The 230686-nt window shown below is 71.5% G+C and carries 202 protein-coding genes, 2 tRNA genes and 1 pseudogene (2 of these 205 only partly in view); 92 read left to right on the top strand and 113 right to left on the bottom strand.

Annotated elements, in window-relative coordinates; all coding sequences use genetic code 11:
- Positions 1-694 carry the 5' portion of an N-acetyl-1-D-myo-inositol-2-amino-2-deoxy-alpha-D-glucopyranoside deacetylase gene (mshB, locus tag ACQP00_RS04780; protein WP_433223696.1) on the bottom strand. 263 nt of this gene lie to the left of the window's left edge, so the window shows 694 of its 957 coding nt (coding positions 1-694); it begins with the start codon at positions 692-694; its stop codon lies off the left edge, out of view.
- 192 nt (positions 695-886) lie between these two features.
- On the opposite strand from mshB, the gene ACQP00_RS04775 reads away from it, so the two are divergent.
- Positions 887-2992: a prolyl oligopeptidase family serine peptidase gene (locus ACQP00_RS04775; RefSeq protein WP_433214865.1), complete on the top strand. Its 2106-nt coding sequence runs from the start codon at positions 887-889 to the stop codon at positions 2990-2992.
- Here the strand turns inward: ACQP00_RS04775 and ACQP00_RS04770 are convergent.
- Positions 2961-3836, bottom strand: coding sequence for a hypothetical protein (locus ACQP00_RS04770; protein ID WP_433214862.1), 876 nt, complete (start codon positions 3834-3836; stop codon positions 2961-2963). The two genes, ACQP00_RS04775 and ACQP00_RS04770, sit on opposite strands and share 32 nt — an antisense overlap.
- A gap of 68 nt (positions 3837-3904) precedes the next feature.
- On the opposite strand from ACQP00_RS04770, the gene ACQP00_RS04765 reads away from it, so the two are divergent.
- The 10 genes from ACQP00_RS04765 to ACQP00_RS04720 all read left to right on the top strand — a co-directional run bounded on the left by ACQP00_RS04765 (position 3905) and on the right by ACQP00_RS04720 (position 14760).
- Positions 3905-4357: a hypothetical protein gene (locus tag ACQP00_RS04765; RefSeq protein ID WP_433214859.1), complete on the top strand. Its 453-nt coding sequence runs from the start codon at positions 3905-3907 to the stop codon at positions 4355-4357.
- Positions 4354-5619 carry a hypothetical protein gene (locus ACQP00_RS04760; protein WP_433214856.1) on the top strand — a complete coding sequence of 422 codons (1266 nt, stop codon included), beginning with the start codon at positions 4354-4356 and terminating at the stop codon, positions 5617-5619. The genes ACQP00_RS04765 and ACQP00_RS04760 overlap by 4 nt, the downstream gene beginning before the upstream one ends.
- Positions 5616-6692 (top strand): S8 family serine peptidase, encoded by a 1077-nt coding sequence (locus ACQP00_RS04755; protein WP_433214853.1) that lies wholly within the window; start codon positions 5616-5618, stop codon positions 6690-6692. Before ACQP00_RS04760 ends, ACQP00_RS04755 begins: the two co-directional genes overlap by 4 nt.
- 10 nt (positions 6693-6702) lie before the next feature.
- Complete coding sequence (locus tag ACQP00_RS04750) at positions 6703-6987, top strand: 4a-hydroxytetrahydrobiopterin dehydratase (RefSeq protein WP_433214850.1); 285 nt, start codon at positions 6703-6705, stop codon at positions 6985-6987.
- A 63-nt stretch (positions 6988-7050) separates the two neighbouring features.
- Positions 7051-8487, top strand: a complete 1437-nt coding sequence (locus ACQP00_RS04745; protein ID WP_433214848.1) for a TldD/PmbA family protein — start codon at positions 7051-7053, stop codon at positions 8485-8487.
- Positions 8484-9035, top strand: coding sequence for a hypothetical protein (locus ACQP00_RS04740; RefSeq protein WP_433214845.1), 552 nt, complete (start codon positions 8484-8486; stop codon positions 9033-9035). Before ACQP00_RS04745 ends, ACQP00_RS04740 begins: the two co-directional genes overlap by 4 nt.
- Positions 9032-10411, top strand: a complete 1380-nt coding sequence (locus ACQP00_RS04735; RefSeq protein ID WP_433214842.1) for a TldD/PmbA family protein — start codon at positions 9032-9034, stop codon at positions 10409-10411. Before ACQP00_RS04740 ends, ACQP00_RS04735 begins: the two co-directional genes overlap by 4 nt.
- A gap of 663 nt (positions 10412-11074) precedes the next feature.
- Positions 11075-11896 carry a hypothetical protein gene (locus tag ACQP00_RS04730; RefSeq protein ID WP_433214839.1) on the top strand — a complete coding sequence of 274 codons (822 nt, stop codon included), beginning with the start codon at positions 11075-11077 and terminating at the stop codon, positions 11894-11896.
- Between the two features lie 9 nt (positions 11897-11905).
- On the top strand, positions 11906-13771 hold the full coding sequence (locus ACQP00_RS04725; protein WP_433214836.1) for a fumarate reductase/succinate dehydrogenase flavoprotein subunit: 1866 nt from the start codon (positions 11906-11908) through the stop codon (positions 13769-13771).
- Positions 13771-14760 (top strand): succinate dehydrogenase/fumarate reductase iron-sulfur subunit, encoded by a 990-nt coding sequence (locus ACQP00_RS04720; protein WP_433214833.1) that lies wholly within the window; start codon positions 13771-13773, stop codon positions 14758-14760. The genes ACQP00_RS04725 and ACQP00_RS04720 overlap by 1 nt, the downstream gene beginning before the upstream one ends.
- A gap of 25 nt (positions 14761-14785) precedes the next feature.
- Here the strand turns inward: ACQP00_RS04720 and ACQP00_RS04715 are convergent, their stop codons facing one another.
- Both ACQP00_RS04715 and ACQP00_RS04710 read right to left on the bottom strand, forming a co-directional pair.
- A complete protein-coding gene (locus ACQP00_RS04715; protein WP_433214830.1) occupies positions 14786-15271 on the bottom strand; it encodes a DUF1990 family protein in 486 nt (161 codons plus the stop codon).
- Between the two features lie 10 nt (positions 15272-15281).
- Positions 15282-15674, bottom strand: coding sequence for a (deoxy)nucleoside triphosphate pyrophosphohydrolase (locus tag ACQP00_RS04710; RefSeq protein ID WP_433223694.1), 393 nt, complete (start codon positions 15672-15674; stop codon positions 15282-15284).
- 206 nt (positions 15675-15880) lie between these two features.
- On the opposite strand from ACQP00_RS04710, the gene ACQP00_RS04705 reads away from it, so the two are divergent.
- On the top strand, positions 15881-16198 hold the full coding sequence (locus tag ACQP00_RS04705) for a 4a-hydroxytetrahydrobiopterin dehydratase (protein WP_433056516.1): 318 nt from the start codon (positions 15881-15883) through the stop codon (positions 16196-16198).
- A 3-nt stretch (positions 16199-16201) separates the two neighbouring features.
- Here ACQP00_RS04705 and ACQP00_RS04700 read toward each other — a convergent pair whose 3' ends face one another.
- From ACQP00_RS04700 to ACQP00_RS04690, 3 genes are read right to left on the bottom strand one after another with little or no spacing between them, the layout of a single operon-like run.
- The gene (locus tag ACQP00_RS04700) at positions 16202-16657 is read right to left on the bottom strand and encodes a phage tail protein (RefSeq protein ID WP_433214827.1); all 456 of its coding nucleotides are present in this window, start codon (positions 16655-16657) and stop codon (positions 16202-16204) included.
- A 20-nt stretch (positions 16658-16677) separates the two neighbouring features.
- A complete protein-coding gene (gene ychF, locus ACQP00_RS04695; RefSeq protein WP_433214824.1) occupies positions 16678-17751 on the bottom strand; it encodes a redox-regulated ATPase YchF in 1074 nt (357 codons plus the stop codon).
- A gap of 34 nt (positions 17752-17785) precedes the next feature.
- Complete coding sequence (locus ACQP00_RS04690) at positions 17786-18619, bottom strand: sugar phosphate isomerase/epimerase family protein (RefSeq protein ID WP_433214821.1); 834 nt, start codon at positions 18617-18619, stop codon at positions 17786-17788.
- An 18-nt stretch (positions 18620-18637) separates the two neighbouring features.
- Here ACQP00_RS04690 and ACQP00_RS04685 point away from each other — a divergent pair, with 18 nt between their 5' ends.
- A complete protein-coding gene (locus tag ACQP00_RS04685) occupies positions 18638-19489 on the top strand; it encodes an aminoglycoside N(3)-acetyltransferase (protein ID WP_433214818.1) in 852 nt (283 codons plus the stop codon).
- A gap of 166 nt (positions 19490-19655) precedes the next feature.
- On the opposite strand, the gene ACQP00_RS04680 is transcribed toward ACQP00_RS04685, so the two are convergent.
- Together ACQP00_RS04680 and ACQP00_RS04675 are read right to left on the bottom strand one after the other, a co-directional pair.
- A complete protein-coding gene (locus ACQP00_RS04680) occupies positions 19656-20615 on the bottom strand; it encodes a helix-turn-helix domain-containing protein (RefSeq protein ID WP_433214815.1) in 960 nt (319 codons plus the stop codon).
- 398 nt (positions 20616-21013) lie between these two features.
- Positions 21014-21580 (bottom strand): hypothetical protein, encoded by a 567-nt coding sequence (locus tag ACQP00_RS04675; RefSeq protein WP_433214812.1) that lies wholly within the window; start codon positions 21578-21580, stop codon positions 21014-21016.
- A gap of 86 nt (positions 21581-21666) precedes the next feature.
- On the opposite strand from ACQP00_RS04675, the gene ACQP00_RS04670 reads away from it, so the two are divergent.
- The 5 genes from ACQP00_RS04670 (at position 21667) to ACQP00_RS04650 (ending at position 29157) form a co-directional block, all read left to right on the top strand.
- A complete protein-coding gene (locus ACQP00_RS04670) occupies positions 21667-23070 on the top strand; it encodes an AlkA N-terminal domain-containing protein (protein WP_433214809.1) in 1404 nt (467 codons plus the stop codon).
- Positions 23071-23114: 44 nt separating this feature from the next.
- The gene (locus ACQP00_RS04665; RefSeq protein WP_433223692.1) at positions 23115-23555 is read left to right on the top strand and encodes a methylated-DNA--[protein]-cysteine S-methyltransferase; all 441 of its coding nucleotides are present in this window, start codon (positions 23115-23117) and stop codon (positions 23553-23555) included.
- 132 nt (positions 23556-23687) lie between these two features.
- Positions 23688-25379, top strand: a complete 1692-nt coding sequence (locus ACQP00_RS04660; RefSeq protein WP_433223690.1) for an ABC transporter ATP-binding protein — start codon at positions 23688-23690, stop codon at positions 25377-25379.
- The gene (locus ACQP00_RS04655) at positions 25369-27153 is read left to right on the top strand and encodes an ABC transporter ATP-binding protein (protein WP_433214806.1); all 1785 of its coding nucleotides are present in this window, start codon (positions 25369-25371) and stop codon (positions 27151-27153) included. The genes ACQP00_RS04660 and ACQP00_RS04655 overlap by 11 nt, the downstream gene beginning before the upstream one ends.
- A gap of 186 nt (positions 27154-27339) precedes the next feature.
- Positions 27340-29157, top strand: a complete 1818-nt coding sequence (locus tag ACQP00_RS04650) for a tetratricopeptide repeat protein (protein WP_433214803.1) — start codon at positions 27340-27342, stop codon at positions 29155-29157.
- Positions 29158-29225: 68 nt separating this feature from the next.
- Here ACQP00_RS04650 and ACQP00_RS04645 read toward each other — a convergent pair whose 3' ends face one another.
- A complete protein-coding gene (locus ACQP00_RS04645) occupies positions 29226-29576 on the bottom strand; it encodes a hypothetical protein (protein WP_433214800.1) in 351 nt (116 codons plus the stop codon).
- Between the two features lie 304 nt (positions 29577-29880).
- A complete protein-coding gene (locus ACQP00_RS04640; RefSeq protein WP_433214797.1) occupies positions 29881-30690 on the bottom strand; it encodes a hypothetical protein in 810 nt (269 codons plus the stop codon).
- Between the two features lie 10 nt (positions 30691-30700).
- On the opposite strand from ACQP00_RS04640, the gene ACQP00_RS04635 reads away from it, so the two are divergent.
- Positions 30701-31876, top strand: a complete 1176-nt coding sequence (locus tag ACQP00_RS04635) for a DNA recombination protein RmuC (protein ID WP_433214794.1) — start codon at positions 30701-30703, stop codon at positions 31874-31876.
- A 409-nt stretch (positions 31877-32285) separates the two neighbouring features.
- Here ACQP00_RS04635 and ACQP00_RS04630 read toward each other — a convergent pair whose 3' ends face one another.
- From ACQP00_RS04630 to ACQP00_RS04620, 3 genes are all read right to left on the bottom strand, one after another.
- Complete coding sequence (locus tag ACQP00_RS04630) at positions 32286-33278, bottom strand: 4-hydroxy-3-methylbut-2-enyl diphosphate reductase (protein ID WP_433214791.1); 993 nt, start codon at positions 33276-33278, stop codon at positions 32286-32288.
- 75 nt (positions 33279-33353) lie between these two features.
- Complete coding sequence (locus tag ACQP00_RS04625; protein ID WP_433214788.1) at positions 33354-35681, bottom strand: FtsX-like permease family protein; 2328 nt, start codon at positions 35679-35681, stop codon at positions 33354-33356.
- Between the two features lie 79 nt (positions 35682-35760).
- Positions 35761-36516: an ABC transporter ATP-binding protein gene (locus tag ACQP00_RS04620; RefSeq protein ID WP_433214785.1), complete on the bottom strand. Its 756-nt coding sequence runs from the start codon at positions 36514-36516 to the stop codon at positions 35761-35763.
- A 113-nt stretch (positions 36517-36629) separates the two neighbouring features.
- On the opposite strand from ACQP00_RS04620, the gene ACQP00_RS04615 reads away from it, so the two are divergent.
- From ACQP00_RS04615 to ACQP00_RS04595, 5 genes are all read left to right on the top strand, one after another.
- The gene (locus ACQP00_RS04615) at positions 36630-37868 is read left to right on the top strand and encodes a sensor histidine kinase (protein WP_433214782.1); all 1239 of its coding nucleotides are present in this window, start codon (positions 36630-36632) and stop codon (positions 37866-37868) included.
- Positions 37856-38497, top strand: a complete 642-nt coding sequence (locus tag ACQP00_RS04610) for a response regulator (protein ID WP_433214779.1) — start codon at positions 37856-37858, stop codon at positions 38495-38497. Before ACQP00_RS04615 ends, ACQP00_RS04610 begins: the two co-directional genes overlap by 13 nt.
- Positions 38498-38531: 34 nt before the next feature.
- Positions 38532-39743 carry an exodeoxyribonuclease VII large subunit gene (gene xseA, locus ACQP00_RS04605; protein ID WP_433214776.1) on the top strand — a complete coding sequence of 404 codons (1212 nt, stop codon included), beginning with the start codon at positions 38532-38534 and terminating at the stop codon, positions 39741-39743.
- Positions 39744-40200: 457 nt separating this feature from the next.
- The gene (locus ACQP00_RS04600) at positions 40201-41022 is read left to right on the top strand and encodes a GNAT family N-acetyltransferase (RefSeq protein WP_433214773.1); all 822 of its coding nucleotides are present in this window, start codon (positions 40201-40203) and stop codon (positions 41020-41022) included.
- Positions 41023-41070: 48 nt separating this feature from the next.
- On the top strand, positions 41071-41256 hold the full coding sequence (locus ACQP00_RS04595) for an exodeoxyribonuclease VII small subunit (RefSeq protein ID WP_433214770.1): 186 nt from the start codon (positions 41071-41073) through the stop codon (positions 41254-41256).
- A 312-nt stretch (positions 41257-41568) separates the two neighbouring features.
- On the opposite strand, the gene ACQP00_RS04590 is transcribed toward ACQP00_RS04595, so the two are convergent.
- A complete protein-coding gene (locus tag ACQP00_RS04590) occupies positions 41569-42258 on the bottom strand; it encodes a TetR/AcrR family transcriptional regulator (protein WP_433214767.1) in 690 nt (229 codons plus the stop codon).
- Between the two features lie 110 nt (positions 42259-42368).
- On the opposite strand from ACQP00_RS04590, the gene ACQP00_RS04585 reads away from it, so the two are divergent.
- Positions 42369-43256, top strand: a complete 888-nt coding sequence (locus tag ACQP00_RS04585; protein ID WP_433214764.1) for an NAD-dependent epimerase — start codon at positions 42369-42371, stop codon at positions 43254-43256.
- A gap of 51 nt (positions 43257-43307) precedes the next feature.
- Here ACQP00_RS04585 and glpX read toward each other — a convergent pair whose 3' ends face one another.
- Positions 43308-44294 carry a class II fructose-bisphosphatase gene (gene glpX / locus ACQP00_RS04580; protein WP_433214761.1) on the bottom strand — a complete coding sequence of 329 codons (987 nt, stop codon included), beginning with the start codon at positions 44292-44294 and terminating at the stop codon, positions 43308-43310.
- Between the two features lie 161 nt (positions 44295-44455).
- Here glpX and ACQP00_RS04575 point away from each other — a divergent pair, with 161 nt between their 5' ends.
- Complete coding sequence (locus ACQP00_RS04575) at positions 44456-44917, top strand: DUF4245 domain-containing protein (RefSeq protein ID WP_433214758.1); 462 nt, start codon at positions 44456-44458, stop codon at positions 44915-44917.
- Here ACQP00_RS04575 and ACQP00_RS04570 read toward each other — a convergent pair.
- From ACQP00_RS04570 to ACQP00_RS04535, 8 genes are all read right to left on the bottom strand, one after another.
- On the bottom strand, positions 44907-46391 hold the full coding sequence (locus ACQP00_RS04570) for an ATP-binding protein (RefSeq protein ID WP_433214755.1): 1485 nt from the start codon (positions 46389-46391) through the stop codon (positions 44907-44909). The two genes, ACQP00_RS04575 and ACQP00_RS04570, sit on opposite strands and share 11 nt — an antisense overlap.
- 161 nt (positions 46392-46552) lie before the next feature.
- A complete protein-coding gene (locus ACQP00_RS04565) occupies positions 46553-49096 on the bottom strand; it encodes a PAS domain S-box protein (protein WP_433214752.1) in 2544 nt (847 codons plus the stop codon).
- Between the two features lie 221 nt (positions 49097-49317).
- Complete coding sequence (locus tag ACQP00_RS04560; protein WP_433214749.1) at positions 49318-50286, bottom strand: NAD(P)/FAD-dependent oxidoreductase; 969 nt, start codon at positions 50284-50286, stop codon at positions 49318-49320.
- A 9-nt stretch (positions 50287-50295) separates the two neighbouring features.
- Complete coding sequence (locus tag ACQP00_RS04555; protein ID WP_433214746.1) at positions 50296-50931, bottom strand: rhomboid family intramembrane serine protease; 636 nt, start codon at positions 50929-50931, stop codon at positions 50296-50298.
- Between the two features lie 73 nt (positions 50932-51004).
- Entirely contained in the window at positions 51005-51664 is a 660-nt protein-coding gene (locus ACQP00_RS04550) for a lytic transglycosylase domain-containing protein (RefSeq protein WP_433214743.1), read from the bottom strand.
- Between the two features lie 302 nt (positions 51665-51966).
- A complete protein-coding gene (locus tag ACQP00_RS04545; RefSeq protein ID WP_433223688.1) occupies positions 51967-53247 on the bottom strand; it encodes a PhoH family protein in 1281 nt (426 codons plus the stop codon).
- A 638-nt stretch (positions 53248-53885) separates the two neighbouring features.
- Complete coding sequence (locus tag ACQP00_RS04540) at positions 53886-54656, bottom strand: isoprenyl transferase (RefSeq protein ID WP_433214740.1); 771 nt, start codon at positions 54654-54656, stop codon at positions 53886-53888.
- A 119-nt stretch (positions 54657-54775) separates the two neighbouring features.
- Complete coding sequence (locus tag ACQP00_RS04535; RefSeq protein WP_433214737.1) at positions 54776-56602, bottom strand: phosphoenolpyruvate carboxykinase (GTP); 1827 nt, start codon at positions 56600-56602, stop codon at positions 54776-54778.
- 263 nt (positions 56603-56865) lie between these two features.
- On the opposite strand from ACQP00_RS04535, the gene ACQP00_RS04530 reads away from it, so the two are divergent.
- Positions 56866-57384 carry a GtrA family protein gene (locus ACQP00_RS04530; RefSeq protein ID WP_433214734.1) on the top strand — a complete coding sequence of 173 codons (519 nt, stop codon included), beginning with the start codon at positions 56866-56868 and terminating at the stop codon, positions 57382-57384.
- 61 nt (positions 57385-57445) lie between these two features.
- The gene (locus ACQP00_RS04525) at positions 57446-58081 is read left to right on the top strand and encodes a GtrA family protein (protein WP_433214731.1); all 636 of its coding nucleotides are present in this window, start codon (positions 57446-57448) and stop codon (positions 58079-58081) included.
- Positions 58082-58122: 41 nt separating this feature from the next.
- Here the strand turns inward: ACQP00_RS04525 and ACQP00_RS04520 are convergent, their stop codons facing one another.
- Positions 58123-58677, bottom strand: coding sequence for a PH domain-containing protein (locus tag ACQP00_RS04520; protein WP_433214728.1), 555 nt, complete (start codon positions 58675-58677; stop codon positions 58123-58125).
- Between the two features lie 67 nt (positions 58678-58744).
- The gene (locus ACQP00_RS04515; RefSeq protein ID WP_433223686.1) at positions 58745-59578 is read right to left on the bottom strand and encodes a biotin--[acetyl-CoA-carboxylase] ligase; all 834 of its coding nucleotides are present in this window, start codon (positions 59576-59578) and stop codon (positions 58745-58747) included.
- Between ACQP00_RS04515 and ACQP00_RS04510 the strand changes: the two genes are divergently transcribed.
- Entirely contained in the window at positions 59577-61208 is a 1632-nt protein-coding gene (locus ACQP00_RS04510; protein ID WP_433214725.1) for an acyl-CoA carboxylase subunit beta, read from the top strand. The two genes, ACQP00_RS04515 and ACQP00_RS04510, sit on opposite strands and share 2 nt — an antisense overlap.
- Positions 61209-61314: 106 nt before the next feature.
- On the opposite strand, the gene ACQP00_RS04505 is transcribed toward ACQP00_RS04510, so the two are convergent.
- Positions 61315-63114, bottom strand: coding sequence for a serine/threonine-protein kinase (locus ACQP00_RS04505; RefSeq protein ID WP_433214722.1), 1800 nt, complete (start codon positions 63112-63114; stop codon positions 61315-61317).
- 63 nt (positions 63115-63177) lie between these two features.
- On the bottom strand, positions 63178-65325 hold the full coding sequence (locus tag ACQP00_RS04500) for a prealbumin-like fold domain-containing protein (RefSeq protein WP_433214719.1): 2148 nt from the start codon (positions 65323-65325) through the stop codon (positions 63178-63180).
- Positions 65326-65484: 159 nt separating this feature from the next.
- Between ACQP00_RS04500 and ACQP00_RS04495 the strand changes: the two genes are divergently transcribed.
- The gene (locus ACQP00_RS04495) at positions 65485-65670 is read left to right on the top strand and encodes an acyl-CoA carboxylase subunit epsilon (protein WP_433214717.1); all 186 of its coding nucleotides are present in this window, start codon (positions 65485-65487) and stop codon (positions 65668-65670) included.
- Between the two features lie 238 nt (positions 65671-65908).
- Here ACQP00_RS04495 and ACQP00_RS04490 read toward each other — a convergent pair.
- Positions 65909-66043 (bottom strand): annotated as a pseudogene (locus ACQP00_RS04490) (hypothetical protein); the annotation flags it as partial.
- Between the two features lie 62 nt (positions 66044-66105).
- Here ACQP00_RS04490 and ACQP00_RS04485 point away from each other — a divergent pair.
- Together ACQP00_RS04485 and ACQP00_RS04480 are read left to right on the top strand one after the other, a co-directional pair.
- Complete coding sequence (locus ACQP00_RS04485; RefSeq protein WP_433214714.1) at positions 66106-66774, top strand: Maf family protein; 669 nt, start codon at positions 66106-66108, stop codon at positions 66772-66774.
- Complete coding sequence (locus ACQP00_RS04480; RefSeq protein WP_433214711.1) at positions 66771-67430, top strand: O-methyltransferase; 660 nt, start codon at positions 66771-66773, stop codon at positions 67428-67430. The genes ACQP00_RS04485 and ACQP00_RS04480 overlap by 4 nt, the downstream gene beginning before the upstream one ends.
- Here the strand turns inward: ACQP00_RS04480 and ACQP00_RS04475 are convergent.
- From ACQP00_RS04475 to ACQP00_RS04460, 4 genes are all read right to left on the bottom strand, one after another.
- Positions 67345-68571 (bottom strand): MFS transporter, encoded by a 1227-nt coding sequence (locus ACQP00_RS04475; RefSeq protein ID WP_433214708.1) that lies wholly within the window; start codon positions 68569-68571, stop codon positions 67345-67347. The genes ACQP00_RS04480 and ACQP00_RS04475 overlap by 86 nt on opposite strands.
- Before the next feature lie 70 nt (positions 68572-68641).
- Positions 68642-69397, bottom strand: coding sequence for an ABC transporter permease (locus ACQP00_RS04470; protein WP_433214705.1), 756 nt, complete (start codon positions 69395-69397; stop codon positions 68642-68644).
- Between the two features lie 3 nt (positions 69398-69400).
- Positions 69401-70354, bottom strand: a complete 954-nt coding sequence (locus tag ACQP00_RS04465) for an ATP-binding cassette domain-containing protein (RefSeq protein WP_433214702.1) — start codon at positions 70352-70354, stop codon at positions 69401-69403.
- 80 nt (positions 70355-70434) lie between these two features.
- Positions 70435-71070: a PadR family transcriptional regulator gene (locus ACQP00_RS04460; protein WP_433214699.1), complete on the bottom strand. Its 636-nt coding sequence runs from the start codon at positions 71068-71070 to the stop codon at positions 70435-70437.
- A gap of 90 nt (positions 71071-71160) precedes the next feature.
- Here ACQP00_RS04460 and ACQP00_RS04455 point away from each other — a divergent pair, with 90 nt between their 5' ends.
- Complete coding sequence (locus tag ACQP00_RS04455; RefSeq protein WP_433214696.1) at positions 71161-72918, top strand: acetyl/propionyl/methylcrotonyl-CoA carboxylase subunit alpha; 1758 nt, start codon at positions 71161-71163, stop codon at positions 72916-72918.
- A 42-nt stretch (positions 72919-72960) separates the two neighbouring features.
- Here ACQP00_RS04455 and ACQP00_RS04450 read toward each other — a convergent pair whose 3' ends face one another.
- The 5 genes from ACQP00_RS04450 to thrS form a co-directional block, all read right to left on the bottom strand.
- Positions 72961-73299: a YbjQ family protein gene (locus tag ACQP00_RS04450; RefSeq protein ID WP_433214693.1), complete on the bottom strand. Its 339-nt coding sequence runs from the start codon at positions 73297-73299 to the stop codon at positions 72961-72963.
- A gap of 136 nt (positions 73300-73435) precedes the next feature.
- Positions 73436-74488: a hypothetical protein gene (locus tag ACQP00_RS04445; protein WP_433214690.1), complete on the bottom strand. Its 1053-nt coding sequence runs from the start codon at positions 74486-74488 to the stop codon at positions 73436-73438.
- Positions 74485-74994 (bottom strand): SigE family RNA polymerase sigma factor, encoded by a 510-nt coding sequence (locus ACQP00_RS04440; protein ID WP_433214687.1) that lies wholly within the window; start codon positions 74992-74994, stop codon positions 74485-74487. The genes ACQP00_RS04445 and ACQP00_RS04440 overlap by 4 nt, the downstream gene beginning before the upstream one ends.
- A 58-nt stretch (positions 74995-75052) precedes the next feature.
- Positions 75053-75670, bottom strand: coding sequence for a DUF3152 domain-containing protein (locus tag ACQP00_RS04435; RefSeq protein WP_433214684.1), 618 nt, complete (start codon positions 75668-75670; stop codon positions 75053-75055).
- A gap of 134 nt (positions 75671-75804) precedes the next feature.
- Positions 75805-77028: a threonine--tRNA ligase gene (gene thrS / locus ACQP00_RS04430; protein ID WP_433214681.1), complete on the bottom strand. Its 1224-nt coding sequence runs from the start codon at positions 77026-77028 to the stop codon at positions 75805-75807.
- 190 nt (positions 77029-77218) lie between these two features.
- Between thrS and ACQP00_RS04425 the strand changes: the two genes are divergently transcribed.
- Together ACQP00_RS04425 and ACQP00_RS04420 are read left to right on the top strand one after the other, a co-directional pair.
- Entirely contained in the window at positions 77219-78031 is an 813-nt protein-coding gene (locus tag ACQP00_RS04425) for an Fpg/Nei family DNA glycosylase (protein WP_433214678.1), read from the top strand.
- Positions 78004-78546, top strand: a complete 543-nt coding sequence (locus ACQP00_RS04420) for a 2'-5' RNA ligase family protein (protein ID WP_433214675.1) — start codon at positions 78004-78006, stop codon at positions 78544-78546. Before ACQP00_RS04425 ends, ACQP00_RS04420 begins: the two co-directional genes overlap by 28 nt.
- Before the next feature lie 120 nt (positions 78547-78666).
- On the opposite strand, the gene ACQP00_RS04415 is transcribed toward ACQP00_RS04420, so the two are convergent.
- Positions 78667-80070: an NAD(P)H-quinone dehydrogenase gene (locus ACQP00_RS04415; protein ID WP_433214673.1), complete on the bottom strand. Its 1404-nt coding sequence runs from the start codon at positions 80068-80070 to the stop codon at positions 78667-78669.
- A gap of 164 nt (positions 80071-80234) precedes the next feature.
- Here ACQP00_RS04415 and ACQP00_RS04410 point away from each other — a divergent pair, with 164 nt between their 5' ends.
- The gene (locus ACQP00_RS04410; RefSeq protein ID WP_433214670.1) at positions 80235-80690 is read left to right on the top strand and encodes a gamma-glutamylcyclotransferase family protein; all 456 of its coding nucleotides are present in this window, start codon (positions 80235-80237) and stop codon (positions 80688-80690) included.
- Here ACQP00_RS04410 and ACQP00_RS04405 read toward each other — a convergent pair.
- Genes ACQP00_RS04405 through ACQP00_RS04390 form a run of 4 tightly spaced genes read right to left on the bottom strand, consistent with a single transcriptional unit; the run spans position 80687 to position 83861 of the window.
- Positions 80687-81592: a GNAT family N-acetyltransferase gene (locus ACQP00_RS04405; protein ID WP_433214667.1), complete on the bottom strand. Its 906-nt coding sequence runs from the start codon at positions 81590-81592 to the stop codon at positions 80687-80689. The two genes, ACQP00_RS04410 and ACQP00_RS04405, sit on opposite strands and share 4 nt — an antisense overlap.
- A 9-nt stretch (positions 81593-81601) precedes the next feature.
- The gene (locus ACQP00_RS04400; RefSeq protein ID WP_433214665.1) at positions 81602-82351 is read right to left on the bottom strand and encodes an SCO6745 family protein; all 750 of its coding nucleotides are present in this window, start codon (positions 82349-82351) and stop codon (positions 81602-81604) included.
- A 58-nt stretch (positions 82352-82409) separates the two neighbouring features.
- Complete coding sequence (locus ACQP00_RS04395; protein ID WP_433214662.1) at positions 82410-83219, bottom strand: hypothetical protein; 810 nt, start codon at positions 83217-83219, stop codon at positions 82410-82412.
- Positions 83220-83228: 9 nt separating this feature from the next.
- Positions 83229-83861 (bottom strand): MBL fold metallo-hydrolase, encoded by a 633-nt coding sequence (locus ACQP00_RS04390; RefSeq protein WP_433214659.1) that lies wholly within the window; start codon positions 83859-83861, stop codon positions 83229-83231.
- A 107-nt stretch (positions 83862-83968) separates the two neighbouring features.
- Between ACQP00_RS04390 and ACQP00_RS04385 the strand changes: the two genes are divergently transcribed.
- Positions 83969-85051, top strand: coding sequence for a DUF4349 domain-containing protein (locus tag ACQP00_RS04385; protein ID WP_433214656.1), 1083 nt, complete (start codon positions 83969-83971; stop codon positions 85049-85051).
- Positions 85052-87356: 2305 nt separating this feature from the next.
- Here the strand turns inward: ACQP00_RS04385 and ACQP00_RS04380 are convergent.
- Positions 87357-88667 (bottom strand): amidohydrolase, encoded by a 1311-nt coding sequence (locus ACQP00_RS04380; RefSeq protein WP_433214653.1) that lies wholly within the window; start codon positions 88665-88667, stop codon positions 87357-87359.
- An 808-nt stretch (positions 88668-89475) separates the two neighbouring features.
- Between ACQP00_RS04380 and ACQP00_RS04375 the strand changes: the two genes are divergently transcribed.
- Entirely contained in the window at positions 89476-91197 is a 1722-nt protein-coding gene (locus ACQP00_RS04375; RefSeq protein ID WP_433223684.1) for a serine/threonine-protein kinase, read from the top strand.
- A 25-nt stretch (positions 91198-91222) separates the two neighbouring features.
- Positions 91223-92836 carry a phospho-sugar mutase gene (locus tag ACQP00_RS04370; RefSeq protein ID WP_433214650.1) on the top strand — a complete coding sequence of 538 codons (1614 nt, stop codon included), beginning with the start codon at positions 91223-91225 and terminating at the stop codon, positions 92834-92836.
- On the opposite strand, the gene ACQP00_RS04365 is transcribed toward ACQP00_RS04370, so the two are convergent.
- The 3 genes from ACQP00_RS04365 to upp all read right to left on the bottom strand — a co-directional run bounded on the left by ACQP00_RS04365 (position 92833) and on the right by upp (position 94625).
- Positions 92833-93216: a hypothetical protein gene (locus ACQP00_RS04365; protein WP_433214647.1), complete on the bottom strand. Its 384-nt coding sequence runs from the start codon at positions 93214-93216 to the stop codon at positions 92833-92835. The two genes, ACQP00_RS04370 and ACQP00_RS04365, sit on opposite strands and share 4 nt — an antisense overlap.
- Positions 93217-93243: 27 nt before the next feature.
- Positions 93244-93894, bottom strand: a complete 651-nt coding sequence (locus ACQP00_RS04360; protein WP_433214644.1) for a hypothetical protein — start codon at positions 93892-93894, stop codon at positions 93244-93246.
- An 89-nt stretch (positions 93895-93983) separates the two neighbouring features.
- Complete coding sequence (gene upp, locus ACQP00_RS04355; protein ID WP_433214641.1) at positions 93984-94625, bottom strand: uracil phosphoribosyltransferase; 642 nt, start codon at positions 94623-94625, stop codon at positions 93984-93986.
- 25 nt (positions 94626-94650) lie between these two features.
- Between upp and deoC the strand changes: the two genes are divergently transcribed.
- The 5 genes from deoC to ACQP00_RS04330 all read left to right on the top strand — a co-directional run bounded on the left by deoC (position 94651) and on the right by ACQP00_RS04330 (position 103011).
- The gene (gene deoC / locus ACQP00_RS04350) at positions 94651-95586 is read left to right on the top strand and encodes a deoxyribose-phosphate aldolase (protein WP_433214638.1); all 936 of its coding nucleotides are present in this window, start codon (positions 94651-94653) and stop codon (positions 95584-95586) included.
- A 2-nt stretch (positions 95587-95588) separates the two neighbouring features.
- Positions 95589-97019 carry an aldehyde dehydrogenase family protein gene (locus ACQP00_RS04345; RefSeq protein WP_433214635.1) on the top strand — a complete coding sequence of 477 codons (1431 nt, stop codon included), beginning with the start codon at positions 95589-95591 and terminating at the stop codon, positions 97017-97019.
- The gene (locus ACQP00_RS04340; RefSeq protein WP_433214632.1) at positions 97009-97866 is read left to right on the top strand and encodes an aldehyde dehydrogenase family protein; all 858 of its coding nucleotides are present in this window, start codon (positions 97009-97011) and stop codon (positions 97864-97866) included. The genes ACQP00_RS04345 and ACQP00_RS04340 overlap by 11 nt, the downstream gene beginning before the upstream one ends.
- A 155-nt stretch (positions 97867-98021) precedes the next feature.
- A complete protein-coding gene (locus ACQP00_RS04335) occupies positions 98022-99161 on the top strand; it encodes a DNA primase (protein WP_433214630.1) in 1140 nt (379 codons plus the stop codon).
- A 235-nt stretch (positions 99162-99396) separates the two neighbouring features.
- The gene (locus ACQP00_RS04330; RefSeq protein ID WP_433214627.1) at positions 99397-103011 is read left to right on the top strand and encodes a hypothetical protein; all 3615 of its coding nucleotides are present in this window, start codon (positions 99397-99399) and stop codon (positions 103009-103011) included.
- Positions 103012-103411: 400 nt separating this feature from the next.
- Here ACQP00_RS04330 and ACQP00_RS04325 read toward each other — a convergent pair whose 3' ends face one another.
- The 5 genes from ACQP00_RS04325 to ACQP00_RS04305 form a co-directional block, all read right to left on the bottom strand.
- The gene (locus tag ACQP00_RS04325; RefSeq protein WP_345124326.1) at positions 103412-104014 is read right to left on the bottom strand and encodes a GTP-binding protein; all 603 of its coding nucleotides are present in this window, start codon (positions 104012-104014) and stop codon (positions 103412-103414) included.
- Entirely contained in the window at positions 103995-104372 is a 378-nt protein-coding gene (locus ACQP00_RS04320; protein WP_345124324.1) for a DUF742 domain-containing protein, read from the bottom strand. Before ACQP00_RS04320 ends, ACQP00_RS04325 begins: the two co-directional genes overlap by 20 nt.
- A 110-nt stretch (positions 104373-104482) precedes the next feature.
- On the bottom strand, positions 104483-104887 hold the full coding sequence (locus ACQP00_RS04315; protein ID WP_033358336.1) for a roadblock/LC7 domain-containing protein: 405 nt from the start codon (positions 104885-104887) through the stop codon (positions 104483-104485).
- Positions 104884-108384 (bottom strand): sensor histidine kinase, encoded by a 3501-nt coding sequence (locus ACQP00_RS04310; RefSeq protein WP_433214624.1) that lies wholly within the window; start codon positions 108382-108384, stop codon positions 104884-104886. The genes ACQP00_RS04315 and ACQP00_RS04310 overlap by 4 nt, the downstream gene beginning before the upstream one ends.
- Before the next feature lie 324 nt (positions 108385-108708).
- On the bottom strand, positions 108709-109776 hold the full coding sequence (locus ACQP00_RS04305; RefSeq protein WP_433214621.1) for an adenosine deaminase: 1068 nt from the start codon (positions 109774-109776) through the stop codon (positions 108709-108711).
- Between the two features lie 17 nt (positions 109777-109793).
- Between ACQP00_RS04305 and ACQP00_RS04300 the strand changes: the two genes are divergently transcribed.
- Positions 109794-110615 (top strand): putative RNA methyltransferase, encoded by an 822-nt coding sequence (locus tag ACQP00_RS04300; RefSeq protein WP_433214618.1) that lies wholly within the window; start codon positions 109794-109796, stop codon positions 110613-110615.
- Between the two features lie 143 nt (positions 110616-110758).
- Here the strand turns inward: ACQP00_RS04300 and ACQP00_RS04295 are convergent, their stop codons facing one another.
- The 8 genes from ACQP00_RS04295 to ACQP00_RS04260 form a co-directional block, all read right to left on the bottom strand.
- On the bottom strand, positions 110759-111439 hold the full coding sequence (locus ACQP00_RS04295) for a DUF4272 domain-containing protein (RefSeq protein WP_433214615.1): 681 nt from the start codon (positions 111437-111439) through the stop codon (positions 110759-110761).
- Positions 111440-111476: 37 nt separating this feature from the next.
- Positions 111477-112754, bottom strand: coding sequence for a thymidine phosphorylase (locus ACQP00_RS04290; RefSeq protein WP_433214612.1), 1278 nt, complete (start codon positions 112752-112754; stop codon positions 111477-111479).
- Entirely contained in the window at positions 112751-113419 is a 669-nt protein-coding gene (locus ACQP00_RS04285; protein ID WP_433223682.1) for a cytidine deaminase, read from the bottom strand. The genes ACQP00_RS04290 and ACQP00_RS04285 overlap by 4 nt, the downstream gene beginning before the upstream one ends.
- Positions 113420-113496: 77 nt before the next feature.
- The gene (locus ACQP00_RS04280; protein WP_433214609.1) at positions 113497-114753 is read right to left on the bottom strand and encodes an ABC transporter permease; all 1257 of its coding nucleotides are present in this window, start codon (positions 114751-114753) and stop codon (positions 113497-113499) included.
- Positions 114750-115931 (bottom strand): ABC transporter permease, encoded by a 1182-nt coding sequence (locus ACQP00_RS04275; RefSeq protein WP_433214606.1) that lies wholly within the window; start codon positions 115929-115931, stop codon positions 114750-114752. Before ACQP00_RS04275 ends, ACQP00_RS04280 begins: the two co-directional genes overlap by 4 nt.
- Positions 115932-115965: 34 nt before the next feature.
- Positions 115966-117486 carry an ABC transporter ATP-binding protein gene (locus tag ACQP00_RS04270; protein ID WP_433214603.1) on the bottom strand — a complete coding sequence of 507 codons (1521 nt, stop codon included), beginning with the start codon at positions 117484-117486 and terminating at the stop codon, positions 115966-115968.
- A 78-nt stretch (positions 117487-117564) separates the two neighbouring features.
- A complete protein-coding gene (locus tag ACQP00_RS04265) occupies positions 117565-118581 on the bottom strand; it encodes a BMP family lipoprotein (protein WP_433214600.1) in 1017 nt (338 codons plus the stop codon).
- Between the two features lie 238 nt (positions 118582-118819).
- Positions 118820-119167: a hypothetical protein gene (locus ACQP00_RS04260; protein ID WP_433214597.1), complete on the bottom strand. Its 348-nt coding sequence runs from the start codon at positions 119165-119167 to the stop codon at positions 118820-118822.
- A 57-nt stretch (positions 119168-119224) separates the two neighbouring features.
- Between ACQP00_RS04260 and ACQP00_RS04255 the strand changes: the two genes are divergently transcribed.
- Positions 119225-120124, top strand: coding sequence for a MerR family transcriptional regulator (locus ACQP00_RS04255; RefSeq protein WP_433214594.1), 900 nt, complete (start codon positions 119225-119227; stop codon positions 120122-120124).
- Between the two features lie 10 nt (positions 120125-120134).
- Positions 120135-121568 carry a glycoside hydrolase family 13 protein gene (locus ACQP00_RS04250; RefSeq protein WP_433214591.1) on the top strand — a complete coding sequence of 478 codons (1434 nt, stop codon included), beginning with the start codon at positions 120135-120137 and terminating at the stop codon, positions 121566-121568.
- An 11-nt stretch (positions 121569-121579) separates the two neighbouring features.
- Here the strand turns inward: ACQP00_RS04250 and ACQP00_RS04245 are convergent, their stop codons facing one another.
- Genes ACQP00_RS04245 through trpS form a run of 4 tightly spaced genes read right to left on the bottom strand, consistent with a single transcriptional unit; the run spans position 121580 to position 124604 of the window.
- Positions 121580-122002 carry a hypothetical protein gene (locus ACQP00_RS04245; protein ID WP_433214588.1) on the bottom strand — a complete coding sequence of 141 codons (423 nt, stop codon included), beginning with the start codon at positions 122000-122002 and terminating at the stop codon, positions 121580-121582.
- Positions 122003-122010: 8 nt separating this feature from the next.
- A complete protein-coding gene (locus ACQP00_RS04240; RefSeq protein ID WP_433214585.1) occupies positions 122011-123045 on the bottom strand; it encodes a YihY/virulence factor BrkB family protein in 1035 nt (344 codons plus the stop codon).
- Positions 123046-123048: 3 nt separating this feature from the next.
- Positions 123049-123585: a 2'-5' RNA ligase family protein gene (locus ACQP00_RS04235; protein ID WP_433223680.1), complete on the bottom strand. Its 537-nt coding sequence runs from the start codon at positions 123583-123585 to the stop codon at positions 123049-123051.
- Positions 123582-124604, bottom strand: a complete 1023-nt coding sequence (gene trpS / locus ACQP00_RS04230; protein ID WP_433214582.1) for a tryptophan--tRNA ligase — start codon at positions 124602-124604, stop codon at positions 123582-123584. Before trpS ends, ACQP00_RS04235 begins: the two co-directional genes overlap by 4 nt.
- Positions 124605-124683: 79 nt before the next feature.
- Between trpS and ACQP00_RS04225 the strand changes: the two genes are divergently transcribed.
- From ACQP00_RS04225 to ACQP00_RS04210, 4 genes are read left to right on the top strand one after another with little or no spacing between them, the layout of a single operon-like run.
- Positions 124684-125301: an RNA polymerase sigma factor gene (locus ACQP00_RS04225; protein WP_433214580.1), complete on the top strand. Its 618-nt coding sequence runs from the start codon at positions 124684-124686 to the stop codon at positions 125299-125301.
- A complete protein-coding gene (locus ACQP00_RS04220) occupies positions 125291-126583 on the top strand; it encodes a WD40/YVTN/BNR-like repeat-containing protein (RefSeq protein ID WP_433214578.1) in 1293 nt (430 codons plus the stop codon). Before ACQP00_RS04225 ends, ACQP00_RS04220 begins: the two co-directional genes overlap by 11 nt.
- A gap of 44 nt (positions 126584-126627) precedes the next feature.
- A complete protein-coding gene (locus ACQP00_RS04215) occupies positions 126628-127116 on the top strand; it encodes an RNA polymerase sigma factor (RefSeq protein ID WP_433214575.1) in 489 nt (162 codons plus the stop codon).
- The gene (locus ACQP00_RS04210) at positions 127109-128302 is read left to right on the top strand and encodes a sialidase family protein (protein WP_433214572.1); all 1194 of its coding nucleotides are present in this window, start codon (positions 127109-127111) and stop codon (positions 128300-128302) included. Before ACQP00_RS04215 ends, ACQP00_RS04210 begins: the two co-directional genes overlap by 8 nt.
- 22 nt (positions 128303-128324) lie before the next feature.
- On the opposite strand, the gene galE is transcribed toward ACQP00_RS04210, so the two are convergent.
- Positions 128325-129296 carry a UDP-glucose 4-epimerase GalE gene (gene galE / locus ACQP00_RS04205; protein ID WP_433214569.1) on the bottom strand — a complete coding sequence of 324 codons (972 nt, stop codon included), beginning with the start codon at positions 129294-129296 and terminating at the stop codon, positions 128325-128327.
- A gap of 59 nt (positions 129297-129355) precedes the next feature.
- On the opposite strand from galE, the gene ACQP00_RS04200 reads away from it, so the two are divergent.
- Positions 129356-130132: a hemolysin family protein gene (locus ACQP00_RS04200; protein ID WP_433214566.1), complete on the top strand. Its 777-nt coding sequence runs from the start codon at positions 129356-129358 to the stop codon at positions 130130-130132.
- Here the strand turns inward: ACQP00_RS04200 and cysN are convergent.
- The 9 genes from cysN to ACQP00_RS04155 form a co-directional block, all read right to left on the bottom strand.
- On the bottom strand, positions 130116-131405 hold the full coding sequence (gene cysN / locus ACQP00_RS04195; RefSeq protein ID WP_433214563.1) for a sulfate adenylyltransferase subunit CysN: 1290 nt from the start codon (positions 131403-131405) through the stop codon (positions 130116-130118). The genes ACQP00_RS04200 and cysN overlap by 17 nt on opposite strands.
- Before the next feature lies 1 nt (position 131406).
- A complete protein-coding gene (gene cysD, locus ACQP00_RS04190; protein ID WP_433214560.1) occupies positions 131407-132315 on the bottom strand; it encodes a sulfate adenylyltransferase subunit CysD in 909 nt (302 codons plus the stop codon).
- A 16-nt stretch (positions 132316-132331) separates the two neighbouring features.
- Positions 132332-133090 carry a 3'(2'),5'-bisphosphate nucleotidase CysQ gene (locus tag ACQP00_RS04185; protein ID WP_433214557.1) on the bottom strand — a complete coding sequence of 253 codons (759 nt, stop codon included), beginning with the start codon at positions 133088-133090 and terminating at the stop codon, positions 132332-132334.
- Positions 133090-134910: a sugar transferase gene (locus tag ACQP00_RS04180; RefSeq protein ID WP_433214554.1), complete on the bottom strand. Its 1821-nt coding sequence runs from the start codon at positions 134908-134910 to the stop codon at positions 133090-133092. The genes ACQP00_RS04185 and ACQP00_RS04180 overlap by 1 nt, the downstream gene beginning before the upstream one ends.
- A gap of 124 nt (positions 134911-135034) precedes the next feature.
- On the bottom strand, positions 135035-135622 hold the full coding sequence (gene pth / locus ACQP00_RS04175) for an aminoacyl-tRNA hydrolase (RefSeq protein WP_433214551.1): 588 nt from the start codon (positions 135620-135622) through the stop codon (positions 135035-135037).
- A 73-nt stretch (positions 135623-135695) separates the two neighbouring features.
- Complete coding sequence (locus ACQP00_RS04170) at positions 135696-136313, bottom strand: 50S ribosomal protein L25/general stress protein Ctc (protein ID WP_433214548.1); 618 nt, start codon at positions 136311-136313, stop codon at positions 135696-135698.
- Between the two features lie 326 nt (positions 136314-136639).
- A complete protein-coding gene (locus tag ACQP00_RS04165; protein WP_433056327.1) occupies positions 136640-137620 on the bottom strand; it encodes a ribose-phosphate diphosphokinase in 981 nt (326 codons plus the stop codon).
- 33 nt (positions 137621-137653) lie between these two features.
- Positions 137654-139159: a bifunctional UDP-N-acetylglucosamine diphosphorylase/glucosamine-1-phosphate N-acetyltransferase GlmU gene (gene glmU, locus ACQP00_RS04160; RefSeq protein WP_433214545.1), complete on the bottom strand. Its 1506-nt coding sequence runs from the start codon at positions 139157-139159 to the stop codon at positions 137654-137656.
- Positions 139160-139169: 10 nt separating this feature from the next.
- A tRNA-Gln gene (locus ACQP00_RS04155) sits at positions 139170-139244 on the bottom strand.
- Between the two features lie 222 nt (positions 139245-139466).
- Here ACQP00_RS04155 and ACQP00_RS04150 point away from each other — a divergent pair.
- Both ACQP00_RS04150 and ACQP00_RS04145 read left to right on the top strand, forming a co-directional pair.
- Positions 139467-140444, top strand: coding sequence for an acyl-CoA desaturase (locus ACQP00_RS04150; RefSeq protein WP_433214542.1), 978 nt, complete (start codon positions 139467-139469; stop codon positions 140442-140444).
- Positions 140445-140533: 89 nt separating this feature from the next.
- Positions 140534-141136, top strand: a complete 603-nt coding sequence (locus tag ACQP00_RS04145) for a TetR family transcriptional regulator (protein ID WP_433066224.1) — start codon at positions 140534-140536, stop codon at positions 141134-141136.
- Here ACQP00_RS04145 and ACQP00_RS04140 read toward each other — a convergent pair.
- The 6 genes from ACQP00_RS04140 to ACQP00_RS04115 all read right to left on the bottom strand — a co-directional run bounded on the left by ACQP00_RS04140 (position 141117) and on the right by ACQP00_RS04115 (position 147785).
- Positions 141117-142220: a CehA/McbA family metallohydrolase gene (locus tag ACQP00_RS04140; protein WP_433214539.1), complete on the bottom strand. Its 1104-nt coding sequence runs from the start codon at positions 142218-142220 to the stop codon at positions 141117-141119. The genes ACQP00_RS04145 and ACQP00_RS04140 overlap by 20 nt on opposite strands.
- A gap of 61 nt (positions 142221-142281) precedes the next feature.
- The gene (locus ACQP00_RS04135) at positions 142282-142755 is read right to left on the bottom strand and encodes a DUF4383 domain-containing protein (RefSeq protein WP_433214536.1); all 474 of its coding nucleotides are present in this window, start codon (positions 142753-142755) and stop codon (positions 142282-142284) included.
- A 20-nt stretch (positions 142756-142775) separates the two neighbouring features.
- On the bottom strand, positions 142776-144569 hold the full coding sequence (locus ACQP00_RS04130; protein WP_433214534.1) for an ABC-F family ATP-binding cassette domain-containing protein: 1794 nt from the start codon (positions 144567-144569) through the stop codon (positions 142776-142778).
- Positions 144570-144861: 292 nt separating this feature from the next.
- On the bottom strand, positions 144862-145809 hold the full coding sequence (locus ACQP00_RS04125; protein WP_433214531.1) for a 4-(cytidine 5'-diphospho)-2-C-methyl-D-erythritol kinase: 948 nt from the start codon (positions 145807-145809) through the stop codon (positions 144862-144864).
- Positions 145810-146082: 273 nt separating this feature from the next.
- Entirely contained in the window at positions 146083-146931 is an 849-nt protein-coding gene (rsmA, locus tag ACQP00_RS04120; protein WP_433214528.1) for a 16S rRNA (adenine(1518)-N(6)/adenine(1519)-N(6))-dimethyltransferase RsmA, read from the bottom strand.
- Positions 146928-147785, bottom strand: a complete 858-nt coding sequence (locus tag ACQP00_RS04115) for a TatD family hydrolase (protein ID WP_433223678.1) — start codon at positions 147783-147785, stop codon at positions 146928-146930. Before ACQP00_RS04115 ends, rsmA begins: the two co-directional genes overlap by 4 nt.
- An 81-nt stretch (positions 147786-147866) precedes the next feature.
- Here ACQP00_RS04115 and ACQP00_RS04110 point away from each other — a divergent pair, with 81 nt between their 5' ends.
- Entirely contained in the window at positions 147867-149048 is a 1182-nt protein-coding gene (locus ACQP00_RS04110; protein ID WP_433214525.1) for a hypothetical protein, read from the top strand.
- 102 nt (positions 149049-149150) lie between these two features.
- On the opposite strand, the gene metG is transcribed toward ACQP00_RS04110, so the two are convergent.
- Positions 149151-150956: a methionine--tRNA ligase gene (metG, locus tag ACQP00_RS04105; RefSeq protein ID WP_433214523.1), complete on the bottom strand. Its 1806-nt coding sequence runs from the start codon at positions 150954-150956 to the stop codon at positions 149151-149153.
- 108 nt (positions 150957-151064) lie between these two features.
- Between metG and ACQP00_RS04100 the strand changes: the two genes are divergently transcribed.
- Positions 151065-151934 (top strand): hypothetical protein, encoded by an 870-nt coding sequence (locus tag ACQP00_RS04100; protein ID WP_433214520.1) that lies wholly within the window; start codon positions 151065-151067, stop codon positions 151932-151934.
- A gap of 169 nt (positions 151935-152103) precedes the next feature.
- Here the strand turns inward: ACQP00_RS04100 and rsmI are convergent, their stop codons facing one another.
- The gene (rsmI, locus tag ACQP00_RS04095) at positions 152104-152931 is read right to left on the bottom strand and encodes a 16S rRNA (cytidine(1402)-2'-O)-methyltransferase (protein ID WP_433214517.1); all 828 of its coding nucleotides are present in this window, start codon (positions 152929-152931) and stop codon (positions 152104-152106) included.
- A 38-nt stretch (positions 152932-152969) separates the two neighbouring features.
- Between rsmI and ACQP00_RS04090 the strand changes: the two genes are divergently transcribed.
- The 6 genes from ACQP00_RS04090 (at position 152970) to ACQP00_RS04065 (ending at position 161914) form a co-directional block, all read left to right on the top strand.
- Entirely contained in the window at positions 152970-154538 is a 1569-nt protein-coding gene (locus tag ACQP00_RS04090; RefSeq protein ID WP_433214514.1) for a dolichyl-phosphate-mannose--protein mannosyltransferase, read from the top strand.
- A gap of 146 nt (positions 154539-154684) precedes the next feature.
- Positions 154685-155812, top strand: a complete 1128-nt coding sequence (locus tag ACQP00_RS04085) for a PP2C family protein-serine/threonine phosphatase (protein ID WP_433214511.1) — start codon at positions 154685-154687, stop codon at positions 155810-155812.
- 24 nt (positions 155813-155836) lie between these two features.
- Positions 155837-156328, top strand: a complete 492-nt coding sequence (locus ACQP00_RS04080) for a MarR family transcriptional regulator (protein WP_433214508.1) — start codon at positions 155837-155839, stop codon at positions 156326-156328.
- Positions 156329-157186: 858 nt separating this feature from the next.
- A complete protein-coding gene (locus ACQP00_RS04075) occupies positions 157187-159832 on the top strand; it encodes a LuxR C-terminal-related transcriptional regulator (RefSeq protein WP_433214505.1) in 2646 nt (881 codons plus the stop codon).
- A 57-nt stretch (positions 159833-159889) separates the two neighbouring features.
- Complete coding sequence (locus ACQP00_RS04070; RefSeq protein ID WP_433214502.1) at positions 159890-160561, top strand: PP2C family protein-serine/threonine phosphatase; 672 nt, start codon at positions 159890-159892, stop codon at positions 160559-160561.
- A gap of 459 nt (positions 160562-161020) precedes the next feature.
- A complete protein-coding gene (locus tag ACQP00_RS04065) occupies positions 161021-161914 on the top strand; it encodes a DUF7144 family membrane protein (protein WP_433214499.1) in 894 nt (297 codons plus the stop codon).
- Between the two features lie 316 nt (positions 161915-162230).
- On the opposite strand, the gene ACQP00_RS04060 is transcribed toward ACQP00_RS04065, so the two are convergent.
- Positions 162231-164729 (bottom strand): LuxR C-terminal-related transcriptional regulator, encoded by a 2499-nt coding sequence (locus ACQP00_RS04060; RefSeq protein ID WP_433214496.1) that lies wholly within the window; start codon positions 164727-164729, stop codon positions 162231-162233.
- A 260-nt stretch (positions 164730-164989) separates the two neighbouring features.
- Positions 164990-165841, bottom strand: coding sequence for a formylglycine-generating enzyme family protein (locus tag ACQP00_RS04055; RefSeq protein WP_433223676.1), 852 nt, complete (start codon positions 165839-165841; stop codon positions 164990-164992).
- 292 nt (positions 165842-166133) lie between these two features.
- Between ACQP00_RS04055 and ACQP00_RS04050 the strand changes: the two genes are divergently transcribed.
- Positions 166134-166712: a DUF7144 family membrane protein gene (locus ACQP00_RS04050; protein WP_433214493.1), complete on the top strand. Its 579-nt coding sequence runs from the start codon at positions 166134-166136 to the stop codon at positions 166710-166712.
- Positions 166713-166767: 55 nt separating this feature from the next.
- Here the strand turns inward: ACQP00_RS04050 and ACQP00_RS04045 are convergent, their stop codons facing one another.
- Together ACQP00_RS04045 and ACQP00_RS04040 are read right to left on the bottom strand one after the other, a co-directional pair.
- Entirely contained in the window at positions 166768-167745 is a 978-nt protein-coding gene (locus ACQP00_RS04045) for a cation diffusion facilitator family transporter (protein WP_433214490.1), read from the bottom strand.
- 449 nt (positions 167746-168194) lie between these two features.
- Positions 168195-168836, bottom strand: coding sequence for a hypothetical protein (locus tag ACQP00_RS04040; RefSeq protein ID WP_433214487.1), 642 nt, complete (start codon positions 168834-168836; stop codon positions 168195-168197).
- 378 nt (positions 168837-169214) lie between these two features.
- Between ACQP00_RS04040 and ACQP00_RS04035 the strand changes: the two genes are divergently transcribed.
- From ACQP00_RS04035 to ACQP00_RS04005, 7 genes are all read left to right on the top strand, one after another.
- Entirely contained in the window at positions 169215-171761 is a 2547-nt protein-coding gene (locus ACQP00_RS04035; RefSeq protein WP_433214484.1) for a LuxR C-terminal-related transcriptional regulator, read from the top strand.
- 29 nt (positions 171762-171790) lie between these two features.
- A complete protein-coding gene (locus ACQP00_RS04030; protein ID WP_433214481.1) occupies positions 171791-172270 on the top strand; it encodes a hypothetical protein in 480 nt (159 codons plus the stop codon).
- Positions 172267-173106, top strand: a complete 840-nt coding sequence (locus ACQP00_RS04025; RefSeq protein ID WP_433214478.1) for a hypothetical protein — start codon at positions 172267-172269, stop codon at positions 173104-173106. Before ACQP00_RS04030 ends, ACQP00_RS04025 begins: the two co-directional genes overlap by 4 nt.
- Positions 173107-173131: 25 nt before the next feature.
- A complete protein-coding gene (locus tag ACQP00_RS04020) occupies positions 173132-174682 on the top strand; it encodes a hypothetical protein (RefSeq protein WP_433214475.1) in 1551 nt (516 codons plus the stop codon).
- A gap of 24 nt (positions 174683-174706) precedes the next feature.
- Positions 174707-176446 (top strand): potassium channel family protein, encoded by a 1740-nt coding sequence (locus ACQP00_RS04015; protein WP_433214472.1) that lies wholly within the window; start codon positions 174707-174709, stop codon positions 176444-176446.
- A gap of 25 nt (positions 176447-176471) precedes the next feature.
- Positions 176472-178466: a PKD domain-containing protein gene (locus tag ACQP00_RS04010; protein WP_433214469.1), complete on the top strand. Its 1995-nt coding sequence runs from the start codon at positions 176472-176474 to the stop codon at positions 178464-178466.
- An 85-nt stretch (positions 178467-178551) separates the two neighbouring features.
- A complete protein-coding gene (locus tag ACQP00_RS04005) occupies positions 178552-178974 on the top strand; it encodes a hypothetical protein (protein WP_433214466.1) in 423 nt (140 codons plus the stop codon).
- On the opposite strand, the gene ACQP00_RS04000 is transcribed toward ACQP00_RS04005, so the two are convergent.
- Both ACQP00_RS04000 and map (ACQP00_RS03995) read right to left on the bottom strand, forming a co-directional pair.
- Positions 178929-179498 carry a hypothetical protein gene (locus ACQP00_RS04000; RefSeq protein WP_433214463.1) on the bottom strand — a complete coding sequence of 190 codons (570 nt, stop codon included), beginning with the start codon at positions 179496-179498 and terminating at the stop codon, positions 178929-178931. The two genes, ACQP00_RS04005 and ACQP00_RS04000, sit on opposite strands and share 46 nt — an antisense overlap.
- 36 nt (positions 179499-179534) lie before the next feature.
- Positions 179535-180302 (bottom strand): type I methionyl aminopeptidase, encoded by a 768-nt coding sequence (gene map / locus ACQP00_RS03995; RefSeq protein ID WP_433214460.1) that lies wholly within the window; start codon positions 180300-180302, stop codon positions 179535-179537.
- Positions 180303-180338: 36 nt separating this feature from the next.
- On the opposite strand from map (ACQP00_RS03995), the gene ACQP00_RS03990 reads away from it, so the two are divergent.
- The 4 genes from ACQP00_RS03990 to ACQP00_RS03975 all read left to right on the top strand — a co-directional run bounded on the left by ACQP00_RS03990 (position 180339) and on the right by ACQP00_RS03975 (position 185972).
- Positions 180339-180611 carry a helix-turn-helix domain-containing protein gene (locus tag ACQP00_RS03990; RefSeq protein ID WP_433214457.1) on the top strand — a complete coding sequence of 91 codons (273 nt, stop codon included), beginning with the start codon at positions 180339-180341 and terminating at the stop codon, positions 180609-180611.
- 12 nt (positions 180612-180623) lie between these two features.
- Positions 180624-183758 (top strand): helix-turn-helix transcriptional regulator, encoded by a 3135-nt coding sequence (locus ACQP00_RS03985; protein WP_433214454.1) that lies wholly within the window; start codon positions 180624-180626, stop codon positions 183756-183758.
- 198 nt (positions 183759-183956) lie between these two features.
- Entirely contained in the window at positions 183957-184457 is a 501-nt protein-coding gene (locus ACQP00_RS03980) for an endonuclease V (RefSeq protein ID WP_433214451.1), read from the top strand.
- A gap of 126 nt (positions 184458-184583) precedes the next feature.
- On the top strand, positions 184584-185972 hold the full coding sequence (locus ACQP00_RS03975) for a chitinase (RefSeq protein WP_433214448.1): 1389 nt from the start codon (positions 184584-184586) through the stop codon (positions 185970-185972).
- A gap of 60 nt (positions 185973-186032) precedes the next feature.
- Here ACQP00_RS03975 and ACQP00_RS03970 read toward each other — a convergent pair whose 3' ends face one another.
- Positions 186033-186701 carry a DUF2470 domain-containing protein gene (locus tag ACQP00_RS03970; RefSeq protein ID WP_433214445.1) on the bottom strand — a complete coding sequence of 223 codons (669 nt, stop codon included), beginning with the start codon at positions 186699-186701 and terminating at the stop codon, positions 186033-186035.
- A gap of 43 nt (positions 186702-186744) precedes the next feature.
- Between ACQP00_RS03970 and rpsD the strand changes: the two genes are divergently transcribed.
- Positions 186745-187353 (top strand): 30S ribosomal protein S4, encoded by a 609-nt coding sequence (gene rpsD / locus ACQP00_RS03965; protein ID WP_433214442.1) that lies wholly within the window; start codon positions 186745-186747, stop codon positions 187351-187353.
- Positions 187354-187360: 7 nt separating this feature from the next.
- On the opposite strand, the gene map (ACQP00_RS03960) is transcribed toward rpsD, so the two are convergent.
- Positions 187361-188137 (bottom strand): type I methionyl aminopeptidase, encoded by a 777-nt coding sequence (map, locus tag ACQP00_RS03960; RefSeq protein ID WP_433214439.1) that lies wholly within the window; start codon positions 188135-188137, stop codon positions 187361-187363.
- 65 nt (positions 188138-188202) lie between these two features.
- Here map (ACQP00_RS03960) and ACQP00_RS03955 point away from each other — a divergent pair, with 65 nt between their 5' ends.
- Entirely contained in the window at positions 188203-188478 is a 276-nt protein-coding gene (locus tag ACQP00_RS03955; RefSeq protein ID WP_433214436.1) for a helix-turn-helix transcriptional regulator, read from the top strand.
- A gap of 8 nt (positions 188479-188486) precedes the next feature.
- On the opposite strand, the gene ACQP00_RS03950 is transcribed toward ACQP00_RS03955, so the two are convergent.
- The 3 genes from ACQP00_RS03950 to ACQP00_RS03940 all read right to left on the bottom strand — a co-directional run bounded on the left by ACQP00_RS03950 (position 188487) and on the right by ACQP00_RS03940 (position 190497).
- Positions 188487-189599 carry a GmrSD restriction endonuclease domain-containing protein gene (locus ACQP00_RS03950; RefSeq protein ID WP_433214433.1) on the bottom strand — a complete coding sequence of 371 codons (1113 nt, stop codon included), beginning with the start codon at positions 189597-189599 and terminating at the stop codon, positions 188487-188489.
- A 17-nt stretch (positions 189600-189616) separates the two neighbouring features.
- Positions 189617-189973 (bottom strand): hypothetical protein, encoded by a 357-nt coding sequence (locus tag ACQP00_RS03945; RefSeq protein ID WP_433214430.1) that lies wholly within the window; start codon positions 189971-189973, stop codon positions 189617-189619.
- Between the two features lie 101 nt (positions 189974-190074).
- Positions 190075-190497, bottom strand: a complete 423-nt coding sequence (locus ACQP00_RS03940) for a hypothetical protein (protein ID WP_433214427.1) — start codon at positions 190495-190497, stop codon at positions 190075-190077.
- 137 nt (positions 190498-190634) lie between these two features.
- Here ACQP00_RS03940 and ACQP00_RS03935 point away from each other — a divergent pair, with 137 nt between their 5' ends.
- From ACQP00_RS03935 to ACQP00_RS03920, 4 genes are read left to right on the top strand one after another with little or no spacing between them, the layout of a single operon-like run.
- Positions 190635-190955, top strand: a complete 321-nt coding sequence (locus tag ACQP00_RS03935; RefSeq protein WP_433214424.1) for a PadR family transcriptional regulator — start codon at positions 190635-190637, stop codon at positions 190953-190955.
- Positions 190952-191827: a hypothetical protein gene (locus ACQP00_RS03930; RefSeq protein WP_433214421.1), complete on the top strand. Its 876-nt coding sequence runs from the start codon at positions 190952-190954 to the stop codon at positions 191825-191827. Before ACQP00_RS03935 ends, ACQP00_RS03930 begins: the two co-directional genes overlap by 4 nt.
- A complete protein-coding gene (gene solA / locus ACQP00_RS03925) occupies positions 191827-192954 on the top strand; it encodes an N-methyl-L-tryptophan oxidase (RefSeq protein WP_433214418.1) in 1128 nt (375 codons plus the stop codon). Before ACQP00_RS03930 ends, solA begins: the two co-directional genes overlap by 1 nt.
- A 58-nt stretch (positions 192955-193012) precedes the next feature.
- Positions 193013-194431: a S28 family serine protease gene (locus ACQP00_RS03920; RefSeq protein ID WP_433214415.1), complete on the top strand. Its 1419-nt coding sequence runs from the start codon at positions 193013-193015 to the stop codon at positions 194429-194431.
- 49 nt (positions 194432-194480) lie between these two features.
- Here the strand turns inward: ACQP00_RS03920 and ACQP00_RS03915 are convergent, their stop codons facing one another.
- The 5 genes from ACQP00_RS03915 to ACQP00_RS03895 all read right to left on the bottom strand — a co-directional run bounded on the left by ACQP00_RS03915 (position 194481) and on the right by ACQP00_RS03895 (position 201845).
- The gene (locus tag ACQP00_RS03915) at positions 194481-196595 is read right to left on the bottom strand and encodes a carboxypeptidase-like regulatory domain-containing protein (protein WP_433214412.1); all 2115 of its coding nucleotides are present in this window, start codon (positions 196593-196595) and stop codon (positions 194481-194483) included.
- A gap of 82 nt (positions 196596-196677) precedes the next feature.
- The gene (locus ACQP00_RS03910) at positions 196678-197496 is read right to left on the bottom strand and encodes a metallophosphoesterase family protein (RefSeq protein ID WP_433214409.1); all 819 of its coding nucleotides are present in this window, start codon (positions 197494-197496) and stop codon (positions 196678-196680) included.
- Positions 197497-197662: 166 nt separating this feature from the next.
- Positions 197663-198703 carry a Clp protease N-terminal domain-containing protein gene (locus ACQP00_RS03905; protein WP_433214406.1) on the bottom strand — a complete coding sequence of 347 codons (1041 nt, stop codon included), beginning with the start codon at positions 198701-198703 and terminating at the stop codon, positions 197663-197665.
- A gap of 95 nt (positions 198704-198798) precedes the next feature.
- Positions 198799-200931 (bottom strand): S8 family serine peptidase, encoded by a 2133-nt coding sequence (locus ACQP00_RS03900; RefSeq protein WP_433214403.1) that lies wholly within the window; start codon positions 200929-200931, stop codon positions 198799-198801.
- A gap of 215 nt (positions 200932-201146) precedes the next feature.
- Positions 201147-201845, bottom strand: a complete 699-nt coding sequence (locus ACQP00_RS03895) for a glycosyltransferase family 2 protein (RefSeq protein WP_433214400.1) — start codon at positions 201843-201845, stop codon at positions 201147-201149.
- Positions 201846-202086: 241 nt separating this feature from the next.
- On the opposite strand from ACQP00_RS03895, the gene ACQP00_RS03890 reads away from it, so the two are divergent.
- Positions 202087-203784, top strand: coding sequence for a hypothetical protein (locus ACQP00_RS03890; protein WP_433214397.1), 1698 nt, complete (start codon positions 202087-202089; stop codon positions 203782-203784).
- 51 nt (positions 203785-203835) lie between these two features.
- The gene (locus ACQP00_RS03885) at positions 203836-205089 is read left to right on the top strand and encodes an acyltransferase family protein (RefSeq protein ID WP_433214394.1); all 1254 of its coding nucleotides are present in this window, start codon (positions 203836-203838) and stop codon (positions 205087-205089) included.
- A 152-nt stretch (positions 205090-205241) separates the two neighbouring features.
- On the opposite strand, the gene ACQP00_RS03880 is transcribed toward ACQP00_RS03885, so the two are convergent.
- A complete protein-coding gene (locus ACQP00_RS03880) occupies positions 205242-207080 on the bottom strand; it encodes a hypothetical protein (protein ID WP_433214391.1) in 1839 nt (612 codons plus the stop codon).
- Positions 207081-207372: 292 nt separating this feature from the next.
- On the opposite strand from ACQP00_RS03880, the gene ACQP00_RS03875 reads away from it, so the two are divergent.
- Positions 207373-208317 carry an SCO2521 family protein gene (locus ACQP00_RS03875; protein ID WP_433214388.1) on the top strand — a complete coding sequence of 315 codons (945 nt, stop codon included), beginning with the start codon at positions 207373-207375 and terminating at the stop codon, positions 208315-208317.
- A gap of 13 nt (positions 208318-208330) precedes the next feature.
- Here ACQP00_RS03875 and ACQP00_RS03870 read toward each other — a convergent pair whose 3' ends face one another.
- From ACQP00_RS03870 to ACQP00_RS03860, 3 genes are read right to left on the bottom strand one after another with little or no spacing between them, the layout of a single operon-like run.
- Entirely contained in the window at positions 208331-209293 is a 963-nt protein-coding gene (locus ACQP00_RS03870) for an SCO2522 family protein (protein WP_433214385.1), read from the bottom strand.
- The gene (locus ACQP00_RS03865; protein ID WP_433214382.1) at positions 209293-210210 is read right to left on the bottom strand and encodes an SCO2523 family variant P-loop protein; all 918 of its coding nucleotides are present in this window, start codon (positions 210208-210210) and stop codon (positions 209293-209295) included. Before ACQP00_RS03865 ends, ACQP00_RS03870 begins: the two co-directional genes overlap by 1 nt.
- 2 nt (positions 210211-210212) lie before the next feature.
- Positions 210213-212054, bottom strand: a complete 1842-nt coding sequence (locus ACQP00_RS03860) for an SCO2524 family protein (RefSeq protein ID WP_433214379.1) — start codon at positions 212052-212054, stop codon at positions 210213-210215.
- A 303-nt stretch (positions 212055-212357) separates the two neighbouring features.
- Here ACQP00_RS03860 and ACQP00_RS03855 point away from each other — a divergent pair, with 303 nt between their 5' ends.
- The gene (locus ACQP00_RS03855) at positions 212358-213200 is read left to right on the top strand and encodes an SCO2525 family SAM-dependent methyltransferase (RefSeq protein ID WP_433214376.1); all 843 of its coding nucleotides are present in this window, start codon (positions 212358-212360) and stop codon (positions 213198-213200) included.
- 3 nt (positions 213201-213203) lie between these two features.
- On the opposite strand, the gene ACQP00_RS03850 is transcribed toward ACQP00_RS03855, so the two are convergent.
- The 7 genes from ACQP00_RS03850 to ACQP00_RS03820 form a co-directional block, all read right to left on the bottom strand.
- The gene (locus ACQP00_RS03850; RefSeq protein ID WP_433214373.1) at positions 213204-214286 is read right to left on the bottom strand and encodes a low temperature requirement protein A; all 1083 of its coding nucleotides are present in this window, start codon (positions 214284-214286) and stop codon (positions 213204-213206) included.
- Positions 214287-214590: 304 nt separating this feature from the next.
- Positions 214591-214664 (bottom strand) — tRNA-Ala (locus ACQP00_RS03845).
- Between the two features lie 66 nt (positions 214665-214730).
- Positions 214731-215414, bottom strand: a complete 684-nt coding sequence (gene sepX, locus ACQP00_RS03840; protein WP_433214370.1) for a divisome protein SepX/GlpR — start codon at positions 215412-215414, stop codon at positions 214731-214733.
- A gap of 209 nt (positions 215415-215623) precedes the next feature.
- Positions 215624-216238: a GNAT family N-acetyltransferase gene (locus ACQP00_RS03835; protein WP_433214367.1), complete on the bottom strand. Its 615-nt coding sequence runs from the start codon at positions 216236-216238 to the stop codon at positions 215624-215626.
- A complete protein-coding gene (locus ACQP00_RS03830) occupies positions 216235-217521 on the bottom strand; it encodes a molybdopterin molybdotransferase MoeA (RefSeq protein ID WP_433056197.1) in 1287 nt (428 codons plus the stop codon). The genes ACQP00_RS03835 and ACQP00_RS03830 overlap by 4 nt, the downstream gene beginning before the upstream one ends.
- Positions 217518-218450 (bottom strand): UTP--glucose-1-phosphate uridylyltransferase, encoded by a 933-nt coding sequence (locus ACQP00_RS03825; RefSeq protein ID WP_433214364.1) that lies wholly within the window; start codon positions 218448-218450, stop codon positions 217518-217520. Before ACQP00_RS03825 ends, ACQP00_RS03830 begins: the two co-directional genes overlap by 4 nt.
- Positions 218451-218459: 9 nt before the next feature.
- Entirely contained in the window at positions 218460-220517 is a 2058-nt protein-coding gene (locus ACQP00_RS03820) for a diguanylate cyclase (RefSeq protein ID WP_433214361.1), read from the bottom strand.
- A 126-nt stretch (positions 220518-220643) separates the two neighbouring features.
- On the opposite strand from ACQP00_RS03820, the gene ACQP00_RS03815 reads away from it, so the two are divergent.
- Both ACQP00_RS03815 and ACQP00_RS03810 read left to right on the top strand, forming a co-directional pair.
- Positions 220644-221228: a 5-formyltetrahydrofolate cyclo-ligase gene (locus ACQP00_RS03815; protein WP_433214358.1), complete on the top strand. Its 585-nt coding sequence runs from the start codon at positions 220644-220646 to the stop codon at positions 221226-221228.
- Between the two features lie 3 nt (positions 221229-221231).
- A complete protein-coding gene (locus ACQP00_RS03810) occupies positions 221232-221579 on the top strand; it encodes an FmdB family zinc ribbon protein (protein WP_433214355.1) in 348 nt (115 codons plus the stop codon).
- A 155-nt stretch (positions 221580-221734) separates the two neighbouring features.
- On the opposite strand, the gene ACQP00_RS03805 is transcribed toward ACQP00_RS03810, so the two are convergent.
- Positions 221735-221917, bottom strand: coding sequence for a hypothetical protein (locus tag ACQP00_RS03805; RefSeq protein ID WP_345124620.1), 183 nt, complete (start codon positions 221915-221917; stop codon positions 221735-221737).
- 86 nt (positions 221918-222003) lie between these two features.
- Between ACQP00_RS03805 and ACQP00_RS03800 the strand changes: the two genes are divergently transcribed.
- The gene (locus ACQP00_RS03800; RefSeq protein WP_433214352.1) at positions 222004-222138 is read left to right on the top strand and encodes a hypothetical protein; all 135 of its coding nucleotides are present in this window, start codon (positions 222004-222006) and stop codon (positions 222136-222138) included.
- A gap of 55 nt (positions 222139-222193) precedes the next feature.
- On the top strand, positions 222194-222496 hold the full coding sequence (locus tag ACQP00_RS03795) for a translation initiation factor 2 (RefSeq protein WP_433214349.1): 303 nt from the start codon (positions 222194-222196) through the stop codon (positions 222494-222496).
- 20 nt (positions 222497-222516) lie between these two features.
- Here ACQP00_RS03795 and ACQP00_RS03790 read toward each other — a convergent pair whose 3' ends face one another.
- On the bottom strand, positions 222517-222981 hold the full coding sequence (locus tag ACQP00_RS03790; protein ID WP_433214346.1) for a DUF2231 domain-containing protein: 465 nt from the start codon (positions 222979-222981) through the stop codon (positions 222517-222519).
- A 120-nt stretch (positions 222982-223101) separates the two neighbouring features.
- Here ACQP00_RS03790 and ACQP00_RS03785 point away from each other — a divergent pair, with 120 nt between their 5' ends.
- Genes ACQP00_RS03785 through ACQP00_RS03775 form a run of 3 tightly spaced genes read left to right on the top strand, consistent with a single transcriptional unit; the run spans position 223102 to position 226376 of the window.
- Complete coding sequence (locus tag ACQP00_RS03785) at positions 223102-223533, top strand: Fur family transcriptional regulator (protein ID WP_433056181.1); 432 nt, start codon at positions 223102-223104, stop codon at positions 223531-223533.
- A 56-nt stretch (positions 223534-223589) separates the two neighbouring features.
- On the top strand, positions 223590-224345 hold the full coding sequence (locus ACQP00_RS03780) for an oxygenase MpaB family protein (RefSeq protein ID WP_433223674.1): 756 nt from the start codon (positions 223590-223592) through the stop codon (positions 224343-224345).
- Between the two features lie 27 nt (positions 224346-224372).
- On the top strand, positions 224373-226376 hold the full coding sequence (locus ACQP00_RS03775; protein WP_433214343.1) for a hypothetical protein: 2004 nt from the start codon (positions 224373-224375) through the stop codon (positions 226374-226376).
- Here the strand turns inward: ACQP00_RS03775 and ACQP00_RS03770 are convergent.
- Complete coding sequence (locus ACQP00_RS03770; RefSeq protein WP_433214340.1) at positions 226357-229146, bottom strand: glycoside hydrolase family 9 protein; 2790 nt, start codon at positions 229144-229146, stop codon at positions 226357-226359. The two genes, ACQP00_RS03775 and ACQP00_RS03770, sit on opposite strands and share 20 nt — an antisense overlap.
- Positions 229147-229226: 80 nt before the next feature.
- Positions 229227-230120 carry an oxidoreductase gene (locus tag ACQP00_RS03765; protein WP_433214334.1) on the bottom strand — a complete coding sequence of 298 codons (894 nt, stop codon included), beginning with the start codon at positions 230118-230120 and terminating at the stop codon, positions 229227-229229.
- An 84-nt stretch (positions 230121-230204) separates the two neighbouring features.
- Between ACQP00_RS03765 and ACQP00_RS03760 the strand changes: the two genes are divergently transcribed.
- Positions 230205-230686: the 5' portion of a TetR family transcriptional regulator gene (locus tag ACQP00_RS03760; protein ID WP_433214331.1), read on the top strand. It continues 88 nt past the right edge of the window; only the first 482 of its 570 coding nucleotides appear in the window; its start codon is at positions 230205-230207; its stop codon lies off the right edge, out of view.

The raw sequence follows: 230686 nt of genomic DNA, 5'->3' as shown, positions 1-230686 counted from the left end.
CCGCGATCGAGAACAGCCACGACGACGGCGGGATCTGCGTGGCGTGCGCCTTGAGGGCGGCGGTCTTCTCCTCCGCGTACTCGTGGGCGTCCACCCGCGCCGCGATGTCCTCGTCCGCGGTGCCGAAGGGCAGGTCCTCCGGCCGCTCGATCTCGGCGAACGGGTTGTCGGAGGAGCCGCGGAACTGCTCCATGCCGGCCATCAGGACCGAACGGGGTACAGCAGTCCAGTACACCTTGGAAGGCCCTATGCCCTCGGCCTCGGCGAGCTCGACGGCGCGGGTCAGCACGCGGTGGGCCTGGATGTGGTCGGGGTGGCCGTAGAAGCCGTTGGGGTCGTAGGTGACCGCGACCTGCGGGCGGGTCTCCCGGATCACCTCGAGCAACAGGCCGGCGGCCACGTCGAGATCGGCGCCCCAGAAGGCGCGCGGGTGCTTGTTGGCCGGGGTGTCCATCATCCCGGAGTCGCGGTAGCGCCCGGCCCCGCCGAGGAAGCGGTGGTCGGTCACGCCCAGGTGGCGACAGGCGGCGTCGAGCTCGGCGATGCGGTAGCCGCCGAGCTGGTCCCCCTCGGCGGCGGCGATCCCGGCCAGCGCGGGCACGTGGATCTCGCCCTCCTCGCCGAGGGTGCAGGTCACGAGGGTGACATGGGCGCCTTCGGCCGCGTAGCGGGCCATGGACGCGCCGGTCCCCATCGACTCGTCGTCGGGGTGTGCATGGACGAACAGGATGCTCCGTGCGCTCACGGGGGCAACTCTACGGCCTGCCTCTGACACTTTTCCCAACCGCCACGTCGGGCGTGAGCATCCGCATACCAAGAGTGACGACAATCCTCGGTTCCGGCCCAATCACATGACAATCCGGCGGGCAGGAGTCAACATTCCGGGGTGGACTATCCGGAGTTGGCCGCGCGAACCCGACGTTTCTCCTACGGCGCACCCCGTGCCGTGACGGTGAGCCCGGACGGGGCTCGGGTGATCTTCCTGCGCTCGTCCGGCCCCGAGGACCCCAGCGACGCGCTGTGGGTCTTCGACGTCGCCGCGCGCTCCGAGCGCTGCCTGGCCGACCCGGCGGCGCTGCTGCGCGACCAGCCCGACCTGCCGCCGGCCGAGCGCGCGCTGCGCGAGCGGCTGCGCCTGTCCGCGGGCGGGATCGGCTCCTTCGCGCTGGACGGCGCCGGGGTGCTGGCCGTCTTCGCGCTCGGAGGCCGGCTGTTCCGCGCCGACCTGCTCACCGGTGACATCACCGAGATCGACACCGCGGGACCGGTCGTCGACCCCCGCCTCGACCCGACCGGGCGCCGGATCGCCTACGTCACGGGTGGTGCCCTGCGCGTGATCGACGTCGACGGCACCGATGCCGTGCTGGCCGGCGAGGAGGGCGTGACCTGGGGCCTCGCCGAGTTCATCGGCGCCGAGGAATTTTACCGATTCCGTGGGTACTGGTGGTCGCCCGACGGCCGCAGCATCCTCACCTCCCGCGTGGACGAGTCCCGCGTCCCACGGTGGCACCTGCACGACCCGTCGCTGCCCGAGCAGCCGCCGACCACGATCGCGTACCCGCACGCGGGCGCGTCCAACGCCAAGGTCACGCTGCACGTGCTCGACCTCGACGGCGGCTGGGTGGACGTGCACTGGGACCGGGAGACGTACCCGTACCTCGTCGCGGCGAGCTGGTCCGAACAGGGCGGCCCGCTGCTCGCCGTGCTGCGCAGGCTGCAACAGCACGGCCTCGTGATCGCGGTCGACCCGCGCACCGGCGAGACGCAGGTCCACGCCGAGCTCGCCGACCCGCGCTGGGTCGAGCCGGTCCCCGGCACCCCCACCCACCTGGCCGACGGCCGCGTGCTGGTCGGCGGCGAGCTCGCCCACGACGGTTACGACGCCCGCTGCCTGTTCGCCGACGGCAGCCTCATGACCCCACCCAACTTGTACGTCCGGAGGGTCGCCGGCCGCCTCGACGGGGACCTCATCGTGGAGGCCAGCGAGGGCGAACCGAGCGAGCAGCACATCTTCCACATCCCGGTGACCCAGTCCAGCCCGCGCGCGACGCGCCTGACCAACGAGCCGGGCTGGCACGTGGCCCAGGCGGCCGGCCGCACCGTCGTCATCGGCTCGCAGACCCTGGAGCGCCCGGGCTGGGAGCACCGGATCCTCCACAACGGCGACCAGATCGGCACCATCGACTCGTACGCCGCCCAGCCGCCCTTCGCCCCGCGGCCCGCTCTGGAGCGCGTGACCGATCGGCGGGTTCCGGCCGGTGTGCTGTACCCACGAAACCATGTGACGGGACGTCGACTGCCGGTGCTGGTGGCCATCTACGGCGGCCCCGGCCACCAGGAGGTCGTCGCCGCGCGGGCGCGCTGGCTGGAAAAGCAGTGGTGGGCGGACCAGGGCTTCGCGGTCGTATCGATCGACAACCGAGGCACCCCCGGCGTCGCGCCGAGCTTCGACAAGGCCATCCACCGCCGCTTCTCCGACGTCATCCTGGCCGACCAGGCCGACGCCCTGGAGGCCCTGGCCGGCAAGCACCCCGACCTCGACCTGGGCCGCGTCGCGATCCGCGGCTGGTCCTTCGGCGGCTGGCTGTCCGCCCTCGCGGTCCTGCGCCGCCCGGACATCTACCACTGCGCGGTGGTGGGCGCCCCGGTCACCGACTGGGCGCTGTACGACACCGCCTACACCGAGCGCTACCTGGGCCTACCCGCCGACGCCCCCGAGGTGTACGCGCACAACTCCCTCGTCGAACTCGCCGCCGAACCCCCGGTCCGCCCCGCCGACGCCCGCCCGATGCTGCTGGTCCACGGCCTGGTCGACGACAACGTGGTAGCCGCGCACACCCTGCGCCTCTCGGCCGCCCTGCTCGCCGCCGGCCGCCCGCACTCCATGATCCCGCTGACCGGCGCCACCCACATGGCCGCCGGCGGCCTGGCCGAGAAGCTCCTGCGCATCGAACTCGACTTCATCCGCCGCTCGCTGCCCCCGCAAGACTGATCACGACGTCCCCGCCGAGCCGCCCGCCCTCCGGCTCCCTCCGCACCGCCCCCGCATGCAGCAACCCCACAATGACCTTCTGCGCATCGGCGGCGCGATACACCGTGTCCGTGAGCGCGAACCGCTTCAACTCGGTCACCGTGAAACTGTTCTCGCCGAGCCGCAACAACAATTCCCGCCGCAGCGCACCGGGATTCGGCTCCAGCGAGATGTCCATGAGATGCCCCTCGGGATCGCGCGGATCCCGATAACGCACCCCGGCGTACTCGTCCAACGCCCACAATTCGCCCTTGAACGCCTCGAGACTCTTCCCCGATCGCGTCCCGAACCCGATCAGCAGTTCTTGAGAGTCCTCCTCCACCAACTCAACCCCGGCAGTCAATTCCAGCCCCGCCCGCAGCAATTCCCCGCGCTGTTGTTCCCACGTACCGGCGGGAGCGGTGAGGAGTACAAGTGCCGCTTTGAAATTCTTGTCGACGCTGTCGTCAACCATCGCGAGCAGCGGCCCACTGGCGGCCCCGGCCGCTTTCAGAACGGCACTGAAATTGGTCCCCGGAACAACGTGAACCGCCAATCCCGCAGGTGTACTGAGCTCGCGTTGCACCTCCGCCAGCCGCGCCTGCAACCCCTCGGTCCCGGGTGCCACGAACAGCAGCGTGAGCCGCCCCCGGAGCCGGTCCCCGAATTCCGCGAACGCCCGAACAGCGGCCTCGGCGGTATCGTGATCGATCCCCCGCCCGGACGCATAGAGAAACGCGGCACCATGAGGCGCATGCAAATTCCCGGGCGCCCACGTGTCAACGCAGCGCACGAGCAGTTCCCGCGTTACTGCACGTATCGACATATCGTCCTTTCTACCCCACCTGTCCCCCGCTACCGTGAGCAAGTCACCACAGACGGGGGAGGGTCACCGTGGCGAACAGCCGACAAATCAAGATCGACCACGAGGGTATGCGCGACTTCAGCGCGCAGTTGCAGAGCCTGGTTGACAAGGACATCGGGCCTACGGCGAGCGCGGTACGACACCAACTCACGGGCGCGCCGCCCTTCGGCGTCCACACGGCGAGCCCGGCCGTCCAGGCCGCAGCCCTGCGCTACTGGCACCAGATGGAGGAGGCCATTGAGTTCCTCCAGGTGCTATCGCACAACACGGGTGCCATAGCGCGAACCGCACTGGACGTCGTCACAACCTACGAGAACGCCGACATCAACTCGGTCACACAGCTGAGGTCGATCGAGGGCGGTGCATCCACCGCGCAGACAACCTCGGAACGCATCACGCTCGAGGCCGAGCGGCAGGCTGCGGAGCAGGAACGCTTCGCCATGCTCAACGAGCGCCGTCAACAACACGGGAGTGGGGCATGAGCGGGCCTTACGACGGCTACGACCTCCCGGCGCTGTGGGGAATGCTGGCGCACGAGAGTGAAGCGGTACAGGCCGAGCATCACGCAGCTTGGAATCGCAAAGAGTCGATGCTCAGGGCTCAGATCGAGAACCTCACGCGACTCCGGGCTCAGCTCGAGGCCGCGTGGCGACCGGAGCACAGTGAGGCGGCCAGGTCCTTCGCCGGCCAGGTCGGAGCGACCATCTCGGTCATGCAGCAGGCCCAACAAGCCGCGATTCGGATCCGCGACTCACATGCGGCGGTCACCGAGGCATTGCTGAACGCGAAATCGAAGATTGGGCGGTTGCGAGCGGCCTACAACGACGAGAGGGTCGCCTGGCGCGACTTCCTCCAGAGCACCCCGGGTGGCGCGCTGCTGAAAGCAATGCCGCCCGACTGGCTCCCGAATGTAGGCATACCCGATGCGGCCGCCTTTGCGGTCATGAAGATGCACCGAAATCGTTTGGACCAGCAGGCCCGCGTCATTATGGAGGAAACTGACCGACAGGTGACCACAGCCACATCCGGTCGGGCAAACATGCCGAGGTTGACGAACTTCGACGAAGGAGTCGCACCGCCCATGCCGACTCGACCGGGCGGATTCGCGAGCGGGCGCCACGTTGCCAGGCCCGAATTCAATCCGCCAGCGCCAACTGTTGCCTTGTCCGACATCGGAGAAAGCCTGGGATCAGGACCGGACACGCTCGACCCTGGACCATTCCTGACGGGCACGCCCGCGCAGGTGGCAAGTCCGGCCGTCCTGACGCCCTCGATCGGGATGCCCTCGACTCCGCCGGTTGTCCGTCCGGAACAACTCCCAGCCGCCCTATTGCCGACCACGTACGGCCCATTTGGCCCACCCATCACCCGTCCCGGTGTGATCGGCGGCCCGTCGACTCGAGGCGGCGTGACCCGGCCTGGAGCGACCGAAGGCCAGTCCGCGCGGCCTGGGGTGGCCCCGAACGGCGTGATGGGCGGCCGTCCCGCGCAGTCCGCCGTCGGCGGCGCTCGCAGACCGGCCGCAGGGGGCGTTTCCGGTCGCGCCACTCAGTCGCAGGGTCGCGTCACGGGCAGCGGCTGGCGAGACCGCAGCTATGAGGAATACACCCAACGCAGGCGACGTGAGAATCGCGACGGCAATGAAGTTTGGCCGGTGGCGGAAGGCGTCCCGCCGGTGCTCGAACCGCCGCCACCGCCGCCGCCGAACGATCCGACGCCGGGTGTGATCGGAATCGACCGTTGATTCTGCGACGGGTCGCGTTGTCTCTCGCGACGGTCGTGGCGGTCTTCACGACGACGCCCGCAGCCCGAGCCGATTCGGTACGCGACCAGCAATGGCACCTGACCTTCCTGCACATCGCTGAGGCGCATCAGATCAGCCAGGGCGAGGGTGTCCTCGTCGCCGTTGAGGACTCCGGCGTTGACGCGACTGTGCCCGAACTCTCCGGTGCGGTCGTGGCGGGAAAGGACTTCGGAGGTGGCACTCACGACGGCCGGTACGACACCGATGGCCATGGCACTGCGATGGCGACCCTGATTGCGGGCCGGGGCCGAGGTGCGGGCAACGGCGTGCTCGGCATTGCGCCGAAGGCAACGATCCTGCCGGTCCAGGTCGCCTCGTACCTCGGCTTCGGCGGGAACGCGGAGGACCTCGCCGCCGGCATCGACTACGCGGTCGAGCGCGGCGCCAAGGTCATCTCGATCTCTCTGGGCACCAACGACCTTCCGGTCATGCGGACGGCGATCCAGAAAGCCCTCGCCGCCGACGTCGTGATCGTCGCCGCGGTCGGCAACAAGCCGAAGTCGGACGACGTCGAGTTCCCAGCAAACGTTCCCGGCGTCGTGGCCGTCGGCGCCGTCGACAAGAGCGGCGAACGGGCCGCCGTGTCCGTTGCCGGGCCGGAGGTCGCGCTCGTCGCGCCCGGGACCGACATCGTGTCGCGCAACCTCGGCGGCGCGGCGCGAACGGGCACCGGAACGAGCGACTCCACGGCGATCGTGTCCGGGGCCGCGGCGCTCGTCCGATCCAAGTACCCGCAATTGAGCGGACCGGAGGTGGTACGGCGGCTCACCCTCACCGCGCAGGACAAAGGCGAACCCGGCCGCGACCCCGTTTTCGGCTACGGCGTCCTAGACATCGTCAAAGCACTCACCGCCGAAATCCCACCCGCCGCCTCACCCCAGCCGTCAGCGCCGCCGGGTGAAGGGGACGGCAAGGGCCCGGCGGTCGTCGCTGCGATCGGGGTGGCTGTCGTGGTCATGGTGTTCATTGCCGTCCTGCAGATCATCATTCGCGGGCGGCGGCAGCGGAGGTAGGTTCAGGGGCATGGCTGACGTACTCGGCAACGGCGAGGTTTCCGCGGCGCTCGAGAGGCTTGCGGGGTGGTCCGGGGATGGGCAGGGGATCGAGCGTTCGGTGACCGCTTCCTCATTCCTGGACGGGATTCGGCTGGTTGCGGAAGTCGCGCACGTGGCCGAGAACGCCGATCATCACCCGGACATCGACATTCGCTGGCGTACGGTGACGTTCCGGCTCTCGACGCACTCGGCGGGTGGGGTGACGGAGAAGGACATCGCGCTCGCGGGGCAGATCAACGAGTTGATCGGGTGAGCGAGATATCGACGTAGGGTCGTGTCCGCCCAAAGTGTCGTACCCCCTCGGTAGGGTCCAACCATGACCCACTTCGACATGGCGACCGCGGCGGTGGAGGCGGCTCTGGCGGCCGGCGCCCGGTATGCCGATGCTCGCGTGATGCACCGCCGCTCCGAGTCGATGACCGCGCGCAACGGCGAGATCGAGGATCTCAGTCAGGACGAGGACGCGGGCGTCGGGGTGCGCGCATTAGTGGGTTCGAGCTGGGGCTTTTTCGCGGTACCCGATCTGAGCCCCGCCGCCGCCAAGCGTGCCGGGGAGCGGGCGACGGCGATCGCGCGGGCCTCGGCGACGGTGCCCGGGCCGGCGGTCGACCTGGTCGACGTCGAGGCGCGGGTGGACTCCTGGGCGAGCGAGTGCGCCGTCGACCCGCTCGGGGTGGCGCTGTCGGTCAAGGGCGACCTGCTCACCGGCGCGACCGCCGAGGCGCACAAGGCGGGCGCGGACATCGCCGAGGGTCTCTACCAGATCTGGGACACGCGCAAGTGGTTCGTCTCCTCCCAGGGGCACCGCATCGACCAGCACATCCGCGAGGCGGGGGCGGGAATCTCGGCCACGGTCATCGGTGACGGCGAGACGCAGCGCCGTTCTTATCCCTCGTACCGCGGGCAGTACGGCACCCGCGGCTGGGAAATCGTCGACGAACTGGATCTCACCGCCCACGCCGCGCGCATCGCCGACGAGGCGCGGGCGCTGCTGACGGCGCCGCAATGCCCGGCGGGCGAGACGACGCTCATCCTGGGCAGCGAGCAGATGGCGCTGCAGATCCACGAGTCGGTCGGGCACGCGATCGAGCTGGACCGCATCCTGGGGTGGGAGGCGGCGTTCGCGGGCACGTCATGGCTGGACCTGGCAAAAATAAATCAGCTCCGGTACGGCTCTGAGCTCATGAACATCACGATCGACCCAACGATCCCCGGGGCCCTCGGCTCGTTCGGCTACGACGATGAGGGCACTCCGGCGCAGCAGCGTTTCGCGGTACGCGACGGGATCTGGGTCGGCACGCTCGCCGGCCGGGACTCGGCCGCGGTCGCGGGGCTGGACTACGCGGGCAGCGTGCGCGCCGACGGCTGGGCGCGCCTGCCGATGGTGCGCATGACCAATGTCGGCCTGCTGCCCGGCCCGCACACGCTGGACGAGATGATCGCCGCCACCGACGACGGCGTGCTCATGGACCTCAACCGCTCCTGGTCGATCGACGACAAGCGGCTCAACTTCCAGTTCGGCTGCGAGATCGGCTGGGAGATCAAGAACGGCAAGCGCGGCCGGATGCTCCGCAACCCGACGTACACGGGGATCGGCCCCCGCTTCTGGGGCTCGATGGACATGCTGAGCTCCGAGATCGTCTCCTGGGGCACGCCGAACTGCGGCAAGGGCCAGCCGGGACAGATCGGCCACACAGGTCACCCGGCCGCTGCGGCCCGCTTCCAGAACGTCCGCGTCGGAGTCCGCGGATGACGACGGCGCGCGAACATCGGCAACCAGCGGCCACCACGATGCAACGGGCGGCGGCAGTGATCGCGCCGGCAACGGAGGCGAGCGCTCGCAGCGCGCCGGGAACTGCGGCGCGTGGCCGCATCGCGCCAGCAACTGAGGCGCGCAATCGCATCGCGCTGGCAACGAATACGCGTGGTCGCATCGCGCCGGCAACGGATGCGGGCGGTCGGCGTTGGCCTTCGGCGTCGTCGGTGGTGTACGACCGGGCTGGATTGGCCGGCTTGTCCGCCGGTGGCGCGTTCTTCGAGCAGGACGATGCGGAGGCCTTCGCTGGCGCCGTGAACGCGCCGGCAACGGACGCGGGCAGTCGCACCGCGCCGGCAACGGAGGCGCGCGGCCGCATCGCGCCGGCACCGGAGGCGGGCAGTCGCACCGCGCCGGCAACAGAGGCGGGCCATCGCATTGCGCGAGGCACGGCAGGAACTATGGCGGCCGGACTGACGGTGACGGGCCGGGCGGCGGGACCGATTGAGGCGTACGTGGACGGGCGCTTGGGGGTGCGGCGATGAGTGTGACGGCGACCGAGACCGACCTGGCGCAGCGGGTGCTGGAGCTGGTCGGGGCCGGGATCGAGGCCGAGGTGACCGTGGAGCGGCAGGCGCTGGCGCTGACGCGGTTTGCCGGGTCGTACATCCATCAGAACGTGGCCGACGAGGTCACCGGGGTGCGGCTGCGGCTGCATGCCGACGGGCGGACGGCCAGTGCTTCGACGACGGTGGTCGACGGGCTCGAGGATCTCGTGCGGCGGACGGTCGCGTCGATGCGGCTCGCGCCCGCCGATCCGACCTGGCCTGGGCTGGCGCCGGCCGAGGCGTTGTCGTTCGGCGGGAATCTGGACGAGGAGACGGCGGCCGCGTCGCCGGATGATCGGGCGGCTCGGGTGCGGGCGTTCGTGGCGCAGGGCGAGGGGCTGGAGACGGCGGGGTACTGCCGGACGTCGTCGGCTCGGATCGTTTATGCGAACTCGGCGGGGCAGCATCTGGCCGCGGCTCGGAGCGCGGCGGCCATGGACGGGATCGCGCGGACCTCGACCTCGGACGGGCTGGCTCGGCTGGCCGCGGTGCGGATCGGGGACATCGACGGGGCGGTGCTCGGGGCGCGGGCGGCGGCCAAGGCGCGGGCCGGGCAGGACCCGGTGGAGCTGCCGCCGGGACGGTACGAGGTGGTGCTGGAGGCGGCCGCGGTCGCCGATGTGCTGCAGATGCTGGCGATGTACGGGTTCAACGCCAAGATGGTGCTCGACCGGCAGTCGTTCCTGCAGGTGGGTGAGGCGCAGTTCGACGCGGCGGTGACGCTCGTCGAGGATCCGGGGCAGCCGGATGCGACCGCCACGCCGTTCGACGCCGAGGGGACGCCGCGGCGGCGGGTGGTGCTGGTGGACGAGGGTGTGTCGGCGGCGGTGGTGCATGACCGGCGTACGGCGGCTCGGGCCGGGAACGGGGCCTCGTCGACGGGGCACGCTATTCCGGGTGGGGCCAGCTTCGGGGCGATCCCTTCGAGCCTGCGGCTGCTGCCGTCGGCGGGGGCGGCGCCGGCCGAGGTCGACGGGCCGGCGGCCGACTCCACGGTGGCGGCACTGGTCGCGGGGGTGGAGCGCGGGCTGCTGGTGACGGACAACCACTACACGCGGGTGCTCGATCCGCGGACGCTGGTGGTCACCGGGCTGACGCGCAACGGGGTGTGGCTCATCGAGGACGGGGTCATCACGACGCCGGTGCGGAACTTCCGGTTCACCCAGTCGTACCCGCAGGCGCTGGGGCCCGGTGCGGTGCTGGGGGTCGGGTCGCACGCGGTCGAGATGCCCGGGCCGTGGATGGAGACGGGCTTCGTGGCGCCGGCGGTGCGGCTGGCGTCCTGGAACTACACCGGCGGCGCCTCGGGCTGACCGGTCAAGAGCCGGCGCGGGTCTGCTGCTCGGGCCCGCGCGAACAGCGGCGATGGCATGAGCGCCGAGGCCAACGCGCCGTGAGACCGGCCAGGCCGAACCAAGGCAAGGTAAGGCAAGGCAAGGCAGACGCGCCGCTGAGGCCAACGCGCCGTGCGACCCGCCAGGCCGAACCGAGGCAAGGCAATGCAAGGCAAGGCGGCTCAAAGCGGCCAAGTCACGGCGGAGCGAGTCGACGCCACCAAAAGGCGTCGCAGCGTGCGGTGGCCCGGGCGAAGCGCGTGCACCGGGGCCCTGGAGACGCACGGCCGGAATCCCGAGCGGCTGAAGCGACCCCGCGCGCAGAGTTGATCATCGTAGTGTTCGGCGTCAAAGTGGATCAAGTGTTCGTAATTCGGGCTCAGGGTGGGTAAAAGCGAAGATCCAAGCGGCAAGTTAGGTAATGCTTACCAAAGTTTTTGATCATGTGAATGGTGTGGCCGAAGCGGGCTGAGTGAAGTTCTGCACAAGGGCGGGTCCGATTTCCGGAAGGTCTTTCCGAAGCGACTCGCTAAACGCCAGACTCCCAACGCACGTCGCTGCGGGATCGGGCGTAACGTGTGCACCGACCATAGATCGGTACATCAGAGAACTCTTCACCAGCCCGTCCAGGGAGTACTCACCATGACGACGACGCCTACCCGGCCTCGGTCAGTAGCTGGCGCGGGGGCGCGCGCAGCGATCGGCGCCAAGACATTGCGGACGGACGGGTGGCGGACCTCCCCGCTGTCCATCGCGGCGATTCTGCTGTTCTTCATCGTCTATTCGACGATCCGGATTTTCATGGCGAAGTGGTACTTCGTGGAGGCCCACGGATACCTGACCCCGTTGTACTCCCCGTGTCTGAGCGACTCGTGCGTGGACGGGTCGAGTCACTTCGGCACCCCGTTCGGCGAGTTTCCGCGGTGGCTTCCGCTCGGGCTGGCGGCGTTCCCGTTCGTGGCCGGGTTCCGGGTGACGTGCTACTACTACCGCAAGAGCGGCTACCGCTCGCTGTGGCTGTCCCCGCAGGCGTGCGCGGTGCAGGAGCCGCACAAGAAGTACAGCGGCGAGACGCGCTTCCCGCTGGTCTTCATGAACTCGCACCGCTACTTCTTCTACGTGGCGTCGCTGATCCTGCTCATCAACATCTGGGACGCGGGGCACGCGTTCAAGGGCGATGACGGCGGGTTCGGCATCGGGCTCGGGTCGCTGATCATCCTGGTCAACGTGATCGCGCTGGCCGGGTACACGGCCAGCTGCCACGCGTGCCGGCACGTCATGGGCGGGCGGCTCAAGCACTTCTCGAAGCACCCGGTGCGCTACCGGCTGTGGACGCTCATCTCCAAGCTGAACACGCGGCACGGCACCTTCGCCATGACGTCGCTGTTCACGGTCATCCTGACGGACGCGTACATCATGGCCGTGTCCGCGAACTGGATCACCGACCTTCGAATCTGGAATTAGGACCCCCCGATGACGAACATCGAGCGACACACCTACGACGTCGTGGTGATCGGTGCGGGCGGCGCCGGGCTGCGGGCCGCCATCGAGGCCCGCCTCGCCGGCAAGAAGACCGCCATCATCTCGAAGTCGCTGTTCGGCAAGGCGCACACGGTCATGGCCGAGGGCGGCGCCGCCGCGGCCATGGGCAACGTCAACGCGAACGACAACTGGCAGGTGCACTTCCGCGACACCATGCGCGGCGGCAAGTTCCTGAACAACTTCAGGATGGCCGAGCTGCACGCCAAGGAGGCCCCGGACCGGATCTGGGAGCTGGAGACCTACGGCGCGCTGTTCGACCGTACGAAGGACGGGAAGATCAGCCAGCGCAACTTCGGCGGCCACGAGTACCCGCGGCTGGCGCACGTCGGCGACCGGACCGGCCTGGAGCTGATCCGCACCCTGCAGCAGAAGATCGTCTCGCTGCAGCAGGAGGACTACGCGGCGCACGGCGACTACGAGGCGCGCATCCGGGTCTTCCAGGAGTGCACGATCACCGAGCTGTTCATCGAGAACGGCGCGGTGTCCGGGGCGTTCGGCTACTACCGCGAGTCCGGCGACTTCGTGCTGTTCGAGACGTCGGCGATCGTGCTGGCCACCGGCGGCGTTGGCAAGTCCTACAAGGTCACGTCGAACTCGTGGGAGTACACGGGCGACGGCCACGCGCTGGCCCTGCGCAGCGGCGCGACGCTGATCAACATGGAGTTCCTGCAGTTCCACCCGACCGGCATGGTCTGGCCGCCGTCCGTCAAGGGCATCCTGGTCACCGAGTCGGTCCGCGGTGACGGCGGCGTGCTGCGCAACACCGAGGGCAAGCGGTTCATGTTCGAGTACGTCCCCGACGTCTTCCGCAAGCAGTACGCGGAGACCGAGGAGGAGGCCGACCGCTGGTACTCCGACCCGGACAACAACCGCCGCCCGCCGGAGCTGCTCCCCCGCGACGAGGTCGCCCGCGCGATCAACAACGAGGTCAAGTCGGGCCGGGGCACCCAGGCCGGCGGTGTGCTGCTCGACATCGCGAGCCGCCTGCCGGCCGAGCAGATCACCAAGCGGCTGCCGTCGATGCATCACCAGTTCAAGGAGCTGGCCGACGTCGACATCACCAAGCAGCCGATGGAGGTCGGGCCGACCTGTCACTACGTGATGGGCGGCGTGGAGGTCGACGCCGACACGGCGGCCGCGGCGGTGCCCGGGCTGTTCGCGGCGGGCGAGGTCTCCGGCGGCATGCACGGCTCCAACCGGCTCGGCGGCAACTCGCTGTCCGACCTGCTGGTGTTCGGCAAGCGGGCGGGCGAGCACGCGGCGGCGCACGCGACCGAGGCCGGCCGGCGCAAGCCGTCCCCGGCGCTGGTCGAGGCGGCCGTGGAGACGGCGCTGGCCCCGCTGCAGCGCGGTGAGGGCGGCGAGAACCCGTACACGCTGCACCAGGAACTGCAGGACATCATGGGCACCCTGGTCGGCATCATCCGCCGCGAGGGCGAGCTGCGCGACTCGTTGGTCCGGCTGGCCGAGCTCAAGGAGCGGGTGAAGAAGGTCGGGGCTACGGGCGGCAGACGGTACAACCCGGGCTGGCACTTGGCTCTTGATCTTCGCAACATGCTCGTGGTCTCCGAGTGCACCGCGAAGGCGGCGCTCGAGCGCACCGAGTCGCGCGGCGGGCACACCCGCGAGGACCACCCGAAGATGGACCCGAACTGGCGCAAGGTCAACCTGGTCTGCTCGCTCGACGGCGAGGACGTCCGCCTGGAGCACAAGCCGCTGCCGGTGATGCGCCGGGAGCTGCAGGACCTGTTCGACACCAGCGAGCTGTCCAAGTACATGACCGACGAGGAGCTGTAATGGGTACCCAGCGCCATTTCCGCGTCTGGCGCGGCGACGACACGGGCGGTTCGCTGGAGGACTTCCAGGTGGAGGTGAACGAGGGCGAGGTCGTCCTCGACGTCATCCACCGCCTCCAGGCGACCCAGACCCCCGACCTGGCGGTCCGCTGGAACTGCAAGGCCGGCAAGTGCGGCTCCTGCTCGATGGAGATCAACGGCAAGCCGCGCCTGGGCTGCATGACCCGCATGTCGACGTTCACCGACACCGAGACCGTGACGGTCACCCCGCTGCGCACCTTCCCGGTGATCCGCGACCTGGTCACGAACGTCAACTTCAACTACCAGAAGGCCCGCGAGCTGCCCGCGTTCGCGCCGCCGAAGGGTGTCGAGCCCGGCGAGTACCGCATGCAGCAGATGGACGTGGAGCGCTCGCAGGAGTTCCGCAAGTGCATCGAGTGCTACATGTGCCAGAACGTGTGCCACGTGATCCGCGACCACGAGGAGAACAAGCGGGCCTTCTCGGGTCCCCGCTTCTTCATCCGGGCCGCCGAGCTGGACATGCACCCGCTCGACGCGCGCGCCGACCGCAAGGACATGGCCCAGGCGGAGCAGGGCCTCGGCTACTGCAACATCACCAAGTGCTGCACCGAAGTCTGCCCGGAGCACATCAAGATCACTGATAATGCGATCATTCCCATGAAGGAACGCGTTGTCGATCGGAGGTACGACCCGGTGACCTGGCTTGGGCGCAAGATCTTCCGCCGTGACCAGCTGGACGAGCCGGCCCTGGCCCACGCGTCGAGCCCGGCGGGCGCGGCGGCGGACACGGGCTCGCACTGGAACCAGCAGGGCCCCGTGCCGCAGGAGCCCTCCGTGGGCGCCGACGGCAAGCTGACCGTGGCCGAGCTCTACCTGGACCGCGCCGCGGCGGCCTCGCCGTTCGGCGACGACCAGGAGTTCCCGCTGCCGCCGGACAAGATCCGGTACAACCACCCGGACGCTCACTAGCGTTGACGCGGGCCGCGGTGCGGGGTCAGAGGCTCCGCATCGCGGCCGCATAGCGGTCGGTGACCCGCGCCTGCACCAGGCGGGCCATCGGCGACCCCAGCTTCACCCACCACTTCGCCGGGCGGCTGAACGCCCGCGCCTCGAACCACACGTCGCCGGCCGGGTCCGTGGAGAGCAGAAACGCCTCCTCGCCGGTCTCCACGTGGCCGGGCAGCGTCCCGAAGCCGAAGCCGTACTCGGCGGGCTTGTCGACGATCCAGACAATCTTGCACGGCACCCAGAGCCGCACTGGCCCCACGCCGATGCCGGAGGCGAACTCGACCCCCAGCGCGGCCCGTTCGGCCTCCGTGCGCACCCTCAGGCCCGCCCCGCGCTGCGGCCGCCAGTGGGCCAGCGCCTCCGCCGCCTCCGCGAAGCCGGCCGTGAGCCGGACCCGGCGCGTCACGTGGTGATAGCCGGGCGGCAGCGGCCCCTCGCGGGTCGCGCCGACCTCCGGGTACGTCACATCCACGGACACAAGATTAACGCGGCAGCAGTGGTCCCACCGCGCGGACGATAGGCGCGTCGGCCGGCAGCCACGGCACGCTGTCCAGCTCACTCACGCTGAGCCAGCGCAGGTCGCTGTGCTCCAGCGGCAGCGGCTGGGCGCCGTTGAGCAGCGTCGCGACGTACACCCGCAGAATCGCGGTGCCGTTGAGCATGGCGACGTCGTCTCCGACGCGCTCGCCCACGGCGACGTCCACGCCGAGCTCCTCCTGGCACTCGCGGACCAGCGCCTGCACCTCCGTCTCCCCGGGATCGACCTTACCGCCGGGGAATTCCCACTTTCCGGCCATTTCGGGCGGTTGGGCCCGTTCACACGCCAAAACTCGCCCGCCGGAGATGATCGCCGCGCCGACGATGATCCGTGGCATCAACCGTTCGGTCTGCACGGGCAACCAGGGTGCCAGATCCACATGAAGTTCCGGTGGCTGGCTATGCCCTGTTGTTCACCAGACGAGGGAAAAGTGGCCGTGGACAGATCCACCGGTTGCTAGTCAGACTTGCAGACACCGTTGATGACGGGCAGGCTTCGAATCGGCCACAAGCCGGCAACGATGCCGAGGGAGGGTAGGTCGACATGCGGGCCCGGTGGAGCGATGATCACCGCGACTATCTCAGCGATGCGCTGGCGTTGTTACAAGGCTGGACCCACGACGGCGGCGAGATCCGCCGGACGCTGCAAATCGACGATTCCCAGCATGCGGCACTGACCGAGCGAATGAAAGTGGTCGCGGATGCCGTCGGCGTCCGCCCCGACGTCCGCCGTCTGGACGGATACACCCAAATTCGCTTACGGGTCCCCGGATCGGACGATTCGGACCTTTCACCCGGCGAGGTGACGCTCGCGGCCCGCATCGAGGACCTGTACAAGAACATCATCGCCGGCGCGGCGTAGTCCTCAGTACTCGCGCTTGATCACGAAGTACGAGCCGCGGATGGTCCCCGCGAGCTTCGACCGCTGGCGCACGAACTTGAAGCGCTCGGCCAGCTCCTCCGGGACGTCCATGCCGTCGGAGAGCTTGAACCCCACGGCGCGCTTCCCGCCGTCCTCCAGGGTGTACAGCACGTTGACCGACAGGCCCGACTCGTAGAACACGTAGGTCCAGCGCACGCCCTCGACCTCGAACGACGTGGCCTCCAGCGGCTTGGAGCCGAAGGTGATGTCCCGCTCCTCGCGCAGGATGCGGTGGACGTACTCCACCGTGTCCGGCACCGAAGCCGCCGGCTCGACCGTGAAGACGTGGTCGTACTTGTTCTTGAAGTACCGGGCCTCGTTGGCGCGCAACCCGGCCAGGGCCTCCACCACCGGCGAGGACTCCAGCCCGGTGGTGGAGACGTTTTCGAAGTCGACCACGTACGACACGTTGCTGCCCCCTAGACGTTGAAGCGGAACTCCACCACGTCGCCGTCCTGCATGACGTAGTCCTTGCCCTCGATGCGGACCTTGCCCGCGGCCTTCGCGGCGTTCATCGCGCCCGCCGCCATCAGGTCGTCGAAGGACACCACCTCGGCCTTGATGAAGCCGCGCTGGAAGTCCGAGTGGATCACGCCCGCCGCCTCCGGGGCCGTCGCGCCGATCGGGATCGTCCAGGCGCGGGCCTCCTTGGGGCCGGCGGTGAGGTAGGTCTGCAGGCCCAGCGTCCGGAAGCCCACCCGGATCAGCTGGTGCAGGCCCGGCTCGGGCTGGCCGATGGACGCCAGCAGCTCCAGGGCCTCCTCCTCGTCGAGGTCGGTGAGCTCCGACTCGATCTTGGCGTCGAGGAAGATGGCCTCGGCCGGGGCGACCAGGGCGCGCAGCTCTTCGAGGAAGGCGGGGTCGGCCAGGCCGGCCTCGTCGACGTTGAACACGTAGAGGAACGGCTTGGCCGTCAGCAGGTGCAGCTCGCCGAGCTCGGAGACGTCGAAGCCGGACGAGTACAGCGTGTTGCCCTCGTTCAGCACCTCGCCCGCGGCCTTGGCGGCGGCCGCGATGCCGGCGCGCTCCTTGCGGACCTTGGCCTCCTTCTCCAGCCGGGGCAGCGCCTTGTCGATGGTCTGCAGGTCGGCCAGGATCAGCTCGGTGTTGATCGTCTCGATGTCGTCGCGGGGCGACACCTTGCCGTCGACGTGCACCACGTTCTCGTCGGAGAAGGCCCGCACGACCTGGCAGATGGCCGAGGCGTCGCGGATGTTGGCCAGGAAGGCGTTGCCGCGGCCCTGGCCCTTCGAGGCACCCCGCACCAGCCCGGCGATGTCGACGAACGACACCGGGGCCGGGATGATCTTCTGCGAGTCGTACAGCTCGGCCAGCCGCCCGAGCCGCGTGTCGGGCAGCCCGACGACGCCGACGTTGGGCTCGATGGTCGCGAACGGGTAGTTCGCGGCGAGCGCGTCCCCCTTGGTCAGGGCGTTGAACAGGGTGCTCTTGCCCACGTTGGGCAGGCCGACGATGCCGATGCTGAGTGCCACGACATGTCAGCTTACGCAACGCCGCGGCCCGGTCTCAGCCCAGCTCGATCCCCAGGTCGTCGGTGAGCGCCCGGAACGCCCGCGCGGCCTCGCCGAAGCGCCGCGGGCCGGACAGCACGTCCGGGAAGGCGGGATCGGACAGGTGCGGCTCCAGGGAGGCGAAGCCCACGAACCCGTCGTCGCGCAGGGCGGTGAGCGTCGCGCGCAGCTCGCCGTCGCCGAGGCCCGCGGGCACCTCGATGCCGTCGGGCGCGCGGGCGTCCTTCACCTGGAGGTACACGATGAAAGGCCGCAGCATCGCATAACCATCGCTGAACGGGCGCACCCCAACTTGCACGAAGTTGGCGTTGTCCCAGGCCACCCGCAGGGCGGACGACCCCACCGACTCGATGACGTCCAGCACGCGGTCGGGGGTGTCGCCGTAGATGAGCTTCTCGTTCTCGTGCACCAGGACGACCGACTCGCGCTCGGCAACGTCGGCGAACGCGCGCATCCGGCTCAGCACCGTGTCGCGGGTGGCGGCCACGTCGACGCCGTCGGGGCGGTAGAACGAGAAGATCCGGACGTACCGCGCGGCGAGCCGGCGGGCCACCCACACCACCCGCTCCAGGCGGGCCAGCTCGGTCGCCGGGTCGTCGTAGACGCCGCTCTTGCCGATCGGCGACGCGATCGCCGACACCCCGATGCCGTGCCGGGCCAGCACGTCCGCCAGCCGCGCGACCTCCTCGTCGGCCATGTCGACCACGTTGACGCCCCACGCGCTGCGCACCTCGACGTGCCGCGACCCAAGAGCCAGAAGCACCGGCAGTTGTACCGCCGGATCTGCGTCGATCTCGTCCCCGAACCCGGACAGCGTCCACCGCACCATGCCGCAATTATGGGAGACATGGAAGCCGATGCCGTGGCCCGCACGACCCACCCGGGCACGACCAGCACGATCGCCGCTCAGGTGCGGGCGCTGGGCCTGCCCGCGGGCGCCACGGTGCTCACCCACTCCTCGCTGTCGCGGCTGGGCTGGGTGGCCGGGGGCGCCCAGGCGGTGGTGCTGGCTCTGCTGGAGGCGGTCGGCCCGGACGGCACGCTGGTCATGCCCACCCACACGCGGCACCTGACCGAGCCCGCCGACTGGGGCAACCCGCCGGTCCCGCAGTCCTGGTGGGCGACGATCCGCGCGGAGACGCCCGCGTACGACCCGCGGACCAGCCCGCCGGGCTTCATGGGCGCGATCGTCGACTGCTTCCGGACCTTCCCGGGTGTACTGCGCAGTGCCCATCCGACGGTCTCGTTCGCCGCCCTCGGCCCGCTGGCGGAGCGCGTGACGGCCGGCCACGAGCTGGACGACGGACTGGGCGAGGGCTCCCCGCTGGCCCGGCTGTACGACCTGGACGCCTGGGTCCTCCTGCTCGGCGTCGGGCACGACAACAACACGTCGCTGCACCTGGCCGAGTACCGCGCGGCCGGCCCCAAGCGGTACGACCGGCAGGGCTCCCCGGTCCTCGTCGACGGCGAGCGCCGCTGGGTCACCTATCGCGAGCTGGCCGGCGACACGGCGCTCTTCGAGCCGCTGGGCAAGGACTTCGCCGAGATCACCGGCGGCGAGCTGACCGGGCCGGTCGGGGCCGGGACGGGCCGCCTGATGCGGCAGCGCGGGCTGGTCGATTTCGGGGCCCACTGGCTGTCGCTGCGGGCCGCGAACGCGGGGGTTGGGCCGCGCGGCGTCGCTGAGGTGGAGGGCTGAACGACGACACGCGGCCCGGGCTCGGGCGCACGGACTGAGGGGGGGTTTGTCCGGGCCACCCGACCGAGAAGTCTGAATCCCGAAGCATTCTCGCGACATGTCCGGCCTGTGCCGCAATGCGGACATGGCGCGATGTGGACAGCCGTTTCGTTCCGCGGTACGCCGTTCAGCCGAGCCACCCGCGCCGGCCCGCCTCGAAGGCCAGGCCCGCCCTCGTATCGACGCCCGCCAACAGCATGAGGCGTTCCAGGCGCCGCTGAACTGTGCGCTTGCTCACGCCCACCTGCGACGCGATGGCCTTGTCGGGGAAGCCGGCCACGAACAGCGACAGCAGCAGCCGGTCGGCCCCGAGCGGGTCGTCGCCCGCGTCGCCGTCGAGCAGCGGGGTCGCGCGCTCCCACACGCTCTCGAACAGTGCGACGAGCGCGTCGAGGAGCTCACTGCGGCGTACCAATGCGGCAGTTGGCTCACCCAGGTCGCGCTCGTGGTCCGGGACGAGCGGGCAGATCGCCATGCTGCGGTCGGCGATCGCGAGCCGGACGGGCAGCGCCTCCACCACGCGGGCCCGCTCCCCGCGGCGCACGGAGGCGGCGATGCCCTCCAGCTCGCCGGGCATCTCGATGAGCGCCCGTTCGTAGATCGCGCGGTACCGCACCCCGCGGGCCAGGGCCGTGCTCTCCTCGATGTTGTCGGGGCCGCTCATCGCGATCGGGTTCACCCGGCAGAACCAGAGGATCTCGTCCTGGGCCGACTCCTGCATGTCCCGCAGCCGCTCCCGCAGCGCGGCCGCGCCGACCACGATCTCGACGAGATGGTCGGCGATGCGGCGGCGGGACGTCGCGCGGTACTCCTCGGTGAGCCCGGCCACCACCCGGCGCGCCGAGTCGAGCGACCGCTGCCGGCGCAGCAGGGCGTCACCGAGCGCAACGTCGGGCGGCAGCGGCTCGAAGATCGGCCCGCCGCGCGCCAGCCCCTTGGCCCGCAGCGACTCCAGCAGCCGCGTGACCTCGGCCGCCGGAATGTCCGCCCGGTCGGCAAGGTCGTCGGCGCCGGCCACCGCAAGGCGCACCAGCAGCCGGTACACACTCTGCTCAGCCGGATCCAGCAGCTCCGTGTCCTCGGACATGATCGCCAGCCTACGAACGGCCGCCGCCCCTGACGAGGCCCGGCGGCCGATTCGTAAGTCGATCTTCCAATCCCCGGAAGACTTTCAGCAACAAAAAACTTCCCGCCACCAAGCCAAAACTAGGGTCGCTCAGCACAAACCTTCCGCCACCGAAGCACTTGGTGCTCTTTTGAGGGGGTGTGGGTGGAGCTTGCTCCCCCACCGCTCTTCAGGACATCCGACGGTAAACGCCGTCCCCAAGGCGCCCATACAGCGCAAACCTTGCGCTGCAAGGGCACCAGGTGCTCTTTTGAGGGGGTGTGGGTGGAGCTTGCTCCCCCACCGCTTTTCAGGACATCCAACGGTAAACCCCGTCCCCAAGGCGCCCATACAGCGCAAAACCTTGCGCCACCAAAAAACTAAGCCTGCGCGAGCGGATTGTCCTTCGGGTCGTCGTAGTGCACAGTGTCGAACGTGCCGTCGTGGTCGCTGTCCGTGACGACATAATCGCGCCGGCCGTCGCCGTCCTCGTCGCGGCCCACCCAGTCCGCCGACCCGTCGTGGTTGGTGTCGCGGATGTCGGTGTCGATCCGCCCGTCGCCGTCGGAGTCGACGATCACGCGGTCGAAGCGCCCGTCGCCGTCCGTGTCGAGCGCGGCGACGTCCTTGTGCCCGTCGCCGTCGGTGTCCACGAACACGGCGTCGATGCGCCCGTCGCCGTCGAGGTCGCGCAGCTCGGTCTCGAGCGTGCCGTCGCCGTCGGTGTCGATCGCGATGCGGTCGATCACGCCGTCGTTGTCGTCGTCGTACGCGGCCGCGTCGGCCACGTTGTCGCCGTCCTGGTCCAGGGCGTAGATGGTCTCGCCGTGCTCGCCGTGCACCTGGACGATCCGCGGCTCGTTGGCCTCATCGGCCGCGCCCAGTCCGGCGTGCGAGGTGCCGTGGTCGGCGGCCTCGAGTCCCTCGGTGGCCTCGTGCTCAGTCATGGCCACCAGATTAGGTGGTCCGGCCCGGAACATGGACGTCCGAAACCCGCCAGTCGACGGGTCCGGGGCGGGGCAGGATGGATGGCGTGGAACTCGACTTCGAAACCTGCCGCAAGGCGGCGACCAGCCGTGACTCGCGCTTCGACGGCGTGTTCGTCACCGCGGTCAAGTCGACCAAGATCTATTGCCGCCCGTCCTGCCCGGCGATCGTGCCGAAGCGGGAGAACGTGCGGTTCCTGCCGACCGCCGCGGCCGCGCAGCGCGAGGGCTTCCGGGCCTGCCTGCGCTGCCGGCCGGACGCGGCCCCGGGCTCGCCCGACTGGGACGTGCGCGGGGACGTGGTCGGGCGGGCGATGCGCCTGATCGCCGACGGCGTGGTGGACCGCGACGGCGTGCCGGGGCTGGCCGGCCGGCTCGGGTACACCGAACGCCACCTGCACCGCATGCTCGCCACCGAGGTCGGGGCGGGGCCGCTCGCCCTCGCTCGGGCCCAGCGCGCGCAGACGGCGCGGGTGCTCATCGAGACGACCCGGCTGGGGCTGGCCGACATCGCGTTCGCGGCCGGGTTCGGCAGCGTGCGCCAGTTCAACGACACGATCCGGGAGATCTACGGCCGGGCGCCCTCGCAACTGCGGGAGCGGCGCACGCAGCCCGAGCTGGACGAGGGAGTGGTGTCGGTCCGGCTGCCGTACCGCGCGCCGCTGCACGCCGAGGCGCTGCTCACGTTCCTCGGCGACCGCGCGGTGGCGGGCATCGACGCGCTGGACGACGACGGGTACCACCGAAATCTGCGGCTCCCGCACGGGACCGGCCGCGTGACGCTGGCCCCGCGAGCCGGCCACGTCGCGGCCACACTGCACCTGGCCGACCTGCGCGACCTCGCCCCGGCGGTGGCGCGCTGCCGCCGGCTGTTCGACCTCGACGCGGACCCGGCCGCCGTCGACGCGGTGCTCGGGGCCGACCCCGCGCTCGCGCCGAGCGTGCTCAAGGAGGAGGGCGTGCGGGTCCCGCGGGCCACCGACGGCTTCGAGATCGCCGTGCGGGCGGTGGTCGGCCAGCAGATCTCGGTCGCGGCCGCGCGCACGGTGCTGCGCAAGCTCATCGCCGCGGACGCGGGGCTGTTCCCGAACGCCGAGGAGCTGCTGGAACTGCCGGACGACGCGTTCGCGATGCCGGAGGCCCGGCGGCGCACGTTGCGCGGGCTGGCGGCCGCCGTCGCGTCCGGGGAGCTCGACCTCGACGGCGGCAGCGACCGCGACGAGACCGTGGAGCGGCTCAAGGCGCTGCCCGGCATCGGGGACTGGACCGCGCAGTACACGGCGATGCGCGCCCTCGGCGACCCCGACGCCTTCCTGCCGACCGACCTGGGAGTGCTGCGCGGCGCGAAGGCCGCCGGGCTCCCCGACACCCCGAAGACCCTGGCCGCACACGCCGAACGCTGGCGGCCCTGGCGGTCCTACGCCGCCATTCGACTCTGGAGGATCCTGTGACCGTGTACTTCACCACGACCGACACCCCCGCCGGACCGTTCACGATGCTCACCGACGCCGACGAGACGGTGCTCGCCAGTGGCTGGACGACCGACGTGGCCGGGCTCATGCGGCTGGGCAGGCTGGCGGGCACGCCCGAGGAGCGGGGCGATCCGGGAGTACCACTGAAGGCCTTGCAGTCCTATTTGGACGGTGACGTCAAGGCGATCGACAGCGTCGCGGTCCGCCAGCGGGGCGGGGCGTTCATCGCGCACGCGTGGGACGTGCTGCGCGAGGTGCCCGCGGGCGAACCGGTCACCTACACCGAGTTCGCCGAGCGGGCGGGCCGGCCCGCGGCGGTGCGCGCGGCCGCGTCGGCGTGCGCGACCAACGCCGCCGCGCTGTTCGTGCCCTGCCACCGCGTGCTGCGCCTGGACGGGACGCTCGGCGGGTTTCGCTGGGGGCTGCCGGTCAAGCGCTGGCTGCTCGATCATGAAGCCATCTGAATATCGGTTGGCACCAATGTGACGGGCACGTACTTTTGAGTGATGTCCACGACCGCCGCGCCCCCGCAGGCGCGGCGGTCCAGTGGCCGGTCCAACGGCCGGTCCACTGGTAAGGCGCACGCCCTGTGGCGGATGCGGGTCTACCTGCGGCCGTACTACACGCTCACCGCCTGGTCGATGGTCGCCGCGGTCGCCTCCACCGCCGCCAGCCTCGCGATCCCCCTGCTCATCCAGCGGGTCGTCGACGGTCCCGTGCGCCACGGCGACACCCGCGGGCTGCTGCTGCTCGGCGGCCTGGCGATCCTGCTCGGGATGACCGAGAGCGTGCTCAGCTTCGTCCGCCGGTGGGCGCAGTCGGCGTCGTCGGTGGGCATGGAGGCCCGGCTGCGCGAGGACCTGTACGCGCACCTGCAGCGCCTCCCGATCGAGTTCCACGACAAGTGGCAGTCCGGGCAGCTGCTCTCCCGCGCGACCGCCGATCTGTCCTCGATCCGGCGGTTCCTGTCGTTCGGGCTGTTCTTCTTCGTGCTCAACCTGGCCACGTACGTCGCGGTGGCGGCCCTGCTGATCCACCTGTACTGGCCGCTGGGCGTGTTCGTGGCGCTCAGCGCGATCCCGCTGTTCCTGATCGTGCGCCGCTTCACCGCGCGGTACTTCGCCGCCTCCCGCGAGCTGCAGGACTCGATCGGCGACCTGACCACGCGGGTCGAGGAGTCCGCGCAGGGCATCCGGGTGATCCGCGCGTTCGGCCGGCGCGAGCACATGAGCGCGCTCTTCGCCGGCGGCGCGCGGCACGTGCACGACCTCGGCGTGGGCAAGAGCCGCATGGTGGCGCGCACGCTCGCGCAGTTCGACCTGGTGCCCAACGTGACGCTCGCGGTGGTGCTGGTGGCCGGGGCGGTGCAGGTCTCCCGCGGTGAGCTGACGGTCGGCACGCTGGTCGCGTTCGTGGCGCTGCAGGTGATGCTCGTCTGGCCGATCGACATCCTGGGCTGGATCATCGCGAACGCGCAGGAGGCGATGAGCGCGTCCGTGCGCATCTACGAGGTGCTGGACACCCCGCCGTCCATCGTGGACCGTCCGGACGCGGTAGTGCCGTCCACTGTGGAGGGCCGGCTGCGCTTCTCCGGTGTGCGGTTCGGCTACGAGCCCGGGCGGCCGATCCTGCGGGGCATCGACCTGGAGGTGGAGCCGGGCGAGACGGTGGCGATCGTCGGGCTCACCGGCAGCGGGAAGACCACGCTGGTCTCGCTCGTGCCCCGGTTGTACGACGTGGATGCGGGATCGATCAGCATCGACGGGTACGACATCCGGGACTTGAAACTCGACGCATTGCGCCGCATCGTGGGGACCGCGTTCGAGGACCCCACCCTGTTCTCGATGAGCGTCCGCGAGAATCTGACCCTCGGCCGCGCGGACGCGACGGACGCCGAGATCGCCGAGGCACTCGACATCGCGCAGGCCCAGTTCGCGTATGAGCTGCCGTGGGGGCTCGACACGCGCATCGGCGAGCAGGGGCTGTCGCTGTCCGGCGGGCAGCGGCAGCGCCTCGCCCTGGCCCGCGCGGTCGTGGGGCGGCCGCGGGTGCTCGTGCTGGACGACCCGCTGTCCGCCCTGGACGTGCACACCGAGGCGCTCGTGGAGTCCGCGCTGGCCACGGTGCTGGCGGGGACGACGGCGCTGCTGGTGGTACACCGGCCGTCGACGATCGCGCTGGCCGACCGGGTCGCGTTCCTGGACGAGGGGCGGCTGGCCGCGATCGGGACGCACTCGCAGCTGCTGGCGACGTGTCCGGGCTATCGCGAGGTGTTGCGTGGCGCTTGACGTCCAACGGTGGCGCGGTACGGCCGCGGAGGAACCCGACCCGACCGAGCGCGTCGCGAGCCGGCGCCTGCTCGGCTCGCTGCTGCGCCCGCACCGTTCCGCGATCGGCGTGCTCGTCGCGCTGCTGCTGGCCCAGAACCTGGCCGGGATGGCCGGGCCGTACCTGGTCAAGCTCGGCATCGACCGCGGCATCGGGCACCCGCCGACGCTGGTGCTCGTCACCGTGCTGTTCGGGGTGGCCACCCTGGCCGAGTTCGGCACCCGGCGCGCGTTCCTGGCCATGTCCGGCCGGGTCGGCAACGCGGTGCTGTTCGACCTGCGCACCCGCGTCTACAACCACCTGCAGCGACTGAGCATCGGCTTCCACGAGCGGTTCACCTCGGGCCGGGTCATCGCGCGCCTGACGAGCGACGTGGACAACATCTCCGAGCTCGCCGACGGCGCCCTGGACGACCTGGTGCTGGCCGCGCTGTCGGTGGTGTCGGTGGCCGGCATCCTGCTGTGGCTGGACCCACCGCTGGCGCTGGTCACGCTCGCCTCGTTCCCGTTCCTGGTCTGGCTCTCGCGCTGGTTCCAGCGGGCCAGCGCCAAGGCGTACCGCCGCACCCGCGAGACGATCGCGCTGGTCATCATCCACTTCGTCGAGTCGCTGGGCGGCATCCGCGCGGTGCAGGCGTTCCGCCGCGAGCGCCGCAACGACGAGATCTTCGGCGCCGTCAACGACGACTTCCGCCGGGCCAGCCTGCACGCGCAGCGCCTCGTCGCGACCTACTCCCCCGCGATCAAGATGATCGGCAACGTGTCCATCGCGGTCGTGCTGACCTACGGGGGCTGGCGGGTGCTGCACGGACAGACCGAGGTCGGGGTGCTGGCCGCGTTCCTGCTCTATCTGCGCCGGTTCTACGAGCCCATGCAGGAGCTGTCGCAGTTCTACAACACGCTGCAGTCGGCCACCGCGGCCTTGGAAAAGCTGGCAGCTGTACTGGATGAGCCCCCATCGGTCGCGGAAGCCCAGTCGCCCACCCGCATCGTCGCGGCGCGGGGCGAGCTGACGTTCGACGCCGTCGAGTTCGGCTACGACACCGGGCGCCCCGTGCTGCCCCCGCTGGACCTGTTCGTCCCGGCCGGGCAGACGGTCGCCCTGGTCGGCGCCACCGGGGCCGGAAAGTCCACCCTGGCCAAGCTCGTGGCCCGCTTCTACGACCCGACGGCCGGCACGGTCGCGCTCGACGGCGTCGACCTGCGCTCGGTCGCCGAGGATGACCTGCGCCGCGCCGTGGTGATGGTGACCCAGGAGAACTACCTGTTCTCCGGCACCGTGGCCGACAACATCGCCTTCGGCCGCCCGGGCGCGACGCGGGCCGAGGTGGAGGCGGCCGCGGCGGCGATCGGCGCGGACGCATTCATCCGAGCACTGCCCGACGGCTACGACACCGACGTGCGCAAGCGCGGGGGACGCCTTTCGGCCGGACAACGCCAACTCGTGGCGTTCGCGCGCGCCTTTCTGGCCGACCCCGCAGTGCTGATTCTCGACGAGGCGACGTCCTCCCTGGACATCCCGAGCGAGCGGGCGGTGCAGAACGCGCTGCGCACGATCCTGGCCTCGCGTACGGCCCTCGTCATCGCCCACCGCCTGTCCACAGTGGAGATCGCGGACCGGGTGCTCGTCATGTCCGGCGGGCGGATCGTCGAGGACGGGCCGCCTTCGGCGCTGATCGACCGCGGCGGCCAGTACGCCGCGCTGCACGCCCAATGGCGGGACTCGCTGCTCTGACCGACTGTCGGGAACGCGACAGTTCGTCGGGTCGGTTCGCATGAATGGCGGGGTTCACGCCGTCGATCTACCGTGGATACATCGGTTCGTGGGAGGATTCTCGTCACGCTAAGGATCTATGGAGGGTCGTCTCGGTTGTTCTAGGACGTGACCACGACTCTGATACGGCGCGGATGAAGAGGACCGATGACTGGCGGACGCTGGAGTGGCCAGACCCGATTTCTCGTCGTGTTCGTCGGGCTGGCTCTGGTCGGCCTGGGCGTGCTGACGACGGTGCAGTTCCGCAGCACCGCGGGGGCCGCCGCGCTGGTCGGCGCCGGGGTCCTGGTCGGGCTCGCGGGCCTGTCCGGCGGGATCATCAACGTCCGCTCCACCGACCGCGAGGAGCGGCTCGCCTCGGCCGGCAAGGCCCAGCAGGAGGGTGACGCCGAGGGCGCGTACGACCGCTTCGTGCAGCTCATCCGCGGCCACGCCCCGCAGGCCATCGCCTACCACGAGGGCGCCAACGCCGCGCTCTACGAGGCCGCCGGGCGCGAGGGGCAGCGCCTGCAACCCGTCTTCGGGTACTTCCTGGGCCCGATCGCCATGTCCGAGGCCCACATCATCGTGGACATCCGGGCCGGCACCGGCTTCTCGATCGCGCGCATGCAGGCGACGCTCCAGGCGCTGCTGGTCGGCCAGACCGCCTCGTTCCAGGCCGCCCTGGTCATCGTCAACGCCTCGCCGGACGACTCGATCCTCGGCTCGGTGCGCCAGCTCAGCACGTCGCTGGACCGGCCGGTGGCCGCGGTGGCCTGGCGGATCGGCGACCACTCGGACGCCATCTCCGACGCGATCGTCTCGCTGCGCCGCGAGCTGCGCCGGCGCGACCACGAGTCCCCGATCGAGGTCCCGTCGGAGATCCTCGACGACCTCGAGCCGCCTTACGACGAGCCGGCCTATGACGAGCAGCGGACGTACGAACCGGTGCGCATGCCGACGCGGCCCGCGGCTCCGCCGCCTCCGCCGATCCCCCACCAGCCCGCTCAGCACCTGGACGACGACGAGGACGTGCTGCCGCACATGACGTCCTCCACCGTCTACGGCACGCCGCAGGCCGAGCAGATGGTCGAGGAGGACCCGGTCGAGTGGCCCGCCCCGGAGCCGCGCCGCCGCCCCTCCCCCGCCCCGCGCGTCTACGACGACTCGGCGACCTGGCAGCGCGCGACCGACCTGCACTGGCGTGGTCAACTGCAAGAGGCCGAGGAGGCGTACCGCGAGATCGTCGACGCCCGCGCCCACGCCCTCGGCTGGGACCACCCGGACACGCTGACCGCCCGCGACCAGCACGCGACGGTGCTGCGCGACCTGGACCGGCTGGCCGAGGCGCTCGTGGAGTGCGACGAGGCGCTGACCGCCCGGGTGCGCATCCTCGGCGAGAACCACCCGGACACCCTGACCAGCCGCAGCCACCTGGCCACGATCTACCACCAGCTGGGCGACCTGAACCGCGCGGAGGCGGAGCACCAGCGCGTCCTGGAGTCGCGCACGAGCGTGCTCGGCGCCAACCACCAGGAGACGCTGATCAGCCGCAGCAACCTGGCCAAGGTGTACCAGGACATGGGCGAACTCGACCGCGCGATCGACGAGCACCGCACCGTGATGCGCGCCCGCGCCCGCCTGCTCGGCCCGGAGCACCGCGACACCCTGATGAGCCGCAGCCTGCTGGCCTCGGCCCTGCACCACGCGGGCCGCCTGCCGGACGCCGAGTCGGAGCACCGGGCGGTGCTGGGAAGCCGCCTGCGCCTGCTCGGCCCGGTCCATCTGGACACCGCCGTGTCGCGGCACCGGCTGGCGAGCGTGCTGCACGATCTCGGGCGGCTGGATGAGGCGATCACGGAGTACCGGGCGGCGCAGGCTGTTTATGCGGAGCTGCTCGGGGCGTCGAGTCCGTTCGCTCGGGCGGCAGCCTCGGATCTGGCGCTGGCGGAGCGGGCGCTTCGGGGTGCTCAGACGCGGTACTAGTGCTGTCCGATAAGTCGGGCGCTGGCGCGCCGCGACTTATCGGATTTTTCGTATATGCCCGGTTTTGCTCATCGCGCGGTGGCGATCACGCTGACCGGTGGATCTCCGTGCCGGTACAGCGTATCGACCACGTTCTGCAGGCCCGGATTCGTGCGGACGCGGTCGTAGCTGCGGTCCTTGATGCGGTCGCGGTCGAAGTCGATGCGGCCGGGCGCGTAGCGGACCCACGTCTCCTCGCCGATCATCGGGGCGGCGGTACCACGGAGCCTGACCTTGATGTCCGCCTCGAACGACGCGGTGTCGTCGGGCATGACCAGGACCCGCACGGTGAAGTTGCTCTTCGCGCCGAAGTCGACGCGCACGATCTCGCCGCGGGCGGTGACCGCGTTGGCGCCGGGCTTCCGGCCGAATCCGAACATGCGGGGGACGCTAGGTCCGTTCGCGCCCCGACTCGATCACGTGCGCGACAGCGTTTGGTCAGACATTTAGCTTCCGGCAACGGCTTTTTTGTGCTCGGCTTTTAGCGCCCGGCTCTGTGTGCTCGGCTTCTTTGCGCCCGGCTCTGTGTTGCTCGGCTCTTTTGCGCCTGGCTCTGCGTGCTCGGCTCTGTTGTGTTCGGCTTTTTGCAAGCGGCTCCGGGCGTGGGTTGCCCGGAGCCGCTTCTCGCCTTTGCCGCTTCTCGTCTTTGGCGCTTTGCGTCTTGGGCGCTTTTCGTCTTTGGCGCTAGAAGTCGCCGCCGAAGTCTCCGAAGTCGCCGCCGCCGTCGCCGCCCCAGTCTCCGCCGTCGCCGCCCCAGTCGCCGCCGTCCCCGCCATCGCCGCCGCCGTCGTCCATGGCCTGGTCGAAGCCCTGGTCGAAGCCCTGGTCCTGGCCCTGGTCGAAGCCGGCGTTGTACGCGGCGTCGTAGCCGTGGTCGCCGAACGAGTTGTCGAACAGCGCGTCGAACACCAGCACCGAGCCGATGCCCCAGGCGCCCGCGACGAGCGCGGTCTTCCACCAGGGCTCGGAGTACCAGCCGCCGGGCACGCCACGGCCGGCCACCGCGCCGCCCGGGTAGTAGTAGGGGGTCGCGTTGCTGGGTTGGGGGCTCGCGCGGTACGAGTGACCCTGGACGGCGACCTCGCGCTCCTTGGTGATCTGCCCCGCCCGGGCGCCCGCGAGCGGCGGAATGTCGGGTCCTGGGTCGAGCCCCATCGCGGTGCGGGCCGCCCGGATGTAGGCCAGGCCCTCCAGCGAGGTCTCCCGGGCCAGCTCGTACTGCTTCAGCGTGGTCGACCGCTCGAGCTGTCCACCGGCCGCGTTGTATCGCTCGCTCGCGTCGACGAGGGCCTGCTTCACGGCCGGCTCGTCGCCGGAGAGGTTCATGAGCTGTCCGCCGAGGCGCTCGTACCAGCGCAGGGCCTCCTCCCGCGCATCGGCCAGCTGCTGCGCTTCACGCTTCCTGCGCCCGAAGCCGAACACCGTCACCACTCCAACCAGGACGAGTAACTCATGCCTTCGACGGTACCGGTTTCTGTCATACCCCTGCGGCATGCTGAATACCGTGGATCTCGTCCTACTGATCATCGGCCTGCTGCTCGGTCTTCTCCTCGGCTGGTACGTCGCCCGTTCCCGATCGGCCGTCGACCTGGCCAAACTGGAGGCGACCCTGCAGGCGACCCGGGACGGCGAGGCGCGCCTGGAGGCCTCCCTGCGCAGCCTGACCCTGGAGGCGCGCGGCCAGACCCAGGACGCGGTGGCCGACGCGGTGGCGCCGCTGAACGAGGCCCTGCTGCGCTACGAGCGCCGGGTGGCCGAGCTGGAGCGCGATCGCGTGGGCGCCTACGAGTCCCTCCGCGAGCAGGTGCGCGCCATGCACGAGGTCTCCGGCGAGCTCCGCACCGAGACGAAACGCCTGGTCTCAGCCCTGCGCGCGCCGACCGTCCGGGGCCGCTGGGGCGAGCAGCAGCTGCGCCGCATCGTCGAGGCCGCCGGCATGCTCGAGCACTGCGACTTCGACGAGCAGGTGACCGCCCCCACCGAGGACGGCGTGGTCCGCCCCGACCTCGTCGTCCGCCTGCACGGCGGCCGCCAGGTGGTGGTGGACGCGAAGGCCCCGCTGGAGGCGTACCTGTCCGCGCTCGAGTCCCAGGACGAGCAGACCCGCACCGCCCGCCTGACCCAGCACGCCAAGCACGTACGCGCCCACGTCGAGTCCCTGTCGGCCAAGTCCTACTGGACCGCCTTCGAGCCCGCCCCGGAGTTCGTCGTCCTCTTCGTCCCGGCCGACACCTTCCTGGACGCGGCCCTGCAACACGACCCCGGGCTGCTGGACCACGCCTTCGCCCGCAACGTGATCCTGGCTACGCCCGCCACCCTGGTCGCCCTGCTGCGCACCATCGCCTACGCCTGGCGCCAGGACTCCCTGACCACCAACGCCCTGCAGGTCCACCAGACCGGCCGCGAACTGTACGCCCGGCTCAGCACCATGGGCGACCACCTGTCCAAGGTCGGCACCTCCCTGACCACGGCGGTGACCTCGTACAACCGCGCGGTCGGCTCCCTGGAGGCCCGCGTCCTGGTGAGCGCCCGCCGCTTGGCCGAATTGGGCGTGAGCGGCGACACCCTGCCCACACCCCCGCAGGTCGAGGCCACACCCCGGCAGCTGCAGGCCCCGGAACTGGTCGACGACGAGTACGAGGCGTTGCTGGCCGCCTTGAGGGAGGAGCCGCCCAAGTAGCTCGCTTTGTTGCCCGCCACGGAACCGCCGCGACCCGCCGCGAGTTCTGCGTGCGTGGAGAGTTCCCGTCCATGAGCCGGACCGCTACACATCGTCGACTCAGTGCGCTGATGGGCCGACTGCCGCCCACCCCGAGCAGGCAACGTCGACCAGGCGCAAGCTGAATCGCGACGTCGACCACCCGGCGCCGCAGTCGTCGACTTAGTGCGCTGACGGGCCGGCTGCCGCGCACCCGAGCAGGCAGCGTCGACCAGGCGCACGCCGCACCGCTACGTCAACTGCCCGGCGCGGTTGCCGTCGGCCACCCGGCGCCGCCGCCGTCGACCACCCCGGCACGGAGCGAACCGGTTGGGGCGGCGTCAGGTGAGGGTGTTGGTCGCCTCGGCCGAGCGAACCGGTTGGGCCGGGGTCAGGAGAGGGTCTTGGCCACCTCGGCGGAGCGGGCGGCGGCCTGGGCCTTCATGTCGCGCTTGAGCTCCTGCGGCAGCGAGAACACCAGCTTCTCCTGCGCCGTGGTGATCTCGGCCACATCGGTGAAGCCGCGCTTGGCCAGGAAGTCCAGGACCTCCATGACCAGTTCGTCCGGGACCGAGGCGCCCGAGGTCACGCCGACCGTGGTGGCGTCCGCGAGCCAGTCTTCCTGGATTTCGGTGGCGTAGTCGATCAGGTAGCCGGCCTTGGCGCCGGCGTCCACGGCCACTTCGCGGAGGCGCTGGGAGTTGGAGGAGTTCTGGGAGCCGACCACCAGGACGATGTCGCAGTTGGGGGCCATCGCCTTCACGGCGTCCTGGCGGTTCGAGGTGGCGTAGCAGATGTCGTCGCTCGGCGGGGACATGAGCAGCGGCAGGCGCTTCTTCAGGCGGGCGACGGTCTCCAGGGTCTCGTCGACCGAGAGCGTGGTCTGGGAGAGCCAGACCACCTTCGACGGATCGCGGACCGTGATCTTGTCGGCGCCGTCCGGGCCGTCGACGAGCTGGATGTGGGCGGGGGCCTCGCCGGTCGTACCGATGACCTCTTCATGGCCTTCGTGGCCGATGAGCAGGATGTCGTAGTCGTCCGCGGCGAAGCGGCGGGCCTCCTGGTGGACCTTGGTGACCAGCGGGCAGGTCGCGTCGATGGCGCGCAGGGAGCGGGCCTTGGCCTGGTCGTGCACCTCAGGCGCCACGCCGTGGGCGGAGAAGACGACGGTGGCGCCCTCGGGCACCTCCTCGTTCTCCTCGACGAAGATCGCGCCCCGCGCCTGCAGCGTGCTGACCACGTGCTTGTTGTGCACGATCTCCTTGCGGACGTAGATCGGCGCGCCGTACAGCTTCAGGGCCTCCTCGACCGTTTGGACCGCGCGGTCCACACCGGCGCAGTAGCCGCGGGGCTTGGCGAGCAGGACGCGCTTCGAAGCAGTCACCCCGCCATCGTACGTGCCGCCGCCCTGCCCGCCCGATCCCCGCGAGCCGCCTCCGCCCTCACGACATGACCAGCGTCACACCATTGGCGAAGGCCGCGCTGTGCCGCGGCGCAGCGGCAGGGCGGCCGCCACCGCCGCGAGGACGCCGCAGGCGCCCACCACCGCGGCCAGCGTTCCCCAGGGCATGACCAGCGTCACCGCCGCGCCGATCTCGTCCTGCAGGCCGGCGCGGGCCTCGAACAATGCCGGTACCGCCACCGCCAACCCCAACATTGATCCCACCAGCACCGCCAGTAACGCCTCGCTCACCACCACGCGCGCGGTCTGGCCTGTCGTGGCGCCCGCGCGGGACAGGGTCAGGAACTCCGGGCGGCGCGCGTTCGTGGCCATGAGCAGCGTGTTCGCCACCGCCAGGGCCGTGTAGCCGACCGAGATGCCCAGCAGGACGGTCAGGAAGAGCTGGATGAGGTCGCCCTCCTCGGCGGCCTCGCGCTCGACGTACCGCCGCGACGTCATCCGCTCCGCGCCGGGTGACGGCACGAAGTCGCCCGCGAGGTGGACGACGTCGGTCAGCGCGGCCGGGTCGTGAGTGCGCACCAGGTCGCGCGGCAACTGGACGGAGTCCTCGGCGAGGTCGGAGGAGACGGCGGCCACTGGCACCGGCAGTACAACTCCATCGGCAAACCGCAATGGAACAGTGTCGCCGGCCGTCCAGCCCAGCGAGGGCGCCGCGGTCAGGCCGTCGACCTTGGTGCCGGTCGCGTCCACGGGGCGCCCGGACGCGAGGTACACGGTGCTGGGCAGCTCGGAGCGGCCGGGCTGGGCCTGGGTCGCCGCCTCGGACAGGCCCGGGCTCGCATCCGACCGCGCGGCCACGGCGAGCTCGGGGATCTTCGCGGTGTCCTCGATGCCGACCGCCTCGTTCGCCGTCTGGTACGTGCCGACCAGCAGCACCGCGAAGCCGACCGCGGCGAGCACGGGAGCGGCGGTGCCGGCGACGCGGCGGGCCGACACGCGCGCGCCCTCGCGGACGAGCAGGCCGGTGGCGCCGCGCCGGGCCGGCCAGGTGACCAGCCGCACCACCGGCACCACGATGACGGGGGCGAGGAGGGCGGCGGCTACCAGCAGTACCATCGCGGAAACCAGCACCAGGGTGGGCTTCTGCTCGGCCGTGGACGACGGCAGCAGCCCGGCCAGGCCGGCTCCCAGCAGCAGCAGCGCCCCGCCGGTCAGCCAGCGCGACAGGGTCATCGGGCGGGGCTCGGCCGCGGCCACCCGCAGCGCGTCCAGCGGCGGGACCTTGCCGGCGCGGCGGGCCGACAGCCACACCCCGAGCACGGCCACGACCAGCCCGACCGCGAGCGCGACCGCGGGCGCCCACCAGGTGAAGCCGACCTCGAACCCGGTCGGCTCCAGGCCGGTGGCGATGAACGGGCCGCGCAGCAGCGGGGCGAGCGCGGCGCCGAGCAGCGCGCCCGGGACGCCGGCGGCGAGCGCGACGAGCAGGGCCTCGCCGAGCAGCAGGCGGCGTACCTGGCCCGGGGTGGCCCCGACCGCGCGCAGCAGGGCCAGCTCGCGGCGGCGCTGGGACACCGCGAACGCGCAGGTCGAGGCGACCACGAAGATCGCGACGAAGGTGCCGACGAAGACCGTGGCGATGATCAGCTGGGCGCCGATCCAGCGCGTACCGCGGTCGCGCTCAGGCTCGGCCGCGCCGCGCGCGTCGCCGGTCAGCACGCCGCCGAGTTCGCCCAGCACAGCGGGCAGGCGGGCGGCGACGTCGGACGCGTCCGCGCGCGGCGTCAGGCTCAGGGCGATGAAGCGCGCGCCGCCGGACAGCGCGGCCGCCGTGGCGTCGGCGACGTAGAAGCCGGGCCGGTCGGTGGTGCCAGTGACGGTCCAGGTCGCCGGGCCGGCCGCGGTCACCACGGGCAGCGTCGCACCGACCGGCACCCCGAGCGCGGCGTCCACCACCACGTCGCCGTCGCGCGCGGGAGCGGCGCCGGCTCGCAGCGCGTGGTGCTGCGCCTCCGCCCCGGCCCACGTCCGTCCACTGTGGAGGGAATCGCGGGGGTCGCCCACCGGCGCTCCGTCCACGAGGCGCTGCACGTAGAACGGGCGGTCGGGGACGGCCGCGGCGATGCCCGGGACCGCGGCGAGGGCGGTGGTCAGCCGGTCCAGTTCCGCGTCCGACCAGGGGCGATAGGTCGGGAAGCCGCCCTCGGGCGGGTCGAACCGCGGCGCCGCCACGATGATCGGCGCCCCGGCGAGCGCGTCGGGCACGCGCGGTTGCGCGGCGGCCCAGAGCGACAGGCTGCCGGAGAGCACCGCCACGCCCAGCAGGAGGGCGAGGAAAGTGCCGAAGAACAGGCTCCATCGGTACCGCAGCATCGCCACGCTCATCGCGCCACCCCCGTCTCCAGGTGCGCCATCCGCGCGGCGATCCGCTCGGCGCCGCGCGGCTCGCGCAGCATGGCCGGGCTCATCGCGCCGCCCCCGTCTCCAGGTGCGCCATCCGCGCGGCGATCTGCTCGGCGCCGCGTGGCTCCCGCAGTTCGTCGACGATCCGCCCGTCGGCCAGGAACAGCACGCGGTCGGCGTGCGCGGCCGCGAGCGGGTCGTGGGTGACCATCACGACCGTCTGCGCGTGGCGATCCACCGCGGCGCGCAGCAGCCGCAGCACCTCGCGCGACGCCGCGTTGTCCAGCGCGCCGGTCGGCTCGTCGGCGAAGAGCACGGCGGGCGCGGTCACGAGGGCGCGGGCGATCGCCACCCGCTGCTGCTGCCCGCCGGACAGCTCGCTCGGGCGGTGCCCGGCCCGCTCGGCCAGCCCGACCTCGGCCAGCACCGCGGCGACCTGCCCGGGCGTGGCGCGGCGGCCGGCCAGCCGCAGCGGCAGCTCGACGTTCTGCGCGGCGCTGAGCGCGGCCACGAGGTTGAAGGCCTGGAAGACGAAGCCGACGCGGTCGCGCCGCAGCCGGGTGAGCGCCTTCTCCGACAGCGGGCCGAGCTCCACGCCGTCGATGAGCACCCGGCCGGCGGTGGCCCGGTCGAGCCCGGCCGCGCAGTGCAGCAGCGTCGACTTGCCGGAGCCGGACGGGCCCATCACCGCGGTGAAGCTGGCCGGGGCGAACTGGACGGATACGTCATCGAGGGCGGTCACCGCGTGCTCGCCCGCGCCGTAGCGCCGGGTCACGGACCACAGCTCGACCGCCTGGTGGGTCTGCAAGGTCGTCATCACACCGTCGATCGAAGCGGGAGACGCGCTCCGGCACAGTCGCGCGGCGGTGAGACCTGCGGGTAACGCCAGCACTACCGCAGTTTCAATCCTTCGCCGGTACGGTCGGCAGCATGCGCCCCCGCTCTGTCATGGACGCGCTACGGTTGCCGCCGCGGCGGTTCCTGACCTCGCGGTGGCCGTGGCGCGCGTTGCTGTACCTCGCCTCGGGGGGCCTGCTCGGCATCGCCACCGGCCTGGTGCTGCTCGGCCTGCTGGTCGGCGGGGCGGCGCTGACCCTGTGCGTGATCGGGCTGGCCGGCTTCCTGGCCGCGGCGCTGTCCGGCATCGTGGTGGCCCGCATCGAGCGGCGCCGGCTGCGGCTCGTGGACGACGTACGGCTCAGCGACCCGCACCGCCGCCCCGACCGCCCCGGCCTGCGCGCCTGGGTCACCACGCGGCTGTGGGAGCCGGCGACGTGGCGCGAGCTCGGGTACACGATGCTGATGTGCACGGCCCTGTGCTGGCTCGACGGGATGGTCGTCGCGCTGTGGCTGTACATCGTCGGCGCGCTCGTCGGCGGCCCGATCTACATCAACGACGACACCCCGCGGGCGCTGCCCATCCTCGGAGCGTTCTTCGGCATCGCCTTCGGGATCCTTCTCTTGTACCCGATGACCGCCTGGGCCGCCGCCCGCGCCGCGATCACGCAGGCCGTGCTCGGGCCGCGCATGGAACTGGACGCCGAACTGACCGAGGTGGCCCGCTCCCGCGCGCGGCTCGTCGACGCGTTCGAGGTGGAGCGCCGCCGCATCGAGCGCGACCTGCACGACGGGGCGCAGCAGCGCCTGCTCGCGTTGAGCATGCAGCTCGGGCTCGCCCGGTTGGAGCTGCCGGCCGACTCCCCCGCCGCGCGCTCGGTCGCGCAGGCGCACGACCTCGCGAAGGAGGCGCTGGGCGAGTTGCGGGAGCTGATTCGGGGCGTACACCCGAAGATCCTTTCCGACCGCGGCCTGCACGCGGCGTTGCGCGAGGTGGCGGACCGGGCGCCGTTGCCGGTCGAGGTGGACCTGGCGCTGCCGGAGCGGTTGCCGGGGGCCGTGGAGGCGTGCGCGTACTTCGTCGTCGTGGAGGCCCTCGCCAACGTGGCCAAGCACAGCGCGGCGGCGCGGGCGCGGGTGGTGGCCTCGGTGTCGGCGGGGCGGCTCACCGTGCAGGTGCGCGACGACGGGCGCGGGGGCGCGGATCCGGCGCGCGGAAGCGGGCTCTCCGGGCTTGCCGATCGAGTGGCGGCGGCGGGCGGGACGGTGGCGCTGGCGAGTCCGGTCGGGGGGCCTACGGTGGTACACGTGGAGTTGCCTTGCGGGTTGTGATCGCGGAGGACGGTGTGCTCATCCGCGAGGGTATTGCCGGATTGCTGCGTCGTTTCGGGCACGAGGTCGTGGCGGCGGTGGGCGATGCGACGGAGCTGATCGAAGCGGTGCGGGCCGACAGACCCGATCTCGTGATCACCGACGTGCGGATGCCGCCCGGGTTCAGCGACGAGGGGCTGCAGGCGGCGATTCGGCTGCGGGCCGAGGATCCGGGGCTGCCGGTGTTGGTGCTCAGCCAGTACATCGAGCAGACCTACGCCGCCGAACTGCTCGAGTCGGGGCGGCGCGCCGGGGTCGGGTACCTGCTCAAGGACCGCATCGGCGACGTGGCCGAGTTCGCCGACGCCGTCTCGCGGGTGGCCGCCGGACACACCGTCGTCGATCCGGAGGTGGTCGCGCAGCTGCTCGGCCGCCGTCGCGATCCCCTGGCCCGGCTGACCCCGCGCGAGCGGGAGGTGCTCGCCCTGATGGCCGAGGGCCGCTCGAACGCGGCGATCGCGCGGGCGCTCGTGGTGTCGGAGGCGGCGGTGGCCAAGCACATCAACGGGCTGCTCGCCAAGCTCGACCTGCCGCCCGACGACGACGTGCACCGCCGGGTCCGCGCCGTGCTGGCCTACCTGCGGGGATGACGTTTTTGTCGTACCGCGTGGCTAGGGTGTTGGCATGACGGATGAGGCTTCGAGCAGTGACAAGCCCTGGCCGGTCCGGGTCGTCAGCCAGAAGATCGGCCAGTGGATCAATCGGCTCGGCTGGATCTGGGTCGACGGCCAGGTCGCGCAGGTCACCCGCCGCCCGGGCACCAGCACCGTCTTCCTGACCCTGCGCGACCCGTCGGCCGACCTGAGCCTCACCGTGACCACCAACCGCGACGTCGTCGACCTCGGCGCCCCCGGCCTCAACGAGGGCGCGCGCATCGTGGTGCACGCCCGCCCCGAGTTCTACGCCGCGCGCGGCTCGCTGAGCCTGCGCGCCGACGAGATCCGCCAGGTCGGCGTGGGCGAGCTGCTGGCCCGCCTGGAGCAGCTCAAGAAGCTCCTGGCCGCCGAGGGCCTGTTCGCCCGCGAGCGCAAACGCCGCCTGCCCTTCCTGCCCCGCCGCATCGGCCTCGTCACGGGCCGGGCCAGCGCCGCCGAGCGCGACGTGCTCACCAACGCCAGGCGCCGCTGGCCGACGATCGACTTCAGGGTCATCAACGTGGCCGTTCAGGGCCCTTCCGCGGTACCGCAAATCCTCGACGCCCTGGCCGTGCTCGACCGCGACGAGTCCATCGACGTGATCGTCCTCGCCCGCGGCGGAGGCTCGATCGAGGATTTGCTCCCCTTCTCCGACGAGGCCCTGTGCCGCGCGGTCTTCGCCTGCCGCACCCCGATCGTGTCGGCCATCGGCCACGAGACCGACGTACCGCTCGTCGACTTCGTGGCCGACCTCCGCGCCTCCACCCCGACCGACGCGGCCAAGCGCATCGTGCCCGACCTGGGCGACGAACTGCGCCTCATCGGCCAGGCCAAACAACGCCTCGACCGCGCCCTGCGCGGACTGCTCGACCGCGAACAGCACCGCCTCGACGCCCTGCGCTCCCGCCCGTCGATCGCCCGCCCCCTCACCATGGTCGACACCCGGGCAGCGGAGGTCACCGCCCTGCAGGCCCGCGCGACCCGCAACCTGACCCACCGCTTGGACCGCGCCGGCACCGAACTCGACCACACCCTGGCCCGCCTGCGCACCCTGTCGCCGTCCGCGACCCTGCAACGCGGCTACGCCATCGTCCAACGCACCGACGGCGCGGTCGTACGCTCCCCGAAGGAGGTGACCGCCGACGAAGCCCTACGCATCCGCCTGGCCGAGGGCGAACTGACCGCGACGGCCGGCTCCTGACGCCGGCTGGGCGCCTGCGCACCCTGTTCCCGTCCGCGGCCCGGCAACGGGGCTACGCCATCGTCCAACGCATCGACGGCGCGGTCCTGCGCTCCCCGAAGGAGGTCGCCGCCGACGAAGCCCTACGCATCCGCCTGGCCCAGGCGAGCTGACCACGCAGAAGGTGCCGACGATGCCGGCGAGCAGGATCGCGACGGCGGGCTTCTGACACCGGCCGGGCACCGACGTCAGCGGGGCGCGGCGACCGCTGATACTTGACGTCGGCACGGCGCTGACCACGACAGCTGACCACGACAGCTGACCGGTGACCGTCGGCGGCGCGCTTTTGCGTGGTCGCGGACGGTGGGCGGGGCGCTTCCGCGGAGGGCGCTGGACTGTGGGCGGGTGGGGGCGGGGGCGTTTTGGCAGGGTGCGTTCGAGGCGGCGGAACGCACTTGACGTCTGCCATTCATGCGCGATGATGACGGTCGGCCCGTTTCCGGGTGGTTTCTGCGTTCCGGGTGGTATCTGCGGGAAGGTGAGCATGTCGCAACGGCTGCAGGAGTACATGCTGGCTAGCGCCAAGGGGGGCCGGGAGGTGGTCCAGGTCGGGCCGTTCACGGTCACGATCACCGGGCATGACGCCAATGTGTACGTCAACTACGCGATCCCCGCACCCGGCGCCGAGCCCAGCGCGGCTGACATTGAGGCGCTGATTTCGGCGTTCAGCAGTCGGGGGCGGACGCCGCGGTTGGAGTACATGCCGGGGCTGGCGCCGCTGGTCGAGCCGGCTCTGGTTGCCGCGGGCTTCGTCGTGGCCGATCGGCTGCCGCTCATGGAATGTACGCCCGCGACCGTTGTCGATCAGCCTACGCCGGACGGGTTTGAGCTGGTCGCGCCATCTACGGATGACGAGATCGAGGCGATGCTGGCCGCGCAGCACGAGGCGTTCGGGGAAGGGCCGCCCACCGCCGCTCACGTCAGCAGCACCCGGGCCAAGGCCAAGGCGGGACAGTTGCAGCTGCTGGCCCGGGAGATCGCGACGGGCACGGTGGCCGGTGGCGGTGTCGCGGCCACGGTGCGGGACGGGATCAGCGAGGTGGCGGGGATCGCGGTTCGGCCGCAGTACGAGCGGAGGGGTCTTGGTGCCGCGCTCACCCTCCAACTGACACGGGCCGCGTTCGAGGCGGGGGCGACGCTGGCCTTCCTCACGCCGGCCGGGGATGCGCAGGAGCGGGTCTATGCCCGGGTCGGCTTCAGCCGTGCCGACTCCGTGCTGTTCCTGTCGTACACCGCCTGACCGGCGCGCCCCGGCGGAGCGTGCGGGCGGTCGCGTAGGGTTCTCGGGGTGAGTGAGACGCTGACGTACGAGCAGGCGCGCGCCGAGCTGGCGACCGTCGTCGAGCGGCTGGAGTCCGGCGGGTCGACGCTCGAGGAATCGCTGGCGCTCTGGGAGCGCGGCGAGGAGCTCGCCGCCATCTGTCAGCGCTGGCTCGACGCCGCCCGGGCACGCCTGACCCCCACCGAGTCCTGACGCACCCCCACCGAGTTCCGGCCGCCACGGAGTCCGGCCGCCACCGAGTCCTGGCCGCCACCGAGTCCTGACGCCTCAGCACCGCCCGATCCAGCACGCGTGGGCGCGCCGGATGAACATGGCGTCGTGACGCCGCAGCACTACCCGGTGCGTCACGAATCGGCCCGCCCGACGTCGCAGCGGCGCGCGGGGGCAGCTCACCTGAAATCGCTACCGATCCAGCTGGCTTAGGGCGCGCCCGGTGCACAAGGAAACTCGACCGGTGCGCGAAAAACCTCGACCGGTGGGCAAAGAAACTCGGCCCGGCGGAAATCAGCGCAGGCCGATGTAGCGGGCCTGGGCGCGCATCTGGTGCTCGAAGAACTCCGCCGGCGCCGTGATCGTGTTGCGCAGCTGGCCGAAGATTTCGAAGCTCACCGACCCGAACAGCGCCACCCAAGCCGACAGCCCCCGCGCCAGCACGTTCAGCGGCACGTCGGGGGCGATCACGGCCTGCACCCGTTTGAGGTCCTCGATCGAGCCGGGCGGCGGGAGCGGGTCGTCGTTCTCGTCCAGCGCGCCGGCCAGGAAAGCGCCCTGCAGGATCGCGCCCGCCGCCGTGACCGCGCGGGTGCCCGCCGGCACGGTGTCCTCGGGGGCCTGGTAGCCGGGGACGGGGCTGCCGTAGAGCAGCGCGTACTCGTGCGGGCGCGCGACGGCCCAGTCGCGGATCGCGCCGGCCAGGGCGAGCCAGCGGAGGGTGGGGGTCTCAGGCGGTACCGACGCGACGGCTTTTTCGGCGCAGCCGCCCAGGTCGTTGTAGGCGTCCAGGATCAGGGCGGTCAACAGGTCGTCGCGGCTCGGGAAGTAGCGGTAGATCGCCGAGCTCACCATGCCGAGGTCGCGGGCGACCGCGCGCAGGGACAGGTTGGCGCCGTCGGTGGCCAGGTGGCGGCGGGCGATCTCCTTGATCTCGCCGGTCATCTCGGCGCGGACGCGGGCCCTGATCGAGTTCGCCTTCATGACCCAAGTCTGACACACGATCCGAACCGAGAGCACTGCTCTTGCTATCCGCGGCCGTCGAGTCCTATGCTCTATTTAGAGAGCGGTGCTCTCCAACAAAGGAGGCGGTCATGCACGTCGTCGTCGGGTCGGGGTCGGTCGGCAGCGCGGTGGCGCTGGAGCTCGCGGGGGCCGGGGAGCAGGTCAAAGTCGTCACACGCAGCGGGAGCGGGCCCGAGCATCCGCTCGTCCAGCGGGTGGCCGCCGACGCGGGCGACGCCGCGGCGCTGGGGCGGATCGCCGAGGGGGCGAGCGTGATCTACAACTGCGCGAACCCGCAGTACTTCGAGTGGCCGACCGCCTGGCCGCCCCTGCACAACGCGATGCTGCGCGCCGCCGAGGCCAATGGCGCGGTGCTGGCGATCACGGCGCCGTTGTACGCGTATGGGCACGTCGATCGGCCGATGACCGAGGACATGCCGCTCGCCGCGCAGACCGTCAAGGGCCGCGTCCGCGCGAAGATGTGGCAGGACGCGCTCGCCTCGGGCGTCCGCGCGCTGGAGGTGCGGTCGTCGGACTGGATCGCGCCGAAGTACTCGCTGATCGAGATGGCGCTGCCGGCCATGCGCACCGGTAAGACCGCGTGGATGCCGGCGTCGCTGGACGTGCCGCACACGTACACGTACACGGGCGACGCCGCGAACACCCTCGTCACCCTGGCCCGCGACCCGCGCTCGTGGGGGCAGGCCTGGCACACGCCGTCGGTGCCACCGATGACGGCGCGGCAGCTGCTGACCCGGGTCGCCGAACTGGCCGGTCTGGACGCGCCTTCGCTCAAGGTGTACCCGAAGGCCGCCGTCTACGCCGCCGGCCTGTGGGACAAGTTCGCGAAGGAGTTCCGGGAGGTGCGCTACCAGCACGACCGCCCGTTCGTCATGGACTCCTCGCGCGTCACGAACGAGTTCGGCCTGACCGCGACGCCCCTGGACGACTCCATCCGGGAAGCGCTGAAGGCTTGACCAGCCGCGGGGTGCGCGAGCACCCCGCGACTCAAACGAGGGCCAACAGCACTACGAGAAATCGACGAGGGAGTACGCCCGCAGCTTCTCCAGCCGGTGGAACGAGTCGATCCAGCGGATGGTCCCCGAGCGGGAGCGCATCACGATCGACTGGGTGTACGCGCCGCCCGAGCGGTACCGCACGCCCTTGAGCAGGTCGCCGCTGGTCACCCCGGTGGCGCAGAAGAACATGTTGTCGCCGCTCACCAGGTCGTCGGTGTGCAGGACGCGACCCAGCTCGTGCCCCGCGGCCAGGGCCTTCTCGCGTTCGGCGTCATCGCGCGGCCACAGCTTGGCCTGGATCGCGCCGCCCATGCACTTGAGGGCCACGGCCGCCACGATGCCCTCCGGAGTGCCGCCGATGCCCATCAGAACGTCGGTCTCGGAGTTCTCGCGGGCCGCGCTGATCGCGCCGGCGATGTCGCCGTCGGAGATGAAGCGGATGCGGGCGCCGGTGGACCGTACCGTCTGCACGAGCTCCGCATGCCGCGGCCGGTCCAGGATGCAGACCGTGAGCTCGGAGACGCTGGACCGCTTGACCCGCGCGATGCGGCGCAGGTTCTCCTCCACGCCCGCCTCGATGTCCACCACGTCGGCGCAGTCCGGGCCGACCGCCAGCTTCTCCATGTAGAACACCGCGGACGGGTCGAACATCGCGCCCCGCTCGGCCACGGCGAGCACGGCCAGGGCGTTCGGCATGCCCTTGCTCATGAGGGTCGTCCCGTCGACCGGGTCGACCGCCACGTCGACCTCCGGGCCGGTGCCGTCGCCAACGCTCTCGCCGTTGTAGAGCATCGGCGCGTTGTCCTTCTCGCCCTCGCCGATCACCACCGTGCCGCGCATGGGCAGCGAGTTGATGAGCAGGCGCATCGCGTCGACGGCCGCCCCGTCGCCGCCGTTCTTGTCGCCCCGCCCGACCCACCGGCCCGCGGCCATGGCCGCCGCCTCGGTGACCCGCACCAGGTCGAGCGCCAGGTTCCGATCCATCTCACGACTCATCCGTGCACTCCTCGCGCCTCGTTGCGTGGGTGTGTGTTCTCTCCATCAATCATCCTGGCAGTCGGGACCGCCGGATGACCTGTCAAGATGGTCACGTGGCCAGTACGACCGAGCAGCCCCGGACCCCGAAGGCACGCCGACCGCGGGACATGGCTTTGTCCATGCTCGTCCTGATCATCCCGGTGTTCCTCATCGTGGCGTTCTACCGGTACCTCGGCCACGAGACCCCGCCGACCGTGGACACCACCGAGGTCTACGGCTCCGTGCAGCGCGCCGGTAAGTTCCAGCTGCTCAAGCCCGAAGGGCTGCCCGACGGGTGGCGGATCGCCTCGGCCACGTTCACCGACGAGATCCTCCGCATCGGGGTGACCGCGCCCGACGACGGTGCCATGCAACTCGTCGAAAGTGCGAAGCCGGAGTCGGTACTCCTACCCGCCGTCGTCGGCCACGACCCCCACGACGACGGGGAGACGACCATCGCCGGCGCCACCTGGCACCGCTGGTCCCAGGGCCGCCCGGGTGAGCGCGCGATCATCCGCACCGAGTCCGGCCGGACGATCATCATCGTGGGTCAGGCGAAGGAGCCGCAGCTGACGCAGCTCGCCGAAAGCCTCAAGGCGTAGGGAGCCCGAACCCGACGGTCGTACCGCTGCCCTCGATCGATTCCAGGGCGATCCAGCCGCCGTGCGCTTCGACGATGGCCTTCGCGATCGCCAGTCCGAGGCCGGAGCCCTTGATGGCGCGTTTCTGAGCATCGGCGGTACGAAAGAAGCGTTGGAAGATCATCCCCTGCTCTCCGTCGGGGATGCCGCAGCCGGTGTCACGCACCCACAGGACGACCTCCCCGTCGCGCTCGCGGCCGGTGATGGTCACGGTGCCCGCCGGGTCGGAGAACTTCACGGCGTTGTCGAGCAGGTTCAGCACCACCCGCTCGAGCTGCTCGGCGTCGCCCTGCACGACCGGGATGTGCTCGTCCACGTCGACCGCGAGCCGCAGGCCGGCGCTCTCCATGGCCGGCCGGATCGCCTCGCAGGCGGCGTCGACCAGGCCGCGCAGGCGCACCGGCCCGGGGTTGAGGGTGAGCGTGCCCGACTCGATGCGGGAGAACGTGAGCAGGTCCTCGATCAGGTCCAGCAGCCGCCGGCCGTTGCGGTCGATGATGCCGACGATCTTGCGCTCGGTCGGCCCCAGCGCGGTGGCGTCGCTGTCGTTCAGGATTTCGGTGTACCCCCGGATCGACGTCAACGGCGTCCGCAACTCATGCGACACCGTGGCCACGAACTCGCTCTTGAGCCGGTCCAGCTCCTGCAGGTCGCTGTTGGACCGGGCCAGCTTCTCCGCCTGCCGCTGCAGCGCGTCCTCGGCCCGGCGCCGGTCGGTGACGTCGGCGATCTGGTGCACCACGGCGGCCGGGTCGCCGCCGATCAGCGACGCCGAGTACTGCCCCCACAGCAGCGTCCCGTCCGGCCGGCACATCCGCAGCTCCCGGGTCACCTTGTCGGCCTCGCCGGAGACGAGCCGCTTGAGCCGCTCCTCGACCAGCGGCCGGTCGTCGGCGCAGATCATGTCGGGCAGGAACCCGGCCGGCTCCAGCCCGGTCATCCGGGCCAGCTCCTGGTTGACCTGCAGGACCCGGCCGGCGAGGTCGGTGACGGCCATCCCGACCGGCGCGTGGTCGAACGCGGCGCGGAAGGTGAGCTCGGCGCGGTGCCGGTCGGCGAGCAGGCGGCGCTGCGACAGGGCGTGCTCGATCGCCGGGCCGAGCCGGCTCAGGCGGTCCTTGAGCAGGTAGTCCACCGCCCCGTGGCGCAGCGCGTCGACGCACGCCTCCTCGCTGAGGGCGCCGCTGATGACGATGACCGGCACGTCGTACCCGTCCGCGCCCAGCACCTCCAGCGCCTCCAACGCGCCGAACTGGGGCAGCGCGTAGTCGGCGAGGATCACGTCGGGCGGCCCGCCGCCGTCGTGCAGCGCGGCCCGGAAGCCGTCGCGGGTGTCGACGCGCCGGCAGTCGGGCGCAAACCCGGCCCGGCGCAGCTCCAGCACGAGCAGCTCGGCATCGCTGACGTTGTCCTCGACCAGCAGCACGCGATTCACGACACCGCCTCCAACGCCGCTTTCACGACACCGCCCCCAACGCCGCTTTCACGACACCGCCTCCGACGCCGGGGCGGCGGAAACGACGACCGGCAGCTCCCGCTTTCACGACGCCGCCTCCAACGCCGGGGCGGCGGAAACGACGACCGGCAGCTCCCGCTTCATGACACCGCCTCCAAAGCCGAGATCGCCGCCGGGGCGATGACCGGGAGGGTGAAGTAGAACGTCGCGCCCTCGCCCGGCGCGGCGTCGGCCCAGATCTGCCCGCCGTGCCGGTCCACGATCCGGTGCGCGAGGGCCAGGCCGATGCCGTTGCCCTCGAACTCCTCCGCGCGGTGGAGACGCTGGAAGACCTTGAAGAGCTTCTCGGCGTACCGCATGTCGAACCCGGCCCCGTTGTCCCTGACGAAGTAGGTCGCCTCGCCGCCGGTCGTCACCTTGTGCCCGATCTCGACCCGGGGCGCGGCCACGTCGCGGCTGTACTTGACCGCGTTGCCCAGCAGGTTGGCCAGGACCTGCCGCACGAGGCGCGGATCGCCCAGCGCGTCGGGCAGCTCGCCGACGACCAGCTCCACGGCCCGGTCGCCGCGCTCGGCGGCCAGCTGGTCCCACACCTCGGCGACCAGCTCGGCGACCGGCACGCGGTGGCTGAGGAGCTCCTGGCGCTGCAGCCGGGAGAAGGCCAGCAGCCCGTCGATGAGCTCGCCCATCTGCTGCGCGCCCGCGCGGATGCGCCCGACGTGACGCAGCCCCTCCTCGCCCAGGTCAGCCTCGTGGTCGCGGGCGAGGACGCGGGCGAACCCGTCGACGGCTCGCAGGGGCGCGCGCAGGTCGTGCGACACGCTGTACGAGAAGGATTCCAGCTCGGCATTGGCCCTTCGCAGGTCGGCCGTGCGCTCGGCCACCCGCCGCTCCAGGTCGGCGTTGAGCCGCGCGATGATCTGGTCGGCCTGCTTGCGCGCGGTGACGTCCTGGCTCACGTTGACGAACCCGCGCACCGAGCCGTCCTGCTCGTGCACCGCGGACAGCAGCCCGTGCACCCAGAACCGCGACCCGTCCTTGCGCACCTGCGGCCCGTCGATCTCGGTCCGCCCCAGCTCGCGGGCCTGCTCCAGGACCCGTGCGGGCAGCCCCCGCTCGCGATCCTCGGGCGTGAACATCAGCGCATAGTCCTCGCCGATCGTTTCGTCGCTGCGGTACCCGTTGAGGCGCTCCGCATTGACCGACCAACTGACGATCCGCCCGGCCGGGTCGAGCATGTAGATGGCGTAGTCGCGCGCCCCGTCGAGCAGCAGCTGCAGCAGTTCCTCGGAGGAGCGCAGATGTTCCTCGGCCGCGTGCCGGTCGGTGATGTCGCGCATGACCGCCACCGCGCCCGGGGCCTCTCCGTCCTGCAGCAGCGTCCGGAGGCGGATCTCGATGCGCCGCCCGGCCATCACGCATTCGACCAGCGATTCCGTCCCCGCCACACCGTTTCTGCTCTTGTACGGCGTGACGCCGTCCGCCTCCCGCATGTCCAACAGCTCCGGCCACGCCGACGTGGGTGCCTGGGACGCGTCCGGCCCGAGGATGGCCCGGGCGGTCGGATTCAGCCAGGCCGCGCGCCCGTCTCCGGCGATGACCGCCACCCCGTCGGCGATGGTGTCCATCACCCCGCTCAGCAGCGTCGCCTGGGACTTGGCGGTGGCCCCGGCGACTCTCAGCTCGGCCGTGGCCTCCTCGACCCGCTCCTCGGCCCGCCGGCGCGACGTCGCGAGCGTGTACACGAGCAGCGCGGTCACGAGCGTGAGCGCCGCCCCGCCGAAGAACATCCCGTCGTCGAGGTGCCCGCCGGCCCCCGCGAGCGCCCCGCTGTCGGCCGCCACGCGCAGCTGCCACTGCCGGTCCGCGACCTGCACCTCGACCGTCCGGTGCAGGTCGGTGCGGCGCTCGCCCCGGCCGCTGATGGTCGCGATGGTGCGCAGCTCCGTCCCGGCGTACGCCGCCAGTCCCACCTCGAGCAGCTCGCGCGCCGGCTGCCGCAACGTGTCGCCGAAGAAGTCCTGCACGCGGACGGTCAGCTGGAGGTACCCCCGAAGCGCCCCGGTCCGCCGCTCGACCACCCGCTGCACCAGGGCCACGCTCTGCGGCTGCGGCTCGGCCGAACTGTCCGCGTCCCGCAGCGCCACGAACGGCTCGGACGCGGCCGGCAGCCCGGTCCGCTCGGCCCGCTCGATCGCCGCCCCGGCCTGCGGCACCCCCATGAGATCCCGCCCCGCCGGCAGCGCGGCGTTCGTGTCCAGCCCACGCGACAGTACGGCGAAATAGTGCACCGGATTCCCAGGCGCCGCGGTCAGCGTCAGATCGGTGGCACCCCGATCCCGCCAGGAAGCTTGCGCGGCCGCGATCCCGGCATCGGGCACGGCGACGACGTAGTCGACCCCGGTGGCGCCGGGCAGCCACAACTGCCCAAGCGGCTGCGTAGCGGTCCCGAAGGCGGCGGCATCGAGCGCGGACAACGCCTCGAGCCCCCCGGCGGCGAGTTGCAGCGCATCGACGTACCGCTGGGTGGCCGAGGCCACGGCATCCTGCGCCGCGGCGGTCCGCCGGTCGAGCGCCTGCCCGGCCCCGTCCCGCTCGACGCGGTGCATGAGCAACCCCGCGCCGCCGGATACCAGCAGGCCGAGGAGCACCACGCCGAGGACCTGGAGACGGACGCCCACCACGCCCTGTCCCATCGGCGGTGCGCTCCGGTGGTTGAGAAGTTGCCCGTCGGTGGCGATCTGCCCTATTTGCCGGATGCCGTTATGTCGGGCGCTGGCGCGCCGCGACATAACTGCATTTATCGCCTGACGGGGCCTAAGTCCGAAAGTCCTGCGCACCGAACCCGGCTTTTCGGACTTATCACCGCATCACGTGCGAAACACGATCGTGAGCGCGGGGAGCGTCAGCCGTTGTCAGACGAGTGGCCCGGGAACAGGTGCGCCGCCGGGTCGATGATCACCGCGGCATTGTTCACCGCAGTAGCCGCCTCCCCGAAGCCGACCGCGATCAGCCGCACTTTCCCCGCGTACTCGCTGATGTCACCAGCGGCGAAGACCCGGGGCAGATTGGTCGCCGTCGTGCTGTCCACGCAGATGTGCCGCTTCGACAGCTCCAACCCCCAGTCCGCCAGCGGCCCCAGGTCGGCCGTGAAGCCCAGCGCGGCCACCACCGTGTCGGCCGGCAGGGTGCGCACCGCGCCGCCCCGCACGGCCACGTCGACGCCCGTGACGCGCGCGGCGCCGTGCAGCTTCGTGACCTCCGCGTTCACCACCATCTCGACGGGCAGGGCCTGCACCCGCGCGACCGTCGAGGCGTGCGCGCGGAACTTGTCGCGGCGGTGCACCAGCGTCACCGAGCGGGCGATCGGCTGCAGCGCCAGCGCCCAGTCGAAGGCCGAGTCGCCGCCGCCCACGATGACGACGTCGTGGCCGGCCAGGTCGGCCAGGTGCGGTACGAAAAAGACGAGGCCCTCGCCCGGAAAGCCGTCCGCCGCCGGAAGGGGGCGCGCGGTGAAGCTGCCCAGGCCGCCGGTGATGAGCACGGCCCCGCACGCCAGCCGCTCCCCCGAGGACAGCGCCAGCACCGGGCGCTCGTCCACATAGGACAGGCCCTCGGCCCGGATCCCGAGAAGGTACTCGGGGTTGAACTGGGCGGCCTGCTCGACCAGGTTGGCCACCAGGTCGCGGCCGCGGATGCCGGGGAAGCCGGCCACGTCGAAGATCATTTTCTCTGGGTACATCGCCGTCACCTGGCCGCCGGGTTCGGGCAGCGCGTCGATGACCGCGGTGGACAACCCGCGAAACCCCGCGTAGTAGGCGGCGAACAACCCGGCCGGTCCCGCGCCCACGATGGCGAGGTCGACTTCCCGCATGAGGCGACGCTACGACAGCTCAGGTTCCACGGATAGGGGGCGGCGCCGGCGGAAGAGCACCGCGGCGACCAGACCGGCCAGGAAGCCGCACAGGTGACCCTGCCACGACACGTCCGGGTCGCCGGGCAGGACGCCGAAGAGCTGCCAGCCGTAGAGGAGCGCGACGAGGAGGCCGACCGCGATGTACCAGAGGCGGCGTCCCACCACCCCCCGCATGAGGATCACGCCGAGGTAGCCGAAGATGACGGCGCTCGCCCCGACGACCACCGTGTTCGCGTCGCCGAGGAACCACACGCCCACGCCGGCCACGATCGCGATGAAGGCGGTCGTGATCCAGAACCGGGCGCCGCCGTCGGCGAGGACGAACGTGCCGAGCAGGATCAGCGGAATGCTGTTGGCCAGGACGTGGTCGAAGCTCGCGTGCAGGAACGGCGCGAAGACGATGCCGTCCAGCCCGTCGATGTGGTGCGGCCGGATGCCGCCGTCCTGGTCGAGCCGGTTGCCGCTGAGCTTGTCGAAGAACTCGATCAGGAACAGCACCGGTACGAACGCGCACATGGCCACGAACGCCCGCCCGATGGACGCGTAGAAGGGCTCGGTCCCGAACCGCGTCGGGTCGGACTGCCGCTCGATGTCGCTCGCCACGCCAAAGTGGTAGCAGAGACGCGCCAGCGCCGCCACACGGACAGGCGTGACGGCGCCGGGGAATGCGTCGGTACTAGTACCAACCGGTCGACTGGCTGTGCGACCACGCGCCGCACGGGTTCTTGTACCGGCTCTTGATGTAGCCGAGGCCCCAGCGGATCTGCGTCTCCGGGTTGGTCTTCCAGTCGGCGCCGACGGAGGACATCTTGCTGCCCGGGACGGCCTGCGGGATGCCGTACGCGCCGCTGCTCTTATTGGAGGCACTGACGTTCCAGTGGCTCTCCTTGTCCCACAGCTTCTCCAGGCACGGCATCTGGTCGAGCCCGAAGCCGGTGCCGACCAGGACGGCGCAGCCGATCTTCTTGTTGCCCGAGTAGGAGTCGCAGGAGCTCGGCACCGGGTACTTCGGCGCGGAGTTCGTGGGCGGCGGGGCCGTCGTGGTGCGGGTCTTGTTGCGACTCGCCTCCTCCTCGGCCTTCTTGCGGGCCGCGTCGTCGGCGGCCTTGGCCTCGGCGGACGCCTCCTCGGCGGCGGCCTTGGCCTTGGCCAGCGCGTCGGCCTCGGCGGGGCTGCTCGGCGAGCGCGACGCGGACGGCGTCGCGGAGGACGAGGAGACGGGGAAGGCGGCGGTGTCGGCGGCTTTGACAGCGTTCGCCGAGTCGTCGTCGTGCTGGGTCAGGCCGGCAATCACGAGGCCGCCGACGAGACCCGCGAGGATCACGAGAGCGAACACGGCTCGGATGGTGCCGACCCGGTGCCACAGCCGGATCACAGGGTCATCCATTCGTCGGGGACAGGGAACCGGCGCCCGCCCCAGCGACGTTCACGGGGGACGGACCCGGACGGGGGTTACCCACCCGCCCGGGCCCTTACGCACCGTGAGCGCCTGATGCCCACTTCCGTGGCTTCACGCGCTCCGGAACCCACCATCGCCTAGTCCATTTGAGGGTGAGAACCCGAACAGCCCTTCTTGTGACCTTAATCACGCCACAATACGGACGCATGTCCTCAAGTCCGGCGCGCGGCCGCCGATGATCACCGCTCGAACGGCAGGTCTTCCAGCAGGTCGGTGACCATTTCGGCGATCGGAGAACGCTCCGAACGGGTGAGGGTCACGTGTGCGAAGAGCGGATGCCCCTTCAGCGACTCGATCACCGCGGCGATACCGTCGTGCCGGCCGACGCGCAGGTTGTCACGCTGCGCGACGTCATGGGTGAGGACCACCCGGGAGTTCATCCCGATGCGGGACAGCACGGTGAGCAGGACCCCTCGTTCGAGGGACTGGGCCTCGTCGACGATCACGTACGCGTCGTGCAGGCTGCGGCCGCGGATGTGGGTCAGCGGCAGGACCTCGAGCATGCCCCGCGCCGCGACCTCCTCCATCACGTTGTCGTGCACCAGGGCGCCCAGCGTGTCGAAGACCGCCTGCGCCCACGGCGACATCTTCTCGGCCTCGTTGCCGGGCAGGTAGCCCAACTCCTGGCCGCCGACGGCGTACAGCGGGCGGAACACGATGACCTTCTTGTGCTTGCGCCGCTCCATGACCGCGTCGAGCCCCGCGCACAGGGCCAGGGCCGACTTGCCGGTGCCGGCCCGCCCGCCGAGCGAGACGATCCCGACCGAGTCGTCCATGAGCAGGTCCAGCGCCACCCGCTGCTCCGCCGAGCGGCCGCGCACGCCGAAGGCCTCGCGGTCGCCGCGCACCAGGCGCACCGACTTGTCCGTCCCGACCCGACCCAGCGCGGAACCGTTCTGCGAGGTGAGCACCAGCCCGGTGTGCACCGGCAGGTCTCCGGCACCGTCGAGATCGACGGCCTCCCCGGCGTACAACTGCTTGACCTCGGCCTCGCTGACGCCCAGCTCGACCATGCCGGTCCAGGTGTGGTCGGCCGCCGGTCCGGGCTGGTACTCGTCCGCGGCCAGGCCCACCGAGCCGGCCTTGACCCGCAGCGGCATGTCCTTGGTGACCAGCAGGACGTCCTTGCCCTCGGCCTGCAGCGCGAGCGCCACGGAGAGAATCCGGGCGTCGTCGGTCTCGGCCCGGAACCCGGCCGGCAGCACGCGCTGGTCGGCGTGGTTCAGCTCGACCCGCAGGGTGCCCCCGGCGTCGGTCAGCGGGAGCGGCTCGTCCAGCCGCCCGTGCTTGGCCCGCAGATCGTCCAGGAAGCGCAGCGAGCGCCGCGCGAAGTAGCCCAGCTCGGGATGGTGCCGCTTACCCTCCAACTCGGAGATGACGACCAGCGGCAGGACCACGTCGTGCTCGCCGAAGCGCAGGAACGCGCCCGGATCGGAGAGCAGCACGGACGTGTCCAGCACGAAGGTGCGCCGGGTGGGCGTGGGGACCGGGTTCTCCTCGGCCTTCTTCCGGGTCCGCCGGACGGCCTTGACGGGCGACGACGCCACGCCTGGGGCCGGCTCCGTAGAGGCGGAGGAGGAAGGGGAGTCTGCTGAGGGACTACGGCGAACGGTCACGGGATCTCCGGGGACGGGCACCTCGCCGCCCGCACTCGCGTCCTCCGACGCCCGCACGGGGTCGGGTGCTTGGCCCCGTGGCTTCACATGCGTTCGCTCGGTCCGGGCCTCGGATGCCGGGGAAAACCCCCGCCACGGCAATGACGCTAACCGGTACTCGCAAAATCCACTAGATCGAACGACCGATTGCCAGCCAATGGGGGTTGAACAACGCCCCTGACCAGCAAAAACGCCACCTGAAACCGGAGCAAACCGACATACACCCCGTCGGGGGATAAATCCGATAAGTCGCGGCGCGCCAGCGCCCGACTTATCGGGGCAAAAACGCCAGTTCAAGTCCCGTAGCGACGCTGACGGTTCAAGTCGCGGCGCGCCAGCGCCCGACTTATCGGGGCAAAAACGCCAGCTCAGGTCCGGTAGCGACGCTGACGGTTCAAGTCGCGGCGCGCCAGCGCCCGACTTATCGGGGCGAAAACCCCAGCTCAGGTCCCGTAGCGACGCTGACGGTTGGCGTAGGAACGCAGGGCTCGCAGGAAGTCGGTGCGGCGGAAGCTCGGCCAGTGCACGTCGCAGAAGTAGAACTCCGAGTGGGCGCTCTGCCACAGCAGGAAGCCCGACAGCCGCTGCTCCCCCGAGGTCCGGATGACCAGGTCGGGGTCGGGCAGGCCGCGCGTGTAGAGGTGGTCCGAGATGTGGTCGACGTCGAGGATCTCGGCCAGCTCCTCGATCGTGGTGCCGGCCTTGGCGTGCTCGTGCAGCAGCGAGCGGACGGCGTCGGCGATCTCGCGGCGGCCGCCGTAGCCCACCGCCAGGGAGACCTGGGCGCCGCCGGCGCGCTCGAGGGTCTTCTCCTGGGCCGCCTTCAGGGCCTGCGCGCTCGAGGCGGGCAGCAGGTCCAGGGCGCCGACGATGCGCAGCTGCCAGGGGTTGCGCTCGTCGGCCAGGTCGGCGGCCAGGCTCTCGATGATCTGCAGGAGCGGGTCGAGCTCCTGGGCCGGCCGGGAGAGGTTGTCGGTGGACAGCAGCCAGAGAGTGACGTGCTTCACCCCGGCCCCGTCGCACCAGCGCAGGAGCTCCTTGATGCGCTCGGCGCCCACCCGGTGCCCGTCGTTGGGGTCGACGTAGCCCATCTCGCGCGCCCAGCGGCGGTTCCCGTCGACGATCACCCCGACGTGGTGCGGCTTCGGCTTGCCGAGCAGCCTCCGGGCGAGACGCTTCTCGTACAGCGAATAAACCACGTCACGCAGGCCCACGGCAGAGAAGAGTAGCGACCCGGCGGGCGAAGCGACACCGTCAGGCGGGCACCGGACAGTATCTGTTCAGTAAACAGCCAAGCGGCCGGTCACCCGACGGACCGGCCGCTCACCTGGTGTTATGCCGCGCCGAGGCGGGCCCGCAGGGCGTCGAGCTCGGCCCAGAGAACTCCAGGCAACTTCTCGCCGAACTGTTCGAACCAGGCCTGGATCTGGGGCAGTTCCGCGCGCCACTCCTCCGGGTCGACGGCCAGGGCCGCGGCCACGTCGTCCGCGGTCAGGTCCAGGCCGGCCACATCAAGAGCACCCGGCGCCGGTACCGCACCGATGGCCGTTTCCACCGCCGCCGCCTTGCCCTCGATGCGCTCGACGACCCACTTGAGCACGCGCGAGTTCTCGCCGAAGCCGGGCCACAGGAACCGGCCGTCGTCGCCGCGGCGGAACCAGTTGACGTAGAAGATCTTGGGCAGCTTGGCGGCGTCGCCGTCCACGCCCTTGCCCATCTCGATCCAGTGCGCGAAGTAGTCCCCGGCGTGGTACCCGATGAAGGGCAGCATCGCCATGGGGTCCCGCCGCACGACGCCGACCTGGCCGACCGCCGCCGCCGTGGTCTCGCTGGACAGGGTGGCGCCGAGGTACACCCCGTGCACCCAGTCCCGCGCCTCGGTCACCAGCGGCACGGTGGTCTTGCGCCGCCCGCCGAAGAGGATGGCGTCGATCGGCACGCCGCGCGGGTCGTCGTACTCGGGGGCCAGGATCGGGCACTGCTCGATCGGGGTGCAGAAGCGCGAGTTCGGGTGCGACGAGAGCTCGTCCGAGTCCGGGGTCCAGTCGTTGCCGCGCCAGTCGACCAGGTGCGCGGGCGGCTCGCCCATGCCTTCCCACCAGATGTCGCCGTCGTCGGTCAGCGCCACGTTGGTGAAGACCGAGTTGCCCTTGGCGAGGGTGCGCATCGCGTTGGGGTTGGTCTTCCAGTCGGTGCCGGGCGCCACGCCGAACAGCCCGAACTCCGGGTTCACGGCGTAGAGGCGGCCGTCCTCGCCGAAGCGCATCCAGGCGATGTCGTCGCCGAGCGTCTCGACCTTCCAGCCGGGGATGGTCGGCTCCAGCATGGCCAGGTTCGTCTTGCCGCACGCGCTGGGGAAGGCCGCCGCGATGTACTTGACCACGCCCTCGGGGCTGGTCAGCTTGAGGATGAGCATGTGCTCGGCCAGCCAGCCCTCGTCGCGGCCGATCACGCTGGCGATGCGCAGGGAGTAGCACTTCTTGCCCAGGAGCGAGTTGCCGCCGTACCCGGAGCCGTAGCTCCAGATCTCGCGGGTCTCCGGGAAGTGCGAGATGTACTTCGTCTCGCTGCACGGCCACGCGACGTCCTGCTGCCCCTCCTCCAGCGGCGCGCCCACGGAATGCAGACACGGCACGAAGGAAGCGTCCGAACCCATCGTTTCGAGCACCGAGGTGCCCATTCGGGTCATGATCCGCATTGAGGCGACCACGTACGGCGAATCGGTCAACTCGACGCCGAACATCGGATTGTCGGCGGTGAGCGGGCCCATGCAGAACGGGATGACATACATCGTCCGCCCCTGCATGCATCCGTCGTACAACTCGGTCATGCGCCGTTTCATCTCTTCGGGCGCCATCCAGTTGTTCGTCGGCCCCGCGTCGGCCTCGTCGACCGAGCAGATGAAGGTGCGCTCCTCGACCCGGGCCACGTCCGAGGGGTCGGTGCGGGCCCAGAACGAGTTCGGCTTGGCCTTCAGCCGGACCAGCGCCCCGCTCTCGACCAGCTCGTCGGTCATGCGGCGCCACTCGTCCGGCGAGCCGTCGCACCAGACCACCCGCTCGGGTCTCGTGAGCTCGGCGACCTCGCGGACCCAGGCGAGCAGCCGGGGATGATCGGTCGGCGCCTGATCCAGGCCGGGCACGGTTACCGGGGCAGACATGCGGTGACTCCTCAGGGTCGGCATTGACCTCGCAACCGCCGGAAGGGTGCGCGAAATCGCGGCGCGCGATGGTGCGAGCGCGTCGTTCGAAATCCGGCGGGTTTCTCTCAGCCTAGGCCCGCACAAGGGCCCCGGCAGCGTGAGAGCTTGTGAAAACCTGCACAAGAACGAGAGACTTTCAAGCCCGTACGCAGAAATTCGCGCGAACTTTTCGTTCAGCGCGCATTACTGCGCAAAGCCTGTCGTGCCTTACCCTGTCCTGCGTGACCGACCTGCAGTCGCCGACCCAGCCGCCGTCCCTCGTGCAGAAGCTCTACGCGCGCTTCGAGGGCCTGGTGCGCGAAGTGGGCAAGTTCGGCACCATCGGCCTGATCACCTTCGTCATCGACACCGTCGTGTTCAACCTGCTCCTCGGGGTGATGAACTCGCTGGTCGCCGGGGCGATCTCGATGACGGTCGCGGCCACCTGCGCGTTCATCGGCAACCGGTACTGGACCTGGCGCGACCGGGCCCGCACCGACCTGCGCCGCGAATACGCGCTGTACTTCCTGTTCAACCTGGGCGGCCTGCTCATCGCGCTGACCTGCCTGTGGGTGAGCCACTACGGCCTGGGCTACACCGGCCGGCTGGCCGACAACATCTCCAAGAACGGCGTCGGGCTCGTGCTGGGCACCGCGTTCCGGTTCATCTCGTACCGTCAGGTCGTCTTCCGCAAGCGCACGGACGACGCCGCCGACACCCCGGGCACCCCCGCCGTCACCCGGAGTGAGTCGGCGGGGTGACCTGCCCCGCACTCGGCCTCGGGCCCGCGCGCGGTTTGGTCGCTTACCGTAAGGTTGGCCGGTGCGATTCGCCAGCAGACTCCGCGACCGGTTTCTCCCCGAGCGCTACCACGCGCTCGCGACCGAGTTGTTCAAGTTCGGCGCGGTGGGCTGCGTCAACACGGCCGTCGACTTCATCCTGGTCAACGCCCTGCTCTTCATCGGGCCGCTGAAGGCCAAGATCATCGCGGTGCTCGTCGGGACCCTGGTCTCGTACCTGCTCAATCGGCAATGGACGTACAAGGGCCGGGAGAGCGGCAGCATGCGCCGCGAGTCGGTGCTGTTCTTCGCGCTCAACGGCGTGGGCCTGCTGATCCAGGAGTCCGCGCTGGCGGTGGCCAAGTACGGGCTGCACTTCAGCGAGGCCAACCCCGACGACCGGCTGGCGTTCAACATCGCCAACGCCGCGGGGATCGGGATGGCGATGATCTTCCGCTTCTGGGCGTACCGGACGTGGGTCTTCACCACCCAGCCCGCCGTCAGCGCCGAGGAGCGCGAGATCGAGGCGCTCGAGGTGGCCTTCTCCGAGACCGCGGTCATCGCCCCGGACGAGCGGCAGATGGAGGCCCTGGAGGCCGCCTTCTCCGACCAGGCGGCCAACCCGCCCGCACCCCGGCAGCCGGCCGAGGAACTGGAGACCCCCGCCGCGAAGCGCTGACGGGGGTCCAGGAAAAGCCGGAAAGCCGGAGAAGCCGAACGTCAGTTGGCCGGCTCCGCGTCGTTCTTGATCTCCCTGACCAGCGCGTCGCGGTCGTCGTCGCCGAAGGTGTGCTTCTGCCGGTCCGCGTCGACCAGCTCGTACAGCACGCTCTGGGTCTTCTCCACCTGCGGCAGGTCGGTCAGCTGCACCTGGCCGCGCTCACCGGCCGACTCGATGGTCAGCGTGCCGCAGCCGAGCATCCGCTCGAACAGCGAGTGGGAGAACGACACGTCGTTGATCCGGCCCATCGGGATGTCCCGGCCGCTGCGCGAGAAGACGCCGCTGCGCATGATGACCCGCTCGTTGGTGAACACGTAGTGGGTGGTCCGCCACTTGATCCACGGCCACACGGTGACCACGATGACCAGGATCAGGGCCACGCCGCCCACGATGAGCATGGGGATCAGGCCCCAGCCCGTGAAGATCGCCAGCACGACGACTGCCGCCGCGGCCAGCACGAACCAGACCACCGGCAGGAACAAAGCCTTCCAGTGGGGGTGCAGGTGCAGCACCACCTGCTCGTCCTTGGTCAGGACGCTTTCCGGGAACCCCACGAAACTCCTCCTCAATCATGAATGTCGGAGGTGAGGCTAGACCCTTCGTGCCATCCCGCGGCATCGCCTAGCCGGACGTGTCCAGCCGCGCGTGGACCACGTCGCCGGCCGCGACCGTCCGCACCGCGCCGAACCGGTCCGTGACCTGCAGGCGGCCGTCGCCGTCAATGCCGCTGGCCTGCCCCTCCAGCACCGGGCCGCCCGGCAGGTCCACGCTCACCCGGCGGCCGATGGTGCCGCAGTGGAAGATGTACGCCTCGCGCAGGCCCGACGCCTCGGGGTCGCCGCCGTGCTCGGCGAAGCGGACGTACCAGTCCGCGAGTGCGCGCAGCAGCGCCCGCAGCAAGGGGTCACGGTCCGTGTTCTCGGCGCCCGCGAGCGCGAGGGACGTCGCGTCGGGCCGCGGCAGCTCGTCCTCACGCAGCGTGACATTGAGCCCGATGCCGAGGGCCACGGCGCCGTCGGCCGCCTCGGCCAGGATGCCGGCCGTCTTGCGGTCGCCCTGCAGCAGCAGGTCGTTCGGCCACTTGAGGTAGGCGTCGATGCGGGCGATCCGGCGCACCGCCTCGGCCAGCGCCACCCCGGCCAGCAGCGGCAGCCAGCCCAGCCGGGCCGGCGGGGCCGTGGGGCGCAGCAGCACGCTGAGCGCCAGCCCGGCCCGCGGCGGCGACTCCCACTGCCGGCCCAGCCGGCCCCGCCCGGCGGTCTGCCGCTCGGCCACCACGACCAGGCCCTGCGGGGCCCCCTCGCGGGCCGCGGCGATCACGTCGGCGTTGGTCGAGCCGGTCTCCGGTACGACCCGCAGGTCCGTCCACAGCCCACCGGGCACGACCAGCGCGCGGCGCAGCGCGGCCGGGCGCAGCGGGGGTCGTCCGAGGTCCGACCAGGCACCGGTGGAAATGTTCACAGCTCGACCCTATGCCGTCGCGATTAGGCTTTCGCACGTGACCATTGAGCAGGCCGACATCCACACGACGGGCGGAAAGCTCGCGGATCTGCAGCGCCGCACCGACGAGGCGGTCCACGCCGGTTCGGCCCGCGCGGTGGAGAAGCAGCACGCCCGCGGCAAGAAGACCGCCCGGGAACGCATCGACCTGCTGCTCGACCCCGGCTCGTTCGTCGAGCTGGACGAGCTGGCCCGGCACCGGTCGACCAACTTCGGCCTGGACCGGACCCGGCCGTACGGCGACGGCGTGGTCACCGGCTACGGCACCGTCGACGGCCGCCAGGTGTGCGTGTTCGCGCAGGACTTCACGGTCTTCGGCGGCAGCCTCGGCGAGGTCTTCGGCGAGAAGATCGTCAAGGTGATGGACCTGGCCATGAAGATCGGCTGCCCGGTCATCGGCATCAACGACTCCGGCGGCGCGCGCATCCAGGAGGGCGTGGTCTCCCTCGGCCTGTACGGCGAGATCTTCTTCCGCAACGTCCGCGCCTCGGGCGTCATCCCGCAGATCTCGCTGATCATGGGACCCTGCGCGGGCGGCGCGGTCTACTCCCCCGCCGTCACCGACTTCACCGTGATGGTCGACCAGACCTCGCACATGTTCATCACCGGCCCCGACGTCATCAAGACGGTCACCGGCGAGGACATCGCCATGGAGGAGCTGGGCGGGGCCCGCACGCACAACACCAAGTCGGGCAACGCGCACTACCTGGCGGCCGACGAGGACGACGCGATCGACTATGTCAGGGCGCTGCTGTCGTACCTCCCGTCGAACAACATGGACGACGCGCCCGTGTCAGACCAGTCCACAGCCGCGCCCGCCGCCCTGGAGGTCACCGACGAGGACCTGGCGCTCGACTCGCTGATCCCGGACTCGGCCAACCAGCCGTACGACATCCACGCCGTCGTCGAGTCGGTGGTCGAGGACTTCCTCGAGGTGCAGCCGCTGTTCGCGCAGAACATCGTGGTCGGCTTCGGCCGCGTCGAGGGCCACCCGGTCGGCGTGGTCGCCAACCAGCCGATGCACTTCGCCGGCTGCCTCGACATCGACGCCTCGGAGAAGGCCGCCCGCTTCGTGCGCACCTGCGACGCCTTCAACATCCCGATCCTGACGTTCGTCGACGTGCCCGGCTTCCTCCCCGGCGCCGGCCAGGAGTGGGACGGCATCATCCGGCGCGGTGCCAAGCTGATCTACGCCTACGCCGAGGCGACGGTACCCAAGGTCACCGTCATCACCCGCAAGGCCTACGGCGGCGCGTACGACGTCATGGGCTCCAAGCACCTCGGCGCCGACCTCAACTTCGCCTGGCCGACCGCCCAGATCGCCGTCATGGGCGCCCAGGGCGCGGTGAACATCCTGTACCGCCAGGAACTCCGCGACGCCGACGACCCGGCCGCGGCGCGCGCCGAGCTGATCCAGGAGTACGAGGACACCCTGGCCAACCCGTACGTCGCCGCCGAGCGCGGCTACATCGACGGCGTCATCCCGCCCTCGACCACCCGCATCGAGATCGTCCGCGCCCTCCGCCTCCTACGCACCAAGCGCGAGACGCTACCGCCAAAGAAGCACGGCAACATTCCGCTGTGATGCACGCCGGCGTGGTTTTGAGGGGGTGTGGGTGGAGCGAAGCTCCCCCACCGCTTTTCAGGACATCGCACGGAATCCAACGGTGCCCGAAAGACCTTCCGTTGCTTCACGCCTTGGGCTGGAAGCTGCCGCGGATGATGTCGTAGATATTGTGGGCGGTCGGCTGGACCCACATCGCCGACGTGCACTCCCAGTAGATGGTCTGTCCCAAGTCCGGGCGGACCCGGCAGCCCAGGCTCGACGCCCGCATCTGCCCCTGGGAGCTGTCGTACGTGTACTGCCAGTCCGCGCAGTCGCCCCAGCCCACGTTGACCGGCTTGATCCCCAGGCCCACGTAGTTCGGGTAGGAGTCGTCCCGGGCCGCCTCCTCCGCCTGCGCGGCCTTCACCAGGTCGCCGGTCGGGGGCTTGGTGGTGGTGGCGATGCCGACCCGCATCCCGGGCACGGTGTTCGACTCGTAGAAGACCATCGGGTCCGAGGGCTTGTACGGCTGCGGGAACCAGCCGACCGGCAGCGCCACCTTCCAGCCGAAGTCCGGGTTCACGATCCACTCGAAGCCCGGCGGCAGCTGGTACAGGTCGCCGCCGATGTCACCGAGCACGACCGGGGACTTCGTCGGGGTCGGGGAGGCCGGGCCCGCCTTGGCCGGGCCGGCGGTGCTGTGCACGCCGCCGATCGGGCCGGCGTTCGGCGGCGAGTCGTCGCGGGTGTCGCTCAGCAGCAGGACCGCGGCCACCACGAGCACCACGGTGGCCGCTCCCGCCACGAGCCACCAGCGCCGCTGCGCGCGCGGCACGGTGGCGTCCGCCTCGTCGTCGACCCAGCGCAGCGGCACCAGCTGGTCGCCGGAGCCGGACGAGCTCTTCACGACCGGCGCGGGAGCGGGAGCGGGGCCGGGTGCGGGGCGACCGTAGGCGTGCAGCAGCGAGACCGGGGCGGGCGACATGTCCGCCGCGACGCCGGGGTCGGCGCTGATCGGGCTGACGTGGGCGCCCACCGGTGTCGGGCTCGGGGTGCCGCCCGTGTGGCCCTCGCGGGAGCGGCGCGGGCGGGGCAGGGCGGGCATGCTCCACCACGGCCGGCCCTCGCCCGCCGCGGCGCGCAGCAGGAGCCGCTCGGTCTCGGCCGCGCCCGCCCGGGCGCGCGGGTCCTTGCGCAGCAGCGCGGCCAGCACCGGCTTCATCACGCCGGCCCGGGTGGGCGGGTCGGGCTCCTCGGTGGCCAGCGCGGTCAGCGTCGCGTACGTCGTCGTGCGCGCGTACGGCGAGCGCCCCTCGACCGCGGCGTACAGCGTGGCGCCCAACGACCACATGTCCGATTCGGGGCCGGAGGTGCCCTCGCGGGCCCGTTCCGGCGAGATGTACTGCGGCGAGCCCAGAATCAGCCCCGGCCGGGTCACGGCGCCGTCGCCGCCCTCGAAGACGGCCAGGCCGAAGTCGGTGAGCACGACCCGGCCGGTGTCGGCGAGCAGCACGTTGCCCGGTTTGACGTCGCGGTGCATGACGCCGGCGGCGTGTGCGGCCCGCAGCGCGCCGAGGACGGCCAGGCCGATCGTGGCCACCCGCTCGGGCGGCAGCGGGCCGTCGTCGGTGATCACCTGGTGCAGGGAGCGCGACGGGACGTACTCCATGACGATCCACGGCGCCTGCTCGTCGTGCACGACGTCGTAGATCCGCACCACGTTGGCGTCGTTGAGCCGGGCCGCCGCACGCGCCTCCCGCAGCGTGCGCAGCCGCAGCTCGTCACGCTCCTGCGGGGTGAGCCCCTCCGGCGGGATGACCTCCTTGATGGCCACGTCCCGGCGCAGCATCTCGTCGCGGGCCAGCCAGACCACGCCCATGCCACCGGAACCGAGCTGCTCGAGCAAGCGGTAGCGCTCGGCGACCAGGGGCCTGGGCGGCGTCATCACCAAGAAAGCTACCCAACCCATGCACCTCCGAAAAACCCCGGTTCTGGTGAAGATCCAACATCAGTCCGTACGCGAGCGCAGCACCATGATCAACAGAATGATCAATCCGATGCCGACCAGCCCGGCTCCGATCAGCGCGACCGGCAGGATCCGCACCGTGTCGAGCACCTTCTGCTGGGTCGCCCCGGACTTGCCGGTGTCGAAGGTGACCGTGACGACCACCGTGTAGTCCTCGGCGTCCTGCACGTTGTCGGCCCCGATCTGCACCGCGCCGGGAATCTCCAGCGGCGCGTTGCCCGGGTTGGGGTTGATCACGCCCGCCACCGACACCGCCGCGTTCTTCGCGGCCGGAGCCTGCGGCTGCTGGATGGTGCACCTGGTCGGGGCCAGGAAGCCCAGCGGGGCCGGGAGCGAGGCCTCGCTGTTGTCGTTGCCGGCCAGCACGGCCCGGCCGGTCGAGCCGTCCTCGCAGTCGATGTCGACGACCAGGGCGCCCGCGCGGCCGTCGACGTCGCCCGCGAAGCGCACGGTGAGCTGCAGCTGCCGGGCCGGGTCGAAGGTGTACGTGGCCGTGCACTTGGCGGCGGGATCGCCGGCCGTGAGCGGTACCACCCCGGCCGCACCGTCGTCCGTGCCCACCGACTCGCCGGGGTCGCACGCGAACGAGCTCAGCCGCCAGCTGCCCTCCACCGTAGAGAGCGGGGCGACCGGGATGACCAGGTATTCGCCGAACGCCAGGGAGGCGGGGACGTCGCCCTTGGCCACCGCCGGCTCGCCCAGCCCGGCCGTGGTCGCCACGCCGGACCAGCCGGGCCGGCCCTCGTTGTGCGGGGTGACGGCGAACGAGGCGGCCCCGGTGCCGCCGACGGTGACCGCGCGCAGCTCCAGCGAGCCGGCCTTGCGGGTCACGCGCAGCGTGCAGTCGGCCGGCGCGGCGGGCGTCAGGGTGACCGTGACGGTCGTCTTGTCCGGCTTGAGCTCCTGCTCGCCGCAGCCGGCGCCGGCCAGGCTCCACGCGGCGGTCTCGCCGGCCGGGGCGGTCACGGTGACCGGGTACGCGCCGGGCAGCAGCGTGCCGAGGTCGGCGCCGGTGGCCACGGACGCCGAGCCGTCGCCGGTCGCGGTCGCGCTCAGGTGCCGGGCCGGGCCGCCGGCCGGATCGCCCACCGTGAGGTCGAAGGCGCCGCCGGGCACGTCGGAGTACAACCGGAGGGTCAGACCGGGCGGGGCGGGCGGCGGCGCGAAGGTGAACGTGCACGTGACGACCTCGCCGGCGGCGAGCGTGACGGTGGCCGTGGCGGTCGGGACGTCGGCCGTGGCCAGGCTCCGCCCGGCGCCGCTCTTGGTGCAGCCGGCGTCGGCGAGCGTCCAGCCCTCGGGCGCGTGGGCCACGACCGTGCCCGCCGCACCGCCCGCGCTGCGCACGAAGGTGGCGTCGGTCCTGGCGTCGACCGAGATCCGCTTGTTCAGCGTGTAGCTCGGGCTGGCGTCGAACGCGAATTGCTGCGGGTACGAGACCGGCGTGCTGGTCCGCGCCCGCACGATGAGCGTGCCGGTGGGCTGGGCGGCCTTGACGTAGTACGCGAAGCAGAAGACGTGCCGGGCGCCGGACGGGTAGCCCAGCCACTGCACGTTGGCGTTCGCGTGCCCGTCGACCGCGCAGCGCAGGGCCCCGAAGCCGTACCCGGTCCGCCCCGACTGCGCGCCGGCCATCAGCGGATCGCCGGGCGTGCCGCCCTGCACCCACAGCTTGTGCTCGGCGGCCGCCTTGGCCTGCTCGTCGGTGAGGGTCACGGTGACCGCGCCGTCGATCGTGTTGCCGGTCTTCTGCCCGGTGCGGTCCAGCAGCTGAACACCGGCCGCGGTCGGCCCCGAGCCGGTGGCCGGGGTCGTGACCGTGGACAGGGCGCCCTTCTTCTCCTGGCCGGGCCCGAGTGAGAACTGCCACCCGTTCAGCGGCGCGCAGCCGCCCGAGTTGGCCGCCTCGACGCCCGGGTCGACCTCGTTGCCGTCGTGGTACGCGTTGGTGCGCCCGGTCGGTGCCGCGTTCTCGGCGTTGTCGTCGCGGACCCGGTTGCCCATGACGCTCTGGTAGTTCTCGCAGGCCCGGGCCACGAAGGTGACTTGGTAGTGCAGCGACGCGGAGACCGAGGCGGGCGTCTCACCCTCGCGGGCCGACGCCGGACTGGCCGCGCCGATCAGCACCACAGCGAAGATGATCGATGCAGCGGCATACATTCGGCGAAACAGGACGTTTGTCAATGCGCCCCCCAATTCGCCATCGACTCCCGTTCCGTTCGAGTATGCGCTGCTGGGGTGTGCGTATGCTCGCAGGACGGCAACGTTTCGCGAACATGGGAGGCTTGGGTGACCGAGGAGCCGCTGTTCAGGGTGGTGCGCGGCACGCCGACCCCCGAGGAGGTGGCCGCGATCGTGGGCGCGTTGTTCAGCCTCCCTCCGGCGCCGGGCGCTCCGGCTCGTCCGCGGTCGCGCTGGGCGCTGAGTGCTCGTCCGGGCCGCCCCCGGCAGTGGCGCGCCGTCGCGGGATCGTGATCGGCGGGAGCGTCGGCCACTTGCGGGCCTCGCGCTCCAGTTGCAGCCGCTCCGCCTCCTGCGGGTCGGGCAGGTCGGCCACCAGCTGCTGACCGCAGGACCGGCAGGTCAGCGCGGCCGACGGGATGCGGTCCAGGCAGTAGGGGCAGTTGCGCAGCTCCAGCGAGCGGCCGCGCTCCACGCCGATCAGCGTCATGAACTTGATGACGATGAACAGGCCCAGCGCGAGCAGGACGAACTGCAGCACATCGTTGAGGAACATGCCGTACCGGATCGGCGTGTGATGCACGTTGATCGCGAGGTTCTTGAAGTCCGGCTGCCCGACCGCGGCCGCGACCGCCTGCAGGAACAGGTTCGTCACGAAGGACTGGATCAGCGTCGCGAACGCGGTGCCGATGATGAACCCCAGCGCCAGGTCGAGGACCGAGCCCCCGGATGGCGATCGCCTTGAACTCCGCCCACAGCCTGCGCACGGTCATAGATGGTAGTTCGCTAACGTTTCCGGACGTGAAGACCTTCATCCTCGCCTCGGCGAGTCCCGCCCGGCGCAAGCTGCTCGCCCAGGCCGGCATCGCGGCCCAGGTGATCGTGAGCGGCGTCGACGAGTCGGTGGTCCAGGCCGGCGACGCCGCCTCGCTCGCCCAGACGCTGGCCGGACTGAAGGCCCGGGCCGTGCTGGGCACGCTCGCCGACCCCGGCGCGCTGGTCCTGGGCTGCGACTCGGTGCTCGCCTTCGACGGGCAGATCCTGGGCAAGCCCGGCACCGCCGCGGAGGCGACCGCGCGCTGGCAGGCGATGCGGGGGCGTTCGGGCGTGCTGTACACCGGGCACTGCCTGCTGGACGCCGCGACCGGGGAGGCGGCCGAGGAGGTCGTCGGCACGACGGTGCACTTCGCGACCCCGGACGACGACGAGATCGCGGCCTACGTGGCCACGGGCGAGCCGCTCGAGGTGGCGGGCGCGTTCACGATCGACGGGCTCGGGGGCGCGTTCGTCGCCGGGATCGAGGGCGACCACACCAACGTGGTCGGGTTGTCGGTACCGACGCTGCGGTTGCTCCTGGCCCGCCTGGGCGTGCCCCTCGTGTCACTCTGGAGCTCATGACCAAGGAGACGCTCGCGCTGAGCCCGGCCCTGCACGACTACGTGGTGGCCAACGGCAGCGCGCCCGACGACATCGTCCGCGACCTGATCGACGAGACCGCGCGGGTGCTGCCGGCGGACCAGGGCATGCAGATCGCGCCCGAGCAGGCCGGCTTCATGACGCTGCTGGCCCGCATCATCGGCGCGCGCCAGGCGGTGGAGATCGGCACGTTCACCGGCCTGTCGTCGATCGCGATCGCCCGCGGGCTGGCCGACGGCGGCCGGCTGACCTGCTTCGACGTGTCCGACGAGTTCACGAGCATCGCCCGGCGCTATTGGAAGCGGGCCGGCCTGGACGATCGGATCGAGCTGCGCATCGGCCCGGCCGCCGAGACGCTGCCGACCCTGCCGGACGAGCCGCACCTGGACCTGGCCTTCATCGACGCGGACAAGACCGGCTACCTGACCTACTGGGAGGCGCTCGTCCCGCGGATGCGCCCGGGCGGGCTGATCCTGGTCGACAACGTGCTGCGGCACGGGCACATCATCGACGCCGACCCCGGCGACGCGGGCACCATCGCCATGATCGAGTTCAATCGGTACGTGCTGGCGGACGATCGAGTGGAGTCGGTGCTGCTGCCGCTGGCGGACGGCCTGACGATCGCGCGACGCCGGTAACCACGTCCAGCCGGACGATCGCCGCCGCCGACACCACCGCGAACAGCGGGACCAGCAGGAACGCGGGGTGCGGGCCGACCCGGTCGGCCAGGGCGCCCAGCGCGAACGGGGCCACGCCGAACGCGATACCCACGGCGAAGGACGTGCGGGCGGCGGCGAGGTCCGGCTGGCCGTCGGAGTGGGCCAGGGCCAGGCTCATGCCGAGCGGATAGTGCAGCCCCATCCCGGTGCCGGCCAGGGCCAGGCCGGCCATCGCCAGCCAGGGCAGCGTCGCCACCCAGAACACCGCGAACCCGGCCAGGCACACCCCGAGCGCCACCAGCAGCATCCGCGACGGGCGGAACACCAGCAGCAGGCGGCCGCCCGCGAGCCGGCCGACGACCATGCCCGCGATCAGGGCCGAGACGCCGGCGGTGGCCACGCCGGCCGAGACGTGGGCGTGCTCGCGCAGCACGTCGCTGCCCCACAGGGTCAGGCAGATCTCGATCGAGCCGGTGGCGAAGAGGCTGGTCAGGGCCAGCCAGAAGGCGGCCGGCAGGGGACGGTGCGGCACCCGGGTCGCGCCGAAGCCGGCCGGTTCGGGCGGCTTCACGCCGGTCCGGCGCGCGTACCAGGCGACGGCGAGCGTGGGCACGACGACGACGGCCAGGCCCAGCCGCCAGCCCCAGCCGGCCGCGTACGTCGCGCCGACCACCAGCGGGGCGACCAGGCCCAGGGCGGCCGCGGCGGCGTTGGCCTCGCTGATCGCGGCCGGCGCGGCGGGGCCGTGGTGGTCGGTCAGCCCGGTGTTGATCGCGTTGACCGTGAAGGCCGAGCCGATGCTGGCCAGCGTCGCGAAGGTCAGGGTCAGGGCCAGATGGTACGCGGCGTACATGCCCAGCGCGGCCGCGCCGATGCAGGCCAGGCCGATCCAGATGAGCCGGGCCCGGCCCAGCCGGCGGATCAGGGCCGGCAGCAGCAGGCCGCCGAGCACGCCGCCGAGGGCGAAGGCGGTGCCGTGCAGGCCGGCCAGCCCGCGGCTGATGTGCAGCTCGTCGCGCAGGATCGGGGCCACCGGGCCGAAGCCGTACATGAAGTACACCCACAGGGCCAGCTGGGCGTACATCACCCAGGTGAGACGGTCGCGCACGAGGCTTGGCACGGCTCATTCTCAAGGGGGCGGCCCCCGATACGAAAGGCCGCCCCCGGTGTTTGTCACTTACGCAAAAGACTCAGCGCACGCCCTTGGCGAAGGCCCGCGAGGCCCACACCACGGTCACGATGGCCAGCCCGCCGATGACGACCGCGGCCTGCCAGACCGAGTCGGCCCCGGCGTTGCCGTCGAACAGGGCGCGCACGCCGTCGACCGCCCAGGAGAACGGGTTCCAGTCGGCGACCGTCTTGAGCCACTTGGGCGCGTACGTCAGCGGCAGCAGGATGCCCGCCGTGAGCAGCAGCGGCTGGGAGATCGTGTTGAGCAGCGGGGCCAGCGCGTCCTCGCTGCGCAGCTTGAGCGAGATGGCGTAGGAGAACGCCGAGAGCATCAGCGAGACCACCGCCATCAGGGCGAACGCGGCGATCACGTCGAGCGTGTGCACCCGCAGGCCGACCGCGACCGCGATGAGCACGATCAGCAGCGCCTGGAACAGCAGCGACACCACGTCGCGCAGCGAGCGGCCGACCAGCAGGGCGAAGCGGCTGACCGGGGTGACCCGGCTGCGCTCGATGACGCCGGCCCGCAGCTCGGCGATCAGGCCGAAGCCGGTGAACAGCGAGCCGAACATCGCCAGCAGCACCAGAAGACCCGGAACGAAGAGTTTGTACGCCTCGGCGTTGCTCTGCACGCCCAGCGCCGGCTTGAGCAGCGGGGCGAAGAGCAGCAGGTAGAACAGCGGCTGGATGATCCCGACGATCAGCCAGACCGGATTGCGCAGCATGAGCTGCATCTGGCGCTGGAAGACCAGCCAGGTGTCGCGGAGGAATTTCATCGGTCAGCTCTCCCTCAGGGAACGGCCGGTCTTGGTGAGGAACACGTCGTCGAGGCTGGGCCGGTGCAGCTCCATCTCGCCGAGGGTCACGCCCGCGTGGTCGAGCAGGCGCAGGATGTGCGGGATGGCGGTGGCGCCGTCGGTGACGTACAGCCGCAGCCGCCCGTCCGCACGGTCGATGTTGCGCACATAGTCCTGGTTGGCCAGCAGCCCGGCCGCGGTCTCCGAGCTGCCGTTGACGCCGACCGTGACCACGTCGCCGGCGACCTCGCGCTTGAGCGCGTCGACGGTGCCCTCGGCCACGATCTCGCCGTGGTCCATGATCGCGATCCGGTCGCACAGGGCGTCGGCCTCGTCGAGGTAGTGCGTGGTGATGAAGACCGTCATGCCCTCGTCGCGCAGGCGGCGCACCTCGTCCCACATGTGGGCGCGGCTCTGCGGGTCGAGCCCGGTGGTCGGCTCGTCCAGGAAGACGATCTTCGGCTCGTGGATGATGCCGAGCGCGATGTCGACCCGGCGGCGCTGGCCGCCGGAGTAGGTCTTGGTTCGGCGGTCCGCGTACTCCGTCAACTGGAACGCGTCCAGCGCCTTGGCCACCCGCCGGTGCGCCTCCGCCTTGCCGATGCCGTAGAAGCGGGCCTGCAGCACGAGCTCCTCGCGGGCGGTGCTCTCGTCCCAGGTGCTGCCGCCCTGCGCGACGTAGCCGATCCGCCGGCGCACCTCGCCCGGGTCCTTGAGCAGGTCGGCCCCGGCGATGGAGGCCTCGCCCCCGTCCGGCGTGATGAGCGTGGCGAGCATGCGCAGCGTCGTGGTCTTGCCCGCGCCGTTGGGCCCGAGAAAGCCGAAGATCTCGCCCTCCTTGACGGAGAGGTCGACGCCCCGGACGGCCTCGACGACCTTCTTCTCGCGACCGGCGCGGGAGCGGAACGACTTGCGCAGGCCCCTCGTCTCGATCATGTCCGTCTCCCTGTCTGTGTGTTCGCAGGGAGACCATAACGCGATATAGTTTTGTCGGTCAAGCTTGAGTATGTCGCGTACTACTCGTCCTCGTCGTCCACCGGCTCGCCGTACTCGGCCCGGATGGCCCGGCGCCAGTCCTCGGCGGTCGAGCCGTCGCCCTCCTCGTCGTGGTGCACACCCTCGCCGGCCTCGATGCGCGCGGCGATGTCGTGGCACCAGCGGGCCTCCGCCTCGCACCGGGCCATCGTCAGCTCGAACTGCCAGCCGACGTGGACCGGCTTGTGCTCCATCCACTTGTCGCCGCTGTCGCGATAGGTCGCCACCCAGCCCTCCAGCAGCCGGGCCCGGGCGCGCAGGGCCCCCACGGCCTCGGCCCGCGGCAGGTGCGGCAGGAACGCGAAGGCGGCCAGGAACGGGTCGGTCGGCTCCTGGTACTCCCACCAGTACTTGCGCAGCAGCGTCTGATACTCCGCGGCGCCGGCCGGGGTCATCCGGTACACCGTGCGGGCCGGGCGGTTGCCGACCTGCTCGGTCGCCACCTCGGCGAGCAGCCCTTCCTCGGACATCTTGCGCAGGGCGTGGTAGATCGAGCCGGGCTGGACGTTGGCCCAGCTCTCCACGTTCCAGCTGGCCAACTCCTTGCGGATGTCATACCCGTGGACCGGCTGGAGGTAGTGGACCAGCCCGAGGATCATCAGACGCGTTACAGACACGACATAAGCGTAATAGAAAAGTTTGACTAACGGCTCGTAGTGATTTTCTTGGCAACGGAAAGTGCCGGAGTCCGGGCATAGACTGCCTGCGTGCGCAAGGTACTGATCGCCAACCGGGGTGAAATCGCCGTCCGGGTCATCCGGGCCTGCCGCGATGCCGGGCTCTCCAGCGTCGCCGTCTATGCCGACTCCGACCGCGACGCGCTGCACGCGCGGCTGGCGGACGAGGCTTACGCGCTGGGCGGCGACTCGGCGGCCGAGACCTATCTGCGCATCGAGAAGCTGATCGACGTGGCGGCGCGGGCGGGCGCCGACGCGGTGCACCCCGGCTACGGGTTCCTCTCCGAGAACGCGGAGTTCGCCCAGGCCGTCATCGACGCCGGGATCACCTGGATCGGGCCCAGCCCGCAGTCCATCCGCGACCTCGGCGACAAGGTCACCGCCCGGCACATCGCCCAGCGTGCCGGCGCCCCGCTGGTGCCCGGCACCGCGGAGCCGGTGGCCGACGCGGCCGAGATCGTCGCGTTCGCCGAGGCGCACGGGCTGCCGGTGGCCATCAAGGCGGCGTTCGGCGGCGGTGGGCGCGGGCTCAAGGTGGCCCGCACGACCGAGGAGATCCCCGCCCTGTTCGAGTCGGCCGTGCGCGAGGCGGTGGCCGCGTTCGGCCGCGGCGAGTGCTTCGTCGAGCGCTATCTCGACCAGCCCCGCCACGTCGAGGCCCAGGTCCTGGCCGATCAGCACGGCAACGTGATCGTGGTCGGCACCCGCGACTGCTCGCTGCAGCGGCGGCACCAGAAGCTGGTCGAGGAGGCCCCGGCGCCGTTCCTCACCGACGCTCAGCGGGCCCAGATCCACGAGTCGGCCAAGGCGATCTGCCGCGAGGCCGGCTATCACGGGGCCGGCACGGTGGAATACCTCGTCGGCAGCGACGGCACCATCTCGTTCCTGGAGGTCAACACCCGGCTGCAGGTCGAGCACCCGGTCAGTGAGGAGACCACCGGCATCGACCTGGTCCGCGAGCAGTTCCGGGTGGCCGACGGCGAGAAGCTGCGCTTCGACGCCGACCCGACCCCGCGCGGGCACGCGATCGAGTTCCGCATCAACGGCGAGGACCCGGGCCGCAACTTCCTGCCCGCGCCCGGCACCGTTACCCAGCTGACCCTGCCGACCGGCCCCGGCGTCCGGGTCGACACCGGCATCGAGTCCGGCAGCGTCATCGGCGGCAACTTCGACTCCCTGCTCGCCAAGGTCATCATCGTCGGCGAGACCCGCGACCAGGCCATCGAGCGCTCGCGCCGGGCCCTCGACGAGATGGTCGTCGACGGCATGGCCACCGCGCTGACCTTCCACCGCAAGGTGGTGCGCGACCCCGCCTTCACCGACTCGCCGTTCCGGGTGCACACCCGCTGGATCGAGACCGAGTGGAACAACGACGTTCCGCCGTTCACCGCGCCGGCGGCCGACGCGGCCGAGGCCGAGACGCGCTCGACGGTCGTGATCGAGGTGGGCGGCAAGCGGCTCGAGGTCTCGCTGCCGGCCGGGCTCGGTGCCCTCGGCGCGGGCGCACCGGCGGGTGCCGCCACGGCCGCACCGCGCAAGCGGGCCGCGGGCAAGAAGGCCGGCGCGGCGGCGAGCGGGGACTCGCTGACCAGCCCGATGCAGGGGACGATCGTGAAGATCGCGGTGGCCGAGGGGGACACCGTGGCCGAGGGCGACCTCATCGTGGTGCTCGAGGCGATGAAGATGGAGCAGCCGCTGAACGCCCACAAGGCGGGCGTCGTGACCGGGCTGCAGGCCAAGGTCGGCGAGGTCGTCTCGTCGGGCGCCGTGATCGCCGAGATCAAGTAGCCGGGATCAGGTAGCCGGCATCGAGTTGCCGGGATCGAGCCGTCAGGCCGCGTGGGCGCCGGTCCGCGAGTTCAGCGGGATGGCGACCACGGCGGTGCCGTAGGCGCACAGCTCGACCCAGGTGTTGGTCACGTCGCGGTGGTCGAAGCGCATGCCGACGATCGCGTTGGCGCCGCGGTTCTCCGCCGCCTGGACCATCTGGCCGACGGCGCGGGCCCGGGTCTGGACCAGGAACTGGGACATGTCCTGGCCCGGGCCGCCCTCGGTGGAGCGCAGGCCGGCCGCGAACGGGTTGCGGGACGTGGCCACCACGCCCAGCACTTCGCCGAGCACGGCGGTGATCTCGTAACCCGGCAGGCCCTCAGTCGTTACTACGAGCACAAAATTGATGGTATGCAGGGCTTTGCAACATACGCGGGGTTACGGGCGATTCATCCGATATCTGACCCCGGGGCGAAACCGCTGACAAGCGCCGCCGGACGGGTACTCCCCGCCCGGCGACCGCCCTAACCGCCACTCACCCGTGGCTCACCTGGGCCGACGGGTTCACCACGATGCCGGCCGCGAAGAGCAGCAGCACGTCCGGCGGCAGGACCGCCCGCGCGCCGATCTGCAGCAGCACGGAGTGCCCGTCCCCGGCCGGAATCTGCAGGTACTGGCCCTCCGGGGTGGTGGTCAGCCAGGACTTGCGGCCGCCGACGTCGACCGGCACCGTCTCCGGGCCGGCGAGCTTCGGCTCCAGCCCGGGCGTCTCGTCCAGCTGCACCGCGATCTTGTCGACGAAGGACTGGTCCGGTGCGACGCCGGGCGGGGCGAAGGTGACCACCGCGCCGCTGATGTTGTCGACGGTCCAGCCGGCCGGCATCACCTTGAACGTGAACGGGGCGGCGGCCTTCTGCAGCCCGGGCCGCAGGGAGGCGGCGTAGTCGGTCAGGCGCTCGAGCGGTACACCCGAATCGGCGTCCAACCGGAGCCAGGACGAGCCCGACGGCTGCCAGACCAGCGACGCGCGCACCCCGGAGTCGGGGTTCGTGGCGTCGTCATCGGACCAGGACCACTGGTACACCGTGGCGGGCAGACCGCCGATCTTCGCCGCGTCCGCCCGGGCCTTCGAGGTCGGCGGGGCGGGCCGCTCGCTGTACAGCGTCACGCTCACCCCCTCCCCCGCCGCCAGCGTCTGCAGCAGCGTCGGGCGGGCGGCGGCCAGCATCACCACCGGCTCGCCGTAGCCCGCGCCGGCCGGGGCCGCGAAGGGGAAGGTGACCGAGGCCGGCACCGTGGACGGCACCAGGTCGGTCTCGTCGGCGACCGCGGCCGACGAGCCCACGCCGGGCGGGGCCGCCGGCACCGGGGACAGGTCGTCAGCGCCGCCGCGCAACGCGTAGGGCAGCCCGGCCCCGATCGCCACCAGGGCCACGATGCCGGTGGCGCGGGCGGCCATCCGGGTGCGCCGGCCGCGGCGGGCCGACTCCGTGGTGACCGTGCTCAGCATCGCTCCACCCGGCGGCGCGGCCACCGCGAACTGGCGCAGGGCGTCGCGAAGCCGGTCCTCGACCTCGTCGTCGTTCATGATCTGCCTCCCGGCGCGGACACGGCATCCCGGTCGTTCGCCAGGGCCGCACGAAGCTTCTTCAGGGCGTGGAACGCGTGCACTCGAACGGTGGACTCGGAGCAGCCGAGGAGCCGGGCGATCTCCGCGTCCGGGAGGTCCTCGTAGTAGCGCAGGACCACGACGGCACGCGGCGAGCGCGGGAGCGTGCGGAGCAGGGTCCACATCGCGTCGGTCTCGGCCAGGCGGTGCGCCTCGTCCCCGGTCGGGCGCTCGGGGATCTCGGCGATCGGCCGTTCGGCGAAGGAGCGGCGGCGGCGCCACGAGAGGTACTGCCGCAGCATCGTCTTTCGCACGTAGGGCTCGGGACCCTCGTCCCAGAGAATGCCGGACCAGCGGCGGTGCGCCCGCACGAGCGCCTCCTGCACGAGATCCTCGGCGAGGTGACGGTCCCCGGTCAGCAGGTAGGCGAAGCGGAGCAGGGCATGCGACCGCCCGAGCACGAACTCGGTGAAATCGACCTGCACAGACCCCTCCAGCGGCGGTGGTTCCACCTGCGTAGACGAGGGACGACCACCCGTACGTTTACGGGTCGCGCGGAGTCGGGTCGTCGTACTGCCCGGAGCGCCCCGAATACGCCTTGCCGTCGACGATCGGCCAGGCATTGGCCACGCAGCCGTGCAGGCCGAGCGTCTGCTGCTGCATGACCGGCGCGGGCCGGCCGGGGCCGGGGCACAGCTCGTGGCCGTGGTAGAGCCGGTGCCCGGTCTCATGATTGATCACGTACTGCCGGTACGTCGCCAGATCCGCACCGTAGTCCGGCACCCCGTGCGCCCAGCGGGCGACGTTGACCACCACGCTGTTGCCGTTGCGGCAGCTGGTGTACCGGTCGAACGAGCTCGCGCACAGCTTGTCCCGGGTCGCCGGGGTGGCCAGGTAGATCGTGAAGTCGTAGCGGTCCCCGGAGCCGGCCCGGCGCAGCCGCCACTTGCCGGTCCCGGGCCAGCTGCGCGGATCGGCGAAGACGGCCTCGACCGACTCGGCGAACGCGGCGGCCGAGATGCCCGTGATGTCGCGCTCGACGGCGATGCGGTAGGTGAGCAGCTGACCGGTGGTACCAATAACGGGACCTCCGGCCGCGGCGACCTCATAGCTGCCGCCGCCCTCCTTGGGGTAGTCGATCTGGGGAACCGGTGCGTTCACGGGGCCGCGCGCCGCCTCCACGGCGCTGGGCGACGCTGATGGCTGTGTTGCCGGCAAAGGGGCGGAGACGGCGGGTGCGGAGCAGGCGGCCAGACCGAGCACCGCGAGCCCCGCACCAACCGTGCGAAGGACGTTCACATGGACACAGACGGCGCCAAGGCCTCGTCTTGTTTAGGCGCGGCGCAGGCATTCGCCAGAAATTCGAGCGCGTCCGCCACCGAGCGCACCGCGACCGAGCCGTCCCGGGAGCGCAGCGAGACGGTGCCGGACGAGACCTCCTTGGCACCCAGGACCGCCACGAAGGGCACCCGGCGCTGGGCGGCGTCGCGGATGCGGGCGGCCAGGCTCCCGTCGTACGACTCCTCGACGCGCAGCCCGAGCGCGCGGGCGCGGCCGGCGAACCCGCGCACGTCCGCGTCCCCGATCGGCAGGATCTCCAGCTGGACCGGCGCGAACCAGGCCGGAAAGGCGCCGTCGTGCACCTCGATCAGGTGCGCGAAGAGCCGCTCCATGCTGCCCGCGGCGCTGCGGTGCACCATCACCGGCCGCTTCCGGGCGCCGTCGGAGTCCACATAGGACAACTCGAACCGCTTCGGCATGTAGTAGTCCACCTGGACGGTGGCCAGGGTGCTCTCCCGGCCGGCGTGGTCGAGCAGCTGGATGTCGATCTTCGGGCCGTAGAACGCGGCCTCGTTCGCCGCCTCCACGTAGTCCACGCCCGCGGCCTCGAGCGCCCCGCGCAGCACCGCGGTCGCGCGCGCCCACATCGGCGGGTCGTCGACGTACTTCGGCCCGTCCCCGCGCAGCGACAGCCGCCACGACGCCGGTGCGAAACCCAGCGCCCGGTGCGCCTCCCGCATCACCTCCAGCGCCGCGAGCACCTCGGCCTCGACCTGGTCGTCGGCGCAGAAGACGTGCCCGTCGTTGAGCGAGATCGCGCGCACCCGGGACAGCCCGCCGAGCACGCCCGAGCGCTCGGCCCGGTACTGCCCGCCGATCTCCCCGACGCGCAGTGGCAGCTCGCGGTACGAGCGGCCGCGCGCGGCGAACACCGCGGCGTGGTGCGGGCAGAGGCTCGGCCGCAGCACGAACGCATTGTCCGCATCCAGTTCCATCGGCGGGAACATGTCGTCCGCGTAGTGCGGCAGGTGCCCGGATCTGTAGTACATCTCGGCCTTGGCGAGGGGCGGGGAGTACACGTGCTGATAGCCGTGCCGGCGTTCCAGGTCGAGCAGATAGTCCTCGACGGCACGCCGGGCGGCGGCACCCTTGGGCAGCCAGATCGGCAGCCCGGCGCCGACGAGCGGGTCGGAGTGGAACAGCTCGAGCTCGCGGCCGAGCCGGCGGTGGTCCTGCATGTCGGTCTCCTTTTTCAGGGGAGCGCCCGCCGCGGACCACAAAAAAGCTCCGGAGCGCAGCGCCCCGGAGCAAAGCTGACGTCGATCAGCGCCGCCGGGGGATTCCCGGCGTCGTCGTGACAAGTGCGCTGCGACTCATGCCACCGAGAATAGCGCGCCGCCACGCGATCGGTCCGGGTATAAATGCCCGGTGCCCGAAGGTCACACCATCCACCGCCTCGCCGAGCGGCACCGCAAGCTCTTCGCGGGCCGCCCGGTCGCCGTCGCCAGCCCGCAGGGGCGCTTCGCCGCGGACGCCGCGCGCGTCGACGGCCGCGAGCTGGAGGACACCTCCGCGCACGGCAAGCACCTGTTCCACCACTACGCGGGCGGCGCGGTGGTGCATGTGCACCTCGGGCTGTACGGCAAGGTCACCGACGGCGACGGCGAGCCGCCCGCGCCGGTCGGCGAGGTCCGCATGCGCATGGCGAACGGCGAGCACTGGCTCGACCTGCGCGGACCGGCCGCCTGCGAGCTGCTCGACCCGCCGCGCCTCGACGCGCTGCTGGCCCGCCTGGGGCCGGATCCGCTGGACGACGACAGCGACGGCGGTCGGGCGTACGACAGCATCAAGGGCTCCGGGCGTCCGCTCATGGCGCTGCTCATGGACCAGTCGATCGTCGCCGGGGCCGGGCTCATCTACGTGACCGAGTCGCTTTTTCGGGCCGGCCTGCCGCCGACGGCGCCCGGCACGAAACTGAGCCGGCGCAAGTGGCAGGCGATCTGGCAGGACCTGCGCGTGCTCATGCGCGCGGGCGTGGCCGAGGGGCGCATCGACACCGTCCACAGTGCACACACGCCGGAGGCGATGGGCCGCGCGCCGCGGGTCGACCGGCACGGCGGGGAGGTGTACGTGTACCGCCGTACGGGCCAGCCGTGCCTGGTCTGCGGCACGCCCGTGCGCACCGCGGTGCTCAACGCGCGCAACGCCTATTGGTGCCCGCGCTGCCAGCGGGCCCGCTGATGGTCGCGTCGGTCGAGATGTACCTCGACGAGCGCGCCACCCGCCGCATCCGGGTGCTCTGGGACCAGCTCGAGGAGCTGGGCGTCCAGTCGCTGCGCACCCCGCACAACGGCCAGCACCGCCCGCACGTCACCCTGAGCGTGGCCCGGCAGCTCGACCCGGAGGCGGTGGCCGCGGCGCTGGCCGGCACCCGGGTCGCGGCGCCGCTGCGGGTCAACTTCCAGTACACCGGCGTGTTCGTGGGCCGCGTGGTGTTCCTCGGCCCGGCACCCACCCCGGAGCTGGTCGCGCACCAGGCCCGGATCCACGGGCTGCTGACGGCGGCGGGGATGGTGTCGCTGCCGCTGTACGAGCCGGGCGAGTGGGTCCCGCACTCGACCGTCTCCATGCGGGTGCCCCGCCCCCTGCTCACCGACGCCCTGCGCCGCTGCCTGGAGTCCCTGCCGATCGAGGCCACCGTGACCCGGGCAGCCGTCGCGGACTACGCCCGGGGCATCTTCCGCGAAATAGCATGACGTCCTGCGACCCGTAGGACGCGGTGCGGTGTTGAGGGGGTGTGGGTGGAGCTTGCTCCCCCACTGCTTTTCAGGACATAACGCTGTAAGGCATAGTGCTCGGGCGCCCATACAGTGGGTCTAGTCCTCGTCGTGCTGCATGAGCTGGCGGGCGGCCTCTGAGATCGAGCCCGAGATCGACGGGTAGATCGTGATGGTGTGGGCCAGCTGGTCGACGCTCAGGTGGTTCTCCACCGCCATCGCGATCGGCATGATCAGCTCGCTGGCTTTCGGGGCGACCACGACTCCGCCGACCACCAGACCCGAGGCCGGTCGGCAGAAGATCTTCACGAAGCCGTCGTCGAGGCCGTCCATCTTGGCCCGGGCGTTGCCGGCCAGCGGCAGCATCACCGCGCGGGCCGGCACCCGGCCGGTGTCGATGTCGGACTGGGTGATGCCGACCGACGCGAGCTCCGGGTCGGTGAACACGTTGGCCGCGACCGTCCGCAGCTTCAGCGGGGCGACCGCCTCCCCGAGCGCGTGCCACATGGCGATCCGGCCCTGCATGGCCGCGACGCTCGCCAGCGGCAGCAGGCCCGTGCAGTCACCGGCGGCGTAGATGCCGGGCACGTTGGTGCGCGAGACCCGGTCGACGGTGACGTAGCCGCCCTTGGCGACCTCGACGCCGTACTCAGCCAGGCCGAGAGCGGAGGTCTGCGGTACCGAACCCACGCACATCAGCACGTGCGAGCCTTCGACGACGCGGCCGTCGGCCAGCTCGACCTCGACCCCGTCGGCCGTGCGGCGGGCGGCCGCGGCGCGGGAGTTGTTGAGGATCGTCATGCCCCGGGTGCGGAAGACCCGCTCGATCGCCATCGCGGCGTCGGGGTCCTCGTGCGGCATGACCCGGTCGCGGCTGGACACCAGCGTCACGTCCACGCCCATGGCCAGGTAGGCGGAGGCGAACTCGGCGCCGGTGACCCCGGAGCCGACCACGATCAGCTTGTCGGGCAGCTTCGGCAGGTCGTACACCTGGCGCCAGTCGAGGATCCGCTCCCCGTCCGGCGCCGCGCTGGCCAGGACCCGGGGCGTCGCGCCGGTGGCGATCAGCACCGTGGAGGCGGCAATCGAATACGGAGCGTCACCATCGGCCGGCGTCACCTGGATGGTGTGAGTGTGACCGAGCGTATCCTCGCCGAGGCGCGCCGTGCCCGTGACGAACTCCACACCGGCCTTCACGAGCTTGGCCTGGATGTCGCTGGACTGCGCGTGGGCCAACCGCTTGACCCGCTGGTGCACGGCCGGTCCGTCCACCCGCACGTCCGGCCCGGCGGGTCCGATGACCCCGAACGCCTCCGTGTCCAGGTGCGCGGTGACCACGGACGAGCTGGCGATGAAGGTCTTGGAGGGCACGCAGTCGTGCAGCACGCAGGCGCCGCCGGCTCCCTCGGCCTCGATCACGGTCACCTGGGCGTCGAGCTGAGCGGCGACCAGGGCCGCCTCGTAGCCCGCCGGGCCACCTCCGATGATCACGATCCGGCCCACGCCAGTCACCCCTCCTCGGCTGTTATCGCCTCATTCTCCCTCGCCACGGCAATCGCGCCCGACTCACCCCACCCGTACGGCCAGGGCGCGCCGACGAGTGGATCCGAATCCGACACGCTCTGCAGTATTCTCTCCTGCACCCGGTCGGGTTTATCGTCATCGCCGTGCGTCATTACGCCGCGTATGGCTCGAACCTGGACCCTGCCCGCATGCGGGCCTACTGTCCGTATTCACCGATGATCGGGACCGGCTGGCTCGAGGGCTGGCGCCTGACCTTCGCCGGCGAGGACGTCCTCGGCTGGGAGGGCTCGGTCACCACGATCGTCGAGTCGCCGGGCGACCGGGTCTTCGTGGCGCTGTACGACGTGCACCCCAACGACGAAAAGCAGCTCGACGAGGTCGAGGGCGCGCTCGCCGGGACCTACCGCAAGCTGCACCTGCGCGTGGCGACCCTGGACGGCGAGGAGACCGCCTGGGTCTACGTGTTCGCCGGCTACGAGGGCGGCCTGCCCACCGCGTGGTACCTGGCCGAGATCGCGAACGCCGCGGCCAAGGCCGGCGCGCCCGAGGACTACCTCGAGGACCTGCGCGGCCGCCCGACCAAGACCGCGATGCCCTAGCGCACCAGCTCGTACATGTCCGCGGCGAACGCCGCGGTCAGGCCGGCGCTGGTGTACAGCTGGTACGCCCCGGTCGGGTTGGTGACGTCGACCCCCAGCCCGGCCGTCGTGCGCCCCTTCGCGGCGTAGACGGCGAACGCGGCCTCCAGCAGCGCGCGGCCGATCCCGGTCCCGCGGTGCTCGCGCAGCACGGCCAGGTTCTTCACCCAGCCCTCGCCGCGCTCGACGCCCTGGTCGGACGACTGCAGGATGCCGACGATCACGCCGCCGGACTCCGCCACGAGCCACTCGTCCCAGCTCACCGAGGGCAGCGCGGCCAGCGACGCCCGCCAGGTCGCGAAGTCCTGCGGCACGTGGTCGGCGAGATCGGCGAACGCGGTCTGGAAGACCTCGTGGAAGCGGGGCAGGTCGTCCTCCCGCATCACCCGGACGCCGAACCGCGCGTCCGGTGGCCGCTCCTGCCCGGTCAGCTCCCGGGTCATCCGGGCCCGGCGCAGGCGGAAGGCGAAGCCGCGGGCGGTCAGCGCCTCGACATACGCGATTTCCGCCGGTACCACCCCCGCCTGCACGATCGCCGCCCCTCGCTCGGCGATGCGGGCCAGGGCCAGGTCGAGCAGCGGGCCGAAGGTGAAGGGTCCGGCCCCCGGCACCGCGTAGACCTCGACGTTGTCGCGCTCACTGCGCTCCGGGTTGTCCACGTACGCCCAGGCCAGCGGGCTCCCGTCCGGCCCGAAGGCCAGCCAGGTGTCGACGGCGGGGTCCAGGTCGGGCGCGGTGAGGGTGGCGACGACCTCGTCCTCGGTCCAGTCCGGCTCGCCCGTGGACGCGATGTCGCTCGCCCGCGTGATGGACAGGATCGCGGCCACGTCGCGCAGCGAGGACCCGCGGACGGTCAGCTCCATGGGAGCAACTTAGCCCGGCAGGGCCTCCTTGACGGACTGCACGGCGGCTTCGAGCAGATTCACCAGCTCGATGCGCTCGGCCGGGGTGAGCGACTTGAACGCCTCGCCGGCGATGCGGTCGGTCAGGGCCTCGGCCCAGCTGCGCCGGCGGACGAGGGGTTCGAACGGGGGGTACGGCGGCTGCCACCCGAACGCGGTCGCCTCCGCCTCGCCGTCCGGGCCGGAGATGATCGCCTCCAGCGGGGTGAGGCCGCTGGCCCGGATGGCGAGCAGGTGGGCCGACCCGCGGTGCTCGCGCAGCAGGTGGGCCAGCACGGCGGCCCGGGCCCCCGGCGAGTCGTCCGGCAGCGGCATGGCCCGCCAGGCGGCGAAGAGCGGCATGCCCGCGGTCTCGGCGCTGACCACCACCCGCTCGGCCAGCTCGACCAGCTTGGGCAGGGCATAGAAGCTCTCCAGGTGCTCGCGGCCCCAGCGGCAGCACTCGTCGAGGTTGTCGGCGGCGATCTGCTCCGGCGGGGCGACTTTGCGGGCCGCGTCCCAGCCGTCCTGCACCGCCTCCGGGGCGATGAAGCCCAGCGCGGCGGCGACGGTGTCGGCGCGCACGTCACCCAGCGCGCCGCCGCGCCCGGCGACGTAGAAGGCCCAGCCGGTCAGGCCGATCTGACGGGCCCGGCGCATGGTCTTGGGGTCGTCGCTGAACGCGCCGCCCAACACCAGCACCGCTTGCTTCGCCGCGGCGGCCGCCTGCTCGGGAGTCACCCGGGTCATTCTGCCCTCCCGCATGGATCACGGCGAGGCACTGAACGGTGGAACGGTGTCAGCCCAGATCGGCCAGCGCGTCCTGGGCGATCTTGACCCGCTTCTCGGCCTGCTTGATCGCCTTGTCGGCCGCGGCCACCGCCCGCTCCGCCTCGGCCTTGGCGTTCTCGGCGTCGGCGACCTGCTGCAAGGCGGTCATCAGCTCCCGCCGGGCCTGCTTGACCAGCCGGGCGTGCTCCTCCTCGGCCCGCCGGCGCTCCTCCTCGCGCCGCCGGGCCTCGGCCCGCCGCTCCTTCTCGCTCTCGTCCGGCGCGGAGCGGACCGGGGTCACCGTCGCCGACGACGAGCCGCCGCCTTCGTCGTCGCCCTTGACCAGGCGCAGGTTGGGCCGGGGAGTCTCACCGAAGCCGGTGTACTCCAACGCCTTCGTCAACCGCCCCGCCCGCACCTCGGCCGCCACGTCCGGGTCGGCGAGCGCGGCGGCGAAGGTGGCCTCGACCTCGGCCACGGGGAGATTGCCCGCGGAGCCGCGACCGGCCAGCTTCACCGCTTCACGAGCCAGGGCGGCCACGGTACTGCGCCGCCGCACCGACAACTCCCGCAGGTCCGCCCCGCGCAGCTCGCGCTGGGCGGTCCGCAGCTCCTCGGCCAGCTCCAGCAGCTCGGCGATGAGCTCCGGGCGCTCGTGGGCCACCCGGTTCACCAGCCAGGCCGCGACGGTGGGCTTGCGCAGCTTCCCGATCGCCGCGGCCAGCCCGGTGTCCTTGGCCGCACGGGCCTTGGCCACCTCCTCGCCGCGCAGCGGGATGAAGTCCTCGGGCGCGGCGGAGTACAGCCGGGCCACCACGGCGGCGAGGGCGTCTGCCATGCATTCACGCTAGATGGTCGTACCGGGATCCAGGCGCGTGTAGTGCGTGCCGGACAGGCGCGTCATGTGGCCGGTGACCATCTGCTGCCCCGCGTCCACGTAGAGGCCGTCGTGCAGGGCGAAGGCGCGCTCGGGCTTGACCGCCCGGGCGAAGTCGATCGCCTCGGCGAGCTTGAGCCACGGCGCCGAGACCGGGACGAACAGCGTGGCGATCTGCTCGTCGGGCACGAAGTACGAGTCGCCCGGGTGGTAGATCGGGCCGTCGGGGCCGTCGATGGTGAAGCCGACGTTGACGATCCGCGGGATGTCGGGGTGGATGACCGCGTGCTGCCCGCCGTGCGCGCGCACGGTCATGCCGGCCGCGACGAACGTGTCGCCCGGGTTGACCGGGAAGACGTCGGCGTCGAGGTCGGTCAGCGTGGCCTCGACGTCGGGGTGGGTGTGGACGGTCAGCGCCGGCTGGTGGGCCGCGGCCGCGCGCAGCTTGTCGAGGTCGACGTGATCCACGTGCTCGTGGGTGATGAGCACCGCGTCGGCGCCCTCCAGGGCCTCCGGCTCGCTGAACACCCCGGGATCGATCACCAGCACCCCGCCGCTGTGCTCGATCCGCAGGCAGGCGTGCGTGTACTTCGTGATGCGCATCCGGAGACCTCCTCGTGGCAGAAACGTGACCCGCACGGGTGGAACGGCCGCGGCGCGCTCGGCGTCGGACCGGCACAACCCCCACAGGACCCTACCCAGGAGGCGTCATGTCAGTCAGGCGCACCACCGTGTTCCTCGCGGCGGCGGCCGGCGCGATCGTCCTCGCGCTGAGCGGGTGCGGCTCGTCCGCCGCCGACAAGGCGACGAGTGGTAGCAACGCCGGCCCCGGACCCGCCGTGGCCCCCGCGCAGGACAACGCCGCCGCCGGGGCGGGCGGTGACTTCCCGGCGGACGCGGGCAAGGAGCAGGGCGGGGCCGAGCAGAAGGTGCCGGACAACCTGTCCACCACCGACCGGGCCATCATCTACTCCGGCTCGATGACCGTCGAGGTGAAGGACGTCAACGTCGCCGCCGCGCAGGCGATCGCGTTCGCCACGGGGGCGGGCGGCTTCATCGGCGGCGACAACCGGCAGATCGACGGGCAGAGCTCGACCGCGACGCTCACCCTGCGGGTGCCGGCCGACAAGTTCCAGTCCACCCTGGACCAGCTCAAGAACCTCGGCGACGAGGAGAACCGGCAGCTCACCGCCCAGGACGTGACCGACCAGGTGGTCGACGTGGAGTCCCGGATCGCCACCGCGCAGGCCAGCGTCGACCGCATCCGCGCGCTGCTGGCCCGGGCGCAGACGATCGGCGAGATCACTTCGCTCGAGTCGGAGCTGTCCCGGCGCGAGTCCGACCTGGAGTCGCTGCAGGCCCGCAAGCGCAAGCTCGACGGGCTGACCGCGCTGTCCACGATCACCCTGGTGCTGCACGGCCCGGACGCCCCGACGGTGTCCGAAGAGGACACCGGCATCCTGGTCGGCCTGCGCAACGGCTGGAACGCGTTCGTGGCCTCGCTGCGGGTGGCACTGACCGTGCTGGGCTGGCTGCTGCCGTGGGCGCTCTTCCTGGGCCTGCCGATCTGGCTGCTGGTCTGGCTCCTCAGGCGCTATCGCCGCCCGCGGCCGGCGCCGCTTCCGGTTCCCGCCGCGGTGGCGGCACAGCTTGCTCCGCCTGTCCAGCGGCCGGCTCCGGTTCCCGCCGCAGCGGCGGCGCAGCCGGTTCCGCCGGTGCAGCGTCCGGCTCCGCAGGACGCTCCGAAGGAGGCTCCGCTGGAGGACGAGCCAGCGAAGCCGCAAGAGCGCTGACGACCGCTCCGAACTCGGGGCGGAGTTGGTAGGCCGAGTGCCCGTCGACCTTGGGGTACACGGTGTCGCCGGGCTGGACGGCGAACGCCGGCGGGTCGACGAGGCGCTGGTCCACCGCGGTCGGGGTCTGCACCGGCCCGCCGATGGGGTCGGTGTCCCGCCACAGGTTGATCCACCGGCGGCCGCCGAGCACCCCACCGACCTGCTCCAGCACCGGGTCACTGAGGTAGGCGGGGAAGAACCGGCCGTACAAACGGCGCAATGGCGACCCGTAGGTCAGCAGGGCGGTGCGCGCCTGCGCCTCGGGTGGCATCTGCAGCACCGTGGCGGCCACGAGCACGGTGCCCTGGCTGTGCCCGGAGAGGATCACGCCGCCCTGCTCGGCCGCCAGCCAGGAGGCGCGCTGGGCCAGCTCCGGCACCACGCGCTCGGCATAGCAGGGCGGGGCGAGCGGGTGCGCCGCGCGGGGCCAGAACGTGCCCAGGTCCCACAGCACGCCCACGATCCGCCGGAAGCGCTGGTACCGGTAGGCCAGCACGCCGATCAGCACGAGCGCGAACGCGGAGAAGCCGATGAGGTACGTGCCGAGGTTGACCGCGAAGGAGAGCACCTCGGCCCCGGCCGAGCCCGACCGGGCAAGCGCGATCGGCCGTCGCCCGGCGAGCGCGAACCCGGTGGCGACCACGGCGGCCAGCGCGGCCGGGATGAACACCCAGACCAGCATCCGTCCGATGTGGTCGGTGACGAGCGCGTCGGCGACGGCGCGGTCGATGTGTTTGGCCCGCTCGGCGTCGCGCGCGCGGCCGCCGCTGAAGTCGGCGTCGGTGACCGCCCGGGATTGCCGCCGCAGCCGCCGCACCAGCGGAAGCCCGCCGGCCACGGCCACGATCACGGTGAGTACGAGCAGCAGGACGAACCCGGCCGCGGCCCACTCGTAGGCGGCCGGCGGCTGCAGCGGGTGCCAGCCGGCGTAGTCGGCCGACGAGGGGCGCGAGCGGCGGTCGAGGAAGTCGGCGACGCGGTAGGCCAGGCCGGCCGAGAACGCCACCGCGACGCCCAGCCCGGCCGAGGCGATGAGCGGCCCGGCCAGCCCCTGCAGGAACGTCCCGGGCGGCCGGCTGGCGAGCACCACGGCGCCCAGCACCAGCATGAGCACGACCTGAACTGCGAAGAGCCCCGTCACGGTACCGCCCAGCTGCGGCAACCGCCCGCCCGCGACCCACGGATCCCGGGGCAGCAGCGCGTAGCCGAGCACGAGCGCGGTCAGCACCACGGCGCCGTGGCTGAGCAGCCGGGTGAACGGCCGCGCCCAGCGCGCCGGGTTGTCCCGGTCGACGACCGCGCGCACCGCCACCGCGACCACGCACAGCAGCAGGATCAGCCCGGTCAGCCCGGCCAGCACCAGCCCGAGCGGACGCCACCCGTGCGGCAGCAGGTTGGCCAGCAGGATCGCGTCGAGCGTGCCGAAGGCGAACGCGATGTGCAGCGAGCGGAGCCGGCCGACGAGCGGCTTGCCGTTCCAGAAGCACGGGTGGGCGAGCCCGTCCCCGTCGCCCTCGGTCTGGGCCGGGAACGCCTCGTACCGCGCCCACGTCCGCCGCCCCAGAAACCACAGGAACCCGATGGCGACCACCGGCCCGAGCGCCCCGAGCGCAAGCCGCCGGCTGGTGGTGGCGAAGAACCCGTCCGCGAACAGCGCCAGATATCCGCGCCCGTCCAGGCACCGCGGCAGGCTCGCGCATTGCCAGCCGACCAGGTCGACCGCCACTTCGGTGAACGACAGCACGAACGACCCCGTCATGGACAGCGCGTAGACCCGCACGAGGGCCCGGATCACCGCCCGCGGGCCCGCCTTGGTGGCCGGGCGCAGCCACAGCGCCACATTGGCGAACATGAACGGCAGCAACAGCAACCACAACGCGCGAGCAGCGGCCCCGGCGGTGAGGTTGCCCCACCGATAGCCTTCCAGCGTCGCCCCGCCCGGGCCGGTGACCGCCCCGTATTCGGTGCGCGGGCGGAAGAACCCCGCATCGGTGTCTCCGGCCACCCGCCGCAGCAGGGGCCGGTCCAACATGTCCTCAGCCGGAGAGCCGGTGACGCCGTGCACGCGCAGCTCGGTGACCACGGCCCCCGGTCTACCAGACGTGCACGACCTTCGCTGTCTGCTATCGGTAAAACCAGGTGCGGTTTTGAGGGGGTGTGGGTGGAGCGGAGCTCCCCCACTGTTGTTCAGGACATAACCGGGTAGACCCCGCTGCCAAGGCGCCCATACAGCGGCTGACCTTCCGGGACCGGTCCAGGCCGCCTAGAAAGCACCCGCGCTGAGCGCTGCGAGCGCCGTGTGGACCATGATCCGCACGCCGTGGCCGATCGCGCGCTCGTCGACGTCGAAGGCCGACTGGTGGATGTCGAACTTCGTCTCGGAGCCGGGGATCCCCGTGCCGAGGCGGATCATGGAGCCGGGCACGCCGTCGAGGTAGAACGCGAAGTCCTCGCCGCCCATGCTGATCTCGGCCTCGACCACGCGGTCGGCGCCCAGGGCGGCCCCGGCCGCGCCCGCGATGATCGCGGTGGCGAGCCGGTCGTTGACCACCGGAGGAACGCCGCGGGTGTACGTCACCTCGACATCCGCACCGGTCGGCGCGATGACGTCGTGGATCAGCTTGGTCACCAGCTCCGGCAGTTCCTTCCAGGCCTCGCGGCTGAGCACCCGGATCGTGCCGCGCGCCGTGCCCTCGATCGGGATGGCGTTGGCGGCCTCGCCGGCGCGCACCGCGCCCCAGACCATGGAGACCCCGGCCCGGGCGTCGAGCTTGCGGTCGAGCAACGACGGCACGTCGACCAGGATGCGGCCGAGGGCGTGCACGAGGTCGGCGGTGAGGTGCGGGCGGGCGGTGTGCCCGCCGCGGCCGGTGAGCCGGACCTCGATCTTGTCGGCGGCCGCGGTGAACGGCCCGGAGCGCACGCCGACCAGGCCGACGGGCAGCTGGGGCGCGCAGTGCAGGGCGAAGATGGCGGCGACGTCGGTGAGCCCGCCGGCCGCGATCACCTCGGGCGCACCGCCCGGCATGGTCTCCTCGGCCGGCTGGAACAGCAGGCGCACCCGGCCCGGCAGCTCGCCGCGCTCGGCCAGCTGGGCGAGGGCCAGGCCGACGCCGAGCAGGATCGTGGTGTGCACGTCGTGGCCGCAGGCGTGGCAGACGTTGTCGACGGTCGAGCGGTACGGCACGTCCTTGGTGTCCGGCAGCGGCAGCGCGTCGAGGTCGGCGCGCAGCGCGATGACGCGCTCGCCGCGACCGATGTCACACATGACGCCGTTGCCCTTGGGCAGCATGCGGGGCGAAAGGCCGGCCCGGGTCAGCTCGCGCGCGACGAGCGCGGCCGTCTCGAACTCGTGGCCGGAAAGCTCGGGGTGGGCGTGGATGTGCCGCCGGGTCGCGACCAGCTCGGCGCCCCGGGAGGCGAGCCAGCGGTCGAGCTGCCCGGGCAGCGGGTCGGCTCCAGGTGGTGTCTCGGGCCAGCCCTCGGACAGCCGCTCGGCCCTCGACGACGACGACTTGCCAACCGTGCGCGCCGGCGTTGCGGCGGTCTCGGTCAGGGTCAGCGCTCTCGTCACGGTGAGTTCTCTATTTCGGTCTAAAGGAGCGGCCCGCCCCATGCGTGCCATGGACAGACTAACCGGGTCAAGGTGACGGAGCGCAACATCATTCTCGTGATGCCGGAATAGCTGAGCGTCACTTAACCGCTGCTAAAGGCGCCGAACCGCAGGCGCCACCACACCCTCTCTAACGCGCGACCATCACTTCGGTCACGCGTTGTCGTGATGACTTTTCGGCCTGAAGCCCGTCTCACACCCTGGACAGCGTCGCCAACATTCAACGCACAGTGACGGAAGGCGTCGGACTCCTCGTCCGACAATCGGCCGTCGCGGTGCAGAATCCAGGAAAGACGAGTCGCCGATGTTCCCGATCGGTTTCCGTCACCTGCGTAGACGCTTCATCCAACTGTTCAGGTTCCCCGGATGAACGAATTCAATCCTCCGGCCGTCCGCAGGGCGACCCGACCGACACGGTCCGTTGTATGCGGGTCACGGTACGGTGAAGGACCGAACCCCACCTTTCTTCCGAAGCCAAGAGCAAGCAAGATAGTGGGGCGAGAAGTCAACCTCCCCCTCCCATGACGGTTTACTGCCTGTGACTCAGCTTCCGACGTGGCACGGCGAGCCCCTGCCACCCACCGGTGCTCTGGCCTCGGCCGGAGCCGGGCGCGAACCTGCGCACGGCTCCGACTCCCCCTCCAACGGACCCGCCCGCGAACCCCGCGAACCAGGCTCGACCGCTCCCCCGGTGCCGGGGCAGCGGGCCGCGCCCGGCGTGGTGATCGGCGGGCGCTATGCCCTGCGCACCGCCATCGGACACGGCGGCATGGGCACGGTCTGGCGTGCCAGCGACACGCTGCTACGCCGCGACGTGGCGGTCAAGGAGGTCATCCTCCCGCCCGGCCTCGCGCCGAGCGACCGCGACTCCATGTATCAGCGGACCCTGCGCGAGGCCCGTGCGGCCGCCGCGCTGTCGCACCCGTCGGTCGTGCAGGTGTACGACGTCGTGACCGAGGCCGGCCGCCCGTGGATCGTCATGGAGCTGCTGCAGGCCCGCAGCCTGGCCGAGATGATCGTCGAGGACGGCCCGCTGGCCGCCCGGGCGGTCGCCAAGATCGGCATCGCGCTGCTCGGCGCGCTCGAGGTGGCCCACGCCGCCGGGGTGCTGCACCGCGACGTGAAGCCGGCCAACGTGCTCATCTGCGGTGACGGGCGGTGCGTGCTCACCGACTTCGGCGTGGCCCGGATGCCCACCGACAGCGAGCTGACCACGCCCGGCATGGTGCTGGGCTCGCCGCACTTCATCTCGCCCGAGCGCGCGATCGGGGCCAAGTTCGGCCCGCCGAGCGATCTGTTCTCGCTGGGTGTGACGCTGTACACGGCCGTCGAGGGGCGCCCGCCGTTCGACAAGCGCGACCCGTTCGAGACCATGCGGGCCGTCGTCGAGGAGCCGCCGGCGCAGTCGATGCGCGCCGGGCCGCTGGCCGGGGTGCTCTACGGGCTGCTGGAGAAGGACCCGGCCCGCCGCTGGAACATCGAGACCGCCCGCGCGGTGCTGCGTGACCTGCTCGCCGGGCCGCTGGCCAGCAACGCGCCGGCGCACATGACCGACCCCTACGCGGTGGTCCGCCCGGCCCACCAGCCGACCATGGTGCACCCGCAGCAGCCGAGCGGCCAGATCGGCGGCCGGGCCATGATGGCCCCCGGCGAGACGGTCAGCGGCGCCCTGCGGCGCATGCACTCCGGGGCACCGGCCCAGGGCGGCGCGCCCGAGGTCGAGCTGGAGCGCACCGGGGCCGACGCCTACAACGCGTACGCACCCGAGTACGCCCAGGACGACTGGGCCCAGGGCCCGACCACGGCCACCCCGCCCAAGCACGGCACGACCTTCGGCGGGGGCGCCGGGGCGGGCCTGCTCGACCGGGCCAAGGCCGCCCCGAGCTGGATGAAGGCGGCGGTCGCGGCCGCCGTCGTGCTGGTGCTGTTCCTCGGCATCGGCGCCGCCTCCGGGCTGTTCTCCGGCGACGGCGACGACAAGGGCCAGCAGCCCACCGCGGGCCGCTCCAGCGCGCCGGCCGCGCCGGCGTTCGAGGTGGAGCCGTTCACGCACCCGGGCGGCATCTCGGTCAGCGTGCCCAAGGGCTGGACGAAGAAGCAGCTGGGAGCGGCGGCCACGCCGTACTTCGACATCACCGACCCGGCCGACGCGAACCGCCGCATCCGGGTCAACATCGAGAAGACCTCGGCGGCGCCCCGGCAGTTCCTGGAGTCGGCCGAGAACCGGCTCAAGTCGACCCCGTCCAGCTGCGAGACGCCGTACGGCCGGGTCAACTTCTCCGACGGCAAGCTCGACGGGCAGACGTCGGCGATCCTGGAGTACACCTGCGGCTCGGGCGACCACCTGCGGCACGCGCTGTGGGACGCGGTCGTGGTCAACGGCAAGGCGTACCACTTCTTCGTCACCGTGCCCGACTCGCGGTTCGAGGAGAGCAAGGCGATCTTCGAAGAGATGGTCACCAGCTTCAAGGTGACTCCCCCGTCGAACTGAACCCGACCCGTGTTATGAAGGGCAGATGACCTCCACCCTTCGCGCTGTGGCCGAGGCCTGGCTGGCCGACGATCCCGATCCGGCCAGCCGGGACGAGCTCCAGGGCGTGCTGGAGGACGAGGCGGAGCTCGCGGACCGGTTCGCGGGCCCGCTGCGGTTCGGCACCGCCGGGCTGCGCGGGCCGCTGCGGGCCGGGCCCAACGGCATGAACCTCGCGGTCGTCCGCGGGGCCGCGGCCGGGCTGGTGCGCTGGCTCGCCGCCGAGACCGCCGGGCCCGACGACCGGCCGCTGGTCATCGGCTACGACGCCCGGCACGGCTCGCACGCCTTCGCGGTCGAGACGGCCCGGGTCGCCACCGGGGCCGGCCGCCGCGCGCTGCTCATGCCCCGGCCGCTGCCGACCCCGGTGCTCGCCTTCGCGGTCCGCCGGCACGGCGCGGCGGCCGGCGTCATGGTCACCGCCAGCCACAACCCGCCGCAGGACAACGGCTACAAGGTGTACCTCGCCGACGGCGCCCAGCTCGTCCCGCCCGCCGACGCGGAGATCGAGCAGGCGATCCGCGCGGTCGGGCCGCTGGCCGAGGTGCCGCTGGGCCCGCCCGGCGAGGTCCTCGACGAGCGGATCGTGCGCGACTACGTCGACGCGGCGGTCGGCGTGATCGATCCCGCGGTGCCGCGCGAGCTGGCCGTGGCGTACACCCCCATGCACGGCGTCGGCCGCGAGGTCTTCGAGGCCACGCTGGCCGCGGCGGGCTACCCGGCCCCGTTCGTCGTCGCCGAGCAGGCTGAGCCCGACCCCGAGTTCCCGACGGTGGCCTTCCCCAACCCGGAGGAGCCCGGCGCCACCGACCTGCTGCTGGCCCTGGCCGCGCGGGAGGGCGCCGACATCGCCGTCGCCAACGACCCGGACGCCGACCGGTGCGCGGTCGCCTACGCCGACGGCGGGGTGTGGCGCCAGCTGCGCGGCGACGAGGTCGGGGCGCTGCTCGCCGACCACCTCATGCGCCGCGGGGTGCGCGGCCGCTACGCGACCACGATCGTCTCCTCCAGCCTGCTCTCCCGGCTGTGCGCGGACCGCGACCTGCCCTACGGCGAGACGCTGACCGGGTTCAAGTGGATCGTGCGGGCCGGGGACGACCTGGTCTACGGGTACGAGGAGGCGCTCGGCTACTGCGTCGCGCCCGAGCTGGTCCGCGACAAGGACGGGATCACCGCCGCCCTGCTGGTCTGCGAGCTCGCCGCCGGGCTCAAGGCCGAGCTGCGCACCCTCGGCGACCGGCTGGACGAGATCGCGCTCCGGCACGGGGTGCACGCCACCGACCAGCTCTCGGTGCGCGTCGAGGACCTGGCCGACATCGCCGCGATGATGGCGACCATCCGGGCCCGCCCGCCGGCCGACCTGCTCGACGAGCCGGTGCGCACGGTCGAGGACCGGCTGCCCGAGTCCGACGTGGTGATCCTGCGGGCCGGCACCACCCGGGTCGTGGTGCGCCCGTCGGGGACGGAGCCCAAGCTGAAGGCCTACCTGGAGGTGGTCGAGCCGGTCACCGGCCCGGCCGACCTCCCGGGCGCCCGGGAGCGCGCGGCGGCCGCCCTGGTCGCGCTGCGCACCCAGATCGCCGCGGCCCTCGGCATCTAGAGCGTCACGTCGAAGGTCTGGGACTCGGCCAGCTTCTTGAACTCGCGCAGGGCGGGCTGGGACGAGTCGGGTCGCGTGTCGCCCTTCGGGGCGTTGGGCGAGTCGAAGTACACCAGCGCCCGGATTGCCGGGAAGCGCCCGATCTGCTGGGCGACCGTGGAGAAGATCCAGGCCTTCTGGGCCGGGTCGGCGGTGTGCTCGTAGACGCCCCATTCGGCCACCATGAGCGGCTTGTTCCCGTGCTCCTTGGTGACCCACGAATAGAAGCCGGGCCATCGCGCCGGATTCGTCGTGTGATTGACCAGATACGAGAAGTCGCCGAAGCCGTACCCGCCGGGCTTGGCGAACAGGTACGGGTCCATGCCGATCCAGTCCACCACGTCGTCGCCGGGGTACAGGTCCTCGAACTAGTCCTGCTCGCACCAGGGCTGATAGGCCATGTACACGAGTACGAACACGACGTTCTTCACGCCGTCGGCCCGCAGCCGCTGCACCGTGTGGCGGAACATCGCGGCATAGTCGCGGGCCGTCATCCCGCCGCCACTGCGCACGTCGTTCTCGGGCTCGTGGTGCAGCGCCAGGAACATGGTGCCGGGAAACGCCTTGAATCGGGCCGCGGCCGTGTCGATCCGCGCGTCCTCGCCCCCGGCCGCCACGTCCGCCCAGGTGGTGTTCCAGGCGACCTTCCAGTTCGCGAAGAGAATGCGTTTGCGCGGCTGCCGTACCGCCGCGATCTCATCGGCCGTCGGAAAGACCTCGTCGCCGCGGTGATACGAGTGCAGAACGTCGGCCGGACGGCCCGTGGTGCGCTCGAAGTTGCCGAGCGCCCGGCCCGCCGGAAGGTCGGTGAACGCGCCCGGGGCGACGCCCCACAACAGCCCGCACCGCGGCACGAGCTTGGCGTCGACCGCACATCGGCGCTGCTCGAGCCCCTGCCGCGGGTCGGCCTCGGCCAACCGCGCGACCGGTTCCCGCAGCATGGCCGCCGCGATCGCGCCCGAGCCGGTCAGGGCCAGGACGATCGCGGCCAACAGCATGACGTTCTTCCGGTACCTCATCGAGGGCCAACGTAAATCCGCCCCCGTTCACCCCTTCAAGGTCAGGAGGCCGCTTTCCCCCGTTGCGGCGACCGGAATTAAGGAGCTTTTTAAGAATCGCCGAAGCGGGGCATGCCGCCGAACTGCCGGTCGCCCGCGTCGCCGAGGCCCGGGACGATGAACATCTTCTCGTTGAGGTGGTCGTCGATCGCCGCGGTGACCAGGCGCATCGGCAGCCCGGAGTTGGCCAGCCGCTCGATGCCGGCCGGGGCCGCGAGCACGCACAGCACGGTGATGTCGGTCGCGCCGCGGTCGACCAGCAGCCGCACGCAGTGCTCCAGCGAGCCGCCGGTGGCCAGCATCGGGTCGAGGACCAGCACCGGGATGCCGGACAGGTCGCGGGGCAGCGACTCCATGTAGGCCCGCGGCTCGAAGGTGTGCTCGTCGCGCGCCAGCCCCACGAACCCCATGGACGACTCCGGCAGCAGCGCCAGGGCCGCGTCCGACATGCCCAGCCCGGCCCGCAGCACCGGCACGAGCAGCGGCGGGTTGGCCAGCCGGGTGCCCTCGGTCGTCGCCACCGGCGTCTTGACCGCGAACTGCTCGGTGGCGAACGAGCGCGCCGCCTCGTACACGAGCATCGTCGTGAGCTCGTGCAACGCGGCACGGAACGCCCCGTTGTCGGTACGTTCGTCACGCATCGCGGTCAGCCGCGACTTGGCCAGGGGGTGATCCACCACGAGTACGTCCACAAACCGAGAGCCTAGTATTTGGGACATGACCCTCACCGCCGAGGTCGCACGCTCACAAGGCGCGCTGCGGACCTTTCTGCACGGGCTGCCGGGAGTCGATCAGGTCGGCGCCGAGCAGCGCGCCGCGATGCTGGGCACCCGGTCGATCAAGACGACGGCCAAGGCCCAGGCTCTCGACCTGGCGATCCGCATGGTGGACCTGACCACGCTGGAGGGCTCGGACACCCCGGGCAAGGTGCGTGCGCTGTGCGCCAAGGCGGTGCGCCCCGACCCGGCCGACCCGAGCTGCCCGAGCGCCGCGGCCATCTGCGTGTACCCCGCGATGATCGCCACCGCCGCCGAGGCCCTGCGCGGGTCGAAGGTCCACCTGGCCAGCGTGGCCACGGCCTTCCCCTCCGGTCAGGCCCCGCGCGCGGTGAAGCTGGCCGACACCCGGGCCGCGGTCGCCGACGGCGCCGACGAGATCGACATGGTGATCTCCCGCGGCGCGTTCCTGTCCGGCCGCTACGCCGAGGTGCACGACGAGATCGCGGCGGTCAAGGAGGCCTGCGGGGAGGCCCACCTCAAGGTCATCCTGGAGACCGGGGAGCTGGCCACGCTCGACAACGTGCGCCGCGCCTCCTGGCTGGCGATGCTGGCCGGGGCCGACTTCATCAAGACCTCCACCGGCAAGGTGCAGCCGGCCGCCACGCTCCCGGTGACGCTGGTCATGCTCGAAGCGGTGCGCGACTTCCGGGCCGAGACGGGCCGGATCATCGGCGTGAAGCCGGCCGGGGGCATCCGCACCGCCAAGGACGCCATCAAGTACCTCGTGATGGTCAACGAGACCGCCGGCCCCGACTGGCTGGACCCGGACCGGTTCCGCTTCGGCGCCTCGACGCTGCTCAACGACCTGCTCATGCAGCGGACCAAGCTTGCCACCGGCCAGTACAGCGGCCCCGACTACTTCACCCTGGACTAGCGATGGACTTCTCCTACGCCCCCGCGCCCGAGTCGCGCGCCATCGTCGACATCGCCTCGTCCTACGGGCTGTTCATCGGCGGCGAGTTCGTCGACGGCAAGGGCGAGCCGTTCAAGTCGATCAACCCCGCCAGCGAGGAGACCCTCGCCGAGATCGCCAACGCCGACGCGGCCGACGTCGACGCCGCGGTGAGCGCCGCCCGGCACGCCTACGACAAGGTCTGGGGACCGATGCCGGGGCGGGAGCGGGCGAAGTACCTGTACCGCATCGCCCGGATCATCCAGGAGCGCGGCCGCGAGCTGGCCGTGCTGGAGTCGCTGGACAACGGCAAGCCGATCCGCGAGTCGCGGGACGTGGACATCCCGCTCGTGGCCGCGCACTTCTTCTACTACGCGGGGTGGGCGGACAAGCTCGGGTACGCCGGCTTCGGCCCCGACCCCCGCCCGCTCGGCGTGGCCGGCCAGGTCATCCCGTGGAACTTCCCACTGCTCATGCTGGCCTGGAAGATCGCACCGGCGCTGGCCGCGGGGAACACGGTCGTGCTGAAGCCGGCCGAGACCACGCCGCTGACCGCGCTGCTCTTCGCCGACATCTGCCGGCAGGCCGAGCTGCCGCCGGGCGTCGTCAACATCATCACCGGGGCCGGCGACACCGGCCGGCTGCTGGTCGAGCACCCGGGGATCGACAAGGTGGCGTTCACCGGCTCGACCGAGGTCGGGCGGGCGATCGCGCGGGCGGTGGCCGGTACCGATAAACGGGTCACTTTGGAGCTCGGCGGGAAGGCCGCGAACATCGTTTTCGACGACGCCGCCATCGATCAGGCGGTCGAGGGCGTCGTGAACGGCATCTTCTTCAACCAGGGCCACGTGTGCTGCGCGGGCTCGCGGCTGCTGCTGCAGGAGTCGATCGCCGAGGACTTCCTGGCCGCCCTCAAGCGCCGGATGGCCCAGCTGCGCGTCGGCGACCCGCTGGACAAGAACACCGACGTCGGCGCGGTCAACTCGGCCGCCCAGCTGGCCCGCATCCGGGAGCTGTCGGAGATCGGCGAGCAGGAGGGCGCCGAGCGCTGGTCGGCCCCGTGCGAGCTGCCCGACCGCGGCTTCTGGTTCGCCCCGACGATCTTCACCGGGGTGACCCAGGCGCACCGGATCGCCCGCGAGGAGATCTTCGGGCCGGTGCTGTCGGTGCTGACCTTCCGCACGCCCGACGAGGCGGTGGAGAAGGCCAACAACACGCCCTTCGGGCTGTCGGCCGGCGTCTGGACCGAGAAGGGCTCGCGGATCCTGCAGGTCGCCGACAAGCTGCGCGCCGGGGTCGTGTGGGCCAACACGTTCAACAAGTTCGACCCGACCTCGCCGTTCGGCGGGTACAAGGAGTCGGGCTACGGCCGCGAGGGTGGCCGGCACGGGCTGGAGGCCTACCTTGAGCACTGAAGGCCGGCTGGCCGTCCGCAAGACGTACAAGCTGTTCATCGGGGGCGCGTTCCCCCGCAGTGAGTCGGGGAGGTCCTACCAGGTGCAGTCGACCTCGGGCGACTTCCTCGCCAACGCCGCGCTCGGCTCCCGCAAGGACGTCCGCGACGCCGTGAAGGCGGCGCGCGGGGCCGTGGCCAAGTGGTCGGGCGCGACCGCCTACAACCGCGGACAGATCCTCTACCGGATCGCCGAGATGCTGGAGGGCCGCCGGTCGCAGTTCGTCGAGGAGGTGGCGGCGGCGGAGGGCGCGGGCCCCGAGGTCGTCGACGCCGCGATCGACCGCTGGGTCTGGTACGCCGGATGGGCCGACAAGATCGCGCAGGTGCACGGCGGGGCCAATCCGGTCGCCGGACCGTACTTCAACCTCTCCGCGCCCGAGCCGACCGGCGTGGTCGGGATCGTCGCGCCCGCCGCGTCCTCGTTGCTCGGGCTGGTGAGCGTGATCGCGCCCGCGATCGTGACCGGGAACACCGTGGTCGTGCTCGCCTCGCCCGACCGGCCGCTGCCCGCCGTCACCCTGGCCGAGGTGCTGGCCACCTCCGACCTGCCCGGCGGGGTGGTCAACATCCTCACCGGCAAGGTGCCCGAGATGGCGCCCTGGCTCGCCGCGCACATGGACGTGAACGCCATCGATCTGACCGGTGTGACAGACACCACACTCGCGAAGGAGTTGGAGGCGGCCGCGGCGGAAAACCTGAAGCGGGTGATCCGACCGAGCGATCCCGACTGGACCGGCGACCCCGGCGTTTCCCGCATGCTCTCGCTGCTGGAGATCAAGACGGTCTGGCACCCCAAGGGGGTCTGACCGCCGCACAACGTGCACACTAGGGTGTTTTGTGCGCGAGGCCACACACGCCCTGGTGTGCCCGCACGCCGAGCCCGACTACGGAGGTCACAGTGGCCCGCCAGTCTTCCCGGTCTTCCCGGCCCGCTTCCTCGCGACCGGCCAAGCCCGAGCCGGTGGAGGAGGACGTCGAGGAGGTCGACGCGCTGGATGCCGAGACCGAGGTCGACGACGAGGTCGACACCGTCGAGGACGCCGACGACATCGCCGACGACATCGCCGATGAGGACGACGCCGACTTCGATGAGGAGGCCGGCGGCAAAGAGCGCACCTCCCAGGCCGACGCGATGTGGAACGACGTGCGCATGGAGCCCGTCGAGATCGCGTTCCCGAAGGGGGTCGGCTACACGCTGCGGGCGTACCGGCTCAACACCGAGCTCACGCCGACCGAGGTCGACGAGGAGGAGGACGACTTCGCGATCCTCCACCGCCGGGCCGACGAGGACGAGGACGACGAGCGGGTCGTGATCCTCGAGAACGCGGAGCTGTTCGAGGACGAGCCGGAGCCGGCGCCCGTGGAAGCTTCATCGAAGCGTTCCCGGAAGAAGGACACCGCGACGGACTCTGCGGATTCTTCCTCTTCGGACGAATCGGACCTGGACGCCGCCGACGCGCCGGTCGCCAAGAAGTCCTCGGCCAAGTCGGACGATGAGGACGACGAGCTCGACGACGCTGACGACGAGCTCACCGAGGCCGAAGAGGAAGAGGCGCTCGAGGCCGAGGCGGAGGAAGAGGAAGAAGAGGATGAGGAAGAGGAGGCGGAGCCCGAGGAGGTTCCGGCGTTCCTCTCCCACCGCGGCAAGCTGCTGCTCTTCCGCTCCGTCGAGGGCCTGGTGGAGTACGTCAAGACCGACGGCGTCGAGAACGACCTTGTCCAGGTCGACACCTGGGAAAGCCTGAAGAAGCGGATCACCGTCGCCTCGGTGGTGCCGACCGACGAGAACCGCTACGAGCTCGACCTCGTGGTGGAGAACCTGCGCGGCGGCCAGGACGCCTGGGACACCGATCTGCTGCTCGCCGCGGGCGAGGCGGCACGTGACCTTGCTTACGCCCTGCGCCTCGAGCCGGTCCGCACGGCGCTCTCCCCCGGCTCCCCCCTCGACGACCTCGACGAGGGCCTGCGAGCTGCGGCATCGGGCGGCGTCGGCGGGTTCTTCGCCAAGCGCCGGCTGAAGAAAATCGGGGCACAACAGGCAGCCCTGGGCTGGCGGACGATCATCGGCAAAATTTCTGCCGCCGTGGACTGGCGTGATTGATTTGTGACCGACAGGATCTAAGCCGTGGGCATTTTGGCACGGCGGGCCCGACCCGGCTCCTAGCCGGACGGGTGGCGACGGTGGACGACGATCAGCCAGCTGGGCAATCAACCGTTTCGGCTGATCGCGTCACCGGCCGTCAACCTGTTCACTAGAGGTCGTTCAGTTTGACCTGCGGCAACACATCGGCGGGGCGCCGGGACAGTCCCCGCCGATCGTGACGAAAGCTCAACTGATGTCCCGAGAGGAGGACGACGCGGTGGCGCTCGTTCGGGTGTACTGCGGTCTGGCGTCGGCTGACCCCGCCGAGCCGCAGTCGGGTTCCGACATCTGGTTGACCGTCGCGGTCGTCGACGACGCCGGCCGACTCATCGACATCTGCGAGGTGAGCGACGACGCCGGCGGCTACGCCGAGCTCAGCGCTCTGCTGGCGCAGCGCTCCGGCGGCACGTCCGCCGTGGCGGTCGCGGCCGAGAGCGACGACCACGTCGTCACCCAGCTGCTCACCGCGGCGGGCCGCAACCTCGCGTTCACCGACGACGACTCGGCCGACGACTACGCCGAGCGCTTCGCCGACGACGAGTCGCCGGAGGAGATCCAGTCCAACGCGGCCGAGCGCCGCGCCGTCGGCCTCGCCCGCGCGCTGCAGGCCGGCGTGCTCTCCGCGGTCGGCCAGAGCCCGCCGCGCGACATGCTTCCGCTCAAGCCGGTCCTCGCCGCGCACGCCGCCGTCGTCTCCGGCCGCCAGAGCGCCGCGGCCACGCTGCGCGAGGTGCTCCGCGAGCTCTACCCCGCGGCCCTGCGCGCCTACCCGGACCCGGCCGAGACCATCCCGCTGGCCGTCCTCGACGCGCTGCCCGAGCCCGGAATACTGGGCGGGGGCGCCACCGGCCGCAAGGGCGACCAGCTCGTCATCGGCGAACTGGCCAAGGCCGGCGTCGCCGATGCCGCGACGCTGGGCGAGGCCATCACCGCCCTGCGCGTCGCGATCGCCGAGACTCCCCGCCGCACCGGCGTCAACCGGGCCATGACCGCCGCGGTCGCCGAGACCATCCGGCAGTCCGTCGCGGCCGTGCGGGCCGGCGACGCCGCGGCCGCCGCGCTCGTCGCGGTGCTGGCCGAGAAGATGAGCCCGGCCGCGCACCGCACGCTGCCCAACCGGCAGCGCCCGGCCACGCCGCTGAGCCCGGCCGCCCCGCTCAACCAGCCGGCCCAGCCGCTGACCCCGGCCACCCCGCTGCGCCCGGCCACGGCCCTGCCGGAGAACACGCCGTCCCGCTCGCGGGCCGCCGCCGTGGCCTCCAACGCCCGCCCGGCCGCCGCGGCGAGCGACGCCATGCCGACCCGCACCCGCGCGTCCCGGGCCGCCGAGGCCGCGGGCCGCGCCGCCGAGACCGCCGCCCGCGCCGCCGAGGTGGCCCGGGCCGAGGAGACCGCCGCCGCGCGCACCACCGGTGGCCGTCGCCGCGCCCAGAGCGTGCCGAACATGCCGTCCCAGGCCCAGCCGCCCGTCGTGTCGGCCCCGCCGGCCGCGAGCCTGCCGGGCACCATCGGCTCCGCGCCCGCCGTCGTCTCCGGCCCGCCGGCCGTGATCTCCGCCCCGCCGGTCGTCTCGACCCCGCCCGGCTACGTGCCGTCGGCCCCGCCGGCCTACGGGTCGGTCCCCTCGGCGCCGCCCGTGTACGGTTCGGTGCCCTCGGCCCCGCCCGCCTACGGGGTCCCCTCGGCCCCGCCGGTGACGTCGACGCCGCCCGGCTACACACCCGGCTACGCGCCCGCCTCGCACACCGCACCGCCGCCGCCGTACCAGCCGGCCGCCTATCACGCGCCGACGCCGATGTACGCGCCCGCGCCGCCGGTGCCGCCGACGTACCAGGGCCAGCAGCCCACCCCGGCCTCGATGCAGTCGATCCCGGTCCCGCTGCAGCCGGCTCCCCCGCAGCCGACCCCGGTCGCGCCGCTGCCGGTGGCCCCGGCCCCGGTCGCCCCGCCGCCGGTCGCGCCGAGCCCGGTGATCCCGCCGCAGCCGACGTCGACGAACAACGAGCCGCAGTTCACCTCGCTGATGCCGGCGCCGCCGCCGGGCATCGCCCCGCTGATCGGCGGGCACGAGCACCACGAGATGCCGCGCTTCGACTCGTACGGCTTCGATCCGCTGGCCGGCATGCCCCCGGCCCCGCCGATCACGCCCGCCGCGCCCACCTCGGGCGGCGGCCTGGACGGCGGCCCGCGCCTGAGCGACCTCAGCGCGCTGGGCGAGCCCCCGACGCTGTCGCGCTGGGCGCAGGGCTCGGCGGACGCGCCGACCACGGAGACCTCGGCCGCGGCGTACAAGTTCGGCGCCGACCCGCTCGCCTCCGCCTCGGAGCTGAGCAGCCTGCCGAAGCTGAGCGACATCCCGCAGCCGCCGGACTTCTCGGCCCTCGACGCGACGATCGAGTCGACGTCGGGCTCGCTGAGCGCTTCGGGCACCCCGCGCCGCGGCACGGACGCCCTCGGCTCGCGGTCCTCGGCGGCTTCCTCGGCGGCTTCCTCGACGGCCGACGCTTTCGGCTCACGGTCCTCAGCTGCTGACGCGCTCGGTTCGCGGTCTTCGGCCGCTGACGCCCTCGGTTCGCGCAGCGCGGCTTCGGACTCGCTGAGCTCGTTCGGCTCCGGGGAGTTCCCGCCGCTCAACGGCGACCGCTCGACCCGGTCCCGCGCCGAGTCCAGCGCCGCCGCTGCCTCCGCCGCCTCCGCCGCCTCCGCCGGGCTCTCCCGGGCTGAGCGACGGGCCGAGCGCGACCGTGCCGAGCAGGCCGCGGCCGAGCAGGCCCGCACCGGTTCGCGGCACGCCGACCGGCTGGACGAGGAGCCGGCCCGCAGCGAACGGGCCCGGACCGAGATCCCCCGCTCGTCGCGCAGCGAGATCCCGCGCTCGTCGCGGGGTGAGCTCCCGCGTGCCGAGACTCCGCGCTCCGAGACTCCGCGCTCCGAGCCCACCCGCGCCGACACCACCCGCACGGACACCACCCGCACGGAGATCCCGCGCAGCGACCGCGGTCGCACCGAGATCCCGCGCAGCGAGCGGTCCCGGACGGCCGAGCGCCACGTCGAACTGCCTCGCCAGCGCGAGGGCCGCGTGCCCCCGCCGTGGCAGACCGGCGAGCTGCCGGTCGAGCCGGCCGGGCTGCGCCTGGTCGAGCCCGCCCCGGTCGCCGACCCCGCGCTCAAGGGCGGCTACTCGGACGAGCTGAGTGGGGAGTACAGCGGCGAGTTCCGCTTCGAGCCCCCGGCCCTGCGCCTGGTCGACTCGGAGCGCCCGGCCGAGCGCGCCACCGCTCGCAGCACCGGCGCCGGCCGCAGCCGCCGCGCCCAGGCCGCCGAGCGCGACGCCGCCCCGAAGCAGCCCGACGAGGGCGACGGCGACCTGCTGATCTTCGCGGCCGCCCGCTCGGCCTGGTTCACCGACTGGGACGCCGACGAGTCCACCGGCGAGACCCAGGCGCCCACCCCGAGCTGGGAAAACTCGAACGACCAGGCCTGGCAGGCGGCCCAGCGCGCGGCCGCACCGCAGATCGGCGACGAGACCAGCACGGGCCTCCCGCGCCGCGTCCCGCAGCAGAACCTGGTCCCTGGGGCCCCGGTCAACGCCAACCCGGAGCGCCCGCTGCGCATCGTCCGCGACGCCGCCCAGATCGCCGCCCACACCACGGGCTACTTCCGCGGCTGGCGCCGGGGCCAGGAGGTCGGCGGCTTCTCGGTCGGCGGCCGCCCGGGTCGCGAGTCGGCGGGCGGCTGGGACTTCAGCCGCGAGGCGAGCCGGGACTACCAGGAGCGCGAGTTCGAGTACCGCTCGGCGCGCCGCTAGAGCTCACTCCTCCACACAACGCACACGAAGAGGGCCGCTCCCGCGAAAAAAGGGGGCGGCTCTCTTCGTATGTGTGCCATCGGATGCGCGAGCAGACGGCACACGAAGAGGGCCGCTCCCGCGAAAAGGGGGCGGCCCTCTTTCGTATGCATTCCCTCAGATGCGCGTGCAGACGCCCTGTGCGGGCTACAGCGCGATCAGAACGTGCGCAGGCACACCCGAGTGCCCGTCGCGGCCTTGGAACGCTCTGCGGGCCACAGAAACGGAACCGCAGCGTTCCGCACCGGGATGAACACAGAGCGTCATACCCCGCAACGCGAAAGCGCACCGGGCGTCCCTCTCGGGTGCTCGGTGCGCTTCCACTGCTTGAGTGGGGTGTAGCGGCGGTGCGTGTGAAGTTTTAGGCCGGCGCGGTGGCGCGGGTCCGGCGCATCGACAGCACGTACTCGACCAGCGAGATCAGTACGTTCTTGGTCGACTCCCGGGAGCGCGCGTCGCACGACACCACGGGGACGTCGCTCGAGATCGCGAGCGCCTCCCGGACGTCGTCGGCGTTGTGGTACTGCACGCCGTCGAAGCAGTTGATGGCCACCAGGTACGGCAGCCGCCGGTGCTCGAAGAAGTCGATCGCGGCGAAGCAGTCGGCCAGACGCCGGGTGTCCACCATGACGACGGCCCCGATGGCGCCCCGCACGAGCTCGTCCCACATGAACCAGAAACGGGTCTGGCCCGGGGTACCGAACAGGTACAGGATCAGGTCCCGGTCGATCGAGATACGACCGAAGTCCATCGCGACCGTGGTCGTCGTCTTGCCGGGCACATTGCGGGTGTCATCCACACCGACACCGGCGGAGGTCATGATGGCCTCGGTGGTCAGCGGCGTGATCTCCGAGACCGAGCCGACCAGTGTGGTCTTGCCCACGCCGAAACCGCCGGCGATGACGATCTTCGCTGACGTGACCCGCCCTGGGCGGTGCGCCACGTCAGAGCCTCCGAAGTCCACTCAGCACCCTCTCAAGCAGTTCTGTGCCCACCGACTCGTTTTCGTCGAGCGAGGTCGGCTCGTACACCGCGACCAGTCCGTCGGCAGCCATGTCCGCGACGATGACACGGGCGACACCCAGCGGAAGCTGCATGCGCGCCGCGATCTCGGCGAGGGACTGCAAGCGTCCGTCGCAAAGCGTTGAAATGTATTGCTGCTCCTGGCCGTGAGCACCACCCGGCCGGGTATTGGCCGCCCGGCCACGCACGGTGGTCTCGACCAGCGCCTCGATCGCAATCTCCAGCTTGGGCCGGGTGCGACCTCGGGTGACGGCGTACGGCCTTACCAACGCGCCCGTTGGCTCATCGCGTTCGGCCATGTTCGCCGTTCACCTCCTCACTCGTCGGGCCTCGTAAGCAGCCACTGAGTATGTCGTTAGCAGCCAATGGATACCAACTAATGGATAGTGCTCTGTCACCTAGTTCAGCTTCAGCCGAGCATCGAGGCCGTTGGGCGGGGCGGCGGCGTGAGAGCGTCACCGACCCGGTCGACCAGCAATGCCATTTCGTAGCCGACCTGACCGACGTCGCAGGCGCGGGCCGCGAGGACCGCGAACGACGAACCGTCGGAGATCGACATGAGGAACAGAAAGCCATTGTCCATTTCGACCACAGTCTGCAGCACGGCCCCGCCCTCGAAGCAGCGGGATGCGCCCTGGGTCAGGCTGACCAGGCCGGAAGCGATCGCGGCGAGCTGATCACCACGGTCGCGCGGCAGGTCGCGAGAAGCAGCCAACAGCAGACCGTCCGCCGAGACGGCGACCGCGTGGGCGACCCCCGGCACTCGGTCCGCGAAGTTGGCGAGCAGCCAACCGAGATCCTGCGTAGATGTCATGCCTCTTGCTCCTTGCCAACCTGCGAGTTTTGAGGCCCGGCCGAAGTCGGCTCAGGGGTTTTCGAGTCGTCGGACCGCGTGCGGCCGCGCTGAACGCCTCGGTGGTAAGCCGACAACAGACCGCGCACGGACTCCGGCGTCCGCTTGTGCGCAGCGGCGGGGTTCTTTTCAACCCCACCAGGAACCAGCTGCGCCTGCGGCACGCGTTTTGGCAAACCCATGTCGGTCGTCGCGAATTCCTGCGCTTCGGCGATTGCCGCAGCCGCTTGCCATCCTTCGTCTGCCGCAGTGTGCCAGTTTACTGCCGAACCGCTCGACGCCCGGTCGGCCGAACCTCGCGAAGGTTCACCCGGACTGCGGGTTTCAAATCGCTGCGGCGGGACGTATTGGGCCGGCGCCTCGCTGTAGGTCACCTCGACCGGCCGCTGACCGGAGGATGGCGGCTGAGCTGCGGCCGGAGCCGGAGCCGGGGCCGCCGCGGAGGACGCCGGGGGCGTGAGGTCCTCCAGGGGCTGGCGCTTGGTGGTGAACCAGGCGGACTCCAGCTCCCGGAAGATCGGCAGCTCCATCGTCTCGTCGACGAAGCGCTGCCGGGTGTCCTGTACTTCGCTCTCGCCCGGAGCCGGGTCCCAGTCGAGCCGGACGCGCGGAATCTCCGCGGTCATGTCGACCGGCGCGTACGGCTCCGGCTGCGGCGCGGGCCGCTGCTGCGGCTCGGCGGCGGCCGGCGGCCACGGCGACGGCGCGGCGGCGGGCGGGGTGGCCAAGCCGTTCTGGCCGGCCGGGGCGTCGTCGAAGCCGCTGCCGAAGCTGGGTCGCTGCCGCGGGATCGGGCCGCTCACCTCTTCGGCGTCGGCCACGTCCGCGTCCTCGCCCTCGGCGGGCCAGGCCTCGTTCGCGCGGCGCTGCGGCAGCGGGCCGAGCCGGCCCGAGCCGCCGGGTGCGTCCTCACGGTCCCGGCGGAAGTCGTCCTGACCGGAGACGTCGCCGACGCCGGTGAGGTCCGACCAGGCCGGCAGGGCGCGGCCGCCGCCACCGTTGCGCTCGGGGGCGCGGTCGTCGCGGTTGAACCCGCCGGTGTCCCGCTCGGGGTCACGGCGGAAGCCTCCGGTGTCCCCGCGCCGGAAGCCGTCGGCGTCGCCGCGGCGGAACTGCTCGCCCGTGTCGCCCCGGCGGAACCCGCCGGTGTCACCGCGCCGGAAGCCGCTGTCGTCGCCGAAGCCACCGCCCGCGGGCGGAAGCGACGGGCGAGCCGGCGGCGCGGGCGGAGCCGGGCGCGGCGGGGTGCCGTTGGCGAAGCCGTTGACGGTCGGGCGCTCGCCCGTGCCGTTGCTGCGGTCCGGTCGCTCGGGGCGGTCCCCGCCGAACAGGCCGCTGCTGGTCAGGGTGCCGAAGCGCGGGCCGCCGCCGTTGCCGGGGCCGCCGGTGCCGGCGCCCGCGAAGCCGCCGCCGAGACCACCCGGCGTCGGGCCGCTCTCCAGCGCCAGCGGCGAGGCGAGCGGGGAGCGGGGGGCCGGGGTCGACGGGATCGGCCGGGCCTGCACGACGTCGTTGGGGCCGACGGCGGGCATGCCGGCGGACGGCATCCCGGGGCCGCCGCGCCCGGCGAGCGCCCGCGGCACGAGCACGCCGGCCGGCAGCGTCATGTCGGCGATGGTGCCGCGCTCGCGCGCCGCCCGCAGCTCGACCTTGACGCCGTGGCGGGCGGCCAGCCGCGCGACCACGACCAGGCCCATCATCCGGGAGACGGCCACGTCGACCATCGGCGGATTGGCGAGCCGGTCGTTGAGCTCGGCCAGCTGCTCGGGCGAGATGCCGATGCCGTGGTCCTCGACCAGCAGCGCGGCGCGGTCGCCGACGCGGCGGGCCTCCACGATGACGGCCGAGTCCGGCGGCGAGAACGCCGTCGCGTTGTCCAGCAGCTCGGCGACCAGGTGGACCATGTCGTTCACCGCGTGGGCGGCGATCTCGATGTCCCGGTCGATCATGCCGAACTCGATGCGCGTGTAGTGCTCGACCTCGGACTGCGCGGCGCGCAGCACGTCCATGAACGGGGCCGGCTCGCGCTGGATGCGGGTGGAGTCGGCGCCCGCGAGGACCAGGAGGTTCTCGTCGTTACGGCGCATCCGGGTGGCCAGGTGGTCGAGCTGGAAGAGCTCGGCCAGCCGGTCCGGGTCCTCCTCGCCGCGCTCCAGCCGGTCGAGGTGACCGATGAGCCGGTCGACCAGGATCTGGGAACGGCGGGCGAGGTTGACGAACATGGTCGCGACGCTGGCCCGCAGGGCGGCCTGCTCGGCCGCGGTGCGCACCGCTTCGAGGTGAACCGCGTTGAACGCCTCGGCCACCTGGCCGAACTCGTCGCGGCTGCGGATCGGCAGCGGCTCGGCGATCTGCAGGGCCAGCTGGTGCGGCGACATCTGCGTGGCCAGGGCCGGGTCGCGCAGTCGCTGCACCGCCTGGGGCAGGCCGAACTGGGCGACCGTGAGCGCGCCGTGCCGCAGTTCGCGCAGCGAGCGGGCCATCGACCGGGCCACGATCCAGGCGAAGAGGATCGCCAGCAGCAGCATGCCCAGCAGCGCGCCGGCGGTGACGAGCACCCGGCGCTGCAGGTCGTTGCGGGCCACGGTGGCGCTGTCGATGTTGTGGTCGTCGAACTCGATCTCGATGCCCCGCAGCAGGTTCGCCTTGTTGATCATGGCGTTGTCCCACGCGGTGGCGGTGAAGATGTCGCCCGGCAGCGCCTCGGTGGTCAGCGGGCCGAGCACACCCTCGAAGGTGGCGGCCTCTTTGAGGTCCGAGCCGGAGCGCTTCTTGTCGAACAGGTCGCGGTGCCACGGCTGGGAGTTGGTGCGGAACTGCTCCTCCGCCTGCTCCTGACCGGTCAGCGCGGACTGGAACTCCTTGCGCAGCTGCGGCGTGAAGGCCTTCGTCGTGAGTGCCCGGATGCCGACGACCCGCTCCAGGGCCACCTGCTCCTTCATCTCCGAGATGGCGGCCGCGGCGCGCATGTCGGCGCCCAGCGACGGGTTGTTGGACAGCTCGGCCGCGCTGTCGCGGATCCCGAGCAGGTCGTCGACGAGCGACTTGTACCGCGCGACGACCGTGCTGGCCAGGATCTCCTTGCTGCCCTCGCTGATCTGCTTGCGCATCTGCGGCAGGTCCTGCAGCTGCGTGTCGATCGAGGCGAGCTGCTTGCGGAAGTCCTCGGGCGGGTCGGCGAGCCCGGAGCGGGTGAGCCGGTAGTCCTTGGCGGCGTCGTCCGTCTTCTGGGTCTGCCGCTCGAAGACGCTGCGGGCCTCGACGGCCGCGTCGGTGTTGAGCTGGCCGAGCAGCATGGCCGCGTTGGCCCGCTCGTTCTGCAGCTCGTGCACGAGGGCGGAGGACTGAGCCGACAGGCCGGAAAGGGTGCGGGCCCGGTCGGCGTCGTTGGCGTCGCCGATGTTGCCGACGAGACCGTTGGTGCCGACCACGATCGTCGCGATGATCGGGACGATCATGATCAGGCCGAGCTTGGACCAAATTGGCAGGTCTCGGAGCCGGCCGATGGGGAACCGCAGACGCGACGAGACCGGCTCCCGCGTCGATGGCCGTTTGCTCACTTCACCGCCCTCCGAACCGGCGCCTTGTGGAACAGCAGGCACCCGCGACCGGCCGACCCTACTGGGCCAGACCCACGAGATTCCACCATGTCCCGTGCCAAGAAGAAAGCCCAGGTATCCCGCTGTGCATTATGTGCGACACTGGAGCCAATGTCCGATTTAAAGGCATTCATACAGGTTTACCCGATACACCCAGGTGATCGACGCCGACAAATCCGGACATCACGTGAGCTTGGCGTACGCCGGCTTGATGACATCGTTGATCAACGCCAGGCGCTCGTCGAACGGAATGAACGCACTCTTCATCGCATTCACCGTGAACCACTGCAATTCCGCCCAGCCGTACCCGAACGCCTCCACCAGCAGCGCCATCTCCCGCGACATGCTGGTGCCGCTCATCAGCCGGTTGTCGGTGTTCACGGTCACCCGGAAGCGCAGGTCACGCAGCAGGCCGATGGGGTGCTCGCGGATCGAGGGGGCCGCACCGGTCTGCACGTTGGACGACGGGCAGAGCTCCAGCGGGATGCGCTTGTCGCGCACATATGCGGCGAGCCGGCCCAGCGAGAGGTCCTCGGCGATGTCGTCGACGATCCGCACCCCGTGCCCGAGCCGGTCGGCACCGCACCACTGCAGGGCCTGCCAGATGGACGGAAGGCCGAACGCCTCCCCGGCGTGAATGGTGAAATGTGAGTTCTCGCGCTGGAGGTACTCGAACGCGTCCAAATGCCGGGTGGGCGGAAAACCGGCCTCGGCGCCGGCGATGTCGAAGCCGACGACACCGGCATCGCGGTACCGGATGGACAGCTCGGCGATCTCCATCGACCGCGCCGCGTGCCGCATGGCGGTGAGCAGGGTGCCGACCCGGATCGGGGTGCCCTGGGCGGCCGCCTCGGACGAGCCCGCCCGGAACCCGTCCAGCACCGCCTCGACCACCTCAGGCAGCGTGAGGCCGCCCTCCAGGTGCTGCTCCGGGGCGTAGCGGACCTCGGCGTACACCACCCCGTCGGCCGCCAGGTCCAGCGCGCACTCGCGGGCCACCCGGTGCAGCGCGTCCGCGGTCTGCATCACCGCGACGGTGTGGGCGAACGTCTCCAGGTAGCGCTCCAGCGACCCGGAGTCCGCCGCGGCGACGAACCACTCGGCCAGCCCCTCGGGCGTGGCGGCGGGCAGCTCGTGGCCGATCCCGGCCGCGAGATCGAGGATCGTGGCGGGGCGCAGGCCCCCGTCCAGGTGGTCGTGGAGCAGGGCCTTGGGCGCGCGACGGATCTCGTCGAATGTGGGTGCAGCCATGGAACGACACTAGTGGTGTGCAACCGTCCGTCATCACACATCTGCGGTGTCCCGTCTGCCACGGCCCCTTCACCGCGGCCGAGCGGGCGCTGCGGTGCCCGCAGGGCCACTCGTTCGACATCGCCCGCCAGGGGTACGTCGACCTGACCGCCGGCCGCCCCGCCCACACCGGCGACACGGCCGAGATGGTCGCCGCCCGCGCGGCCCTGCTGTCGGCCGGCCACTTCGCCGCCCTGACCGAAGCCGTGACCGAGGCCGTCGCCCGGGAGGAGCCGGGCCTGATCGTCGAGGTCGGCGCCGGCACCGCGCACTACCTGGCGGCGGCGCTCACCAACGAATCGGTGGGCCTGGCCGTCGACACTTCCAAGCCCGCACTGAAGCGAGCGGCGCGGGCAAGCGAGCGCATCGGCGCCGTCCGCGCCGACATCTGGCAGGGCCTGCCGATCGCCGACCACGCCGCCGCCGTGATCCTCGACGTCTTCGCCCCCCGCTCGGGCGCCGAGTTCGCCCGGGTCCTGCGCCCGGGCGGCGCCCTGATCGTGGCCACCCCCGCCGCCGCTCACCTGGCCGAGCTGGTCGACGCCCTCGGCCTGATCCGGGTCGATCCGGCCAAGCAGGAGCGACTGCACAAAAGCCTGGATCCCCATTTTGTACCGTCAAATGCCCGCACCATCCGCGCACCCCTGTCCCTGAGCCGCGCCGACGCCCTCGCCCTGGTCGCCATGGGCCCGAGCGCCTGGCACACCGACCCCGCCGCCATCAAAGAAGCGCTCGCAAAGCTGCCGACCCCGATCGCCACCCACCTGGACGTCGACCTGACAACTTGGCGCAGCAGATAGACCCCGGTGCGGTCTTGAGGGGGTGTGGGTGGAGCGGAGCTCCCCCACTGTTCTTCAGGACATCGAACGGTATACACCGCTGCCAGGGTGCCCATACAGCGGGCCAACCTTCCGCTGCCCCTCAGACACAGCGGGTTTTGGCGTTAGATCGTCAGATCGACCTGCTCCCAGCCCGGTGCCTCGCCGTGGTACGGACCGGTGAACACCACCGCCCACTCCAGGGCCCACCGCCGTTGCCCCGCCTGCCACGCTTCGAGCTGCCCCGGCAGCGGCAGCCCGGAGCGCGCGCATTCCTGCAGCGACCAGGCCAAGCAGTAATACAGGTCGAGCTGCACGGCCGCGGCCGGGGCCGAGCGCGGTGCGACCAGCGTCCGCCGCCGCCAGGCTGCGAACGGCTCGCCCGCCGCCAGGTTGGGTAGCCGCTCCATCAGCTCTTCCGGGGCACCGCGCAGCGGGTCCAGGTCCAGCGCCAGGCCCAGCAGCCAGGCCAGCGCGAACAGCGCCTCCACGTGCCCGGCGAAGACCCCGTCCGCGCCCACCCCGTCGGCCACGAACGCCCACTCGGGCGGCGTGAGCCGGTCGACCAGCCGCGCCTCGGCGAGCCACTGCACCCCGAGCTCCGGCGGCATGCCGTGGGCCCGGGCGAGCAGCACGTTCAGGCACGCCGCCCGGGCCTCGATCTCCGGCCCGGGACGCAGGTCGATCTGGTCCCCCGGCTCCCAGACCAGCGGGAAGTCGGGCGGGGGAAGGGGAAGCCGCAGGCGGTGCAGCTCCTCGAGGCTCGCCTCCCGCACCCGCTGCGGATCCGGCGCCGTGGTGCTCACCCGCGCACAATAACCGCCCGTTCGGGCGGCCTGCGCATCAGGAGATCCGGTCGAGGATCAAGGGTCGCTTCGCCGGCGGTACCTCGGCCAGCGTCACCGCGCCGCGGGCCACTTCCAGCGCCGCGGGCAGCTTGGCCGCGTCCTCGGCGCGCAGCTCCATGATGACGTCGCCGGCGTGCACCGGGTCGCCCGGCTTGCGGTGCAGGATGATCCCGGCCGACGCGCTGACCGGGTCCTCCTTGCGGGCGCGACCGGCACCGAGGCGCCATGCGGCCACCCCGACCGCGTACGCGTCCAGCTCGGCCACGAACCCGTCGGAGCCCGCGGTGATGGTCTCCACCTCGTTCGCCACCGGCAGCGGGGCGCCCGGGTCGCCGCCCTGGGCCCGCACGAGGCTGCGCCAGGCGTCCATGGCCCGGCCGCTGGCGATCGCGGCCTGCGGGTCGGCGTCGCCGAGGCCGACCGCGTCGAGCATCTCCCGGGCCAGGGCCAGGGTCAGCGTCACGATGTCCTGCGGGCCGCCGCCGGCCAGCACCTCGAGGGACTCCTCGACCTCGACCGAGTGCCCGACGGTGCGCCCGAGCGGGGTCGCCATGTCGGTGAGCAGCGCGACCGTGGTCACGCCGTGCGCCTTGCCCAGCTCCACCATGGTGCGGGCCAGCTCGCGGGCGTCGGCGACCTCGCGCATGAACGCGCCCGAGCCGAACTTCACGTCGAGCACCAGCGCGGACGTACCCTCGGCGATCTTCTTGCTCATGATCGAGCTCGCGATGAGCGGGATCGCCTCGACGGTCCCCGTCACGTCCCGCAGTGCGTAGAGCTTGCGGTCGGCGGGGGCCAGGCCCTCCCCCGCGGCGCAGATGGCCGCCCCGACCGTGCGCAGCTGCTCGGTGAACTCCTCGTTGGAGAGCTTGGTGCCGAAGCCGGGGATCGCCTCCAGCTTGTCCAGCGTCCCGCCGGTGTGGCCCAGCCCGCGGCCGGACAGCTGCGGCACGGCGGCCCCGCACGCGGCCACGAGCGGCGTCAGCGGCAGCGTGATCTTGTCGCCGACCCCGCCGGTGGAGTGCTTGTCGACCGTCGGCCGGCCGACCTTGGACAGGTCCAGCCGCTCCCCGGAGGCGATCATGGCCGCCGTCCAGCGGGCGATCTCCCGCGCGGTCATGCCGTTGAGCAGGATGGCCATCGCCAGCGCGGACATCTGCTCGTCGGCCACCTCGCCGCGGGTGTACGCGGCGACGACCCAGTCGATCTGCTCGTCGCTCAGCGTGCCCTTGTCACGCTTGGCGCGAATGACGTCAACAGCCGCGAAGCTCATCGTTGGCTCCAGTCCTGTTCGATGCCGGCCGGCCGAGGGGTGTCCCCGGCCCAGCTGGCGGTGCCCTGTGCGTCGACGACCACGACCCGGGGGGTGCGGATGCGGCCCCAGTCGACGGCCTCGGCGGCGGTGGTGAAGATCGGGCCTTCCTCCAGGATGCCCGCGGGCTCGTCCTCGCCGGTGCCGGACGAGCGTTCCCAGTACGACGTCCACACCTGGCGGCCGTCGGCGATGTCGGGATGCACGAAGACCGTCCCGCTGCCGACTTTCAGAGCCAGCGCCGCCGGTACCGTCGGATTGAGATCGATCTCCCGCTCGGCGATGCGCACCAGGTCGCCGTCGTCGAAGGCATGCGGCAGCAGCGCCGACATCGGCAGCGGCCCGCTCGCGTGGTCGATGAGCAGCGCCGCGCCGCCGTGCTCCCACAGCAGCTGCCGGCACCGGCCGCACGGCATGAGCGGCCGGCCGTCGGCGTCCACGCAGGCCAGCGCCACGAGCCGGCCGCCGCCGGTCACCTGCAGGCTGGAGACCAGGCCGCACTCCGCGCACAGGCCGATGCCGTAGGAGGCGTTCTCGACGTTGCAGCCGACGACCACCCGCCCGTCGTCGACCAGCGCGGCGGCGCCGACCGGAAACTTGGAGTACGGCGCGTACGCCCGTTCCATGGCCGAGACCGCCGCACTGCGCAGCGCTTCCCAATCAACCGGTAGAGAGTTCACAGACCCATCTTGCCTAATCCTGATCATCCGCCGCGGCGATAGGGCTTGCCGTCGGCGGCGGGCATTCGCAGCCGTTGTGCCGCGAGGGCCAGCACGACCAGCACCGTGATGTACGGCGCGGCCTGCACCAGCGCCGTGGGGATCGTGTCGACGGCGAAGTACAGCACGTAGGAGCCCACGCCCAGCACCGCCGCGACCACGCCGATCACGGTGTTGCGCCGCACGAACTCCCACACCGCCAGGGCCAGCAGCAGCGCGCCGACGAGGATCAGCAGCGCGTGCACCGACTCGGAGCCGCGGCGCAGCTGCAGGGCGTCGGTGTAGCCGAACAGCGAGGCGCCCATGGCGAGGCCGCCCGGCCGCCAGTTGCCGAAGATCATCGCGGCCAGGCCGATGTACCCGCGGCCGCCCGTCTGCCCCTCGCGGAAGATCACGGAGCTGACCGTCGACAGGTACACGCCGCCCAGGCCGGCCATCGCGCCGGAGATGACGACGCCGTAGTACTTGTACTTGTAGACGTTGATGCCGAGGCTCTCGGCCGCCTGCGGGTCCTCGCCGACAGAGCGCACGCGCAGGCCGAACGGGCTGCGCCAGAGCACCAGCCAGGTCCCGATGATCAGCAGCACCGCCAGCACCGTCACCAGCGACACGTCCACGAGCAGGCCGCGCAGCACGCCGGCCAGGTCGCTGATCAGGAACCAGTGGTGCTTCTCCAGCCCCGCCAGGTTGTCCACGAAGGGCACGGAGACCCGCGGGACGGTCTGGTCCGGCTTGAGCGCGGGCGACTGGGTCGCGCCGGCGCTGCCCCAGACGATGAACGAGAGGTACCGCGTGATGCCCGGCGCCAGCAGCGTGATCGCCACACCGGAGATGATGTGGTCCACGCCGAAGGTGACCGTGGCCAGGGCGTGCAGCAGGCCGCCGAGCGCGCCGCCGGCGATGCCGATCAGCAGGCCGACCCAGGGGCCGTAGTTGAGGCTGCCCCACGCGCCGAACCAGGTGCCGAGGATCATCTGGCCCTCGAGGCCGATGTTGACCACGCCGGCCCGCTCGGCCCACAGCCCGCCCAGGCCGGCCAGCCCGATCGGCACCGCGGCCTGCAGCGCGGCCTGGATGGCGCCCTGCGAGGTGACGTCGTCCGCTCCGGTCAGCAGGTGTACCAGCGACAGCCCGATGAGTGCGCCCGCCACGATGAGCAGGATGCGGGCGGTGCTCATGCGCCGCCGCTTGGGCGCGGCCGGCTGCACGGCGACGGCGGAGAGCATCGCGTCGGTGCTCACTTGGACTCCTCCGTGCTCGCGGCGGTGGCCAGCGGGGCCGAGCCGACCGGGGCCGCGGTGGCGGTGCCGACCCGTTGCTGCTGGGCCCGGCGGCCGATGCGGTTGGCCAGCTCGTAGGCGACGACCACGGACAGGACGGTGACGCCCTGCATGATCACCACGATCTCTTTCGGGATGCCGTCGAGGTCGAGGATGAGCTGCGAGCGGGCCAGGAAGCCCCACAGGATGGCGCCGAGGGCCATGCCGACGGGGTGGTTGCGGCCCAGCAGCGCGACCGCGATGCCGGTGAAGCCGATGCCGCCGAAGCCCTCGGTGTAGGTGTGCGTCTCGCCGAGCATGCGGGGCAGGTTGACCAGGCCGCCGATCGCGCCCGAGATGAGCATCGCGGTGATGATCATCTTCTTGGCGCTGACGCCGCTGGCCGTGGCCGCGAACGGGTTGTAGCCGGTGGCCCGCAGGTCGAAGCCGAAGCGGGTGCGGTTGACGGTGAACCAGTACACCAGGCCGAGCACCACCGCGATGGCCAGGAAGCCCAGCACCTTCTGGTCGGTGCCGGAGACGATCGGCAGGCCGGGCATCCAGGAGTTCTCCGGCAGCACGCCGGTGGTCTTGATCTGGGCGCCGGGCTGCTGCGTGCCCCAGTGGTCGTTGAGCAGCCAGGTGACCACCTGGCCGGCGATCGCGTTGAGCATCAGGGTCGAGATGACCTCGCTGACCCCGCGCTGGGTCTTGAGCAGCGCGGCGATGCCGGCCCAGAGGGCGCCGACGATGGCCGCGACCACGATGATCATGACGATCCGCAGCGAGCCGGGCATCCAGCTCATGAAGGAGGCGCTGGCCAGCGCGCCGGCCATGAACGCGCCGATCTTCGACTGGCCCTCGACGCCAATGTTGAACAGCCCCATCTTGAAGCCGATGGCGACCGCGACGGCGGCGATGTAGTACTCGCTGGCCTTGTTGAGGATCTCGACCATCGAGTCCGGCTGGGTGCCGAAGTCGATCATGTCGTTGAACGCCTGCACGGCGTCCTTGTCGGTCAGCGTCAGCGCGAGCCAGGAGATCGCCGCGGCCAGCAGCAGGGCCGCGACCGGCGCGATCAGCTGGGGCAGCAGCTTGGCCAGGTCGATGCGCCGCCAGAACGGCGGCGGCGAGGTGGTGGTGGCGGCGGCCGCACTCACTCGGAGGCCTCCTCGGTAGTGGTGGCGGCCGCGCTCACTCGGAGGCCTCCTCGGTGGTGGCGCCGGTCATGGCGACGCCCAGTTGTTCGGGGGTGACGGTCGCCGGGTCGGCCTCGGCCACCAGCCTGCCACCGTAGATGACCTTGAGGGAGTCGGACAGTCCGATGAGTTCGTCCAGGTCGGCCGAGATCAGCAGCACGCCCATGCCCGCGATACGGGCGTTGCGGATGTGGTCCCAGATGGCGGCCTGGGCGCCGACGTCGACCCCGCGGGTCGGGTGGGCGGCGATGAGGACCCGGGGATTGTGACTCATCTCGCGCCCGACGATGAGCTTCTGCTGGTTGCCGCCGGACAGGGCGACGGCGGCCACGTCGATGCTGGGGGTGCGCACGTCGTACTGCTCGACGATCCGCTGGGTGTCCCGCCGCGCGCCGCCGACGTTGATCAGAAAGCCGGTGGCGTTGGGGCGCTCGGTCTGGTGGCCGAGGATCCGGTTCTCCCAGAGGGGCGCGTCCAGCAGCAGGCCCTGCCGGTGCCGGTCCTCGGGGACGTAGCCGATGCCGGCCTCGCGGCGGCGCCGGGTGGACCAGCCGGAGACGTCGTCGGTGCCGAGGCGGATGGTGCCGGTGGCCGCGCGCATGCCGAGGATGGCCTCGGCCAGCTCGGCCTGGCCGTTGCCCTCGACGCCGGCGATGCCGACGACCTCGCCGCGGTGGATGGTGAAGGTCGCGTCGCTCACGACCGGGCGGCCCTCGGGGCCCAGGACGGTGAGCCCCTCGACGACCAGCGCGGGCTCGTCGGTCACGGTGGACTCGCGCGCCTCCGGGCTGGGCAGCTCGCTGCCGACCATGAGGGTGGCCAGCTGGCGGGCGGAGACCTCGGCCGGCTTGACCGAGGCGACGGTGGTGCCGCGGCGGATGACCGTGATGTCGTCGGCCACCGCGCGGACCTCGTCGAGCTTGTGCGAGATGAACAGGACCGTGAGGCCCTCGCGGATGAGCTCGCGCAGGTTGCCGAAGAGCTCGTCGACCTCCTGCGGGACGAGCACTGCGGTCGGCTCGTCGAGGATCAGGATCTGGGCGCCGCGGTAGAGGACCTTGAGGATCTCCACGCGCTGGCGGTCGCCGACGCCGAGGTTCTCGACCAGCTCGTCGGGGCGCACGCCCAGGCCGTACCGCTGCGAAATCTCGGTGATCTTGTTCTTGGCCCTGGACCCGATGCCGTAGAGCTTCTCGGCGCCGAGCACGACGTTCTCGGTCACGGTGAAGTTGTCGGCGAGCATGAAGTGCTGGTGCACCATGCCGATGCCGGCCGCGATGGCGCCCTGCGGCGAGGAGAACTTGACCGGGTTGCCGTCGACGATGATCTCGCCCTCGTCGGGCGGCTGCATGCCGTACAGGATCTTCATCAGGGTCGACTTGCCGGCGCCGTTCTCACCCACGATCGCGTGGATCGTGCCCTTGCGCACGGTGAGGTTGACGTCGGAGTTGGCCACAACGCCGGGGAACCGCTTCGTGATCCCCTTCAGTTCGACGGCGGGTGGTTCCGCGGTCATCCAGGCTCCTAACAGATGAGGCGGGGGACTGGATCACAGTCCCCCGCCGAGCACCCGATGTCTACTACAAGTTGACGCTTACTTGCTGGGGACGGTGACCTTGCCCGACGCGATGTCGGCCTTGGCCGCGTCCAGCTTGTCCTTGATGTCGTCGACCTTCCCACCGGACGTGGCGTAGCCCACGCCGTCGACCTTGAGGTCGAAGACGGTGGCGCCCGCGGTGAACTTGCCGTCGGCGTAGTCCTTGACGAAGTTGAACACCGCGTTGTCGACCCGCTTGAGCATGGAGGTCATGATGACCGGCTTGAGCGAGGCGTCCGAGACGGTGTTGTACTGGTCCGAGTCGACGCCGATGGCCAGCGCGTTCTTGGCCTTGGCGGCCTCGAACACGCCGGTGCCGGAACCGCCGGCGGCCGCGTAGACGATGTCCGCGCCCTGGTCGTACATGCCGCTGGCGGCCGTCTTGCCGCCGGCCGGGTCGTTGAAGCCCTTGCAGGCGTCGGCCGGGGTCGACAGGTAGTTCGTCAGCACCTTGATGTCGGCCTTGGTGGCCTTGGCGCCGGCGGTGAAGCCCGCCTCGAACTTCTTGATCAGGTCGACCTGGCAGCCGCCGATGAAGCCGACGGTGCCCTTCGTGGTCTTGAGGGCCGCGGCCACGCCGACCAGGTAGGAGCCCTGCTCCTCGGCGAAGGTCAGGTCGGCCACGTTGTCGGCCTTGGTGGCGCCGTCGACGATCGCGAACTTGGTGTTCGGGCAGTCCTTGGCGGCGCGGGCGAGCGGGCCGTTGGCCGCGTCGGCGCCGTCGTAGACGAAGCCGACCGCGATGACCGGGTTGAAGCCGCTGGTGCAGAGCAGCTTCAGGCGCGAGTACTTGTCGTTCTCGCTCTCGCCGGCGACCGCGGCCAGGTCCTTGACCTCGAGGTTCAGGTCGCTCTTGACCTTGTCCAGGCCCGCGGCGGCGGAGTCGTTGAAGGACTTGTCGCCCCGGCCGCCGATGTCGAAGGCGAGGCCGACCTTGACGTTCTTCTTCGCGGGCGGCGCGCCGCTGGCGCCACCGGTCCCCGCGGTGTCCGAGTCATCACCGCAAGCGGTCATGCTTCCCAACGCGACAAACGCCACCGCGGCGGCCGCGAGAACCTTCATCCCACGCACTCGGCGCAAGACGGTCTCCCTTCCCAAAGCACCGCCCGAACGCGGTGAACCCAACGGCGGGAGCGTACGCCCTCGGCGGTGCTGAACCAGCGTTTGCTGCCGGGTTGGGAGGAGCACGTTATAGGGCCGTGACGTGCCGACCGTCATTCCGCCTTATGGGATCGATCTTGTAACAGCCCAGTTACCTCCAAAACACGGCAACCGCGGCGTTAGCGAGCGTTAACCCGACCAAAGCCAGGAAATGACCGCGGTTGACCTCCTCGCGCTTGCGCGAGAAGAACGTCATCGCCAAGATCATGAGCCCGAGCAGGAGTTTCACGGCGAGCTTGGCCGTCGGCGGCTCGGCGTCCCCGCCCCCGCGCAGCGGCGCGGCGAGCCCGAGGCCGGTCACCACCTGGATGCCGGCGCCCCAGAGCATGGCCGGGTTGATCCGCAGCTTGCCGGTCATGTACTGCGCGATCGACCCGCCCAGCAGCAGCGCGAAGCCGATCAGGTGCAGGAACAGGAGGATGAGGCGCAAAGGTTCCATCCGCGCAAGGTAGCGGCCCGTTGACCCTCCCCCTACTGGAGGGTCCACGATCGTGGCATGAACATCGGCGAGCTGTCGCGGCTCACCGGCCTGCCGGTGAAGACCATCCGGTACTACTCCGACGTCGGACTGGTCCCGGAGGCCGAGCGGTCCAGCGCCGGGTACCGCCGCTACGACCACGGATCGATCGTGCGGCTGGAGTTCGTGCGGACCCTGCGCGAGCTCGGCCTCGACCTGGCCACCATCCGGCAGGTGCTGGACCGCGGGGCCGACCTGCGCGAGGTGGCCGCGGCCCACGCGGAGGCGCTGAGCCTGCAGATCCGCGTGCTGCGGCTGCGCCGGGCGGCCTTGCGCGCGGTGGCCGGGCGCGACTCGTCCCCGGCCGACCTGGAGCGGCTGGCCCGCATCGCCCAGGCCGGCGCCTCGGAACGGCAGCGGATCATCGACGACTTCTTCGACAGCATCTTCACCGGCATCGCCGACTCGGCGGAGTCGCGGGAGTTCACCGCCGGGATGCGCAGCGTCTCCGCCGACCTGCCCGACGAGCCGACCGACGAGCAGGTGGACGCCTGGATCGAGCTGGCCGAGATGCTCCGGCAGCCGGACTTCCGGGAGCGGCTGCGGGAGATGGGGCGCAGAAGCTTCGAGCCGGGCGCCCGGCGGGTGCTTCCGACCGACATGTCGGAGATCAAGTGGTTCGTCGACACGGTGGCCGAGGCCCAGGACGGCGGCACCCGGGACCCGGCCGAGGTCGTCGCCGAGGTGCTGGCCCGCTGGGGCGCGGACACCGACGAGCTCAGGCGGGAGGTGCTGGCCGGGCTGGAGCTCTCGATCGACGTGCGGGCCGAGCGCTACTGGCAGCTGATGGCGATCATCAACGGCTGGGCCCCGATCCCGGCCACGATGCACCGCTGGTCCTGGTTCCTTTCGGCGCTGCGGCAGACCCTTCCCCGGTAGCGTTGATCACGTGGAGTGGTGGCGGACCGCGGTCATCTATCAGGTCTACCCGCGCAGCTTCGCCGACTCCGACGGCGACGGCGTGGGCGACCTGCCGGGCATCACGGCCCGCCTCGAGCACCTGGCCGACCTGGGCGTGGACGCGCTGTGGCTGTCCCCGTTCTACCGCTCCCCGATGGTCGACGGCGGCTACGACGTGGCCGACTACCGGGACGTGGACCCGCTCTTCGGCACCCTGGCCGACTTCGACGCGCTGCTGGCCCGGGCGCACGCGCTCGGCCTGCGGGTGATCGTCGACATCGTCCCCAACCACACGTCCTCGGCCCATCCGTGGTTCGCCGAGGGGCTGCGCGACCGGTACGTCTTCGCGCCCGAGAAGCCGAACGACTGGCAGTCCCTCTTCGGCGGCCCGGCCTGGAGCCGGCTGCCGGACGGCTCCTGGTACCTGCACCTGTTCGACCCCGCCCAGCCGGACCTGAACTGGGACAGCCCCGAGGTGCGGGCCGAGTTCGACGACATCCTGCACTTCTGGCTGGCCCGCGGCGTGGACGGCTTCCGGGTCGACGTGGCCCACGGCCTGGTCAAGCCGGATCTCACCAACGCGGTGTTCTTCGACCAGGAGGGCGTGCACGAGATCTACCGCGGCTGGCGCAAGATCCTCGACTCGTACCCGGGCGAGCGCATGGCCGTCGCCGAGGTCTTCGACACCGAGCCGGCCCGGGTCGCGCGGTACGTCGCCGCCGACGAGCTGCACCAGGCGTTCAACTTCGACTTCCTCGAGGCGCCGTGGGACCCGGACGCCCTCCGCGCGATCATCGACGCCTCGCTGGCCGCCGCGGCCGAGGTCGGCGCCCCGCCCACGTGGGTCATCTCCAACCACGACCGGCGGCGCCCGGTGACCCGCTTCGGCGACGGCGTACCGGGCCGGCGCCGGGCCCGGGCGGCGGCCCTGCTCATGCTGGGCCTTCCCGGCTCCGCGTACGTCTACCAGGGCGAGGAGCTGGGCCTGCCCGAGGTGCTGGACCTGCCCGACGAGGCCCGCACCGACCCGCAGTGGATCCGCTCGGGCGGCGCCGAGCTGGGGCGGGACGGCTGCCGGGTGCCCCTGCCGTGGTCCGGGGACACGCCGCCGTTCGGCTTCGGCGCGAAGTCCTGGCTGCCGATGCCGGCGGACTGGGCCGCGTTCACCGTCGAGGCCCAGCGGGCGGATCCCGACTCGACGCTCAACCTGTACCGGTCGGCGCTCCGGCTCCGCCGCCCGGCCGCGACGCTCGCGTGGCGCCCGGCCCCGGACGGCGTGCTCTGTTTCGAGACGGAGGGTTATCTGGTCGCGGCCAACCTCGGCGGCTCGGCGTTCGCGCTGCCGCGGGAGCCGGTGCTGGCCAGCTCGCCGGTGGGCGGCACACTGCCGCCCGACACGACGGTCTGGATGGAATCGGGCTGATCAGCCGCTGATCAGCTGCTGAGCTTGGCGGCGATCCGGGAGAAGCCGGCGCGGATCTCGTCGACGGACGGCGGCTCGTGCGTGTGGTCGTCGTCGTCATGATCGTGGTCGTGGTACGAGTCCTCGTACCCGGCCAGCTCGGCGTCCAGGGCGGCCGTCTCCACGTCCTCGTTCTCGGCGGCCAGCCGGGACGCGGCGATGTCACCCTGGATCTGGGCCACCGTCACGTGCGGCTGGAGCGGCTCGACGACGGCCATCAGGTCCTCGTCGGCCACCACGGCCTCGGCGAGGGCCAGCGCGTGCGCGCGCTCGTACGGGCCGCACACGACCGGCTCCCACTCCTCCTCGTCGTTCATCGGGCCGAAGGTGATGATCCACGGCAGGGTCAGCGCCGGCGCGTCGGCCGGCAGGTCCAAAGTCACGAGTGCACCCACGGCGCCCATCATGACGGTTCCGGGCGCTCCGCACCCGGCGAACCGCCGGACGGCACAACGGGCGGGGACACCTTGGCGGCGATCTGGGCCGCGTGCTCGGCCTCCGAGGCGGCCTTCTCCACCAGCTCGGCGGCCCGGCGGGCGGCCTGCACGTCGGCCCGCGGCTCGCCCCCGGCCAGGTCCACCACCCGGCCGTGCGGGCTGGTGGCGGACAGCGCGGCCGCGAACAGCAGCAGCTGGTGCAGCAGGTACATGTACAGCAGCAGCCCGATCGTGCCCGCGACCAGCTGGTAGGCGGGATTGTGCTCGGTCCGGGTGATGTACCACTTCCCGAGCGTCTTGAGCACGCCCAGCCCGATCGCGAAGAGCAGCGCCGAGGGCCACAGCCGGCGCAGCGACATCCGCAGCCGGGGCACGCCGACGAGCAGGGCCGCGCCCAGGAAGACGTCGACCACGCCGGAGAGCAGGGTGGAGAAGCCGCGCAGGGCCACCCGGACCGGGTCCTGGTCCACGTCGCCGGCCAGCCAGTAGATCAGCTCCTGGACCCCGGCGAAGATGCCGATCGAGATCAGCAGGAGCAGGCCGAGGCCGACCAGCACGGCCAGGTCGAGCAGCCAGCGTACGACCGCGTTGCCGGGGTGCTCCTGCAGCTGCCACAGCGCCCGCTGCGACGAGCGCAGGTTCTCCACCCAGCCGACGCCCGCGATGATCAGGCCGGCCAGCGCGATGATCCCGATCTGCTGGCTGCCGGCGAAGATCTGGTCGCTCTGCAGCTGCGGCAGGTTGGCCTGCAGGTAGACCTGCACGCGCTCGACGACCAGCTTGTTGCCGCCCAGCACCCTGCCGAGGACGTAGAACAGCACGACGACCATGGCGAAGACCGCGAAGAAGCCGTAGTACGCGGTGGCGGCGGCCAGGCGGACGGCGTCCACGTCGAAGTAGCGCTGCTGGGCCCGCCAGACGTGGTCGAACACGCGCGAGCGCCGCCGACCCGCCGCGATCACGCGGTCGAACCAGGCCTCCAGCCGGTCAAGGACGCTCACGCCTCAATGGTCCGCTGAAAGGTGGTACTCCGCATAGGGACGCCACCGTCCATGGTCATCGTGTTCGAAAAGCGTGAACCCGGCGACCGGGAACTCGGCCGCGTAGCCGGCCAGGTCGGCGAAGGCCGCGTCCAGCCGCTCCGGCTCGACGTCGTGGGCGACGGTCACGTGCGGGTGGTACGGGAACCGGGCGGTCGACGAGATGGCCGGCGCCGCCAGCACCGCCGCGTGCAGCTGCTCGCACTCGCCGATCCCGGCCGCGACCGCCACGAACACCACCTGGGTGATCGGCCGGAAGGTGCCGGTCCCGCGCAGCCGCACGGTGAAGGGCCGGTGCGCCCGCGCCACGCCCGCCAGGTGCCGGTGCAGGCCCGGCACCTCGGCGGCGTCGATCTCGGTCGGGCCGAGCAGGGTGACGTGGGCCGGCACGAACTCCGCGACCCGATCCCCGGCGGCCAGCCGGGCGGCGGTCAGCTCGCCGCCCCACGGCTGCGGGATGTCGATCGCGACGCCGATGGTGGTCCTGTCCACCGTCGTCAGTGCGCAGCGCCAGGGGCGAGGAAGCCGATCCGGTCGTACGCCGACTTCAGCGTCGGCACCGCGACCGCCCGCGCCTTCTCCGCACCGATCGCGAGCAGCTTGTCCAGCTGGCCCGGGTCGTCCAGGTAGGCGTTGGTGCGCTGCTGGATCGGCTTGACGAACTCGGTCACGACCTCGGCGAGGTCCTTCTTCAGGTCGCCGTAGCCCTTGCCGTCGTAGGCGGCGACCAGCTCGTCGATCGTCCGGCCGGACAGCGCCGCGTAGATCGTCAGCAGGTTGGAGACGCCGGCCTTGTTGACCGGGTCGAAGATGATCTCGCGGCCGGTGTCGGTGACCGCCGAGCGGATCTTCTTGGCCGAGCGGGCCGGGTCGTCGAGCAGCTCGATCAGGCCGTTGGCGGTCGAGGCCGACTTGGACATCTTCGCCGTCGGGTCCTGCAGATCCGTGATCTTGGCGGTGTCCTTGAGGATGAACGGCGCCGGCAGGTTGAACGTCGGGCCGAACGTCGTGTTGAACCGCTGGGCCAGGTCGCGGGTCAGCTCCAGGTGCTGGCGCTGGTCCTCGCCGACCGGAACGGCGTCGGCCTGGTACAGCAGGATGTCGGCCGCCTGCAGGATCGGGTAGGTGAACAGCCCGACGCTGGTCCGGTCGGCGCCCTGCTTGCCCGACTTGTCCTTGAACTGGGTCATCCGGCTGGCCTCGCCGAAGCCGGTGATGCAGTTCATCACCCAGCCGAGCTGCGCGTGCTCGGGCACGTGGCTCTGCACGAACAGGGTGCAGCGCTCCGGGTCGAGCCCGACCGCCAGCAGCTGGGCGACCCCGATCCGGGTCCGCTGGCGCAGCAGCGCCGGGTCGTGGCCCATCGTGATCGCGTGCAGGTCGACCACGCAGTAGAAGGCGTCATGGGTCTCCTGCAGGGCCACCCAGTTGCGCACGGCACCGAGATAGTTGCCCAGGTGGAACGAGTCGGCGGTGGGCTGAATCCCGGAGAGCACCCGGGGCCGGGCGGGAGACGACATGCCGCCATTCTGTCAGGCGCAACCGGAGGAGCCGCACAGGCGTCTGTCTGGGTAGCGTGCCAGACGAGGGAGGTGGGCGGTGGGCGACGATCTCGAGGCCCGGGAGGCCGTACGCGACGCGTATCAGGCGCACTACCGCCGGCTCGTGGCCGCCCTGTACGCGCTGACCGGTGACCACGCCGAGGCCCAGGACCTCGTGCAGGAGGCGTACGCGCGCGCCCTGGCCCGGCCGCGGCAGTTCCTCGACGTCGCCGACCCCGAGGCCTGGCTGCGCACGGTGGCGATGAACCTGGCCCGCACCCGCTGGCGGCGGCGGCGCCTGTTCGACACACTGGTGCGCAGCGGCCGCGTCGCCCGGCCGGTGGAGAGCGTGCCGGGCGTCGACCCCAACCGGGTCGCGCTGGTCGCCGCCCTGCAGCAGCTGTCGCAGGCCACCCGGGAGACGATCGTGCTGCACCACCTGGCCGACATGTCGGTCCACGAGGTCGCCGACGCCCTGGGCGTGCCGGTGGGCACGGTCAAGGCGCGCCTGTCCCGTGGCCGCGCCATGCTCGCCACCCTGCTCAGCGACGGCGAGGCGGGCGGGGAGGGCACCCCGCGCCGGCGCTCCACGCCGCCCCAGGTCCAGCCCCAGATCCAGGTCCAGCCCCAGATCCAGCCGCAGGACCGGGCCCAGGAGGTGCGCGATGCGCCCTGACCTGGACTTCCGGACCCTGCGCCAGCAGATCGAGCAGGCCACCTGGGTGCCCGACTTCAGCACGCTGTACCGCCGCGCCGGCCGCGTGAAGCTGCGGGACCGGATGACCGTGCTGGGCGCGCTGCTGGGCACCCTCGGCGTGCTCGCCCCGGTCGCGCTGGCCGGGATCTTCGGCCGCCCCGGCCCGGCCGTGCTCGGCCCCAACCCCGATCTCGGCGAGGCCTGGAGCCCGATCGCCTCGGCCACGCCGACCGCCACCGGGCGCTACCCGTCCACGGTCACCGTCCTGGCCGCCGCGGGCGACCTGCCCAACCTGATCGCGGCCGTCGACGTGTGCGCGGAGATCCCGCAGGCCCGCCGGTGCAGCCTGCAGATCGTCGCGCTCGGCGGTCAGGCCGAGCGCCGCACGCCGTTCGTCGTCGACGCCCTGCGCACCAGCCCGCTGGACCGGGTCTCCAACGTCCAGCTGCTGCGGGTCGCCCAGACCGGCTTCATCCTCAGCGGCGAGGTCGGCGGCGGGTCGCGCTCCAGCGTGCGCTTCGCGCTCACGTCGGCCACCCAGACCGAGCTGAACCCGCAGGACGCGGCGCCGGTCATGGGGCCCAATGACCACCTCGCGCTCAGCGCGGGCGACCGGACGGTGCAGCTGGTGCAGTACGGCGACCTGTTCGGGGTGCGCGAGAGCGACGGCGCGCTGAGCCTGATCAGCCAGCCGCCGATGGCCCGGCGCACGATCGCGGCCCTCCCGCCCGCATCCGCCGGCTGGTGGGTGACCGGCGCCGACCTGAACACCGGCGCACCCGCGGTCAGCGTGAGCACCGACCAGGGCGCGACCTGGACCGCGCGCACCCTGGACGCGCCGGCGGGCAGCGACGTGCCGACCGTGGCGACGTCCGACGGGAAGAACGCGTGGGCCTTCGTGCCGTACAGCAGCGGCATCCGGCTCTTCCGCACGAGTGACGGCGGGAGCCACTGGCGCGAGGTCCGCGGCGCGGTCACGCTGCCGCCCGAGCTCAAGACGCTGGACAACCGCCTGCTCGGCGCCCTGGTGCGGCCGGACCGCTCGGTGCTCATGTGGGTGTACTCCAACCCGGCCACCGTCAACACCACGGTCTTCTTCGACAGCAACGACGGCGAGCACTTCGCGGTCGTGTCCGGTCCCGGCGGCACCATCGCCGCCGTCGACAACGGCTACGCGTCGCTGGGCGATCCGGCCCGGGTCTCCCACGACGCCCACTCCTGGCAGGAGGCCGCCCTGTCCTCCACCGTGATGCCGAACTGAAATTTTCCGGGAACCCGCCGGACCGGTGGGGGATCGTTGTCTGCGTGGGCGACGTCGGCGAGGTGTACCACGCCTGTTACCGCAGGCTGGTGGTGCAGCTCTACGCGTTCACCACGGACCTCGCCGAGGCGCACGACGCGGTGCAGGAGGCGTTCGTGCGGGCCGTCGCCCGCCCGCGCGGCTTCTCCGGCATCGACAACCCCGAGGCGTGGTTGCGCACGGTGGCGCTCAACGTCGCCCGCCGCCGCTGGCGCCGCCGCCGGCTCCTGGACGTGCTCCTGCTGCGCGAACGGCCGCTGCACGACGACGTCCACCAGCCCGACTCCGACACCCGCACCGACCTGACCGACGCCCTCGACGCCATCCCACGCAGCTACCGGGAGGTCATCGTGCTGCACTACTACGCCGACCTCAGCGTGGACGAGATCGCCGCCGCGCTGGGCGTCCCGGCCGGCACCGTCAAGTCCCGCCTGTCCCGCGGCCGGGCCGCGCTCGCCGCGCGCCTCAACGGATACGAGGTGTCGCGTGCCTGATCAACTGGAGTCGCGGCTGCGCGCCGAGCGGGACCGGCTCGACATCGACCAGCCGCCGATGGAGGTCATCGCGGCCCGGGCGGCGGCGCTGCGCCGGCGCCGCCTGGCCGCCCGCACCGGGATCGCGTCGCTGGCCACGCTGGCCGTCATCGGCGCCGCGGTGGCCACGGTGGACCGGCCCTCGACCCCGGCCCCGATGATCGCCGCGTCCGACCCGGCCGCGACCTGGAGCGCCGGCGGGATCACGATCGCCGGCCTGGACCACCTGCCCGCCGACCTGCCGGGGGCGGTCCGGGACGTGGAGTTCCTGGACGCCGAGCGCGGTTACCTGCTGAGCACCGACTGCTGCACCACCTGGGTCAGCACGACGGACGACGGGGGACGCACGTGGCGTACCGTCGAATCTCCTGTCCCTGGACAACCGCGGATGGTCGTCACGGCGGCCGGGGTCACGCTGTTCGGCGAGGACCACCGGACCCGGGCCACCAGCGCCGACGGCGAACACTGGACGGCCGGCGGGAACAAGCTCGACCCCGACAACGCGCTCACCGGCGACGCCCGCATGGTCCAGCTGGGCAACTCCGAGTGCGGCTCGGCCACCGCCGGGCTGGCCGGCACGCGCCTCGCCCCACTGCCGCAGCAGCCGCCGATCTCGGTCTGCTGGCGCTCCCCCGTGCGGGCCGGCGACGGCGCGTGGTGGGTCGCCGGCGGCGATTGGAACGGCCTGGCGGTGGCGGTGTCCCGCGACGACGGGCAGAGCTGGACGACGACCCACTTCCCCGGCTACGACGCGGCCACCCGGCCCCGGATGGCGATGCTCGGGCGCACGGTCTTCCTCGCCATCGCCGCGCCGCAGGAGGCCGCCGGCGCCCCGGACCGCCTGCTGGCGGTGGCGGTGTCCACGGACGGCGGGGCCACCTTCGGCCCGCCCCGGCCGACGGCGGGCAACGCCACCATCGGCGGGGACCTGGTGCCGCTGCTGGACGGCCGGCTGCTCATCGTCGACGGCTACGGCCACTGGCTGGTCTCCGAGGACTCCGGCACGTCGTGGGTGCGGCTGGAGGGCCTGCACCTCACGATGCGCCTGGCGCGGACCGAGGGCGGCTACGTGGCGTACCAGATGACCACGATCTACACCGCGTTCTCGGCCGACGGCGCCGACTGGCAGAAGCTCGACGCCCAGTAGCCGCTCACCGGTTTCAGTACCGTCAGCGGTTCATGAACGCCCAGGCGTCGGCGACCATCGTCGCCAGCTCGGGGTGCCGCGGGGTCCAGGACAGTTCCCGCTTGGCCTTGTCCGAGGAGGCGACGAGCTGGGCCGGGTCGCCCGCGCGGCGCGGCGCCATCTCGACCGGGATCGGGTGGCCGGTCACCTCGCGCACGACCTCGACGACCTGCCGGTTGGAGAAGCCGGTGCCGTTGCCCAGGTTGAAGATCCGGTGCCCGGGGCCGTCCATCGTGCCCAGCGCCAGCAGGTGGGCGGCGCCCAGGTCGGCGACGTGGATGTAGTCGCGGATGTTGGTGCCGTCGAAGGTGTCGTAGTCGTCGCCGAAGATCTGCAGCTTCTCCCGCTTGCCCGCGGCGACCTGCAGGGCGATCGGGATCAGGTGCGTCTCGGGGTCGTGCCGCTCGCCGATCATGCCGCCGTCGGGGCGGCGCAGGGCGCCGGCGACGTTGAAGTAGCGCAGGCTGACCGCGGAGAACCCGTGCGCGACGGCGAACCCGGTCAGCGCGTGGTCGGCGGCGAGCTTGGAGGTCGCGTAGGGGTTCGGCGGGCGGACCGCGGCCGTCTCCGGGATCGGCACGGTGTCGGGGTCGCCGTAGACGTTCGCGGTGGAGGAGAAGACCAGCCGGCGTACCCCCGCGGCCCGCATGGCATCGAGCAGGCGCAGCGTGCCGATGGCGTTGTTCTCCCAGTACTTCTCCGGCTTCTGCACGCTCTCGCCGGCCGCGATGAACGCCGCGAAGTGCAGCACCCCGTCGAACCCGGCGGACGGCGTGAGCAGGTCGCCCACCGCGTCGTGCACCCGGCCGCGGACGAAGGCCGCGCCCGCGGGCACCGCCTGCTCGTGCCCGGTGGAGAGATCGTCCAGCACCACCACCTCGTGGCCCGCGTCGAGCAGCAGCGCGGTGACGATGCTGCCGATGTAGCCGGCGCCACCGGTGACGAGTAGCTTCACTACAACCTCCCATAATTCGACGTGTTCCAACAAAAATACACGTCGCTACACTCTGCTCTATGCCGGAGCCTGGCCCCGGAACCCTACGGCAGGCTGCGGCCGCCCTGCTGATCCGCTGGGCGCAGCGGCTTCACGCTACCCCGGCCGGTGGCGGCATATCCGAGGCCGAGCTGCGAACCCTCATCACGGTGAATTCGGGCACCGGGCACGTGCGCGAGGTGATGGTGCCGCGCACGGAAGTGGTGTTCCTCGATGCCGCGCTCAATGTGGACGAAGCGCTCCAGGCGGTGCGCACGGCCCGGCACTCGCGGTTTCCGGTCATCGACGGCGACCCGGACGATGTGCTCGGCTTCGTGCACCTGCGGGACCTGACGCTGACCCCGGCGGGCGACCCGGCGGCCCCGCTGCGCGGCCTGACCCGGGAGGTGAAGCGGCTGCCGGCGAGCAAGCGGGTGCTGGCGGCGCTGTCCGAGATGCGGCGGGAGGGCCACCACCTCGCGGTGGTCGTGGACGAGTACGGCGGCACGGCCGGGATCGTCACGCTCGAGGACCTCATCGAGGAGCTCGTCGGGGAGATTCACGACGAGTACGACGCGCCGCCCGGTCCGCCCCGCGTGGACGAGGTGGACGGGCGGCTCAACCTGGCCGATCTCGCCGAGCGGATCGGGCTGACGCTGCCGACCGGGCCCTACGAGACGGTGGCCGGCTTCCTGATGGCCCGGCTCGGCAAGGTGCCGGCCGTGGGCGACCAGGTCCGCCACGACGGCTGGCACCTCCAGGTGAGCACCGTGGAGGGCCGCCGCGTGGCGAGGGTGAAGGTCAGCCGGCCTCGATGATCATGCCCGCGCCGACCGTGCGGTTGGTCTGCTCGTCGATGATGATGAAGCCGCCGGTGGTGCGGTTGCGGCGGTACTCGTCGGCCAGCAGCGGCACCGTCGTGCGCAGCTTCACGCGGCCGATCTCGTTGAGCCCCAGCTGCTGCGCCGACTCGTCCCGGTGCAGCGTGTTCACGTCCAGCCGGTACTGCAGCCCGCGCACCACCGCCCGCGCCGCGCGGGTCGTGTGCTTGATCGCGTATTTCCCGCCCACCGCCAGCGGCCGCGTCTCGTCCATCCAGCAGACCATCGCCTCGATGTCCTGGGCGACCTGCGGGGCGTTGTTCGGCCGGCAGATCAGGTCACCGCGGGCGATGTCGATCTCGTCGGCCAGGCGGATGGTGACGGACATCGGGGGGTACGCCTCGGCCAGCGGCCCGTCGGCGGTCTCGATGTGCGTGATCCGCGTGGTGAACCCGGACGGCAGCACCATGACCTCGTCGCCCGGCTTCAGCACGCCGGAGGCGACCTGGCCCGCGTAGCCGCGGTAGTCCGACACCGTGGTGGACTGCGGCCGGATCACGTACTGGACCGGGAACCGCACGTCGACGAGGTTGCGGTCGGAGGCGATGTGCACGTGCTCCAGGTGGTGCAGCAGGGAGGGCCCCTCGTACCACGGCATGTTCTCGCTGCGGCTGACCAGGTTGTCGCCGTGCAGGGCGGAGATCGGGATCACCGTCAGGTCGGGCGCTTCGAGCTTCGCGGCGAACGAGGTGAACTCGTCGGCGATGCGGTCGAAGACCTCCTGGCTGTAGTCGACCAGGTCCATCTTGTTCACGCACAGGACCAGGTGCGGCACCCGCAGCAGCGAGCACAGGAACGCGTGCCGGCGGGACTGCTCGACCAGGCCCTTGCGGGCATCGACCAGGATCAGCGCCAGGTCGGCGGTCGACGCGCCGGTGACCATGTTCCGGGTGTACTGGATGTGCCCCGGCGTGTCCGCGATGATGAACTTGCGCCGCGGGGTGGCGAAGTAGCGGTACGCCACGTCGATGGTGATGCCCTGCTCCCGCTCGGCCCGCAGACCGTCGGTGAGCAGCGCCAGGTTCGTGTACTCGTCGCCCCGCGAGCGCGAGGTCGCCTCGACCGCCTCGAGCTGGTCCTCGAAGATCGCCTTCGAGTCGTACAGCAGGCGTCCGATCAGCGTCGACTTGCCGTCGTCGACCGAGCCGGCGGTCGCGAAGCGCAGGAGGTCCATCTGCCGCTGCTGCGGCGTCTCCAGAACGGAGGTCATCTTAGAAGTACCCCTCACGCTTGCGGTCTTCCATCGCCGCCTCGCTCACCCGGTCGTCGCCGCGGGTCGCCCCGCGCTCGGTGATGCGGGTGGCCGCGACCTCGTCGATGACCTTGTCGATCGTGTCCGCGTCGCTGCGGACCGCGGCCGTGCAGGACGCGTCACCGACGGTGCGGTACCGGACCTGCTCGACGAACGGCGTCTCCCCCGCGCGCAGCGGCAGGAACTCGTTGATCGCGTACAGCATCCCGCCGCGGTCGACCACCTCGCGGTCGTGGGCGTAGTAGATGCTGGGCAGGTCGATGCCCTCGCGGGCGATGTAGTGCCAGACGTCCAGCTCGGTCCAGTTGGACAGCGGGAAGACCCGGATCGACTCCCCCGGCGCGATCCGGGCGTTGTACAGCGCCCACAGCTCGGGCCGCTGGTTGCGCGGGTCCCACTGGCCGAAGTCGTCGCGGAAGCTGAACACCCGCTCCTTGGCCCGGGCCTTCTCCTCGTCGCGGCGCGCGCCGCCGAAGAGGGAGTCGAAGCGGTACTTCTCCACCGCGTCGAGCAGCACCGGCGTCTGGATCCGGTTCCGCGTGCCGTCGGCCGCCTCCCGCACCGAGCCGGCGTCGATCGCCTCCTGCACGCTGGCCACGATCAGCTGCACGTTGAGCTCGGACACCCGCCGGTCCCGGTACTCGAGGACCTCCGGGAAGTTGTGCCCGGTGTCGACGTGCATGACGGGGAACGGAATGCGGGCGGGCGCGAACGCCTTCTCGGCCAGCCGCAGCATCACGATCGAGTCCTTGCCACCGGAGAACAGCAGCACCGGCCGCTCGAACTCGGCGACCACCTCGCGCATGATGAAGAGACTCTCGGCCTCGAGAGCATCCAGATGAGAGACCCGGTAGGGCGGCCGGCTCATTGTTCGGCGGAACCTTTCAGCTGTTGATCGCGGCCAGCAGTGACGGCGCCAATGCCTTCCGACACACCACCAGGTCAGGCAGGCGAGGGTCGGGCTGGTTGTATTCCAACGTAGTCCCGTCGATACGGGAAGCGTGCAGACCCGTGGCGAGAGCCACAGCGACCGGCGCGGCCGAGTCCCACTCGTACTGGCCGCCGGCGTGCACATAGGCATCAACGGCCCCGTCGATCACGGCGGCGATCTTCGCCCCCGCCGATCCCATCGGCACGAGCTCGATGGGAAGTTTCTCGGCCAGGTCGGCCAGCAGCGCCGGCGGCCGGGTGCGGCTGGCCGCCATCCGGATCGGCTCGCCCTGCACCCCGGGCATCGGCGGGAACGGCGGCGGGGTGTCGGTGCCGAGCACGCAGTGCTGCGCGGGCAGCGCGACCGCGCCGGCGACCAGACGCCCGGCGTAGAGCGCCACGTGGACGGCCCAGTCGGCCCGCCCCTCCTCGCCGAACTCGCGGGTGCCGTCCAGCGGGTCGACGATCCAGACCCGCTCGGCCGCGAGCCGGGCCGCACTGTCGGCGCCCTCCTCGGACAGGATCGCGTCGGCCGGGCGCCAGCGCGTCAGCTGCTCGACGATCAGTTCGTGGGAGAGCCGGTCGCCCGCCTTGCGCAGCGCCGCCGGGTCTCCGTAGCCCATCTCCTCGCGCAGCTTGAGCAGCATGTCGCCGGCCCGCTGGGCCAGCCAGCGCGCGAAGCCGCCGTCGGTGGCGGGTGGCAGATCGGTCATCAGTACGCTCCAGCCCCTCGGGTCACGGCGCTCAACGTCCGCAGCAGGATGACCAGGTCGAGCGAGAGCGACCAGTTCTCCACGTACTGCAGGTCGAGGCGGACCGCTTCGTCCCACGATAGGTCCGACCGGCCGGACACCTGCCACAGGCCGGTCATCCCGGGCCGCACGGCCAGCCGGCGCCGGGCGTCGTCCGGATACACGGCGACCTCCTCCGGCAGCGGCGGGCGCGGCCCGACCAGCGACATGCTGCCGCCGATGACGTTGAGCAGCTGCGGCAGCTCGTCGAGCGAAAACTTGCGGAGAAGCCGCCCGACGCGGGTGACCCGGGGGTCGTTGCGCAATTTGAACAGCGCGCCGTCGACTTCGTTGAGGTGCCGCAGCTCGGCCAGGCGCGCCTCGGCATCGATGTGCATCGTACGGAACTTGAAGATCACGAATTCGTGACCGTCCTTGCCCACTCTTACCTGTCGGAACAGTACCGGCCCGGTGGAGTCCACGCGAACCGCAAGCGACAGAACCGCCAGAAGGGGACTCGCGAGGACCAGCAGGGCAACCGCGCCGGCCCGATCGACGAGCGCCTTGACCAGTCGGCGGGCCCCGTTCAGGGTCGGGTGTTCGACGTGCAGCATCGGCAGGCCGTCCACCGGGCGGATCGTCGTGCGGCTGCCGGCCACGTCGATCAGGGTGCTGGCCACGATGAGGTCGATGTCGTCGCGCTCCAGGTGCCAGGCCAGCCGGCGCAGCGCGTGGCCGTCCAGCTCCGGGCAGGACAGCACCAGCACGGTGTCGGCCCGGGCCTTGCGCACCGCGCCCGCGATCTCGTCGAAGCGGCCCAGGATCGGCACGTCGGCGACCTCGCCGGCGGCGGGCAGGCAGGCGCCGACGACCTTCAGGCCGTGGTACCGCTCGCGCCGCAACTGCCGCGCCATGGCCTCCACGGCCAGCTCGTGGCCGACCACCACCACCCGGCGCATGCACGCGCCGCGCTGCTTGCGGGCCCGGTGCAGCAGCTTGCGCAGCAGGAACCGGGCGAGCAGGCAGCCGAAGGTGACCAGCGGCAGCGCGACGAAGAACCAGACGCGGGCGATGCGGATCTCGCTGGCGTAGGCGACGAAGACGGTGGCCGCGGTCAGCGCCAGGCCGGCCCGCAGCACGCGCTGGTACTCGTCGGTGCCGACGAAGAGGTACCGCTTCTCGTAGGCCCGGTTGGCCGCGAGGCTCGCCGTGAACGCGACCGGCAGCAGCAGCGAGAGCAGGACATAGCGGCTGTTGTACAGCGTCAGCCCATTCGAGGTGAGCGCGTTGGAGAACCGCGCCTCGAACGCCACCGCGCCGGCCATCAGCCCGATCACGAAGTCCAGGACGAGCAGGGTCCGCAGGTAGCGGCCCTCCCACGCCCACCGGGCCCGGTGCCGCGAGGTGCGGCCCTGCCCGGCGAACATGTCCGGCGCGGCGATGCGCACCGGGGTCCGGGTGAACGGGGTGGTGCCGCGGACGGCCTCCTCGACCTCGGCGGCCAGGGCCGGGTCGACCTCGGGGGCCGGCGCGGCGCCCGGCGCGGGGGCGGGTGAGACCGGCGCGGCGACGCGCGCGGTGCTCGGTTGCGTCTTGCGGACCGTGTTGCGCACCGGGCTGGGGCGGCGCCCGCGGGCCGGGGCGGCCGGGCGGCCGTACACCGGCGGGGGCGCGGGCTCCTCGGAGTGCTGCCGCGCGTTGGGCGCCCGCTCCTCGCGGCGCAGCCCGGCCGGGCGATCCTCACGGCGGAGGTGGGCCGGACGGTGGAACCCGTCCCGCGTTCGTCCGCTGTCGATCGCCACGCTGCCTCCTTCGGAAGGACCGTCTCCATCAAACGGTGCAACCTCGGGTACAACGTGCAACTCGGACATTCGTCACGCCGACGGGTAATCGAGACGGTTCCCGTCATATAGACGAAAGGGTCGTTTAGTCCGCGTGATAGCGGTTCTGCGCAGCTTCCAGGCCTTGATCGATTACCATTTCGACCACGTCGGCGGCCCGGTCGACGAAATAATCCAGCTCCTTGCGCTCCACGGCCGAGAAGTCGGACAGCACGAAGTCGGCGGGGGCCTGCCGGCCGGGCGGGCGCCCGATGCCGAAGCGGACCCGGATGTAGTCCTTGCCGCCCAGCGAGCTCGACATCGAGCGCAGGCCGTTGTGGCCGCCCTCGCCGCCGCCCTGCTTGACGCGCACCTGGGTCCACGCGATGTCGAGCTCGTCGTGGACGGCGATCACCCGCTCGCGCGGCACCTTGTAGAACTGGGCCAGCCCGGCCACCGGGCCGCCCGAAAGGTTCATGAAGGTCAGCGGCTTCACCAGGACCAGGCGCGGCCCGCCGACGCGCAGCCGGCCCTCGGCCACCTCGGCCACGACCCGGCGGTGCCGGCCGAAGCGCAGCCCGGCCCGCCCGGCGAGCAGGTCGGCCACCATGAAGCCGACGTTGTGCCGGTGGCGGGCGTACTCGGGGCCGGGATTGCCCAGGCCCACGACCAGCCAGGGTGCGTCGTCGGGCACCGGATGTCCTCCTCACACAGCAAAGTCGCGGCCGCCCGAGGGCGACCGCGACTGCTTCAGGCTGTTGCGGTGATCAGGCCTCGGCCGCCGCGGGCGCCGGCTCCTCGGCCGGGGCCTCCTCGGCGGTCTCGGACTCGATGACCTGCTCCTGCGCGGCCGAGACGATCGCGATGACGTACTCCGGGTCGGCGGCGAGCTCGACGCCGGCCGGGAGCTTGACGTCGGCTGCCTTGACCTGGCTGCCGGCCTCGAGGCCCTCGATCGAGGCCTCAAGGTGCTCGGGCAGCTTGGTCGCGTCGGCCAGCACCGCGAGCGTGTTGCTCTCGGTCATGACCAGGGTGTCGCGGGCCGCGTCGCCGACGAGCTGGACGGGGATCTCGACGGTGACCTTCTCGCCGCGGCGGACCACGAGCAGGTCCACGTGGTCGAAGGTGTCCTTGATCGGGTCGCGCTGGATCGCCTTGGGCAGGGCCAGGGCGGCGCTGCCGTCGGAGATCTCGATGTTGAAGACCTGGGTCATGCCGCCGTGGCGAATGGCCGCGGCGAACTCACGGGCGGGAAGGGCGATGTGACGGGGCGCCTCGCCGTGGCCGTACAGCACGGCTGGCACCTTGCCGGCCCGGCGCGTGCGGCGGGCACCACCCTTGCCGAACTCCGTACGGGGCTCGGCGCTGATCTTTACCTCGGACACGACAGAACTCCTGATGCGGTTGTGCGGCGGGCACCGGCCTGCGCGACCGGTAAACAGTTGTCTAGGTGGTGCGGCGCTCGGGCGAGGAGTGCTTGGGGCACGGGCCCTGAGCACCGCGTCGATCACGGAGCCCGCTTGGCCGCTGTGCCGGTCCCTGGGTGGCGGCCGGGGTTCAGATCCACCCGGCAGTCACACAGCGACCGCAACGCCCGGCCCGTAAGGAGCACCCTCGCCGTGGCAACCTGAATAGCTTACCCGAGCCCGGCGGCGGCTCATACGGGGGCGGTGGGGGGACAGTGTCCCCCTCCGGGTGACCCGCGTTTGAATCAGGACAAGCCACCAAAAAGCGTCGTCACGGAGCCGTCATCGAAGACCTCGCGGATCGCCCGGGCGAGGAGCGGGGCGATGGAAAGCTGGGTGATCTTCTCGACCTTGCGGTCCGGCGGGAGCGGCAGCGTGTTCGTCACCACAACCTCGCTGATCTTGCTCGCATCGAGCCGCGAGCATGCCGGGTCGGACAGCACCGGGTGGGTGGCGGCGACCACGACCTCGGCCGCGCCCTCGTTGAAGAGGATGTCGGCCGCGCTGACGATGGTGCCGCCGGTGTCGATCATGTCGTCGACGATCAGGCAGACCCGGCCCTCGACCTCGCCGACCACGCGGTTGGCCACGACCTCGTTGGGCTTCATCGGGTCGCGGGTCTTGTGGATGAAGGCGAGCGGGCAGCCGCCGAGCCGGTCGGTCCACCGCTCGGCCACCCGCACCCGGCCGGAGTCCGGGGCGACGACCGTGATCGGCCGGCCCGCGTACTTGGCCTCGATGTGGTCGGCCAGCGTGTTCATGGCGAACAGGTGGTCCACCGGGCCGTCGAAGAAGCCCTGGATCTGCGCGGTGTGCAGGTCCACGGTGAGGATCCGGTTGGCGCCCGCGGTCTTGAGCAGGTCGGCGATCAGCCGGGCCGAGATCGGCTCGCGGCCGCGGTGCTTCTTGTCCTGTCGCGCGTACGGGTAGAAGGGCAACACGACCGTGGTGCGCTTGGCCGAACCGCGCTTGAGCGCGTCCACCATGATCAGGGTTTCCATCAGCCAGTCGTTGATCGGCGAGACCATCGACTGCACGACGAACGCATCGGAACCGCGGACCGACTCGCGGTACCGGATGAAAATCTCACCGCTGGCGAAGTCGTAGGCGTCCATCGGGGTCGGGTCGACCCCCAGCACGGCGCCGATCTCCTCGGCCAGCGCGGGAAACCCCCGGCCGGAGAAGAGCATGAGGTTCTTGCGGTTCTCCGAACTGATGCTGGCCATTGGGGTCGCCCGCTCCCGATCTCGTGGTTGCGCTCATTGTTCGTCGGGGCGACCCGTTTCAGCCACCTCACCGGCCCCCACGTGGTCTTCTTCACGTGCCCGGGCGGCTCGGGCCGCCTCGGCCGCCGCCGTGCCCGCCCGCTTGCGCTCCACCCAGCCCTCGACGTTGCGCTGCTGACCTCGGGAGACGCCGAGCGCGCCGGCCGGGACGTCCTTGATGATGACGCTGCCGGCGGCGGTGTAGGCACCGTCACCAACCGTCACGGGCGCCACGAACATGTTGTCGGCGCCGGTGCGGGCGTGCGCGCCGATCACCGAGCGGTGCTTGTTGACCCCGTCGTAGTTGACGAAGACCGAGGCCGCCCCGATGTTGGTGTGCTCGCCGATGGTGGCGTCGCCGACGTAGGACAGGTGCGGCACCTTGGCGCCCTCGCCCAGGCTGGCCGCCTTGGTCTCGACGAACGTGCCGACCTTCGACTTGCGGCCCAGCTCCGTGCCGGGGCGCAGGTAGGCGAACGGCCCGACCGACGCCTGCGGCCCGACGTGCGCGCCGACGGCGTGCGTGCGCACCACCGAGGCCCCGGCGTCGACCACGGTGTCGATGAGCGAGCTGTCCGGGCCGACCACGGCGCCCTCGCCGATGCTGGTCGCCCCGCGCAGGTGGGTGTTGGGCTCGACCAGCGCGTCGCGCTCGAGCGTCACGGTCACGTCGATCCAGGTGGTGGCCGGGTCGACGATCGCCACGCCGGCGCGCATCCACTCGACGTTGATCCGGTCGCGCATGAGTGCGCGCAGCCCGGCCAGCTCGGCCCGGTCGTTGGCGCCGAGGGTCTCGGTCGCGTCCGGGGCCCGGTGCGCCACGATCGGGGCGCCGGCCGCGGCCAGCAGCGCGATGACGTCGGTGAGGTACTCCTCGCCCTGATCGTTGTTCGTGGAGAGCTTGCCGAGCATCTCCCGCAGCGCGCTCGCCTCGAAGACGTACGCCCCCGAGTTGATCTCCCGGATCGCCCGCTGCTCCGCCGTGGCGTCGCGCTCCTCCACGATGGCCGCGAACTCCCCGCCCCGGTTGCGCACGATGCGCCCGAGCCCGGTGGGGTTGTCCACCTCGGCGGTCAGCACGGTGGCCGACGCCTTGGTGTTCTCGTGGGTGTGCACGAGCGCGGCCAGGGTATCGGCGCGCAGCAGCGGGATGTCGCCGTTGAGCACGACCACGGTGCCGGTCAGCTCGGGGGCGGCGTCCAGGGCGATCCGCACGGCGTGGCCGGTGCCGCGCCGCTCCTCCTGGGTGACCGGCCGGGCCTCCGGCGCCACCTGGGCGAGGTGCTCGCGGACCTGCTCGCCGCCGTGACCCACCACGACCGTGACGGTGCCGCTGTCCAGGAAGGGCTCGGCCGCGGCCAGCACGTGCCCGAGCAGCGTTCGCCCGAGCAGGGGGTGCAGGACTTTTGGGGTCGCGGACTTCATCCGCTTGCCTTCGCCGGCGGCCAGGATGATCACGTTTCTCACGGAGCGCTCCTCGACGGTGTCGGTGCGCCTCATCGTAGTCAGGTGGCTGGGGTGCCTGGATTCGAACCAGGACTGCAAGGCTCCAAAGGCCTGCGGGCTGCCGTTACCCCACACCCCACCGCCGTTGCCCGTGAGCCTAACTTGCGCGTCGATCCCTTTTGCCCCAGGGGCGCCCGGTCCGGCGGCTGACGAAGTTCAGCCATTCGAGTCGGCCGGCCGGCCGACGAAGATCACAATGGAGCTTCCGGCCGCCACCTTGACACAGCCTCCATATGGCCAACCTACGCATCCGTAAGTTACGGTGACGTAGGCGTAGCCCGAGACCCCTTTGAGAGGTGCCATGTCCGTATCGGTCCTTGACCCCACGTCCACCGACGGCCCCGGCAAGGGACCGAAGCCGCTGACCGAGGGCAAGCAGAGTCCGGGGATCGTCGTCGCGCTGTGGGGCTTCGTGATCCTGCCGTTCGTCGGGCTGATCGCCGCCGTCCCCATCGCCTGGGGCTGGGGCCTGAGCTGGCTCGACGTCGCCATCGGGACCGTCTTCTACGTCATCGGGGGCCTGGGCATCGGGACCGGTTTCCACCGGTACCTCACCCACGGGTCGTTCAAGGCGAACCGCGGCCTGAAGATCGCGCTGACCATCGCCGGCAGCACCGCCATCGAGGGCAACCCCACCCAGTGGGTCGCCGACCACCGCCGCCACCACGCGTTCTCCGACCGCGAGGGCGACCCGCACTCGCCGTGGCGCTTCGGCGAGAGCTTCGGCGGCCTGGTCAAGGGCCTCTTCTACGCCCACGTGGGCTGGCTGTTCTTCCGCGAGCTGTCCAACCGTGAGCGCTTCGCCCCCGACCTGATGGCCGACAAGGACATCCAGCGCATCGACAAGGCGTTCCCGCTCATCGTCACCCTCTCGGCGACCCTGCCCGCGATCATCGCCGGCCTGGTCACCTGGTCGTGGCAGGGCGCGCTGTCGGCGTTCTTCTGGGCCGGCCTGGTCCGCATCGGGCTGCTGCACCACGTCACCTGGTCGATCAACTCGATCTGCCACGTGTACGGCGAGCGCCCCTTCGAGACCCGCGACGGCGACAAGGCCAGCAACTTCTGGCCGCTGGCGATCCTGTCCTTCGGCGAGAGCTGGCACAACCTGCACCACGCCGACCCGACCTGCGCCCGCCACGGCGTGGACAAGGGCCAGATCGACATCAACGCGCGGCTGATCTGGATCTTCGAGAAGCTGGGCTGGGCGACCAACGTCCGCTGGCCCAAGCGCGACCGGCTGGACGCCAAGCGGGTGGCTGCTGGCACGATGCACGGGTGACCGAGCGCCCGGAGGACCTCGACCAGCCGCGGCCGCCCGTGCCGCCGCCAGTGCCACCGCCCCTCGCCCCGACCAAGGGCCGGGTCCGGATGTCCTCCACCCAGCGCCGTGAGCAGCTGATCTCCATCGGCCGGGCGCTGTTCGCCGAGCGCGGCTTCGACGCCACCTCCATCGAGGAGGTGGCGTCGCGGGCGAAGGTCTCCAAACCGGTGGTGTACGAGCACTTCGGCGGCAAGGAAGGCCTGTACGCGGTGGTCGTGGACCGCGAGGTCCGCTCGCTGCTCGACCGGATCACCAACGCGCTCACCGCGGGTCACCCGCACGAGCTGCTCGAGCAGGCCGCGCTGGCCCTGCTGGACTACATCGAGCACGAGACCGACGGCTTCCGGGTCCTGGTCCGCGAGTCCCCGGTGATGTCCCCGACCGGCAACTTCATGAGCGTCCTCAACGACGTCGCCCACCAGGCCGAACACATCCTCGGCGCGGAGTTCAAGCGGCGCGGGTTCGACCCCAAGCTCGCCGAGCTCTACTCCCAGGCCCTGGTCGGCATGGTGGCGCTCACCGGCCGCTGGTGGCTGGAGGTGCGCAAGCCCAAGAAGGAAGTGGTGGCCGCGCACCTGGTCAACCTGGCCTGGAACGGCCTGTCCAACATGGAGGGCAAGCCCGGGCTGGTCACCCGCCAGGCGAAATGAAGAACGGGCTCAGGTACGCCACGGCGTGCCCGGCCGACCGATAGCCGGGCAGCCGCTCGGCTCGCGGGTCGGCCGGGCGGGCCGGATCGGTCACCCGCAGCACGACCCACTCGCCATCCTCCAGCGGCGTGCTGAAATACAGCGTTCCGGCCGCCACCGCGAAGTCGAACTCGGCCACCACGGCCGGCACCGGTTCGCCCCGCTGCAGCACCTGCAGGCGCAGCGGATGCCCCAGCCATTCGACCGGCGCCGCAAAATCCAGAGCAAAGACCGAAGTGCCGCTCTTGTACTGCACGTGCCCACCCATCGGCACGCCGTTGAGCCGGGCATCGACGCGCAGGCCGCGCTCGCGGGTCGCGAACATCCGCCGCCGCAGCATCGCCGTCCGCACGCCCTCGCGGGTGCGACTGGGCGCCCAGAGACCGGTACGGCCGAGTCCCTCGTGGAATCCCCAGCCCTCGCGGTGCTCGTCGGTCACCCCGGCCAGCCCGACCCGCCAGCCCGCGTCGAGGCAGGCCACCAGGGGGGACACCGCCCCGTCGACGCCCTCGAACAGGTAGTCCTCGTCGCGGTTGAACATCTCCAGCGAGACGAGCCGGTCGGCGAGGCGGTGGTCGTACCGGAAAAGCCCGAACCGGCCGGGTTCACGTCCCGGGTGGTTGAAGCCGACGAGTTCGTCGCCGGCCGCGAGCCATTCGTGGAAGACGGGCATCGCCGCGTCGGTGACCAGCGGCTCGACCCAGCGGTCGCCGCCCCACACGTTCATGTGCCCGAGCGTGATACTGGACCATTCGAAGCCGCGCAGCGCCACGAAGGCGCCGGGCTCGTCGGCGGCGTCGGCCAGCTTGCCGAGCCGGCGCCAGCCCTCGTCGTCGATGGTCTTGTCGGGCTCGGTGCGGCCGTACGCGTGGTCGGTCAGGGCCGCGACGTCCAGGCCCGCCGCCCGCATCGAGGCGAACGCGTCCTCGGGCCGGCCGAGACCGTCCGAGAACCGCGTGTGGTTGTGCAGGTCCGCGTGGAGCAGCAGCTCGCGCCGGCCGGTCGGCTCGCCCTCACCCGGGGTGATGAGCAGCGCGTCCGTCATGCCCCCAGCCCAGCACCGCCGGGGCACGGGGGCATGTGATCGGCGCGAACTCCGGAAGAACTCAGGCGGCGACGCGGGCGCTGTGCCGGTGGGTCTCCTCGGCCGAGGCCGCGTTGGCCGAGCCGACGCGGTCGTAGAGGCTCGCGACGCCCATGATGCCGCCCAGGATGAACGTGACGATCACGTTGACCATGGAGAAGGCGAAGATGTTCGCCTCGGTCTGCATCAGGGCCAGCGAGGCCATCCCGACCACGGTCAGGATCACGCCGGCCAGCTGGTTGATCTGGTGGGCGAGGTTGCGCCCGATGATGTTGGCGCCGAGGACGACCACGCCCGCGACGATGGAGAGCAGGGAGAACGCCGGGTTCGTCCGCAGGCCGAGGACCCACTCGGCCTCGTCACGGGTGAAGAAGTCGGCGCCGGAGGTCTCGATGAAGCCCGCCACGCCGAAGACCAGCATGTAGAGGCCCGCCAGTGCGCTGAGCACCCGGTACAGCGGGCGAAGCGGGTGGTTGATCGGGAAGTGTGCGGCCATGGGCCAATCCTAAGATGACCTCACCCGGCCAGCTCGGCCAGGGCGAGCCATTGCTCCTCGAAATCGGCTTTTTCCTGCTGTACCGCCCGCAACTGGGCGTCCAGCTCGGTGATCTTCGAGTAGTCGGTGGCGTGCTCGGCCAGCTGGGCGTGCAACTGGGCCTCCTTCTGCGTCAGCTTGTCGATGCTGCGCTCGAGCTTGGCCAGCTCCTTCTTCGCCGCCTTCTGGTCCTTCTCGTTCGCCCGCAGGTCCGGCGCCCGCTCGGCGGCCGCCGGCTGGGGCTTGGCGTCCCGGAAGCCGGCCGAGTCCGTGACGTGGGCCAGGTACTCGTCCACACCGCCGGGCAGGTGCCGCAGCCGGCCGTCGCCGTGCATGCCGAAGACCACGTCGGCCACCCGTTCGACCAGGTAGCGGTCGTGACTGGCCACGATCAGCGTGCCCGGCCAGGTGTCGAGCAGGTCCTCGAGCGCGGCGAGGGTGTCGATGTCCAGGTCGTTGGTCGGCTCGTCGAGCAGCAGCACGTTGGGCTCGGTGGCCAGCAGCCGCAGCAGCTGCAACCGGCGCCGCTCACCGCCGGAGAGGTCGCCGACCGGGGTCCAGACCCGGGCCCCGGTGAAGCCGAAGACCTCGGCCAGCTGGCCCGCGGTGAGCTCCCGGTCGCCCAGCTTGACCCGCTTGGCGACCTCCTCGACCGCCTCCAGCAGCCGCAGGTCGTTGGGCAGCTCGTGCAGCTCCTGGGACAGGAACGCCGGGCGGACCGTGGTGCCGCGCAGGATCTGGCCGCCGTCGGGCTCGCGCAGCCCCGCCAGCACCCGCAGCAGCGTGGTCTTGCCAGCGCCGTTGGCCCCGAGCACGGCGATGCGGTCGCCGGGGCCGACGATCCAGTCCGTCGGGTCGAGCAGGGTCCGCTCCCCCGCGCGCAACTGCACACCCCGCAGCTCGTACACCTGCTTGCCCAACCGGGTCACCGCGAGGCGCTGCAGGGAGACGGAGTCGCGGGCGGCCGGGACGTCGGCGATGAGCGCGTTGGCCGCGTCGATGCGGAACTTCGGCTTGCTGGTGCGGGCCGGCGGTCCCCGGCGCAGCCAGGCGATCTCCTTGCGCAGCAGGTTCTGCCGGCGGGCCTCGGTCTCGGCGGCCACCCGCTCCCGCTCGGCCCGGGCCAGCGTCCAGGCCGCGTAGCCGCCCTCGTAGGCGCGCACGGTCGCGTCGGCAACCTCCCACGTGGCCGTGCAGACCGCGTCGAGGAACCAGCGGTCGTGGGTGACGACGATGAGCGCGCCGCGGCGCTGCAGCAGGTGCCGGGCCAGCCAGGCGATGCCGGCCACGTCGAGGTGGTTGGTGGGCTCGTCGAGGATGAGCAGGTCGGCCGGGCGCACCAGCAGCGCGGCCAGGGCCACCCGGCGCCGCTCGCCGCCGGACATCGGCCCGACGGGCGCGTCCAGACCCAGGTGCGGCATGCCCAGCCCGTTGAGCACCGTACGCACCCCGGCATCCCCGGCCCACTCGTGCTCGGCCGCGAACCCGGCGGGCAGCCAGGCGGTACCGATGATCACGTCCCGGACGGTCGCCTCCGGCGGCAGGTTCAGCGTCTGCGGCAGGGCGGCCACGCGCAGGTCGCGGCGGTGGGTGACGCGGCCCTCGTCGGGCTCCTCGGCCTTGGTGAGCATCCGCAGCAGGGTCGTCTTGCCGGCCCCGTTGAGCCCGACGATGCCGATGCGGTCGCTGTCGTCGATGCCGAGGGAGACCTCGTCGAAGATGCGCCCGGCCGGGTACGTCTTGGAAACCTTGTCGAGACTGACGATGTTGGCCATGCCTACGCTTTTCCTACGCTCTCAGAGCACTCGGGCGCCGCGAACCGGACCCCGCGGTGGTCGTTCCCGGCCGGACTGGCGACATTCGCCATCACGGCACCCGGCCGCCGCGAACCGGACCCACCGCGGTCGTTTCCGCGGCCGTCGTTATCGGCCGGACCGACGACATCCGCCATCACAGCATTCAGCCGCCGCGAACCGGACCCGCGGCAGTCGTTCCCGGCCGGGCTGACCGGGCGCCGCGAGCCGGACCCGCGGTGGTCGTTTCCGGCCGGACTGGCGGCGTTCGTCATCACAGCACTCGGGCGCCGGGGACGGGGCCGACGGCGGTCTTCACGTCCCGGCAGCACTTGCGCCCTTCGAGGTCGGCCGCGAGCAGGGCCGCGTGCCGGGCGTCCTCGGCCAGGAACACGCAGGTCGGGCCGGAGCCGGAGACGAGGCCGGCCAGCGCACCGGCGTCGAGGCCGGCGTCCAGGACCGCGCGCAGCTCCGGGCGCAGGTGCAGCGCCGCGGCCTGCAGGTCGTTGGCGAGCCGGTCGGCCAGCACCTCGGGATCGCGTTGGCGGAGCGCGGCGAGCAGTTCGTCGGGCGGTCCGGCGCTGCTGTGGCCGCCGAGTTCGTCGAACGTGCGGTACACCGTGGGGGTGGAAAGCCCTTCGTCGGCCACGGCCAGCACCCAGTGCCACGCGTGCCCGCCGGTGAGCACCGGGCTGACCAGCTCCCCCCGGCCGGTGCCCAGCGCGGTGCCGCCCAGCACCAGGAACGGAATGTCCGAACCGAGCGTGGCGGCGATGGCGGCCAGGTCGTCGCGGGACATGCCGGTGCCCCACAGGTGGTCACAGGCCACGAGCGCACCGGCGGCGTCGGCGCTGCCACCGGCCAGCCCGGCCGCGATCGGGATCTGCTTCTTCAGGTGCAGCCGGGCGTGCGCGTCGTGGCCGGTCTCCGCGGCCAGCGCCCGCACCGCCCGCATGACGAGGTTGTCCTCGCCGAGGGAGAGCTCGCCGGTGCCCTCGCCCTCCATGGTCAACGTCAGCGTGTCGCCGCGGCGCGCCGTGATCTCGTCGTAGAGCCCGATCGCGTGGTACACCGTGGTCAACTCATGAAACCCGTCCGGCCGCACCGGCCCGACGTGCAGATGGAGGTTGATCTTCGCGGGCACGCGGACCCGGACCGGTCCGTGCGCGGCCAGGCGCGGCCGGTCGAACTCCTCGTCCTCGGAGAAGAGCGGCTCGGTCACTGCTGCACCCTACCCGGCAGCCGCCCCGCCCCGGCGTTGGACCGCCGCCCGCCTCCCGCGGCGCGCCACAACCCGGCATTGGACCGCCGCCTTGAACCACCGCCCGCCCTGAACCACCGCCCGCGTCTCGCAGTGACGCCGCCATCCGACCACCTCGCCGGACCGGCGTCGCCGGCCGCGTTGGACCGGCGCCCGCAGCCCGCGGTCGCACCACTATCCGACCAACCTCGCCCGACCCGCGTTGCCGGCGCTCCCTAACGCCGGCGGGGGGCGCTACCCGGTCACCTCGCCGGGCTGGCGTTGGCTCGCGATTCGGGCGAAGTCCTCCACCGTGAGCTGCTCCCCCCGCAGGCCGGGGTCGACGCCGGCGGCCCGCAGGATGCGTTCGGCCTCGGGCGCCCCGCCGGCCCACGCGGCCAGGGCGCCCCGCAGCATCTTGCGGCGCTGGGCGAAGGCGGCGTCGATGACCGCGAAGGTGGCCAGCCGATCCCCCTCCGGGGCATTTCGTGTCGCAAATCCGACAAGTCCGGACTCGACGTTCGGCACCGGCCAGAACACCGCGGCGGGCACGCGGCCGGCCTGCTTGGCGGTCGCGTACCAGGCCAGCTTCACGCTCGGCACGCCGTAGACCCGCGATCCCGGGCCCGCGGTCAGCCGGTCGGCGACCTCCTTCTGCACCATCACCAGGCCCCGCCGCAGCGACGGCACGGTGGCCAGCAGGTGCAGCACGACCGGAACGGCCACGTTGTACGGCAGGTTGGCCACCAACGCCGTCGGCTTCACGTCGCCCAGGTCGACCCGCAGCGCGTCGCCGGCCACGACGGTCAGCCGGTCGGCCTGCTCCGGCACGAACTGCGCCGCGGTTTCGGGCAGCGCGGCGGCCAGCGGCGGGTCGATCTCCACCGCGCACACCGCGTTGCCGTGCTCCAGCAGCGCCAGGGTCAGCGAGCCCAGCCCCGGGCCGACCTCCAGCACCACGTCGTCCGGGGTGAGCTCGGCCGCGCGCACGATCCGGCGCACGGTGTTGGGGTCGTGCACGAAGTTCTGCCCGAGCTGCTTGGTGGGGCGGATGCCGAGCTTCGCCGCCAGTTGTCGCACGTCGTTGGGGCCGAGAAGGGTCACGTCCAGCTGCCGAAGGCTCGTTCGCCGTTGGCGGAGATGGCCGCGCACAGCGCTTCGAGGTCGTGGCCGGTGACGTCGGCCAGGGCCCGCACCGTCAGCGGGATGAGATAGGAGGCATTAGGGCGGCCACGGTACGGCGAAGGCGTCAAAAAAGGCGCATCCGTCTCCACCAGCAGGCCGTCCAGCGGGGTGATCGCCGCCGCCCGGCGCAGGTGCTCGGCGTTGCCGAAGGTGACCGTGCCCGCGAAGCTGAGCAGGAAGCCGCGGTCGAGGCACTCCCGCGCGAACTCCTCGTCGCCGGAGAAGCAGTGCATGACCACCTGGTCCGGCGCGCCCTCCTCGTCGATCACGGCCAGGATGTCGTCGTGCGCGTCGCGGTCGTGGATGACCAGCGCCTTGCCGTGCCGCTTGGCGATGGCGATGTGCGCGCGGAAGCTCTCGTGCTGGGCCTTGCGCCCGTCCTCGCCGGTGCGGAAGTAGTCCAGCCCGGTCTCGCCGATGCCCCGCACCCGCGGGTGGGCGGCGAGCCGCTCGATCTCGCGCAGCGCGGCGTCCAGGTCGGCCTGGCGGGGCGCGTCGTTGGGGTGCAGGGCCACGGTGGCCAGCACCGCCGGGTGCCGCTCGGCCGCCGCCACGCCCCACCGGGACGACTCCACATCGACTCCGACCTGCACCAACCGGTCGACGCCGGCCTCGGTCGAACGGGCGATCGCGTCTTCGATCGTTACCGGCCCGCCCTGGCCGTCACCCTCCAGGGTGATGTCGATGTGCGTATGGCTGTCGAGCACCTTGACCGGTAGCGGCTCGGGGGCCGGTGGGAACGCTCCCTGGCGGCTGTGTTTTCTCGCACTCATCGGCGTCAAGCATGCCATCCTCGATTTGCAGTTAACACTCCGTTCACCTGGGGAAAACCACCCCTCCGTAGCGTCGCCCGAGTGACGGTAATCGGACACGCCGAAGGGTCCGCGACCCACAGCGTGACCATCGACGGGGTCAGTTATCCCGCGGAGGAGATCGCTCAGGGCGCGGCCTACGAGGTGTACGCGACGCACCCCGCTCCGGGATTCCTGCCCAACCCGCGGCCGGGTGCGAAGTGGCCGTACCGCCGCTTCGTGCACGCCACCGAGGTGACCTCGGCCCTCGACGGGCTGGAGGACGAACCGCTGCTGATGCCCGTCACCCGCGCCCTGGACTGGGCGACCATCCACCGGCTGAGCCAGACCCCGGCGGCCGCCTCCGCGCTCGCCCCGATCCGCCGCACCGCGGTCGTGCGCCGCGGCACCCGGATGATCAAGTTCCTGTCCGGGCGGCAGCTGCAGGGCTACCTCAAGGGCTGGCCGATCAGCGGCTTCTGCTACCGCGCCTTCGACGTCGCCCACCTGCGCACGCCCGAGGACCTGGCGATCCTCTCCGGCGACAACTCCGGCGACGTGGTCTTCGCGGTCCGCTGGCGAGCCGTCGACGCCTTCGACTACGACGTGCCGCTGGCCTCGAACTACAGCGGCCTGGTCAGCATGCCCCCACACGACCGCCTCGGCCCGCCCGTGATCGGCACCGGCTTCGTGCCCAGCGGCAAGCACATCGTGCCCGAGTTCGTCACCGCCGACCTGGCCGAGCTGCCCGTCCCGGCCAACACCTCGCTGGTCGCCTACACCGGCGACGGCACCGAGGTCACGCTCTACACCTACCTGCCCGAGCAGCGCGCCTGGAGCCGGATGCACGGCCCGCAGTGGCGCCACCTGCTGCCCGACGCCTCCGACCAGGAGTACTTCCCGGTCACCCCGTCGATGACCCGCTACCTGGGCACCTACCGCGACAACATGTTCGAGGCGATCGTCGACCCGCCGGGCGAGTTCCGGGTGGCGGCGAAGACCCGGGCCGCGCGGTACCCCCTGGAGTCCCTGGCCCGCCGCGTCCCCCGCGCCACCTGGCGCGAGGCGCGCTGCACCGTGATCCGCCAAGAGGGCGACTGGCTGCGGCTGCGCCTGTCCCGCCCCGACGGCGACCAGGTGGCACGCCTCGGCGCCCACTGCGTCGAGCGCGGCCTCTACGAGGCATGGGCGCCGGCCAATGAAGTGACCGACGCCCACGAGAGCGACCACTGGTACCAGCTGTAGCTGCTGTAGCTGCCCTGGCGCGGGCTTCGCCCGGACGCGGCGGGGGGGTTCCCACCCCGCACCCCCCATGCCCGCTCCGCGTGCACCCGAAGAACGGGTGGCTCAGCTCTGCAGCCGGGCCAGCTCTTCCTCGACGATCGACTCGTCCAGCTTCTTGAACACCGGGGTCGGCGCCTCCAGCTTGGTGCCGGCCGCGATCGCCACGTGCTCCCACTTGGTGCCGACGGTGTAGTCGCCCGTGAGTACGGGGTATGTGCGTCCGCCGGCCGACTGCGTCTCGGCCGACGTGGCCTGTGTCGCCTGCCAGTCCAGGTCCTCGACCTCGCGGATCTCCGGCATCGGGGCGTGCACCCCGGTGCCGCCGAGCAGCTCGTGGATGCGCTGGGCGGCGTGCGGCAGGAACGGCGTGAGCAGCGTGTTGCAGTCCTGCACGGCCTGCAGCGCCACGTGCAGGACGGTGCCCATGCGGGCCTTGTCCTCCTTGAGCTTCCACGGCGCCTGGTCGGAGAAGTACTTGTTGACCTCGCCGACGACCCGCATGGCCTCCGTGATGGCGGCCTTCTGCCGGTGCTTGCCGATCAGCTGCCCGACCGAGTCGAAGCCGGCCCGGACCGCGGCCAGCAGCGCCTCGTCCTCGGCGGTCAGCTCGCCGGCGGCCGGGATCTCGCCGAAGTTCTTGGCCGCCATCGAGATCGAGCGGTTGACCAGGTTGCCCCAGCCGGCCACGAGCTCGTCGTTGTTGCGGCGGCGGAACTCCGACCAGGTGAAGTCGGTGTCGTTGGACTCCGGGCCGGCGACCGCGATGAAGTACCGCAGCGCGTCGGCGTCGTAGCGCTCCAGGAAGTCGCGCACGTAGATGACCACGCGGCGGGAGGAGGAGAACTTCTTGCCCTCCATCGTGAGGTACTCCGAGGAGACCACCTCGGTCGGCAGGTTCAGCCCGCCGAGGGCCTGCGGCTTCGGCCCCGAGTAGCCCAGCAGGATCGAGGGCCAGATCACCGAGTGGAAGACGATGTTGTCCTTGCCCATGAAGTAGTAGCCCTGGGCCTCGGGGTCCTGCCACCACTGCCGCCACGCCTGCGGGTCGCCGCTGCGGCGGGCCCACTCGATCGAGGCCGACAGGTAGCCGATCACCGCGTCGAACCAGACGTAGATGCGCTTGTCGGCGCGGTCCTTCCAGGCCTCCAGCGGGATCGGCACGCCCCACTCCAGGTCGCGGGTGATCGCCCGCGGCTGGAGGTCGTCGATGAGGTTCCGGGAGAACTTCAGCACGTTGGGCCGCCAGCCCTCGCGCGTGTCGAGCCAGGCGTTGAGCTGGTCGGCGAACGCGGGCAGGTCGAGGAAGAAGTGCTCGGTCTCGACGAACTCCGGGGTCTCCCCGTTGATCTTCGAGCGCGGGTTGATCAGCTGGTCCGGGTCCAACTGGTTACCGCAGTTGTCGCACTGGTCGCCGCGGGCGCTGTCGTACCCGCAGATGGGGCAGGTGCCCTCGATGTACCGGTCGGGCAGGGTGCGCCCGGTCGACGGCGAGATGGCCCCGAGCGTCGTCTTGGCGATGATGTACCCGTTGTCGTACAGCCCCGAGAACAGTTCCTGCACGACGTCGTAGTGGTTGCCGGTGGTGGTGCGAGTGAAGAGGTCGTAGGACAGCCCGAGGCCGTGCAGGTCCTCGACGATGACGCGGTTGTACCGGTCCACCAGCTCGCGCGGGGTCACACCCTCGGCGTCGGCCTGGACCTGGATCGGCGTGCCGTGCTCATCGGTGCCCGAGACCATCAGCACGTCGTGGCCGGCCATCCGCATGTAGCGGCTGAAGACGTCGGAGGGCACCCCGAATCCGGACACGTGACCGATGTGGCGCGGCCCGTTGGCGTAAGGCCAGGCGACCGCGGCGAGAACACGACTCATGACCTGCAAGCGTAGTGACCCGTCCCGTGGTTCCGCGAACAGGATAAGTTCTCCCGACACGCGTCCAACGTCCGAAAAGTCGGCTATCGCCCGTTGTCCAATGAAAACGTGAGCGATGAGCCTGTTCGGCGGGGGTGGCGGGGCGAGGCCGCGGGGATTCCGCCGGCCCGCGTCCTGGTGCCGGCCGCCGCCACTGCCCTGCCGATGAGCACCGAGTCTTCCACCGCCGTGGTCCCGCCGGCGCCGGACGCGCCGGACTTTCCCCTGTGGCCGACCACCACGTCCGTCGCGCTGCACGAGTCGGCGCACGCGGAGGCCGACCTGGACGCTGATCCGGAGGCGGCAACGGCCCACGCGGCCGGGCACGCCGCGGCGCTCGATCACCTGGAGGGCCGGAGCGAGGTATGGCCGCCGCCGGCGATGCGGGCCATGCGCCAGCCGCGCGACGACCGCCGCAACGCGCCCCAGCGCCGGGTTCGCCAGCGCCGCGTCCGCCCGGCCCGCGGCCCGGCCGCCGGCCTGAGCGCGATGCTGCTGATCGCCCTGCTGGCCGGCTTCTTCGCCTGGACCAGCGCCGAGCCCTTCTGGCTGGACATGGGCCACCGGGAACCCGGCACGGCGAAGATCACCTCCTGCAAGGGCACCGGCGTCCTGCGCCGCTGCCTGGCCGAGTTCACCCGCCCGGGCGCCGCCGAGCCGGTCATGGGCACCCGCCTGATGGGCCTGGACGAGCCCCCGGGCGCCACGGTCGCGGCCGAGATGGTGCCGGGCGGCCGGATCGCGTACGCCGGGAACCCGACCGGCCTCCGCGTCCGCTGGGCGGCCGGCCTCGGCCTGATCGTCCTGTGCGGCGTGCTGCTCGCCTGGCTGACGGGGGCGTGGCGCTTCGCCCGCCTGCGCGACCGCCTCACCGCCTGGACCCTGACCGCCGCCGCACCGCTCGTCCTCAGTGCCGCCATCGTCGCGGCGGCCTACTGACCCGAGGGCGCCAAGACCTGCGGCCACCCGCAGGACGACTCGGTGCGGTTTTGAGGGGGTGTGGGTGGAGCGAAGCTCCCCCACCGTTCTTCAGGACATCGAACGGTGAACAAAAAGTGCCCGACAGACCGTCCGCTACAGACCATCCGCTGCCCCGGGAGACAGAGGCTCATTTGTGGGCGATGACCGCCGCGTAGACCTCGCGCTTGGCCAGGGAGTGGCGCTTGGCCACCTCCAGGGTGGCCTCCTTGCGGTCGGCGCCGGCGGCCACCAGCGCCGCCACCTCGGCGGCCAGGGCTTCGTCGGACGGGCGTTCGGCCGTGGACGGAGGCGCGCCCGCGACCACGAGCGTGATCTCACCCCGGGCGGTTTCGGCCTCGGCGGCCAGGGACGCCAAGGTGCCGCGACGGATCTCTTCGTAGGTCTTGGTCAGCTCGCGGCACAGGGCGGCCGGGCGGTCCTCGCCGAAAGCCAGGGCGAGATCGGCGAGGGTGTCGGCGACCCGGTGCGGCGACTCGAAGAAGACGAGCGTGCGGGGCTCGTCGGCCAGGCTCGCGAAGTACGAGCGGCGTTCTCCGGGTTTGCGGGGCGGGAACCCCTCGAAGCAGAACCGGTCGCACGGCAGCCCCGACACGGCCAGGGCGGTCACCACGGCGCTGGGGCCGGGTGCGGCGGTCACCGGCACGCCGAGCGCGATCGCCGCGCGGACCAGCCGGAAGCCGGGGTCGGAGACGCTGGGCATGCCGCCGTCGGTGACCACGGCGACCGTCCGGCCGGCGGCCAGCTCCTCGGCGAGGTCCGGGGTGCGGCGCTCCTCGTTGCCCTCGAAGTAGCTCACGAGCTTTCCGGTGATCTCGACGCCGAGGTACTGCGCGAGGCGGCCCAGTCGCCGGGTGTCCTCGGCCGCGACGATGTCGGCGGTCGCGAGTGTTTCACGCAGGCGGGGGGACGCATCCTCGGGATTTCCCAGCGGCGCGCCGAGAAGAATCAATGGCACATGTGCGATGGTGCCATCCCGACCCCTACGATCGCCCAATGACCACGGGTGTGCTGACCCAAGCAAGCGAGCCGGAGAGCCCCGCCGCCGCCCCGGTGCGAGCGGCGCGCCAGGTGTCCGACATCGTCCGCCGCCGGCTGGCCCCCGCGCCCCGCGGCGGCCTCAACTTCTGGCTGGTCGCGGCGCTGATCACCGGCATCGGGCTGGTGCTGCGGATGGTCAACCTCGCGCACCCCAAGGACGTCATCTTCGACGAGGTCTACTACGCCAACGAGGCGCAGGACCTGCTCCAGCGGGGTGTCGAGTGGAATCCCGAGGACAACACGCCGCAGTACGTGGTTCACCCGCCACTGGGCAAGTGGATGATCGGGATCGGCGAACAGCTCTTCGGGTACAACTCCTTCGGTTGGCGCATTTCCGCCGTCACGGTCGGCGCCATCTCGATCCTGCTGATCATCATCGCGGCCTACAAGCTGTTCCGCTCGACGATTCTCGCGGGCGCGGCCGGGCTGTTGATGTCGCTGGACGGCATGCACTTCGTGCTCTCCCGCGTGGCCCTGCTCGACATCTTCCTGATGTTCTGGATCGTGGTCGCGTTCTTCTTCCTGGTCCTCGACCGCGAGCAGCGCCGGGCCCGCTGGCTGAAACTCCTGGACGGCGGGCTCGATCCGGAGCAGCCGGGCGTCCGGCCGAAACTCGGTTTCCCCTGGTACCGCCTGCTGATGGCGATCTCGCTCGGCCTCGCCTGCGGGGTCAAGTGGAGCGGCGTCTACTACGTGGCGATCTTCGCGGTGGCCATGGTCCTCTTCGACGTGAGCGCCCGCCGCAGCGCCGGCTTCAAGCACTGGCTGCGCGAGGGCGTGCTCGCCGACGGCGCGCTGTGGTTCTTCGGGGTCTTCGTCATCGCCGTGGTCGTGTACATCAACTGCTGGTGGGGCTGGTTCCTCTCCGACGGCGGCTACTTCCGGCACTGGTACGCGGAGACCAACGGCCTCCCCCACGACCGGTTCATCGATCCGCTGGTGAACCTCTGGCACTACCACTCCGAGGCGTACGCGTTCCACACCGGGCTGAGCACGAAGCACCAGTACCAGAGCTGGCCTTGGCAGTGGCTCTTGCTGGGTCGCCCGGTGGCGTTCTATTGGGAGCAGTCCGGCCCGTGCGGCGCACCGAGCTGCGCCTCGGAGATCCTGCTGCTGGGCACCCCGCTGCTGTGGTGGTCGTTCCTGCCTGCGCTGATCGCCCTGGGCTGGCTCGGCATCGCGCGCCGCGACGGCCGGGCCTGGCTGATCATGGCGAGCGCGCTGACCGGCATCCTGCCCTGGTTCAACGAGATGCCCGAGCACCGCACGATGTTCTACTTCTACTGCCTGCCGGCCGAGCCGTTCCTGGTGCTCGCGGTGGTCTACGTGCTCGGCGCGATCCTCGGCCCGTCGCGCAAGGTCCGGCCGGACAGCGACCAGCGGCTCATCGGCGCGATCATCGTCGGCGCGTACATGCTGCTCGTGGCCGCCTGTTTCGCCTATTTCTACCCAATTTACGCGGGAGTGGACATTTCCTACACCGACTGGTTCTCCCGGATGTGGCTCGGGTCGCGCTGGGTGTAGTTCCCCCGCCCCAGTGGGTATCTGAAGAGTCGAGAAACCTGCCTTATATTATTTGCCGCACGGCAAGCAAAGGCTGGCGAAAGGCTCGCATGTCCGGCGTCGACTCCATCGATAAAGCGCTGCGTACGGCTCCACCGGATCGCCTGGTGGAGACCCTGGACGCGTACCTCAGCGCGACCCACGGCACCAAGCACAGCACGGTGTGGCTCGCGGATTATCGCACCACCACGCTGTCGCCCACGGGGGTGGAGGCCGGGGAGAACCTGAGTGAGCAGCTCGGCTCGGCCATGCGCGCGTTCGCGAGCCAGACGCCGGTGCTCGAGGCCCGCGACGGGCAGGCCCTGGCCCGGCTGCACCTGCCGGTGAGCGCCTGGGGCGAGCGGGTCGGGGTGCTCACCGTCGGGCTGGACGTCGACCGGCTGCCGGCCGAGCGGCCGCGGCTGGAGGAGCTGGCCGAGAGCTTCGCGGTGGCGCTCTCGGCCGCCTACCGCCGCACCGACCGCTTCCACATGGCCCGGCGCACCAGCCGGCTGACCATGGCCGCCGAGATGCAGTGGGACCTGCTGCCGGCCCGCGCGTACGAGCAGCCGGGCGTGAAGTTCGCCGGCCAGCTGGAGCCGGCCTACGCGGTCTGCGGCGACCACTTCGACTGGTCCGTCAACGGCGACTGGCTCACCGTGACCGCCCTCAACGGCATGGGCACCGGCCTGGACGCGGCCCTGCTGACCACGCTCGCCGTGAACGCGATGCGCAACGCCCGCCGCTCGATCCCCGCCGGGCAGAACCGGCCGGGCGACCTCACCGATCAGGCGGTACTGGCGGCGGACGCGATCTTCTCGCAGTACGGCGGGGCACGGCACGTGGCGACCCTGCTGCTCGGCATCAACACCGCCACCGGCGAGCTGCGCATGATCGACGCCGGCTCACCGCGCATGATCCTGGTCCGCAACGGGCAGGTGAGCGACATGCCCCTGGACGCGCAGCTTCCGCTGGGCATGTTCGGCGACACGCGGTACGTGGAGGAAACCACCACGCTGAACCCTGGCGATCGGCTTTTCGTAGTCAGTGACGGGGTGCATTCCGCTGCAAGGCCGAACGAGGCGACGTTCGGTGAGCGGGAGTTGAGCCGTGCCATACGATCGACCCGGTTGCAGCCACCGGCCGAGGCGATCAGCAGCGTCATGCGGAACCTTCGTGACTATCACGCGGGGTCCGAGATGGAGGACGATGCCCTGATCATCTGCCTGGACTGGTCGCCCCGAGCCGACCCGTGACCGCCGCGAGACACGGAGGACAACGTGCGGAGCCGACCCTCACCGCACCCGTCGAGCCCAGATGACCTGGCGCGGGCGGCGGCCCTGGCGGATGCCGCCGGCCAGGCGCTGGTCCTCGCGACGAGCGCGGCCAACGACAACTCCGGCGTGTCCGCCGCCCAGCTGCGCGTGCTCGGCGTCGTCGACCAGGCCGGGTCGGTGAACCTGACCCAGCTGGCCCTCGCCCTGCACACCGCGCCCTCCTCGGCCAGCCGCCTGTGCGACCGCCTGGAGGCCGCCGACCTCCTGCGCCGCACCGCCGACGAGCGCGATCGCCGCGAGGTGTGGCTGGTGCTGACCCCCACGGCCCGGCGCCTCCTGGACGGCCTTGGACGCCAGCGCCAGGAGACGATCGCCGCGGTCCTGCGCCGCATGTCCCCGGACGAGCGCGCGGCCCTCCTGCAGGGTCTGACGGCCTTCGCCCGGGCCTCCGGCGTCCCGCTGGCCGAGGACGACACCGCCGCGCAGGCGAGCTAGCCCGTTCGGCGGCACCGGTCATAACGGTGCCGCCGGCTCCGCTGCTGGTCGCGAAATGTCCGACACTTCGTGATCGGACATTTCGGATTTATACCCTGACGGGCGGCGGGTCGTCGCATGTACCGCCACATCGGACGCCCGACTTCGCTTGAGCGTTCAACCGGTCGCGGGGCCATATCGGTGTTCGTCACGACACGGCCCGTGTGGGCGTTTTGCCCGGGTATGGTGGTTCTTCACGAGTGCAAATTGCAGATTGGCACTCGATTGAGTAGGAGGATCTTCATCTCAGAGGAGTTTCACTGATGACAACCTTGTAATTATAAGTAAGATCAACGCCGATCTCGGCGAGAAGTAAGTATCAGTCACGACACATGTCGGTGAAAGCAGCCACGACACGCCGTAGCCATCCGCAAGATGCCCCGTTCGGGGTATGCCATGGGCCCGTTCATCCGCGGCCCCGCCCATGGCCAGCCGGACGCTACCGAAGCGTAATCCACCAGACGTCACGCACAGTAGCCGAGCACCCCAGGTGACAAGTCACGCGGACAGCAAAACCGGGCAAATACCACCCATTGCCCCGGCGGTTCTGTACTCGGCGTTCGCTGCACACGTGCAATAGATCGGCATGCGTCTATTAGAACAGCGCTCGAATTACGAAAGCGGGGGCATCTCCACGCCTGCACGCATCGAAGAGTTTGAATGAGACACTCCACGAATCCGGCTCGGAGTTCTATGGTGTTCGACGTCGCGCACGGCCAATCACGCAAGGGAAAGGTGCCAGTCCGGGCACGTCGTAGACCCGCGGCTTCGGGAGTGACGGTGCATAGCAGCCACCACGGCGAAACCACGCTTGACAGATTGGCGCACAACGACGCCGCCGAGCGGTTCCGGGGCTCGCCGGTCGCACGGCCCCTCGAGTTGCTGGGGCCCGTGCCGGCCGAGATCGTGACCAGTCGGGAAGTGCCCGGCCTGCCCGCGGTACACCTGGAGCGTCGACGGCTGCTCGAGCACCTGGATGCGGCGGTGGAGCAGCCCGTGACCCTGGTCTGCGCACCGACCGGCTGGGGCAAGACCGTGCTCGCGGCGTCGTGGATCCGGGCCGGACGGCCGCCGGGGCGCACCGCGTACGTGCGGTTCGAGCCCAACTGCGGCGCCGCCGCCTGGCGCCAGCTCACCTCGGCGCTGAACGTCGCGGGCATCGCGCTGGACCCGGCCACGTACGCGTGGAACAACGGCCGGCTGCCCGAGCGCGCCGTGGTGGTCCTCGACGACCTGCACAACGTCACCAACCGCACCGTGCTGCGCCGGATCGAGCGGCTCATGACCCGCCTCGGCGACCGGATCGGGTTCCTGCTGCTGGCGCGGAACGAGCCGCCGCTGTCGCTGTACCGCTGGCGGGTCCGCGGCCAGCTCACCGAGCTGCGCGCCGATCACCTCGCCTTCTCCCAGGCCGAGGTGGCTGGCCTGGCCGAGCGGCTCGACGTGCGGCTGGCCCAGCACTTCCGGCACGCCCTGTGGCACGTGACCGAGGGCTGGCCCGCCGCCGTCGCGGTGGCGCTCTCGGCGATGATCGGCCGGCACGAGCCCGAGCGGGTGGTGACCGACCTGGTCGCGGGCGAGGCCGGGCTGAACGAGCAGGTCGGGCTGACCGAGTACGTGCAGCGGGAGATCCTGGCCAACCTCGACCCCGACGTGTACGACGTCATGCTGCGCACCTCGATCGTGGAGACGGTCTGCCCGGGCCTGGTCGAGGCGCTCGCCGGCAGCCGCAACGGGGCCCGCCAGCTGGCCCAGGCCAGCCGGGCCAACGCCCTGGCCACCTTCTACGGCGGCTCCCACTCCTGGTACCGCTACCGCCGCCTGCTCCGCTCGGTCCTGCGCGCCGAGGTGCGCACCACGCTCGCCGCGGAGGAGGGCGGGCTGCACCGGGCCGCGGCCGGCTGGTACGCCGCCAACGGTCTTCCCGGCGACGCGGTCGTGCACGCCGTCCTCGGGGCCGACTGGGTCGTCGCCGAGCGATTATTCCTCCAGTACTGGCCTGAGCTGTGCGGGTCGGGATCGCGCGCGATGGCGTCGCGGACCGGCCCGCGCCCACCCCAGGACATCGCCGAGCGGCCGATGCTCGCCTTCGCGCTCGCCATCTGCTGCCGTGACACGGGCGACGCGGCGGGCATGTCGGCCTTCCTGCGCCTCGGCGAGCGCGCCCTGGGCGAGGCCCCGACGCCGCTGGACGCCGAGATCCTGGCCGCCATGCGCCTGGCCGAGGCGAACGCGGCCGAGGACCCGGACCGCTCCGCCGACGCCGCCGTCCGGCTGCTGCGATGTACCGACGAGGCGGCCGACGAGCACCTCTACGCCGACGCCGCCGACGGGGCCCGCGCGGCCGCGCACCTCACGCTGGCCGGGGCCGACCTGGCCCGGGACGCGCTCGAGGAGGCCGACGCCGCGCTGGCCCGCGGGGCCGTGCTGGCCCGCAAGTCCGGCTTCAACCAGCTCATCATCCAGGCCAACCGGCAGCAGGCGCTCACCCACCTGCACCAGGGGCGGCTGTCCGCGGCCGCCGCGTGCGCACGCCGGGTGCTCGACGGCAGCCGCGACGCGGGCATCGCCGAGTCGCGCAACATCAGCTACGCCCGGCTGGTGCTCACCGCCGTGTGCCGGGTGCGGGGGCAGCTCGACGAGGCGCGGTACCACCTCGACGAGAGCATCACCGCGGAGGTCCCGCCCGACCCGCACGGCTGGCTCAGCGGCGTGCTCAGCCTCGGCCTGCTGCAGTTCGACTCCGGCGACCTGGCCGGCGCGGCCGAGGCCCTGGAGCCGCTGCTGAGCAACCGAATAGGCACCATGCCCATGACGGCCGAGATCATCGCCCGGGTCCTGCACGCGGACCTGTGCCTGGCCGAGGGGCAGACGGACAAGGCCCTGGCGGTCCTCGACGAGCTCGACCGGCACCGGCGCGACTCGCCGCCCGTGGTGCTCGCGCGGGCGCGGATCGCGCTCGTGCAGGACCGCCCCGAGGTGGCCGCGCACCAGCTCGAACGCCTGCTGGACGAGCCGTCACCGTCCCTCGTGGTCACGGTGATGGCGGGTGTACTGCTCGCACAGGCCCTGCACCGCCTGGGCGACGTCGCCGGGGCGGCCGAGCGGGTCGAGACCGCGCTGCGGCTGGCCGCGCCCGAGGGCATCCGGGCGCCCTTCCTGGGCCACGGTGCCTGGGTGGCCGAGCTGCTCGAGGGGCCCGCCCCGGCCGAGGAGGGAGAGGAGGAGGAGTCGGCCACCGATCTCTTCGACGTCGCGGCCGAGCACATCACCGAGCCGCTGACCGAGCGGGAGACTCTGGTACTGCAGTACCTGCGCAGCATGCTGTCGATCGCCGAGATCGCCTCGGTGCTGTCGGTCTCCTCCAACACCGTCAAGACCCACGTCCGCCACGTGTACCGCAAGCTGGGCGTCAGCCGGCGCCGTGACGCCGTGCGACGTGGCCGGGAGCTGAGCCTCATCTAGGTCCTCACCCTCCCGAGGCGAGTCGCGGCAAGCCCGGCCGGGGCCACGATATGCGGCATGACGGGTTTACGGGAGCAGGTCAACGGCGTGCGAGTGGGCGTGCGGTACGCCGTCGCGAGGCACGCCGGGCCGGTCGGCGGCGACTGGTACCTCAGCACGCCCCTGCCCGGCGGGGACGTGATGCTCGCCGTCGGGGACGTGATGGGCCACGGCCGTCCCGCCGCCGCGACCATGATGCGCCTGCGGGCCGCGATGACCCGGCTGGCCCTGGCCGGCGACGAGCCGGGGGCGATCCTGGCCGCGCTGAACCGGATGCTCTGCCGCCGCCCGTCGACCATCCTCGCCACCGCCGTGTGCGGGCGCTTTCACCCGGCCGACCACTCCTTCACCTGGGCCCGCGCCGGTCACCTGCCGATCCTGCGCGCCACCGCCGACGGGGTGAGCCAACTGGCCCAGCCGTCGGGCATGGCGCTGGGCGTCGACCCGGCGGCCCACTATGCCACCGCCTCCATCGTGGTAGATCCGGGTGATCTGCTGCTGATGTACACCGACGGCGTGGTCGAGCGCCGCGACCGCGCGATCGACCAGGGTGTGGCCGGGCTGGCCGAGGACGTGGGGGTGGCGATGCGCGCCTCCGCCCCGGGTGAGCGGCTGCGTACCGCGCTGGACTGCGCGCACCGCAACAACCCCGACGACGACGCCTGCCTTCTGGCTGCTGAGCCCGTCTGAGCGCGACGCAGGTGAGGCCCGCGCCCGCGGGCTCCCCCGGATGCCTGGCCAACGGCCACCCGGCCGTTCACCCATCGAGGGTGATCCCCGTTCACCCCCCTCGATCGAATCATGTCTGCAGGCACGACACGTTGCCGATCTGCGGCAGGCGCCGAGGTCGGAAGCGGGAGGCCGGGAGACCCACCCATGTCCGCGGGAGGGGCCGACCGGCGCCCGGTTCCGGCATGGAGGGGTCTGCGCCGGAGTCCGGAACCGCGGGCGGCGGAACCGGACTCCACGGGTCGGGCCTGTTCCGGGGGGAACAAACACGGGTCCCAGCCCGGGTCGGCTTCCGAGCCGGGCTGGGGACCGTAACGGGGGATATATGGCCGCGCCGGTCCCGGTTTCTGACCGGGCACCGGCGCGGCCTTCGATTTTTTGTACGCCGTCATTAGCAAACAACAGGGAGAAGACGGGCGGATGCGGGTCAAGGAATTTCGGGCGTTCGGCACGAGCATGCTCACGTTGGTGGGCGCGCTGAACGTCGCGCAGGGACTGCTGGTGGCTTTCGCCGGCGACAAGGTCGGCTTCGACCGCAACGATGTGGCGTTCACCAGCGCCGGCACCTGGGCCGCGGCCACGGTGACGCTCGGCCTGGCGCTCGTCGCGGCCGGCTTCGCGCTGCGCGCCCGTCGCCCCAGCGCGAAGGCGGTGGCCGCGAGCGTCGTGGCGCTGCACGCGATCTCACAGCTGGCGATGCTGCGCGCCTACCCGGCGTGGTCGCTGCTGATGGTCACGCTCGACGTGATCATGCTCTTCATCATGACGGTGCCGCGCGGCAGCGTCGTCGCCGAGGAACCCGCGGCGCCCGCCAAACCCGCGCGCCCGGCCCCCGTGGCCAAGCTGATCCTGCGGCGCAACAGCCGCTCGAACGCGTACCACGGACGCCACAAGGCCGGCCGCCCGCCCGTGCGGCACAGCGTCTCCCGCGACGACATCATCACCATCGACCTGCTGCCGCCGGAGATCGTCGAGGCCCACCAGGAGGACACGGTCATCGTCACCGCCTCCGTCGGCAAGCCGGTGATCTCGTCCGTCGTCGAGGAGACCATCGAGGCCGAGCTCGTGGGCGACACCCCGACGCAGGTCTGGGTGCGCGCCGTGGGCCAGGCCGCCGTCCCCGTCGACGGCCAGACCGTCCCCGTCCAGCGCGCCTCACTGGAGTCGTTCGACCCGCTGATCGACCCCCTCCCGGTAGTCCTCGCCGGCGAGGCCGCCATCGCCGCCGAGTCCGTCGACGACCGCACCGAGGACCACGGCGAGCCCATGCCAGAGCTGGCCGCCATCGGCGCAAGGCCCTACGTCAACCGCTGACCCGTCACCCCGCCAGAAGCGGCGGCGGTCCCCCCCAAACCGGGGAGACCGCCGCCGCTTCACTTTTGGGCCCCCAGCTAAGAGCCGCTGCGGTCTTGAGGGGGTGTGGGTGGAGCGAAGCTCCCCCACCGCTTTTCAGGACATCCAACGGTAAACCCCGCTGCCAATCGGTCCATCCGCCCCAGACCGCAAAGACCAGAAGGACAAGACCCAAAGAACAAGACCCAAAGGACAAAGGCCATCAACCGGCGAACCCTGAGAACCAAAGAGCGCGGCCCCCAAATCAGGGGCCGCGCTCCTCCGAGCCAGGCGGGCTTTACAGCAGGTTGAGTTCACGTGCGCGCTCGATCACCTCCCGCCGCCGCCCCACGCCGAGCTTGCGGTAGATGTTCTTCATGTGCGTCTTCACCGTGTTGACCGAGACGTACAGCATCGACGCGATCTCCCCCGCCGACAGCGTCCCCTGCAGGTACCGCAGCACCGCCAGCTCCCGCTCGGTCAGCGGCTCGGCCAGCTCCCCCGCCGCCGCCGGCGCGCGGCCGAAGGCGTTGAGCTCCTGGGCGATGTCCTCGGCCAGGCCGCGATAGCCGCTTCCGGCCGGCAGGTACGTCACCAGCAACTCGCGCACCGGCTGGCCACCCGCCACGAAGGGCCAGCGGATCGACTCGTCGTCGGCGTGGCGCAGGGCCTGCTCCAGGGCCCGTCCGGCCTTTGAGCGGTCCCCCAGCGCGCGCAGGGCGCGGGCGCTGGTGAGGTTCGCGTCGACCGTCCACACCAGGGAGCCGGTGGTGGCCTCCAGGTACGGCTGCACCGCACCCAGCGCCGCCGCCGGTCTGCGCTCGGCCAGGTGGGCCTTGGCGCGCACCACACCCAACCAGGGCGCGAGCATCTCGACCGGCTCCAGGGTCAGCAGCCGCTTGGCCGCCTCGGTGTCGCCCGCGGCGAGGCGCAGCTCGGCCTCGGCGAGGGTCACGCAGTGCTGCATGCGCGGCGTGTACCGCCAGTCGGCCAGCTGCCGGCGGATCGCGGCCAGCTCCGTGCACGCGGCGCGCGCGTCGCCCGCCGCGGCCCGGATGTGGGCCCGGGTCATGGTCGCCGTGGCCACCAGGGCCGGGTCGGCCAGGCCGCCGCCGTCGAGCGCGCGGTCCAGGTAGTGCTCGGCCGCCGGGACGCGGGCCTGCAGGTAGCAGACCTCGGCCACGGTGAGCTGGGCCCACACCACGTCGCTGCCCTGGGTCTGGCCCTCGCGGTCGGCCAGGGCCAGCGTCTCCTTGCCGTAGCGCATCGCCGCGGTGAGCCGCCCCCGGGCCGCGTTGAGCTGCGCGAGCTGGCGCAGGGCGGCGAGCTGGGACTGCACGCCTCCGCACCGGCGGGCCAGGTTCAGCGACTCCTGCAGCGCGAGCTCCGCGGCGTTCAGGTCGCCCTGAATGAGCCGCGCACCCCCGACCGCCACCAGGGCCAGCGCTCGCATCCGGGCGGCGTCCTGGTCGTCGAGGCCGGTGTCCTCGCGGAGGAGGAGCGGCGCTGTCGCCAGTACCAGATCAGGCTTCTGGCTCTGATGAGCCTCGGCCATCCGAAAGCTGTCCACGATCGGGCGCAGCTCGGCGCGGGCCGAATCCATGAGCGTGTGCTGGCTGCGGTCGACCAGGTGCAGGAACGTCTCCGTGCCCTGCGGGTCGCTCGCGTCCAGCCGCTCGGCCGCGAAGGCCAGGGCCAGCTTCGGATCGTTGCGGATCTCCTGCGGCGGCGGCGGCACCAGCTCCTTGATCGTGCGCATCCGGGCCCCCGGCACCAGCTCCTGCCAGCTCGCGGCGAGCAGGTCCGAGGCCTGGCTCCAGTTGCGCGCGGCCAGGGCGTGGCGCAGGGCGTCGGCCGGCTGGTCGTGCGCGGCGAACCAGTCGGCCGCGCGGCGGTGCAGCTGGCGCACCTGCTCGGGCCGGCGGTGGCGCAGCTCGTCGTACAGCATCAGCCCGAACAGCGGGTGACAGCGGTACATGCCGGCGTTGCCGCTGCCCTGCACCACGAACAGGTTCGAGTGCTCCAGCTGGGCCAGGATGCGCGCGCCGTCCACCCGGCCGGTGAGCGCCTCCACGAGCTCGGCGCTGACCTGGTCGAGCACCGACGTGCACAGCACGACCTCGCGGACGTCCTCCGGCAGCGTGTCGAAGACCTCGCCCACGAGGTACTCCCCCAGCGCCCGATCCTGCAGCGCGAACCGCGGTACCAGACTGTCCGGCTCCGGATGCCCCTGCACGGCGAGCGCGGCCAGTCGCAGTCCGGCCGCCCACCCCTTCATCACCGCGTGCAGCTCGACGAGGGCCGACTCGGCCAGCCGCACGCCGTGCGCGGCCAGCATCTGCGCGGTCTCGTCGAGGGTGAAGCCGAGCGGTCCGGTGCGCAGTTCGCTCAACGCACCGCGGATTCGGAATCGGTACAGCGTGAGCGCCGGATCGGTCCGGCACGCGATCACGAGACGCAGGCGGTCACCCGCCTGGGAAAGCAGCGTCTCCAGCTCACCCCACACGCGGGGCACCGACAGCTCCTGCAGGTCGTCCAGGACCAGCACCACGGGTGGTCCGGCCCGCCGCAGCAGGGTGATGAGGGCCTCCAGGGCCTCACCCCGGCCGTCCGCGGCGTTCTCGCCGGACGGCTCCTCACCGGTCGCCTGGGTGACCGCGTCGAGGACGTGCTCCCAAAAGCGTGGGCCGTGGTGGGCCTCGACGGTCAACCACGCCAGCGGCCAGGGTGCTCGCCCGGCCGCCACCCACTCGGCCAGCAGGGTGGTCTTGCCCCACCCCGCCGGTGCTGAGATCAATGTCAAAGGCCCCGCCACGGCGCGATCCAGTGCGTCGAGCAGACGCGGTCGCGGCACGTGATAGCGGGGCGGCTCGGGCACTGCGAAGTGCAGTGCGGGACGGGTGATGGTGTCTACGAGCGTTTTCTGCCCCAACGTATTTCGCCCCCTCCCACCCACCGCAGCACGGCGGATGACCACGGGATTGTGAGGCGACAAAAGGTGATGTCGCCTCACCCGTAGGGGGTGAACAAAATACGATCCGTGATCACCCTGGCCTTTTACGCCTGCCGGCGAACGCACCTGAAGCCGACGTGACAGCTACCGTTGTCGATCGGTTCGGGCTGGCGGGCGGCCGGTCGGAAGCGGTGGTCGTACCCCGTTGAGCAGAGGTAGGAGCCGCCTTTCACCACCCGGCTGGAGAAGACAGTAGCGCCGGGCGGCGAGTCCACGCGCGGGTTCTGGGTGATCTCACCCTCGACCTCGCCGAAGCGCGCGTTGCCCGAGCGGTAGTAGTCCGAGGTCCACTCCCACACGTTGCCGACCACGTCGAACAGGCCGTAGGCGTTGGCCGCGAACGCGCCGACCGGGCTGGTGCCGTGGCCGTCGTCGCTGCGGTCGAGCCACGGGAAAATACCCTGCCAGATGTTGGCCCGGCCGAGCTCGGGCTCGTCACCCCAGGGGTACGGCGACCCGTCCAGCCCGCCGCGCGCGGCGAACTCCCACTCGGCCTCGGTGGGCAGGTCCTTGCCGGCCCAGTGCGCGTACGCGGCGGCATCCTCGTAGGCGATGTGCACCACCGGGTGAGCCGAGCGCTTGCGAATGTCCGACTCCGGGCCGAAGGGGTGCCGCCAGGACGCGCCCGGCCGCAGCTCCCACCAGACCCGCCAGTCGCGCAGCGGCACCGGGCCCGGCGGCTGCACGAACACCATCGAGCCGGGCGGACCCTGCTCGCCGTCCCGCTCGGCGAGCGTCTCGTAGCCGGTCTCCTGCACGAACAGGGCGTATTCCGCGTTGGTCACCGGGTGCGAGTCGATCCAGAAGCCATCGACCGTGACCTTGCGCACGGGCGCCTCTTCCGGATAAAAGCCCTCGGCACCCATGGCGAAGGTGCCACCGGGGATCCAGGCCATCTCCACGAGCGCATTGTGCGAACGGCCACGGGTGACTGGTCCTCACCCACCCCGGGTGAGGCCCGGCGGAGGCCATACCCGCTGACGGGTTCACACGCGGGGGGTGATGCCCCCTCCCCCGTCGGGGCCGAACGATCAGGCCAAAAGCACCGTTCACCGCATGTGCGAGGGAGGGAGGTCGCCACACGAGTTTCGCCGGATCCGGCCGCGGCGCCTCCTCTCTTGTCCGCCGCGGCCCATCCCGCGAAGCCGCCGCGCCTCCCACTTCCCTCTCGGGAGGAAGACAGAGGTCATGGCTGATACCGGTATCCGCCGGAGCAGTGCCTGGTCCGGCTGGATCACGTTCGCCGCCGTACTGCTCACCGTGCTCGGCGCGCTGAACATCCTGGAAGGGCTCGTCGCCCTGCTGCAGGACCAGGTCACCTTCATCGACGGCGACAGTCTGGTCGTCGTGGACCTGACCGGCCTGGGCGTGGTGATGATCGTCTTCGGCGCGCTGCTCCTGCTGTGCGGCATCGGGCTGTTCACGCGCAACCGCGTCGCCCGGGTCACGGCGATCATCATCGTCGCGCTGCACGCGCTGACCCAGATCGGCTGGCTGGGCGCGTACCCGGTCTGGTCGCTGCTCATGATCACCCTGGACGTGATCGTGCTGTTCGCGCTGACGGTCCACTGGGCGCCCCGCGAGCTCGAGCCGTCCCCACCGGTCGGCGGCGCCCACCGCGCCGACCACCAGCAGCAGCGCGACCCCGCCTTCCCGATGAACCAACCGCGCCCGACACCGGCCCATCTGACGGACGAGCAGCAGGCGCGCACCGAGACGCCGCACACGGCCCCCACCTCCGGCCCCGGCCCCAGTCCCCGCCCGTAACACCCCGAGAAACGGCAGGGCCCGGCGACAACGACGTCGCCGGGCCCTTCCGCATTCAGTGGTGGTGGTGATCGAGACGGTCGTGCGCGTGCGGCAGTTCAGGATCCGGGTGTACCGTCGCCGCGGCCAATTTGGGCACCGCATGCAGCAGCCGGTGCTCAGCCTCGACCGCGATCTGGTGGGCCCGCGCCAGCGACAGGTCCCCCGCGACGACCAGGTCGGTTTCGGCGTGCAGGCGGTGGCCGATCCAGCGCATCCGCAGCGCCGCGACCCGGATGACGCCCGGCGTGCCGGCCAGCGCCTCCTCCGCGTGGTCCATCAGGTGCGGGTCGACCGCGTCCATCAGCCGGCGGTACACCTCCCGGGCGGCGTCCCGCAGCACGAAGAGGATCGCCAGCGTGATGAGCAGCCCGACGGCCGGGTCGGCCCACCGCCAGCCGATCGCCACGCCGCCCGCCCCGACCAGCACCGCCAGCGAGGTGAAGCCGTCGGTGCGGGCGTGCAGGCCGTCGGCGACGAGGGCGGCCGAGCCGATGCGGCGGCCGACGCGGATCCGGTACCGCGCGACGAGCTCGTTCCCCGCGAAGCCGATCAGGCCCGCGGCGGCCACGAACGCCAGCCGCGACACGTCCTGCGGGTGCAGCAGCCGGTCGACCGCGGCCCACGCGGCCAGGGCGGCCGACGCGGCGATGGTCAGCACGATGGCGATGCCGGCGAGGTCCTCGGCGCGGCCGTAGCCGTAGGTGTACCGCCGGTTCGCGGGTCGCCGGCCGGCCAGGAAGGCGATGCCGAGCGGTACCGCCGTCAGCGCGTCGGCCACGTTGTGCAGGGTGTCGCCGAGCAGGGCGACGGAGCCGGACCAGACCGCCACGACCGCCTGCAGCGCGGCGGTGACCCCCAGGCCGAGCAGCGAGAACCACAGGGCCCGCAGGCCGGCCGCGGAGCCCGCCAGGGCCGGGTCGACCTTGTGGGCGGCGTCGTGCGAGTGCGGCGTGAGCAGGTGCCGGAGGCGATGCGCCAGCGAGGACGACATGCCTCTCACCTTGGCAGAAAAGCGGACAGAAAAAAGGACGGCGCGGGCCTGGGAGCGCGCCGTCCTTGGTTCCTGGGTGACTCAGCCGCAACAGACTTGCGATGGGTGGGCGGCCTCCTCCGGATCAGCCGCCCACCCATCGGCTCCCGCCGCCCTCGCTGAAGGCCGGCCGGTGCTCAGGACGCGGGCCGTGTTCACCGCTGACTCCTGGACCATTGAGTACCCCCTGCTCAATGGTTTTCACCGCCCGGCCCAGCTGGGTCCGTCACGCCGGGGACCACCGACGGCGTGACGCCCGCGGCTGGCGGGACCGGACGGACCACAGTGGACGGTGCAGCAGTCACCGTTCCTGGGCCATCCGTCGTTTGCCTTGTCACGTAACGAATCCTGGCTTTCCGCCGGATGATCCGTCTTCACCCGGGCTGGGTGATCCACCTGCCCGACGGCCATCACGCCGACGAGAGGTTGGCCATCTCCTTCTCGGCCGTCTCCACGTCGGCCAGGAGCTTGTTGTGCTCGGCGATGAGCGAGTCGAGCAGCCGCCTGGTCACCTCGACCGTGTCGGTGCCGACCGAGCGCGTGGTGGCCAGGAGGTTCTCGGCCGCCTCGCGCTGGCGCTGACGGCGGGCGTCCCACTGGGCCCGCCGGTTGGCCTCCACTCGGGCCTCCTCGGCCCGCCGCTCGCTCAGCGCCGTCTGGAAGTCGCGCATGACGTCCTCGGTGTGCTGGCGGGCGTCGGCGATCATCGCCTCGCCGGCCGCCCGGGCCGTGTCGAGATCCTGCTGGGCCTGGGCGCGCAGGGCGCCGGCCTCCTCCTCGGCCAGCTCGATGATCCGCTGGATCCGGCTGCCGACCATCTTCGACGACTCGTCGGCGCAGCGGCACTGCTCGAGCTCCGCCCCGAGCCGCTCCACCCGGCCGCCGAGCTGCTGCTCGCGGTACCGTGCGGCGGCCAGCTCGGTCTCGGCGGTGGTCAGCCGCATCTGCAAGGTGGCGATGTACCGGTCGACCTGAGCGCGGTGATAGCCCCGCAGACTCAGCTCGAAGCCATTCGCGGGGCTCAGCTCGATCTCGCCCACAACCGCGCTCATGCTCGCTCGTCCTCCCCCTGGTGTGTGCCCGGTCAGGTCTTCAGTGCCGGCACCGAGAGCACGGGCGGCAGCGCTCAACGCTCTCCAGCACCGTGGTGAGCGCGCGTCATCCTTTTCGGGTGAGCCTTCGGCGGCCCGCGCGGCGGTGCAATGGTGTCGATGGAACCGTTGGCACGTAAGGGAAATCGCTTGCCCGGAGACGGGTGGACCACCCGAGCCGGGTGAGGCGCCGCAGCGTGCGGCGATGGTTTGCTCGTCACGATTGGCCCGGATGAAAGACGAGTGGAAAAACCGCGAGCCATCCGCGTCGAATCAGGGCCGGGAAAGCGATTTCGGGGGGCACGGGTGTCACAAGCGTTGGTACAGCAGGAACGCCGCATGGCGGCACCGTCGGCGGCGGTGCCGGACCTACCGCCGGGGTACGTGCTGCGGGAGCGGGTCGTCGCGCAACTGGACGCGGCGGTGCGCGCGCCGCTGACGCTGGTGACGGCGCCGGCCGGCTGGGGCAAGACGGCGGCGCTGGTCGCGTGGGCGCGCACGGTGCGCATCGGCGAGGGTGGCGAACTGCCGGTGGTGCGCTGGGTCACCTCGCACGCCGAGCGGGGCGCGGACGTGCCCGGGCAGCTGCTCGGCGCGCTGTCGGAGCACCCGGACGCGCACGGCGGCAAGGCCGACGGCGACCTGCTGCGCGTGGTGGACGCGCTGCAGCGGCCGCACGTGGTGGTGGTCGACGACGTGCGTGAGATCAGCGACCCGGACGCGCTGGCCGAGCTGGAGGCGCTGGTCCGGCACGGGATGGGCCGGCTGCGGCTGGTGCTGTCCTGCCGCCGCGACCCGTCGCTGCCGCTGTACCGCTGGCGCGTCGACGGCTCACTCACCGAGATGCGCACGAGCGACCTCTCGCTCACCATCGCCGAGACGGCCGAGCTGCTCGCGGCCCACGACGTGGTGCTGCCGAGCGCGACGCTGTACTCGCTGCACTCGATCACCGAGGGCTGGCCGGCCGGTGTGCGCCTCGCCGCGATGGCGATGCGCGGGCACCCGGAGCCGGAGCGCGTCCTCGACGACGGCGGCGCGTTCAGCAGCGCGGTCGGCGACTTCCTGGCCGGCGAGGTGATCGACCCGCTGCCGGCCGAGACCCGGCGCCTGCTGCTGGAGACGGCGATCGCCCCGCGGCTCAACGCCGGGCTGGTCGAGGCGATCACCGGCCGCGACGACGGCGCCCGCATGCTCGCCGAGCTCAAGGGCTCCAACGCCTTCCTGACTCGAAACGCGGGACCCGGCGGCTGGTACCGCTTCCACCCGCTCTTCGCCCGCACGCTGCACGCCGAACTGCTGCGCCGCAGCCCGGAGCGGGTCGCGGACCTGCACCGGCGGGCGGCCGCCTGGCACGGCACCTACGGCATCCCGGCCGAGGCGCTGCGCCACGCGCTGCTGGCCGAGGACTGGACCGGCGCCGTCGAGACGCTCGAACGGTCCTGGCCGGACATCGTGGGCGGGGTGCGGTACGACCGCCCGCACGAGGCCGCCCCGCACGCCCCGGCGGCCGAGGAGTCGATGGACCCCAAGCTGCCGCTGGCGTTCGCGGCCGAGCGGCTGCGCGTGGGCGACCTGGAGGGCACCCGGGACTTCCTGCGCCGCTCCGGCGAGGACCGCACCACGCCGATGTTCCGCGCGTTCGCCGCGGCCGAGGCGTGGCTGGGCGGCGACCCGCGCCGGATGCTCGCCGAGGTGTCCGAAATATCGGCAAATAACGATGAAACTCGCGCTTTGACACTCCTCGATGAGGGCGAGGCCCGGCTGCGCCTCGGCGAGCTGGGCGCGGCCGGTGCTCCGCTGCACGGCGCCCTGGTGCTGGCCCAGCGCTCGGGCCTGGCCCAGGCCCAGGTGTGCGCGGCCGCGCAGCTCGCGGTGCTCGAGTCGATGCGCGGCCGGCTGCGGGCGAGCGCCCGGCTCGGCCGCCAGGCGCTGGTCACCGCCGACCGCTTCGGCATCACCGACGCCACCGACCTGGGCTGGGTGCGAATGGCCCTGGCCGGCGTCTACGGCGAGTGGGACCGCATCGCGGAGGCCGACCGCCTGCTGGACGAGGCCCTCGACCTGGCCGCCGGCGACCCGGACCTGCTGGTCTCGATCGCGACGGTGCGCGCGAAGCTGCGGCACGGCTCCGGCCGGCTCGCCCCGGCCCTCGAAGTGCTGCACACCGCCCGCCGTGAGCTGGGCGGGGCGGCGCTGGCCCCGGCGGTCGAGCGGGCCCTGGCCCTGACCGAGGCCGAGCTGCGCATCGGCGGCGGCGACCTCGGCGCGGCCCGGCGGCTCGTGGCCACCGGCGGCGACCCGGACGTGTTCCAGGGCTGGGCGGCGTGCGTGGACGCGTCGGCGGCGCTGATCGAGGGCAAGGCGGCGGCCGCGGCGACGACCGCGGCGCAGTACGCCACCCCGTCCGTCGACACCGCGCTGACCTGGACCGTGCAGGCGGCCATCCTCACCAGCCTGGCCGGGCGCACGCTCGGCGACCGCAACCGCGTGCTGCGCGGGCTGGAAGTGGCGCTGGACATCGCCGAGGAGGAGAGCTTCCGGCGGCCGTTCCTGGTGGGCGGGCACCCGGTGCGCGACCTGCTGGCCAACTTCGCGCCGCTGCTGCCGGTGTACCACCCGCTCGCCGCCGAACTCGCCGCCGGCTCCTCGCCGCTGGCCGGAGGATCGCGCGGGGGCGGCGACGCCAACCTGGTCGAGCCGCTGACCGAGCGGGAGCTCACGGTGCTGCGCTACCTGCAGGGCACCATGTCGAACCTGGAGATCGCCTCCACCCTGTACGTCTCGGTCAACACCGTGAAGACGCACGTCAAGAACATCTACCGCAAGCTGCACGCCGGCCGCCGGCGCGAGGCCGTCGAGCGCGCGCGGGAACTCCGGCTCTTGTGAGAGGTGGTCCGGTCCGGGTCGTCGAGCCGATGCCGGAGCCGGTGCTGATCCTGCGCTCGGGCTCGCGGCCGGCCCGGGTCGCCGGGACTGCGACCGCCGCCACCCATCGCTGCTTGTGGGGCGCGTTGGCGGCGGCGGTCGCCTGGCCGGTCCTGTCTGCCTGCGGGGTCGGCCACGCGCAGGCCGCGGCGGTCGCGGTCGGCCTGCTGACCGTCCTGCCGTGGCTCGGGCCGGTGCTGGGCGTGCTGCTGACGGCGGTGCTGGCCGCGCTGGTGCCGCAGCCGTACGCCCCGCTGCTCGGCCTGGCCGCCGCCGCCCTCGTCACGCTGGCCGCCGCGCCCGCGCAGCACCTGCCCGGGTGGCTCGGCCCGCTGTCGATCCCGGCCGCCTCGGCCGCGGCGGTGTTCGGCGGCATCGCCCAGGGCGTGCTCGGCGCCCTGGCCGCGCTCGTGGTGGCGAGCATCGCGGCGCGGGTGCGCCAGACCCGGCGCCGGCGGGCCGCGCGGTGATCGACTACCTGCGCGGGTTCCGCGTCGGGGTGCTGCGGCGGGGCGGGAACGCGGTCGAGCGCAGCCTCGCCGCGATCGGGGACGAGGCGGGGTCTCGTCGGAGCACAGGCGGTACAACCGCGGGCCCTTTTTGGCCTGTCGACAAGTGGATCCACGCGCTTTATGCGCTCGCCCTCACCGCGGCCGCCGCGGTGGCGCTCGCCATTCACTGGCTGAACCCGCCGGCGGCGCTGCGCGGGGCCTTCGCGCTCGTCGCGGGCACGGTGTTCCTGCTGGCCGGCTACACCGCGGTGCGCGCGCCGACGCTGCGGGGGCGGGCGATGCGGCAGTACCTGACCGACCCGCGCGACCGCACCGAGTTCGAGGCGGCCGCGGCCAACGCCGACCGCATCCGGCTGACCTGGCCCGCACTGGAGCGGCTGGCGTCGCCGGCCGACCCGACGCGGACCCTGGAACGCGCCCTGTGGGACCTGGCCCAGGCCCTGGCCGAGCGCGGCGAGCTGCGCGCGGCCGACCGCGACCTGCGCGCCTCGGTCGGCGACCCGATCGGCGCGGGCAGCCTGTTCAGCGCGGTCACCGACCGGCAGGCCGAGATCGCCCAGCGGCTCGTCGCGGTCGACGCCGAGGTGCGCCGCCGGGCCGGGCAGCTGCGCCGGCTGGCCGGGCTGTGCCAGGACTTCCTGGACCACCGGGCGGCCCAGAGCCGGGCCCGGATCCGGGTGACGGCGGCCGAGGCGCTGCTGGGCTCGCTGCGCACGCGGCCCGAGCCGGAGCTGGTCGAGCGGACGGAGGTGGTGCTCGCCGCATACCGGGAGCTGGCCGACGAATACGAGTAATCGGGTGCTCGGCTACCCTTCGCGGGTGCGCCAAAGGCTGATGATCGCTGCCGGGTCCGTTGTTGTGGCCATCGGGCTCTTCTTCGCGTACCTGCGGATGGCCAGGGCGTTCCCGATCAACGGCGACGGCGCGAGCAACGCGCTGCAGGCCTGGGACATGTTCCACGGCAACCCGCTGCTGACCGGCTGGGCCCTCTCCGACGTGTCGTTCTACCCGACGGAGCTGGTGCAGTACGGCATCGTGCAGTGGTTCACCGGGGTCACCGCCGACCAGGTGCACGTGACCGCGGCCATCACCTACACGATGATCGTCTTCCTGGCCGCCGCCCTGGCCAAGGGGCGCGCCACCGGCCGCGAGGCCTGGCTGCGGATCGCCGTCGCGGTCGCCGTCCTGCTGCTGCCCGTGCCCGGCACCGGGTACCAGACGCTGCTCTCCTCCCCCAACCACACCGGCTCCGCGGTACCGCTGCTGCTGGCCTGGCTCGTGCTCGATCGCATCAAGCACCGCGTGTGGACCCCGGTGCTGGTGGCGCTGCTGCTGGGCTGGGGCGCGATGGGCGACCCGCTCGTCACGTTCGTGGCCGCGGTGCCGCTGGCGGTGGTCTGCGCGTATCGCGCGCTGCGCTCCGGCTCAGGTGAGCGTCTCTACGAGCTTTCCCTGGTCGGCGCGGCCGTCGTCTCGGTGCTCATCTCCCGCGGCTTCCGCCACCTGCTGACCGCGCTCGGCGCGTTCGAGTCGCCGCACCCGCCGATCGAGCTGGCCCCGCTGGCCGACTGGCCGCACCGCGCGTGGATGACCGCGCGGATGGTCGGGGTCATCTTCGGCACCCACCGCCCCGGCTGGCATCCAGCGGCCTTCGAGATCCTGCTCTCCCTGCTCCACCTCATCGGGTTCGTGGTGGCCCTCGTCGCCTTCTTCGTCACGTTGGTACGGGCGGTGCGCGGCACCGCCAACCGCGTGGACTCGGTGATGATCGCGGCCATCACGTGCAACCTCGGCGCGGAGATCGTCTCCACCATCTCCGTCGACCTGATGGCCGCCCGCGAGATCGCGCCGGTCCTGCCGATGGCGGCCGCGCTCGCCGCCCGCTACGCCGGACCCTGGCTTGCCGGGGAGCGCTCGCGCCGGGTCGACATCGGTCGCGGCGTGCTCGCCGGCGTGCTGGCCGTCTTCGCGCTCACCGTGGTGATCTACTCCCCGCCGCGGGCCGAGCCGTCGGAGGCCCAGGAGGCGGCCGACTTTCTGCGCGCGCGGGGGCAGACCTACGGTCTGGGCGCGTACTGGGCCTCGAACAACATCACGGTGACCACGGAGAACAAGGTCGTAGTGGCCCCGGTGGTCGGCGCCGACGACCGGCTGATCCCGTTCTGCTGGCAGTCCAAGACCTCGATGTACGACGCCGGCGCGCACGACGCCCGCTTCGTCGTGTTCGAGAAGGACCGCCCGTTCTACGGCACCCCCGAGCAGGCCGAAAAGATGTGGGGCGCCCCGATCGAGCGACATGACGTCGGGAAGTACGCCATCCTGCTGTACAACGTCAATCTCTTGAACGGTTTTCCGCCCCACTGCGGTTAGCGTCGCGCCTATACGATCGCTGCCGTGCGGAAGTTCGTCGTCTGGGGTGACAACGCGCTCGCGCGCCGGTTGGTCGGCGAGCTGATCAATACGTACTCGGCCCAGGTGACGGTCATCGTGCCCGATCTGGCCGGCGGGCAGGCACCCGAGATCGCCGAGATCTGCGCGGACGACGACCCGGAGACCCGGCCGGTGATGATCGCGGCGCGGAAGGTGACCCGGGCCGTGTTCGAGGCGGCCGACCTGACCGACGCCGACGCGATCGCGTTCGTCGACACCGACGACGTGGGCAACGTCGACGCGGCCCTGATCGCCCGCGAGGTCGACCCGACGGTCCGGGTCGTGCTGCGGATGTTCAACACCCGCCTCGGGGCCGGCATCTCCGCGCGGCTCTCCAACTGCGCGGTGCTGTCGGCCTCGGAGATCGCCGCGCCGGCCTTCGTGGCCGCGGCCCTCGGCGACAGCAACCCGACCACCATCCGGCTCTCCGACGGCCAGCAACTGATGGCCCTCGATCGCAGCATGGCCAATCCCAACGACATCCGCTGCGGCCTGGCCGACACCGCCCGCGGCGAGAGCCTGCCCGCCGACGATACAACCGCGGATTTTGTACTGGCCAGTGTCTACGGCCGGCGCGACGTCGAACCCCGCCACCGGCGCCGTCGCCACCCGATGCGCCTGTCCCGGCTGCTCATCGGCGGCGGCCTGCGGCGGATTCTGGTCGCGATCGTGGGCGTGCTGGCGCTGGGTACCGTCGCGGTGGCCGCCGTGCGGCACGTGGGCGTGTGGAAGGCGCTGTACCTCGCGGTGCTCACCGCGCTCGGCGGGGCCAACCCGCAGGAGAACTCCACCGTCCTGTCCCAGGTGGTCGACGTGGCGCTGGTCGTCGTCGGGGTGGCCGTCATCCCGGCGATCACCGCCGCCGTCGTCGGCATCGTGGTCAAGGCCCGGCTGGCCATCGCGGCCGGCGGCCTGACCGAGCCGATCTCCGGCCACGTGATCGTGGTCGGCCTGGGCAACATCGGCACCCGGGTGCTGACCGAGCTCAACGACCTCGGCATCGACGTGGTCGCCGTGGACCGCGAGGAGCGCGCCCGCGGCGTCCAGGTCGGGCGCGACCTCGGGCTGCCGGTCATCATCGGCGACGCCACCAACCCGGACACGCTCACCGCCGCGTCCGTGGCCACCGCCCGCTGCCTGGTCGTGGTCACCACGGCCGACATCACCAACCTCGAGGCCGCCCTGCTCGGCCGGGACCTGGCCGGCCGGGCCGACCCCGACCGCAAGCTGCGGGTCGTGCTGCGGCTCTTCGAGGAGGAGTTCGCCCAGCGCATCAAGACCGCGTTCGACATCAATCTCTCCCGCAGCGTCTCGTACCTCGCCGCGCCCGCCTTCGCCGCCTCCATGGTCGGCAGCGAGGTGATCGACACCATCCCCGTCGGCCGCCGGGTGCTGCTGGTCGCCGAGGTCCCGGTCGGGGCCGGCTCGCGGCTGGAGGGCCAGTACTTCCGCGGCCTCAGCGAGCCGGGCCTGCTCCGCCTGGTCGCCGTGCAGACCGGCCGGGCCGGGCTCGGCGTCGGCGTGCAGACCTTCTGGGCCCCGGAGCAAAACCGCTGGCGCACCCTGGACCGCACCCACACGATGGTCGTCGTCGCGACCCGGGCCGGCCTGGTCGCGCTGCTCGAACGCGCGGCCGGCGTCGAGAACCCGCCGCCCTTCAACCCACCGTCCGCCCCACCCCTGCTCACGCCCCAGCCCCGCTAGTCCCTTCCACTCCCACGGGGGAACCATGTACCTCAGAGGCCTGCTGGCCGCCGTGACGGCCGGGACCGCGCTCGTCGCGCTCCCGGCCCACGCCGCATCCGCCGCTCCCACCACCCCGCACCCGATCGTCTTCCTGGGCAACGACCTCTACGAGGGCCTGCTCATCGGCGAGCGCGACACCGGCAACTACCTGACCGAGATCGACGGCCTGAACCACCCGCGCGCGGTCACGGCCGCCCCGAACGGCGCCGTCTACGTCGCCAACCACGGCGGCACGACGGTCACCGTGCTCGACGCCGGGGGCGGCCTGACCGGCACCGTGAGCGGGCTGAACAAGCCGTACGCGCTCGCCGTCGCCCCGGACGGCCGGAAGGTGTTCGTGGCCGACGACGGCGACACCGTCCTGGCCGCCGTGGACACCGCCACCCGCCAGGTCACCGCCCGGCTCACGCTGCCCGCCAAGGCCCGCGCGCTGGCCGTCAGCCCGGACGGCACCCGGATCTACGCGCCGCTCACCGACACCGACCAGCTGGCGGTGGTCGACGCGGCCGCCCTGACCCAGACCGCCCTCGTCACGGTCGGCGACGAACCGTCCGCGGTCGCGGTGGCCCCCGACGGCCGCCGCGCCTACGTGCCCAACCGGGCCGGCAACACCGTCTCGGTCGTCGACACCGCGACGAACACGGTCACCGCGACGGTGCCGGTCGGCACCCATCCGGCGGGCGCGGCGGTCACGCCGGACGGCCGTACCGTCTACGTCGCCAACAACGGCTCCAAGTCGGTCGCGCTCATCGACACCGCGACCGCCGCCCTCCGCCGCTTCATCACCGTCGGCGACGCCCCGTCCGGGGTCTCGATCACGCCGGACGGCAAGCTGGCCCAGATCACCTCGGACCTGGAGCGGCTCGACGTCGTCGACACGGCGACCGGCGCGGTCAGCACCTACGGGATGGCCTACCCGGTGACGAGCCTGGCCTACGCCGCGGCGGTCCCGCCCGCGCCGACGGCCTCCCTGAACGTCACCGGCGTCACCTACCAGGATCTGGCCATCACGGCCGCCGGGTACACCTCGCGACCGGGCTGGGAGTCGCCGCTGACGTTCGTCTTCGACTTCGGCGACGGCACCGCCCCGGTGACCGACACCGTCGGGACCGTGCAGCACACCTACGCCCGCACCGGGAACTACACCGTCACGCTGACCGTCACCGACAAGTTCGGGCAGAGCGCGACGACGACCAGGACGGCCTCCGTCCACCGGCTGCTGGCCCGCGAGATGCTCATGACCGGGGGCAACAACAAGTACGTCGTGGTCGACGCCCTGAACGTGCAGGGCACCGGCACCGACGGCGGCCCGGCGTTCGACGTGCTCGAGATCGACGCCACCACCATCGCCCTGCGGTCCGGCAGCTTCTACGTCACCGTGCTCGCCGACGGCACGCTGCTCGCGAACGTGACCCAGCTGACCCCGTCCTCCTACTTCCGCCAGACCGCCAACGCCGACGGCTCGTTCAGCCTCACCTCGCTGGCGACCGGCAAGTACGTGTCGAGCAACTTCGGCGGCCGCCCGCTCAGCGCCGACCGCACCACGATCGGCCCGTGGGAGAAGTTCCACCGCGTGGAGTGGTTCAACGCCGGCAACTCCCTGCGCGCCAACGCGAACAACCGCTACGTGACGGCCGACAACGGCGGCAACTCCCCGCTCATCGCCAACCGCACCCAGCTCGGCGCCTGGGAACGCTTCGACATCGTCGACGCCGGCGACGGGTACGTGGCCCTCTACTCCCACGCCAACCACCGCTTCGTCACGGCCGACAACGGCGGCAACTCCCCGCTGATCGCCAACCGCACCGACATCGGCCCCTGGGAGAAGTTCACCATGACCGCCAACCCAACCGGCGGCGTGACGTTCCGCGCCCTGGCCAACGGCAACTACGTAACGGCCGACAACGGCGGCAACGCACCCCTCATCGCCAACCGCACCACCGTCGGCAGCTGGGAGACCTTCTACAACGCCCAGTGAGTGGCACGTTTCCGGGATTTCTTTGATCCGCCGCTTCCCTAACGTGGTCGTCAACAGGGACAACAACTCCAGGGGGCTTCATACAATGAGCGACTTCGACGCGGGTTACGACGGCGGCAGTGACGTCGACTACGGCCACTTCTCGGCGGGTCAGGAGCATGAGGGGCTGGACCAGCTGCATCAGGCGAGTGGTTCGGAGTATGACGCGCAGTCGCAGTTCGGGGTGTTCGAGAACGACCACCACGCGGCGGAGTCGACGGATTTTTCGACGGGTCAGCACGTGGAGTACGACGCGCCGGGTGCGGTGCATTACGAGTCGACGGATTTCACGAACTACAGCCATGACGCGTCGGAGGATGACCACGTGTTCGCGGCCGAGGGTAGCGAGTCGTCGCATGGGGCGGAGTTCTCGGAGCTGGACGCGTTGTCGCAGCGGTTCGATGGGGCGTTCGCGGAGGGGACTCAGTTCCACGCGGGTGAGGGGCAGTTCGGGGTCGCGGCGAACTGACGGTATTTGCGGTGAAACGGCCGGCCGTCCCAGTTTCTGGGGCGGCCGGCCGTTTCCGCGTTCAGGGCCGGCGGAGACAAATCGCTGACCAGTTGCTCCAGGAGTTCTCGCTTCCGAGCCGGATCGACATCGTGGTGCCGCGGCTGCTCGAGATCGACGACCTCGACATCGGCATCATCGACACCCGGGGCATCGACCAGCCGTCCGCGCGCGCCGACCTCGAGGCGCTGCTCGAGGACCCGCACACGGTTTCGGTGCTGTGTTCCGGGTTCAATGACGCGCCGTCGCAGGCGATCCAGCATCTGCTGCGCCGCGCGCGGGACATCCACAACACGCAGATCGACACCACCGTCGGCCTGCTCGTGCTGGCCCGTCCGGACGAGGCACTCGCGGTCAAGGACGAGACGGGTCAGCGTGTCGACAGCGCCGAGGACGGCGACGACGTCAAGGGCGAGCAGGTCCGCCCGGCAGCGGCTCGAGCAGCAGCTGGGCGGCTTCCTGGAGCGGGAGTGGCGGGTGCTCATCGAGCGGGTGGAGGCGATCTTCGAGCGCGCCTGAGGTCAGACCGCCGTCAGGATGATGGGGCCGTTGTCGGTGATGGCGATGGTGTGCTCCCAGTGCGCGGCCCGGGAGCCGTCCACTGTGGAGACTGTCCAGCCGTCGGGCAGGAGGCGGTGGCGGTTCGAGCCGCTCTCCACCACCATCGGTTCGATGGCCAGGGCCATGCCTGCGCGCAGGGGGAGGCCGCGGCCGGGGCGGCCCTCGTTCGGGACGTGTGGGTCCTCGTGCATGGCGGTGCCGACGCCGTGGCCGCCGTACCCGGTGGGCTGGCCATAACCCGCCGCGCGGCAGACCGACTGGACGGCGTAGGAGATGTCGCCAAGGCGGTTGCCGGGTAGGGCGGCGGCGATGCCGGCGGCGAGGGCCTGTTTGCCGACGTCCGAGAGGCGCTGGGCGGGCTCGTCGATGGTGCCGATGCCGACGGTGAGTGCCGAGTCGCCGTGGTAGCCGTCGATGTGGGCGCCGAAGTCGATGGAGAGCAGGTCGCCGTCGGCGAGGGGGCGGGTGTCGGGGATGCCGTGGACGATCGCGTCGTTCACCGACAGGCAGAGCACGGCCGGATAAGGAATCGGCGCGAACGACGGGTGGTAGTGCAGGAACGAGGACTTGGCGCCCTTCTCGACGAGCAGCTGGCGGGCCAGGTCGTCGAGGTCCTGGAGGGTGACGCCCGGGGCCGCGGCCGCGCGTACGGCCTGCAGGATCTGGGCGACCACGCGGCCGGCCTCGCGCATCGTGGCGAGTTCCGCCGCACTCTTCACCAACGCCATGCCGAATATTGTAATACCAGGATTATCATCGTCGGCATGGTGCGCAACCCGCTGACCGATGACGAGCGGCACCGGGGGCTGGTGCTGGGCAGGCTGCTGCAGCAGGCGCGCGGGGCGCGCAGTGCGGCGGCGGTGGCGTTCGAGGCCGGCATCTCGCTCGACACGCTGCGCAAGATCGAGCGCGGGGCGATCGCGACGCCCGCGTTCTTCACGGTCGCGGCGCTCGCGCGGGTGCTCGGGCTCGACCTGACCGCGCTCGGCGAGGCGCTGGCGGAGGAGCGGCCGCGAACGAGCAGCCGCGTCGCGTAACCGCGCACCGCCGTGGCCCTGTGGGAGCGCGAGGAGGCGCTGGCCGAGCTCGACGACCTGCACCGGCGAGGCGGGCGGATCGCGCTCGTCGCGGGTGAGGCCGGGATCGGCAAGTCCAGCCTGGTGCGCGCGTTCGCCGGCACGCGGCGCGAGCCGGTGTGGACCGGCCTGTGCGACCCGCTCGTCACGCCGCGGCCGCTCGGGCCGTGGCACGACATCGCGCGACAGGTCGGCGGCGCGCTGCGGGAAGCCCTGGTCAACCAGCTGCCGGCGCTGCCCGCACTGCTCGACGCGACCGAGCGGCCCGGGGCGCGGCCGGTGCTCGTGATCGAGGACCTGCACTGGGCCGACGCGGCCACCCTCGACCTGCTCGTCTCGCTCGCGCGGCGGATCGAACGCGTCCGCGCGCTGCTCGTGCTGACGTACCGCGACGACGAGGCCCCCGATCACCCGCTGCACGCGGCGCTGGCGGCGTTTCCGCGCGACGTCGTGCGGCGGGTGTCGCTACCGCGCCTCTCCGAAGCCTGCGTCGCCGCGCACGCGGGGCGGGACTGGGCGGCGATCTACGCGCTCACCGGCGGCAACCCCCTGCTCGTCACGGAGGCGCTGGCGGGGAGGCAGGCTGGAGCGGTACAACATCTGATTTTGGCGCGTTTGGCGAACCTGCCGAAAAACGCGCGCGACCTGGCCGAACTCGCCGCCGTCCTGCAGCGGCTCGACGTGCGGGGCGAGGGATCGGAAGCGACGCTCGTGGATCGGTGCGTGGCGGCGGGCGTGCTCGTCGCGGCCGAGGGCGGGGTCGGGTTTCGGCACGAACTGCTGCGCCGCGCCGTCGAGGACGCCCTACCACCGGGGCGACGTCGCGCACTGCACCTGCGCGCGGTCCGGCGGCTCGCGGCCCGGCCCGGCGTCGATCCGGCCCGCCTCGCGCACCATGCCAGGCTTTCCCAAAGCCCGAAACTGCGGCTCCGGTACTCCCTGATCGCCGCCGAATCCGCCGCCCGCCAAGGCGCCCATCGCGAGGCCGCGGCGCACTACCGGGACCTGGTGGACCTCGGCGCCGGCGCGGACATCCTGGAGGCGTACGCGTTCCAGGCCTACCTCGCCGGCCTGGCCGACGAAGCCCTAGACGCGCGGGAGCGCGCGGCCGCCCTGCGCCGAGCCGCCGGCGACTGGGAACGCGCGGGCGCGAACGAGCGCTGGATGTCGCGCGTAGCGTGGTGGAGCGGCGACACGGCCCTGGCCCGCCGCGCGGTCGCGGCGGCGGTGGAGACACTGAGCGCGGGGCCGCCGGGCCGCGAGCTCGCGATGGCGTACAGCACCCGCGCCCAGCTCCACATGCTCGCCTACGAGTACGAGGCGGCCATCGAATGGGGGACCCGCGCGGCGGAGCTGGCCGAGCGGCTGGGCGACCGCGAGACCGAACTGCACGCCGCGGTCAACGTGGCGACCGCCCGCCTCGGTCGCGAGGAAACGACCCCCGAACCCGGCCCCGGCCACGACGACGCGACGACCGCGCACGCACGCGACGACGCCACGCCGGCGCGCGGACGCGTGGACGACGACGCGACGGCCGCGCGCGGACGCGGCCACGACGACGCGACGACCGCGCACGCACGCGACGACGCCACGCCGGCGCGCGGACGCGTGGACGACGACGCGACGGCCGCGCGCGGACGCGGCCACGACGACGCGACGACCGCGCACGCACGCGACGACGCCACGCCGGCGCGCGGACGCGTGGACGACGACACGACGGCCGCGCGCGGACGCGGCCACGACGACGCGACGACCGCGCACGCACGCGACGACGCCACGCCGGCGCGCGGACGCGTGGACGACGACACGACGGGCGGGCGCGGACGCGGCCACGACGACGCGACGACCATGCACGCACGCGACGACGCCACGCCGGCGCGCGGACGCGTGGACGACGACACGACGGGCGGGCGCGGACGCGGCTACGACGACGCGACGACCATGCACGCACGCGACGACGCCACGCCGGCGCGCGGACGCGTGGACGACGACACGACGGCCGCGCGCGGACGCGGGCACGACGACGCGACGGCCGGGCGCGGGCGCGGGCGCGACGATGCGGCGGTGGTGCGCGGGGACGCTGCGGATGAGCTGGTGCGTGTGCATGAGCGCGCGGCCGCTGCCGGGTACGTCGATCACGCTGCTCGGGCTCTGGTCAATCGGGCGGCCATGGATCTGTGGCTTGGTGATGACGTCGCGGCGACGTTGGGGGCGATTGAGGCTGCCTTCGCGTACGTGGATCGGCACGAGTTGGACGGGTATCGCCAGTATCTGCTGGGCGTCCGGGCGGCTGTGCGGGTTGAGGCCGGGGATTGGGACGGCGCGCTCGCGGATGCGGACGAGTCGCTTTCGTATCCGAGTCGGGGTGGGGTGGGGCCGCTGCCGGCGTACGTTGCGCGGGGGCGGGTGCAATCGGGCCGGGGCGATCCGGAGGCTGAGGAGACGCTGGATCGCGCGCTCGCGGTGGCGCTGGCGACTGAGGAACTGCAGCGTATCGGGCCGGTGGCGATTGCGCGGTCGGAGCATTTTCTGTTCGGCGGCGATCCCACCCGTGCGCGCGCGGAGGCGGGGCGGGGGCTTGGGCTGGCGGTGGGGGTTGGGCACAGGAAGTACAAACGGGAGCTGGCTTTTCGGCTTTGGCGTGCGGGCGGTGAACCGTCCCTTGTGGATGGTGCTTTCGGGGCGCTGATGGGCGGGGACTGGCGGGTGGCGGCGGACGCGTGGGGGCGTGGTGGGCGGCGGCTGACGCGGGTGCATGCGCTCGTGCTCGGGGACGCGGCGTCGGCTGGGGAGGCGCTGGCTGAGCTGGACTTACTCGGGGCTCGGCGCGCGGCCGCGTGGGTGCGGGCGGATCTGCGCCGGCGCGGGGTTGTGGGCGTGCCGCGGGGGCCGCGTCCCGCTACCGCCGCGAACGCTGCCGGGCTGACCGGGCGGCAGGTGGAGGTGCTGCGGCTGCTGGCCGACGGGCGGTCCAACGCCGAGATCGCGGCCGCGCTGACGCTGTCCGAGAAGACCGTGCAGCACCACGTGTCGGCGATCCTGGGCAAGCTGGCCGCGACGTCGCGCACCCAGGCGGCCGCGACCGCACGGCGGCTCGGGCTCGTTTGACGCCGCGACGTCGCGCATCCACGCCGCCGCGACCGCGCGCCGGCTCAGGCTCGCTTGACGCCGCGACGACGCGCACCCAGGCGGCCGCGACAACGAGCATCCAAGCCGCGGCGTCGCGCACCCAAGCGGCCGCGACCGCGCGCACCCAGGCGGCCGTGACCGTGCGGTGGATCGGGCGCGGCGGCTAGGTTGACCTTCATGATGCGCAGCGGCGCCGTTGATGTGGACTATCCCGCGGCCGGCGGTGGGCGGGCCGCGCTCGTCGTCGGGGCGTTGCCGGGATTCGCCGTCGCCGAGGAGCACGTGGCGTGGCTGGATGAGGTCGAGCCGTACGTGCCGGGGCAGTTCTACCTGCGCGAACTGCCCGCGATCCGGGCCGCGCTGGCCGGGGTCGCGCCCGTCGAGCTGCTCATTGTGGACGGTTACGTCGATCTCGATCCGGGCGGGCGGCCGGGGCTCGGCGCGCATGTGCACGAGGCGCTCGGCGTTCCCGTCATCGGGGTGGCCAAGACGGCCTTTCGCGCGGCGACGCACGCGGTGCCGGTGCTGCGCGGCGTGGCCACGAAACCGCTGTTCGTGACGGCGGCCGGGCTTTCGCGCGCGGAGGCGGCGGAGTATGTGCGCGGGATGGGCGGGGCGTACCGGATGCCGGAGGCGCTGCGGCGGGTCGACGCGTTGGCCCGTGGTCGCGAGCATTGAAAAAGTTCAAACTGTTAAGGACCTTAAGAGCACTTGCGGGCGCATCGATGACGTTGTACGTTCCCTCCACAACGCTTAACTTTGTTAACAGTTAGCGTCACGTCCGTAGTGCTCGTGGAGGGGTCCATGAAACGTAGAACCTTGATCCCCCTCGCGCTGACCGCCGCCGCCACCCTCGGTGCGACGACCCTCGGCGTGATCAACGCGCAGACCGCCAGTGCCGCGTTGACCAGCAACTGGTACGCCTCGGCGCCGTACCTGATGCCGTTCGACAACAGTCCGCCCGACGCCATCGCGGTCATGAACGCGACCGGGCAGAAGGCGTTCCAGCTGGCGTTCATTCTCGCGCCCAACGGCGGCGGCTGTACCCCGACCTGGGACGGCACCCGCCCGGTCTCCTCCGACACCGAGGCGGCCAACCTGATCTCGCGCATCCGTGCGGCCGGCGGCGACGTGAGCGTCTCCATCGGCGGGTACGGCGGCACCAAGCTCGGCCAGACCTGCGGCACGCCGGCCGCGACCGCCGCCGCGTACCAGCAGGTGGTCACCAAGTACGGGCTCAAGGCGATAGACTTCGACCTCGAAGAGCCGGAGTACGAGAACGCCGCGGCCGTGCACAACGAGCTCGGCGCCGCGCAGATCCTGCAGCAGAACAACCCCGGCCTGTACGTCTCGGTCACCACGGCCGGCACCGCTTCCGGTACGGGCTGGTTCGGCACCGAGATGCTCAAGGACGCCAAGAGCCTGGGCTTCACGCCGAACAACTACTCGATCATGCCGTTCGACGGCGGCTTCAACGGCGCGTCCGCGCAGACCGCGGCGGCCGAGGCGTTCCACGGCATCCTGATGAACACGTTCGGCTGGGACAGCGCCACCGCGTACGCGCACGAGGGCGTGTCGCTCATGAACGGCCGCAGCGACGCCGGCGAGTACTTCCGGCAGGCCGACTTCGAGACGGTGCTGAACTACGCGACGTCGCACCACCTGGCCCGGTTCACGTACTGGTCGGTCAACCGCGACCGGCAGTGCGCCGACCCGAACCAGTCGACCACGTCGGGCACCTGCAGCAGCGTGCCGCAGACCGCGTGGGAGTTCACGAAGTACACGGCCCGGTTCGCCGGCGCCACGCCGCCCACCACCAACCCGACGACCGGCGGCCCGCCGCCCACCACGCCGGGCGGCGGCACCTGCACCGCGGCCGCCTGGAACTCGGGTACCGCGTACTCCGGCGGCGCGTTGGTCTCGTACAACGGCCACACCTGGAAGGCGGCGTGGTGGACGCAGGGCGAGACGCCCGGCTCCGCCAGCGTCTGGGTCGACCAGGGCACGTGCGGCGGCGGTGGCGGCACCACGCAGCCCCCGACCTGCCCGGCCGCCTGGAACTCGGGCACCGCGTACAGCGGCGGCGCGACGGTCTCCTACGGCGGGCACAAGTGGACCGCGAAGTGGTGGACCCAGGGCGACATCCCCGGCAACAACTCGCAGAACGTCTGGACCGACAACGGCGCCTGCTGAGCCGTACCGCAAAGTTCGAGGCCGCCGCCCGAAGGGTCATCGGGCGGCGGCCTCGTCGTGTCAGTGGCCGCCGCGGCAGCAGCGGGCCTGCGCGTAGAGCTCCTGCATGCGCTCGCCAGCCTCTTCGGGCTTGTCGAGGGGGCTGAGGAACGGCAGCCGCACGTCGCGGGCGCGGCCGGCGAACTCCAGGCGGAGGACCACGCCGTACCGGTCGATGCGCACCGGCACGATGCGCTTCACGCCGTGCAGGTGGTGCGGCGGCACCAGCCGGGCGAGGCGGTCGACGGCGTCGGGGTGGGCGTCGGTCAGGTGGCACAGCAGGTCGGCCTCGACGTGCGCGAGCGGGTCGGGCGTCGCCGCGGCGAAGTCGTCCGGGTCGACCGAGATCTCGGCATCGCGCCCGTACGCGGGGTCCTGCAGGGTGGCCTCGGCCAGGTCCAGGGCCAGGCCGCCGCCGGGGTGCACGCCGAGCCAGCCGCCGAAGGTCGCCCGTGCCCGCACACGGGAGCGGACCGAGGTCGGGGCGACGTCCGTGAGTTCGAGGACGGCTGCGGTGTCGGGGTCTTCCAGCGGTACACCTTGGATGGGCATGTCGAGAAGAATCCGCCCAGCCTCGAACCGATGCGCGCCCACCAGGTCGCACCGGCGCCCGGGGACGTGCAGGGTGAGCGAGCCGGCGGTGGCCAGTAACGAGCGCAAACGCTCGGCCGGGGTGGGGAGCTTGGACATCCGACCTCCTAAGGTTAGGCTTACCTTATTCGAAAGGAGCCCCGTGAACCAGTCACGCCCCAAGGTCCGCCGTTCCCGCGCGCTGGGCATTGCGCTGACCCCCAAGGACGTCAAGTACTTCGAGCGACGTCCCTTCCCGCCCGGCCAGCACGGCCGCGCGCGGCCCAAGGTCAGCGACTACAAGGTGCGACTGCTGGAGAAGCAGCGGCTGAAGGCGCAGTACAACATCCGCGAGAAGCAGATGCGGGCCGCCTTCGACCGCGCGGTGCGCCGCCCCGGCAAGACCGGCGATGAGATCATCATCGATCTGGAGCTGCGCCTGGACGCGCTCGTCCTGCGGGCGGGCTTCGCGCGGACCATCTACCAGGCCCGGCAGGTCGTCACCCACCAGCACGTGAACGTCAACGGCCGGCGGGTGGACCGCCCGTCGTACCGGCTCCGCCCGGGCGACGTCATCGAGGTCGCCGAGCGCAGCCGCACCAAGCCCCCGTTCCAGATCGCGGCCGCGGGCGCGCACGTCGGCGAGCGCACCGCCCCCTACCTGGACACGAACGTCGCGGGCCTGACCACGCGGCTGATCCGGCTCCCGCTGCGCCAGGAGATCCCGGTGCTCTGCGACGAGCAGCTGATCGTCGAGTTCTACAGCCGGTGATCGTTGCCTAAAGGCTGGTCGGCAGGGTCATGATCTCGGCCCCGTCGCTCGTGATGGCGATGGTGTGTTCGCTGTGCGCGGTCCGGCTTCCGGTCGCACTGCGCAGCGTCCACCCATCGTCGTCGGTGACCAGCTTCGCCGTGTCCGCCATGACCCAGGGCTCAAGAGCCAACAACAATCCAGGGCGCAGCTTGTACCCGCGGCCAGGGCGCCCGGTGTTCGAGACGTGCGGATCCTGGTGCATGGTCGACCCGACCCCATGCCCCCCGAACTCGGTGTTGATCTGGTACCCGGCCTCGCTCAGCACGGACCCGATGGCATACGACAGATCGCCGATCTTCGCTCCCGGCGCCGCCGCGGCGATCCCGGCCTTCAGCGCCCGCTGAGTCGCCTCGATCATCCGGAGGTCCTCGGGATTCTGCTGCTCGCCGACGACGAAGCTGATCGCGGAGTCGGCCACGATCCCGCCCTTGGACACGGCGAGGTCGAGCGAGAGCAGATCCCCGTCCACGAGCGCGTAGTCGTGCGGGAGACCGTGCAGTACCGCATCGTTGACCGACGTGCAGATGTAGTGCCCGAACGGCCCGCGCCCGAACGACGGCGCATAGTCGACGTAGCAGGACAACGCCCCGGCCTCGGCGATCATGTCCTGACACCACCGATCGATCTCGAGCAGATTCGTCCCCACGGCGACCCGGCTCTTGAGGCTCTGCAGAATGTCCGCCACCAGCCCACCGGTAACCCGCGCCCGCGGCAGGTCGGTGAGCTCCAGAATCTCGATCATGTCGCCGTCTTCCCTCGCTACCAATAACTATCCCGGCCATACTATCCCGGTATTACTATTGGAGCATGGTCAGGTTGCCGCTCACGGCGGAAGAGCTGGAGCGCGGCGAGCGCCTGGGCGCGTTGCTGCGCCGGGCCCGCGGGGAGCGCTCGATGCTGGTCACAGCGCTCGAGGCCGGCGTCTCACCCGAAACCCTGCGCAAAATCGAGTCAGGGCGGGTGGCCACGCCGGCGTTCCCGACCATCGCGGCGATCGCGGACGTGCTGGGGCTGTCGCTGGACGCCGTGTGGGCCGAGATCAACCAGCCTGACCGTACGCCGATCCGCCGACTGGCCTCGTAGATTCCGCACTAGCCGAGGGCGGCCCGGCGCACCTCGTCGAGCACGATGAGGGACCCGTCCGGCCGCGAGTGCTGCCAGAACCGCCAGCCGTTCCAGGACTGCTTGTCGAGCACGGCCATGGCCGCGGGCGAGACCGCCTCGAACTCCTCGCCGGACTCGACCCGGATGCGCGCTTCGGCCGTGACCTCGGCCTTGTGGTCGACACCGCGGTAGGAGCCGACGAGCTGCGACCCGGCCGGGAGGAAGCCACCCTCGACGAGCTGGCGGAGCGTCATGTTGAACCGCGTCCGGCCGCCCTCCTTCTCACCCGCCGGCGGCGTGGCCGGAACGATCAGGCCGTACTGCTCGGGCGCCCAGACGACCTCGCACAGCCGCCGGTACGCCGCCTGCCGGTGCTCGATCGCGGCCTGGTCGAACTCGTCGGGGAAGGGCCGGAACGGCAGTTCGTGCTGCGCGACGATGCGCAGGAAGCTCGGGTTGTTCACGTAACAGTCCGGATGCAGCGAGCGCACGAGCAAATGCTGGCCCATGTACAGCGGCAGCTTCTTCGCGTACGGCTTGTCACCGAAGCTCGCATTGAAGTCCTTGGGCAGCAGGAGCAGCGCGCCGAACCGGTTGCGCAGCTCGCCGAACTTCCGCCGCGGCACATCCGGCTGGTACGCATGCTTGTCGGCCCAGATGTGCTCGATCTCGAACGGCTGCTGATCCTTGGCCGACCGCGAGTAGTCGGCGAACGTGTACCCGGTGCCGCACCGCTCGTCGAGCCACGCGGCCATGCGCGACAGCAGATACTTCACGTACGTCCGGTTGCGCGGCCGCAGCGCGAAGCCGCCCACCGCCTCGAAGGTGTCCGAGATCGCCGCGACCTCGACGCCGAGCCGCACCGCGAGCGCGTCGACGCCCATGCCCCGGATCTCACGCGCGAGGGCGAACAACCGGTGCTCGACCGCCGTGTACCGGAAGTCGTGCGCGTTGACCATGCAGCGCGCGACGAAGATGTCGAGGTAGCCGGCGACGAGCATCGCCTTGCGCCGGAACGTCTCGTCGTCGTCATCGGCCGACAGGGTGGCCAGGATCAACGGCATCTGCAGGGTGACCGAGTTGTAGGCGTTGTAGAACACCGGCTCCAGGCCCGGCGTCAGCGTCTTCGTGGCGAGGAGCAGTTCTCCAGCGCCAGACCGCCGTCGCTGGTCGAGATGTCGACGAGCATCACGCGCTCGAGGAGCCAGCAGATGAAGAAGGGCAGCTCCTCGTCGCGCAGATCCTCGGGGTAGAGCAACTCGATGTCGGCGAACCGGTTCCACAGATTGCGCACGGTCGCCGAGGACTCGCTCGCCACGTCGAAGTCGGTACCGTTGAGCAGCGCAAGCAGACACCGCCGCCGCGCCTCGTCCCCGTCGTCGACCGCGAACGTCTTTTCGCCAAACCGGTTCGAGTAGATGAGCTGGTCGAGCCCGTCCTGCGCGTCGTCCCGCCCGTCCTGAATGCGGCGCAAGCCACGTGAGCAAATGCGCTTCTTCCAATGCGCAGCGACGAACGCGGAAACGGCCGGCCGCCCCAGAACTGGGACGGCCGGCCGTTTCGCCGCAAATAACGTCAGTTCGCCGCGACCCCGAACTGCCCCTCACCCGCGTGGAACTGAGTCCCCTCCGCGAACGCCCCATCGAACCGCTGCGACAACGCGTCCAGCTCCGAGAACTCCGCCCCATGCGACGACTCGCTACCCTCCGCCGCGAACACGTGGTCATCCTCCGACGCGTCATGGCTGTAGTTCGTGAAATCCGTCGACTCGTAATGCACCGCACCCGGCGCCTCGTACTCCACGTGCTGACCCGTCGAAAAATCCGTCGACTCCGCCGCGTGGTGGTCGTTCTCGAACACCCCGAACTGCGACTGCGCGTCATACTCCGAACCACTCGCCTGATGCAGCTGGTCCAGCCCCTCATGCTCCTGACCCGCCGAGAAGTGGCCGTAATCGACGTCACTACCGCCGTCGTAACCCGCGTCGAAGTCGCTCATCGGAAAAAGTCCCCCTGGAGTTGTTGTCCCTGTTGACGACCACGTTAGGGAAGCGGCGGATCAAAGAAATCCCGGAAACGTGCCACGGCTCGATCGTACGGTTGACGATATATCTCGGGCGCCGTAAGTTGGCAGGCATGCGGGAACCCACCTTCCTGATCCTGACCGCGCTCGCCGGGCGGGCGTTGCACGGGTACGGGCTGATTCAAGAGGTCAGCGCGCTCTCCGGCGGCGACGTCGTGCTCGGGGCCGGGACGCTCTACGGGGCGCTCGACCGGCTCGTCGAACAGGGGCTCATCGCCGTCGATCGGGAGGAGGCGGTGGAAGGGCGCCTTCGCCGGTACTACCGGCTGACCGACCCCGGCGCCGCCGCCCTCGCCAAGGAGGTGCAGCGGCTCCAACGACACACCAGAGCCGCCGCCGAGCGGCTCCAAAAACGGGGTCCGGTGACCGCATGAAGAGCTTGGAAGCGCGGTACCGCCGGCTCCTGCACGCCTATCCCGCCGCCTATCGACGGGCGCACGGCGACGAGATCGTCGGCATCCTGCTCGACGCCGCCCGGCCCGGCCAGACGCGGCCGACCAGGGGCGAGGTCAGGGACCTGATCGCGAACGGGGTGCGGCAGCGGTTCCGGCTCCCGGTCGGGCGGCTGATGGTCGTCGCGGCCGCCTGCAGTGCGCTCGCGGCCGGTGGGATCGGGGCCGCGGCGGGTTCGGCGGCCGGCTGGGCGACCGCGGGCGGCTCCAGCGACGCCGAGGTGACGAAGGCGCTCGACGTGGCCGCCGGCCAGTCCCTGCCGCACCGGGTCTCGCACACCCGGCACGAGACCGTGGTGGAGGCGACGACCGGCGACCCGCTGCCGCCCGAAGCCCTGCGCAAGCGGCTCGAAGCGGCCGGGTGGGTCGTCGATCAGGACTACACCGCCCCGGCCACGACCGCCGAGCGCGACGGGGTCGTGCTGACCGTGTCGACGTGGCGGTGGGAGGGCACCACCAGCGTCACCGCGGTCGCGACGTCGGCCGTGCCGCCGCTCGCCGCGCCGCTCACCGTGGCCGGGGCCGCGCTCGGGGCGCTGGCGGGGTGGCTGCTGGCGGCCTGGATGGCGTGCCGGGTCGGACGTTCCAGAACCGCAATCCTGGCCCTGGTACTGCTGGCGCCGTCAACAGCCGGCGCCTGGTATCGGGTCGCGCGGTCCGCGAGCAGCAACGATGTGATCAGCGCCTATGTGTCCCAGCCCCCGGTCGCGGCCGCCGGCCTACTGGTCGGAGCGCTCGCGATCGGCCTCGCCGGCCTGGTCCGAAACCGGCCTAAGGTGACTACGCTGCCCTGATGGCGCAGCAGTACGACGTGATCGTGGCCGGCCTCGGCGGCATGGGCAGCTCGGCCGCCTACCACCTCGCCGCACGCGGGCAGCGGGTCCTCGGGCTGGAGCGGTTCGGCCCCGCGCACGATCAAGGCTCCAGCCACGGCGGCTCCCGAATCACGCGGCAGGCCTACTTCGAGGATCCCGCCTACGTACCGCTGATCCTGCGCTCCTACGAACTCTGGGACCGGCTCCAGCGCGACTCCGGCCGGGACCTGCTGACGCTCACCGGCGCACTGTTCATGGGCCCGCCGGAGTCGCGGACGGTCCACGGCAGCCGGCGTACCGCCGAACAGTGGAACCTCCCGCACGAGATGCTCGACGCCGAGGCCATCCGGCGCCGATTCCCGCAGTTCACCCCGCGCGACGGCGAGGTGGCGCTGTTCGAGCGCAACGCCGGCGTCCTGCGCCCGGAGGCCGCGGTCGAGGCAAACCTAGCGCTTGCTGCACGCCACAACGCAACGCTCCGCTTCCACGAGCCAGTCACCAGCTGGGAAGAAAACGACACAAAAGTCCTGGTGAAGACGGACCAAGGGCAGTACGAGGCCGACCAACTGGTGATCTGTCCAGGACCCTGGGCCCCCCAAATGCTGCCCGACCTCAAAGTGCCACTCGAGGTGGAGCGCCAGGTCCAGTTCTGGTTCCGACCACGAGAACCGATGCAGATCCCCATCTTCATCTGGGAAGACCCGCAAGGCATGCAGGTCTACGGCTTCCCCCAGGAAGATGACGCCGTCAAGGTCGCCTTCTTCCGAAGAGGCGAGCCCACCACACCCCAGACCATCGACCGCGATATCCGGGAAGAGGAAATCGAGTACATCGCCCGCCACCTGAACGACCGGGTACCGGCGATCCCAGGGCGATTCCTGCGCGGCAAGACCTGCATGTACACCAATACCCCGGACATGCACTTCGTGATCGCCCGCCATCCAGGACGCGATCGCGTGACGGTGGCCTGCGGCTTCTCCGGCCACGGCTTCAAGTTCACGCCCGTCGTGGGCGAGATCCTGGCCGATCTCGCATTGACCGGCAGGACCGATCACCCAATTGCCCTCTTCGATCCAGGGCGAGGGTATTCGAGCGGGGTCGAGTAGTCCGGAGCGCCGGTAGCTTCCATCGAGACAGCGGAAAGTCTCGATGTGGAGGTACCGCATGATCCGATTCCGACGCTCGCTGCTCGCCGTCGCACTGCTGGCCGGGATGGTCGGCACCACGGCCGTGGCCGGGTCCGCGGCGGCGGCGACGGACACCGACATCCGCGACCGACTGGAGGCCGCGCCCGGCGTCACCGTGCTCGAGGAGCAGCCGGTCGCCGCGCCGTACCGCTTCTTCATCCTGAGCATCACGCAGCCGGTCGACCACCTGAACCCGCGCAAGGGCACCTTCGAGCAGCGGTTCACCCTGCTGCACCGCGGCACCGACCGGCCAACGGTGCTGCACACGACCGGATACAACGTGCCGGAGTACGCGTTCCGCTCCGAGCCGACCCGCCTGATCGACGGCAACCAGATCTCCGTCGAGCAGCGCTTCTTCACCCCGTCGCGGCCGGCCGACCCGAACTGGCAGCAGCAGCTCACGATCTGGCAGGCGGCCACCGACCACCACCGCATCGTGCAGGCGCTGAAGCCGATCTACTCCCAGAAGTGGATCTCGACCGGCGCGTCCAAGGGCGGCATGACCTCGGTGTACCACCGCCGCTTCTACCCCGACGACGTGGACGGCACGGTCGCCTACGTGGCGCCGCAGGACGTCGTCAACGACGAGGACTCCGCGTACGACAAGTTCTTCACCAAGGTCGGCACCGCGGAGTGCCGGGCCGCGCTGGACGGCGTGCAGATCGAGGCGCTGAAGCGGCGGGCCGAGCTCGTCGCGCGGTACCAGGCCTGGGCCACCGAGAACCAGCGGACCTTCACGATCGTCGGGAACGCCGACCGGGCCTTCGAGTTCATGGTCAACGGGACCACGTGGGCGTTCTGGCAGTACAGCCTGGCCAGTGACTGCGCCGACGTGCCCGCGCGCACCGCGTCCAGCGACGACATCTGGAACTGGATCGACCTGATCTACGGGCTCGACTCCAACACCGACCAAGGCATCGAGGGCTTCATCCCGTACTACTTCCAGGCGTCCTACCAGCTGGGGTACCCGGAGATCTCGCTGCCGCACCTCAAGGGCCTGCAGCACTACCGCGGTCAGGACCGGGCCCAGTCCTACATCCCGCGCGAGCTGGTCCCGCGCTTCCAGCCGCTGGCCATGCTCGACATCGACATCTGGGTGAAGTTCGCGGGCAGCCGGCTGCTGTTCGTGTACGGCGGCAACGACCCGTGGGGCGCCGAGCCCTTCCGGCTGGGGCCGTTCACCCGCGACTCCCAGTGGTACGTGGCGGCGGGCGCGAACCACGGCGCCAACATCGCGGCCCTCAAGCCCGACGAGACCGCCAGGGCCACGTCCGCCGTACTGCGGTGGGCCAACGTGACGCCGCCGGCCTCGTCCTTCAGCGCGTCCGGGGCTCCGGTGTACATCCCGAGCCTGGACGACCGCAACCCGGCTCTCGACCGCCGGTTCAACCGCTGATCCGGCGCGGGCGGCCGGGGTCGACGAGGACCCCGGCCGCCCGCGACCGCTACGACACGGTGACGTTCACCGTCACCGTCTTGTTGTTCTTGACCTGGTACGCGGTGGCGGAGGCGAAGTCCCCGCCACCGACCCAGCCCGAGCGCCCGTCGCCGGTGTACCAGCGCAACTTCACCGACTGCTGCGGCGCGAGCAGCGGCACCGTGTAGGGCCCGCCGCCCACGGCGAGCGTCTGCCCGCCGGTGCCCGCGGCCTCGCCGGTGACCGAGTTGAACGGCACGACCTCGCCCTCGACCGGATGCCCGGCCGCGTCGGACATGGTGCCGGCGATCGTGCCGCCGCCGGTGCGCAGCTTGATGTTGGCCGCGACGCTCTTGCCGACCCGCACCGTGACCGTCGTGGCCTCGGGCCGGCTCACCTGGTTGCCCGACCAGCGCCACTGGTAGTCCCAGCGCGCGAACTGGACCGGCCAGGCGTAGGGGCCGAGGCCGCTGATCGTGTAGGTGCCGTCGGCGGCGGTGGTCCCCTGCCGGCAGCCGTCGCCGCTGTGGTCGGGGTACTGGGCCACCACCGAGACGCAGGTGTACGGCACCGGCGCACCAGTGGCCACGTCCGTGACGGTGCCCCGGATCGAGCCGGCCGCGTCGAACTGGACCGCCGGCGCGGTGAGCGCCTGGCCCGCAACGAGCGTGACCGTCCGCGCGGCCCCGCGGTCGCCGGTGCCGCCGGTCGCGCCCACCCACTGCGCGCCGAGCGCGTCGTCGTTCGGGTCGGCGTAGATCTGGTACGTGCCGGGCTCCAGCGGCCCGACGACGGCCGTGCCCGGCGAGGACTCGTCCGAGCAGCCGATGAAGTTCGGCGGCGGGAACAGGTCGCCGGCCTTGGCCACCCGCACGCAGCCCTCGACCGCCGCGCCGCCGGCCCGCTTGGTCAGCGGCACGCTGAGCACCGCGCCCGGGCGCAGGGCCACGTCGAGCGTGGTGTCCTGCCCGGCGGCCACGGTGACCCGGGCGTTGTCGGTGTTGAAGTGCCCGCGGTCGGTGCTGGTGACGTCGAAGCCCCAGTCCCCGGCGAACAGGTTGGTGAGCACCATCTCGGTGCCGTCGGCGCAGCCGCCGAGCGCGAAGACGACCCGGTCCCAGGCGCAGAAGCCGGACAGCGGCGCGCCGGTCGCGGCGTCGTGGGCCTTGATGTGCAGCGTGCCCGTGGGCAGGAACTGCTCGTCCACCGTGGTCACCTGATCAGCCGTGACCGGCACCGCGACCGCCTCGTCCCGGAGGATTTTTCCCGGGGTGTACTGCACGATGTTGTTCGCCCCGGTGAAGCCGAGGATCCACTTGTCGCTGACCGGCACCCCGTCGATCCGGTAGCGCCCGTCGGCACCGGTCGTGGCGTTCTTGCCGGCCACCGAGTAGTCCCGGTAGCTCGTCCCGACCGCGACCCCGGCGGCCGGGCTGCCGTCGGCGTTGGTCAGCCGGCCGGCGATGGAGCCGGTCGCCACGAGGGTCTCCTGCAGCGCCGTCGCCTGCCCGGCGACCACGGTGATCGGGGCCGCCTCGGCGTAGCTGAGCACCGCACCGTTCCACTGGGCCACCGACGGGTAGTCGTAGAAGCTGAGCTTGTACGAGCCCGGCAGCACCTCCAGCGAGAACGTGCCGTTGTCGGGGTCGGTGTGCCCGCTGCCGAGCACGTTCTGGCCCTCGGCGGTGTAGACGTTGATGGCGGCCTGGGCCGGCGAGCCGTCGCGCTTGTGCAGCGCCCCGGTGATCCTGCCGGTGGGCAGCGCCTGGTCGTCGACCACGACGGTGGCGCCCGCGGCCACGGCGACGTGGTCGGCCGCGCCCGGGGTCAGCTTCTGGTGCGCGTACTGCGTGAACGCCGTGCCGAACGGGCTGAAGCTGACGATGTAGTCGCCGGCGTCGAGCCCCGAGACGGTGTAGGCGCCGGTCGCGTCGGTGTAGGTCGAGTGCGGCCAGCCGAAGTCGGAGGTGCGGACCGCGACGTAGGCGGCATTCAGGGGCTGTCCGGCGGCGTCGGTGAGGTGGCCGGTGACCGTGCCTGTCGCGGCCGCGCGGGCCGGTCCGGCGGGCACCGCGATGCCGGTGACGACGAGCGCCGTGGCTGCCAGGGACAGCAGCGAACGGCGCAGGGCATGCTTTCGCAAACTGCGCTCCCAAAGGGGGTGGCTGGGGTGGCGCATCGATCATTCCCGAAGTCGCCGGGGCGCGGGGACCCGGGCCGACGTACTAGGCCGGAACGTCCAAAATCGGGCGCAACTGCGCGGGCGGGCGGTCCCGCTTGCTCCACTCGCGCGGGTACCCGACCGAGACCTCCTCGTGCCGGATGCCGTCGATCCACATGGTGCGTGGGATGTGCAGGTGCCCGTAGACGACGACCTCGGCGTTGAACCGGGTGGGCCAGTCGCGCGTGCGGGTCGTGCCGCACCAGAGGGCGAACTCGGGGTACCAGAGGACATCCGTCGGCTCCCGGACCACCGGAAAGTGGTTGACCAGCACCGTCGGGCCCTCGATCGCCGCCAGCCGGGCCTCGGTGAGCTCCAGCCGCGCCGCGCACCACGCCGCGCGGCCGGGATGGGGGTCGGGGTGCAGGAGGGCCTCGTCGGTTCCCACGATGCCGGCCTTGTGGGCCATCGCCAGCGCCTCCTCGGTCGAGGTCGCGCCCTTGGGCCAGAACGAGTAGTCGTACAGCACGAAGAGCGGCGCAATTGTCAGCCGGTCCTCCCACCTCGGGTACGGGTCCTCGGGCGTGAGCACCCCCAGCTCACGGCAGGCGGCGACGAGCCGCTCGTACCGTGCCACCCCGCGCGACTGCTCGGGATCGTTCTGCGGGGTCCACAGCTCGTGGTTGCCCGGCGCCCAGATCACCTTGGCGAACCGCTCGCTGAGCGTGCGCAGCGCCCAGGTCACGTCGGCGAACCGCTCGGCCACGTCACCCGCCACGATGAGCCAGTCGTCGGGGTGGGTCGGCCGCATCTGCTCGACGAGCGCGCGGTTCTCGGCGTATCCGACATGGAGGTCGCTGATCGCCAGCAGTCGCCCGGTCACGGTTGGCAGCCTACCGAGAGGGCATCGGATGGTCTCTCTGGCACCGTTGGATACTGTTCGATGTCCTGAGAAGCAGTGGGGGAGCAAGCTCCACCCACACCCCCTCAACACCGCACCGGGTTCTAGGGCAGCAGGCGGCGCTCGCCGCGGACCCGGGGCTCTTGCCTCAAGAGAGCTCGCGGCCCAGGCGCACGGCGACGTTCGCGGGGTCGATGCCGTGCCCGCGCAGCATCCGGGCGCCCGGGCCGTCGCCCTCCGAAGCGATCGCGAAGAGCAGGTGGGACGAGCCGACGTAGCGGTGCCCGAGTTCGCCGGCGAGCCGGGTCGCCTCGCCGGCGGACTGGAAGAGGTCGGCGCCGTACGGCGGATCCCCCCGCCCCACCCGCCACGCCTTCTCCTCGCGGGGGATGTCGGCCGGGGCGGGCGAGAGGTCCATCGCGAAGTCCTTGACGGCCGGGTAGGTCAGCCCGAGCTCGGCCAGCACGCGCCCGCCGCGGTTGGTCGCCTCGGCGTCCTCGGCGAGCCGGATGCGGGTGATCTCCATCAGGTAGTCCAGCGAGCACATGGCCATCACCATGTGCGCCTGGCCGACCAGGGCGCAGCCGCCGCGGACGGCCTGCTGGACCGCCTCGCCGCGCAGGACCGCCGGGGCGGCCAGGCCGGAGAGCACCGGGTCGCCGTTGCGCACCGGGCGCAGGAACGCGGTGGCCGAGCTGACCGGGGGCGTGCCGTCGAGCAGGAACTCCTCGTCGGGGCGCAGATGGAAGCGGCGGATGAACTCCGACCACTCCCCCGGCGACGCGCACTCCACGAGCAGCGCGCGCAGGAACAGCCGGAAACCGATGCAGCGGATCGAGGGCGCCTCGGCGGCGGCCGCGAGGGCCCGCCCGAGCCCGACCCGCACCCGCGGGTCCCACTCCGGCAGCGGGTCGGCGGCCGAGCGGCGCAGCTCCCGGCGGGCCCGCCACTGGGCCAGCCGGAGCGTCGCCTCGACCTCGTCCTCCTGCTCGGCCGGGACCCCCTCGCCGGAGGCGCCCCAGCCCGGCAGCATCTGCCAGCGCACCTCGTCCGCCCCGAGCATGCGGAGCATGGCGTCGGCGGCCCGCTCGGCACTGACGCTGGGCTCGCGGGCCTCCCAGGCCCGCCGGACGGCCCAGGACAGCGCGACCTGCACCTCGAGGGAGGCGACGGGTTGACCGAAGCTCACCGCGCCACGGTACTGCAGCCGGGAAAAGCCGCGAAAACACGATTCCCCCGCCGGTACGGGCGACCGGCGGGGGAACGCGATACGGGCGGGCGAGCCTACGGGTTCAGCTCGTCCATCGTGTAGAAGTAGAACTCCTCCCACCAGCCGCCGACCACGGTGCGGTTGGCGGCCAGCGGCGAGGCACCGCCGTTGTCGGCCGTGACGTACCGGCCGTTCGCGTTGGCGAAGAGGCTCGTCGAGCCGTCCGGGTTGGAGACCATCGCGTACATCTCCCAGGAGCCCGGGGCCGCCCGGTTGGCGATCAGCTTGCTCCCGTTGTTCAGGTCGACGGTCACGTAGTTGCCGTTGGCGTGCGCGACGAACGCGGCGTAGCCGTTCACGTCGACCACGTCGAACTGCTCCCAGGCGCCGATCTCGGTCCGGTTGGCGATCAGCGGCGAGGCACCGCCGTTGGCGGCCGAGACGAAGTTGTCGTTCGCCCACGCCTGGAGGAACACCACGGCGCCCGGGCCGGCCAGGTCGAACGACTCCCACGCGCCGACGGACGGGCGGTTGGCGATCAGCTTGCCGCCGTTGTTCATGTCCACCGTGACGTACTTGCCGTTGACCGCGGCCCGGAAGCTCACGCTGCCGTCGGGGTTGCGCACGAGCGTGAACTTCTCCCAGTCCCCGATGCTCGTCCGGTTGGCGATCAACGGGGCGTTGCCGCCGGCGTCGGCCGTGATGAAGAGGTTGTTGGAGCTGGAGCGCAGGCCGACCAGACCGCCACCGGCGTCGACGACGGTGATGCCCTCCCAGGCCCCCACGGCGTACCGGTTGGCGACCATCGGCTTCGTGCCCGCACCGTCGGCGGTCACGATCAGGCTGTTGGCCCGGGCGCGCAGGCCGAACGAGGCCGGGGTGCCCGGCTCCCCCACGCGCAGCAGCTTGCTGGTCGTGCCGGTCCCGGCCCCGTGCACCGTACCGGTGATGCTCGCGGTCACCATCGCGTCGCGGACCTGGGCCGGAGTCCAGGTCGGGTGGGCCTGCAGCAGCAGCGCCGCATCCCCGGCGGCCAGCGGCGCGGCCATCGAGGTGCCGTCCGCCCACGTGCTGCTGGAGGCGAAGGCCGACTCGATGCTCACGCCCGGCGCGAAGAGGTCCAGGCAGGCGCCGTAGTTGGAGAACGAGGCCCGGAAGTCCGTCGCGTCCGTGGCGCCGACGGTGATGGCCTCGGGCACGCGGGCGGGCGACCTGGTGCAGGCGTCGGTGCCCTCGTTGCCGGCCGCGACCGTGTAGGTGATGCCGGCCGCGATGGACTGCTTGACCGCGTCGTCGATGGCCTGGCTGGCCTCCGAGCCGAGGCTCATGTTCGCCACGGCCGGCAGGATCGCGGTCGCGGTGACGTGCTCGACGCCCTCGAGGACCTGCTCCACCGAGCCGTGGCCGGTGCAGTCGAGCACCTTGACGGACTCGATCGGCACCTGCTTGGCCACGCCGAACGTGGCGCCGGCGATCTCGGCGGCGACGAAGGTGCCGTGGCCGTCGTCGTCCATGCCCGGCTCGGGCTGGGTGCAGTCCTGGAGCTGGTCGGGGGTGTAGGTGACCGAGTACGGGTGCTGGAAACCGGTGTTGCCGGCGAACTCGGGGTGGTTCTTGTCGACCCCGGAGTCGATCACGTAGACGTGGACGCCGCCGGCCCCGCTGCCGCCCGTGGGGTACGTGTAGCCGTGGTCGAGCGGCAGGAAGGGCTGGTCGATGCGGTCCAGGCCCCAGAGGTTCAGGTGGTTCACCGCCGGGTGGGTGTTCTGCGTGTCGGACTTCGAGACGAGCCGGTTCTGTTCGACGTACGCCACGCTCGGGTCGGCCGCCAGCTTGCGGGCGTCGGCCTCGGTCATGGTCGCCGAGAACCCGCGCAGGGACTTCGACCAGACCTTGCCGACCTTGGCGTTGTGGGCCTTCGTGAGCGTGCCGGCGCTCGCGGTGACCTGGTCCTGGGTCGCCTTCGTGTTCTTCAGGACGACGAGGTAGCTGCCGGCCACCGCGCCGATTCCGCCGGCCCGGAACTTCTCCGTCGCCACGGGCACCTTGGCCCGCGAGCTCACGGTGTCCGTACGGTTGCCGAGGCCGTGCGACGGCTTGTTGACCTTGCTTACGTTGCCTTGCTGCACAGGCGCCGCGAACGCCGCGGTGGTGCCGGCGGCGACGAGGACCGTGGCGACCGCGCCGATGACCGCGAAACGGGTCATCGGGGCACGCCTGGGCAGGGGTTTTTCAGACACAGGCGGAACTCCCCGTTGCTTGGGACCCTGTCCGAACGGACGAGGGGCTTGGGTCACAACGGGGGAACATAATCCTCACGAATCGGCGGATGCGACTCCGTCGATCGGCCAATTCTTCCGGTACGAACAGCGAACGAACGCGTCGGCGGCGGTCGGAGTGGTCCCGACCGCCGGCGCGTTCGTCAGATGTTCGCCGGGGGTTTGCGGATCCGCTCCTTGAGCAGAATCCAGAGCGCCTCGACCCCGTCCATCGCCGTGATCTTCTTGCCCTCCTCGCGGGAGCGGGCGGCGTAGCTGATCGGCACCTCGAACGGCCGGACCTTGCGGCGCAGCAGCTTGCCGGTCACCTCGGCCTCCATGCCGAAGCCCTTCGACTTGATCGCCAGCGAGCGGTACAGCTCCAGCGGCATCAGCTTGAAGCAGGTCTCGAGGTCGCCGAGGTAGCAGTTGTACAGCATGTTCGCGGCGGTCGTGACGGCCTTGTTGCCCATCACGTACCAGAACGAGAAGGAGCTGTGCGATCCGAAGGTCCGATTCCCGTAGACGACCGTCGCCCGCCCGTCGAGCACCGGGTCGAGCAGGCGCGGGATGTCGTTCGGGTCGTACTCGAGGTCGGCATCGAGAATGACCATGTAGTCGCCGGTCGCCTCGGCCACGGCCGTCTTGATCGCGGCGCCCTTGCCCTGGTTGCGGGGGTGGGTGATCGGGCGCAGGCGGCTGTCGTCGGCCGCGGCCAGGATCTGAGCCGTCCCGTCCTTGCTGCCGTCGTCGACGACCACGAGCTCGATCTCGCACGGGTAGTCAACGGCGAGGGCCTGCTTCAATGCGTCAGGCAGCCGGGCCTCTTCGTTGTACACGGGCATCAGGATGGAGAGCTTCACGGGGACTCCAGCGCTTGGTTACGAGACGCGCTCACAGTACGCTGACGAAGCCCCGCAGTCATCCGCGCCTGGTCACCCACGGCTCACCACCTCTCACCCCGGGCCCGGGCCGGTCGGTATAGTCCGCCGGAACGTCTCGGCAGCCGGGGGAGCAGCGATCTTGCAGACCGAAACCATCGCCGATCCGCCCCAGCAGGCGCCCAGCGCCGGCCCGAGCGAACCCCGGCCACGGTCACGCCGCGTGCACGTCTGGACCGCCACCGGGCTCATCGCCCTGGGCGTCGCGATCCGCACCACCCTGATCGCCCTCGGCTGGCCGGAGACCAACAGCGACGAGGGCTTCATCGGCCTCATGGGGCTGCACATCGCCTACCAGGGCGAGCTGCCGACCTTCTACCCCGGCCAGTTCTACATGGGCCCGCACGAGGCATTCCTCGGCGCCGCACTGTTCCAGCTCTTCGGGACCTCGCTGTTCGTCCTGCGGCTGGGCATGGTGCTGCTCTTCGCGGTGTTCCTGGTCAGCAGCTACCTGTTCACCCGGCTCGTGTACGGCCCGCGCTGGGCCCTGATCACGCTGGCCCTGCTGGCGCTGGGCTCGCCGTACGTGTTCGCCCGCGAGCTGTCCGCGATCGGCGGCTACGGCGAGACGCTGGCCATCTCCTCGCTGCTGTTCCTGCTGGCCGCGTGGCTGGTGACGACGTACCGGCCGTACCGCGTCTTCCGCGAGTGCCGCTGGCGCCTGGCCGCCTATGCCGCCTGGGGTGTGCTGGCCGGCACCGGCCTGTGGTCCGACCTGCTCATCGCGCCGTTCGCGCTGATGTCCGGCGTGGTGCTGGTGCTGTACTGCTGGCGCGAGTTCGTCCAGCTGGCCGCGCCGGTGATCGCCGGGGCCGGGCTGGTGCTCGGGATGTTCCCGCTGCTCTGGTTCAACCTGCACGCCGCGCCGGGCACGGACACGCTCACGACGCTCTCGGTGGTCCGCGGTACCCCACCCGAGGGCCTCGAGGCGAAGCTGCACGCGCTCTGGGACGCGGTGCGCGTCAGCGTGCCGATGATGACCGGCGAGCCGTTCTGCCAGGCCAACGAGCTGGCCGCGATCGGGCCGACGACGTCCTGGGCCCGGCCGTGCTCGCTGTCGCGGGCCGGCTGGGGCACGGGCTACATGGTGCTGCTCGGCATCGCGACCCTGCTGGCCGCGTGGCTACTGTGGCGGGCGTGGCGCAACCGGCGCACCGAGCCGACCGGCTCGCGCCGCCCGAGCCTGCACTTCGCGATGCTGCTGGCCGCCCTGATCACGTTCTACCTGTTCGCGTTCAGCAACGCGGCGGTCGTCTGGCCCGCCATCCACGCGCGGTACCTGATCGGCTTCGTGATCGCGCTGCCCGCCGTGTTCCGGCCGCTGGCCGAGGGCTTCACGTGGGCCCGGGAGCGCGCGGGCCTGTTCCCGAAGCTGCTCCGGCTCGCCTGCGCGGCCGGCGTGCTCGGCTACGGCCTGGCTCTGGTGCTCGGCACCGGGGCGGCGTTCGCCGACGTGCCGCGGGTACGGGAGATCAACCGGACCGACGCCGCCCTGGTGAGCACGCTGCACCGGGAGGGCGTCGAGCACTTCTACTCGGACTACTGGACCTGCGCGAAGATCGCCTTCCGGGCCGAGGAGCAGATCACGTGCGCCTCGACCAACGAGGCCCTCGACATGGGGCCGGGGCAGAACCGCTATTACCAGTACTGGGTGGACACCACGGCCGACCCGCGCGCCGCATACGTGTTCGCCGACAACCCCTGCCGCTCCCTGCCCTGGTTCAACTGCAAGGGCTCGCCGTTCCTGCAGAAGAGCAACGGCACCTACCGCCTTCCCGCCGTGGAGGCGATCCTGGACAAGGCGGGCAAGACCTACCGCGTCGAGCACGTCGACGGCTACGTCATCTACCTCGTGAATTGATCGGCCCGCCGGGGGTTCGACATCCCGGCGGCCAGGGAGTTAAGGTTCCCGGTGCGCAACGACCGACCGTCCCCCAGCGGCACCGGCGCCCCGAAGCGCGAGGGCCGGCTCGCCGCCCTCGACGGGCTCCGCCTCGTCGCCGCCCTCCTCGTGGTGTCGTACCACTACGTGGGGACCACGCGCTCGCACCTCTGGGAGCGCCCGAACAATCAGCTCTTCACGCATCTGTACGGCCTGGCCACCTACGGCAGCTTCGGTGTCCAGCTGTTCTTCGTGGTCAGCGGGTTCGTCATCTGCATGAGCTCGTGGGGCCGGCGGCTGAGCGACTTCCTGATCTCGCGGATCGTGCGGCTGTACCCGATGTACTGGGTCGCGGTCGCGCTGTCCTTTACGATCGTCTACCTCAACCGCCCGACCGCCGACTCCGTGCAGGTCATCCTGCGCGTGCACTCGCTGTCGGACCTGCTGCTGAACTTCACCATGGCCCAGGAGGCCTTCGGCGTCCCGCACGTCGACTGGGTCTACTGGACGCTCTGGTCGGAGCTGCGCTTCTACCTGCTGTTCGCGGTCGTCGTGCTGATCGGCGTGACCTACAAGCGGACGCTGGCCTTCTGCGCGCTCTGGCTGGCCGCGACCGTGCTGTTCGGGCAGCTGAACATTCCGCTGGTCAACGCCGTGGTGCAGCCGGCCTACTCGCCCTACTTCATCGTCGGGATTCTGCTGTACCTCGTGCACCGCTTCGGGTCGACCTGGCTGCTCTGGGGCATGATCGTGGGCTGCCTGCTGGTCGCCCAGCACCAGTTGCTGATCGACGTGCGGTGGACCAGCAATTTCATCAGCCACCCGCTGAGCTGGGTCTTCGCCGAGTTCCTGGTGCTGGGCTTCGTGGCCTGCGTGGCCGCGGTGGCGCTGGGCTGGACGAGCTGGGCGCGCTGGCGCTGGCTGACCGTGGCGGGGGCGCTGACCTACCCGCTGTACCTGCTGCACCAGGACATCGGCGTCATCTTCATCCGCTCGATGAAGGGCCGGATCGACCCCTGGCCGCTGCTCGCGCTGACCGTCGGCGGCATGCTGGTGCTGGCCTACCTCGGCCACCGGCTGGTCGAGCGCCCGTTCGCGCCGATCCTCAAGCGGGGCCTGCGCCGCGGCTTCGACGCCATCGGCCGGGCCGACAGTGGCGTCCTGCAACCGAAGGTCGTGCCGGACAAGGAGTCCCCGCCACCGCCTCCGCCACCGCCTCCGCCGCCGGTGAAGCGGGACCCCGATCCAGACCCCGATCCAGAACTGATCAGCAACAGCAAATAAGCACAGGGCCCGGGTCGAAACCCGGGCCCTTTCTTGCCGCACGTCGGATCGGCGCTGGTTTTGAGGGGGTGTGGGTGGAGCTTGCTCCCCCACCGTTCTTCAGGACATCGCTACCGTGGACCCCGCTGCCAGTAAGACCGTCCGCTTCCGTCTCAGTTCGTCAGCGACCGGACGTCCCACAGCCAGACGTCGTCGACCTGGCGGGCCGGGCCGAACAGCGGGTCCAGGGTGGCCTTCAGCTCGGGCAGCCGGGTGGTGGCCTGCTTGCCGTAGGCGACGAACGCGTCGGCCTGGATGCGCTTGAGCTCGGCCTCGATGGCGGCCTTCTCGGTCGCGGTCGGGGTGACCGCCTTGCCGGTGCTGAAGACCTTGGTCAGCAGCGCCGCGGTCGGGCCCTTCGGCGGCTGGTTGCTCGCCTCGCGGTCGTTGCCGACGGGGCCCATGAAGTACCCCTCCGGAATCCGGAAGTCCATCCCGCCGGCGACCTGCCAGCTCAGCGGCAGCACGTTGTTGACCGCGTCCATCGGCGGGACCGGGAACATGGTGTGGTTCTCCGCCACGTACTCCCGGTAGTTGCCGGAGGTGATGAACCGCGGGATCGCCGGCAGGCCGGTGGCGGGCAGCGGCTGCGGGAACAGCGGTACCAGAGCGGCGGCGAGCGCGCCGATCCAGATCAGCCGCACGGGCACCTTCCGCTCGCCCTCGCCGGCGAACCGCTCCGACCTGAGCACCCGGTCGGTGGCCACGGCCAGCATCACGCCCAGCGCCGCCACGGTGACGAAAGTGAACCGGCCGACGTTCATCGAGTCCAGCAGCGGCACGTCGACGAACAGCCGCCACGGCGCGGGAATGCCGGTGCCCTTGTGGTGCACGACGACCTGGGGCCCGATCGACAGCACCGCGAACAGCCCGCCGAGGATCGCCACAGTGCGCACCAGCCGGTCCCGCCACAGCCACAGGAAGATCGCCACGGCCAGGATCGGCAGCGCCCAGCCGAAGTACGTGTTCTCCTCGCTGTAGTTCGTCGACGTCAGCACCCCGGACTGATTGCCGAGCGACTTCGTCGAGAACTCGGTGAACGTGTTGAGATCGTTGGTGACATAGTTCAGGTCGCCGATGTTCTTGTACGACTGCGTGCCGAAGAACTGCCAGTACAACGGAAACGCGAGCAGCGGCAGCGAGACCGCGAGCGCCGTACCGATGCCGATGAGGAACGGCCGGCGCATCTGCCGCACCTCGTCCCGCATCCGCGCCCGGTTCCCGATCCCGTAGAAAATCACGAACAGCGCCAGCGCGAGGGCCGCCATGAGCAGCACCTCTTCGCCGATGAAGACCTGGTACACAATGAGCGCACCGAGCCACACCCCGTCCCGAACGGGCCGCTCGGACCGGAACAGCTTGAGCGCGAACCGGACGATCCAGGGCACCAGCCACAGCGACACCATGTTCAAGTGCGCATTGCCATGCGCCACCAGGGGCGGCCCGAAGGCGATGAACGCCCCACCGAGCACCGCCGCCGCGCGGTGCAGGCGCAGTTCGCGGTGCAGCACCCAGTACCAGCCGAATGCGGTCATCGCAAAACCCAGCGTGGCGGCGACCACGAAGCTGGTGCCCGCCCCGAACAACAACGTGATCGGCAACAGCGGCAGCGCCAGCCCGAGCACACTGGTGTTGGCCATCATGTTGACGCCCACACCGGCGTTCTGCAGATCATTGAAGAACGGGTTGTGCAGCCCCAGAAACGCCCGCGTATCGGCCGTCAGGAACCACTCGAACTGGAAGTAGTCGCTGTAACTGTGCAGCGGCCGCCGCCCGCCCGGATCAACCCAGACGTGCGCGTAGAGATAGCCGCCGGCGATGATGAACGCGGCGAGAATCAGCAGGTCGGCACGGTGCCGCCGGAGCCAGGAGGCCCGCCCGGCATCCTCCACGGGCGCGTGCTCCTTCTCCGGCTCATCGGTCACTGGGGTGTCGGCGCTGACGACAGACATGACGTGGAGAGTAGAGCATCACCTGCGGTAACCGTGAGTTTCGAGCCCCGCCCAGGTGCACCCGGACCGGGGCGGACCTCCTGTTACAGCTTTATGACAGGAACGCGGCCGTCCCGCCCCCGCCGAATCGGCACCGTCGTGCGTTTCGGTGCAGGTGATGACTGCATACGCTTGATATCCGGACAATCTGGTCAGGAATGCAAGCTGCTGGCGCATGCACCTGCACGTCGTCCGGTTGCCAGCGATCGGGCCAGTACGGTGGAATCGAAAGAGCCGTCGGAGCGGAGTGGCCATGTTGATCGGCGAGGTGCACACCGGTCTGCTGCAGCATTCGACCTCGCTGCCGACCGCCGAAGCCGTCGAATTCCTCAGCCTCGTCGAGGGTGCCAACGTCACGGCGTCGCAGCGACCGGGATCCTACGTGGTTTCGCCCGACCTGCCGGTCGGGGTCGACTGCATGCTGCCCAGCGCGTCGCGCCGCAAGGTCCGCTGCGTCGGCGCGACATTGTCGCGGGCAGTGCTCAGCGGCGGGCGCGTCGTGCAGACGTCGGCGGCGGCCCGCGTCGAACCCAGCGCGGCCGGCCGACGGCTGCCGTGGTCGCACTACATCGCACAGGTCGGCCGGCTCGAGGCGATCGGACGCACCGACTGGGCCGACGTCGTCGCCGGATTCCTGCAGCCGGCCCGGCGCAGCCCGTTTGGCGCCGCGGAAGACACGTTGAGCCTCGGCGGCATCGCGGCACGGCTCATGGACGCCGTGCAGGGAGCGGACCGCCTCGACCGGCGAGCCCCGTTGCGGACCCAGCGCACCCGGCTGCGGTGGACCGTCATGATCGACGAGCAGTTCAGCACGACCGGCCGCGCTCGGTTCACGGTCGGCTCCGACGGTCTACGCACGGTCGAGTTGGAGCTGGGATCGCAGGACGCAGCCGCCGCTCAGCAGCTGTGCGAGGACCTCGCCCTGCACGACTGGCTGCTGACCACCGTCACGGCCTATGTGGAGTCGGTGGCGAGCAGCCGGCGGTCGGTGACCGACAAGGCGGCGCGACTGCGGCCGGTGGTCGAGCATCTGCTGCACCTGTGGATGCCCGGGGCCCGGGTGAGCCCGCAACTGTCGCCGGTGTGGGACGTGCTCGAGCAGCGGCCCGGTTTCACGCGGCAATGGAACTCGTCGGTGAACTGGATCCGCGACCAGCTCACTTCCGGCACGATGGCCCTGCTGGAGAACGCTCGCTGACTGCTCCGGCGCGTCAGTCGTTGACGAACACGTACGAAATCCGCTGCACGATCTGCTCCGGCACGATCACGCCCTCGTGCGCACCCCGCCGGCCGAGTTCATCGAGCACAGGGACCTCGACCGCAACCTGGCTGAGGATCGTACGCACGGCCAGCTCCACCGGGAGGAACTGGGTGCGCAGGACCGACATCGTCTGGTACGCGGCGAATGGCGGCGCCTTCGGGTTGAGCTGGATGACGGCGGGGAGCCGGCTCCAGCCCAGCGGGAGGGACTCGGCGTCGTCCAAGCGATACGGGCGGACGGCCGCCTCGCCGCGATGGCGCAGCAGTCCGAGCCGCACGAGCTGCCACACGGACGCAAGGAAAGCGCAGGACCAGATCCGCTCGTCGCGCAGCTGCGACCAGAGCTCGACGTCGACGAAGATCGAGTGCCCGTTGGGCCCGCTCTCCTGCGGCGGAGTCCACGAGGAACTCGACGCCATCGCCGGTGCCCGGCCCGGGGTGCGCTCACCGTTACACAGCCAACCCGACTCCACCGCCGGCGGGCGACCGCCCGTCGTGTGCTGCGGCGGGTCGGGCACGAGACGGTCGACGACGAGCTCGGCCAGGGCCACGCCCTCGGCTTCTACACAGCCCGACTCCCGTGCCACGTAGTCGATCGTCAGCTCGTGCGCCTCGGCGGCCCTACGCAACTGCTCGATGACCTCGGGCGGGGTCGGAGTCTCGTTGCGGTAGTCGTCGACCAGGAAGCATGTGCTGATCCGCGGCCGTGCCCCCTCGGGCAGCATGGCCGCACAGGCCGCCCGGGCCTGGCGCACCCAGGGAGCGACCCGCTCGAAATGCCGGTCAATGTTGACGAACCCGGGGCCGAAGTCCTCCGCGTAGAGGTGTCCGAGCTCGATCGACAGGTGCGACAACGGGATCGACTGGGTCCGCGGCTCGGCTGTTACCTCGTGAAACTCGACATCGGCCACCATTACACAACCTCCCACGCGACATCGTCGACGAGGTCCTTGGCGAGCTTCTCGAACGCCTCCACCGTCTCGACGTTCGCGATCTTGCGCTCGTACAGGTCATTGTCCGAGATCAGCTGCTCCCGCCACTGCAGCAGCGGATCGAGTGGGATCGCGGCAATGACCCGGGTACGCCCCACCTTGCGGTTGCTGGCCAGCTCCGTCAGACGGGCGTCGCACTCACGCAGGAAGGCGATCTGGGCCGGACGCAGCGAGCTGAGCTCCTCGCCGTCGGGGTTGATGACCGCGGTGCGCACGAAGCGCAGCGAGTCGAGCAGAGTCTCCGGGTCGTGCCCGCGGGCCTCGCCGGTGGCCAGGATGCCGCCCTCGTCGTAGACCAGGCTGGCGGCCGCACCGACGTGCTGGTTGGTCCACCGGTGGAAGATCAGCCAGCGGGTGAGCACCTTGCGCAGGCTCGGCATCGCGGTTGCGGCCAGCACCATGTCGGTCGCGTACGACCGCCCGGCGCTCAGGTCGACCAGGACGATGTCGAACTCCTCGTCCAGGCGCAGGAACAGTTCCGCGCAGCGCTTGTTCATCTCCGGGGTGGTCGGGAACTCCGAGCCGCCGTGGTCGCCCGGGAAGAGGATCAGCTGGCCGGCCCCAGGCGGGCGCTGGCGCAGGCTCTGACGGTCGGACGAGGTCCAGATGTCCAGGCGCTCGGGCGTGCTGATGCGGCCCTGCAAGTAGGAGTGCAGGCCACCGTTCCGGGTGCCGCTGGAGGCGCCCGCGATCTGGAAGATGGAGCCGGCCGTGGGTGAGCCGAAGTTGAAGTCGAGGTAGCACACCTCGCGGTTGAACAGTGAGCTGCGAAACGCGACATTGCAGCTCGTGACCGAGCGGCCGGCGCCGCCGTTGTCCGAAGTGGCGAAGATCAGCACGGTCAGTTCACTCCTGTTGACTTCTGCCGACCGGCCGACAGGTCGTTGAGCAGGCCAAGCACGGTGAGGGCAAGCCAGGCCGCGGTTCCGGGGCGATCGTTGACGACCTCCCGGGCCCGGCGCAGGTTGGCTCGGATGGTCTTGATCTCCAACTCCAGGGACTTGCCGCTGCCCCGCAGGAGCTCGCGGTCGAAGAGCTGCTCGGCCTCGCTGACCAGGTCGGCCGCATGGCCGGCGAGGTCAGGACTTCTCAACGGGGGCCGGTCAAGCACGTCGGCGATGACCACGAGCGCCTCCACGACCCGCTCGTTGATCAGCCAGCACGGCGACTCCTCGGGCGCCATCCGCAGATCTGGGAAAGCCCGGGCCGGGTCATCCCACAGGCTCCGACCCGCGCCGCGCTGCAAGCGCCGGCTGAGCAGGTGCTCCCAGACCCGGTCGGCCGTCTCCAGCAGCGCGCCGCGGTCGCCGCCGTCGCTGAGCCGGCCGGCAATGCTCGCGGTGCGCTGCAGCAGCAGTGGGGCGAACTCGTTGACGATCCAGGTGATCTCGACGCCGCCGACACGCTCGCTGCCGACCAGATTCAGCCGCAGACCGGGATGGTGCAGGCCGATGGCCGAGTCGTTACGGTTGGGCCGGCGGGTCATGCGGGCACGGTTGGACAGCTCTTCCAGGATGTTGCCGACTCTCACGAGCTCGGCGTTGGAGCTGCGGTTCTGCGCCAACCCCGGCACCACCAGCGAGGTCACCTGGAGGGTGAAATAGTCCGAGTCGCGGCCGTCGGTTGTCCGCCAGGGGATGTCCTCCAGCGGCCAGCGCGGGCCCTCGCCGTAGGTGGCGACCGTGACCCAGTAGGAGCGGGTCAGGTCGGAGCGCAGCTGCAGGGACCGGGACAGCCGCTGCTGTTCCTCATTGAGCAGGCCCAGGACGCGGGTGCGCTCGGAGAAGAGCTCCTCGATTGCGTCCATGGCGGCGACGGTGAAGTGGAGGTAAGGTGCCGGCTCGGCAACGCCCGCCGGTTGGGCCCCGATCCGCTCGGTTCCGGCGACCTCGACCTCGGGCGCGCCTTCGACGATCCCCCAGGACCAGCCGCACTCGAAGAGCTGGTTCTGGCTGTTGAGGTCGGTCACCTGACCGGACCCGATGAGTACCTCGCGGAAGCTCGCCATCGTCTCGCGCAGCTCCAGCCGCAGACCGTCGACCACCTCGCGGGAGGGCAGCCCCTCCTGGTTCACGGTTTGCATCAGGTTCCTGCCGTACGCCGAGTCGGCGTCGAAGACGTTGACACAGAAGCTGCGTAGCAGGCCGACCATCGCGGCCGTGAGCCTGGTGCTCGCCCGTTGCTCGACATCGTCGACCATCTCGAGCACCGCGTGACGGCGGGTCGTGCCGCGGAAGATGCGCGCGAACCCGATAGTGGCCAGCGACAGCGTGATCGCCAGCGCGTAGGAGTCGACGACGTCGAGGGCGCGCTGCTCCTCGCTGGGCTCCTCGCCGTCGACCGAGGCAGCGAAGTAGCTGCCCCCTGCGAAGATCGGCGTGCCGGACTCGTCGGTGTAGCGCCGGTAGTACTCCAGGAACACAGAAACGATCTTGCGCGGAATCTCCGTCGCGCCGCCAAGGTCCTCCAGCGCGTCCATCATGTCCAGGCCGGTGCGGTCGGGATCGTCCAGCGCGAACGCCGGAACCCTGGAGGCGGGCAGCAGCAGACACAGCAGCTGCTCGGCGTCACCGATCGAGTTCGGCACGGACCGCCCGCCCCACACCCATTGGCCCTTCTGCCAGGACCACCGCACCATGGCGCGCCAGATATCGAGTATCTCCTGGCGGGGCTGCATCCTCATCGATTACCACCCATGTCCCCGTCGGGCCGTACGGAACGCCGCGGTCATAACCGATTCGCGACATCAGTTGCGCGAGTCAGGCTCGAAACAAATCCTAACCAGCGGAATCGACAATCCCTAGACCCTGTGGAGTAGTCCAGGCGGGTCCGGTCGTCATGGTCGACCTCGCGGACGCTCGGCCCCCGATGCGGTCGCACCGACGAGCTTGATCTTCGAGCGCCCCATCGGCGCAAGCTGCACGATCGGATAATCGTCACGATCCCCGATTCCCTCTCCAGTAGTGTCAAGGATCGATCAACTGGCGTGTACGTCCGGCCGCCCGATCACGATCATGTTGGCGATCCGAGGAGGTCCTCCATGACGAGCCAGGCAATGGCCGGCAAAACCGGTCGAATGGGCGGCATGCCGTGGCCGTGCCGCAATCACGAGATCGACTGGAATGCGTTCGATCCGAAGGCGTACCACGCGCACAACTACCTGACGATGCGGGACGACGACCGGCAGATCATCGTGCAGCTGCGGGATTTCTTCGGGGCGGCCTCGCTTCCGGCGAATGCGCTGGGGCTGGACGTCGGGCCCGGCGCGAATCTGTACCCGGCGCTGTCGATGCTGCCGTTCTGCTCCGCCCTGGACCTCATCGATTACTCGACCGCCAATGTGGCCTGGCTGCGCGGGCAGCAGTCGTGGACGCGCCGCTCGTGGCGGTCGTGGGACCCGTTCTGGCGGCTCTACGGCGAGCATCCGGCCTTTGCGCAGTACGTGCGGGCGCACCGTCCGGCCGCCGAGTTCCGGCGCAAGGCCTACGTCGGGCAGGGCAGCATCTTCGAGTTGCCGAAGCGGCGGTACGACATCGGCACCATGTTCTTCGTGGCCTGCTCGATGTCGGAGGATCGCCAGGAGTTCTTCCGTGCCGTCACGCGCTTCCTCGCGGCGCTGAAGCCGGGCGCCCCGTTCGCCGCGGCCTTCATGACCGGGTCCAGCGGCTACGCGATCGAGGGCCGCACGTACCCCGCCTTTCCGGTGACCCCGGCGAACGTCGCCCACGTGATGCGGGCCCATGCACCGTCGACGGTTGTGACGCCGATCGTTTCGGATCTGCGGCCCGACGTCGGGATGGTGCTGGCGACAGGGTACCGCGGGAAGTAGCCGCTAAGCAGAGCGCCGGCTCAGCAGCACCGCCAGCGCGGCCGCCGGGATCAGGCCCATCACCAGGATCGCGGCGCCGATGCCCAAGGGCGGTGCCAGCAGCGGGCACAACAACAGGGCCACCGACGCCGCGATGAAGGGGATCGGCATGACCGTGCCGGTCGGCCAGACGAGCCAGCGCAGCAGCAGCCCAGCGATGAGGAACAGCGCCACCGGTACCGCCACCGCATAGCCGGCCACCAAAGGCGGGACGTGGACGTTGTGCTCGGCGGCTCGCACCGCGACCTCCAGTCCACCGCCCAGGGCGGCCACCGAGCCGAAGACCACGTAATGCCCGTAGGCCCAGGTGCGGACCACCTTGCCCGAGCGGAAGCCGTGCACGTCGCCGCCCAGGAAATAGGCCCACCAGATCCCGAACATCAGCAGCAGCCCGCCCACGGCCACCAGGATCAGCTGGATGGACACGCCGGCGTGCATGGCGCTGCCGAAGGCCACCGTCGAGGCCAGAATGACCTCGCCCAGGACAATGATGGTGAACAGCCCGTACCGCTCCGCAATGTGCTCCGGATGCCACTTGATCGCGCCAGTCCCTTCGGCCCAGACCGGTACGGCAATCTCAGCCAGCGCCAGGACCACAAAGCCGATGTAGTCGAACGGATGCGGCAGCAGCAGCCGAAGAATCCAAAGGACCTGCACAACCGTGATCCCAAGCGCGTTGCGACGGGCAGTCTGCCGCCCCTCAGGGTGTTCACGCGCAGCCCGCAGCCACTGCGCAACCATCGGAATGCGCATAACCGCATACCCAATGGTGACCTGCGTAAAGTCGTAGTCACTGAGCGCGGCCGGCACCCCAGCGGCCAGGATCAGCGCCCCCGCCATCTGCACCAGCGTGAGAAGCCGAAACGGCCCATCATCCGTGTCATAGGCCGAGGCAAACCAGGTAAAGCTCATCCAGGCCCACCAGATCGCAAAGAACACCATCGCAAAGCCAGCCACCGCCTGGAGCGAGTGCCCCTCCTCGATGCCGTGGGCAAGCTGGGCCGCAGCCTGCGACACGGCCACCACAAAGCAAAGGTCAAACAGCAACTCAAGCGGCGTAGAGGCGCGATGCTCCTCCCGCGGATCCCGCCCACCCATGAGCCGCCGCCAAGGAGCCTGCAACCCAGGAACACCCAAGGAACCCTCCAACAGCACCCGCAAGAACGTTCCAACAGCACCGATAAGCCGGCCCGACCCAGGCGAAGATCTCCATGCTGCACCATCCAGCCGGAGCGCAGATGAGGGGGCATGGGTGGAGCTCGCTCCCCCATTGGGGAGCGAGCATGCGAGCGCGAAGACAAACTCCACGAAACGCGAACAGGCCCAACCTGTGAACAGGCTGAGCCCTACGTGGAGTTGAGGGGACTCGAACCCCTGACCCCCTCGATGCGAACGAGGTGCGCTACCAGACTGCGCCACAACCCCAACCGGTCCCGGTGAAGCGGACCGGCGCTAAGACTAACAGGTCGGTTCCGGGCGACGCGAATGGGTTCACTGTCCCGAGGCCCGCGTGTCGTACGGGCGGCCACGCAGCGAGTTCAGGCGGGCCGCCTCGCGCCGGGCGCGGTCGCGTTCGGCCAGCTGACGGGCCAGGGCCTCGCGGCGGGCGGCGGCGCGGCGCAGCTGCTCGCGGCGGACCTGGGCCTGGCGGCGGGCGATCCAGGCCGCGTACCTCGCCTCCTCCCGCCGCCGGCGCCGGTCGCGCAGGGCGCGCGTGCGCAGGTGGGCCAGGTAGTAGACGAGCAGCGCGCCGGTGACCGCGAAGCTCACCCAGAACCCGGGGCTCACCAGCGTGATGCCGCACACCTCGGCCAGGTTGAGCAGCACCAGGGCCAGCAGCACGCGGCGGCGGCGGTACATCGCGCGCGGGGCGCGGTGCACGCGGCGGCGCTGGGCGCGGGCGGGCGGGGCCGAGACCGGGGCCAGGCGCGGCGCCGGCAGCGGGCCGGAGGAGGACGAGACCCGCGGCACGAGCAGGCGGGGCGGGTTGACCGGGCGGCGGCCGGGCACGGTGCGGCGGCGTCGATCGGCGCGGGTCAGCACCCGCGCGGTCGACAACGCCCGCTCCGCCACCAGCCGCTCTGTTGCGTCGTATCGGCGCACCAAGGCGGGCGCCAGGGCGAGGAGCCCAGCAGCGGCGAGGACGGCGAGGAGCACCGAGGTCGGCACCCTCACCCCTCCTATTGATCCTGTTCAAGCCCTCCGCGCCGGTCCCCCCAGGCACGAAAAGCATCGAAGTCTGTGGAAGTTACACCGTGGTAACTCCGTCTCAAGACCTTACGACGCGCCGGGGGCCGTACCACGTCAACACGCAGGAGGAAACGCCCGAAGGTGCAAAACGGACATAGCCGAATGCCCGCAAACCGGGACGAAAGGCCTAAACCTTACGAGACCAGGGTCTTGTGCCAGCGGGCCAGCAGGCCGCCCTCGTCCGCCAGGTCCTCGGTCGTCATCGCGTACCCGAGGTGGTCCCGCCAGTCGCCGTCGATGTGGAGGTACCGGTGGTGGTACGCCTCCTGCCGGAAGCCCAGCTTCTCCACGACCCGGCGGCTCGCGGCGTTGTCCGGGCGGATGTTCACCTCGATGCGGTGCAGCCCGCCGACGCTGAACGCGTGGTCGACGACCAGGGCGAGCGCGGTGGGAGTGATGCCCTTGCCGGCGTAGCGCGAGTCGACCCAGTAGCCGGCGTAGCCGGAGCAGAACGCCCGCCGCACGATGTTGCCCAGCGTCAGCTGGCCGACGAGGCGGTCCTCGTAGCAGACGGCGAACGGCATCGCGGTGCCGTGGCGGGCGGCCCGGCGCAGGTCGGCGTGGACGGCCCGGAAGGCGGGAATCGAGTTCAGGTCGTGCCAGGTGCCGTACGGCGTCGGCTCCCACTTGCCCAGCCACTGCTCGTTGGCCCGGCGGACCTCGGACCACGTGCGCGCGTCGGAGCGGCGATAGGGGCGCAGGGTCACGGGGCCGTCCCTGAGGACTGCGGGCCATCCGGGCTGACTCATCGCCGCCTATCCAAGAGTATGACGTCCACGGTGGAGCCTGCGGCCGCGCTGATGACCTTCTCCCCCAGGACCATCAGACCGTTGGCGTCGGCCAGGCCGGAGAGGGTGTACGGGCCACCGGCGAGCGGAGCGACAGTGTACCCGCCGCCGCGGCGCTCGGTGATGTACGCCGGGCGGAACTCGCGCATCCCGGAGGGCGAGCTGACCGTCTCGAGCAGGTGGGCGCGGACGCTGGGCCGGAAGACCGGATCGGCCCCGGCCAGCAGCTGGATGACCGGGCGGGCGAGCACCTCGAAGCCGATGAGGGCCGCGCCGGGGTCGCCGGGCAGGCAGACGATCGGCACGCCGTTGGGGCCGCCGACCGTGCCGTAGCCGAGGGAGCTGCACGGGTACACCGAAAGATCCGAGAAGACCACCGTGCGCGACAGGATGCGGCGCACCATGTCGCCCGGGCCGGTGCCCGTGCCGCCGGTGGTGATGATGAGGTCGGCCCGCAGCATCTGGTCGTCGAGCAGGCCGCGCAGGCCCTCGGGGTCGTCGTCGCAGATGCCGACGCGGTACGCGTGCGCGCCCGCCTCGGCCGCCGCCGCCGTGAGGGCGTGCGAGTTGGCGTCCACGACCTGCCCCGGCTGGCTGGCCCGGCCCACGTCGACGAGCTCGTCGCCGGTCGCGATGACCACGACCCGCGGGCTGGGGCGGACCACGACGTGGCCGATGCCGCTCGCGGCCAGCACGGAGACCAGGGGCGGGGTGACGTAGGCGCCGGCCCGGGCCAGGATCGCCCCGGCGGGCAGCTCGTCGCCGGCCCGGCGGACCCCGTGGCCGCGCTTGGTCGGGTGGTACACCTCGACGGCGGCCATGCCCTGGTCGGTCATCCCCGGCGGGACCACGACGTCGGCCGAGACCGGCATGAGCGCGCCGGCCGCGACCGAGAAGCAGGTGCCGGGGGTGAGGCGGACCGGGCGCCAGCTCGAGGCCACCAGGTCGCCGACGACGCTCAGCCGGACCGGCCGGCCCGGCTGGGCGTCGCTGATGTCGTCGAAGCGCGCGGCGTACCCGTCGATGGCGGCGTGGTCGAACGCGGGCACCGGGCCCGGTCCGACCACGTCCTCGGCGAGCACGTTGCCGTGCGCCGCGGTGATCTCCAGGTCCAGCGGGGGCAACGGGCGCAGCCCACGGAGCACGCCGGCGAGATAGTCGGCGAGGGGGACGCGCGCGTTCGACCCGACGCCGGCGTCACGCGCCGCGTCGTGGTGGGAGCCCGTCGCTGGAACCGCTGTCACCCGCGCAGATCCTTCTCCACGAAACTGGTCAGCCACTGGCTGAACGCCGGACCGAGGTCGTCGCGCTTCACCGCGAGCTGGACGACCGTCTGCAAGTACCCGAGCGGCATGCCGGTGTCGTACCGGGTGCCCCGATAGACGATGCCGTGCACCGGGGTGCCCTCCGCCAGCAGCAGCGCCATGGCGTCGGTGAGCTGGATCTCACCGCCGGCACCGGGGCCGATGCGGCGGATCGCGTCGAAGATCTCGGCCGGCAGCACGTACCGCCCGACGATCGCGAGGTTGCTCGGGGCATCCTCGGGCTTGGGCTTCTCGACCAGCGCGGTGACCTTCACCGTCTCGCCGGCGTCGACCTTGAGGTCGGAGGGCTCCACGGCGGCGATGCCGTAGCGGTTGGTCTCCTCGGGGTCGACCTCGATGAACGCGAGCACGATGCCGCCGGTCTGGGCCTGCAGGTCGAGCATGGCCGGCAGGAGCGGTTCCGCCTCGTCGCAGAACTCGTCACCCAGCAGCACCGCGAAGGCTTCGGGGCCGACGTGGCTCTCGCCGTACGACACCGCGTGGCCCAGCCCGAGGGGTTCGGCCTGGCGGCAGGTGTAGATCTCGGCGAGCTCGGCCGGGCGCTTGATCGCCTCCAGGCGCTTGGTGTCGCCCTTCTCGGCGAGGCGCGCCTCCAGATCGGGGCGGCGGTCGAAGTGGTCGACCATCGAGGTCTTGCCGCGCCCGGTCACCAGCAGGATGTCCCTGATGCCGGCGGCGGTCGCCTCCTCGACGATGTACTGGAGCACGGGCCGGTCGACCACCGGCAGGAGCTCCTTGGGGACGGCCTTGGTTGCCGGGAGGAAGCGGGTGGCGAGCCCCGCCGCCGGGATCACGGCTTTGACAGCCCGCTGCCGCGTCGCGGACTGGTGAGGAGTCGTGTCAGGCATGGTAGAAGGCTAGCCGCCGCGGCTCTGTCGCGGTGGTTGCGTCGCCTTTGGCGCGCCGGGCGTCACCTCGGCGCTCGCCTTCACGCCGCTTTCGCCCGCGGCCAGGCGGTATGTGTCACGACCTCCGGCCTTGGCCGCATACAGGGCATCGTCGGCCGCTTCGAGCACCGCCGCCCCGGTCGGGCCGTGGTGCGGAAAGACTGCGATCCCGATCGATACGGTGACCGGAATTCGGCGCGGTGGCGCGCTGCCCGTGGCTGACACGACGAGCACCGGGCTGCGCCGGACGGCCACCCCGAGGCGCTCGGCGAGCACCGCCGCGCCGGTCGCGTCGGTCTCCGGCAGCAGTACCACGAACTCCTCACCCCCCTGCCGGAAGGCGAAGTCGACCTCGCGGATCTCGGCGCGCAACCGGCGGGCGAACTCGGCCAGCACGGCGTCGCCGGCGGCGTGCCCGTAGGTGTCGTTGACCTCCTTGAAATGGTCCAGGTCGAGGCAGAGCACGGCCAGGTCGCGGCCGAAGCGGCTGGCCCGCTCGACCTCCCGGCGCAGCGACTCGCGCAGGTAGCGGTAGTTGGACAGGCCGGTCAGCGGGTCGGTGAGGGAGAGCCGCTGGGCCTCCTCGTGGACCCGGACGTTGTCCACCGCGACGGCCGCCTGCCCGGCGAACGTGCGCAGGGTGACCAGGTCGGCGTCGTCGAACTCGTCGAAGCCGTGCCGGTCGTAGAGCGCGAGCACACCCCGCGCGGCCGGCGGGCGCTCGGTCTGCGGCTCCAGGCCGGTGGTCGGGCCGGCGGCGGGCGCGGCGATCGGGACGGCGACGTACGTCACGCACCGCGGCTCGTTCGGCGAGAGCACGGGCCCGTCGCGGTCGACCCGCCCGCGGATCGGCTCGCCCGACGCGGCCACCGTGCCGAGCAGCCCCTCCCCCGGCGCCAGGCGCAGCTCGTTGAGGTCGATCCCGGCGAGCCCCTCGCTGACCTGCCCGCGCAGCTCCACCCCGGCCTGATCGGCCATGAGCACCACGCCGGCCTGGGCCCCGGTGGCGGCGGTCGCGGTCTGCAGGATGACCTGGAGGATGCGGTCGAGGTCGTGGGTGCCCGCCAGGGTGTCGCCGAGCACCCCGAGCTGGCCCCGGAGCTGGTCGCGGCTGGCGGTGAGGGCCTGGACGTACCCCTGCATCTCCCGCGTCATCCGGTTGAACGTCTGCCCGAGCCGCCCCACTTCGTCCTGGCTGCGCACCGGCACCCGGGCCCCGAGGTCGCCGTCCGCGACCCGCTCGACCGCCTGGGCCAGCTCGGTGAGCGGCTGGGTGGTGGAGCGGGCCAGCCACCAGGCCACGCTGATCGCGACCAGGCCGGCGCAGACGACGACGGCCACCAGTACCGCATAGAGCCCCTGCACGTCCGGCGCGGGCACGCTCACGGCCAGGGCGAGCGGCTGTCCCGCCGCCGGGTCGAGCCGGCGCACGAGGCGGCCGCCGTCGGTGGTCCCGGTCGCGCCCGGCATCAGCCCGCGGGCCAGGTCGGCGATGGCCCCGTCCTCGGCGGTCGGCTGCGGCCCGCTGGCCAGCGAGTTCACCCGCACCCCGCTGGCCGAGGCGAGCCGGCCGAGCAGGGTGGAGTCGACGGGCTCGACCGCGTACGCCCGGCCGGTCCGCTGCCCGTTGGCGTCGAGCACGTCGACCGAGGCGGACAGTGCGGCATAGGCGGCGGTGGTCGGCGCGGCGCAGTCGGCCCAGGGCCGGGCCGGGAGATCGCCCGCGACGGCGAGCACGCTGCCGTCGGTCCGGGTCACCTCGACCGAGCGGGCCAGGCCGCGCCCGACGGCCGTGCGGGCCGCATCCGGGCTCGCGGCCTGCAGCGCGGCGGTCTCGGCGGCCAGCTGCAGGCGCTGGCAGGTGACGGTGAGGGCGGCGCGCAGGTTGTCGCTGCCGGCCGCGAGGCGCTCGGCGGCGCGCTGGTCGCTCACGGTGGCCACCGCGATGCCGACGAAGACCGCGCCGAGCAGCACCGGGCCCAGGACGACCGCGAGGAAGGCGGCGGTGAGCCGCGCCCGCAGGGTCACGTCCTCGCCTCCATCACTGCCTCGGTTGATGCGATGCTGTCACAAATCACATGGAATCGAGGGGTGCTACCCACGGTGTCCCCCAAATCCGAGCTGCGAGCGCACATCCGGTCCGTCCGCCGTGCCATGCCGGCCGCCGATCGGGCGGTCGCCGACCGTTCTCTGGTCGCCGCAGCTGTTGATCTGGTACTGCGAGCAGGCGCCCGAACCGTCGCCGCCTACGTCCCGCTGGCGCTGGAGCCGGGCGGCGCGGACCTCGTGCCGTCCCTGGCCGCGGCGGCCGAGCGCCTCCTGCTGCCCGTCCTGCTGGACGACGACGACCTGGACTGGGCGCGGTACACCGGAACCCTGCGCGCGGGCCGCCGGGGCCTGCGCGAGCCGGACGGGCCGCGACTGGGCCCGGACGCGATCGCCGGCGCCGACCTGGTGCTGCTGCCGGGGCTGGCCGTCGGCGCGGACGGCACCCGGCTCGGGCAGGGCGGCGGCTCCTACGACCGGGTCCTGCGCCGGGTCGAGGCGCCGACGGTCGTGCTGCTCTATCCCGGGGAGTACCTGCGGGAAGTTCCGTCCGAACCGCATGACCAGCGCGTCTGCGGAGCGCTCAGCGGCCGTGGCGGTGGCTATGACGACGCGCACGTCGACTGGACGAAGGGGTGTCCGATACCGCACCATTGGCACTCGAAGTATCAGAGTGCCAATGATGGAGGCTGAGCGGTGCCTACCTACCAGTACGCCTGCACGGTGTGCGGCCACCAGCTCGAAGCTGTGCAGTCGTTCACCGACGAAGCACTGACCGAGTGCCCGGAGTGCCAGGGCCGGCTGCGCAAGCAGTTCTCGGCGGTGGGCGTGGTGTTCAAGGGTTCGGGCTTCTACCGCACCGACTCGCGCTCCAACGGCAAGTCGGGGTCGTCTTCCTCGAAGAGCGAGTCCACGAAGACCGAGACGAAGTCCGAGTCGTCGGCCGGCACGAAGACCGAGACCAAGAGCGACTCCAAGCCCGCGGCAAGCACCTCGTCGAGCTCCTCGAACTCCTCGAGCTCTTCAAGCTCCTCGACTTCGTAGGGCGCCCCGGAGCAGGGTCCCGCCCCGTCGCCGTAGGACCTGGTGCGGTTTTGAGGGGGTGTGGGTGGAGCGGAGCTCCCCCACCGCTCTTCAGGACATCGCTACAGAATCCAACAGCGCCAGTCAGACCATCCGCCCGCCAGCTACAGCAGCGCCTAGTCCCAGTGCGGCGGCCGGTCGGAGAGCAGCCGGTCGTCGTTGGTGGACGCGCGCTCACCCCAGCCGGCGTCCGTGTCGTCGGTCGTGTGATCCGGGAGCACGACCAGCTCGTCGGCGAAGTCCTCGAAGCTCACTTCACGCTGCTCATCGGTGGGGGCCCACCCGTTCGTACCAGCCACGGCAGTAAAGGTACCCCCGGGAGTTTGCCGGAAAGTGGCCGAATGACGACAGTCGCCCCAGTGCCGCACAGGTCACACTCGGCGGCATGACGCAACCCACCCCTGAGCCCGTGGCCGACCCTTCTGCCGACGAGCAGGAGACGCTCCGCCTCGACCAGCAGGACCCGGACGCGACCCGCCCGATGTCCCTGGCCGAGCTCCGCGACCTCCAGAACGACTAGATCAACCGACGTACTCACCGCCGGAGTGACTCCGGCGGTGGGTAATGTCGATGACGTGAGCGACGACGCGTACTGGCGGCGCCCCGCCGAGGGGACCGAAGCTGCCGCCCCGCCCGCGCCGGCCGAGCCCAAAAACGTGCCCTACACGGGCGCGCCGCGCAGCAACCCGCCGCCGCGGGGCTGGCGCCCGCCCGTGGTCGAGACGCCGGCCCCGCCGCGCAAGCTGCCCACGCAGGACACCGAGCGCATCGAGCGCGAGGAGCAGGCCGCCACCATCCTGACCAAGGGCATGGGGATCTTCGCCGGGGCCGTGATGCTGGTCCTGCTCTTCATCCTGTGCGGCCGCGCGCTGTTCTGAGGCTGCTCCAGGACAGGGCCCTAGGAGCCCCAGACCATGTGGGCGCCGCTGTCCCCCGTCTTGTACACGTAGAACGCCGACACCAGCGCCAGCACGACGGCCACGCCGGCCACCGCGTAGTGCGCGACCGCGGGCGCCTTGATCGCCGCGGCGCCGTCCCGCGTGGCCGGGACCATGAACGCCATGACCAGGCTCACCACGCCGAGGGCGAGGATGAACCAGAAGAGCTTGTCGGCGTACCCCTCGTGCTCCAGCACGGCCGGCGAGTTCCCGAACTGCTTGCTCAGCTCCTCGCCCGACTCCTTGGACACGAAGACGGCGATCGGCGCGGCCACGGCGAAGGCGATGAGCGGCCAGCGGATGTGCCGCCGGCTGCCCGGCCACACCCCGTAGAGGACCGCGACCAGCGCCAGCAGCGGCACCAGCACCACCGCGCCATGCACGAACAGTGGGTGGGCCGGTATGCCCGAGACACGATCGAACACGAATCCTCCTCGTTCCGTTTACGGATCCTCCCCGCAGGTGAGGTACCCGCGCAGAGCTTCTTGGGTTCAAGAGACCGGAAACATTTGAACGGTTCCAACCTGCGTGGTCTTATTGAACTTGTGTCGGGTGAAGATCTGCTGCGCGCCCGGGGTCTGCGTGTGACGCGACCCCGGCTGGCCGTGCTGGAGGTCCTCGAGGGCTCCCGCGGCCATCTCGACGTCGAACAGATCGCGATCCAGGTGCGCCAGCGCCTCGACACGGTCTCCACCCAGGCGGTGTACGACGTGCTCAGCGCGCTGTCCCGGGCCGGCCTGGCCCGCCGGATCGAGCCGGCCGGCAGCCCGGCGCGGTACGAGTCGCGGGTCGGCGACAACCACCACCACGTGGTCTGCCGGGGCTGCGGGGAGATCGCCGACGTGGACTGCGCGGTCGGTGAGGCGCCCTGCCTGACCCCGTCGCAGGCGCACGGGTTCGTCCTGGACGAGGCGGAGGTCACCTTCTGGGGCCTGTGCCCGGCCTGCCAGGCCAAGCGGACCGAAGACACCCGGTGACGGACCACGGCCTCTTCGGCCCGGACTCGATCACCTGGCGCGTGCACCGGGAGCCGATGGTCACCGTCGGCGGCCTGCGCAGCCTCTACCTGCAGGCGCTGCACCCGCGCGCGGTGGCCGGGGTCGAGCAGAACAGCTCGTACCGCAAGGACCCCTGGGGCCGCCTGGCCCGCACCTCGATCTTCGTGACGACCGTGATCTACGGCACCACCGAGGAGGTCGAGAAGGCCGGCGCGCGGGTCCGCAAGCTGCACTCGCGGATGACGGCGGTCGACCGGCGCACCGGCGAGCGGTTCCGGGTCGACGAGCCTGAGCTGCTGCGCTGGGTGCACGTGACGGAGGTCGAGTCGTACCTCGCCGCCGTGCTGCGCGGCGGGCTCCGGCTGAGCCCGCAGGAGCAGGACGGGTACTTCCGCGAGCAGACCCGCGCCGCGGCGGTGGTCGGCCTGGACCCGGCCACGGTGCCCGACTCGGTGGCGGCCGTCGCCGACTACTACGCCGAGATGCAGCCGAAGCTCGAGCTCACCGTGGACTCGGCGGCCACCGGCATCTTCCTGACCATGCCCCCGCTGCCGTACGGCCTGGGCCTCACCCCCGTGCGCGGGGCCGCGTTCGGCGTGTCGGCGCTGGCCATCGGGCTGCTGCCGCCCTGGGCCCGGCGGCTCTACGGGCTGCCCGGCCTGCCCGCCACCGACCTCGTGACCTCGGTGAACGCCCGGGTCGTGGGCCGGCTGCTGCGCGCGGTGCCGATCGAGTGGATCGAGTCCCCGGCCCGCAAGCGCGCCATGGAACGGCTCGACCACCGCAACTGAACCGGGGCCGGCGCCGTTCAACCCGGCGTGGCCCGCTGGCTCCCGGCGCTCACCGTCGCCGCCGCCGTGACGACAATCCTTCTGGTACTGAAAACCGACATTTCCGACATTGTCCGCTACTGCGCCTACGTCGGGCTGGCCGTCGTCCTGCCCGGCACGCTGATCTACCGGGCCCTGCGCCGCGACCCGCACAGCCTGGTGGAAGACCTGGCCTTCGGTACCGCCGTCGGGCTGGTCGTGGAGATCGCCGCCCGCCCGATCTTCTGGGCCTGGCCGATCCTCACGGTGATCCTGCTGCGCCGGCACCTGCGCACCCCCGCCTATCCCCAGCGGCCGACGCGGGCCTGGTCGTGGAGCGTGGCCGCGGTGGCGCTGGGCTTCGTCGGGTACCTCACCTGGGCCTTCCTGCGCGTCAACCCGCCCGTGCCGACCTCGGGCCCGGCCGACTACATGATCGACCAGCTGAACCTGCTCGCGGTCGCCGGCGATCTCCGGCACCACTTCCCGCTGGCCGTCCCCGAGCTCGGCGCCGAACCGCTGCCCTACCACTGGTTCACCTACGCGCACCTGGCCGCGGCGGGCCGGCTGACCGGCGTCGACCTGCCGGTGCTGTGGTTCCGGCTCGACCTGCCGGCCCTCGCCGTGCTCGCCGTGGTGCTGCTGGCCGTGGCGGCCTGGCGGGTCACCGGCCGGGCGTGGGCCGGTCCGCTCGCGGCGGCGCTGATGTACACGGTCGGCGAGGCCGTCCTCCCGGCCCGGGCGCCGGCGTTCTTCGGCACGATCACGGCGTACTACTCCTGGTCGAGCCGCTCCGTGCTCTTCGCCTCGGCGCTGTCCATGCCGCTGATCGCGGTGCTCGCCCAGATCCTGCGGCGCGCCAACACCGCCCGCACCTGGCTGCTGCTCGCGCTGCTGGCGGCGGGCGTGGCGGGCGCGAAGTCGACGGTGCTGCCGGTCGCCCTCGCCGGCCTGGTCTGCGCCGGCCCGCGCCGGGCCTGGCGCCCCGCCGCCGTGCTGGCCGGAGTCTTCGGTCTGGCCATGCTGTTCCTGTACGGCGGCGAGGGCGGCGGCCTCACCTGGAAGCCCTTCGGCATCATGGCCGACTTCGCGCACGGCCGCCCCGCGGTGATCGCCGCCGGGCTGGGCGCCTACGCCGTCGCGATGGGGTGCCGCCTGGCCGGGATGGTGATGATCCGCGAGTGGGGGCCGGTCGAGCGGTTCCTGGCCGGGGCGGCGCTGGCCGGGTTCGCGGCCGCCGTGCTGGTCTGGCACAACTCCTGGGGCCAGCACTTCTTCGCGATCGCCGGCTTCCCGTTCGGCGTGATCCTGTCCGCCGCCGGGGTGCGCCGGCTCCCGGTCCGGGGGCTGGTCGGGGCGGCGGCGGTAGCGGTCGTGGCCTGGGTCGCGCCCTTCCCGCCGCTGCGGCTGCCGATCTACTCCGTGTACGCGTTCGCCGGGCTGGCGGTGCTCGTCGCGCTTTTTACGGGTACAAAATCCGGGGCTTTGGCGGTTGTCCTTTTCGCCGGCGCCGCCGGGCTGCCTTATGACGCGGCTCACCACGCCAACCTCGGCACCGCCTATCACGTGCGGGTCACCCCCGACCAGGCCGCCGGGGCCCGCTGGCTGCGCGCGCACAGCACGCCGGATGAGTATGTGGCCACCAACGTGCACCGGGTCGGCTCCGGCCCGCAGGCCCGGCAGAGCCTGGCCTACTGGATCTCGGCGTACTCGGAGCGCCGGGTCCTGCTCGGCAGCTGGGGCTACTCCCCCGAGTCGAACGCGATCCAGGCCGCGAGTGGCGGGGTCGGGCCGGCCCTGGACTACTGGGACCCGGACCGGCTGCGGGCCAACGACCTGGCCGTCTATGAGCCGACCCCGGACCGGCTGCGCTGGTTGTGGGACCGGCGGGTGCGCTGGATCCTCGTCGACCGCGCGCAGGGCCGGGAGTCACCCCGCCTGGCGGACCAGACGTCGCTGGTCTGGTCCGCCGGCGAGATCGTGATCTACCGCCTTACCGGGCCGTGCAGGTGAGCGTGGCCGGGGCGGTGTTGCTGCCGGACCAGCTCGCCCCGAAGCCCGGCGCGACCGTGGCCGACGGGGCGAGGGTGCCGTTCCAGTCGGCGTTGGCCACGGTGACCGCCGCGCCCGACTGGGTCCACACGCCCGACCAGCCGTTGCTGATCTTCTGGTTGCCCGGGAACGTGAACGAGACGGTCCAGCCGGACAGCGCCGTGGTGCCGGTGTTGGTCACCGTCACCTCGCCGTTGAAGCCGTCGCCCCACTGGTTGGTCACCTTGTACGTGGCCGAGCACGACTTGCCCGTCGAGCCCCCGGTCGTCGTCACCGACACCGGGTCGGACGCCGAGGACAGGTTCCCGGCCGCGTCCTTGGCCCGCACCGTGAAGGAGTACGCGGTCGCCGCGCTCAACCCGGTGACGGCCAGGGAGTTCGTGGTGCTGGACCCGACCAGGGCGCTGCCGTTGTAGACGTTGTAGCCCGTGACGGCGACGTTGTCGGTCGAGGCCGCCCAGGACAGCGTCACGCTCGACGCGGTGATCGCGGACGCGGTCGGGGTGCCGGGCTTGCTCGGCGCGGTCACGTCCCCGGTCTGGGCCGAGGTGGTGACCGTCCCCGCCGTCGAGGCGGTCGAGGCGTTGCCGGCCGCGTCGAGCGCGACGACGGTGAACGAGTACGCGGTCGACGGCGTCAGGCCGGTGATCGCGAGCGAGTTCGTCGTGCTCGTGCCGATCACAGTGCTGCCGTTGTACACCTTGTAGCTCGCGACCCCCACGTTGTCCGTGGACGCCGTCCAGGTCGCGGTGGCCCCGGTCGCCGTGACGTTCGTGAACGCCGGCTTCCCGGGCGTGCTGGGCGCGGTCGTGTCGGCCGGGCCGGTGGTCGGCGCGGTGCCCCAGACCTGGGTCGACCCGTCGAACAGGGTCATGTGGCTGTTCGCGGCCTGGGTGGAGCCGGCCGGCAGCGACCAGTCGTTGGACGGGTCCCAGGTGCCGCTGCTCGCGATGCGGAACTGCACCTCGCGGCGCCACGCGGACTGCCCGGCCGGGGCGATGGTCTGCCCGGCGCAGCTGACGGTCACGTAGTACGTGCTGCCGCTGACCAGCGTCGGGCCGGTCGGGGCGGAGCACTGGTTGTAGGCGCTGGACAGCGTGATCTGGCTCGGGGTGGTCGCGCCGTCGAGCGTGAAGTAGTACCGGAACGAGCCCTGGGTCAGCGCCCGGGCCGGCCACGCCGACTTGTTGTAGACGAGCGCCTTGACCTCGGTGAACGTGCTGCCGGGGGTGTTGATCGAGGACTCGATGTACATCTCGGGTCCGTCGGGGGTCTCCGCGACCGGGAAGTTCGCGAGGGCCGTGCCGCCGTACTCGCCGTACATGCGGGCCAGGGCGCTGGTGAACCCGGCGTTGTAGTCGGTGGCGACCTCGTTCATCGTGTAGTCGTTGCGGCTGTCGGCGTAGGCGTCGTTGGGCGAGGTCGGACCGCCGACCAGCGCGCCGTAGAGCGTGTGCCGCGACTGCGCGGGCTCGTTGATGTTGTCCGACCACGAGCCGTGGGCCGTGCGGTGGTGCGGGTTCTTCGGCGGGTTGGTCCCGAACCCGATCATGTAGCTCGAGTTGCGTGGGTTGTCGCCGAGGATGTAGTTGATCTGCCGCACGCCGAAGTCGTGGTAGCGCGCCTTGCGGGTCGCGTCGGTGAGGTAGTCGCTGTAGACGAACGCGACGAACGAGGTGTTCGCGGCGTACCGCAGCGAGCCCCAGCTGTCGAGCACGGCCTCGCCGCCCGGGGACGTCGGCACCTTGGCCCCGTTGACGCCCACGGTCCAGTAGTCCAGCCAGCGGTTGGCGTCGTCGATGTACTGCTGCTTGCCGGTCAGCTTGGCCAGTAGCACGTAGCAGCCGTAGGACTTGTCGTCCCAGGCGATCGTCCAGCGGTACGACTTCGTGGTGGTCTGGTTCTCGTTGCTGAGGTTGGCGTAGCCGCTCTCGGCCTTGGCCAGGTAGCTCGAGTCGTTCGTGGCCCGGTAGAGCCAGATCGCGCCCCACACCAGCTCGTCGTTGTAGCCGCTCCACGAGTTGTAGTAGCTCGCGGCGTCGGTGATGCAGTCGGAGTACTTCTTGCGCACCGAGTCGGCGAAGGAGTACAGCTGCTTGGCGTGCGTCACCAGGGTGTCGGCGTAGGTCGGGTCGGTCGGCCGGATCACGATCGACGAGGCGGCCATCGCGGCCGCGGTCTCACCGGCCAGGTCCGAGCCGCCGCAGGTCGCATCGATCTTGTACGAGGGACGCGCCATCGGCATCACCTCGGCCGGACCCCACCAGGCGTGGTCGGGGTTGCCGGCCCCGATCTGTCCATAGAGGACGTTGGCGCTCGGGTGCGCCTTGATGAAGTAGTCGTTGACGAACTTCAGGTTGTTGACCAGGTTGGTCAGCTGGCCGGAGTTGACGTAGGCGCTGCGGTACTCGACCGCGCCCCAGGCCAGCATGGTGGTCGAGAACGCCATCGGGAAGCCGAACTTCACGTGGTCGCCGGCGTCGAACCAGCCGCCGGTCAGGTCGCGCCCGACGTCGGACCCGTCGTTCATCGCCGAGTTGCCGCGCCAGTTGACCCGGTTCCAGGACGGCTTCGGCCCGGACTGCTGGGCCTCGTAGAACCAGATCGACTTCTGCAGCGCCTCGGCGTAGTTGTACCCACCGGCGGCGTGGGCGGCCGGTTGTTGTATGACCACAGCGGCCATGACCGAGGCAAACGCCAAGATCAAGGCCACGATCAAGCTTCTTCGCATCGACTTTCCTCCCTGCGGCGGCGTGGTCGGATTCAACCCGCCGCCGGACGGCTTTTGACAGGGAGGTCGGCTCGGGGCGCCTATCGCCGCAGGTCAGCGGGTGAAAGTTGCACGTCGGTGAGCTGCTCGGACAGGGCCCACAGGCGCTTCGCGTCGGCCTCGTCGGTGGCCTTCGGATCGGGCTGCACGACGCTGGGCCAGCCGCGGAACTCGCGGAACTTGTCGGGGCCGATGAACTGCCCGCTCCTGGCCGTGGGCTCGGTCGCCGCGTAGAGGATGTTCAGCGCGCCCTGGGCGGCCGGCATCGCGAACATCGCGTTGCCCATGCGCATGAACAGCTTGGCGCCGCCGGTCGGGCCGGAGGTCTGCAGGTTGGTCGCGGAGTACCCGGGGTGGGCGAGGATGCTGCGCTTGTTCGTGGTGGCGAGCCTGCGGTGCAGTTCGAGCCCGAACAGCACGTTGGCGAACTTGGACTGGCTGTAGAAGGCCGAGGGGTTGTACTTCGCGCCGCCGTCGAGGTCCTCGTAGTGGATGCGGCCGCCGCGGTGCAGGCCCGAGCTGACCGTGACCACGCGCTCCCGCACCAGGTCGAGGATCAGCAGGGTCAGGGCGAAGTGGCCCAGGTGGTTGGCGGCGAACTGCAGCTCGTGGCCCTGCGCGCTCAGCTGCCGGGGCGGCATCATGATGCCCGCGTTGTTGATCAGCACGTCGATGGTGCGGCGCTCGTCGTGCAGCCGCTTCGCCAGCTCCCGGACGCTGTCCAGGTCGGCCAGGTCGATGCGCGCGAGCTCGGTGCTGCCGGTGACCTGCCCGCGGGCCCGCTCCCCCTTGCCGAGATCGCGCACGGCCATGATCACGTGCGCACCCTTGCGGGCCAGCACCTTGGTGGTCTCCAGACCCAGGCCGCTGTTGGCCCCGGTCACGAGAAACGTCTTGCCGGCAAGCTCCGGCACCTGCTCTTCGGTCCACCTCATGCTTCCCAGAATGCCGTTTGTGGCACTGAGTGTCAACTACGCCTCGCAATGCCAAAGTTGCCGGTCGGGGCGTACGATGATCGGGTGAGCCTCGTGGAGCGCAAACGCCAGCTCGTCCGGGACGAGCTGGCCGAGGCTGCCCTGAAGCTGGTCGCCTTCCACGGCTTCGAGGAGACGACGATCGACCAGATGGCCGCGGCGGCGGGCGTGTCGCGGCGGACGTTCTTCCGGTACTTCCAGTCCAAGGAAGACGTCATCATCGAGTTCTTGAGCGACCTCGGGCGGAAACTGAGCGAGGCGCTGCGCGCGCGGCCTTCCTCCGAGGCGCCGGACGAGGCGCTGCGGCAGGCGCTGCGGGTGTTCACCGACACGTTCTGGGAGCACCCGGAGAAGTCCTCGCGGCTGGCCCGGGTGACGGTGGAGACGCCGGCGCTGCTCGGGCGCTATCTGGAGCGGCAGGTCGCCTGGAAGCAGACGCTGACGTCGGAGCTCGCCCGGCGCATGGGCGTCGAGCCGTCCTTGCAGCCCGCGGTGCTGGTGGCGGTGGCGTTCGCGGCATTCGACAC

It is taken from the genome of Dactylosporangium sp. CS-047395, from assembly GCF_050942185.1.
In the GTDB taxonomy this organism is placed as follows: Bacteria; Actinomycetota; Actinomycetes; order Mycobacteriales; family Micromonosporaceae; genus Dactylosporangium.
Note: the sequence above shows the minus strand (reverse complement) of the source record. Positions and strands in the feature narration are given on the sequence as shown.

Excerpts from the sequence above, each read along its gene's own strand:
- ACQP00_RS04270 (WP_433214603.1), bottom strand. The coding sequence starts at position 117,486 with ATGACCGCGGAACCACCCGCCGTCGAACTGAAGGGGATCACGAAGCGG.
- ACQP00_RS04115 (WP_433223678.1), bottom strand. The coding sequence starts at position 147,785 with ATGAGTGCGAGAAAACACAGCCGCCAGGGAGCGTTCCCACCGGCCCCC.
- ACQP00_RS04145 (WP_433066224.1), top strand. The coding sequence starts at position 140,534 with ATGTCCTCCACCCAGCGCCGTGAGCAGCTGATCTCCATCGGCCGGGCG.
- ACQP00_RS04065 (WP_433214499.1), top strand. The coding sequence starts at position 161,021 with ATGCGGGTCAAGGAATTTCGGGCGTTCGGCACGAGCATGCTCACGTTG.
- ACQP00_RS03920 (WP_433214415.1), top strand. The coding sequence starts at position 193,013 with ATGATCCGATTCCGACGCTCGCTGCTCGCCGTCGCACTGCTGGCCGGG.
- ACQP00_RS04615 (WP_433214782.1), top strand. The coding sequence starts at position 36,630 with ATGCGCCCCCGCTCTGTCATGGACGCGCTACGGTTGCCGCCGCGGCGG.
- ACQP00_RS04705 (WP_433056516.1), top strand. The coding sequence starts at position 15,881 with ATGCGGGCCCGGTGGAGCGATGATCACCGCGACTATCTCAGCGATGCG.
- ACQP00_RS04510 (WP_433214725.1), top strand. The coding sequence starts at position 59,577 with ATGTTCACAGCTCGACCCTATGCCGTCGCGATTAGGCTTTCGCACGTG.
- ACQP00_RS04090 (WP_433214514.1), top strand. The coding sequence starts at position 152,970 with ATGACCACGGGTGTGCTGACCCAAGCAAGCGAGCCGGAGAGCCCCGCC.
- ACQP00_RS03975 (WP_433214448.1), top strand. The coding sequence starts at position 184,584 with ATGAAACGTAGAACCTTGATCCCCCTCGCGCTGACCGCCGCCGCCACC.
- ACQP00_RS04740 (WP_433214845.1), top strand. The coding sequence starts at position 8,484 with ATGACGACGGCGCGCGAACATCGGCAACCAGCGGCCACCACGATGCAA.
- ACQP00_RS04265 (WP_433214600.1), bottom strand. The coding sequence starts at position 118,581 with ATGACCGCTTGCGGTGATGACTCGGACACCGCGGGGACCGGTGGCGCC.
- ACQP00_RS04140 (WP_433214539.1), bottom strand. The coding sequence starts at position 142,220 with ATGACGGACGCGCTGCTCATCACCCCGGGTGAGGGCGAGCCGACCGGC.
- ACQP00_RS04710 (WP_433223694.1), bottom strand. The coding sequence starts at position 15,674 with ATGCCACGGATCATCGTCGGCGCGGCGATCATCTCCGGCGGGCGAGTT.
- ACQP00_RS04665 (WP_433223692.1), top strand. The coding sequence starts at position 23,115 with ATGCTCACCGACGCCGACGAGACGGTGCTCGCCAGTGGCTGGACGACC.
- metG (WP_433214523.1), bottom strand. The coding sequence starts at position 150,956 with ATGAGTCGTGTTCTCGCCGCGGTCGCCTGGCCTTACGCCAACGGGCCG.
- cysN (WP_433214563.1), bottom strand. The coding sequence starts at position 131,405 with ATGACCTCCGTTCTGGAGACGCCGCAGCAGCGGCAGATGGACCTCCTG.
- ACQP00_RS04005 (WP_433214466.1), top strand. The coding sequence starts at position 178,552 with ATGAGCGACTTCGACGCGGGTTACGACGGCGGCAGTGACGTCGACTAC.
- ACQP00_RS04315 (WP_033358336.1), bottom strand. The coding sequence starts at position 104,887 with ATGACATCTACGCAGGATCTCGGTTGGCTGCTCGCCAACTTCGCGGAC.
- ACQP00_RS03990 (WP_433214457.1), top strand. The coding sequence starts at position 180,339 with ATGGTGCGCAACCCGCTGACCGATGACGAGCGGCACCGGGGGCTGGTG.
- ACQP00_RS03970 (WP_433214445.1), bottom strand. The coding sequence starts at position 186,701 with ATGTCCAAGCTCCCCACCCCGGCCGAGCGTTTGCGCTCGTTACTGGCC.
- ACQP00_RS04720 (WP_433214833.1), top strand. The coding sequence starts at position 13,771 with ATGGGTACCCAGCGCCATTTCCGCGTCTGGCGCGGCGACGACACGGGC.
- ACQP00_RS04305 (WP_433214621.1), bottom strand. The coding sequence starts at position 109,776 with ATGGCTGCACCCACATTCGACGAGATCCGTCGCGCGCCCAAGGCCCTG.
- ACQP00_RS03800 (WP_433214352.1), top strand. The coding sequence starts at position 222,004 with ATGACGCAACCCACCCCTGAGCCCGTGGCCGACCCTTCTGCCGACGAG.
- solA (WP_433214418.1), top strand. The coding sequence starts at position 191,827 with ATGGCGCAGCAGTACGACGTGATCGTGGCCGGCCTCGGCGGCATGGGC.
- deoC (WP_433214638.1), top strand. The coding sequence starts at position 94,651 with ATGACCCTCACCGCCGAGGTCGCACGCTCACAAGGCGCGCTGCGGACC.
- ACQP00_RS04255 (WP_433214594.1), top strand. The coding sequence starts at position 119,225 with ATGAACATCGGCGAGCTGTCGCGGCTCACCGGCCTGCCGGTGAAGACC.
- ACQP00_RS04645 (WP_433214800.1), bottom strand. The coding sequence starts at position 29,576 with ATGTTCGGATTCGGCCGGAAGCCCGGCGCCAACGCGGTCACCGCCCGC.
- ACQP00_RS04070 (WP_433214502.1), top strand. The coding sequence starts at position 159,890 with ATGACGGGTTTACGGGAGCAGGTCAACGGCGTGCGAGTGGGCGTGCGG.
- ACQP00_RS04675 (WP_433214812.1), bottom strand. The coding sequence starts at position 21,580 with ATGACTGAGCACGAGGCCACCGAGGGACTCGAGGCCGCCGACCACGGC.
- xseA (WP_433214776.1), top strand. The coding sequence starts at position 38,532 with ATGACGGATGAGGCTTCGAGCAGTGACAAGCCCTGGCCGGTCCGGGTC.
- ACQP00_RS04260 (WP_433214597.1), bottom strand. The coding sequence starts at position 119,167 with ATGGAACCTTTGCGCCTCATCCTCCTGTTCCTGCACCTGATCGGCTTC.
- ACQP00_RS04750 (WP_433214850.1), top strand. The coding sequence starts at position 6,703 with ATGGCTGACGTACTCGGCAACGGCGAGGTTTCCGCGGCGCTCGAGAGG.
- ACQP00_RS04310 (WP_433214624.1), bottom strand. The coding sequence starts at position 108,384 with ATGATCGTCCCGATCATCGCGACGATCGTGGTCGGCACCAACGGTCTC.
- ACQP00_RS04040 (WP_433214487.1), bottom strand. The coding sequence starts at position 168,836 with ATGAGCGCGGTTGTGGGCGAGATCGAGCTGAGCCCCGCGAATGGCTTC.
- ACQP00_RS04000 (WP_433214463.1), bottom strand. The coding sequence starts at position 179,498 with ATGAGCACCCGCCACTCCCGCTCCAGGAAGCCGCCCAGCTGCTGCTCG.
- ACQP00_RS03900 (WP_433214403.1), bottom strand. The coding sequence starts at position 200,931 with ATGACCCGTTTCGCGGTCATCGGCGCGGTCGCCACGGTCCTCGTCGCC.
- ACQP00_RS04200 (WP_433214566.1), top strand. The coding sequence starts at position 129,356 with ATGCCGGAGCCTGGCCCCGGAACCCTACGGCAGGCTGCGGCCGCCCTG.
- trpS (WP_433214582.1), bottom strand. The coding sequence starts at position 124,604 with ATGTCGTCTCCCGCCCGGCCCCGGGTGCTCTCCGGGATTCAGCCCACC.
- ACQP00_RS04165 (WP_433056327.1), bottom strand. The coding sequence starts at position 137,620 with ATGGCCAGCATCAGTTCGGAGAACCGCAAGAACCTCATGCTCTTCTCC.
- thrS (WP_433214681.1), bottom strand. The coding sequence starts at position 77,028 with ATGCAGGACCACCGCCGGCTCGGCCGCGAGCTCGAGCTGTTCCACTCC.
- ACQP00_RS04745 (WP_433214848.1), top strand. The coding sequence starts at position 7,051 with ATGACCCACTTCGACATGGCGACCGCGGCGGTGGAGGCGGCTCTGGCG.
- ACQP00_RS04760 (WP_433214856.1), top strand. The coding sequence starts at position 4,354 with ATGAGCGGGCCTTACGACGGCTACGACCTCCCGGCGCTGTGGGGAATG.
- ACQP00_RS04360 (WP_433214644.1), bottom strand. The coding sequence starts at position 93,894 with ATGAGGTACCGGAAGAACGTCATGCTGTTGGCCGCGATCGTCCTGGCC.
- ACQP00_RS04485 (WP_433214714.1), top strand. The coding sequence starts at position 66,106 with ATGGCGATCGCCTTGAACTCCGCCCACAGCCTGCGCACGGTCATAGAT.
- ACQP00_RS04470 (WP_433214705.1), bottom strand. The coding sequence starts at position 69,397 with ATGAAATTCCTCCGCGACACCTGGCTGGTCTTCCAGCGCCAGATGCAG.
- ACQP00_RS04290 (WP_433214612.1), bottom strand. The coding sequence starts at position 112,754 with ATGAGCTTCGCGGCTGTTGACGTCATTCGCGCCAAGCGTGACAAGGGC.
- ACQP00_RS03780 (WP_433223674.1), top strand. The coding sequence starts at position 223,590 with ATGGTCACCGTCGGCGGCCTGCGCAGCCTCTACCTGCAGGCGCTGCAC.
- ACQP00_RS04585 (WP_433214764.1), top strand. The coding sequence starts at position 42,369 with ATGCACGTCGTCGTCGGGTCGGGGTCGGTCGGCAGCGCGGTGGCGCTG.
- ACQP00_RS04285 (WP_433223682.1), bottom strand. The coding sequence starts at position 113,419 with ATGGAACGGGCGTACGCGCCGTACTCCAAGTTTCCGGTCGGCGCCGCC.
- ACQP00_RS03955 (WP_433214436.1), top strand. The coding sequence starts at position 188,203 with ATGGTCAGGTTGCCGCTCACGGCGGAAGAGCTGGAGCGCGGCGAGCGC.
- ACQP00_RS04320 (WP_345124324.1), bottom strand. The coding sequence starts at position 104,372 with ATGGCCGAACGCGATGAGCCAACGGGCGCGTTGGTAAGGCCGTACGCC.
- ACQP00_RS04345 (WP_433214635.1), top strand. The coding sequence starts at position 95,589 with ATGGACTTCTCCTACGCCCCCGCGCCCGAGTCGCGCGCCATCGTCGAC.
- ACQP00_RS04375 (WP_433223684.1), top strand. The coding sequence starts at position 89,476 with ATGGGCACGGTCTGGCGTGCCAGCGACACGCTGCTACGCCGCGACGTG.
- ACQP00_RS04730 (WP_433214839.1), top strand. The coding sequence starts at position 11,075 with ATGACGACGACGCCTACCCGGCCTCGGTCAGTAGCTGGCGCGGGGGCG.
- ACQP00_RS04480 (WP_433214711.1), top strand. The coding sequence starts at position 66,771 with ATGACCAAGGAGACGCTCGCGCTGAGCCCGGCCCTGCACGACTACGTG.
- ACQP00_RS04395 (WP_433214662.1), bottom strand. The coding sequence starts at position 83,219 with ATGGCAGACGCCCTCGCCGCCGTGGTGGCCCGGCTGTACTCCGCCGCG.
- ACQP00_RS04600 (WP_433214773.1), top strand. The coding sequence starts at position 40,201 with ATGATGACGGTCGGCCCGTTTCCGGGTGGTTTCTGCGTTCCGGGTGGT.
- ACQP00_RS03940 (WP_433214427.1), bottom strand. The coding sequence starts at position 190,497 with ATGAGCGACTTCGACGCGGGTTACGACGGCGGTAGTGACGTCGATTAC.
- ACQP00_RS04220 (WP_433214578.1), top strand. The coding sequence starts at position 125,291 with ATGCGCCCTGACCTGGACTTCCGGACCCTGCGCCAGCAGATCGAGCAG.
- glmU (WP_433214545.1), bottom strand. The coding sequence starts at position 139,159 with ATGAGGCGCACCGACACCGTCGAGGAGCGCTCCGTGAGAAACGTGATC.
- ACQP00_RS04535 (WP_433214737.1), bottom strand. The coding sequence starts at position 56,602 with ATGTCTGCCCCGGTAACCGTGCCCGGCCTGGATCAGGCGCCGACCGAT.
- ACQP00_RS03835 (WP_433214367.1), bottom strand. The coding sequence starts at position 216,238 with ATGAGTCAGCCCGGATGGCCCGCAGTCCTCAGGGACGGCCCCGTGACC.
- ACQP00_RS04055 (WP_433223676.1), bottom strand. The coding sequence starts at position 165,841 with ATGGCCTGGATCCCCGGTGGCACCTTCGCCATGGGTGCCGAGGGCTTT.
- ACQP00_RS04505 (WP_433214722.1), bottom strand. The coding sequence starts at position 63,114 with ATGACGCCGCCCAGGCCCCTGGTCGCCGAGCGCTACCGCTTGCTCGAG.
- ACQP00_RS04150 (WP_433214542.1), top strand. The coding sequence starts at position 139,467 with ATGTCCGTATCGGTCCTTGACCCCACGTCCACCGACGGCCCCGGCAAG.
- ACQP00_RS04045 (WP_433214490.1), bottom strand. The coding sequence starts at position 167,745 with ATGTCGTCCTCGCTGGCGCATCGCCTCCGGCACCTGCTCACGCCGCAC.
- ACQP00_RS04370 (WP_433214650.1), top strand. The coding sequence starts at position 91,223 with ATGACCTCCACCCTTCGCGCTGTGGCCGAGGCCTGGCTGGCCGACGAT.
- ACQP00_RS04650 (WP_433214803.1), top strand. The coding sequence starts at position 27,340 with ATGACTGGCGGACGCTGGAGTGGCCAGACCCGATTTCTCGTCGTGTTC.
- ACQP00_RS04035 (WP_433214484.1), top strand. The coding sequence starts at position 169,215 with ATGGCGGCACCGTCGGCGGCGGTGCCGGACCTACCGCCGGGGTACGTG.
- ACQP00_RS04185 (WP_433214557.1), bottom strand. The coding sequence starts at position 133,090 with ATGACCGATCTGCCACCCGCCACCGACGGCGGCTTCGCGCGCTGGCTG.
- map (WP_433214439.1), bottom strand. The coding sequence starts at position 188,137 with ATGATCGAGATTCTGGAGCTCACCGACCTGCCGCGGGCGCGGGTTACC.
- ACQP00_RS04770 (WP_433214862.1), bottom strand. The coding sequence starts at position 3,836 with ATGTCGATACGTGCAGTAACGCGGGAACTGCTCGTGCGCTGCGTTGAC.
- map (WP_433214460.1), bottom strand. The coding sequence starts at position 180,302 with ATGGCGTTGGTGAAGAGTGCGGCGGAACTCGCCACGATGCGCGAGGCC.
- ACQP00_RS04385 (WP_433214656.1), top strand. The coding sequence starts at position 83,969 with ATGTCAGTCAGGCGCACCACCGTGTTCCTCGCGGCGGCGGCCGGCGCG.
- glpX (WP_433214761.1), bottom strand. The coding sequence starts at position 44,294 with ATGAGTCGTGAGATGGATCGGAACCTGGCGCTCGACCTGGTGCGGGTC.
- ACQP00_RS04680 (WP_433214815.1), bottom strand. The coding sequence starts at position 20,615 with ATGTCCGAGGACACGGAGCTGCTGGATCCGGCTGAGCAGAGTGTGTAC.
- ACQP00_RS04690 (WP_433214821.1), bottom strand. The coding sequence starts at position 18,619 with ATGGTGCGGTGGACGCTGTCCGGGTTCGGGGACGAGATCGACGCAGAT.
- ACQP00_RS04330 (WP_433214627.1), top strand. The coding sequence starts at position 99,397 with ATGTCCCGAGAGGAGGACGACGCGGTGGCGCTCGTTCGGGTGTACTGC.
- ACQP00_RS03765 (WP_433214334.1), bottom strand. The coding sequence starts at position 230,120 with ATGAGGTGGACCGAAGAGCAGGTGCCGGAGCTTGCCGGCAAGACGTTT.
- ACQP00_RS04465 (WP_433214702.1), bottom strand. The coding sequence starts at position 70,354 with ATGATCGAGACGAGGGGCCTGCGCAAGTCGTTCCGCTCCCGCGCCGGT.
- ACQP00_RS03770 (WP_433214340.1), bottom strand. The coding sequence starts at position 229,146 with ATGCGAAGAAGCTTGATCGTGGCCTTGATCTTGGCGTTTGCCTCGGTC.
- cysD (WP_433214560.1), bottom strand. The coding sequence starts at position 132,315 with ATGAGCCGGCCGCCCTACCGGGTCTCTCATCTGGATGCTCTCGAGGCC.
- ACQP00_RS03980 (WP_433214451.1), top strand. The coding sequence starts at position 183,957 with ATGATGCGCAGCGGCGCCGTTGATGTGGACTATCCCGCGGCCGGCGGT.
- ACQP00_RS04030 (WP_433214481.1), top strand. The coding sequence starts at position 171,791 with ATGCCGGAGCCGGTGCTGATCCTGCGCTCGGGCTCGCGGCCGGCCCGG.
- ACQP00_RS03875 (WP_433214388.1), top strand. The coding sequence starts at position 207,373 with ATGTTGATCGGCGAGGTGCACACCGGTCTGCTGCAGCATTCGACCTCG.
- ACQP00_RS03825 (WP_433214364.1), bottom strand. The coding sequence starts at position 218,450 with ATGCCTGACACGACTCCTCACCAGTCCGCGACGCGGCAGCGGGCTGTC.
- ACQP00_RS04445 (WP_433214690.1), bottom strand. The coding sequence starts at position 74,488 with ATGAACGACGACGAGGTCGAGGACCGGCTTCGCGACGCCCTGCGCCAG.
- ACQP00_RS04390 (WP_433214659.1), bottom strand. The coding sequence starts at position 83,861 with ATGCGCATCACGAAGTACACGCACGCCTGCCTGCGGATCGAGCACAGC.
- ACQP00_RS04050 (WP_433214493.1), top strand. The coding sequence starts at position 166,134 with ATGGCTGATACCGGTATCCGCCGGAGCAGTGCCTGGTCCGGCTGGATC.
- ACQP00_RS04575 (WP_433214758.1), top strand. The coding sequence starts at position 44,456 with ATGCTCGTCCTGATCATCCCGGTGTTCCTCATCGTGGCGTTCTACCGG.
- ACQP00_RS03935 (WP_433214424.1), top strand. The coding sequence starts at position 190,635 with ATGCGGGAACCCACCTTCCTGATCCTGACCGCGCTCGCCGGGCGGGCG.
- ACQP00_RS04560 (WP_433214749.1), bottom strand. The coding sequence starts at position 50,286 with ATGCGGGAAGTCGACCTCGCCATCGTGGGCGCGGGACCGGCCGGGTTG.
- ACQP00_RS04625 (WP_433214788.1), bottom strand. The coding sequence starts at position 35,681 with ATGAGCGTGGCGATGCTGCGGTACCGATGGAGCCTGTTCTTCGGCACT.
- ACQP00_RS03860 (WP_433214379.1), bottom strand. The coding sequence starts at position 212,054 with ATGAGGATGCAGCCCCGCCAGGAGATACTCGATATCTGGCGCGCCATG.
- ACQP00_RS04735 (WP_433214842.1), top strand. The coding sequence starts at position 9,032 with ATGAGTGTGACGGCGACCGAGACCGACCTGGCGCAGCGGGTGCTGGAG.
- ACQP00_RS03930 (WP_433214421.1), top strand. The coding sequence starts at position 190,952 with ATGAAGAGCTTGGAAGCGCGGTACCGCCGGCTCCTGCACGCCTATCCC.
- ACQP00_RS03870 (WP_433214385.1), bottom strand. The coding sequence starts at position 209,293 with ATGGTGGCCGATGTCGAGTTTCACGAGGTAACAGCCGAGCCGCGGACC.
- ACQP00_RS04405 (WP_433214667.1), bottom strand. The coding sequence starts at position 81,592 with ATGGAGCTGACCGTCCGCGGGTCCTCGCTGCGCGACGTGGCCGCGATC.
- ACQP00_RS03880 (WP_433214391.1), bottom strand. The coding sequence starts at position 207,080 with ATGTCTGTCGTCAGCGCCGACACCCCAGTGACCGATGAGCCGGAGAAG.
- ACQP00_RS04620 (WP_433214785.1), bottom strand. The coding sequence starts at position 36,516 with ATGACGACCTTGCAGACCCACCAGGCGGTCGAGCTGTGGTCCGTGACC.
- ACQP00_RS04640 (WP_433214797.1), bottom strand. The coding sequence starts at position 30,690 with ATGCCGCAGGGGTATGACAGAAACCGGTACCGTCGAAGGCATGAGTTA.
- ACQP00_RS04010 (WP_433214469.1), top strand. The coding sequence starts at position 176,472 with ATGTACCTCAGAGGCCTGCTGGCCGCCGTGACGGCCGGGACCGCGCTC.
- ACQP00_RS04685 (WP_433214818.1), top strand. The coding sequence starts at position 18,638 with ATGGAAGCCGATGCCGTGGCCCGCACGACCCACCCGGGCACGACCAGC.
- ACQP00_RS04725 (WP_433214836.1), top strand. The coding sequence starts at position 11,906 with ATGACGAACATCGAGCGACACACCTACGACGTCGTGGTGATCGGTGCG.
- ACQP00_RS04590 (WP_433214767.1), bottom strand. The coding sequence starts at position 42,258 with ATGAAGGCGAACTCGATCAGGGCCCGCGTCCGCGCCGAGATGACCGGC.
- ACQP00_RS03815 (WP_433214358.1), top strand. The coding sequence starts at position 220,644 with ATGCCGGCCGCCGATCGGGCGGTCGCCGACCGTTCTCTGGTCGCCGCA.
- ACQP00_RS04660 (WP_433223690.1), top strand. The coding sequence starts at position 23,688 with ATGCGGGTCTACCTGCGGCCGTACTACACGCTCACCGCCTGGTCGATG.
- ACQP00_RS04130 (WP_433214534.1), bottom strand. The coding sequence starts at position 144,569 with ATGGCCAACATCGTCAGTCTCGACAAGGTTTCCAAGACGTACCCGGCC.
- ACQP00_RS04135 (WP_433214536.1), bottom strand. The coding sequence starts at position 142,755 with ATGGCCGCACACTTCCCGATCAACCACCCGCTTCGCCCGCTGTACCGG.